The sequence below is a fragment of the Micromonospora yangpuensis genome (assembly GCF_900091615.1).
Classification (GTDB): domain Bacteria; phylum Actinomycetota; class Actinomycetes; order Mycobacteriales; family Micromonosporaceae; genus Micromonospora; species Micromonospora yangpuensis.
Genome location: NZ_FMIA01000002.1, coordinates 3,198,217 through 3,428,902 on the forward strand (window position 1 = coordinate 3,198,217; position 230,686 = coordinate 3,428,902).

171 protein-coding genes and 1 pseudogene (2 of these 172 running past the window's edge) are annotated in these 230,686 nt (G+C 73.0%); 110 read left to right on the top strand and 62 right to left on the bottom strand.

Going from position 1 to position 230,686, the window contains the following annotated elements; genetic code table 11:
- From GA0070617_RS14580 to GA0070617_RS14610, 6 genes are all read right to left on the bottom strand, one after another.
- Positions 1 to 729 carry the start of a hypothetical protein gene (locus GA0070617_RS14580; protein ID WP_229688369.1) on the bottom strand. 1,065 nt of this gene lie to the left of the window's left edge, so 729 of the gene's 1,794 nt are visible here — the first part of the coding sequence; it begins with the start codon at positions 727 to 729; the stop codon falls past the left edge of the window.
- Between the two features lie 91 nt (positions 730 to 820).
- Positions 821 to 1,783 (bottom strand): sulfotransferase domain-containing protein, encoded by a 963-nt coding sequence (locus GA0070617_RS14585; protein ID WP_091437742.1) that lies wholly within the window; start codon positions 1,781 to 1,783, stop codon positions 821 to 823.
- A gap of 26 nt (positions 1,784 to 1,809) precedes the next feature.
- A complete protein-coding gene (locus GA0070617_RS14590) occupies positions 1,810 to 2,634 on the bottom strand; it encodes an alpha/beta fold hydrolase (protein ID WP_229688384.1) in 825 nt (274 codons plus the stop codon).
- A 2-nt stretch (positions 2,635 to 2,636) separates the two neighbouring features.
- Positions 2,637 to 2,963, bottom strand: coding sequence for an acyl carrier protein (locus GA0070617_RS14595; protein ID WP_091437747.1), 327 nt, complete (start codon positions 2,961 to 2,963; stop codon positions 2,637 to 2,639).
- 77 nt (positions 2,964 to 3,040) lie between these two features.
- Positions 3,041 to 8,083 carry a type I polyketide synthase gene (locus GA0070617_RS32035; protein ID WP_091437750.1) on the bottom strand — a complete coding sequence of 1,681 codons (5,043 nt, stop codon included), beginning with the start codon at positions 8,081 to 8,083 and terminating at the stop codon, positions 3,041 to 3,043.
- 52 nt (positions 8,084 to 8,135) lie between these two features.
- Positions 8,136 to 15,692, bottom strand: a complete 7,557-nt coding sequence (locus tag GA0070617_RS14610; protein ID WP_229688368.1) for a type I polyketide synthase — start codon at positions 15,690 to 15,692, stop codon at positions 8,136 to 8,138.
- Between the two features lie 854 nt (positions 15,693 to 16,546).
- On the opposite strand from GA0070617_RS14610, the gene GA0070617_RS14615 reads away from it, so the two are divergent.
- Positions 16,547 to 17,470 (top strand): sulfite exporter TauE/SafE family protein, encoded by a 924-nt coding sequence (locus tag GA0070617_RS14615; protein WP_091437753.1) that lies wholly within the window; start codon positions 16,547 to 16,549, stop codon positions 17,468 to 17,470.
- Between the two features lie 49 nt (positions 17,471 to 17,519).
- On the opposite strand, the gene GA0070617_RS14620 is transcribed toward GA0070617_RS14615, so the two are convergent.
- Together GA0070617_RS14620 and GA0070617_RS14625 are read right to left on the bottom strand one after the other, a co-directional pair.
- Positions 17,520 to 18,839 (bottom strand): PucR family transcriptional regulator, encoded by a 1,320-nt coding sequence (locus GA0070617_RS14620; RefSeq protein WP_091437755.1) that lies wholly within the window; start codon positions 18,837 to 18,839, stop codon positions 17,520 to 17,522.
- Positions 18,840 to 18,937: 98 nt separating this feature from the next.
- A complete protein-coding gene (locus GA0070617_RS14625) occupies positions 18,938 to 20,617 on the bottom strand; it encodes a recombinase family protein (protein ID WP_268239696.1) in 1,680 nt (559 codons plus the stop codon).
- A 48-nt stretch (positions 20,618 to 20,665) separates the two neighbouring features.
- On the opposite strand from GA0070617_RS14625, the gene GA0070617_RS32040 reads away from it, so the two are divergent.
- The 6 genes from GA0070617_RS32040 to GA0070617_RS30570 all read left to right on the top strand — a co-directional run bounded on the left by GA0070617_RS32040 (position 20,666) and on the right by GA0070617_RS30570 (position 27,801).
- Positions 20,666 to 20,794, top strand: a complete 129-nt coding sequence (locus GA0070617_RS32040; protein WP_268239695.1) for a hypothetical protein — start codon at positions 20,666 to 20,668, stop codon at positions 20,792 to 20,794.
- Between the two features lie 227 nt (positions 20,795 to 21,021).
- Positions 21,022 to 22,485: a glycosyltransferase family 4 protein gene (locus GA0070617_RS14630; RefSeq protein WP_091437761.1), complete on the top strand. Its 1,464-nt coding sequence runs from the start codon at positions 21,022 to 21,024 to the stop codon at positions 22,483 to 22,485.
- A gap of 92 nt (positions 22,486 to 22,577) precedes the next feature.
- The gene (locus tag GA0070617_RS14635) at positions 22,578 to 24,110 is read left to right on the top strand and encodes an O-antigen ligase family protein (protein WP_091437764.1); all 1,533 of its coding nucleotides are present in this window, start codon (positions 22,578 to 22,580) and stop codon (positions 24,108 to 24,110) included.
- Positions 24,107 to 25,399 carry a GumC domain-containing protein gene (locus GA0070617_RS14640; RefSeq protein WP_091437766.1) on the top strand — a complete coding sequence of 431 codons (1,293 nt, stop codon included), beginning with the start codon at positions 24,107 to 24,109 and terminating at the stop codon, positions 25,397 to 25,399. The genes GA0070617_RS14635 and GA0070617_RS14640 overlap by 4 nt, the downstream gene beginning before the upstream one ends.
- Positions 25,400 to 25,408: 9 nt before the next feature.
- Entirely contained in the window at positions 25,409 to 26,959 is a 1,551-nt protein-coding gene (locus tag GA0070617_RS14645) for a flippase (RefSeq protein ID WP_091437769.1), read from the top strand.
- Positions 26,956 to 27,801, top strand: a complete 846-nt coding sequence (locus GA0070617_RS30570; protein ID WP_175440540.1) for a sulfotransferase family protein — start codon at positions 26,956 to 26,958, stop codon at positions 27,799 to 27,801. The genes GA0070617_RS14645 and GA0070617_RS30570 overlap by 4 nt, the downstream gene beginning before the upstream one ends.
- 129 nt (positions 27,802 to 27,930) lie before the next feature.
- On the opposite strand, the gene GA0070617_RS14655 is transcribed toward GA0070617_RS30570, so the two are convergent.
- From GA0070617_RS14655 to GA0070617_RS30575, 3 genes are read right to left on the bottom strand one after another with little or no spacing between them, the layout of a single operon-like run.
- Positions 27,931 to 29,418 carry a hypothetical protein gene (locus GA0070617_RS14655; protein ID WP_091437777.1) on the bottom strand — a complete coding sequence of 496 codons (1,488 nt, stop codon included), beginning with the start codon at positions 29,416 to 29,418 and terminating at the stop codon, positions 27,931 to 27,933.
- Complete coding sequence (locus GA0070617_RS14660) at positions 29,415 to 30,305, bottom strand: sulfotransferase family protein (protein WP_091437781.1); 891 nt, start codon at positions 30,303 to 30,305, stop codon at positions 29,415 to 29,417. The genes GA0070617_RS14655 and GA0070617_RS14660 overlap by 4 nt, the downstream gene beginning before the upstream one ends.
- A complete protein-coding gene (locus GA0070617_RS30575) occupies positions 30,298 to 31,251 on the bottom strand; it encodes a sulfotransferase family protein (protein WP_175440541.1) in 954 nt (317 codons plus the stop codon). Before GA0070617_RS30575 ends, GA0070617_RS14660 begins: the two co-directional genes overlap by 8 nt.
- 232 nt (positions 31,252 to 31,483) lie before the next feature.
- Between GA0070617_RS30575 and GA0070617_RS30580 the strand changes: the two genes are divergently transcribed.
- The 4 genes from GA0070617_RS30580 (at position 31,484) to GA0070617_RS14685 (ending at position 36,706) form a co-directional block, all read left to right on the top strand.
- Entirely contained in the window at positions 31,484 to 32,728 is a 1,245-nt protein-coding gene (locus GA0070617_RS30580) for a glycosyltransferase (protein ID WP_175440542.1), read from the top strand.
- Positions 32,725 to 33,777: a sulfotransferase family protein gene (locus tag GA0070617_RS14675; RefSeq protein WP_091437792.1), complete on the top strand. Its 1,053-nt coding sequence runs from the start codon at positions 32,725 to 32,727 to the stop codon at positions 33,775 to 33,777. Before GA0070617_RS30580 ends, GA0070617_RS14675 begins: the two co-directional genes overlap by 4 nt.
- A gap of 6 nt (positions 33,778 to 33,783) precedes the next feature.
- Positions 33,784 to 34,695: a sulfotransferase family protein gene (locus GA0070617_RS14680; RefSeq protein ID WP_091437795.1), complete on the top strand. Its 912-nt coding sequence runs from the start codon at positions 33,784 to 33,786 to the stop codon at positions 34,693 to 34,695.
- A gap of 115 nt (positions 34,696 to 34,810) precedes the next feature.
- Positions 34,811 to 36,706 carry a CocE/NonD family hydrolase gene (locus GA0070617_RS14685; RefSeq protein WP_091437799.1) on the top strand — a complete coding sequence of 632 codons (1,896 nt, stop codon included), beginning with the start codon at positions 34,811 to 34,813 and terminating at the stop codon, positions 36,704 to 36,706.
- A gap of 51 nt (positions 36,707 to 36,757) precedes the next feature.
- On the opposite strand, the gene GA0070617_RS14690 is transcribed toward GA0070617_RS14685, so the two are convergent.
- Positions 36,758 to 38,677 (bottom strand): glycoside hydrolase family 15 protein, encoded by a 1,920-nt coding sequence (locus GA0070617_RS14690; RefSeq protein ID WP_091437802.1) that lies wholly within the window; start codon positions 38,675 to 38,677, stop codon positions 36,758 to 36,760.
- Between the two features lie 251 nt (positions 38,678 to 38,928).
- Between GA0070617_RS14690 and GA0070617_RS14695 the strand changes: the two genes are divergently transcribed.
- The 3 genes from GA0070617_RS14695 to GA0070617_RS14705 are packed head-to-tail and all read left to right on the top strand — an operon-like array spanning position 38,929 to position 43,552.
- Positions 38,929 to 39,951: a 3-oxoacyl-ACP synthase III gene (locus GA0070617_RS14695; RefSeq protein WP_091437805.1), complete on the top strand. Its 1,023-nt coding sequence runs from the start codon at positions 38,929 to 38,931 to the stop codon at positions 39,949 to 39,951.
- Complete coding sequence (locus GA0070617_RS14700) at positions 39,948 to 42,572, top strand: alpha/beta fold hydrolase (RefSeq protein WP_091446420.1); 2,625 nt, start codon at positions 39,948 to 39,950, stop codon at positions 42,570 to 42,572. Before GA0070617_RS14695 ends, GA0070617_RS14700 begins: the two co-directional genes overlap by 4 nt.
- Entirely contained in the window at positions 42,566 to 43,552 is a 987-nt protein-coding gene (locus GA0070617_RS14705; protein ID WP_217628812.1) for an NAD-dependent epimerase/dehydratase family protein, read from the top strand. The genes GA0070617_RS14700 and GA0070617_RS14705 overlap by 7 nt, the downstream gene beginning before the upstream one ends.
- Here the strand turns inward: GA0070617_RS14705 and GA0070617_RS14710 are convergent.
- Together GA0070617_RS14710 and GA0070617_RS14715 are read right to left on the bottom strand one after the other, a co-directional pair.
- Positions 43,541 to 44,455, bottom strand: coding sequence for an SDR family NAD(P)-dependent oxidoreductase (locus GA0070617_RS14710; RefSeq protein WP_229688367.1), 915 nt, complete (start codon positions 44,453 to 44,455; stop codon positions 43,541 to 43,543). The two genes, GA0070617_RS14705 and GA0070617_RS14710, sit on opposite strands and share 12 nt — an antisense overlap.
- Positions 44,456 to 44,600: 145 nt before the next feature.
- On the bottom strand, positions 44,601 to 45,470 hold the full coding sequence (locus GA0070617_RS14715) for an NmrA family NAD(P)-binding protein (protein ID WP_217628813.1): 870 nt from the start codon (positions 45,468 to 45,470) through the stop codon (positions 44,601 to 44,603).
- Between the two features lie 56 nt (positions 45,471 to 45,526).
- On the opposite strand from GA0070617_RS14715, the gene GA0070617_RS14720 reads away from it, so the two are divergent.
- Positions 45,527 to 45,994 carry a MarR family winged helix-turn-helix transcriptional regulator gene (locus tag GA0070617_RS14720; protein ID WP_217628814.1) on the top strand — a complete coding sequence of 156 codons (468 nt, stop codon included), beginning with the start codon at positions 45,527 to 45,529 and terminating at the stop codon, positions 45,992 to 45,994.
- A 94-nt stretch (positions 45,995 to 46,088) separates the two neighbouring features.
- Here GA0070617_RS14720 and GA0070617_RS14725 read toward each other — a convergent pair whose 3' ends face one another.
- Positions 46,089 to 46,430, bottom strand: a complete 342-nt coding sequence (locus tag GA0070617_RS14725) for a hypothetical protein (protein ID WP_091437817.1) — start codon at positions 46,428 to 46,430, stop codon at positions 46,089 to 46,091.
- Positions 46,431 to 46,597: 167 nt separating this feature from the next.
- On the opposite strand from GA0070617_RS14725, the gene GA0070617_RS14730 reads away from it, so the two are divergent.
- Both GA0070617_RS14730 and GA0070617_RS14735 read left to right on the top strand, forming a co-directional pair.
- On the top strand, positions 46,598 to 47,467 hold the full coding sequence (locus GA0070617_RS14730; RefSeq protein ID WP_217628815.1) for a helix-turn-helix domain-containing protein: 870 nt from the start codon (positions 46,598 to 46,600) through the stop codon (positions 47,465 to 47,467).
- On the top strand, positions 47,464 to 47,652 hold the full coding sequence (locus GA0070617_RS14735; RefSeq protein ID WP_091437820.1) for a DUF397 domain-containing protein: 189 nt from the start codon (positions 47,464 to 47,466) through the stop codon (positions 47,650 to 47,652). The genes GA0070617_RS14730 and GA0070617_RS14735 overlap by 4 nt, the downstream gene beginning before the upstream one ends.
- A gap of 154 nt (positions 47,653 to 47,806) precedes the next feature.
- Here GA0070617_RS14735 and GA0070617_RS14740 read toward each other — a convergent pair whose 3' ends face one another.
- The 4 genes from GA0070617_RS14740 to GA0070617_RS14755 form a co-directional block, all read right to left on the bottom strand.
- The gene (locus GA0070617_RS14740) at positions 47,807 to 48,274 is read right to left on the bottom strand and encodes a hypothetical protein (protein ID WP_139135672.1); all 468 of its coding nucleotides are present in this window, start codon (positions 48,272 to 48,274) and stop codon (positions 47,807 to 47,809) included.
- Between the two features lie 495 nt (positions 48,275 to 48,769).
- Positions 48,770 to 51,595 carry a M14 family zinc carboxypeptidase gene (locus GA0070617_RS14745; RefSeq protein WP_229688366.1) on the bottom strand — a complete coding sequence of 942 codons (2,826 nt, stop codon included), beginning with the start codon at positions 51,593 to 51,595 and terminating at the stop codon, positions 48,770 to 48,772.
- 178 nt (positions 51,596 to 51,773) lie between these two features.
- The gene (locus GA0070617_RS14750) at positions 51,774 to 52,478 is read right to left on the bottom strand and encodes a YoaK family protein (RefSeq protein ID WP_091437831.1); all 705 of its coding nucleotides are present in this window, start codon (positions 52,476 to 52,478) and stop codon (positions 51,774 to 51,776) included.
- Between the two features lie 154 nt (positions 52,479 to 52,632).
- Entirely contained in the window at positions 52,633 to 54,045 is a 1,413-nt protein-coding gene (locus GA0070617_RS14755; RefSeq protein ID WP_091437834.1) for a cellulase family glycosylhydrolase, read from the bottom strand.
- 373 nt (positions 54,046 to 54,418) lie between these two features.
- On the opposite strand from GA0070617_RS14755, the gene araB reads away from it, so the two are divergent.
- The 10 genes from araB (at position 54,419) to GA0070617_RS14805 (ending at position 69,982) form a co-directional block, all read left to right on the top strand.
- On the top strand, positions 54,419 to 56,116 hold the full coding sequence (araB, locus tag GA0070617_RS14760) for a ribulokinase (protein WP_091437837.1): 1,698 nt from the start codon (positions 54,419 to 54,421) through the stop codon (positions 56,114 to 56,116).
- Between the two features lie 129 nt (positions 56,117 to 56,245).
- Entirely contained in the window at positions 56,246 to 56,926 is a 681-nt protein-coding gene (locus tag GA0070617_RS14765) for an L-ribulose-5-phosphate 4-epimerase (RefSeq protein WP_091437840.1), read from the top strand.
- Positions 56,927 to 57,074: 148 nt separating this feature from the next.
- A complete protein-coding gene (locus tag GA0070617_RS14770; protein ID WP_091437843.1) occupies positions 57,075 to 58,079 on the top strand; it encodes an ABC transporter substrate-binding protein in 1,005 nt (334 codons plus the stop codon).
- Positions 58,080 to 58,146: 67 nt separating this feature from the next.
- Positions 58,147 to 59,691 (top strand): sugar ABC transporter ATP-binding protein, encoded by a 1,545-nt coding sequence (locus GA0070617_RS14775; RefSeq protein ID WP_091437846.1) that lies wholly within the window; start codon positions 58,147 to 58,149, stop codon positions 59,689 to 59,691.
- Positions 59,688 to 60,758 (top strand): ABC transporter permease, encoded by a 1,071-nt coding sequence (locus GA0070617_RS14780; protein WP_091437849.1) that lies wholly within the window; start codon positions 59,688 to 59,690, stop codon positions 60,756 to 60,758. The genes GA0070617_RS14775 and GA0070617_RS14780 overlap by 4 nt, the downstream gene beginning before the upstream one ends.
- A complete protein-coding gene (yjfF, locus tag GA0070617_RS14785; RefSeq protein ID WP_091437852.1) occupies positions 60,755 to 61,747 on the top strand; it encodes a galactofuranose ABC transporter, permease protein YjfF in 993 nt (330 codons plus the stop codon). The genes GA0070617_RS14780 and yjfF overlap by 4 nt, the downstream gene beginning before the upstream one ends.
- Positions 61,748 to 61,778: 31 nt before the next feature.
- Positions 61,779 to 63,281: an L-arabinose isomerase gene (gene araA, locus GA0070617_RS14790; protein WP_091437855.1), complete on the top strand. Its 1,503-nt coding sequence runs from the start codon at positions 61,779 to 61,781 to the stop codon at positions 63,279 to 63,281.
- A 35-nt stretch (positions 63,282 to 63,316) separates the two neighbouring features.
- Positions 63,317 to 64,342, top strand: coding sequence for a LacI family DNA-binding transcriptional regulator (locus GA0070617_RS14795; protein ID WP_091437857.1), 1,026 nt, complete (start codon positions 63,317 to 63,319; stop codon positions 64,340 to 64,342).
- Between the two features lie 95 nt (positions 64,343 to 64,437).
- A complete protein-coding gene (locus tag GA0070617_RS14800) occupies positions 64,438 to 68,721 on the top strand; it encodes a family 43 glycosylhydrolase (protein WP_217628816.1) in 4,284 nt (1,427 codons plus the stop codon).
- Between the two features lie 142 nt (positions 68,722 to 68,863).
- Positions 68,864 to 69,982 carry an HAD-IC family P-type ATPase gene (locus GA0070617_RS14805; RefSeq protein ID WP_229688365.1) on the top strand — a complete coding sequence of 373 codons (1,119 nt, stop codon included), beginning with the start codon at positions 68,864 to 68,866 and terminating at the stop codon, positions 69,980 to 69,982.
- Between the two features lie 144 nt (positions 69,983 to 70,126).
- On the opposite strand, the gene GA0070617_RS14810 is transcribed toward GA0070617_RS14805, so the two are convergent.
- The 5 genes from GA0070617_RS14810 to GA0070617_RS14830 are packed head-to-tail and all read right to left on the bottom strand — an operon-like array spanning position 70,127 to position 77,569.
- The gene (locus GA0070617_RS14810) at positions 70,127 to 73,063 is read right to left on the bottom strand and encodes a DUF5682 family protein (protein ID WP_091446427.1); all 2,937 of its coding nucleotides are present in this window, start codon (positions 73,061 to 73,063) and stop codon (positions 70,127 to 70,129) included.
- A 38-nt stretch (positions 73,064 to 73,101) separates the two neighbouring features.
- The gene (locus tag GA0070617_RS14815) at positions 73,102 to 74,214 is read right to left on the bottom strand and encodes an ATP-binding protein (protein WP_091437860.1); all 1,113 of its coding nucleotides are present in this window, start codon (positions 74,212 to 74,214) and stop codon (positions 73,102 to 73,104) included.
- A gap of 12 nt (positions 74,215 to 74,226) precedes the next feature.
- Positions 74,227 to 75,690: a VWA domain-containing protein gene (locus GA0070617_RS14820; RefSeq protein ID WP_091437863.1), complete on the bottom strand. Its 1,464-nt coding sequence runs from the start codon at positions 75,688 to 75,690 to the stop codon at positions 74,227 to 74,229.
- Positions 75,687 to 77,102 carry a hypothetical protein gene (locus tag GA0070617_RS14825; protein ID WP_091446432.1) on the bottom strand — a complete coding sequence of 472 codons (1,416 nt, stop codon included), beginning with the start codon at positions 77,100 to 77,102 and terminating at the stop codon, positions 75,687 to 75,689. The genes GA0070617_RS14820 and GA0070617_RS14825 overlap by 4 nt, the downstream gene beginning before the upstream one ends.
- Positions 77,102 to 77,569, bottom strand: a complete 468-nt coding sequence (locus tag GA0070617_RS14830) for a hypothetical protein (RefSeq protein WP_091446430.1) — start codon at positions 77,567 to 77,569, stop codon at positions 77,102 to 77,104. Before GA0070617_RS14830 ends, GA0070617_RS14825 begins: the two co-directional genes overlap by 1 nt.
- Positions 77,570 to 77,948: 379 nt before the next feature.
- On the opposite strand from GA0070617_RS14830, the gene GA0070617_RS31530 reads away from it, so the two are divergent.
- On the top strand, positions 77,949 to 79,745 hold the full coding sequence (locus GA0070617_RS31530; RefSeq protein ID WP_229688364.1) for a right-handed parallel beta-helix repeat-containing protein: 1,797 nt from the start codon (positions 77,949 to 77,951) through the stop codon (positions 79,743 to 79,745).
- 228 nt (positions 79,746 to 79,973) lie between these two features.
- Entirely contained in the window at positions 79,974 to 81,191 is a 1,218-nt protein-coding gene (locus GA0070617_RS14845; protein ID WP_091437865.1) for an MFS transporter, read from the top strand.
- Here GA0070617_RS14845 and GA0070617_RS14850 read toward each other — a convergent pair.
- The 6 genes from GA0070617_RS14850 to GA0070617_RS14875 are packed head-to-tail and all read right to left on the bottom strand — an operon-like array spanning position 81,153 to position 87,166.
- Positions 81,153 to 82,052, bottom strand: a complete 900-nt coding sequence (locus GA0070617_RS14850; RefSeq protein WP_091437868.1) for an STM4011 family radical SAM protein — start codon at positions 82,050 to 82,052, stop codon at positions 81,153 to 81,155. The two genes, GA0070617_RS14845 and GA0070617_RS14850, sit on opposite strands and share 39 nt — an antisense overlap.
- On the bottom strand, positions 82,049 to 83,374 hold the full coding sequence (locus GA0070617_RS14855; protein WP_091437871.1) for an STM4012 family radical SAM protein: 1,326 nt from the start codon (positions 83,372 to 83,374) through the stop codon (positions 82,049 to 82,051). Before GA0070617_RS14855 ends, GA0070617_RS14850 begins: the two co-directional genes overlap by 4 nt.
- Positions 83,371 to 84,174: an STM4013/SEN3800 family hydrolase gene (locus GA0070617_RS14860; protein ID WP_091446434.1), complete on the bottom strand. Its 804-nt coding sequence runs from the start codon at positions 84,172 to 84,174 to the stop codon at positions 83,371 to 83,373. Before GA0070617_RS14860 ends, GA0070617_RS14855 begins: the two co-directional genes overlap by 4 nt.
- Positions 84,162 to 85,250 carry an STM4014 family protein gene (locus GA0070617_RS14865; protein WP_091437875.1) on the bottom strand — a complete coding sequence of 363 codons (1,089 nt, stop codon included), beginning with the start codon at positions 85,248 to 85,250 and terminating at the stop codon, positions 84,162 to 84,164. Before GA0070617_RS14865 ends, GA0070617_RS14860 begins: the two co-directional genes overlap by 13 nt.
- Before the next feature lie 28 nt (positions 85,251 to 85,278).
- On the bottom strand, positions 85,279 to 86,226 hold the full coding sequence (locus tag GA0070617_RS14870; protein ID WP_091437878.1) for an STM4015 family protein: 948 nt from the start codon (positions 86,224 to 86,226) through the stop codon (positions 85,279 to 85,281).
- A gap of 7 nt (positions 86,227 to 86,233) precedes the next feature.
- Positions 86,234 to 87,166, bottom strand: a complete 933-nt coding sequence (locus GA0070617_RS14875; RefSeq protein ID WP_091437881.1) for an STM4015 family protein — start codon at positions 87,164 to 87,166, stop codon at positions 86,234 to 86,236.
- A 226-nt stretch (positions 87,167 to 87,392) separates the two neighbouring features.
- Here GA0070617_RS14875 and GA0070617_RS14880 point away from each other — a divergent pair, with 226 nt between their 5' ends.
- Together GA0070617_RS14880 and GA0070617_RS14885 are read left to right on the top strand one after the other, a co-directional pair.
- A complete protein-coding gene (locus tag GA0070617_RS14880) occupies positions 87,393 to 88,454 on the top strand; it encodes a serine hydrolase (RefSeq protein ID WP_091437884.1) in 1,062 nt (353 codons plus the stop codon).
- 114 nt (positions 88,455 to 88,568) lie between these two features.
- Positions 88,569 to 89,426 carry a S1 family peptidase gene (locus tag GA0070617_RS14885; RefSeq protein ID WP_091446436.1) on the top strand — a complete coding sequence of 286 codons (858 nt, stop codon included), beginning with the start codon at positions 88,569 to 88,571 and terminating at the stop codon, positions 89,424 to 89,426.
- Between the two features lie 140 nt (positions 89,427 to 89,566).
- Here the strand turns inward: GA0070617_RS14885 and GA0070617_RS14890 are convergent, their stop codons facing one another.
- Positions 89,567 to 90,031 carry a nuclear transport factor 2 family protein gene (locus GA0070617_RS14890; protein ID WP_091437887.1) on the bottom strand — a complete coding sequence of 155 codons (465 nt, stop codon included), beginning with the start codon at positions 90,029 to 90,031 and terminating at the stop codon, positions 89,567 to 89,569.
- A gap of 320 nt (positions 90,032 to 90,351) precedes the next feature.
- On the opposite strand from GA0070617_RS14890, the gene GA0070617_RS14895 reads away from it, so the two are divergent.
- Positions 90,352 to 93,372, top strand: a complete 3,021-nt coding sequence (locus GA0070617_RS14895) for an AfsR/SARP family transcriptional regulator (RefSeq protein ID WP_091437890.1) — start codon at positions 90,352 to 90,354, stop codon at positions 93,370 to 93,372.
- A gap of 10 nt (positions 93,373 to 93,382) precedes the next feature.
- On the opposite strand, the gene GA0070617_RS14900 is transcribed toward GA0070617_RS14895, so the two are convergent.
- The gene (locus GA0070617_RS14900; protein ID WP_091437894.1) at positions 93,383 to 93,565 is read right to left on the bottom strand and encodes a hypothetical protein; all 183 of its coding nucleotides are present in this window, start codon (positions 93,563 to 93,565) and stop codon (positions 93,383 to 93,385) included.
- Between the two features lie 274 nt (positions 93,566 to 93,839).
- On the opposite strand from GA0070617_RS14900, the gene GA0070617_RS14905 reads away from it, so the two are divergent.
- The 23 genes from GA0070617_RS14905 to GA0070617_RS15015 all read left to right on the top strand — a co-directional run bounded on the left by GA0070617_RS14905 (position 93,840) and on the right by GA0070617_RS15015 (position 137,408).
- Positions 93,840 to 95,186 (top strand): helix-turn-helix domain-containing protein, encoded by a 1,347-nt coding sequence (locus GA0070617_RS14905; protein ID WP_091437897.1) that lies wholly within the window; start codon positions 93,840 to 93,842, stop codon positions 95,184 to 95,186.
- Between the two features lie 185 nt (positions 95,187 to 95,371).
- Positions 95,372 to 96,418, top strand: a complete 1,047-nt coding sequence (locus GA0070617_RS14910) for a beta-ketoacyl-ACP synthase III (protein WP_091437901.1) — start codon at positions 95,372 to 95,374, stop codon at positions 96,416 to 96,418.
- Between the two features lie 98 nt (positions 96,419 to 96,516).
- Positions 96,517 to 96,729 carry an acyl carrier protein gene (locus GA0070617_RS30590; protein ID WP_175440544.1) on the top strand — a complete coding sequence of 71 codons (213 nt, stop codon included), beginning with the start codon at positions 96,517 to 96,519 and terminating at the stop codon, positions 96,727 to 96,729.
- A 35-nt stretch (positions 96,730 to 96,764) separates the two neighbouring features.
- Positions 96,765 to 103,103, top strand: coding sequence for a non-ribosomal peptide synthetase (locus GA0070617_RS14920; protein WP_091437907.1), 6,339 nt, complete (start codon positions 96,765 to 96,767; stop codon positions 103,101 to 103,103).
- Between the two features lie 194 nt (positions 103,104 to 103,297).
- On the top strand, positions 103,298 to 104,116 hold the full coding sequence (locus GA0070617_RS14925) for a thioesterase II family protein (RefSeq protein ID WP_229688363.1): 819 nt from the start codon (positions 103,298 to 103,300) through the stop codon (positions 104,114 to 104,116).
- Between the two features lie 28 nt (positions 104,117 to 104,144).
- The gene (locus tag GA0070617_RS14930; RefSeq protein WP_091437914.1) at positions 104,145 to 105,179 is read left to right on the top strand and encodes a TauD/TfdA family dioxygenase; all 1,035 of its coding nucleotides are present in this window, start codon (positions 104,145 to 104,147) and stop codon (positions 105,177 to 105,179) included.
- Positions 105,180 to 105,186: 7 nt separating this feature from the next.
- Complete coding sequence (locus GA0070617_RS14935) at positions 105,187 to 107,094, top strand: non-ribosomal peptide synthetase (protein WP_091437917.1); 1,908 nt, start codon at positions 105,187 to 105,189, stop codon at positions 107,092 to 107,094.
- Positions 107,095 to 107,190: 96 nt separating this feature from the next.
- Positions 107,191 to 112,275: a condensation domain-containing protein gene (locus GA0070617_RS14940; RefSeq protein WP_091437922.1), complete on the top strand. Its 5,085-nt coding sequence runs from the start codon at positions 107,191 to 107,193 to the stop codon at positions 112,273 to 112,275.
- 174 nt (positions 112,276 to 112,449) lie between these two features.
- On the top strand, positions 112,450 to 122,982 hold the full coding sequence (locus GA0070617_RS14945) for a non-ribosomal peptide synthetase (protein WP_091437927.1): 10,533 nt from the start codon (positions 112,450 to 112,452) through the stop codon (positions 122,980 to 122,982).
- 1 nt (position 122,983) lies between these two features.
- Positions 122,984 to 123,190 (top strand): MbtH family protein, encoded by a 207-nt coding sequence (locus GA0070617_RS14950; RefSeq protein WP_091437932.1) that lies wholly within the window; start codon positions 122,984 to 122,986, stop codon positions 123,188 to 123,190.
- Positions 123,191 to 123,579: 389 nt separating this feature from the next.
- Positions 123,580 to 124,002, top strand: a complete 423-nt coding sequence (locus GA0070617_RS14955) for a cobalamin B12-binding domain-containing protein (protein WP_217628817.1) — start codon at positions 123,580 to 123,582, stop codon at positions 124,000 to 124,002.
- Between the two features lie 62 nt (positions 124,003 to 124,064).
- A complete protein-coding gene (locus GA0070617_RS14960) occupies positions 124,065 to 125,354 on the top strand; it encodes a methylaspartate mutase (protein WP_091446438.1) in 1,290 nt (429 codons plus the stop codon).
- A 14-nt stretch (positions 125,355 to 125,368) separates the two neighbouring features.
- Entirely contained in the window at positions 125,369 to 126,379 is a 1,011-nt protein-coding gene (locus GA0070617_RS14965; protein ID WP_091437938.1) for an asparagine synthetase A, read from the top strand.
- Complete coding sequence (locus GA0070617_RS14970; protein ID WP_091437943.1) at positions 126,376 to 127,704, top strand: glutamate synthase-related protein; 1,329 nt, start codon at positions 126,376 to 126,378, stop codon at positions 127,702 to 127,704. The genes GA0070617_RS14965 and GA0070617_RS14970 overlap by 4 nt, the downstream gene beginning before the upstream one ends.
- Complete coding sequence (locus GA0070617_RS14975) at positions 127,701 to 128,630, top strand: 3-oxoacyl-[acyl-carrier-protein] synthase III C-terminal domain-containing protein (RefSeq protein WP_091446441.1); 930 nt, start codon at positions 127,701 to 127,703, stop codon at positions 128,628 to 128,630. Before GA0070617_RS14970 ends, GA0070617_RS14975 begins: the two co-directional genes overlap by 4 nt.
- A gap of 102 nt (positions 128,631 to 128,732) precedes the next feature.
- The gene (locus GA0070617_RS14980; RefSeq protein ID WP_091437946.1) at positions 128,733 to 130,115 is read left to right on the top strand and encodes a preATP grasp domain-containing protein; all 1,383 of its coding nucleotides are present in this window, start codon (positions 128,733 to 128,735) and stop codon (positions 130,113 to 130,115) included.
- On the top strand, positions 130,108 to 131,376 hold the full coding sequence (locus tag GA0070617_RS14985; protein ID WP_091437949.1) for a type III PLP-dependent enzyme: 1,269 nt from the start codon (positions 130,108 to 130,110) through the stop codon (positions 131,374 to 131,376). The genes GA0070617_RS14980 and GA0070617_RS14985 overlap by 8 nt, the downstream gene beginning before the upstream one ends.
- A gap of 60 nt (positions 131,377 to 131,436) precedes the next feature.
- On the top strand, positions 131,437 to 131,697 hold the full coding sequence (locus GA0070617_RS14990; protein WP_091437953.1) for an acyl carrier protein: 261 nt from the start codon (positions 131,437 to 131,439) through the stop codon (positions 131,695 to 131,697).
- A 3-nt stretch (positions 131,698 to 131,700) separates the two neighbouring features.
- A complete protein-coding gene (locus tag GA0070617_RS14995; protein WP_091437956.1) occupies positions 131,701 to 132,666 on the top strand; it encodes a hypothetical protein in 966 nt (321 codons plus the stop codon).
- Positions 132,663 to 133,373, top strand: a complete 711-nt coding sequence (locus tag GA0070617_RS15000; protein ID WP_091437960.1) for an acyl-CoA dehydrogenase family protein — start codon at positions 132,663 to 132,665, stop codon at positions 133,371 to 133,373. Before GA0070617_RS14995 ends, GA0070617_RS15000 begins: the two co-directional genes overlap by 4 nt.
- A complete protein-coding gene (locus GA0070617_RS15005; RefSeq protein WP_091437963.1) occupies positions 133,370 to 134,530 on the top strand; it encodes an acyl-CoA dehydrogenase family protein in 1,161 nt (386 codons plus the stop codon). Before GA0070617_RS15000 ends, GA0070617_RS15005 begins: the two co-directional genes overlap by 4 nt.
- Entirely contained in the window at positions 134,514 to 135,470 is a 957-nt protein-coding gene (locus GA0070617_RS15010) for a 4'-phosphopantetheinyl transferase family protein (RefSeq protein ID WP_091437967.1), read from the top strand. The genes GA0070617_RS15005 and GA0070617_RS15010 overlap by 17 nt, the downstream gene beginning before the upstream one ends.
- 489 nt (positions 135,471 to 135,959) lie before the next feature.
- On the top strand, positions 135,960 to 137,408 hold the full coding sequence (locus GA0070617_RS15015; protein ID WP_217628818.1) for an MFS transporter: 1,449 nt from the start codon (positions 135,960 to 135,962) through the stop codon (positions 137,406 to 137,408).
- A 46-nt stretch (positions 137,409 to 137,454) separates the two neighbouring features.
- Here GA0070617_RS15015 and GA0070617_RS15020 read toward each other — a convergent pair whose 3' ends face one another.
- From GA0070617_RS15020 to GA0070617_RS15050, 7 genes are all read right to left on the bottom strand, one after another.
- Positions 137,455 to 138,357 (bottom strand): ABC transporter substrate-binding protein, encoded by a 903-nt coding sequence (locus tag GA0070617_RS15020; protein ID WP_091437970.1) that lies wholly within the window; start codon positions 138,355 to 138,357, stop codon positions 137,455 to 137,457.
- A gap of 19 nt (positions 138,358 to 138,376) precedes the next feature.
- Positions 138,377 to 139,849, bottom strand: coding sequence for an MFS transporter (locus GA0070617_RS15025; protein ID WP_091437974.1), 1,473 nt, complete (start codon positions 139,847 to 139,849; stop codon positions 138,377 to 138,379).
- Positions 139,849 to 140,865, bottom strand: a complete 1,017-nt coding sequence (locus tag GA0070617_RS15030; protein ID WP_139135674.1) for an ABC transporter substrate-binding protein — start codon at positions 140,863 to 140,865, stop codon at positions 139,849 to 139,851. Before GA0070617_RS15030 ends, GA0070617_RS15025 begins: the two co-directional genes overlap by 1 nt.
- A 20-nt stretch (positions 140,866 to 140,885) precedes the next feature.
- Positions 140,886 to 141,623, bottom strand: a complete 738-nt coding sequence (locus GA0070617_RS15035) for an ABC transporter ATP-binding protein (protein ID WP_091446443.1) — start codon at positions 141,621 to 141,623, stop codon at positions 140,886 to 140,888.
- Positions 141,620 to 142,459: an ABC transporter permease gene (locus GA0070617_RS15040; RefSeq protein ID WP_217628819.1), complete on the bottom strand. Its 840-nt coding sequence runs from the start codon at positions 142,457 to 142,459 to the stop codon at positions 141,620 to 141,622. The genes GA0070617_RS15035 and GA0070617_RS15040 overlap by 4 nt, the downstream gene beginning before the upstream one ends.
- A 249-nt stretch (positions 142,460 to 142,708) precedes the next feature.
- Entirely contained in the window at positions 142,709 to 144,292 is a 1,584-nt protein-coding gene (locus GA0070617_RS15045; RefSeq protein WP_091437980.1) for a glycoside hydrolase family 43 protein, read from the bottom strand.
- Between the two features lie 16 nt (positions 144,293 to 144,308).
- Positions 144,309 to 145,274: an acetylxylan esterase gene (locus GA0070617_RS15050; protein WP_091437983.1), complete on the bottom strand. Its 966-nt coding sequence runs from the start codon at positions 145,272 to 145,274 to the stop codon at positions 144,309 to 144,311.
- Positions 145,275 to 145,612: 338 nt separating this feature from the next.
- On the opposite strand from GA0070617_RS15050, the gene GA0070617_RS15055 reads away from it, so the two are divergent.
- The 8 genes from GA0070617_RS15055 to GA0070617_RS15090 all read left to right on the top strand — a co-directional run bounded on the left by GA0070617_RS15055 (position 145,613) and on the right by GA0070617_RS15090 (position 154,408).
- On the top strand, positions 145,613 to 147,049 hold the full coding sequence (locus GA0070617_RS15055) for a glycoside hydrolase family 10 protein (protein ID WP_091437985.1): 1,437 nt from the start codon (positions 145,613 to 145,615) through the stop codon (positions 147,047 to 147,049).
- A gap of 234 nt (positions 147,050 to 147,283) precedes the next feature.
- Positions 147,284 to 148,060, top strand: coding sequence for a thioesterase II family protein (locus tag GA0070617_RS15060; protein WP_091437988.1), 777 nt, complete (start codon positions 147,284 to 147,286; stop codon positions 148,058 to 148,060).
- A gap of 43 nt (positions 148,061 to 148,103) precedes the next feature.
- Positions 148,104 to 148,727: a bifunctional 4-hydroxy-2-oxoglutarate aldolase/2-dehydro-3-deoxy-phosphogluconate aldolase gene (gene eda, locus GA0070617_RS15065; RefSeq protein ID WP_091437992.1), complete on the top strand. Its 624-nt coding sequence runs from the start codon at positions 148,104 to 148,106 to the stop codon at positions 148,725 to 148,727.
- 135 nt (positions 148,728 to 148,862) lie between these two features.
- Entirely contained in the window at positions 148,863 to 149,840 is a 978-nt protein-coding gene (locus tag GA0070617_RS15070) for an aldo/keto reductase (protein WP_091437995.1), read from the top strand.
- A 194-nt stretch (positions 149,841 to 150,034) separates the two neighbouring features.
- Positions 150,035 to 151,609 carry a serine/threonine protein kinase gene (locus tag GA0070617_RS15075; protein WP_091437999.1) on the top strand — a complete coding sequence of 525 codons (1,575 nt, stop codon included), beginning with the start codon at positions 150,035 to 150,037 and terminating at the stop codon, positions 151,607 to 151,609.
- A 125-nt stretch (positions 151,610 to 151,734) separates the two neighbouring features.
- Entirely contained in the window at positions 151,735 to 152,964 is a 1,230-nt protein-coding gene (manD, locus tag GA0070617_RS15080; protein ID WP_091438002.1) for a D-mannonate dehydratase ManD, read from the top strand.
- Complete coding sequence (locus tag GA0070617_RS15085) at positions 152,954 to 153,358, top strand: gluconokinase (RefSeq protein WP_091438005.1); 405 nt, start codon at positions 152,954 to 152,956, stop codon at positions 153,356 to 153,358. The genes manD and GA0070617_RS15085 overlap by 11 nt, the downstream gene beginning before the upstream one ends.
- Positions 153,359 to 153,406: 48 nt before the next feature.
- Positions 153,407 to 154,408 carry a LacI family DNA-binding transcriptional regulator gene (locus GA0070617_RS15090; RefSeq protein ID WP_091438043.1) on the top strand — a complete coding sequence of 334 codons (1,002 nt, stop codon included), beginning with the start codon at positions 153,407 to 153,409 and terminating at the stop codon, positions 154,406 to 154,408.
- Positions 154,409 to 154,421: 13 nt separating this feature from the next.
- On the opposite strand, the gene GA0070617_RS32045 is transcribed toward GA0070617_RS15090, so the two are convergent.
- A complete protein-coding gene (locus tag GA0070617_RS32045; RefSeq protein WP_268239694.1) occupies positions 154,422 to 154,556 on the bottom strand; it encodes a hypothetical protein in 135 nt (44 codons plus the stop codon).
- A gap of 355 nt (positions 154,557 to 154,911) precedes the next feature.
- On the opposite strand from GA0070617_RS32045, the gene GA0070617_RS15095 reads away from it, so the two are divergent.
- The 3 genes and pseudogenes from GA0070617_RS15095 to hrpB all read left to right on the top strand — a co-directional run bounded on the left by GA0070617_RS15095 (position 154,912) and on the right by hrpB (position 159,728).
- Positions 154,912 to 155,715, top strand: coding sequence for a hypothetical protein (locus GA0070617_RS15095; RefSeq protein ID WP_139135675.1), 804 nt, complete (start codon positions 154,912 to 154,914; stop codon positions 155,713 to 155,715).
- Between the two features lie 146 nt (positions 155,716 to 155,861).
- Positions 155,862 to 157,142, top strand: coding sequence for an MFS transporter (locus tag GA0070617_RS15100; protein ID WP_229688361.1), 1,281 nt, complete (start codon positions 155,862 to 155,864; stop codon positions 157,140 to 157,142).
- A gap of 91 nt (positions 157,143 to 157,233) precedes the next feature.
- Positions 157,234 to 159,728, top strand: a pseudogene (gene hrpB, locus GA0070617_RS15105) (ATP-dependent helicase HrpB).
- 3 nt (positions 159,729 to 159,731) lie between these two features.
- Here hrpB and GA0070617_RS15110 read toward each other — a convergent pair.
- From GA0070617_RS15110 to GA0070617_RS15120, 3 genes are read right to left on the bottom strand one after another with little or no spacing between them, the layout of a single operon-like run.
- Positions 159,732 to 161,450, bottom strand: a complete 1,719-nt coding sequence (locus tag GA0070617_RS15110) for a CotH kinase family protein (RefSeq protein WP_091438055.1) — start codon at positions 161,448 to 161,450, stop codon at positions 159,732 to 159,734.
- Positions 161,450 to 162,127 carry a DUF4956 domain-containing protein gene (locus GA0070617_RS15115; RefSeq protein ID WP_091438063.1) on the bottom strand — a complete coding sequence of 226 codons (678 nt, stop codon included), beginning with the start codon at positions 162,125 to 162,127 and terminating at the stop codon, positions 161,450 to 161,452. Before GA0070617_RS15115 ends, GA0070617_RS15110 begins: the two co-directional genes overlap by 1 nt.
- Positions 162,128 to 162,133: 6 nt before the next feature.
- Complete coding sequence (locus tag GA0070617_RS15120) at positions 162,134 to 163,045, bottom strand: polyphosphate polymerase domain-containing protein (RefSeq protein ID WP_139135676.1); 912 nt, start codon at positions 163,043 to 163,045, stop codon at positions 162,134 to 162,136.
- A gap of 263 nt (positions 163,046 to 163,308) precedes the next feature.
- On the opposite strand from GA0070617_RS15120, the gene GA0070617_RS15125 reads away from it, so the two are divergent.
- The 12 genes from GA0070617_RS15125 to GA0070617_RS15180 all read left to right on the top strand — a co-directional run bounded on the left by GA0070617_RS15125 (position 163,309) and on the right by GA0070617_RS15180 (position 177,300).
- On the top strand, positions 163,309 to 166,140 hold the full coding sequence (locus GA0070617_RS15125) for a Na+/H+ antiporter subunit A (protein WP_091438070.1): 2,832 nt from the start codon (positions 163,309 to 163,311) through the stop codon (positions 166,138 to 166,140).
- On the top strand, positions 166,137 to 166,646 hold the full coding sequence (locus GA0070617_RS15130; protein WP_229688360.1) for a Na(+)/H(+) antiporter subunit C: 510 nt from the start codon (positions 166,137 to 166,139) through the stop codon (positions 166,644 to 166,646). Before GA0070617_RS15125 ends, GA0070617_RS15130 begins: the two co-directional genes overlap by 4 nt.
- Positions 166,643 to 168,220: a Na+/H+ antiporter subunit D gene (locus tag GA0070617_RS15135; protein WP_091438073.1), complete on the top strand. Its 1,578-nt coding sequence runs from the start codon at positions 166,643 to 166,645 to the stop codon at positions 168,218 to 168,220. Before GA0070617_RS15130 ends, GA0070617_RS15135 begins: the two co-directional genes overlap by 4 nt.
- Entirely contained in the window at positions 168,217 to 168,963 is a 747-nt protein-coding gene (locus tag GA0070617_RS15140; RefSeq protein ID WP_229688359.1) for a Na+/H+ antiporter subunit E, read from the top strand. Before GA0070617_RS15135 ends, GA0070617_RS15140 begins: the two co-directional genes overlap by 4 nt.
- A complete protein-coding gene (locus tag GA0070617_RS15145; protein WP_091438076.1) occupies positions 168,960 to 169,226 on the top strand; it encodes a monovalent cation/H+ antiporter complex subunit F in 267 nt (88 codons plus the stop codon). Before GA0070617_RS15140 ends, GA0070617_RS15145 begins: the two co-directional genes overlap by 4 nt.
- 201 nt (positions 169,227 to 169,427) lie before the next feature.
- On the top strand, positions 169,428 to 169,808 hold the full coding sequence (gene mnhG / locus GA0070617_RS15150) for a monovalent cation/H(+) antiporter subunit G (protein WP_091438079.1): 381 nt from the start codon (positions 169,428 to 169,430) through the stop codon (positions 169,806 to 169,808).
- 744 nt (positions 169,809 to 170,552) lie between these two features.
- The gene (locus tag GA0070617_RS15155) at positions 170,553 to 171,770 is read left to right on the top strand and encodes a CaiB/BaiF CoA transferase family protein (RefSeq protein WP_091438084.1); all 1,218 of its coding nucleotides are present in this window, start codon (positions 170,553 to 170,555) and stop codon (positions 171,768 to 171,770) included.
- Positions 171,767 to 172,609 carry a cyclase family protein gene (locus tag GA0070617_RS15160; RefSeq protein WP_091438088.1) on the top strand — a complete coding sequence of 281 codons (843 nt, stop codon included), beginning with the start codon at positions 171,767 to 171,769 and terminating at the stop codon, positions 172,607 to 172,609. The genes GA0070617_RS15155 and GA0070617_RS15160 overlap by 4 nt, the downstream gene beginning before the upstream one ends.
- Positions 172,606 to 174,102, top strand: a complete 1,497-nt coding sequence (locus GA0070617_RS15165) for an MmgE/PrpD family protein (protein WP_229688358.1) — start codon at positions 172,606 to 172,608, stop codon at positions 174,100 to 174,102. Before GA0070617_RS15160 ends, GA0070617_RS15165 begins: the two co-directional genes overlap by 4 nt.
- Positions 174,103 to 174,185: 83 nt before the next feature.
- A complete protein-coding gene (locus GA0070617_RS15170; RefSeq protein WP_229688357.1) occupies positions 174,186 to 174,983 on the top strand; it encodes an IclR family transcriptional regulator in 798 nt (265 codons plus the stop codon).
- Between the two features lie 42 nt (positions 174,984 to 175,025).
- The gene (locus GA0070617_RS15175; RefSeq protein WP_091438095.1) at positions 175,026 to 176,408 is read left to right on the top strand and encodes a phenylacetate--CoA ligase family protein; all 1,383 of its coding nucleotides are present in this window, start codon (positions 175,026 to 175,028) and stop codon (positions 176,406 to 176,408) included.
- Positions 176,409 to 176,442: 34 nt separating this feature from the next.
- Entirely contained in the window at positions 176,443 to 177,300 is an 858-nt protein-coding gene (locus GA0070617_RS15180) for an amidohydrolase family protein (protein ID WP_091438098.1), read from the top strand.
- Positions 177,301 to 177,315: 15 nt separating this feature from the next.
- Here the strand turns inward: GA0070617_RS15180 and GA0070617_RS15185 are convergent, their stop codons facing one another.
- Entirely contained in the window at positions 177,316 to 178,500 is a 1,185-nt protein-coding gene (locus tag GA0070617_RS15185; RefSeq protein WP_139135677.1) for an MFS transporter, read from the bottom strand.
- Between the two features lie 337 nt (positions 178,501 to 178,837).
- Here GA0070617_RS15185 and GA0070617_RS15190 point away from each other — a divergent pair, with 337 nt between their 5' ends.
- The 11 genes from GA0070617_RS15190 to GA0070617_RS15240 all read left to right on the top strand — a co-directional run bounded on the left by GA0070617_RS15190 (position 178,838) and on the right by GA0070617_RS15240 (position 192,725).
- A complete protein-coding gene (locus tag GA0070617_RS15190; protein WP_175440545.1) occupies positions 178,838 to 180,274 on the top strand; it encodes an ABC transporter substrate-binding protein in 1,437 nt (478 codons plus the stop codon).
- 13 nt (positions 180,275 to 180,287) lie between these two features.
- Positions 180,288 to 181,217, top strand: coding sequence for an ABC transporter permease (locus GA0070617_RS15195; protein WP_091438108.1), 930 nt, complete (start codon positions 180,288 to 180,290; stop codon positions 181,215 to 181,217).
- Positions 181,214 to 182,131, top strand: a complete 918-nt coding sequence (locus tag GA0070617_RS15200) for an ABC transporter permease (RefSeq protein ID WP_091438111.1) — start codon at positions 181,214 to 181,216, stop codon at positions 182,129 to 182,131. Before GA0070617_RS15195 ends, GA0070617_RS15200 begins: the two co-directional genes overlap by 4 nt.
- Positions 182,118 to 184,031, top strand: coding sequence for a dipeptide ABC transporter ATP-binding protein (locus GA0070617_RS15205; protein ID WP_091438114.1), 1,914 nt, complete (start codon positions 182,118 to 182,120; stop codon positions 184,029 to 184,031). Before GA0070617_RS15200 ends, GA0070617_RS15205 begins: the two co-directional genes overlap by 14 nt.
- Complete coding sequence (locus tag GA0070617_RS15210; protein WP_175440546.1) at positions 184,001 to 184,603, top strand: cysteine hydrolase family protein; 603 nt, start codon at positions 184,001 to 184,003, stop codon at positions 184,601 to 184,603. Before GA0070617_RS15205 ends, GA0070617_RS15210 begins: the two co-directional genes overlap by 31 nt.
- Before the next feature lie 828 nt (positions 184,604 to 185,431).
- Complete coding sequence (locus tag GA0070617_RS15215) at positions 185,432 to 186,808, top strand: MFS transporter (RefSeq protein ID WP_091438122.1); 1,377 nt, start codon at positions 185,432 to 185,434, stop codon at positions 186,806 to 186,808.
- On the top strand, positions 186,801 to 187,568 hold the full coding sequence (locus tag GA0070617_RS15220) for a MerR family transcriptional regulator (protein ID WP_139135678.1): 768 nt from the start codon (positions 186,801 to 186,803) through the stop codon (positions 187,566 to 187,568). Before GA0070617_RS15215 ends, GA0070617_RS15220 begins: the two co-directional genes overlap by 8 nt.
- A gap of 260 nt (positions 187,569 to 187,828) precedes the next feature.
- Positions 187,829 to 188,290, top strand: a complete 462-nt coding sequence (locus GA0070617_RS15225; RefSeq protein ID WP_229688380.1) for a (2Fe-2S)-binding protein — start codon at positions 187,829 to 187,831, stop codon at positions 188,288 to 188,290.
- Positions 188,290 to 189,267 carry an FAD binding domain-containing protein gene (locus GA0070617_RS15230; protein ID WP_091438133.1) on the top strand — a complete coding sequence of 326 codons (978 nt, stop codon included), beginning with the start codon at positions 188,290 to 188,292 and terminating at the stop codon, positions 189,265 to 189,267. Before GA0070617_RS15225 ends, GA0070617_RS15230 begins: the two co-directional genes overlap by 1 nt.
- Positions 189,268 to 189,303: 36 nt before the next feature.
- A complete protein-coding gene (locus tag GA0070617_RS15235; RefSeq protein WP_091438137.1) occupies positions 189,304 to 190,503 on the top strand; it encodes an XdhC family protein in 1,200 nt (399 codons plus the stop codon).
- Between the two features lie 8 nt (positions 190,504 to 190,511).
- Positions 190,512 to 192,725 (top strand): xanthine dehydrogenase family protein molybdopterin-binding subunit, encoded by a 2,214-nt coding sequence (locus GA0070617_RS15240; RefSeq protein WP_091438140.1) that lies wholly within the window; start codon positions 190,512 to 190,514, stop codon positions 192,723 to 192,725.
- Positions 192,726 to 192,748: 23 nt separating this feature from the next.
- Here the strand turns inward: GA0070617_RS15240 and GA0070617_RS15245 are convergent, their stop codons facing one another.
- From GA0070617_RS15245 to GA0070617_RS32050, 3 genes are read right to left on the bottom strand one after another with little or no spacing between them, the layout of a single operon-like run.
- The gene (locus GA0070617_RS15245) at positions 192,749 to 193,315 is read right to left on the bottom strand and encodes a nucleotidyltransferase family protein (RefSeq protein WP_091438144.1); all 567 of its coding nucleotides are present in this window, start codon (positions 193,313 to 193,315) and stop codon (positions 192,749 to 192,751) included.
- Positions 193,312 to 194,229: a helix-turn-helix transcriptional regulator gene (locus GA0070617_RS15250; RefSeq protein WP_091446454.1), complete on the bottom strand. Its 918-nt coding sequence runs from the start codon at positions 194,227 to 194,229 to the stop codon at positions 193,312 to 193,314. Before GA0070617_RS15250 ends, GA0070617_RS15245 begins: the two co-directional genes overlap by 4 nt.
- Positions 194,230 to 194,264: 35 nt before the next feature.
- On the bottom strand, positions 194,265 to 195,182 hold the full coding sequence (locus tag GA0070617_RS32050; protein ID WP_091438147.1) for a helix-turn-helix domain-containing protein: 918 nt from the start codon (positions 195,180 to 195,182) through the stop codon (positions 194,265 to 194,267).
- A gap of 54 nt (positions 195,183 to 195,236) precedes the next feature.
- Here GA0070617_RS32050 and GA0070617_RS31545 point away from each other — a divergent pair, with 54 nt between their 5' ends.
- Positions 195,237 to 195,404: a hypothetical protein gene (locus GA0070617_RS31545; protein ID WP_229688356.1), complete on the top strand. Its 168-nt coding sequence runs from the start codon at positions 195,237 to 195,239 to the stop codon at positions 195,402 to 195,404.
- On the opposite strand, the gene GA0070617_RS32055 is transcribed toward GA0070617_RS31545, so the two are convergent.
- On the bottom strand, positions 195,378 to 196,073 hold the full coding sequence (locus tag GA0070617_RS32055) for a helix-turn-helix domain-containing protein (protein ID WP_268239693.1): 696 nt from the start codon (positions 196,071 to 196,073) through the stop codon (positions 195,378 to 195,380). The two genes, GA0070617_RS31545 and GA0070617_RS32055, sit on opposite strands and share 27 nt — an antisense overlap.
- Before the next feature lie 335 nt (positions 196,074 to 196,408).
- Here GA0070617_RS32055 and GA0070617_RS15265 point away from each other — a divergent pair, with 335 nt between their 5' ends.
- Positions 196,409 to 197,128 carry an XRE family transcriptional regulator gene (locus tag GA0070617_RS15265; RefSeq protein WP_229688355.1) on the top strand — a complete coding sequence of 240 codons (720 nt, stop codon included), beginning with the start codon at positions 196,409 to 196,411 and terminating at the stop codon, positions 197,126 to 197,128.
- 562 nt (positions 197,129 to 197,690) lie between these two features.
- Positions 197,691 to 197,837, top strand: coding sequence for a hypothetical protein (locus tag GA0070617_RS31075; RefSeq protein WP_217628821.1), 147 nt, complete (start codon positions 197,691 to 197,693; stop codon positions 197,835 to 197,837).
- Positions 197,838 to 197,951: 114 nt separating this feature from the next.
- Here GA0070617_RS31075 and GA0070617_RS15275 read toward each other — a convergent pair whose 3' ends face one another.
- From GA0070617_RS15275 to GA0070617_RS15285, 3 genes are read right to left on the bottom strand one after another with little or no spacing between them, the layout of a single operon-like run.
- Positions 197,952 to 199,073, bottom strand: a complete 1,122-nt coding sequence (locus tag GA0070617_RS15275) for a D-2-hydroxyacid dehydrogenase (protein ID WP_091438153.1) — start codon at positions 199,071 to 199,073, stop codon at positions 197,952 to 197,954.
- A complete protein-coding gene (locus GA0070617_RS15280; RefSeq protein WP_091438157.1) occupies positions 199,070 to 199,963 on the bottom strand; it encodes an isocitrate lyase/PEP mutase family protein in 894 nt (297 codons plus the stop codon). The genes GA0070617_RS15275 and GA0070617_RS15280 overlap by 4 nt, the downstream gene beginning before the upstream one ends.
- Before the next feature lie 4 nt (positions 199,964 to 199,967).
- Entirely contained in the window at positions 199,968 to 201,698 is a 1,731-nt protein-coding gene (locus GA0070617_RS15285; RefSeq protein WP_139135679.1) for a thiamine pyrophosphate-binding protein, read from the bottom strand.
- A 103-nt stretch (positions 201,699 to 201,801) separates the two neighbouring features.
- Between GA0070617_RS15285 and GA0070617_RS15290 the strand changes: the two genes are divergently transcribed.
- The 5 genes from GA0070617_RS15290 to GA0070617_RS15310 all read left to right on the top strand — a co-directional run bounded on the left by GA0070617_RS15290 (position 201,802) and on the right by GA0070617_RS15310 (position 207,202).
- Positions 201,802 to 202,896, top strand: coding sequence for an amidohydrolase family protein (locus GA0070617_RS15290; RefSeq protein WP_091438165.1), 1,095 nt, complete (start codon positions 201,802 to 201,804; stop codon positions 202,894 to 202,896).
- A gap of 94 nt (positions 202,897 to 202,990) precedes the next feature.
- On the top strand, positions 202,991 to 203,797 hold the full coding sequence (locus GA0070617_RS15295; protein WP_091438168.1) for an acetoacetate decarboxylase family protein: 807 nt from the start codon (positions 202,991 to 202,993) through the stop codon (positions 203,795 to 203,797).
- Positions 203,794 to 204,768 (top strand): aminopeptidase, encoded by a 975-nt coding sequence (locus GA0070617_RS15300; protein WP_091438171.1) that lies wholly within the window; start codon positions 203,794 to 203,796, stop codon positions 204,766 to 204,768. The genes GA0070617_RS15295 and GA0070617_RS15300 overlap by 4 nt, the downstream gene beginning before the upstream one ends.
- Complete coding sequence (locus GA0070617_RS15305; protein ID WP_091438175.1) at positions 204,765 to 205,838, top strand: amidohydrolase family protein; 1,074 nt, start codon at positions 204,765 to 204,767, stop codon at positions 205,836 to 205,838. Before GA0070617_RS15300 ends, GA0070617_RS15305 begins: the two co-directional genes overlap by 4 nt.
- Positions 205,835 to 207,202: an FAD-dependent oxidoreductase gene (locus GA0070617_RS15310; protein WP_091446456.1), complete on the top strand. Its 1,368-nt coding sequence runs from the start codon at positions 205,835 to 205,837 to the stop codon at positions 207,200 to 207,202. Before GA0070617_RS15305 ends, GA0070617_RS15310 begins: the two co-directional genes overlap by 4 nt.
- An 870-nt stretch (positions 207,203 to 208,072) precedes the next feature.
- Here the strand turns inward: GA0070617_RS15310 and GA0070617_RS15315 are convergent.
- The 8 genes from GA0070617_RS15315 to GA0070617_RS15350 form a co-directional block, all read right to left on the bottom strand.
- Entirely contained in the window at positions 208,073 to 209,539 is a 1,467-nt protein-coding gene (locus tag GA0070617_RS15315) for a dihydroorotase (RefSeq protein ID WP_091438178.1), read from the bottom strand.
- Positions 209,540 to 209,636: 97 nt separating this feature from the next.
- Positions 209,637 to 210,482: an HpcH/HpaI aldolase/citrate lyase family protein gene (locus GA0070617_RS15320; protein WP_091438181.1), complete on the bottom strand. Its 846-nt coding sequence runs from the start codon at positions 210,480 to 210,482 to the stop codon at positions 209,637 to 209,639.
- A gap of 77 nt (positions 210,483 to 210,559) precedes the next feature.
- Positions 210,560 to 211,198: a hypothetical protein gene (locus tag GA0070617_RS15325; RefSeq protein WP_091438184.1), complete on the bottom strand. Its 639-nt coding sequence runs from the start codon at positions 211,196 to 211,198 to the stop codon at positions 210,560 to 210,562.
- Complete coding sequence (locus tag GA0070617_RS15330) at positions 211,195 to 212,601, bottom strand: selenium-binding family protein (RefSeq protein ID WP_091438187.1); 1,407 nt, start codon at positions 212,599 to 212,601, stop codon at positions 211,195 to 211,197. The genes GA0070617_RS15325 and GA0070617_RS15330 overlap by 4 nt, the downstream gene beginning before the upstream one ends.
- A 16-nt stretch (positions 212,602 to 212,617) precedes the next feature.
- Positions 212,618 to 213,349 carry an ABC transporter ATP-binding protein gene (locus GA0070617_RS15335; protein ID WP_091438190.1) on the bottom strand — a complete coding sequence of 244 codons (732 nt, stop codon included), beginning with the start codon at positions 213,347 to 213,349 and terminating at the stop codon, positions 212,618 to 212,620.
- Positions 213,322 to 214,158 carry an ABC transporter permease gene (locus GA0070617_RS15340; RefSeq protein ID WP_091438193.1) on the bottom strand — a complete coding sequence of 279 codons (837 nt, stop codon included), beginning with the start codon at positions 214,156 to 214,158 and terminating at the stop codon, positions 213,322 to 213,324. The genes GA0070617_RS15335 and GA0070617_RS15340 overlap by 28 nt, the downstream gene beginning before the upstream one ends.
- On the bottom strand, positions 214,155 to 215,135 hold the full coding sequence (locus GA0070617_RS15345) for an aliphatic sulfonate ABC transporter substrate-binding protein (RefSeq protein WP_091438196.1): 981 nt from the start codon (positions 215,133 to 215,135) through the stop codon (positions 214,155 to 214,157). Before GA0070617_RS15345 ends, GA0070617_RS15340 begins: the two co-directional genes overlap by 4 nt.
- A gap of 122 nt (positions 215,136 to 215,257) precedes the next feature.
- Positions 215,258 to 216,148, bottom strand: a complete 891-nt coding sequence (locus GA0070617_RS15350) for a transglutaminase domain-containing protein (RefSeq protein ID WP_091438198.1) — start codon at positions 216,146 to 216,148, stop codon at positions 215,258 to 215,260.
- A 235-nt stretch (positions 216,149 to 216,383) separates the two neighbouring features.
- Between GA0070617_RS15350 and GA0070617_RS15355 the strand changes: the two genes are divergently transcribed.
- Positions 216,384 to 217,343 carry a hypothetical protein gene (locus tag GA0070617_RS15355; RefSeq protein ID WP_091438202.1) on the top strand — a complete coding sequence of 320 codons (960 nt, stop codon included), beginning with the start codon at positions 216,384 to 216,386 and terminating at the stop codon, positions 217,341 to 217,343.
- Between the two features lie 40 nt (positions 217,344 to 217,383).
- Here GA0070617_RS15355 and GA0070617_RS15360 read toward each other — a convergent pair whose 3' ends face one another.
- On the bottom strand, positions 217,384 to 218,292 hold the full coding sequence (locus tag GA0070617_RS15360) for a phosphotransferase family protein (protein ID WP_091438204.1): 909 nt from the start codon (positions 218,290 to 218,292) through the stop codon (positions 217,384 to 217,386).
- A gap of 125 nt (positions 218,293 to 218,417) precedes the next feature.
- On the opposite strand from GA0070617_RS15360, the gene GA0070617_RS15365 reads away from it, so the two are divergent.
- Positions 218,418 to 219,041 (top strand): sigma-70 family RNA polymerase sigma factor, encoded by a 624-nt coding sequence (locus GA0070617_RS15365; RefSeq protein ID WP_091438207.1) that lies wholly within the window; start codon positions 218,418 to 218,420, stop codon positions 219,039 to 219,041.
- A 75-nt stretch (positions 219,042 to 219,116) separates the two neighbouring features.
- Here GA0070617_RS15365 and GA0070617_RS15370 read toward each other — a convergent pair whose 3' ends face one another.
- Positions 219,117 to 219,926: a zf-HC2 domain-containing protein gene (locus tag GA0070617_RS15370; RefSeq protein WP_091438210.1), complete on the bottom strand. Its 810-nt coding sequence runs from the start codon at positions 219,924 to 219,926 to the stop codon at positions 219,117 to 219,119.
- A 246-nt stretch (positions 219,927 to 220,172) separates the two neighbouring features.
- Between GA0070617_RS15370 and GA0070617_RS15375 the strand changes: the two genes are divergently transcribed.
- The 7 genes from GA0070617_RS15375 (at position 220,173) to GA0070617_RS15405 (ending at position 225,955) form a co-directional block, all read left to right on the top strand.
- Positions 220,173 to 221,153, top strand: a complete 981-nt coding sequence (locus GA0070617_RS15375; RefSeq protein WP_091438213.1) for a zinc-dependent alcohol dehydrogenase — start codon at positions 220,173 to 220,175, stop codon at positions 221,151 to 221,153.
- A 4-nt stretch (positions 221,154 to 221,157) separates the two neighbouring features.
- Positions 221,158 to 221,556 (top strand): 6-pyruvoyl trahydropterin synthase family protein, encoded by a 399-nt coding sequence (locus GA0070617_RS15380; RefSeq protein WP_091438216.1) that lies wholly within the window; start codon positions 221,158 to 221,160, stop codon positions 221,554 to 221,556.
- A gap of 3 nt (positions 221,557 to 221,559) precedes the next feature.
- Positions 221,560 to 222,633 (top strand): glycosyltransferase family 4 protein, encoded by a 1,074-nt coding sequence (locus GA0070617_RS15385; protein ID WP_229688353.1) that lies wholly within the window; start codon positions 221,560 to 221,562, stop codon positions 222,631 to 222,633.
- A complete protein-coding gene (locus tag GA0070617_RS15390; RefSeq protein WP_091438218.1) occupies positions 222,630 to 223,478 on the top strand; it encodes a methyltransferase domain-containing protein in 849 nt (282 codons plus the stop codon). The genes GA0070617_RS15385 and GA0070617_RS15390 overlap by 4 nt, the downstream gene beginning before the upstream one ends.
- 59 nt (positions 223,479 to 223,537) lie before the next feature.
- On the top strand, positions 223,538 to 224,497 hold the full coding sequence (locus tag GA0070617_RS15395; RefSeq protein ID WP_091438221.1) for a lysylphosphatidylglycerol synthase domain-containing protein: 960 nt from the start codon (positions 223,538 to 223,540) through the stop codon (positions 224,495 to 224,497).
- A gap of 69 nt (positions 224,498 to 224,566) precedes the next feature.
- The gene (locus tag GA0070617_RS15400) at positions 224,567 to 225,208 is read left to right on the top strand and encodes a GTP cyclohydrolase II (protein WP_373868349.1); all 642 of its coding nucleotides are present in this window, start codon (positions 224,567 to 224,569) and stop codon (positions 225,206 to 225,208) included.
- Positions 225,209 to 225,262: 54 nt separating this feature from the next.
- Entirely contained in the window at positions 225,263 to 225,955 is a 693-nt protein-coding gene (locus GA0070617_RS15405; RefSeq protein ID WP_091446459.1) for a RibD family protein, read from the top strand.
- Here the strand turns inward: GA0070617_RS15405 and GA0070617_RS15410 are convergent.
- Positions 225,922 to 227,097: an FUSC family protein gene (locus GA0070617_RS15410; RefSeq protein WP_091438227.1), complete on the bottom strand. Its 1,176-nt coding sequence runs from the start codon at positions 227,095 to 227,097 to the stop codon at positions 225,922 to 225,924. The two genes, GA0070617_RS15405 and GA0070617_RS15410, sit on opposite strands and share 34 nt — an antisense overlap.
- 714 nt (positions 227,098 to 227,811) lie before the next feature.
- On the opposite strand from GA0070617_RS15410, the gene GA0070617_RS15415 reads away from it, so the two are divergent.
- The 4 genes in view from GA0070617_RS15415 to GA0070617_RS15430 are tightly spaced (at most 60 nt apart) and all read left to right on the top strand, a layout consistent with a single transcriptional unit that may run on beyond the window.
- Positions 227,812 to 228,897, top strand: coding sequence for a beta/alpha barrel domain-containing protein (locus tag GA0070617_RS15415; RefSeq protein WP_091438230.1), 1,086 nt, complete (start codon positions 227,812 to 227,814; stop codon positions 228,895 to 228,897).
- Positions 228,898 to 228,920: 23 nt separating this feature from the next.
- Positions 228,921 to 229,763, top strand: coding sequence for a fumarylacetoacetate hydrolase family protein (locus GA0070617_RS15420; protein WP_091438234.1), 843 nt, complete (start codon positions 228,921 to 228,923; stop codon positions 229,761 to 229,763).
- Positions 229,760 to 230,554: an SDR family oxidoreductase gene (locus GA0070617_RS15425; protein WP_091438239.1), complete on the top strand. Its 795-nt coding sequence runs from the start codon at positions 229,760 to 229,762 to the stop codon at positions 230,552 to 230,554. Before GA0070617_RS15420 ends, GA0070617_RS15425 begins: the two co-directional genes overlap by 4 nt.
- 60 nt (positions 230,555 to 230,614) lie before the next feature.
- On the top strand, positions 230,615 to 230,686 hold the 5' portion of the coding sequence (locus GA0070617_RS15430; protein ID WP_217628822.1) for a non-ribosomal peptide synthetase. Its footprint extends 1,635 nt past the window's final position; 72 of the gene's 1,707 nt are visible here — the first part of the coding sequence; the start codon lies at positions 230,615 to 230,617; its stop codon lies off the right edge, out of view.

Consider the following 230,686-nt stretch of genomic DNA (forward strand, 5'->3'; position numbering starts at 1 on the left):
GTTCGCACCCACGCCCACCCCGGCGTAGAGCGCGCCGTCGGCCACGGTGAAGTGCCGGATGTTGCCGTACGCGGGGAAGTTGCGCGATCCCAGGTACGCCCCGGTGTCGGTGTCGAAGGCGAACAGGTTGATGCTCTCGCCCAGCGCCGGGCCGCCGAGCAGGGCCACCCCGCCGTAGTTGCCGGCCGCCCGGATACCGACCGTGGTCTGCAACCGGCTCAGGTCGTCGGAGGAGGCGTTGCGTACCAGGTCGGTCTTCTCGGTGAGCCGGTTCGTCCGGATGTCGTAGCTGAACAGCCGGGGCATCCGGTGGTCACCGAGGGTGATCGGCAGCTGCGGGTTGCGCTTGGCGATCTGGCTCTCGCCGTACTCGCAGACCCAGTCGGCGTTGATCGCCGGCGTGGTGTTGCGCAGGGTCCGTCCGCTGGTGAGGCAGTTGACGTTGGCCCCGGTGCCGAAGAACAGGTTCCGTCCGGCGCGGGTCATCCCCCACAGGTACGCCTGGTTGACCTTGGCCTGTCCGGTGGCGCACGGCGGGCCGGCCGGGTACGGCTGCCCGATGCCGGCGAAACACTCGTCCGGCGCCGCCTTGGCCAGCACCTGCGGGGTGCTCGGTTGGCCGTTGACCGGACCGGCCGAAGCCGGCGCCGCCGGGGGAGCCGCCAGGACGACCCCGAGCACGAGTACGGCGGCCGACAGCCGCCGGGATCGGATCCGAAGTGGAAACACCTATTGCCTTTCGTTCGCAGGAGACAGGTTGCCGCCGGCGGTGGTCCGGAGTCCCGGCACACCGGCTGGCGGGTCACACGACGCGGGCGGGTCAGACGGTGACGGGCTGCGCGCGGTCGGCCGGGGCGACGACCCGCCCGGCGACCCGCTGCGCCCACCGGGTCGGCTCGCCGAGTTCCAGGTACGCCCCGAGCCGGGTCAGCTCGCCGACCGGATCGGCGACCAGGTCCTCGTAGCTCATCCGCAGCAGGTGCTCCGGTGGCACGTCGGCCAGCGCCTGCTCGGCCTGGCTGGACATGAAGGCGCAGAGCCCGAGGTAGCGGCGCAGGTCCGCACCCCGTTCGCGCAACGCCTCGGCGGTCAGCCGGTCCGGCAGGTACGCCTCCAGGTCCGCCGGCACCGTCTGGTCGGCAGGCATCGAGAACGGGTCCAGGCCGCAGCGGCCGAGGAACTCCACCCGCAGCTGGATCAGCTGGAACGACGAGTGCCGGCTCATCGACTTCGCGGTGTCCGCCCAGTTGCGGGTCAGGTAGACGATCCGGTAGCCGGGGTAGCTCTTCAGCAGGTGCGGGGCCAGGTGGCTGGAGCCGCCGGAGCGTTCCACCCAGTGCCGCCGCCCGGTCAGGGTGGTGAGCAGGTCGAGGAAGTCGCTGTGGTGCCGGGCCACCGACTGGGTGGGGAAGTCGGGCACCCGCTCGGCGAGCTGGTCGAAGAGCGCGTCCGGGTCGGCGGTGAGCTTCGACAGGGTGATCGCCATGATCCGGGGCAGCTCCGTCATCCGCCCCGCCCACCGGCCGGTGGCCGGGTACCGGACCTCCTTGGGCGGCAACCCGATCCGGAACAGGGTGGCCAGCTCCGCCTTCGGGCTGGCCAGCAGCGACCAGTACGCGGCGCCGGTGAGCAGCTCGGCGCTGCGCGCCCAGGGCGTCACCGACATGAAGAACTCCTGGGCCGAGAGGGTCTCGGTGTCCTCGGCGAGAAGGTCGGAGAGCAGCGTCGACCCGCAGCGACCGTTGCTGATGATGATCGACCGACCGATGTTCGGGTTGCCCATCGAGGGACCTCCTGGGTGTCGCGCTGTCATGGGGTGGCGGGGGTGGTGGTGACGAGTCCGCACTGCTCGGTCAGCCAGTCGAAGACGTGCCGGCGGACCGTCTGCGGCACGTCGATCAGGACCGAGTGCTTCTCGTCGGGTAGCACCACGACCCGGGTCTGCGGCAGCAGCTCCCGGACCGGGTCGGCCAACTCGCCCACCGCGGAGCGGCCGCCGTACAGGCAGAGCACCGGACAGTCGATCGCGGCCAGCGCGCCGGTGCTGGGCAGCCGGCTCGCCGGCAGCTCCCGGGCGAGGCTGGTGTCGGCCAGCATCCGGCCGGTGTCGGCGGCCCGCCGGGCGGCGATGGGACCGCGGCGGGCACCGATCTCGGCCAGCGCCGGCTCCTGTGCCAGCCGGGTGGCCACCCGGTCGAACCGTACCGCCACCCGACGCATCCACTCAGGGATCGGCGGGGCGGACTCCACGGCGACGATGCCGACGACCCGCTCCCGGTGGCGGGCGGCGTAGGCGAAGGCGATGGTGCCGCCGAAGGAGTTGCCGAAGAGCAGCAGCGGGCCGGTGACCGCCAGCTCGGCCAGCAGCGCCGCCAGGTCGTCCACCAGGTCGTCCAGGGTGTAGCCGGTGGCCGGGCGGGTGCTGCGGCCGTGCCCGCGCAGGTCGTACAGCACGGTCGGGAAACCGGCCCGGACCAGGGGCTCGGCCATGGTGAAGTACCAGCTGGCCATGGTGTCCGAGGCCATTCCGTGGATCAGCACCACGGTCGGCCTCGGCCCGGCCCGGTCGGCGTCGGGCCCATCGACGGGATCCAGCCGCTGCACGTGCAGCGTGATCCCGTTCGCCGCGACCATGGTCACCGGCTGCCCGCCCCGACCTCGTCGCCGGTCCCGTTGGCCTCGGCCTCGGCCAGTGAGCCGGCGATGTGCTCGACGAGCTGGCCGACCCGCAGCTCGCCCACGGTCTCCAGGTCCAGCTTGGCCACGAAGTGGGCGAAGTTGACCCGGTCGCCGTAGCGGGTCTGCAACCGGCCGGCGAGCGAGACGACGTCGATGCTCTCCATGCCCAGGTCGTCGCGGAAGGTGGTGTCCATCGTGACCGCCTGGTCGGTGGCGAAGTCGCCGAGGACGGCGTTGATCATCTCGGTGAGGTCGGCGAGGATGGTGGCCTGGGCCGCGGGCATGGTGGACGCTCCTTCTGCTGATCCGGTGGACTGACCTGGAGTGCCGCTGGCGCGGCCGGTGACACACGGCGGACCGGTCATGCCCGGGCCACCCCGGGCGGTGTGGCGGGGTCCGGCTCCGGGCCCCAGGTCCAGGCCACCACGTAGCGCCGGGCCGGCAGCTCCGGCGGGTTGGCGACCTCCCGGTGCCCTACCTGGTACGTCCGGCCGTCGACCTCGACGGCCAGGGCGGCCTCGGTGGCCGCGCGTACCTCGAACCGGCGTGGCCGACCGTCCAGGCCGGTGCCCTCGGCCTTGCCGACGGCCTCCTTCGCCGCCCAGAACCGGGTGAACCAGCGCTGTCGCGCCTCGGTGTCGGCATCGGCGAGGGTGGCCAGCAACGCCGCCTCCGCGCCGGTGAGCGCGAACGGGTACGTGCTGTCCGGATGCTCGGTGATCTCGGCGACGTCGATGCCGACGCCGGGTGCGCCGCCGGCCGCGTCGGAGGTCCGCAACCGGGCGATCGCCACCCCCACCTCCGCGCAGTGCGCGATCGAGACGTCGCAGTCGCCCAGGCCCCGGCCGGGTCGACCGCGCACCCACGGCCGGCCGTCCGGGTCGTTGCCGACGGTCAGCTCGATCGGATAGATGTCGGTGTGGCCGTCCTCCCACAACCGGGACCGGACCGCGTCCTTGGCCGCGATCCGGCCGAGCAGCCACTGCTTACGGGCCTTGGCCGGCTGCCGCTCGTACTCGGCGTAACCGGCGCCGCCGAGGATGCCCCGGGCCGCCATGCCCTGGGTGACCAGGTCGGTCCAGCAGTCGAAGGCCATCGTCCAGCCCTGCGGCTGCAGGTGCGACATCGGGTACCGCTCGGGGAAGCGCTCGGCGACCCGGGCCTGCGGGTGGCTGTCGAAACGGCGGTCGACCGCGCCGTCGATCTGCGCCCAGACCCGGCCGGCGAAGCTGAGCTGGGTGTCGGCCACGAGCGTGCCGTCGTCGATGGACCGGACCCGGGCCACGCACTCGAAGGCCCGGCCGGCCGGTGGGGGCGGGCCGAAGAACCGCACGTGGCCGAGCCCCACCGGCAGCGCCACCGTCCGGAACGGCTGGGTGGTGATCAACCAGTTGCCGATCAGCTGCAGCGCGTTGTCCAGCAGGGCGCCGGGCGGTACCGGTGCGGTGACCACGCCGCGCACGTGCCGGTCGCCGAGCGCGTGCACCTCGGTCACGCCCTGGAACTGCGGGCCGTGGAACATCAGCCGCTCGGCGTACATCTCGGCGGCGCCGAGCGTCGGCGGGCGCTCGGTGGCCGGGTCGTGCGTCCAGACCGCCGGCGGGGCCGGGTACGCCGCGCCTACCTCGATGGTGGCCCGGGCGTACCCGGCGAAGGTGACCGTGTACCGGTTCGCGCCGGCCTCCCGTACCACGATCTCGACGTCGGTCGCCGGCTCGGCGATCAGCCACCGGTTGAACTTGGCGTCGTGCACCGCCACCACCCGGGCGCCGGGCACCACCTGCTCCACCGCGTCCATCATGTGCGCGACCAGGGCGGTCGCCGGCACCACCGGCCACCGGTCCTCCGGGTCCGGCCAGTCGTCGGGTTGCACGAAGAAACAGTGGTCCAGCAGGTACGGCATGGTCTGCAGGGAGACCCGCAGGGTGAGCCGGCCGACCTCCGGTCCGGCCGTGGCGGGCCGGACCGGGCCCGCGCCCGCCCGGGCCGGTGCCACCGGCCGCGCCGAGGCCGGCGGTGGCGCGCTGCGGGCCGGTGCCGGTGCCGCTGGCGGTGCGGAGCCGGCCTGGGCGGGGCGGGCCTGGTGTGCGGGGCCGGGTGGTGTCGCCCGGCGGGACGCCGGTGCGGGGCCGGGTGGTGTCGCCCGGCGGGACGCCGGTACGGGGCCGGCCGGGCGTGGTGCCGGGCGGGTGGTGCCCGGGTTGCCGTTGGCGGCGGCGAGCACGTCGACCGCGCCCTGCGCGGTGTCGCGCAGCAGCGCCGCGAGTTCGGCGGCGGCGCTGGACTCCCCGGCGAGCTGGTGCAACGCGTTCAGGGCGGCGGCCGGATCACCGGCCGGCGCCGCACGCCCCGGTGTCCCGGTCCCGCCGGCTGCCGCCGGCACCGCCGTGGTGGCACCGGGTGCCGATCGGTCTGCCGTGGTGGCACCGGGCGTGGCGCGGCCCGCCGCGGTGGCACCCGACACCTGTCGGTCCGCCGCCGCGCCCGGTGCCCGGCGCGGGCCGGACCCGACGGCCGGTGCCGCCGGTGTGCCGACGCCCGGGTCCGGGTCCCTGGTGGCGGCGGTGGTCAGGCCGAGCAGGCCGGCCGCCTCCGGGCCGAGCCGCACCAGCGGGCCACCGAGGTCGAGCCGCATCCGGGGTCCGCGCCGGGTGGTCGCGCCGGTCTTCGTGGCCGGCGCACGGCCGTCACCGGTCGCCCCGGACCCCACCGCCGGGGCCGCGTGCGAAGCCTGCCGGGGCGGGTCCAGGGCCCCGAGGTCGGGGGCGGCACCCTCGACCCAGAGGGCGGTGGCGACCCGACGGAGCTGGTTCAGCCCGCCGCGCAGCGCCGTGTTCACCGGCATCGCCAGGTGGTCCCGGCCCCGCAGGTTGTCGCCGACCAGGGAGGCGAGCTGTCCCGCGCCCACCTGGAGGAAGACCCGGAAGCCGGCGTCGTACATCGCCTCGACGGTCTGCCGGAACCAGACCGGTTCCATCATGTGCCGGACGAAGACCCGGTTGACCTCGTCCTCGTCGGTCGGGAACGGTGCCCGCAGGGTCGCCGACCACACCGGCATCCGGGTCGGGTGCACCTGCCACCGGCCCAACGCCGCGCCGATCGAGGTCAGCCCCTCGGCGAAGGCCGGGGTGTGGAACGCCGACCGGAAGGGCAGCTTCTGGCACAGCACGTTGCGCCCCCGCAGCACCTCGACCAGGCGCTCCACCTGCGGCTCCGGGCCGTTGACCACCGACTGCGCCGGGGCGTTGTCGTGGGAGAGCACCACGCCGGGAAAGTCGGCGAGCAACGGCGTGACCTGGTCCGCGCCCGCGCCGACGGCGGCGAAGACGTACCCGGAGACCTCCACCGAGTCGGCGTTGAACAGCTCCAGGAACTCGTCCATCGCGGCGGTGCTCACCTGGCCGCTGACCGCGGCGGCGGTCCACTCACCGATGCTGTGCCCGGCGACGGCGTCGGGCCGGACGTCGATGCGGGTCAGCGCCTCGTGCAGCAGCTTGCCCACCTCGATCAGGCCGGCACCGTGCCGGCCCAGGTCGGCGGCGGACCACTGCCGGTCGGGCAACCCGAAGTGGGCGGCCAGGTCGGCGGTGCGCGGGGTGAACTCCGCCTCCAGTCCGGGGAAGACGAAGGCGAGTTTGCCCGCGCCGTCGGCGAGCAGCGGCCGGGGGGAGAACCAGATGTCCCGCCCGCCCCGCCACGCCTGCCCCCGGGCGACCGTCTTGCGGGCCACCGCCAGCAGCTTCTCCGTCGGGTTCACGATGCCCAGCCGGGCCCGCCCCGACGTGTCCCGACCGGAGCGGGCGGCCACCTCCGCGCCGAGTCGGCGTACCTCGTGGTCGTCGCGGGCCAGCAGCCCGGCGAGGCCGGCCGGATCCGGCGCGGCCAGCCAGAGCACCTGGTCCGGTTCGTCCACGGTGACCGCCCCGGCGGCCGGCGCGGTCGCCGCCACCTGCGGCGCACCCACCGAGCGGGGGTCCTGCTCGATGATCAGGTGGGCGTTGATCCCACCGAAGCCGAAGGCGTTGATCCCGGCCCGGCGGGGCCCGTCGCCCTCCCACGGCCGGGCGGTGGCGATCGGCGCGAAGCGGGTCGCCGCCATCTCGGCCCGGGGCGACTCGCAGTGCAGGGTGGGCGGCAGGACCCCCCGGTGCACCGCGAGCGCGGCCTTGATCAGACCGGCGATACCGGCCGCCGGCATGGTGTGCCCGATCATCGACTTGACCGAGCCGATCACCGGCCGGGTCCCACCGGTGTACGGCCCGAAGACCTCGGCCACCGAGGTCAGCTCGGCGGCGTCACCGGTCGGGGTGCCGGTGCCGTGCGCCTCCAGCAGCCCCAACGCGTCGGGTGCCGTCGGGTCCAGCCCGGCCGACTCCCAGGCCCGCCGGATCGCCAGCACCTGACCGGAGACCGCCGGGTTGAACATGCTCGCCGAACGGCCGTCGCTGGACACCCCGCTGCCGCGGATGACGGCGTACACCCGGTCGCCGTCGCGCTGGGCGTCGGCGTAGCGCTTCAGCACCACCACCCCGGTGCCCTCGCCGATCAGCAGCCCGTCGGCGGCGGCGTCGAACGGCCGGATCTCACCCTGCCGGGACATCGCCCGGAGCTGGTTGAACACCGACCAGAAGCTGATGTCGTGCACGTGGTGCACGCCACCGGCGAGCACCGCGTCCAGCCGGCCGTTGCGCAGTTCGGTGATGCCCTGGTCCACCGCGATCAACGACGAGGCGCAGGCCGCGTCGATGGTGTACGCCGGGCCGCGCAGGTTGAGCCGGTTGGCCACCCGGCTGGCGGCCAGGTTCGGCACCAGGCCGATCGTCCCCTCCGGCTGGTACGGGCCGAGCCGCTCGTCGAACTTCTTACGCAGCAGCTCCAGCCGGGCCGGGTCGACGTCCGGCACCAGCTCCCGCACGATGCTGATGACCTGACTGGACATCCGTACCCGCTGGGCGTACCGGGCCTGGGCGGGGCTGAGGATGCCACCCCGGCCGAGGATCACCCCGACCCGTTCGCCCTCGGGCAGCCGGTCCGGCCCACCGGCGTCCTCGATCGCCTGCGCGGCGACCTCCAGGGTGATCAGCTGGTCCGGCTCGATCTCGGCCACCGAGGCGGGCATCACGCCGAACCGCAGCGGCTCGAAGGTGGCGTGCTCGTCGACGAACCCACCGCGCCGGCAGTACATCCGGTCCGCCCGGTGCGCCTGCTCCGGGTCGTAGAACTCCTCGTCCCACCGGTGCGGCGGGACCTCGGTGATCGCGTCCACCCCGTCGACCAGGTTGCGCCAGTAGCTCTCCAGGTCACCGGCGGAGGGCATCAGGGCGGCCATCCCGACGATGGCGATCGGGTCGGTGCTGCTGCTCAAGTCGGTGCCGTTGCTCGGCTCGGTGGTGCCGTTGCTCATCGGTGCCTCCGGCGGACGGTCTGCTCAGGTGCGGTGCGGGACATCGGCGGGCTCACCAGCCGGAGGCGGTGTAGACGACCGAGGTGACCGCCGCGTCGGCCCAGGCCAGCTCGCGCAGCAGGGCGAGAGCACCCTCCTCCGGGTCGATCAGGCCGATGCCGCGTCGGGCGTACTCCCGGCTCAACTCGGCGGTGACCATGCCGCCGTGGCCGGCCCCGGGGGCCCACGGGCCCCAGTGCACGGTCAGGCAGCGCACCCCGGTCCCAGCGGCGTACCGGCCACCGATCGTGTCGAGGGCGTCGTTGGCCGCGGCGTAGTCGGCCTGTCCCCGGTTGCCGTAGGCCGCGGCGATGCTGCCGAAGAAGACCACGAAACGCGGCGTGCCGGACAACTCGTCGAGCGCGGCCAGCACCGCCCGCGCCCCGTCGACCTTGGTGTCGAAGACCCGGGTGAACGAGGCCGGATCCTTCTCGGCGATGAGCTTGTCCTCGATGATCCCGGCGGCGTAGACCACCCCGTCGATCCGGCCGTGTTCGGCGTGGATGCCGGCCAGCAGCGCCCGGGTGGCCGTCGCGTCCCGGACGTCCAGGGCGTGGTAGCGCACCTCGGCGCCGAGTTCGGTCAGCTCGGCGATGGTCGCGGCCACCTCCCGGGCGGCCAGGATCCGCTGTGCCCGCCGGTCGATCTCGGCCGGCGACCGTAGGCCCTGCCGGGCCAGGGCGGTGACCAGGGCGGCCTTGTCACCGGCGGCGTCCAGAGCGGCCTTCTCCGCTGCCGAGACCGCGCCCGCGTCGGCCGGGTCCTCGGCCAGCGGGGTACGGCCGATCAGCTCGATCCGGCACCGGCTGGCCGAGGCCAGCGCTCGGGCGAACCACGGGGTGATGCCCCGGGCCCCGCCGAAGAGCACCACCACCGAGTCCGAGGTCAGACCGATCGCGGCGGCCTCGGCCACCCCGTCCCCGGCCGGGCCGGCCCCACCGGCGGCCAGCGCCCCCAGCTCCACCGGCACCAGGTCGGCGACGTACCGGCCGTCGCCGCGGTGGGCGACCACCGGCGCGTCGCTGGTGGTGAGCAACTCGTCGAGCAGTTGACGGGCCAGGGCCTCCGGGGCCGTCGCCGGGTCCACCTCGACGAACCTGGCGGTTAGCTGCGGGTACTCCCGGGCGATGGTGCGGAACAGGCCGGGCATGCCGTCGGCGGCGCCGGTGGCACCGCGGGCCCCGGCGGCCAGCAGCCAGCGTGGACCGGCCGCGAGTGCCCGCTGCAGCAGCGGGAAGACGTCCGGCAGCAGCGGCTCGTCGAGGTTGGTGAGCCCGTCGAGGACCAGGACGCCGTCGAAGCCGGCATCGGCCTGCGCGGTGTCGAGCACCCCGAGCTGTCCGGCGGCGCCGTGCTCACCGAGCAGCTCCGACAGGTACGCCCCGATCGGGCCGCCGCCGGTGATCAGGAACCGGGTACCGGCCAGCACGTCGGCCGGGTCGGCCAGCGCCTCGACCCGGACGCTCTCCTGGGCGACCAGCCGTTTCGGCGCGACACCCACCCCCGCCGGGGCAGGACCCACCCCTTCGGTCACGGCCGGGGCGGGACCCACCCCCTCGGTCACGGCCGGGGCAGGACCCGCAGCCGCGTCCTCCGTCGGGGCGACGCCCGCCTCGAGGGCCGGTGCCGGGGCGGTCAGGGTGCTGGTCGCGGTGAGGGTGGCCGTCGCGGTGACGGTGCCGTTCATCTTGTCGTTGAGCCAGCTGACCATGGCGCGTACGGTGCGGGCCTTGACGAGGTCTTCGAGTTCGGATTCGTCGCCTTCGACGGTGAGCTGGAGGCGGTGGGCGACCTCGCCGGCGACTTCGGCGCGTTTGATGCTGTCGATGCTGAGGTCGGCTTCGAGGTCGAGGTCGGCTTCGATGAGGTCGACGGGGTAGCCGGTGCGTTCGCTGATCACGGTCAGGATGGCGTGCTGGAAGTCGGCCAGGGCCGGCCCGGCCGTGCCGGCGGGTGCGGCGGTGAGCGCCACCGGCGCGACGGCTACCGGTCCGGTGGTGGAGACCGACACCTCGATGGTCCCGCTCATCCTGTCGTTGAGCCAGCTGACCATGGCGCGTACGGTGCGGGCCTTGACGAGGTCTTCGAGTTCGGATTCGTCGCCTTCGACGGTGAGCTGGAGGCGGTGGGCGACCTCGCCGGCGACTTCGGCGCGTTTGATGCTGTCGATGCTGAGGTCGGCTTCGAGGTCGAGGTCCTCCTCGATGAGGTCGACGGGGTAGCCGGTGCGTTCGCTGATCACGGTCAGGATCGCGTGCTGGAAGTCGGCCAGGCTCGGGCCGGTCACCGGGGCGACGGTGCCCACCGCGGGCGAGACCGGCACGAGCGCCGGCACCTCGGCGGGCGCGACGGTCGCCACCAACGTCGCAGCACCGTTGGTGACCAGCGCCGCACCGCCGTCACTCACCAACCCGGCACTGCCGTTGCCGGCCAGCGTGGCGCTGCCGTTGCCGACCAATGCGGCACTGCCGTTGCCGGCCAGCGCCACGCCACCGACCGGGCCGCCGTTGCCGGTCACCGTCGTCGCCGCTGCCGGGGCGGGGTGCCCGCCGGCCGGCCCGGACGTCGCCGCCGGTGGCAGGGCCGCGTACCCGTCGGTGCGGTACGCCTCGGTGGGCTGCCAGACCAGCCGCCCGCCGCCGCCCGATCCGTCGGTCAGGAAGGCGAGCAGTACGTCGCGTTGGGTGGCGATCAGGTCGCGGGTGGTGCGCAGGTACTCGCTGAGCAGTTCGCCCCGCACGTCCCGGGCACCGACGCCCGGATCGGTACCGGTTGGCGCGCCGTTCGTTGGGGTCATCGACAGCTCCTTGATCCGTCGGGGAGGGGTCATGCCACCGGGAAGACAGTTGCCGTGCTGGTCCCGGACGAGCTGCCCGTCGACCGTCCAGACCGGACGACGGGCCGGTGCCGTACCGGCCGGGTCCGGGGTGACCCGGCCGTGGAAGAGCCAGTCGGGGCGGACCGGCGCGCCGGCGCAGGCGATCTCCCCGACCGAGATCAGGAAGCCGCGCAGCCCCTCGGCCGGACCGCGGTCGGTGGCGATCACCCGGTGCGGGCGGTCACCGAGCACCGCCTGCACCAGCCGGGTGAGCACCTGACCGGGGCCGACCTCGACGAAGAGGCGGGCACCGGCGGCGTACATCGCCTCGACCTGTTCGACGAAGCGCACCGGCGCGCCGATCTGCTCGGCGAGGTGGTGCCGCACCCCGTCGGCGTCACCGGAGTACGGTGCGGCGGTCAGGTTGGACCAGACCGGGATGCCTGGCGCGGCGATCCGGTCGGTGGCCAGCACCTCGGCGAAGGTCTCCACCGCGCCGGCGACCACCGGGCTGTGGAAGGCACACGCCACCGGGATGGCCTTGGCCGACAGCCCGGCCTCCTTGAACGCGACCACCGCCGCCTGCACCTTGGCGGTCGGGCCGGAAACCACCTGCTGTTTCGGGGCGTTGCGGTTGGCCAGCACGACCTCGCTGGTCAGTCCGGCGGCGGCGAGGGTCTGGGTCACCTGGTCGACGGTGGCGTTGACCGCCGCCATGGTGCCCGGGTCCGCGCCGCTGGCCTCGAGGATGGCCGCCGCCCGCTGCCGGCTCAGCCGCAACAGGGTGGCCGCGTCGAAGGCGCCGGCGACACAGAGCCCGACCAGCTCGCCGTAGCTGTGCCCGGCGGTCATGTCGGGCCGGACCCCGAGGCGGCGCAGCAGGTGGTCGACGGCGAGCCCGCCGATGCCCAGCACGGGCTGGGCGACGCGGGTGTCGCGTACCCGGTCGTTCTGCTCGCGGCGGGCGTCGGAGTCGAAGGCGGCGGGCGGGAAGAGCAGCTCGGCGGCGGGCCTGTCGAGTTCGAGGTAGTGCCGCAGCTCCGGGAAGGCGACGAAGAGCTCCGCCAGGGCACCGGTGCGCTGGCTGCCCTGCCCGGGGAAGAGGAAGGCGACCGCACCCGGCTCGGCCGGTGCCGCCGGCTGCACCAGGCCGCTGGCCGGGTCGTGTTCGCCGGCGAGGGCGCGGCGCAACAGCGTCGCCAGCTCGGTCAGGTCGCGGGCGACCACGGCGACCCGGGTGGGCCCGGGTCGGCCGACGGACCGGGCGCTGGTCGCCGCGGCCAGCTCGGCGAGGCCTCCGGGCCGGTCCCGGTCGTCGTCGGCGGGCAGGCTCTCCAGCAGGTGCCGGACCGACTGGTGGGCCGCGTCCTGGTCGGCGCCGCGGAAGCAGAACAGCTCGGCCGGCCAGATCCGCCGGGCGTGGCGGGGCTCCGGCGCGGCGGCGTACGCGCCGAGCACCACGTGGAAGTTGGTGCCGCCGAAGCCGAACGCGCTCACCCCGGCGATCCGCTCCGCCGCCGGGGCGGGCCAGGGGCGGGCCTCGGTGTAGAAGGCGAACGGGCTGCGCTGCGAGTGCCAGGCCGGGTTGGGCCGTTGCAGGTGCAGGGTGGGTGGCCGGACGCCGTGGTACAGCGCGAGGGTCGCCTTGATCACCCCGGCCAGCCCGGCGGCGCACTTGGTGTGCCCGATCTGGGACTTGACCGAGCCCAGCGCGCATCCGCTCGGTTCGGCGCCGGCCTCGACGAACAGCCGGGTCAGCGTCTCCAGTTCGGTACGGTCGCCGACCACCGTGCCGGTGCCGTGCGCCTCCACCAGGCCGACCTCCCGGGGGGAGACCCCGCTGCGCCGGTACGCCCGGTCCAGGGCCCGGCGCTGCCCGTCGGGGCGGGGCGCGGTCAGTCCGAGGGCACGGCCGTCGCTGGCCCCGCCGAGGCCCTTGACCACCGCGTAGATCCGGTCACCGTCGCGTTCGGCGTCGGCGAGCCGTTTGAGCACCACGCAGGCCACCCCCTCGCCGAGGGCGATGCCGTCGCCGGTGCTGTCGAAGGGCCGGGACCGGCCGGTCGGGGAGAGCGCGTGCGCCGAGGTGAACATCAGGTAGTCGTTGATGCCGTTGTGCAGGTCCGCGCCGCCGCAGATCATCAGGTCGCTGTCGCCGCTGACCAGCTCCTTGCAGGCGGCGTCCAGGGCGGCCAGCGACGAGGCGCAGGCGGCGTCGATCGTGTAGTTGGGTCCACCCAGGTCGAGCCGGTTGGCGACCCGCCCGGCGATCACGTTGGCCAGGACGCCGGGGAAGCTGTCCTCGGTGACGGTGGGCAGCAGGTCGGCCATCTCCTCGGGCACCTCACCGAGGTACGCCGGCAGCATGGTGCGCAGGGTCTGGGCGTGCCCCATGTCGCTGCCGGCCTCGGCGCCGAAGACCACCCCGGTACGGCCGTGGTCCACCCCGGCGGCGTCGGCCGGGTAACCGGCGTCGCGCAGGGCCCGGTCGGAGACCTCCAGGGCGAGTAGCTGGGTCGGGTCGATGCTGCTCAGCGCGGCCGGTGGGATGCCGTAGCGGATCGCGTCGAAGGGCACCGGGTCGATGAAGCCGCCCCACTTGGAGACGCTGATCCGGCCGGTCTGCCCCGGGCCGACCTCGGGGGCGTAGTACAGGTCGGTGTCCCACCGCTGGGCCGGCACCTCGCCCACCGCGTCGACGCCGCTGAGCACCGTACGCCAGAAGCTGTCCAGGTCGGGGGAGCCGGGCAGCATGCAGGACATCCCGACGATGGCGATGTCCAGCGGGGCGACCGGGTCCTCGACCTGGACCGCCGGCGGGGCCAGCCGCTCGCGCAGCGTCTCCAGCCGGCCGGCGTGGTGCGCGCGGACCTCGGTGGTCACCGCGTCGTGCAGGTCGGCGACGGTGGTGGCGGCGTCGCGCAGCACCGCCACCTGACCGGCCATGAAGAGCCCCTCGGCGGCCTGGACCTGCTCGTCGACCGACTCGACGACCTCGCCGGAGCGGCGCAGGCCCTTGCTGGCGATGCGGAGCCGGCCCACGTTGAGCAGCTCCAGGTTCTCCCAGACCTGGCGGTTCTCCACCCCCGCGCCCTCCAGCCGGGTACGCAACTGGTGGAAGTCGTCGACGAACGGGGTGTGCAGGCACCGGGTGGCGTGCCCGGGGGCGGTCTCCAGCAGCGCGGTGGCCTCGGCGGCGAGCGCCTCGCGTTGGAACAGCGGCTGGACCGCGCCGTGCGTCACCGCCTCGGCGGTGAACAGGTAGGCGGTGCCCATCAGCACACCGATCCGGGCACCCCGGCCGGCCAGCGGTGCGGCCATCGTGGCGACCATCGCCGCCGACCGGGCATCGTGGACGCCACCGGCGAAGAAGACCTGCAACTGCCCGGCGGCTGCCGGCTCGGCGGCCAGGAACTCGTCGAGCACCAGCAGTTGGGCCTCCCACAGCGGGAAGCTGGCGCGGGGGCCGACGTGTCCGCCGCACTCGGCTCCCTCGAAGATGAACTTGCGGGCCCCGGCGCGCAGGAACTGCCGGAGCAGGCCGGGGGAGGGTACGTGCAGGAAGGTGCTGATCCCCCGGTCTTCCAGGGCGCGGGCCTGGGGCGGCCGACCGCCGGCGATGATCACGCAGGCCGGCTGGACCTCGGCGATGACGTCGAGTTGCGCGGCGCGTAGCTCCTCGGGGGCGAAACCGAGGACCCCGACGCCCCACGGCCGGTCACCGAGGCGCTCGACGGTCTCGGTGAGGATCCGGCGGCACTGGTCCGGCCCGTTGAGGGCCAGGGCGATGAAGGGCAACGCGCCGCCGTCGGCGACCGCCTCGGCGAAGGCGGCCTCGTCGCTGACCCGGGTCATCGGGCCCTGGGCGACCGGCACCCGGACGCCGAGGGTCTCGGCCAGCGGGGAGCCGGGGCGCAGCAGGTCACCGGCGTCCGGGTCGTCGAGCGCGGCGAGCAGCGCCGCGCGCATCCCCCGGACGGCGGCGCCGGTGTCCGCCCAGCGGTCGGCGAAGACCGCGGCCAACCAACCGTCCTGACCGATCGGCAGGAGTTCGGAGTCCGGGTCGTGTGGGCCACCCCGGCGGATGCCCCGGAAACCGTCGCGCAGGACGGTCTCGGAGCCGTCCATCCGGCGGATCGTGGCCTGCACGTCGGCCGGCAGCTCCGACTCGGGCAGCAGGGCGAGCTGGGTGTCCAGGACGATCCCGGTCGCGCCGCCGACCAGGCAGGCGCCGGCGGTGTGCGGCCCGATCCCGCCGGCCACCCAGATCGGCAGGTCGAGGCGGTCGTCGGCGGCGAGCTGCTGGAGCAGGACGAAGGTGCTGAGGTCGCTGACCCGGCCGCCGGCCTCCATGCCCCGGGCGATCAGCCCGTGCGCCCCGGCCGCCGCGGCGGCGCGGGCCTCATCCCGGCCGGTCACCTCCACCACCACCCGGTACCGTCCGACGATCTCGGCCAGTGGCCAGGGGCCGTCCGGGGTGACCAGCACCAGGTCCACGCGGCCGCCGGCGACCCGGTCGACCTCGTCGGGGGTGGCCCGACAGTCGGCGGGGACCCGGACCCCGAACGGCTCGGGTGACCAGGCCGCGGCCCGACTGAGCGCCCGTAGCGCCCAGTCCTGGCCGTCGGCCAGGTCGAGCACCCCCAGAGCGCCGGCGGAGCAGGCGGCGGCCGGGACGCGGGGACTGGGTTCCAGTGCGCCGGCGGGGTTCACCACCATGATCAGGTCGCGCGTGTGCGGTGCAGTACTCATTTGGCTCCCAGCTGGTGCACGGGGATCGCGGAGGGCGACAGGCCGGGCCGGACGACCGACGGTCGGTGACCGGGGCCGTAATTCGCGGCAGTCAATGTCGCGCTGAGTCATAACGTAGCGGCGATCAGTTACGGTCCGGTTAAATCTGCCCGACATCGTTAAGTCCGTGCAGATTTCCTACTTAGGCGACGGGAATTGTCGACGGGCTGGCCAGGAAAAATGCTGCCGGGTGTGGACGGTTGCGGACTTCGAGTGCGGCCGACAGGCGCGGTGGCCGCGAATGTCGCCGAGGTGACCAATTAAGAAACTGGATCAAGGTCGACTCGATGGACGATTCCACCCACTTTTGTCCCAGCATGTGGAACAGGTCTTGCCAGATGTTGTTGCCTGAGCCAACGATCCCTGTCCATGCGGGTAGACGCTATTGCCCACCGATTAACTTGGGCATCGCGAAGGTGGGATGCGAATCGCTGAACGATCGTCGAAAGCCCTGGTGGTAGGGCTTGCTGACCGCGCCGCCGGGCATCGGTGCCCGAGGTGGGCGCTGGCGGACCCGGCGCGGGGATCCGTCGCCCGGTGTCGTCCGGCACCGGGCCTCGCCATGGTGGACAGCGATGGTGGCCAGGGGTCGCAGGTGGCGTGGCGCAGGTCACTTAACGAGCGTTTTATCTGGTCTGCCCCAATGGCGTATGCGGCGTTGTCGCCCGACATCGGGAAAACCGGTAACCGCCGGAGGTGACCGGTGCTCCCGCCGCCCGCTCAGACCCAGCGGTCGGTCGGTGGGTGCTACACCATCGACGGCCGTCCGCGCTCCGGCACTGCCCGACTCATTCTCTTTCGGATCGGCGGTAATTGTGCGTAAAATTCTTCTGCTCGCGCTGGTGGGCCTCGGCGCGCAACTGGTCGACGGCAGTCTCGGGATGGCGTACGGCGTGACGTCCACGACGTTGCTGCTGGCCCTGAACACCGGTGCCGCGAGCGCCTCGGCAACCGTCCACCTCGCCGAGATCGGCACCACCCTGGTCTCCGGCACCGCGCACTGGCGGTTCGGCAACGTCGACTGGCGGGTGGTCCGCCGGGTCGGCGTACCGGGTGCCGTCGGCGCCTTCGCCGGGGCGACCTTCCTCTCCGGACTCTCCACCGAGACCGCGGCACCGGTCATGTCGCTGATCCTGCTCGCCCTCGGCCTCTACGTGCTCGTCCGGTTCACCGTCGCCGGCCTGCCCCGCGACCGCGTCGGGCTGCCGCTGCGCAAGCGCTTCCTCGGCCCGCTGGGGCTGGTGGCCGGCTTCGTCGACGCCACCGGTGGCGGCGGATGGGGGCCGATCGGCACCCCCGCGATCCTGGCCAGCGGTCGGCTGGAGCCCCGCCGGGTGATCGGCTCGATCGACACCAGCGAGTTCCTGGTGGCGATCGCGGCCAGCCTGGGGTTCCTGGTCGGCATCGGCGCGGCGAACATCAACTTCACCTGGGTGGCCGCGCTGCTGCTCGGTGGCATGATCGCCGCGCCGATCGCCGCCTGGCTGGTGCGGATGGTGCCGCCGCGGGTCCTCGGCTCCGCCGTCGGCGGCGTCATCATCCTCACCAACAGCCGGACCCTGCTGCGCAGCGAGTGGATCGACGCCCCGACACCGCTGCGGTACGCCTGCTACCTGGTCGTCGCCCTGGTCTGGGCGGCGGCGGTGTCCTGGTCGCTGCGGCGGCACCTGGCCGAGCGCAGCGTCCCCACGGCTGTGGCCGACCCCGACGGCGGTGAGCACGTGGGCACGGCGCGGTGACCGGCGGCCGGCCGGGTCACCGCCGTCGGTGACCCGGCCACCGGCGGGCTCACTCGGCGCCCCGGAAGTGGCCGGTGAGGCGGCCCAGCTTCATGGCCAGGTGCAGGCAGAGCCGCTCGTTGCCGTCCTTCAGGTCGGTCTGGGCCAACTGCTCGACCCGTTGCAGCCGGTAGTAGAGGGTGGTCCGGTGCAGTCGGAGCCGCTCGGCGGTGGCGTGCGCGTTGCCGGCCAGGTCGAGGTAGGCCTCCAGGGTCTCCAGCAGCACCTGGTACGAGTCGTCGCGCAGCAGTCGCTCCAGCCCCGGGTGCACCCCGGCGATGTCCAGCTGCGGGCCGTCCAACCGGGACAGCACCCGGTAGATGCCCAGGTTGGACCAGGAGACCACCCGGCCAAGCGCGGGCAGCTGCACCGCGACCCGGGCGGCCTGGGCGGCCTCCTGGTACGACTGCACCGCGTCGAGCAGCCGGGGCCGGTGTTCCCCGATCCCGGTGACCGTCCGGTCGATGGTGGCCAGCCCCCGGGTGGCGTGCCGTAGGGCCTCGTCCAGGTGGCCGGCGGCGGCCTCGGGTCCGGGCCGACCGGCGACCCGGCCGCCGAGGGTCAGCAGCACCCCGTGGTCGTGCCAGACCAGGTGCAGCGACTCCCGTACGCCCAGCCACCGGCGGGTGGTCACCAACGCCTGCTCCAGGGCGATCCGGGCGACCTCGTCGGGCTGCGCTCCGTCCCGCGCCACCAGCTGCGCGACCAGCGCGGTGGTGGGCCCGTCGCCGGCCACCCGACCCTCCTCCAACAGGGCCCGGGCCGCGTGCTCGCGCGCCTGGCGGCTCTCCACCAGCAACGTCCGGGTGGCCTCGGTCTCCCGCTGCGAGGCCAGCTCACCCAGCAGGTTCTCCCGGTACAGGGCGAGCGACAGGTCGGCGAAGGCACTGGTAGCGGTGGCGATGTCGGCGTCGGTCATCGTCTCGTCGACGTCGATGAACCAGACGAAGCCGAGCAGCAGCTCGTCGTGCCAGATCGGCACACAGACCCGGGGCAGCAGGTCGAGGTCGCCGTAGGCCGGGGTGCGGACCGGTTCCCGGGCGGTGAGCACCCCCATGTCCCGGAACCAGGCGATCACCTCCGGGGTGGTCTGCCGGCGCAGGATCGACATCCGACGTACCTCGTCCATCGGCCCGTCGTGCTCGCTGTAGACGACCACCCGCTGCCGCCGGTCCTCGATCAGGGCCGGTCGGCCGACCCGGGCGGCGACGGCGTCGACGATGCGTTGCAGCTCACCTTGCATGAACGTGGGTTCTCCCTGGTTGAGCTGCTCGAAGAGGGCGGCAGCCAGCCACTGCCCACCCTCCGGTGCCGGTGGGTCCGGGCGCAAGGTCCACTGCGCAACTACCGACAGAAGAACGCCGCGGTGGGGCCAGAACAAGTGCGTACGAACAGTCCGCGTGCTGCGGGCGGTACGGCGGGCCCCGATTACACGTCTTCGGCCGGTCGCGCCCACTCGATCGAGACGCGCGATTCGGCCGACCCTCGGCCGCCGCGTGTCGCCGACTTCCGCACGGTGATTGAGCCGACGAACGTCGCGACCAGGGTTCGCCGCTCGGCCAGCGACGCGCCGGCCCACCACGACCCCGGCCCGAGCGGGTCCGACCCAGGCTCGCCGAGCCACTCGCCGATAGGGAGAGTGGGCGACGCGGCGTTGTCGATCTCGGCGAGCTGGGCGGTCAGTAGATCGATCCGGCCGGACAGCGACCGTTCGGAGTCCAGGAAACGGCGCTTCCCGATCGTGCCGGAGTATCCGCCCGCCGCCCGGTCGTCATACAGCTCGGTGAGGGTGCGCTCGGCGTCGTCCAGCTCGCCCGCGATGGCCCCGCGCTGGGCGGCTACAGCCGGGTCCGCCGAGGCGACCCCGAACCGGCGCGTTGCCTCGGCGATCGTGTCGAGGGTGTCCGGGGCGTATTCGGCGGTGGCGATCAGGGCGAAGATTCGGCGGGCAATGTAGTCGTCGAGCGCGAGCATGGCGATGGCGCAGCCGCCACTGTGTGTGCCGGGGAGCCGACGGCCGGGGGCGCGGTTGCACAAGTACGTCGACTTGTACTCGACATCATTGATTCGGTGCGACTTCATGAGCGATCCGCACTCGCAGCGCAGCACCCCGAGGGAGCCGAGCAGAGAGGCCACGTCGCGCCGCAACGGGACGACGGGGGACGGCTTGCCGTCGAGTATGGCTTGCACCGTGTACCACTCGTGTGGGTCGACAAGCGCCGGGTGAGTGCGGACTGGCTCGCCGCTCTCGTCGCGTACGAGGCGGTATCCGATCACGTTGGCCCCTTGCCGGCCGTCCTTGCGGGTGGAATAGACCACCTCGGCGGCGTAGCCGGCGATCCGGGGGTCACGCAGGATGCGGTTCACCGTGCGGGGACGCCACGCGCTGTTGGCGGCGAGTTTGCCGGTGGTCTGCCCCCGAGTGGGGACGTTGGCCGCGTTCAGGGCGGCGGCGAGTCCGCCGACGGTCGCGGGCGAGGTCGGAGACAGCATCCAATCGAACATACGGCGGATGATCGCGACCTCGAAGTCATTGCGGATGAGTAGTTGAATCGTGATCGGTCGCCCGTCGGGGCTGCGTCGAACCTCGGGGGTTAGTGCGAAGCCGTACGGGGCCTTGCCGGAGACGTAGCCGCCTAGGTCGCGGGCAAGGGCCTTCGCGGCCTTTACGTTGATACTCTTCGTCTTCGACTCTCCGTGCGCCTGATCGAGCCTCATGATCAGGTGGATTAGATCCACTAGGTTGCCCCGGCGGAACTCGCCTTCGGCCACGCTGACGATGGTCACGCCCCGGTTGAGCAGGTCGGTAACGACGGGGATGGCGTCGAGGGGGTCAAGGCGAGACAGCCGGGAAATGTAATAGACGATGATCATATTGATGCGGCCGGAGTGGCAATCGGCTACCAGCCGATCGAAGCCGGGGCGCTCGGTCCCGCTGAACGCACTGATGCCGAGGTCTTCGTACCAATCGACCCAGGTCGCGCCCATCTGGTCGGATCGGCCCCGCGCGGCGGTCTTCTGGATGACCGTAGACACCTCACCGCCACCCTCGCGCTTCACCGACTGACGGCCGTATCCACCGACCCGATGCTTGAAAGGGGCATTGATCTACTATACCCCTGTTACTAATTACTGACGGCAAGTACGGCGTCGACCTTGCCGAGTTCGGCCGAGCGCTGGTCCGGCGCTGGTGGCGGCGCCCTGCTGCGTGGCTGGCCGGGCGGGATCGACGCGGCCACCCTCGACCGGCACCTGCGGGAGCTGGTGCTGGCCGACACCCCGTGACCGACAGGCGTCGGACCGGGTTGACCGAGGGTGAACTTCTCGTGTCGCAGGGTGGTCGGTGGTTGGCTCCCGGCCGGTTCCGCCTGCTCTTTCGGTGCCCGGCTGCCCGGACGTGCCGGGACGGTTACCTGTCCGGGCCTGGTCAGGGGCGGTGTCGATGATCTAGCGTCCCGTGCGCGGGAGTGTCTGATCAACGACAATCGGCCGACCCGATCCGAGGGAGAACTGTGCGATCTTCTGACCGAGCCGCCACACCGGCCGGCCAACTCGGCCCGGACCCGTCGGAACCGACCGGCCCGGTCGGCCCGGCCCGGCCCAGCGCGGCCGGTCAGGTCGGCCCGGACCCGGTGGGACCGGGTGCGACCGGGGCGCCGGGGCGTCCGCTGCGGGTGGCGATGATCGGCCAGAAGGGGCTGCCGGCCACCTACGGCGGCATCGAGCGGCACGTGGAGGAGATGGCGAGTCGACTGGCCGACTTCGGCCACCAGGTCACGGTCTACTGCCGGGACAGCTACGGCGAGGTCCCCGACCAGCGGTACCGGGGCATCCGACTGCGCCGGGCCGGCACCGTGGCCAGCAAACACCTCGACGCGATCGTGCACTCGGCCACCTCCACCGTGGCGGCCCTGCGGGAACGCCCCGACATCGTGCACTACCACGGGCTCGGCCCGGTGCTGGTGGCGCCGCTGGCCCGGTACGCCTCCCGGTCGAAGGTGGTGCTGACCGTGCACGGCCTGGACAACCAGCGGGGCAAGTGGGGGCGGCTGGCCCGCGCCGTGCTCGGCACCGCGTACCGGCTCAGCGGGTACGTCCCGGACGCCCGGGTGACCGTGTCGCGCGGGCTGGCCGCGCACTACGCGTCCCGGTTCGGCCGGCCCGCCCGCTACATCCCCAACGGGGTCGCCAGCCCCCGGCACCTGCCGCCCCGGGAACTGGACCGGCACGGCCTGCCCCCCGGCGGCTACCTGCTGCTGGTCGGTCGGCTGGTCCCGGAGAAGGCCGCCGACCTGCTGATCCGGACGTTCCGGCGGCTGCCGACCGAGCTGCGGCTCGCCGTGGTCGGCGGGTCGGCCTTCACCGACGAGTACGTCACCCGGCTGCGGCAGGCCGCCGGCGACGACCCCCGCATCGTGTTCACCGGTTTCGCCTACGGCGACGAACTGGCCGAGCTGTACTCGCACGCGGCGGCCTTCGTCCAGCCGTCCCGGTTGGAGGGGCTGCCGCTGACCCTGCTGGAGGCGGCCTCCTACGGGCTGCCCGTGGTGGCCAGTGACATCGAGCCGCACGTGGAGGTGCTGGGCGCCGACGCGCCCGGCCGGCGGCTGTTCCGCGACGGTGACGGCGACGACCTGCTGCGGGCGCTGGAGACGGTCACCGCCGACCTGGCCGCGGAGCGCACCGGCGCCAAGGCGCTGCGTGACCGGGTGCTCGCCGAGTACAGCTGGGACAGCGCCGCCCGCGACCTGGAACGCCTCTACCTCGACCTCGCCGCACGACGGCCGGCCGGCACGGGCCCGCGCACGGGTCCGGTCGACGGTACGGACCCGCGCACGGGTACGGTCGCGGCCGGGACCTCCGTCGTCGACCGCACACCGGTCGACGGGGAGAGCGCCGGTGACGGGCCGGCCGTTACGCCGTCCACGCCCGGCGCAACGGCCCATGTCCCCGCCCGGCGGCAGCCGATAGATTAGGCCGTTCTTCCGGTCCCGCGCCGCGAGCCGCACCTGTGGGTCGGCGGGTGACCGGCCCCGAGGCACCCCTACGAGCGAGTGGTCGGCGATCAGTGGACGGACGGCACGACGGCACGGCGGTGGCTTCCGGCCGGCCGGACGCGGCGGTGGGCTCTGGCCGGCCGGACGCGGCGGTGGGCTCTGGCCGGCCCGGCCGGGCGGTGGGCCGGGATCCGGTGGGGTGGCTGCTGACCGGTGGCGCGGCCGTGCTCTGCGCCGCGGTGGCGGTGCTGGCCGGGCTGGCGACCGGGCAGGGCAACCCGATAGGTGTGCTGCTGCCCCTGGTGGTCGCCACCGGGTTGATCGTCGCGGTGCTCGCGCTTACCCGCTTCGCGGCGTACGTGCTGCTGATGCTCGCGGTGCGCTCCTGCGTCGACCTGTTCAAGGTCAGCGGCCCGACCGCCGGCCGGGCCGACCTGGGCCCGTCGGCCCGCGCATTGGACCTGTCGACCATCCTCGCCGTGCTGTTCCTGCTGGCCGCCGGGCTCTGGCTGGCCGCCCAACTGCGCCAGCGGGGCCGGTTGCGCGGCTCCCCACTCGGCGTGGCCCTGCTCCTGGTCGGGGCGACGTCACTGGTGAGCGCGGTCGGCGCGGCACAGCCGGTGCCCAGCGGCCTGGAGGCGCTGCGGATCGGCACCGTGGTGGTGATGTTCGTCGTGCTGGAGCAGCTGATGCCGGACCTGCCGGCGGTGCGCCGGGTGCTGCTCGCCGCGTACGCCTCGCTGGCGCTGGCGCTGGGCTACACCGTGCTGATGTCGCTGCTGGGCAGCCCGCCGGCCGAGGTCAAGGGCGACTTCACCCGGATCAGCGGCCCGTTCAGCCAGTCCACCACCTTCGGCCGGTACCTGATGTTCATGGTGATCTTCGGGTTCGGGATCCACCGCTACCTGAGCCGCCGGCTGCGGCTCGGCCTCGGCGTGCTGCTCGCCCTGTCGCTGGTGTTCCTGCTGCTGACCAACACCCGCAGCGCCATCCTCGGCGCGGCGCTGGGCCTGCTCGTGGTGGCGGTGTTGCACCGCAGCCGGGCCCTGCTGCTGGCGCTCTGCGTGGTCGCGGTGACCGCCACCGCCCTGCTGCCGACGGTGACGCAGCGGTTCGGGCAGCTCGCCGACAGCACCGCCGTCGGTGGCGGACCCACCGGCAACACCCTGGCCTGGCGGGTCGGCTACTGGTCGGAGATCGTCTCGTTGGCCAACCGCAACCCGGTCACCGGGATCGGGCCCAACATGACCAAGTTCGAGGCCGACGAGGCGAAGAAGCCGCACAACGACTTCCTGCGCGCGTACGTGGAGACCGGGCTGGCCGGTCTGCTGGCCTACCTGGCGATGATGGCGCTCTGCGTACACACCGGGCTGACCGCGCTGCGGCGGGCCCCACCGGGCACCCTCGGCCGGGGCATCGCGGTCGGCTTCGTCGGCTGCGCGGTCGCCTTCGTCGCGGTCAGCGCGGCCTCCAACGTCATCTCGAACGTGGTCACGCTCTGGTACTACGTCGCCTTCGCGGCGGCGGCCAGCGCGATCGCCCGAGGGGTGCACCTGGGCCCGACACCGGCCCCGCCGGTACCGGCCGGACGGATTATCGGATGATCTACCAGACAGTGGGGAGCGCAAGGGTGGAGATCGTCGACTATCTGCGGGTCGCGCGGCGTCGACTCTGGATACTGCTGGGACTGCCGCTGGTCGCCGCGGCGGTGGCGGCGTCGGTCGTGCTGCTCGGCCCCGACCGGTACGCGGGTACCTCCTACGTGGCGGCCCCGGCGCTGGTCGGCGGCAACGCGGCCCAGCAGTACACCGGCACCCAGGCGGCCAACCAGTTCGCGGCGGCCTTCGCCGCGGCCGTGACCTCCCCGCAGGTCCTCGACCAGGTGTCCACCGACACCGGGGTCGACGCGGGGATCCTGCGTGCCGGGCTGAAGGTCGAACAGGTGGGCGCGAGCAGCCAGCTCACCCTCACCTACACCGCCACCGCCCGGGACTCGGTCGCCCCGGTGCTGGCCGCGACCGGCCAGCGGGCGCTGGCGTTCCTCTTCACCAGCCAGGTCGCCATCGCCACCGACGAGGTGAAGGCGGCCACCGACGAGCTGACCACCGCCACCAAGGCGATCAACGAGTGGGAGAAGACCAACAAGGTAAGCCAGCCGGACAAGCTCTACCAGGCGACCCTGCAGGAGATCGCCAGCCTGCGGCAGCAACGGTTGCAGATGGAGGCCGTCGGCAACGGCCGGGGTGCCGCCGCCGCCAGCGAGGCGATCACCGCCGGGCAGAAGCGGCTGGACGGGCTCGGCCCGAAGCTGCCCGACTACCAGGCGCTGCTGGCCCAGCGGGACACCGCCAGCGGTGCGCTGGCCAACGCCCGGCAGGGTCTGCAGCAGGCCCGGGCCCAGTCCCAGGCCGCCGATCCGGCCCAGGTGGTCAGCGCCGGCCAGGTGCAACCGGTCTCCCGGACCCGTGCGGTGACCGGGCTGGTGCTGCCGGTCTCGGGTGCCGGCCTGCTGCTGGCCGTCCTGCTGGTGGCGATGTTGGAGCAGTTGTCCCGCAACCGGTCGACGGCCGCTCGGGCCGCGGTCGCCGACGGCCCCGCGGCTGGCACTCCGGCGGCGATCGGCCCGGCCCCGGCGACCGGACGGGCGGTGCCGTACCCGCGCGGCACCGTGACCGGCCCGGCGGCGGACAACCGCGGCACCGTGACCGGGCCGGCAGCGGATACCCGCGGCACCGTGACCGGGCCGGCAGGGGGCGCCCGGGGTGCCGCGAGTGGGCCGGTGGACGAGGACACCGTCGTGTCGCCGGTGGTGTCGACCCGGCGGGCCGACGACGACACCGTCATCGTGCCGGCGGTCCCGGCCCGACGCTCCGACCAGCAGCGGCGCCGGTAGGTAGCTGGCGTGTCCGACCATTCCGGCTCCGCCGGTGACCAGCACGTCCGGTCGATGGCCCGCGGCGGCGGCCTGAACCTGGTCGGTGCCCTGCTCAGCCAGGTGGCGGTCTTCGTCATCATGCTGTTGCTGGCCCGGGTGCTGGGCATCCGCGAGGTGGGCCGGTACGCCCAGTGCTACGCCGTGCTCTCCCTGGCCGGGCTGCTGTCGCTCTCCGGGTTCCGGGCCGGACTCACCCGGTTCGTGGCGGTGCACCTGGCCGACGCCGATTCGGCGGCGCTGCGCGGCACCATCCGGTTGGGGCTGGCCGTCTCGGTCACCTCCTCGGTGGCGCTGGCGGGCGCGCTGGCCGCCGGCGCGCCCTGGCTGGCCGGCGCGCTCAACGACCCCGAGCTGGTCACCGGGTTACGGCTGGTGGCGTTGACGCTGCCCGCCACCACGATCTGCGAGGCGGCGCTGGCGGCCACCCGGGGGTGGCGGACCCAGCGCCCGTTCACCTTCATCGGGCAGCTCTACGAGCCGGGTACCCGGCTGCTGTTGACCGCCCTGGCCCTGGTCGCCGGCGTGGGCCTGACCGGCGCGTTCTGGGCGCTGGTGGTGGCCGGCTGGTCCGCGGCGGTGCTCGCGCTGCTCGCCCTGGCCCGGCTGGTCCGGCGGGTGCCGGCGGCCCGCCCGGTCTACCGCCCCCGGCAGCTGTTCGGCTTCTCCACCGTCAGCTGGGCCTCCTCACTGTCCTCGACCGGGCTGATCTGGGCCGACACCCTGCTGCTGGGGTTCTTCGCCAACCCCGAGATCGGCGTCTACAACGTGGCGACCCGGCTGGTCACCGTGGCGATCTTCGTGCTCGCGCCGATCAACGCCGCGTTCGGCCCGTACATCGCCTACCTGTACCACCAGGAGCAGCTCACCGAGGTCCGGCGGGTGTACGCGGTGGCCACCGGCTGGGTGGTCCGGCTGTCGTTGCCGGCCTTCGTCGCGCTGCTGGTCCTCCCCGGCGATCTGCTGCGGGTCTTCGGTGGTGAGGTCGCCACCGGTGCGGCGGTGACCGTGATCCTGGCCCTCGGGCACCTGGTCAACGCGGCCACCGGCCCGTGCGGCACGGTGCTGAACATGTCCGGTCGGGTGGCGCTCAACATGGCCGACAACGTGGCCGCGCTGGTGCTCAACATGCTGCTCAACGTCCTGTTCATTCCCGCGTACGGCATCGTCGGCGCGGCCACGGCCTGGAGCGTCTCGCTGATCGTGGTCAACGTCGCCCGGGTGTTCCAGGTGCGCCGGCTGATCGGCGCGCTGCCGTTCACCGTGGGCATGGCCAAGGGGCTGGCCGCCGCCGGCGTGGCGCTGCTGGCCGGGCTGCTGGTGAGCTGGCTGGTGCCGGGCTGGCAGTGGCGGCTCGGCGTCGGGCTGACCACCATCGTCGGGGTCTACCTGGCGGTCGTGGTCGCCCTCGGGCTCAGTCAGGAGGACACCATGGTGCTGCGTACCCTGCTCAGGCGTCGGCGCGGCGGCGGCCCCCGGCCCCCGGCGGCCGGCACCCCGGTGTCGGCGGGGGCCCGGTGAGCGCCGCGCCCCGCCGGGGCGGCGTGGACCGGCTGCGTCGGGCGGTGCGCGGCACCCGCGCCTTCGCCCGTGCCGCCTGGCCCGGCCCGACCGGCGCGCTGCCCGACTTCCTGATCATCGGCGGGCAGCGCTGCGGCACCACCTCGCTGCACCACTACCTGGCCGCCCACCCGGACGTGCGGGCCGCCACCGGCAAGGAACTGCAGTACTTCAGCGTCCACCACGGTCGGGGCGAGCGGTGGTACCGGGCGCACTTCCCGCCACCGGCCGCCGGCCGGCAGACCTTCGAGGCCAGCCCGTACTACCTCTTCCACCCACGGGTACCGGCCCGGGTGGCCGCGTTGCTGCCCCGGGCGCGCTTCGTCGCGCTGCTGCGCGACCCCGTGGAGCGCGCCTACTCGCACTACCTGCACACCCGCTCGTACGGGCTGGAGCCGTTGAGCTTCGCCGACGCCCTCGCCGCCGAGGACGAACGGCTGGCCGGGGCGCTGCGCGACGGCCCGGACACCCCGGCCGCCCACCACGCGCTGCGCAACTTCTCGTACGCCGCCCGGGGCCGCTACGCCGAGCAGCTGGAACGCTGGTACGCCCAGCTGCCCCGGCAGCGGCTGCACGTGATCCGCAGCGAGGACCTGTACGCCGACCCGGCCGCCGCGTACGCCGACGTGCTGCGGTTCCTGGAGCTGTCGCCGTTCACCCCGGACACCTTCGCCCGGCACACCCGCCGCGCCGACGACGGCACCTCCCAGCTCACCCCGCAGCTACGGGCCGACCTGGCGGCCCACTTCGCCCCCCACAACACCCGCCTGGCCACCCTGCTGAACTGGCCGTCGACCTGGTGACCCACCCCCCACCGCGCCGCCCCGGTGGGGCTCGCCGGATCGTGGATCAGGTGGCCTTGCTGGCCTGTCCAGGCCACCACATCCGGGAAGCTGCCGGCCCGGCGGGCGGCGGGTCGGGGGTCAGGGGACTCAGCGGACGCCGGAGAGGATGGTGGCCGGGTCGCCGGTGCCGGCCAGCAGCACCGGGGAGGTGCCGATGCTTACCGCGCCGGAGCGGGCGGAAGCCGCCTCGGTGCCGAGCTTTCCGCTGGTCAGGCCGGGCGCCGCGGGCACCGACACGGCGTCGGCCGAGGCCGACCAGAGCACCAGGGTGCTCTGCTCACCGCGCCGGAAGGCCACCCCGGTCAGGCCCTTGGTGGCGACCGGCTCGACGGTGGCGTCCTTGGCCGCGCCGGCCAACTCGGCCATCATCGTGCCGGCCAGCCGTTCGGTGCCGTCGGGGTCCAGCAGTCCGTAGCGGACCTCGGCGCCGGCCCGGTTGTTCGGGTGGTACGCCAGCGGTAGCCAGAGCACCTGGTTGATGCCGCCGGCGACCAGTTGGCTCACCGTCTTGACCATCTCGTCGCTGCGCGAGGCGGCGTCGCCGTCACCGTCGCGCCAGAACTGGCCGACCTCCCAGGCCTGCGTGGGCACCCCGGCGGGGGTCTCGGCGCGCAGGTACTCCAGCAGGGCCGGCACCGCCGCGAAGTGCTCGTAGTAGTGCAGCTGCCGGATCTGCACCACACCCTCGTCGAGGAGTTCCTCGGTGGCGCTCAGGTAGGCGATGTTGCGCGAGTTCTGGTCGTTGGCCAGGGCCGCGCGCAGCGCCGCCGGGTCGTTGACCTCCGGGATCTTCTGCCCCCGGGTGCCGATCCGGCGCTGGAAGTACGTCCGGTACGCGGTCACCGCCGCGTCGTCCTGCCCGGCCTTGAGCAGCCGGTCGGCGACGCCCATGCCGTAGCCCACCGAGCTGATGCCGGAGTCGACCACCTTGGCCTGCGGGTCGGCGGCGTGGATCGCCTCGGCGGCCGAGGCGACCAGCCGCTTGTAGTCGGCCGGGCTGCCGGCCCAGTACTGCGGTGCGTTCACCTCGTTCTCGATGGCGTACTCGCGGACCCCGTACGGGGCGTACCGCTTCACCACGTCGGTGACGAAACCCTGGTAGGCCGCCATGTCCTGGGGCATCGCCGACTCGGTCTTGTTGGCCTGTCCGCGCAGGAACTGCGGGCTGCCACCGGTGGCCCAGCACATCCCGGTACGGATCTTGATGTGCAGCATGATGCCCAGGTCCCGGCTGCGTTCGGCGATCCGGTCCAGCGCGGTGAAGTTCCGGTTGCCCTCGGTCTTCTCGATCGCGCACCAGCTGATCTCGTGGTACGTCGCCGAGCCGGCCAGCTTCTTCAGGTACGGGGTGAACTGCTCGTAGCGGGCCCAGTCCCAGCGGGCGCCGAACGGGTTGCCCACCACCGGCGCCCCCGACGGGGCCGGGCCGGGGCTGGCCGTCGGCGGCGCGTCCGTCGCGGGTGACGGCGACGGCGCGGGCTCCGGCGCGGGGTCGGCCGAGCAGGCCGTCGCGGTCAGCGCCAGGGCCAGCACCCCGCCGAGCAGCAGGGACCGCGCCCGGCCCGGCCGCCTCACCGGTACCCCAGCTCACGCAGGGTCGAGCCGGAGAAGATTCGGACCAGCACCCGCAGGAACGGGTCCAGCTCCCGCCGGTACGTGCCGACCCGGGACCCGTAGATCGCGGCGTCGGTACGGGCCGCGGCCCGGCGACGGTCGGCCTCCACTGTGTACTTGCCGGCCACGTCGTGCGGCTTGCCCTGGTAGTCCAGCACCCCGGCCTCCCAGGGCTCGCCGAGGAACTCGAACAGCACTCGCATGGCCTTCTCCGGATCGGTGACGGTGTCCTCGTAGCGCAGCTCCAGGTAGCGCTCGGCGGGCAGCCGGGCCCCGGCGGCGCGGGCGGTGTGGATGTAGCGGGGCCACTTGACCACGCACTTCACCGCCGACCAGTAGCCGAACCGCTTGCGGTGCGACACCACCACGTCCCGGCCGTCCCGGATGACGTGCACGAACTGCGCGTCCGGGAAGACCTCGGCCAGGAAGTCGATGGAGAGCGCGTACAGCGGGGTCTTGTCCGCCCAGCGGGTCTTGCCCCGGCTGTGGGCGTAGTCGGCGTGGATGCCGCCGAAGAAGTCGGCGATCCGGCGCAGCCAGTCCTCGCGGGTGAAGCCGAAGCGGGCCAGCCGCTCCCAGTCGGAGCCGACGATGCGTCGCATGTCGGTCAGGAAGCGGGTCTCCGGGCCGCAGCTGACCCGGGAGTGTGAGTCGAGCACCAGGCGCAGCATCGTGGTGCCGGAGCGCTGGCAGCCGACCAGGAAGATCGGCCCGTTCCGGGTCGGCGTCCCCGGCCCGCCACCGGCCCCGCTGCCGGCTCCGGGCTCGGTTCCGCCGCCGAGCTCGGTCCCGCTGTCGGCTCCGGTCCCGCCGGGCTCGGCGTCGGGTCGCCGTTCGAGGTCAGCCATGGTCCACCCCCGCCGCCGGTGCGGTCGTCGCGTCGGATCCCGCCGCCGCGTCCAGGCGGGTGGTCAGGTCGGCACAGAGGACCCGCACGCGCGCGTCGATCGGCAGCGGCGAGCGGCGCGGCGGGCGCGGGGTGACGTGCGCGTGCAGCGCCGGGTCGTACGGCAGGTCGAGGAAGGCACAGAGCCGGCGCAGCTGCCCGGTCGGGTCGGCCAGCAGTGCGTCGTACGAGCAGAGCAGCACGTCGGCCCGGTCGACCAGACCGAGGCGGAAGTAGAGCGAGTTGCGCACGTACCAGAACAGGGCGGCGGCGGTGTGCGGGGTCATCCGGTCGTAGTCGAAGTTGGCGACCAGCTCCCGGGTCGCGTGGTCCAGCCGCTGGCCCTGCCACCGCTGGCCGATGGTGCCGTCGGCGACGGCCCGCAACGCCCGCAGGTTGGCGTCGCCGAACTTGGCCACCTCGGAACGGGCCCGGTCGTCGACGTCCCGGTACGCCCACAGTGCCCGGCCGGCGCGCGGACCCGGAAGGTCCAGCAGCCGGTCCACCCGGTGCGTCTCGCAGAGCGGCTTGACCAGGACGTACCGGTGCCGGCTGCGCCGCAGCACATCGACGAGCACGGCGTCGGAGCGCAACTGGAACCGGTGGAACAGTTGGCGGTCGTTCTCGTTGCGCACCTCGACCGAGGGCGCGGCGTCCAGCCCCCGGGCGAGCATGTTGGTGCCGGAGCGTTGCAGGCCGACCAGGTACACCGGGATCGCCTGGCCGGGCGGCACCGGGTTGGCGCGTCGCCAGCGGCGCTTGGCCCACGCCGTGCGGGCCCGCTCGACCGGGTCGAGCCGGTCCTCGGCCACCAGCCGGCGCACCCCCTCGGTACGGGCCCAGCGCAGGTGCCGCGCGACCCGCCGGGCGGTGTACGCGAGCGCCGAGGGCTCGTCCTGGTGGGGCACCGGGTCCTCCTCGGGCGCGACGGTCGGGCGGAGCACACGCTACCGGCAGACCGTCGTGCCTGGCCACGGGGCCGTGCGGGCAGCCCGAGGTCAGCCGTGTGGCCACTTGGAGATCATGATCTGGACTCATCCGTCCGGTTTGCATACGGTGGGGCACCTGGTCAGCCCCGCTTGCCAGTGCACCCCTCGCCCACCCCCAAGCGGGCCCCAGGCCACCCCCGGAGCAGCTGTCATGCGTGTCCTGCACGTCAACAAGTTCCTGTACCGCCGTGGCGGTGCCGAGGGCTACCTGCTCGACGTCGCCGAGTTGCAGCGGGCCGCCGGCGACGAGGTGGCGTACTTCGGCATGACCCACCCGGAGAACGACGCGCCCACGCCGTACGCGCGGCACTTCCCGCCCCTGGTGGAGTTGGAGCCGGCACCGCGCGGGCTGCGGCCGCGCACGGCGGCGGCGGCGCGGATGATCTGGTCCGGGGCGAGCCGGCGGGGCCTGGCCCGGGTGCTCGACGAGTTCCGGCCCGACGTGGTGCACCTGCACAACATCTACCACCAGCTCTCACCGTCGGTGCTGGCCGCGGCCCGGGTCGCCCGGGTGCCGTGCGTGATGACCCTGCACGACTACAAGCTGGCCTGCCCCAGCTACCAGATGCTCGACCGGGGCGCGGTCTGTGACGCCTGCGTCACCGGTGGCCCGCTGCGGGCGGCCCGGCGGCGCTGCAAGGACGGCTCGCTGGGGGCCAGCTCGCTGCTCGCGGTGGAGTCCTGGCTGCACCGGGCGACCCGGGCGTACGGGCCGGTGCAGGCCTTCGTCAGCCCCAGCCGGTTCCTGGCCGACGTGATGCGCCGCGCCGGGGTCTTCCCGGACCGGATGCACGTGGTACGGCACTTCGTCGACGTGGCGCAGACCGAGGTGAAGTCGACAGCGGGCGGGTCGGTGGTCTTCGCCGGTCGGCTCTCCGCCGAGAAGGGCGTCGACGTGCTGATCGACGCGCTGGCCCAGCTGCCGCCCGAGGTTCACCTGGACGTGGCCGGCGACGGCCCGGCCCGCGACGCGCTCACCGACCTGGCCGGGCGGCGGGCACCGGGCCGGGTACGTTTCCACGGCCGGCTCGACAAGGCCCGGCTGCACGAGCTGATCCGGTCGGCGGCGGTGGCGGCGGTGCCGTCGCGGTGGAACGAGAACCAGCCGATGGCGGTGCTGGAGGCGTTCGCCTGCGGGGTGCCGGTGGTCACCACCGACCTGGGTGGGTTGCCGGAGCTGGTCACCCCGGGCACCGACGGTGAGGTGGTGCCGGCCGACGACCCGGGCGCGCTGGCCGCCGCGCTGCACCGGACCCTGGCCGACCCGCACCGGGCGCACCGGCTCGGGTTGGCCGGCCGGGCCCGGGTGGAGCGGGAGTTCAGTCCGCGGGCGCACCTGGAGCGCCTGCGGGAGGTCTACGCCACCGCCACCCGGCGGGCCGGGGTACCCGCGTGACCAGCGGCGACCAGCACGCCGGCCGGCCCGCTTCTGAGCCCGACGGGCCGGTACGGGTGCTCTACCTGGCCGGCAGCGGACGCAGCGGCAGCACCCTGGTCACCAACGTCCTCGGCCAGTACGCCGGGGTGCTCGCCGCCGGTGAGCTGCGCTACCTGTGGCAACGCGGTGAACTGGACAACCGCCCCTGCGGGTGCGGCCGGCCGTTCCGGGACTGCCCGCTGTGGAGCCGGGTACGCCGCGACGTGCCGGTCGGGCGGGCCGCCGAGATCGCCGCCGGGCTGCGCGGCCGGCTGCGGATGCGGGGCGTGCCCGCGCTGCTGTGGCGGGCCCGCGCCGGTCGGCGGGCCGTCGCGGCGCACCCCGACGACGCGGTGCTGACCGGGCTGTACACCTGCCTGGCCCGGCACGCCGACGCCCGGATCGTGGTCGACTCCTCCAAGCTGCCCCCGTACGGCGCTCTGCTCGACGGGCTGCCCGGCCTGGACGTGCGGGTGCTGCACGTGGTCCGGGACCCGCGCGCCACCGCCTTCTCCTGGCGTCGTCGCCGGGGCCTGGACGGCGAGCGTGACCAGCGGCTGATGAGCCGTCCGCCGGTGTGGAAGGCCGCCCTGCTCTGGTCGGTCTGGAACGCGGTCACGGTCCGGCTCTTCGCCGCGGACCCCGAGCGTTACCTGCGGATCCGGTACGAGGACCTCACCGCCGATCCGGCCGCCGCGCTGGCCCGGATCACCGCCTTCGCCGGCCTCGGTGCGCAGCCCGGCCCGCTGGTCGCACCCGGGGCGGTCGGCGAACCGGCGGCGGTGCGGCTCGCCCCCACCCACTCGGTGGCGGGCAACCCGTCGCGCCACCGCACCGGGGCGGTGCCGATCCGCGCCGACGACCAGTGGCGCACCGACCTGTCCCGCTGGTCGTACGCGGTGGTGACCGCACTGACCTGGCCGGGGCTACGCCGCCTCGGCTACCCGCTGGGCCGTACCGGCCGGACCACGAGTACCGGCCGACGCGGCACACCGCTCGGCGTACCGACCGGCCGACAGGAGGGCTGAGAGAAGATGTTGTCGCTGGTGGTGGGGACCGGCCGGTGTGGTTCGACCCTGGTGCAGGAGCTGCTCTCCCGGCACCGGGAGGTCGGGTTCGTCTCCGGGGTGGACGACAAGCTGTCCCGGCTCAACCTCAAGGGACGGTTCAACGGCCCGCTCTACCGCCGCTCCGCGCCCCGGCCGGCCGGGATGACCTCCCTGGCGCACGCCCGCCGGCTGCTGGAGGCCGGGCGGGTCCGGGTCGCCCCGTCGGAGGCGTACCAGCTGCTCGACCGGCACGTGGTGGCCGGCTTCTCCCGCCCCTGCCGGGACCTCACCGCCGAGGACCTGACCCCGTACGTGTCCCACCGGCTGCGCGAGTTCTTCGACACCCGGGCCCGGCGGCAGCGCTGCCGGACGATGGTGCACCACGTCACCGGCTGGCCGCGCACCGGCTTCCTGCGTGCGGCGTACCCGGATCTGCGGGTGGTCAACGTGGTCCGCGACGGCCGGGCGGTGACCAACTCGTGGCTGCAGATGGGCTGGTGGGACGGGTGGCAGGGGCCGGACAACTGGTTCCTCGGGCCGCTGCCCACCGACCTGCGCCAGGAGTGGGAGGAGTACGACCGGTCCTTCCCGGTGCTGGCCGCGCTCGGCTGGAAGCTGCTGATGGACCGGTTCGGGCAGGCCCGGGCGGAGCACCCCGAGCAGCAGTGGCTGGACGTGCGCTACGAGGACCTGGTGGCCGACCCGCGTGCCGAGGTGGCCCGGATGCTGGACTTCCTCGGGCTGGAGTGGGACGCCGCCTTCGAGCGCGGGTTCGGCCGGTACCGGTTCTCCGGTGGTCGGCGCGCGGCGTACCTCGACGAGTTGAGCGCCGGTCAGCTGGCCGACGTGGAGCGGGTGCTGGACAAGCCGCTGCGCGAGTGGGGTTACCGGGGCTGACCGCCCCGGGGCGGGTCGAAGCCGGTCGGGACGTTTTTCCTACACGTGCCGATGGCGGCGGCGGTGCGTGGGCTCGTAGCGTCACCAGCTCAGACCCCCACAAGGAGACAACTGCATGGCTGTGACAGGTAGGCCCTGGCGCGGCGGAATCGCCGTCCTCGCCGCGACGGCCCTCGCGGTCCTCGCCGCGTCGCCCCAGGCCGTGGCGGCCGACGAACCGCCCACGATCGTCGTCTCCGACGGCGTCACCCAACCGGTGTTCGGCTACTCCGACGCCATCCGGGAACGGCTCTTCATCGACTCGACCTTCGACAGCGACAACGACGGGCTGCGCGACATCATCGCGTTCGACGTGATGCGTCCGAAGGCCACCGCCGACGGGCTCAAGGTGCCGGTGGTGATGGACGCCAGCCCGTACTACACCACGCTCTGCCGGGGCAACGACTCCGAGTGCAAGGTGGACCTCGACGGTGACGGCCTGCTGGACAAGTGGCCGCTGTGGTACGACAACTACTTCGTGCCGCGCGGCTACGCGGTGATCCTGCTGGACATGGTGGGCACCGGCAACTCGACCGGCTGCCCGACCACCAACGCCAACCAGGACAACCTCAGCGCCAAGCAGGCGATCAACTGGCTCAACGGCCGGGCCACCGCCCGCAACGCCGCCGGTGAGGTCGTCAAGGCCGACTGGCACAACGGTAAGTCCGGCATGATCGGCAAGTCGTACGACGGCTCGCTGGCCATGGCCACCGCGGTGACCGGGGTGCAGGGCCTGACCACGATCGTGCCGATCGGCGGCCCGAGCGAGTACTACGACTACGTGCGCAGCAACGGCGTGGTGACCCGGGGCAACAGCTACGTGTCGTACCTGGCGAACGTGGTCACCAACCCGGAGCGCCGGGACTACTGCAAGCCGGTGCGCGACGCCCTCGGCGCGGCCGACGGCGACGAGCACGGTGACTACACCGCCTTCTGGAACGAGCGCAGCTACGTCAAGAAGGTGCCGAAGCAGAGCGCCAGCGTGCTGCTGTACCACGGCATCAACGACGACAACGTGCGCGCCGACCACATGAGCAAGTACTGGTACGCGCTGGCCGAGAACGACATCCCGCGCAAGCTGTGGATCTCCCAGGAGGGGCACGTCGACCCGTTCGACTCCCGCCGCGCGGTGTGGGTGGACACCCTGCACCGGTGGTTCGACTTCTGGCTGCAGGGCGTGGCCAACGGCATCATGGACGAGCCTCGGCTGGACATCGAGCGGGCCGCCGACGTGTGGGAGACCCACGCCGACTGGCCGATCCCCGGCAAGGTCGACACCGAGGTCTTCCTGCAGCCCGCCACCTCCGGCGCGGGTGGACTCGGCCTGGTGCCGACGGCCAAGCCGGCGACCGGCCGGTTCCAGGACAGCCGCACCCAGAGCCAGAACACGATGATCAACAACCCGGGGGTGGTCCAGCCCCACCGGCTGGCCTTCCTGTCCGAGCCGCTCACCGCCCCACTGCACATCTCCGGTACGCCGACCATGCAGATCCGGGCCTCGGCCGACCAGACCGACACCAACTTCGGGGTCATCCTGGTCGACTACGGCACCGACGAGCGGGTCGCCCACCGGGCCTCCGGCGAGGGCATCATCACCCTGGACACGCAGGACTGCTGGGGGGAGAGCAGCGCCACCGACGACGCCTGCTACCGGCAGACCGTCAAGCGGGTCGCCACCGCCGACACCGAGCTGGTGACCAAGGGCATCATGGACGCCCAGAACCGCCAGTCGATCCGGGTCGCGGTGCCGCTGGTGCCGGGGGAGTCGTACAACTTCAGCTGGCCGCTGCTGCCCGAGGACTACGTCTTCAAGCCCGGTCACCGCATCGGCGTGATCGTGGTGGCCAGCTACCCGCAGTACTCCAGCCAGGCCGACACCACCGCGGCGAACATCGCGGTGAACCTGAAGAGCAGCAAGATCGTCCTGCCCGTGGTCGGTGGCACCGCCGCCGCCCACGCCGCCGGGCTGTAACAACCAGCGGGGGCGCCGGTCGGTGGCCACCGACCGGCGCCCCCGGCCGGTTCAGTGCTGCGGCGCGTGGATGCCGCGCTCGGCCCAGGCGTGCAGCTCCTCGGTGTCGCCGCCGGCGTCCAGGTTGAGCGCGGCCTCGATCAGCGCCAGGTGGGTGAAGGCCTGCGGGTGGTTGCCCAACGCGGTGCCGTCGGCGGCCAGCTGCTCGGAGTACAACCCGAGCGGGCCGGCCAGCTCGGTGAGCCGGTCGAACAGCTGCTGCGCCTCGTCCCGCCGGCCGGCCACGGCCAGCGCGGAGACCAGCTCGAAGGAGCAGAGCAGGAACGCGCCCTCCTCGCCGGGCAGCCCGTCGTCGGCCCGGTAGCGGCGGATCAGGGCGGGGGCGATCGCCAGGTCCTGCCAGACGCGGTCGATGGTGGCCAGCACCCGCGGGTCGTCGGCCGGCAGGAACCCGACCAGCGGGATCCGCAGCAGCGACGCGTCCGGCTCGGTCGAGTCGTACCACATCACGAACCCGCCGCCCTGGTGGTCGTAGCCCCGGGCGAGCACCTCGGCGTGCAGCTCGTCGCGGGCCGCCCGCCAGCGGTCCGCCGGCGCGTCGTCGTCGCCGAGCAGGCCGGCGAGCTGGATGCCCCGGTCCAGGCAGACCCAGGTCATCACCTTCGAGTTCACGTGGTGCCGGCGGGGGCCCCGGATCTCCCAGATGCCGTGGTCGGGCTCGTGCCACCGCTGCGCCATGGTGTCCACGTGCCGGCGCAGCAGGGTCCACTGCTGCCCGGTCAGCTCGCCGGTGAGCTGCTGGTAGGCCAGGGCGGCGTCCAGGATGTGACCGTAGGTGTCGAACTGGACCTGCCCGGCGGCCTCGTTGCCGATGCGGACCGGCCGGGAGCCGGCGTACCCGCCCAGGTGGTCCAGCTCCTGCTCTTCGTCGGTGCCGCCGTCGATGCCGATCAGCGGGGCGAGCATGCCCTGGCCGGAGCAGATGTCGAGCAGGAAGCGCAGGTACCGGCGGCCCTCCTCGGCGTGACCGAGGCGGAACAGGGCCAGCAGGAGCAGCGCCGAGTCGCGGTGCCAGGTGTAGCGGTAGTCCCAGTTGCGGACCCCGCCGATCTCCTCCGGCAGGCTGGTGGTGGGCGCGGCGATCAACGCGCCGGTCTCGTCGAACGACAGCCCGCGCAGCACCAGCGCGCTGTGCCGGACCGCCTCGGCGGCGAAACCTGTGTAGTCGCTGCGCGCCGACCAGTCCCGCCAGGTCCGGACGGTCTCGTCGAGCAGCCGGGCGGCGGTGTGCGTCCCGGCCGCGCCCGGATCGGCGTGCGCCTCGGCGGTGGCCGGCTCCGCTGTCGCGTCGGCCGCCGCCGGGGCCTCGCCGTAGCCGAGCAGCAACGTCACCGTCTGACCCTCGGCCAGGTCCGCGTCGGCCCGCAGCTGTCCGCCGTCGGCGGAGGGTGCCGGCGCTCCGTCGCCGGAGGAGGGCAGGTCCGCGGTGAACCACAGCGGGGTGTCGGAGGCCCGCCACCGTCCGTCGGTGTGCCGCCACCGCACCGGGTGGGCGCCGTAGCCGTGCCGGGGCGTGAGGCGGACCGCCAGCCGCACCGGGCCACCCTCGGCGGTCACCTGCCGGACCAGGAGCTGGCCGGCCCGGATCGGCTGCTGCGGGTCGCCGGTGCTGACCGCCAGGAAGTCGCGGACCACCGCCGTGCCGTCGGTGCCGGCGTACCGGCTCTCCAGGACCAGGGTGTCCGGCAGGTAGCACCGTCGGGGCGGACCCGCGCCCTCGACGGTGAGCGAGAAGAACCCGCCCACGTCCCGGTCGAGCAGTCGGGCGAAGACCGCGTCGCCGTCGAACCGGGGCGCACAGAACCACTCGACCGACCCGTCCGGTGCGATCAGCGCCGCCGTGTGGGTGTCCGACAGGAAGGCGTACCCGTCGATCGGTGGGAATCCCTGGTCAGCTCCGGAAACGGTCATATCGTGCTCCCCACACCCTCGACGCGCCACCGGTGCCCGGCGGACTGGACCAGCTACCTTTCCCGGGCGCTGGCCTGCGGAAACAGGCGCGGACGCCACCCACGACGCCTGTGGTCACCGACGGCGACGTCCGGTTGACGCACGGTCCGGGCGGGGTGATGTTCGCCGCCGCGGCAGTCGATCATTGGTGGATGGTGGCGGGCGTTGGATAACTTCGAGCCGGCGAGGGGTGGGCGAGGGGTGGAGGCTGGATGACGGACGGCAACGCTGACTACCGGTACGTGAACACGACGGTACTGTCGGTGACAGCCCTGGAGGCGCCGGTCATCGTGCCCTCCGAGCACTTCGACGACGAGCTGGCCGACACCCTCCAGCGGCTGCGGCTGCGCCGGGGCATGATCCAGAACGTCGCCGGTGTCCAGGAGCGACGGTGGTGGCCGGAGGGCTTCAGCTTCGCCGACGCGGCGGCCGAGGCCGGGGCGAAGGCCCTGTCCGAGGCGGGTGTCGACCCGGGCGACGTCGGTCTGCTGATCAACACGTCGGTGTCCCGGGCCAACCTGGAGCCGTCCACCGCCGCCGGGATCCACCACAGCCTGAACCTTCCACCGGCGGCGCTGAACTTCGACATCGCCAACGCCTGTCTCGGTTTCGTCAACGGGATGCAGGTCGCCGCGAACATGATCGACGCCGGGCAGATCCGCTACGCGCTGGTCGTGGCGGGCGAGAGCGCCCGGCAGGCCCAGCAGGCCACGCTGGAGCGGCTACGCCGCCCGGAGGCCACCCGGGCCGACATCAAGGAGCAGTTCGCCACCCTCACCCTCGGCTCCGGCGCGGCGGCGATGGTGCTGGCCGCCGCCGACACCCACCCGCAGGGCCACCGTCTGGTCGGCGGGGTGGGCCGGGCCGCCACCCGCCACCACGAGCTGTGCGTCGGCGACAACACCAGGATGCGCACCGACGCCAAGGGCCTGCTCGACGCCGGCCTGGACCTGGCGGCGGCGACCTGGGCCCGCGCCGGCGACTGGGACTGGCAACACCTGGACCTGTACGCCATGCACCAGGTGTCGGTGGCGCACACCCGGGGCGTGGTGGACCGGCTCGGCCTCGACCCGGCGCGGGTGCCGTCGACCTTCCCGCGGCTGGGCAACATCGGGCCGGCCTCGCTGCCGATCACCCTGGCCCACCACGCCGACCGCCTCAACCCCGGCGACCGGGTGCTCTGCATGGGGGTCGGCTCCGGCCTGAACACCTGTGCCCTGGAGATCGTGTGGTGACCGGCGCACCCGAGACGCTGCCCCACGGGCTGCCCGGCCTCGACCCGGCCTGGTCCCGCCTCGTCACCGCCGCCGACAGCCAGGGCGTCCGCCGTACCTGGCACGTCCTGGACAGCGCCGCCGGGGCCGACCAGCGGCGGTACGCCGGCACCCTGCTCTGCGTGCACGGCAACCCCACCTGGGCGTACCTGTGGCGGCACCTGCTGGCCCGGTTCAGCAGCCCCGACGCCCCACCGTGGCGGGTGGTCGCCGTCGACCACCTCGACATGGGCTTCTCCGAGCGCACCGGCACGGTACGCGGGCTGGCCCAGCGCATCGCCGACCTCGGCACGGTCACCGACGCCCTCGGCCTGACCGGCCCGGTGGTCACCGTCGGGCACGACTGGGGCGGGGCCATCTCGCTGGGCTGGGCGCTGCGCCACCGCGACCAGTTGCGCGGCGTGGTGCTCACCAACACGGCCGTACACCAGCCCGACGGCTCGCCGGCGCCGGCGCTGATCCGGCTGGCCCGCTCACCCGGCGTGCTGCCGGCGGTGACCGTCCGCACTCCGACCTTCCTGCGGGCCACCCTGGCGCTGGCCAACCCCCGGCTGACCACGCCGGTACGCGAGGCGTACCTCGCGCCGTACCGCACGGCGCGGCGCCGTCAGGCCGTCGGCGACTTCGTGGCCGACATCCCGCTGAGCCCCGACCACCCGAGCTGGCCGGCCCTGCAGCAGGTCGCGCAGCGCCTCGGTGACCTGGCCGACGTGCCCACCCTGCTGCTGTGGGGCCCACGCGACCCGGTCTTCGGCGGGGTGCACCTGCGTGACCTGCGGGCCCGGCTGCCGCACGCCCGGCTGCACCGCTTCGAGGGCGCGGGGCACCTGCTCGCCGAGGACGCCGACGTGGCCGGCGCGGTCGCCGCCTGGCTGCCCGAGCTGGACCGACCACCCGCACCGACTGAGGCCGCGGGCCGATCCGGGTCGACCGAGGCTCTGGCCCGGCCCTCCGGGACGGCTGAGGTCCCGGCGGCCGGGGCGGACCGGCGTCCGCTCTGGGCGGCGCTGGCCGACCGCGCCGACGACCGGTCGGTCGCCCTGGTCGAGCTGGCCCGGGGCGGTCGACGGGTCAGCTGGTCGCTGCTCTGGCGACGGGTCGGCCAGCTCGCCGCCGGCCTGGTCGCCTCCGGGGTGCGCCCCGGTGACCGGGTGGCCCTGCTGGTGCCTCCCGGCGCCGACCTGACCGCCGCCGTCTACGCCTGCCTGCGGATCGGCGCGGTGATCGTGGTGGCCGACCCGGGCCTGGGGTTGGCCGGCATGAACCGGGCGATCCGCAGCGCCGCCCCGGCGCACCTGATCGCCGTCGGTCCCGGCCTGGCCGTGGCCCGCGCGCTGCGCTGGCCGGTACGCCGCATCGGTGCCGGTCCCGGTGCCGCCGCGCTGGGCGCGACCACCCTGGGCCGGCTGGTCCGGCTCGGGGCCGCCCAGCCGGAGCTGCCCGCGGCTCCCGCGCCGGACGACGACGCGGCGGTGCTGTTCACCTCCGGCTCCACCGGCCCGGCCAAGGGCGCGGTCTACACCCACCGGCAGCTCGCCGCGATGCGCGACGCCCTGGGCGGGCTGGGTCTGCCCACCGACGGCGGGATCGTGGCGGCGTTCGCGCCGTTCGCCCTCTTCGGGCCGGCCCTCGGCCTCGCCTCGGCGATCCCGGACATGCGGGTGACCGCGCCCCGGACGCTGACCGCCGCCGCCCTGGCCGATGCCACGGCCGCGGTCGACGCCTCGGCGGTCTTCGCCTCACCGGCCGCGTTGCGCAACGTGGTCGACTCCGGCGGCACCCTCGACGACCGGCAGCGGGCCGCCCTGGAGGGGGTCACCACGCTGCTCAGCGCGGGCGCGCCGGTGCCCGCCGCGCTGCTGGAGCGGGCCCGGGAGCTGATGCCCAAGGCACAGCCGCACACGCCGTACGGGATGACCGAGGTGTTGCCGGTCACCGACGTCACCCTCGACGAGATCGTCGACGCCGGCCCCGGTGACGGTGTCTGCGTCGGCCGTCCGCTGCCGGGGGTGCGGGTGGCCGTCGCCGCCCTGGACGCCGACGGCATCCCCGCCGACGAGCCCGCCGAGGTCACCGGCGTGACCGGGGAGATCATGGTCCGGGCCGCGCACGTCAAGGACCGCTACGACGCGCTCTGGCTCACCGAACGCGACAGCTCCCGCAACCCGGGCTGGCACCGTACCGGCGATGTCGGCACGCTGGCCGCCGACGGCCGGCTGTGGGTGCAGGGCCGGCTCGCCCACGTGCTGGTCACCGCGGACGGGGTGCTCACCCCGGTCGGCATCGAGCAGCGCGTCGAGTCGGTGCCGCGGATCGCCCGCGCCGCCGTGGTCGGCGTCGGACCGCGCGGCCTGGCCCAGGTCGTGGTGGTCGCCGAGACCCACCCCGGGGTACGCCGTGCCGCGCTGGCCGACGCCGAGCTGACCGACGCGGTACGCGCCGTCGCCGGTCCACCGGTCGCGGCCGTGCTGGTGGTGCCGGCGCTGCCCACCGACATCCGGCACAACTCCAAGATCGATCGGGCCCGGCTGAGCCGGTGGGCCGCCCGGGTCCTCGCGGGCGGGCGGCTCGGCCGATGCTGAGGGTCCTGGTCACCGGGGCCAGCGGGATGCTCGGCGGTGCCGTGGCCACCACCCTGGCCGACCGGGGCGACCGGGTCCGGGTGCTGCAACGCCGCCCCAGCGCCCTGGCCGGCGTCGACGAGCACCGCGGCGACATCGGTGACCCGGCGGCCGTGCGGGCGGCCGTCGACGGCGTCGACGCGGTGGTCCACCTGGCCGCGAAGGTGTCGATGACCGGCCGCTGGCCGGACTTCCAACGCACCAACATCGACGGTACGGCCCACCTGCTCGACGCCGCCCGCGCCGCCGGCGTCACCCGGTTCGTGCAGGTCTCCTCGCCGTCGGTCGCCCACCACGGCACCGGTCTGGTCGGCGTCGGAGCCGACCCGGCCGACCCGGACCGGGCCCGGGGCGACTACGCCCGCAGCAAGGCCGCCGCCGAGCTGCTCGCCCTGGCCGCCGACGCCCCCGACTTCGCCGTGCTGGCGTTGCGCCCGCACCTGGTGTGGGGGCCGGGTGACACCCAGTTGGTCGCCCGGATCGTGCAGCGGGCCCGGGCCGGCCGGCTGGCCCTGGTCGGCGCGGGCACCGCCCTGATCGACACCACCTACGTCAGCAACGCCGCCGAGGCCATCGTGGCCGGGTTGGATCGGGCGGCCGAGCCCGACGTACACGGTCAGGCGTTCGTGGTGACCAACGGCGAGCCCCGCACGGTGGCCGAACTGGTCGGACGGATCTGCGCCGCCGCCGGGGCCCGGCCACCGCGGCTGCGGGTGCCGGTGGCGGCGGCGACGGCCGGCGGCACCGCCGTGCAGCGCCTCTGGCCGGCGCTGGGCCGCGCCGACGAGCCACCGATGACCCGGTTCCTGGCCGAGCAGCTCTCCACCGCGCACTGGTTCGACCAGCGCCGCACCCGCGCGGCGCTGCGCTGGTCACCACGGGTGAGCCTGGCCGAGGGCTTCACCCGGCTGGCCGCCGACTACCGGTCCTCACCCGAGTGAGCCCTGGTCGCTTTCTGCCGGTGCGGTGACCGGGTCGGGGGCGTCGACCTGATCCGATGATCCGGGCGTGATGCCGACGGCCCGGGCACTGGCCTCCCAGAGCCGGGCGGCCAGCGTCGGGTCGGTCGCCGTACGGTGGGCCCGGTGTGGCTGCCGGTTGTGGTGGTAGGCGCCGTTGGTCAGCCGGGCCGGGTCCTGGGTGGCCAGCCAGATCAGCGTCTCCGCGCCCTGCTCCGGGCTGCGTAGTGGCATCAGTCGGCTGTAGATCCCGTGCACCGGGCTGTCCGAGCCGAACCGCGTGCGCACCACCCCGGGGTGGAAGGAGTACGCCGGGACGTCCGGCCAGCGCCGGGCCGCCTCGGCGGCGAAGAGGATGTTTGCCTGCTTGCTGGTGGCGTACGCGCGCATGGAGCGGTACCTGTTCAGCGCGGCGTTGAGGTCGTCCGGGTTCAGGTCGCCACGGTGTACCCGGGAGGCGGTGACCACCATCCGTCCGATCCGGTCGGCCAGCAGGTTGCTGAGCAGGAACGGGGCCAGGTGGTTGGCCTGGATGGTGAGCTCGAAGCCGTCGACGGTGCGCGCCGGCCGCAGCGCGATGGCCCCGGCGTTGTTGGCCAGTACGTCGATCCGCTCGTACGCTGCCCGCAGTCGCTCGGCGAGGCCGCGTACGTCGTCGAGGACGGCGAAGTCGGCCTGGAACAGCTCCGGTCGCTCGCCCGCGGCCTCGTGGACCTCTTCTCCGGCGGACCGCAGCCGGTCCGGGTCCCGCCCGACCAACGCCAGCCGGTCACCGCGCCGGGCCAGGGCGACGGCGGCTGCCAGGCCGATACCGGAGCTGGCCCCGGTCACGACCACCAGCCGGCGGGTGGATCGGTCCTCTGTTGATTCTTTCTCTTCAGTCACGCCGTGACCCTAATGTGGAGCCGGTACCTTGTTGGATGATCGTTACTGAGCTGTGAGTCAAGATCCTCTCGGTGATTGGTCCGGCACGCAGCGCGCCAGCTCCTTTCGTCCATCGTGCAGGCAGGGCTGCCGGACCATCGCGCCGTCAGGTCGTCCGCTTCAACGTCGGCGCGGTGTCGGCGAGGAAAGCCTGCAGGCTCCGCGCCGGTCGTCCGGTGACGCGCTGCACGGTGTCGGTCACGACCGAGAAGCTGCCGGCGTGCACCCGCTCGAAGGTCAGCGCGAAGAGGAACCGGTCGAAGCCCGAACTTCCCTCGACCGCCTCGTCGATCGTCAGCTCCCGGTGGGTCACCGGGTGCCCGGCCGCGGCGGAGATCAGCTTTGCGGTGCGCGGCAACGTGAGGGCCTCCGGACCGGTGAGTTCGTACACCTGGCCGGCGTGCCCGTCGGTGAGCAGCGCCCGCTCGGCCACGGCCGCGATGTCCCGGGCGTCGATCCAGGCAAGCTGGGCGTCAGCGCCGGGAAACGGCAGCTGGCCGGTGTCGGCGATCTGGTCGCGGTAGAAACGCGGGTCGGTGAGGACCTGCATGAACCAGCTCGGCCGCAGCATCGTCCAGGTGCGCCCGCTGTCGCGGACCGCGCGTTCCACCCGGGGCGCCCAGCCGTCGGCCCCCGTGTAGTCCGCGTCCTGCTCGGACAGCAGCACGATCCGGGTCCCGGGGGAGGTCTCGGCCAGCAGCGCGCCGACCAGTTCCGGCGCGTCGGCGCGGTCCGGCCGGACGACGTACACGGCGTCGACTCCGGCGGTCGCCGCGGCCCACCCGGCCGGGTCGTCCCAGGAGAAGGCGGTCGGTCGGACGCCGTCGATGTCCACCGACGACGGGTCGCTGCTACCGCCGCGCACCTCCACACCCGGGTGGGCCAGCAGCAGCTCCGCCAGTGGTACGCCGGTCTTGCCGCGGACTCCGGTCACCAGGACCCGGGTCGGGCCGGCTTCGGTTGAGGTCGAGGGCACGTCGAACCACTCCCTTTTAGTTGAGTGACTAAAGCTTCCTCCCCACCCAAGCATCGATGCATGATGCAGTCAAGTATTCTTCGGTCATGGCCGAGCTGCGGGAGACCCTCGATCAGCAGCTGTGGGACTTCGTGGCCGCCTACGACGCCGCGTACGCCCGCGCGGCCCAGACGGTCGGGCTGAGCGCCGCCCAGGCCTGCCTGCTCGACCACCTGACCGACGGCAGTTGCGCCATGGGGGAGCTTGCCGCCGAGCTGCTCTGCGACGCCTCCAACGTCACCCAGCTCGCCGCCCGGCTCCAGGCCCGCGGCCTGGTCGAGCGGGCGTCGGATCCGGCTGACCGGCGGATCAAGCGGGTGTCGATCACCCCGGCGGGACGGGACGTGCAACGCGCCGTCCGGCGGGCCTTCGCCTTCCCGGCCGACCGGCTCGGGCTGCTCACCGAGCGGGAGCAACGCCAGCTCTCCGAGCTGCTGGCCAAGACGATGGCCCCGGACGCGCCCGCGCCGCCCGCCCACCGGTAGGCGCACCCGGCTCCACGAGCCCGAGGTCGTCCGGCGCCGGATCGCCCAGGCCGACAGCACGAAGAGTCGATAGTCGAGCGGTGCTTGCCCCGGTTCACGAGTCGCTCGGGGGTGGTGACGTCGGGGTGAGGAGTCCGGTGCCGGACCAGTCGATGTACTCGTCGGAGATGGCCTTGTCGGGCTCGCCGTCCTCATCCAGCGTGGTGTAGGCGGCGTAGAAGCGGCCGAAGCCGTATCCGCCGTTGGCGAGGGTGGCCAATGCCCACGGCCGCAGGGCGGCGGGCAGCTTCTCCGGGTACCGCCGGTCCACCGTCACCTGCACGACGCCGAGCAGGTCGTACGCCTGGTCGAAGGTGCCGGCGTCCAGCACCCGGCACAACGAGAACGCGTGCGGAACCTTCTCCTGCTGGTACACCCACCGACCAACGGTCTCCATGACTGCCTCCAATGCGTGACGGTGCCTGTCCGGGATCAGCATCAACCAACAAGATGGTTATATCAACCCTATGGCGTGTCGTGTAATTTCGGCGTAGCGTCTGCGGGCAGTCGCCAGTCAACAACGAAGGAGCCATGATGGGTGCCAAGTCGGCAAGCACGCCTCGGGTGTCGCAGACATCGTTGACCTCGCCCACCGTGCACGCCTGGGAGCTGGGCATCCGGCTCCGGGAACGCCGGGAGGAGCTGGGCATGACCGCCGTCGCCGCCGGCCGGGCGAGCCGGATCACCCAGGCGTACGTCTCCGGCGTCGAGGCCGGTCGGGTCAAGCTGCCGGCGGACCGGCTCGCCCAGCTCATCAAGATCTACGAGATCGATCCGGCCGACGCCACCGAGCTGGAGGAGCTACGGGTCGCCGCGATGCAGCGCGCCTGGTGGCACCAGTACTCCCAGCTCTTCCCCGCCGAGTTCCTCCGCTTCCTCGGCTACGAGGCCGGCGCGGAACACATCCGCAGCTACCACAGCGAGCTGGTGGACGGGCTGTTGCAGACCGAGGAGTACGCCCGCGCGATCATCCGGGGCGGTAACACCTACGTCCGACTGACCGAGATGGAACGGCGGATCAGTGCCCGGATGGCTCGCCAGCAGCGGTTGAACGGCGATCACCCGCTCCGGGTCACCGCCGTCATCGGCGAAGGCGCACTGCGCCAGCAGGTCGGTGGTCCGACGGTGATGCGAGCCCAGCTCGACCACCTGGCCGCCTTGATGATCGAGCGCCCCGATCAGTTCGAGTTCCGGGTCATGCCGTTCACCGCCGGGGCGCACCCGGCGCTGGGTGGGCCGTTCCAGATTCTGTCGTTCCCGTCGCCCCGGCTGCCCGAGCTGGTCTGGCAGGAGGTGCTGACCTCCAGCGACATCATCGACCAGTCCAGCCGGGTCGCCGACTACGTCGTCACCTTCGCCGAGGCTCAGGAGCGGGCGCTAGACTCGACGGAGTCGCTGGCCATGATCCAACGGATCGCCAAGGAGATGACGTGAGCACCCCTTCCCGTGACTGGTTCAAGTCCTCCCGTAGCGCCAACAACGCCGCCTGCGTCGAGGTCCGTTTCGACGGCGATGTGGTGGGCGTACGCGACTCGAAGGACCGTGGCGGTCCGACGCTCGCCTTCGGCGACGGCGCCTGGGGCAGCTTCCTGCGCGCGCTGAAGACCGACACGGTCTGACGGAGTCCACGGCAGAACGTAGGAGGGCCTGGCGGTAAGCCGGGCTCTCCGCGTTACTCCGCTATCCACAACTGTCATCCGGGCGGGCTGGCCAGCTCGGTTGTGGTTGCCAGCCAGTCGGTGGATTCCGGACCGGCTGCGGGTCTGCCGGGGCCTACCGGTCGGCGTTGAGCGCGATGTCGCGGCAGGCGGTGGCGACGAGCAGGCCCAGGCCGACGGCGAGCAGCGGCAGGCCCAGCCCGAACGGCATATCCGCCACCGCGTTCGACGAACTGCGCTCCCCGATGGCCCCGAAGCTCGCCGCCACCACGGCCAGACTGAACACCAGGGTGCCGACGGCAGCGGTAAGCGCGGTCATCGCCGCCCCGAGGATGGTCCGGGCCCAGAAGCTGGCCACGATCGCGGCCAGGATGAAGACGAAGGTCCAGAGGGTCCAGCCGCCGCCGCTGCTCAGGCTGGCGTAGTTCCAGCCCGAGTACGACCACTGGTACCGCGGAGACTGCTTGAACCAGGGGATCAGGTAGCCGAAGAGGGTGAGCAGTGCCCCGGTGAGCATGCTGCCGTCGAAGCCCGGCAGCCGCCGGTCCGGATCCACGTACCTGTCCTGTCCCACAGCCGGCATGCTAACCACCCCTCGCACCCTCTACGGCGAGGCTCCGGACCCCAAAGATCATGAAAGACTTCGGCCCCTCCAGGGGCACATTCCTTCCAAGATCTTCGACGCCCCCAAGCCCCCCAAGCGCAAAAAGGGCAAGTAGGTGCAAGAAGGCCCCGCCCCCAGCCCGGCCCCACCAACCCCCGCCCCCCGCCCCCGCCGAGGCGGGCCCCCAAGTGAATCTTGGACACTTACCGTCCAAATAGAACGGTAAGTGTCCAAGATCTACACCTCGCCCCGGTACGGAGAGAGCGAGGCGCTTCGGCGACGGAACGGGCGGGAGCCGGGGCCCAACGGCAGCCGGGCCCAACGATGGCCGGCCCAACGATGGCCGGGCCCAACGGCAGCCGGGCCGAACCGAACAGCCGGGCCGAACCGAACAGCCGGGCCGAACCGAACAGCCGGGCCGAACCGAACAGCCGGGCGGGTTCCGGCAGGCTGCCGGAACCCGCCCGGTCGAGGTCAGCCCACCACGGAACGCAGCGGGATGCCGTCGGACTTCAGGGTGCGGACCAGGTCGCCGAGGAACGGGTGTTCGTCGGAGTGCAGGCCCTGCGGGTTCGGGATGGTCAGGTACGCCGATCCGTTGACCTGCGCCACCGTGGCGGTGTCGGTGAACCGTTGCACCACCGCGGTGGTCCGCCCGAGGTCGCCGGCGGCCACCTCGATGGTGATCGGCCGCCAGCCGCCGCCCTGGTCGTCGGCGACCGGTGCGGCCGCCGCGGCGGCGCGGGCCGGGTCGACGGCGGGGGCGGTCGGGGCGGTACGGGCGGTCGGGGCGCTGCCGTTCGGGGTGAGCAGCGCGTTGGCCACCAGGTGCAGGCCGTTCTCGTTGTACGCCCGGAACAGCGGGTTGAACGCGAACAGCACCGCCCGGCCGGCGCCGGTCGGCTCGTCCACAAGCGCCACGGTGCCCTTGAGCGCGTCGGCGTTGACGGTGTACCCGTTGGCCCAGAAGGTGCCGCCGCTCGGGTAGGTGAGCACGTTGGTGCCGGTGGTGCTCGGGTTGAGGATCGAGTCGTTGTTGTTGAACTCGAAGTCCTCGGCCGGGCGGCCCAGCGAGACCGGGCTGTCGGCGACGTCCACCCGCAGGTGCGAGCCGATCACCGTGTAGCCGGTCGGCTTCGGCTTCTCGGTGGTGGAGGTCAACCCGGCCGCCCGCGCCATCCGGGTGCCCTGGTTGCGCAGCCCGAGGTACGTCTTGCCGGAGGCCACCCAGGCCCGCAGGTTGGCCTGGCCGGTGGCGGTCAGCCCGCCGGTGGCGTTGCTGCCGTCCGGCACGACCAGCACCGTACGCTCGGTGAAGGTGGTGGTGTTGTCGTTGATGTCGGCGGCGGTGACCGGCGTCAGGTCCAGCCCCCACCGCTTGCCGAGCACGTAGCGGGCCTCGCCGTGTGAGCCGGAGGTCAGCGAGATGCCGGTGCCCTGGAAGAGCCCGACGTCGGGCAGGCTGATCGGGGTGCCGACCGCGCCGGTGGTGTACGGGGTCAGGGTCACCCCGAACAGCTTGGCCGACTTGTTCAGCTCCGGGGTGAGCACGCCGGCCGGGAAGCTGGCGGTGCCGGTCTCCAGGTCACGGTAGACCTCGATGCCCTGGCCGAGCAGCGAGAAGGTGAACTCGGCCGCGGCGGCGGAGTCCAGCTCGAAGGTGTAGGAGCCCTTCAGCGGTGGCGCGGCGGTGGTCTTGCCGCCACCCGTGTTGACGATCTTGTCGATCAGGTCGGCGTTGGGCCGGACGTCCGCGCCGGTGTAGACGGCGTTGACGCCCATCAGCAGCGGGTTGCTCCAGGACGACACGTCGTAGAAGTACGGGAACGGCACGTACGGGTCCTCGCCCATGACGGCCTGGATCCAGTGCTTCTGCGGCTGGTTCATCGGGATCCAGTAGGAGCCCTCCGGCACGGTCAGGTTGGTCGCGCTGCGCCCGCCGAAGATCCGGGCGGTGGGCAGCCGCAGCGACTTCTTGACCTGGTATACCTCGACGTCCATCCGGCGCAGCCGCTCCACCAGCTGTCGCACGTCGGCCAGCTGCCGGTCGGGCAGCAGGAAGTACGACCGGACCTGCTCGGCCGGCACCGGGAACTGCACGGAGTTGCCCGGCTGGAGCACCTCGTTGGGCTCCAGGGTGCCCGCCCGGCCCTGGGCGATGGCGTCCTTCCACTGCTGGAAGTAGCTGGTCAGCACCTCCTGCCGGTTGGCGGCGGCCCAGCCCAGCGTCGACCACATGACGTTGAACTGCTGCTGCACCCGGTCCGGCACCGCCGAGGCGCTGCCCTTCTCCAGGGTCATCCCGGCCGCGCCGAAGCCGGCCGCCGGCACGGTGTCGCCGTACCCCATGAAGAACAGGTCGTACGTGGAGTAGTTGAAGTAGCACTCGGTGGTGACGGCCCCGCCGCAGGCGCCGTTGTGCCCGAAGCCGGTCTTGTTGGCGTCACCGATCCGGTTGATCCAGTCGACCACCTGCGGGGAGATCTCGTGATTGATCGGGTCGGCGTTCGGCGGGAAGAAGTACTGCCGGCCGCCCATCTCGTGGGCGTCGATGAAGACCTGCGGCGGGTACTTCCGCATCAGCTCCAGCTTGCCGTCGGTCTCCTGCTGGGTCCGGGCGAACCAGTCCCGGTTCATGTCGAAGCCGTACTCGTTCTGCCGGCGGCTGGCGTCGTGGCCGTCCGGGTTCTGCGTCGGCACGACGATGGTGATCAGGTTCTCGTTGCGCTCGGCGACGTCGCAGGAGAGCCCGGCGGCCAGCTCGTACAGGGTCTTCAGGGCGGCGTCGGTGCCGCTCTTCTCCCCACCGTGGACGTTGGCGGTCACCCAGACGATCGCCGGTCCGCTGGTGGTGATCTCCTTGGCCCGCTGCGCGGTCATCGTCCGGGGGTCGCGCAGCGCCTTGATGTCCTCGGTGAGCTTGCGCAGGTTGGCCGGGCGGATGTTGGTCTCGTCGGAGACGATCGCGTACGGCAGCGACTGGCCGCGCACACTGGTGGCCATGACGCCGGTGCGGACCCGCTTGGAGGCCCCGGCCACCGCGGCGAGGTAGTTGCCGGCCTCCTCGCCTGTGACGACCCGCTGCTGGCCGACGCCGAGCGGGAAGCCGAGGAACGACTCCGGGCTCGGCACGGAGGCCAGTCGCGCGGACGGGTCGGTGACACAACTCGACGGGTCGGTCGTGGCGTTCGCCGGGCCGCTCGCCAGCACGGGCGCTGTGCCCGCCAGCAGGATGACCGCGGCGGCGCCCGCCAACCGTCGCGCGGCGGTCCCGCGCGACGGTGACATGGTTGGTCGCATCTGATTCCCTTCCGGGATATTGATCAAGACGCCCAGAGGGTATGAGCTGCGGTTTCACAAGGGAAGGGACGTCCGGTACTTCTGCGCCGTCCAGCCGGGGCCCTCGACCGCAGGTGACCCGTACCGAGCCCGACCGGGCGGTCCGACCTGGCCGGACGGCTCTGGTGCGGCGCGGGGTTCAGTCGACGGCCGGCGACGCGCCCGCCTGACGCGCGGCGGCCAGCTCGGCCCGGCGGACCACCGCGACCAGGCCGGTGCCGGTGGCCAGCAGCAGGCCCGCGACCAGCAACGCCACCGCGCCGTTGACGTGCAGGGTCAGCAGCGCGGCGACCAGCGCGCCGAGGCCCATGGTGACGATCGCGGCGAATCGCCGGGCCCAGGACAGGCCGGTCCCACCGGCGGCGCGGCTGTCGGTGGAGAGGTTCACCATCGTCATCGTGACCACCACCGTGGAGAGGTCCCGGATGCCGATGTGCTTGACCGCGGCGGCCTGGGCACCGAGCAGCAGGGCCAGCAACCCGGTGGTGACCAGCAGGACCGGCGTGTCCAGGGTGCCCACGGCCAGCCAGAGGCAGGCCAGCACGAGGGTCACCACGGCCCCGGCGACCAGGACGGCCAGACCGGAGCGGGGCAGCTTCGCCGGCCCCGGCGCACCCCGGGTCAGTCGGGCGGCCAGCACCGCACCGAGCATGAAGGCCAGCAGCGCGACCAGGTTGTTGAGCACCGGCAGGCCGGACACCCCGGCCAGGCCGAACCCGATGAACAGCACGTTGCCGGTCATGTTGCCGGTGAAGACCCGGTCCAGGGCGAGGTAGCTGACGCCGTCGATCGCGCCGGTGGCCATGGTCAACACCAGCAGCGGTACGTCGTAGGTCCTGACCATGAGCCTTCCGAAGATCAGCGGTACCGGCCGCGCCCGGCGGCCCGTCCTCCGACGGCCCCTCGGAGAAGGCCCGTGAGCAGGCAGATCGTAACGCGCCGGGGCCCGGCCTCCACGGGGGAGGCCGGGCCGGGTCGGTGTGCCCGACGCGTCGCGGTCAGCTGGTGGGGAAGTTGTCCGGGGTACGGATCCGGTTGCGCATGAAGGCGCCGCTCTCGGTGAGCACCGACGTGCCGGTGAACGAGCTGCCGTTGCAGGTGCCCGGACGCAGCGCGGCGCTGCCCTCGGCCTTGTCGGAGAAGGTCCAGTTGGCGTAGCTGATCTTCAGCCGGTCCAGCAGGTCCAGCCAGACGGTGCTGCTGGCCAGGTCGGCCGCGCCGTCGCCGGTGTAGTCGACGGTGCCGAACTCGGTGACGAACATCGGCAGCCGGGCGGCGGCCCGCTCCAGCTCGGCCCGGTAGTTGTCCCGGTGCGAGGCGGCGTAGAAGTGGAAGGCGTACATCACGTTGCTGGCGTTGACCGGGTTGTTGATCACCTCGGTGGCGTTGCCGCCCTCGGAGACGCCGAGCGACGACCAGGCGCGGGTGCCGACCACGATCACCGCGTCCGGGTCGTTGGCGCGGATGACCGGGATGACCTGCTCGGCGTAGTTCTTGATGGTCGACCAGCTGACGCCGTTGGGCTCGTTGGTGATCTCGTAGATCACGTTGTCCTTGTTGGCGTGCCGGGCCGAGACGGCCCGGAAGAAGGTCTTGGCCCGCTCCAGGTTGAACGTCGGGTCACCGGGGGTCAGGGTGTGGAAGTCGATCATCGCGTACATGCCCCGGGCGGTGGCCTTCTCGACCAGGTCGTTGACCCGGGCGGTGAAGCCGGCCGGGTCGGTCTCGTAGCCGTCCTCCTGGACGTACATCGCGATCCGGAACAGATCGGAGTTCCAGTCGGTGGCCAGCGCGTCCAGCGCCGGGTCCTGGTAGCACCTGGGGAACCACTGGATGCCGTGGCTGCTCATGCCGCGCAGCTGGATCGGCTTGCCGTACTGGTTGCACAGGTTGGCCCCGCACACCCGCAGCTTGCCGTTGATCGCCGCCGGCGTCTGCGCGGTCGGCGGCGGCGGGGTGGTCGGCGGGGTGGTGGGGCCGGTGGTCGAGCCGGTGCAGGTCACGCCGTTGAGGGTGAACGAGGTCGGGGCCGGGTTGCTGCCGGAGAAGCTGCCGTTGAAGCCGATGTTCGTGGTGGCGCCGGTGGCCAGGGCGCCGTTGTAGCTCAGGCTGCGCGCGGTGACCGCGGCGCCGGACTGCTCGAAGGTCGCCGACCAGCCCTGCACGACCCGCTGGCTCGACTGGCCGAAGCTGAAGCCGAGGGTCCAGCCGTTCACCGCGTCGCCGAGGTTCTTGATGCTGACCGAGGCGGTGAAGCCCCCGTCCCAGCTGTTGGTGGTGTACGTGACGGCGCAGCCGGTGGCGGCCATCGCGTTCGTCGCGGGCAGCAGGGCCGACGCGCCCAGGGTGAGTGCGCAGACGACACCCGTGGCGAGCAGGCCACGTCGGGACGTCCGGGGGATTCTGGTCATGGTGGGACGGTCTCACTTCCGGTGGGGGACTGCCGGTACGGGAGCGCTCCCAGCGCAGCTTAGAGTGGACGTAACGAGCACGCAACATCTGCATGCGTCGAAGTCTTCGCCCCGGAGTGTCGGGCCGGGGCCGACTCGGCTCGGTGTCGATCGAGGGTGATCGGTCGATGATAGCGCTCACACTCAGCGAGGTCACGGTTGGGTCACTGTTGGTCAGGGTGTCCGCGACGGGTCGTCGCGCGGCCCGGGGGCGGCAGTAGCATGCCGGCCGCCGTACGCCCCCGACGGGTTTCCCGAATGTTGCGACAGACGTCTTGACGGGTTCCTATGTGAGCGCTAACACTAGTCCGAACGCGTCAGCGGAGGTTGCAGAATGAGCGTCACGGTGGAGCCCGACGACCGGTACGTCGTCGGCGTCGACTACGGCACGCTGTCCGGCCGGGCCCTGGTGGTCCGGGTCGCCGACGGCACCGAGGTCGGCACGGCGGTGCACCCGTACCGCAGCGGGGTGATGGACACCCGGCTGGCGGTCGACGGCCGGCAGTTGCCGGCGGACTGGGCCCTGCAGGACCCGGACGACTACCGGGACGTGCTGCGGCACGCCGTGCCGGCCGCCCTGGCCGACGCCGGCATCGACCCGGCGCTGGTGGTCGGCGTCGGCATCGACTTCACCGCCTGCACGGTGCTGCCCGCACTGGGCGACGGCACCCCGCTGTGCGAGCTGCCCGACCTGCGCAACCGTCCACACGCCTGGGTGAAGCTGTGGAAGCACCACGCCGCCCAGCCGCACGCGGACCGGATCAACGCCCTGGCCCACTCCCGGGGTGAGCCCTGGATCGGCCGGTACGGCGGCAAGATCTCCGCCGAGTGGCAGTACGCCAAGGGCCTGCAGCTGCTGGAGGAGGACCCGGAGGTCTACGCCCGGGCACAGCGCTGGATCGAGGCCGCCGACTGGATCGTCTGGCAGCTCTGCGGCGTCGAGACCCGCAACGTGTGCACCGCCGGCTACAAGGGCATCCGCCAGGACGGACGGTACCCGTCCCGGGAGTACCTGGCCGAGCTGAACCCCGACTTCGCCGACTTCGTCGACAAGATCGACGGCCCGTTGGCGCAGCTCGGTGACCGGGCCGGCCGGTTGACCGCGGAGGCCGCCGGGTGGACCGGGCTGCCCGAGGGGATCGCGGTGGCCGTCGGCAACGTCGACGCCCACGTCACCGCCGCCGCCGCGCAGGCCCTGCCGCCCGGCCGGATGGTCGCCATCATGGGCACCTCGACCTGCCACGTGGTCAACGGCACCGAGCCGGCCGAGGTCGCCGGGATGTGCGGCGCGGTCGACGGCGGGATCAGCGCCGGCAGCTGGGGCTACGAGGCCGGGCAGAGCGGCGTCGGGGACATCTTCGGCTGGTTCGTCGAGCACGCCGCCCCGGCCGGGTACGCCTCCCACGAGGCGCTCACCGCCGCTGCCGCCGCCCAGCCGGTCGGCGCGCACGGGCTGGTGGCCCTGGACTGGTGGAACGGCAACCGGTCGCTGCTGGTCAACCACGACCTGAGCGGCGTCATCGTCGGGCTGACCCTGGCCACCCGGCCCCCGGACGTCTACCGTGCGCTGCTGGAGTCCACCGCCTACGGCACCCGCATGATCATCGAGGCGTTCGCCGAGGCCGGGGTGCCGGTCGACGAGCTGATCGTCGCCGGTGGACTGACCAGCAACACGCTGCTGATGCAGATCTACGCCGACGTGACGCGACGTCCACTGGGCATCATCGGCTCGGCGCAGGGGCCGGCGCTCGGCTCGGCCATCCACGCGGCGGTGGCCGCCGGGGCGTACCCGGACGTGCCGGCCGCCTCGGCGGCGATGGGGCGGGTGGACCGGGACGTCTACCGACCCGACCCCGAGCGGGCCCGGGCCTACGACGAGCTGTACGCCGAGTACCGGCGGCTGCACGACCACTTCGGCCGGGGCGGCGACGACCTGCTGCTGCGCCTGCGCGCCATCCGCAACGCCGCCCGGCGGGCGGCCGACCACACCCCGGCCGACCCGGCCGCGACCCCCCTGGAGGTGGTGGCATGAGCGAGCGAATCACCGTCGTCGGCGGCCCGATCGACGCCGAGCGCAGCGAGGTGGTGGCATGAGCGAGTCTTGCGAGCGAATCGTCGGTGTCGTGGTCCATGGCGACGCCGAGCGCAGCGAGGTGGCGGCATGAGCGGCGAGGTGGACCGGCTGCGGGAGCAGGTCGCCGGCCTGCACGCCGAGCTGGTCCGGTACAACCTGGTGGCCTGGACCGCCGGCAACGTCTCGGCCCGGGTCCCCGGGCGGGACCTGATGGTCATCAAGCCCAGCGGGGTCTCCTACGACGACCTGCGCCCGGACAACATGATCGTCTGCGACCTCGACGGGGTCGTCGTTGACGGCGACCTGTCACCGTCCAGCGACACCGCCGCGCACGCCTACGTCTACCGGGCGATGCCCGACGTCGGCGGGGTCGTGCACACCCACAGCGGGTACGCCACCGCCTGGGCCGCCTGCGGCGAGGCCATCCCGTGTCACCTCACCGCCCAGGCCGACGAGTTCGGCGGGGAGATCCCGGTCGGCCCGTTCGCCCTGATCGGCGGGGACGACATCGGCAAGGGCATCGTGGCCACCCTCGCCGGGCACCGCTCCCCGGCGGTGCTGATGCGCAACCACGGGGTCTTCACCATCGGCCGCGACGCCCGCGCGGCGGTCAAGGCCGCGGTGATGTGCGAGGACGTGGCCCGGACCATGTACCTGGCCCGCACCCTGGGCCGGCCCGTGCCGATCGCGGGCGAGGACGTCGACTCCCTCTACGACCGATACCAGAACGTGTACGGGCAGCCCGGCGCCACGGTCACCGCGACCTGAGGCCGCCTGCCCCGCGACACCACCAGCCGCACACCGGTCGACGGCACCACCACGCCGTCGGCGATCCCCACGTGCCCCCGTCGTCCCCCAACGGCGGACCAGGGCCCGACACCCCTCACCACACCACACCTCGGCAAGGAGTATCCACATGCTCAGGACCGGTACGTACACCCGGCGCGGGTTCGGCGCGATCCTCGCCGCCGGCCTGCTGGCCAGCGGGCTGGCCGGCTGCGGCAACAGCGACACCGGCGGCTCCGGCGGTGAAGCCGGCAGCGACAAGATCGTGCTCGGTTTCTCCCAGGTCGGCGCGGAGAGCGGCTGGCGTACCGCCAACACCACCTCGGTGAAGGAGGCCGCAACCGAGGCCGGCATCGAGCTGAAGTTCGACGACGCCCAGCAGAAGCAGGAGAACCAGATCAAGGCGATCCGCAACTTCATCCAGCAGAAGGTGGACGTGATCGCCTTCTCGCCGGTGGTGGAGTCGGGTTGGGACACCGTGCTCAAGGAGGCCAAGGACGCCGACATCCCGGTGATCCTCACCGACCGGGCGGTCGACTCGGCCGACAAGACCCTCTACAAGACCTTCATCGGCTCCGACTTCGTCAAGGAGGGGCGGCTCTCCGGTGAGTGGCTGGTCGAGGAGAAGAAGGCCGCCACCGGGCCGGTGAACATCGTCGAGCTGCAGGGCACCACCGGCTCGGCGCCGGCCAACGACCGCAAGAAGGGCTTCGCCGAGGCCATCGCCACCAACCCCAACCTGAAGGTCGTCGCCTCGCAGAGCGGTGACTTCACCCGGGCCGGCGGCAAGCAGGTCATGGAGCAGTTCCTCAAGGCCAACCCCAAGATCGACGTGCTCTTCGCGCACAACGACGACATGGGGCTGGGCGCGCTGGAGGCGATCACCGCGGCCGGCAAGGTGCCGGGCAAGGACATCACCATCATCACCATCGACGCGGTCAAGGACGGCATGCAGGCCCTGGCCGACGGCAAGTTCAACTTCATCGCCGAGTGCAGCCCGCTGCTCGGCCCACAGCTGATGGACCTGGTCAAGAAGGTCCACGCCGGCGAGAGCGTGCCGGAGCGGGTGGAGACCGAGGAGACCACGTTCACGCCGGAGCAGGCCAAGGCGGCGCTGCCGACCCGCAAGTACTGACCGGCCGGGGCCGCCGCGCCACGCGCGGCGGCCCCGCCCCGGGCCAGAATCACGAAAGGTCGGTGGGATGTCGCAGCCGCGTCCGGTCCTGACGATGACCGCGATCAGCAAGATCTTCCCGGGAGTACGCGCCCTCGACGGCGTCGACTTCCGGCTCTTCCCCGGTGAGGTGCACGCCCTGATGGGCGAGAACGGCGCCGGCAAGTCCACCCTGATCAAGGTGCTCACCGGGGTGTACGGCACCGACGCCGGCACCATCGCCCTCGACGGCGAGCAGGTCTCGTTCGCCGGTCCGATGCAGGCCACCGCGGCCGGGGTGAGCACCGTCTACCAGGAGGTCAACCTCCTGCCGAACCTCTCCGTGGCGGAGAACATCTTCATCGGCCGCGAGCCGCGCCGGGGCCCGGCGGTGAACTGGCGCGAGATGCGTCGCCGCGCCACCGAGCTGCTGGCCCGCATCGACCTGCGCATCGACGTGACCGAGCTGCTGGGCAGCTACTCGCTGGCGGTGCAGCAGATGGTGGCCATCGCCCGGGCGATCGACGTCCGGGCCCGGGTGCTGATCCTCGACGAGCCCACCTCCAGCCTGGACGCCGACGAGGTCGCGCAGCTGATGCGGATCATGCGTCAACTGCGCGACGACGGCATCGCGATCCTCTTCGTCACCCACTTCCTCGACCAGGTGTACGGCATCGCCGACCGGATCACCGTGCTGCGCAACGGCCGGCTGGTCGGCGAGTGGCCCACCGCGCAGCTGCCCCAGCTCGCCCTGGTCGAGAAGATGATCGGCAAGGAACTCGACGCCCTGGAGAGCATCGACGCCGAGGCCGGGCACGATCCGGCGGCGGTCGCCGCCGGCACGCCCCTGGTGGTGGCCGACGGGCTGGGTCGCACCGGCTCGGTGGCGCCGTTCAGCCTGACCATCCACGCCGGTGAGGTGGTCGGCCTGGCCGGGCTGCTCGGCTCGGGGCGTACCGAGGTGGCCCGGTTGTTCTTCGGCGCCGACCGGGCCGACCGGGGGCAGCTCACCGTGGACGGCAGTCCGACGGCGATCCGCAACCCGGTGGCGGCGATCGAGCGGGACATCGCCTTCTGCTCGGAGAACCGGCGCACCGAGGGCCTGGTCGGTGAGCTGACCGTACGGGAGAACATCATCCTGGCCATGCAGGCCGCCCGGGGTTGGCTGCGGCCGGTGCCCCGCCGCCGGCAGGACGAGCTGGTCCAGCGTTGGATCGGGGCGCTGAGCATCCGGCCGGCCAACCCGGACGTGCCGGTGCGCAACCTCTCCGGGGGCAACCAGCAGAAGGTCCTGCTGGCCCGCTGGCTGATCACCGAACCCCGGTTGCTGATCCTGGACGAACCGACCCGGGGCATCGACATCGGGGCCAAGACGGAGATCCAACGCCTGGTGGTCGAGCTGGCCGACGGCGGCATGGCGGTGCTGTTCATCTCCGCCGAGCTGGAGGAGGTGCTGCGGTTGAGCCACACGGTCGCGGTGATGCGGGACCGGCAACTGGTCGCCACCCTCACCAACGACGACACTCTCGACGCCGAGCGGGTCATGCACGCCATCGCCAGCGGCGACCGGCAGGAAAGCGAGGTCCACCCGTGAGCGCGGTTCGGGACCGGTTCGCCGCGGCCAGCGGCCACCGGCTGTTCTGGCCGTTGGTGGTGCTGGCGCTGCTGATCGTGGCGAACACCGTCTACCGGCCCAGTTTCCTCTCCGTCGAGCTGAAGGACGGCCACCTCTACGGCAGTCTGATCGACATCGTCCGGCTCAGCGCGCCGCTGATCCTGGTGGCGCTGGGCATGTCCCTGGTGATCGCCACCGGCGGCATCGACCTGTCGGTGGGCTCGGTGGCGGCGGTCAGCGGCGCGGTGGCCTGCCTGTACATCAGCAAACAGCCCGACCAGAACAGCCTCGGCGGGGTGTTCACCGCGCTGGCCCTGGCCTTCGGGGTCGCCCTGGTGCTGGGGGTCTGGAACGGCACGCTGGTGGCGGTGATCGGGATCCAGCCGATCATCGCGACGCTGATCCTGATGGTCGCCGGCCGGGGCCTGGCCCAGCTGATCGCCGAGGGGCAGATCATCACCATCAACAGCGAGCCGTACCGGACGATCGGGGTCGGGCACCTGCTCACCCTGCCGTTCGCCATCGTCGTCGCCCTGGTGGTGACCCTGCTGGTGGCGGTGCTGACCCGGCGGACCGCGCTCGGCATGATCATCGAGGCGGTCGGCGGGAACGCCGAGGCCAGCCGGCTGGCCGGCATCCGGTCCCGGCGGATCACCCTGCTGGTGTACGTGGTCAGCGCGGCCTGCGCCGCCGTCGCCGGCTTCATGATGACCGCCAACGTCTCCAGCGCCGACGGCAACGCCGTCGGCCTCTGGGTGGAGCTCGACGCGATCCTGGCCGTCGTCATCGGCGGTACCGCGCTGGCCGGTGGCCGGTTCTACCTGGGCGGCACCATCGTCGGCGCGCTGATCATCCAGACCCTGACCACCTCGGTGTACGCGATGAGCATCGACCCGCAGACCGCGCTGCTGTTCAAGGCGGTCGTGGTGATCGCGGTCTGTCTCATCCAGGCCCCCGCGTTCCGGGCCCGGCTGCGGCGGCGCAGGACACCCCCGCCGCCGCCACCGACCGCCGTCGAGACGCAGAAGGAGCAGGTGCCGGCATGACCACGACCCCCCTGGCGGCCCGCGACGCGAAGGCGTGGTGGCGGGTGCCGCAGCGGCACGTGCCGGTGCTGGCCACCCTGGCCCTGCTGCTGGTCATGTACGGCATCGGCGTCTCTCAGTACACCGCCTTCTCCAACATCCAGGTCATCTTCAACATCCTCATCGACAACGGTTTCCTGCTGATCGTCGCGGTCGGCATGACCTTCGTGATCCTGACCGGCGGGATCGACCTGTCGGTCGGGTCGGTGGTGGCGATGACCGCGATGGTCTCCGCCTCGCTGCTGCGCTCCGGGCTGCCACCGGCGCTGGTGCTGGTGATCGCGTTGCTGATCGGCCCGACCCTGGGCTTCGCGATGGGCTGCGTCATCCACTTCTTCGACATCCAGCCGTTCATCGTGACCCTGGCCGGGATGTTCTTCGCCCGGGGGCTGTGCACCTGGATCAGCGCGTCGTCGATCCCGATCACCGACGGCTTCTGGACCTCGATGGCCCAGGAACGGATCCGGATCGGGGAGAACTTCGTAAGCGTCAGCGTCCTGATCACGCTGGTGGTGGTCCTGGTGGCCGCCTTCGTGCTGGCGTACACCCGGCTGGGTCGCAACGTGTACGCCATCGGCGGCAACCCGCAGTCGGCGTTGCTGATGGGGCTACCGGTGGGCCGTACCAAGATCGCCGTCTACACGATCAGCGGCCTCTGCTCGGCCATCGGTGGCATCGTGCTGTCCTTCTACACCCTCTCCGGGGCGCCGCTGATCGCCGTCGGCATGGAACTGGACGTCATCGCCGCGGTGGTCATCGGGGGCACCCTGCTCACCGGCGGCTCCGGCTACGTGTTCGGCACGGTGCTGGGGGTACTGGTGCTCGGCGTGATCCAGACGTTGATCACCTTCGACGGCAGCCTCAACTCGTGGTGGACCAAGATCGTGATCGGCGCCCTGCTGTTCGCGTTCATCCTGCTCCAACGCCTCGTCGTCCTCCGCAAGAAGTGACCACCCGTCCGTTGATCGGAAGGCAGTATCCATGACCAGCTCATCACCGGCCGAGGTCTGGTTCCTTACCGGGAGCCAGGGCCTCTACGGCCCGGAGACCCTGCGTCAGGTGGCCGAGCAGTCGCGGCAGATCGCCGCGCGGCTCGACGCCGACCCCGCCATCCCCGCCCGGGTGGTCTGGAAGCCGGTGCTCACCTCCAGCACCGAGATCCTGGCCGTCTGCCGCGACGCCGCGGTACAGGGCGCGGTCGGGGTGATCGCCTGGATGCACACCTTCTCCCCGGCGAAGATGTGGATCTCGGGACTGGACGCGCTGCGGACCCCGCTGCTGCACCTGCACACCCAGTCCAACGTCGAGCTGCCCTGGGCCGAGATCGACATGGACTTCATGAACCTCAACCAGGCCGCCCACGGCGACCGGGAGTTCGGGTACGTGCAGTCCCGGCTCGGGGTGGCCCGCAAGACCGTCGCCGGCCACGTCAGCAACCCGCAGGTGGCGGCCCGAATCGGCGCGTGGACCCGGGCTGCGGTCGGGCACGCGGAGCTGCGTACGCTGCGGCTGGCCCGCTTCGGCGACAACATGCGGGACGTGGCCGTCACCGAGGGCGACAAGGTCGAGGCGGAGCTGCGGTTCGGCGTCTCGGTCAACACCTACGGGGTGAACGACCTGGTGGCCGTCGTCGACGCGGTGCCGGCGGCCCGCGTCGACGAGCTGGTCAAGGAGTACGACGACAGCTACCGGCTCGCCGCCGAGCTGCGCAACGGCGGGGACCGGCACGACTCGCTGCGCTACGCGGCCCGGATCGAGGCGGGACTGCGCGACTTCCTCGACGACGGCGGGTTCCGCGCCTTCACCACCAACTTCGAGGACCTGGGTGGGCTGCGGCAACTGCCGGGCATCGCGGTGCAGCGCCTGATGGCCGACGGGTACGGCTTCGGCGGCGAGGGCGACTGGAAGACCTCGGTGCTGGTGCGCACCCTCAAGGCGATGTCGGTCGGCACCGAGGGCGGCACCTCCTTCATGGAGGACTACACCTACGACCTGACCCCCGGCCAGGAGGTGATCCTCGGCGCGCACATGCTGGAGGTCTGCCCGAGCATCGCGGTCGACACCCCGACCGCCGAGATCCACCCGCTGGGCATCGGCGGCCGGGAGGACCCGGTCCGGCTGGTCTTCGACGCCCGTCCCGGTCCCGCCGTGGTGCTCGGCCTGGCCGACATGGGGGAGCGGTTCCGGCTGGTCGCCAACGAGATCGACGTGGTCGACCCGCCGCAGCCGCTGCCGAAGCTGCCGGTGGCCCGCGCGGTGTGGCGGCCCCGACCGAGCCTGGCGACCTCGGCGGAGTCCTGGCTGATCGCCGGCGCGCCGCACCACACCGTGCTCTCCCAGGCCGTCGGGGTGGAGGAGCTGCACGACCTGGCCGAGATGGTCGCCACCGAACTGGTGGTCATCGACGCCGACACGCGCCCCCGCCGGTTCGCCCAGGAACTGCGCTGGAACCAGGCCTACCACCGGTTGGCCCGGGGCTTCTGACGCGGCGGCACCCGGGCACGGGAAGGGGTGGGCAGATGGGGCAGCAGCCGGTGGTACGGGCCGCGGTGATGAACGACGTCGCGCGCCTGGCCGGGGTCTCCCACCAGACCGTGTCCCGGGTGCTCAACAACCACCCCAGTGTCCGACCGGAGACCCGGGAACGGGTGCTGCGGGCCGTGCACCAGCTCAACTACCGGCCCAACGCGTTGGCCCGGGGACTGGCCGGCCGGCGGTCCCGGGTGATCGGCGTGATCAGCTTCGACACCATCCTGTACGGGCCGGCGGCCACCCTGCTCGGCGTCGAGCGGGCCGCCCGCGCGGCCGGGTACGGCATCAACATCGTCACCCTGGAGCAGCTGGACCGGGTCGGGATGACCTCGGCCGTCGACGCGTTGACCGAGCAGTCGGTGGCCGGGATGGTCATCATCGCCCCGATGATGACGGCGGCGATCGCCGTACCCGGGCTGCCCACCGGCGTACCGGCGGTGGTGGTGGAGGCCGGCGGCGCCGCCGGTGAGCTGCCCAGCATCTCGGTCGACCAGGTCACCGGGGCCCGGTTGGCGGTGGAACACCTGCTGGAGTTGGGACACGAGACGGTCTGGCACATCGCCGGCCCCCGGGACTGGTTGGAGGCCCGGGACCGGGTCGACGGGTGGCGGCTGGCGCTGGAGGAGGCCGGCCGGCGGGTGCCGACGGTGGTGCCCGGTGACTGGAGCCCCCGGGCCGGGTACGAGCTGGGCCAGCGGTTGCTCGATCGGCCGGACGTTACCGCCGTCTTCTGCGCCAACGACCACCAGGCGCTCGGCCTGCTGCGCGCCCTGCACCAGCGGGGTTGCCGGGTGCCCGAGGACGTCAGCGTGGTGGGCTTCGACGACATCCCGGAGGCCGAGTACCTCTCACCGCCGTTGACCACCGTCCGGCAGGACTTCGACGAGGTGGGTCACCGGTGCGTGGCCGCCCTGTTGGAGCTGCTCGACGCGGGTGGGTCCGGCGGCCGACCGGTACGGCCCCAGGTCGCACCGGTGCTGATGGTCCGGGACAGCACCGGCCACAGCCGCTGACCTGCGTGGGTCTTGACGGCAGGTGTTTGTGACGTCAACAATTCGATCCTGTTAACGCTCACATCCCCCATCCCCCACTGTCGAGGGAATCCACCGTGCCCCCTGCCGTTCGCCGAACACCACCACCATCCACAGTCGACCCCGCGACCCGGCGTCCTGGCCGGCCGCTGGCCGCCGGTCTGCTGCTGACCCTCCTGGTCGGACTGACCCCGGCCACGGCGTCGGTCGCCGCCCCCACCGCCACCGACGCCCGCACCGACGTCACCGACGGCCTGGTGCTGCGCTACGACCTGACCCAGTCCAGCGGCACCAGCGTCACCGACTCCTCCGGCAACGGCCGACACGGCACCCTCACCGGCGGCGGGACCTGGACCGGCCCCGCCGGGTTGGCCCTCGACGGCATCGACGACCACGTCAGACTGCCCGACGACGTCCTGGCCGGGCTCTCGTCGATCACCGTCTCGGTCGACGTCCTGGTCGCCCCCGACCAGCAGACCCCGTACTTCATCTGGGGCCTGGGCAACCCGGCGACCTCGCAGGCCGGCACCGGCTACCTGTTCACCAGCGGCGACGCGCTGCGCACCGGGATCACCACCGGCAACTGGTCCGGTGAGCGGGTCACCGGCAAGGGCGCCAACCTGGCCCGGGGAGTGTGGAAGTCCGTCACGTACACCCAGACCGGGACCACCGGCACCCTCTACGAGGACGGGGTCCAGGTCGCCCGCAACACCGGCGTCGACATCCTGCCCCGCGCCGTCGGTGGCGGCCGGACCACCCAGAACAACCTGGGCCGGTCCACCTACGCCAGCGACCGCTTCCTGAAGGGCCGGGTGGCGAACTTCCGGATCTACGACCGGGCCCTGACCGCCGCCGAGGTGACCGCGATCGCGCTCACCGACACCACCCGGGCCGAGGCGGCGGCCGCCGCCCTGCGCCTGGTGCACCCCGACGACGTGCGGAGCAACCTCACCCTGCCCACCGTCGGGCTGGGCGGCGCCACCGTCGCCTGGCGGTCGACCCGGCCCGGCACCGTCGCCCCGGACGGGGTGGTGACGCGTCCGGCCCACGGTGCCGGCGACGCGCGGGTCACGGTGACCGCCACGGTCACCGTCGGCACCGCGCGCACCGAACGCGCCTTCGAGTTGACCGTCCGGGAGCTGCCCGAGCCGGCACCCTACGTCGGCTACGCGTTCAGCTACTTCACCGGCAACTCGATCGAGGGCGAGAAGATCTACTTCGCCGCCAGCCAGGGCAACGACGCCCTGCGGTGGACCGAGCTGAACGGCGGACGGCCGAAGCTGGAGTCGACCCTCGGCACCCGGGGCCTGCGGGACCCGTTCCTGATCCGCAGCCCGGAGGGGGACCGGTTCTTCCTCATCGCCACCGACCTGTCGATCGGCCGCAACGGCGACTGGGACGCCGCCCAGCGGCAGGGCAGCCGCTACCTGGAGGTCTGGGAGTCCACCGACCTGGTCACCTGGTCGGAGCAGCGGCACGTCGAGGTCTCCCCGCCGACCGCCGGCAACACCTGGGCTCCCGAGGCGTACTGGGACGACGAGCGCGGCGAGTACCTGGTCTTCTGGGCCTCGAAGCTGTACGCCGAGAACGACCCGGGGCACACCGGCAACACGTACAACCGGATGCTGGCCGCCACCACCCGTGACTTCGTCACCTTCAGCCCGGCCACCGTGTGGCAGGACCGGGGCGAGTCCCGGATCGACTCCACGGTGATCCGGCAGGGGTCGACCTACTACCGGTTCACCAAGGACGAGGGCGGCGGCGGCACCGGCTGCTCCGACATCATCCAGGAGAAGTCGACCTCGCTGACCGCCGTCGACCGGCCGGGCCGGCCCGCCTGGACCTTCCAGGCCGGATGCATCGGTCGGGACGCCGGCACCCGGGCCGTCGAGGGGCCGACGGTGTTCCGGGCTAACCCCGGTGACACCTCCGGGTCGAGGTACTACCTCTTCGTCGACGAGTACGGCGGCCGGGGTTACATCCCGCTGGGCACCGACGACCTGGAGAACCCGGACTGGACGGTGCCGGCCGCCTACGACCTGCCGGCCAGCCCGCGCCACGGCACCGTCATCCCGGTGACCAGGAAGGAACTCGACGCGTTGCACGACGCGCCGCCGCCGGTGCGCGCCACCGCCGAGGGACTCGTCGCGCACTACCCGCTCACCCAGGGCGACGGCACCACGGTCACCGACGCCTCCGGCAACGGCTACCACGCCAGCCTCGCCGGCGACGCCGCCTGGCGCGACGACGCGCTGCGCCTCGGCGGCACCGACGGCCACGTCGACCTGCCCGACGACATCATGGCCGGCCTCGACGAGATCACCGTGTCGATGGACGTGAACATCGCCGCCGACCAGGCCACGCCGTACTTCGTCTGGGGGTTGGGCAACACCTCCGGCGGCGTCGGCAACGGCTACCTCTTCACCACCGGCGACAACTACCGCACCTCCCTGGCCCTGGGGAACTGGACCACCGAGGAGACCGTCACCAGCGGCCGCGCGCTGCCGCGCGGCACCTGGAAGACGGTGACGTACACCCTCGACTCGGCCGGCGTCGCCCGGCTCTACCTCGACGGGGTGCGGGTCGCCGAACGGACCGGGGTGGCACACCGGCCCGGTGACATCGGTGGCGGCCGGACCACCGCCAACTACCTGGGCCGGTCCCAGTACGGCGCCGACCGGTACCTCAAGGGTCAGGTGCGTGACTTCTCGCTGTGGAACCGGGCGCTGGACGAGGCCGAGGTCGCCGGGCTCGGCGCCAACGGCACCAGCGTCGTCGCGGTGCGCTCCGACGCCCTCAAGGTGCCGGCGATGATCGACGCGGCGGCCGGCACCGTCACCCTGCCGGTCCGGCCCGGCACCGACCTGGCCACCCTCGCCCCGACGTACGTGGTCGCCCCGACCTCGACCGTGCGGGTCGCCGCCGACGCCGACTACACCACGCGGGTACGGGTCACCGTCACCAGCGCGGCCGGCGAGCGGCGGACCTGGGTGGTGCGGACCGTGCCGATGCGCTCGCCGGTGCTGCCCGGCTACCACGCCGACCCGAACATCGTCCGGTTCGGCGACACGTACTACATCTACGCCACCACCGACGGCCTCCCGGGCTGGAGCGCCTCGACGTTCACGGTCTGGTCCAGCAAGGACCTGGTCGACTGGACCGCCCACGACACCATCCTGGACCTGGGCCCGGACATCACCTGGGCCGACACGAACGCCTGGGCCCCGGCCGCGGTCGAGAAGAACGGCAGGTACTACTTCTACTTCTCGGCCCAGCAGAACATCGGCGTCGCCGTCGCCGACTCGCCGCTCGGGCCGTTCGTCGACCCGCTCGGCAAGCCGCTGGTCAGCAAGGACGACTACCAGGGCGCGCAGCAGATCGACCCGGCGGTGTTCACCGACGACGACGGCCAGAGCTACCTGTACTGGGGCAACGGCACCCCGTACGTGGTTCCGCTCAACGACGACATGATCTCGTACGACGTCGGCAGCCGGGTCCGGCTGTCCGGCCTGCGGGACTTCCGCGAGGGCCTGTTCCTGCACAAGCGGGCCGGCACGTACTACCTGTCCTGGTCGATCGACGACACCCGCAGCGAGAACTACCGGGTCGGCTACGGTGTCGGGACCAGCCCGCTGGGGCCGTTCACCAGCCGGGGCGAGATCCTCACCAAGGACCCGGGTCAGGGCATCCTCGGTACCGGACACCACTCGATCGTGCAGGTGCCGGGGACCGACGACTGGTACGTCGCGTACCACCGGTTCGCCATCCCGGGTGGGGACGGCACCCACCGGGAGACCACCATCGACCGGCTCTACCACGAGGCGGACGGCTCGATCCGTACCGTGGTGCCGACGCTGGGCAGCGTCGAGCCGCTGCGCTACCGGGGCGGCCAGCCCCGGGCGCGGATCTCCGATCCGGGTGACGACGGCTGGCACGGCGGCAACGCCCGACTCACCCTGGAACACGGAGCCCTCATCCGCAGCGCCGAGTACCAGATCGACGGAGGTGGCTGGGTGCCGTACTCCGGTCCGGTCGAGCTGCCCGCCGGCAGGTACGAGATCCGGTACCGGGCCCAGTCGCAGAACCTGCTCTGGAGCAACCCCTGGTCGCTGTCGGTGACGGTGGACCGGACCGCGCCGACGGTGACGGCGACCCTGCTCGACCGGCGGGTGGTGATCGACGCGGCCGACGCCGACTCCGGCCTGGCCCGCGTCGAGTACCGGGTCGACGAGGGCCAGTGGCAGCCGTACCGGGCGCCGTTGCGCGTCGACGACGACCGGCACGTCCTGCGGTACCGGGCGTTCGACGTGGCCGGCAACGTCACCGCCACCGGCCTGCGGATCCCCGCCGTGCGGGACTGACCCGCAACCCGTCCCGGCCGTCCGGTCCGCACGTAACGACCCTGGAACCGCCCGACCCGGAGTATCCCGGTCGGGCGGTTCCGTGCCGACGGCTCGCCCCGGCGACCCGGCGGGGGCCATGGTGGGTGCGGAGGTGACGGCCATGGCTCACGACCATCCGGCCCACGGCGGGCACGACTCCCACGCCGGGCACGACCTGCGGCAGTTCCGCCGCAGGTTCTGGCTGAGCCTGGCGTTGACCCTGCCGATCGTGGCCACCAGCCACCTGGTGACGGACTGGTTCGGGTACCGGCCGGCCGTCGCCGGCGCCGACTGGGTCGGCCCGGTGTTCGGCACGGTGGTCTTCGGCTACGGCGGCTGGCCGTTCCTGGTCGGTGGGGTACGGGAGATCCGGGACCGTACCCCCGGCATGATGCTGCTGGTCTCGATGGCGATCGTGGTCGCCTACCTCGCCTCCCTGGCCACCGCCCTCGGCGCGTTCGACCTGGACTTCTGGTGGGAACTGGCCGCCCTGGTGACCATCATGCTGCTCGGGCACTGGCAGGAGACGAAGGCCATCGGCCAGGCCCGGGGCGCGCTGACCGCCCTGGCCGCGCTGCTGCCCGACGACGCCGAACGGATCGACCCGGACGGCGCGGCGCACCGGGTGCCGCTGGGCGCACTGACCGTCGGCGACACGGTGCTGGTCCGCGCCGGTGCCCGGGTGCCGGCCGACGGCCGGATCATCGACGGCGCCGCCGAGCTGGACGAGTCCATGATCACCGGGGACGCCCGCCCGGTCGCCGAGTCCGTCGCCGCCGAGCTGGGCTTCCGCAGCGGTGTCGACGAGGTCTTCGCCGAGGTGCTGCCGGCCGACAAGGACCGGGTGGTCGCCGACCTCCAGGCCCGGGGGTTGCGGGTGGCGATGGTCGGCGACGGGGTCAACGACGCCCCCGCCCTGGCCCGGGCCGACGTCGGGCTGGCCATCGGCGCCGGCACCGACGTGGCCATCGAGTCCGCCGGGGTGGTCCTGGCCTCCTCCGACCCACGGGGCGTCGGCGCGGTGATCCGGCTGTCCCGGGCCTCGTACCGCAAGATGCGGCAGAACCTGGCCTGGGCGGCCGGCTACAACGTGGTCGCCCTGCCGCTGGCCGCCGGCGCGTTGGCCTGGGCGGGGTTCACCCTCAGCCCGGCCGTCGGGGCGATCCTGATGTCGGCGTCGACAATCGTGGTCGCCCTCAACGCCCAGTTGCTGCGTCGGGTCCGGCTCACCCCGGACTGAACGGTCGTCCGGCATCCCGGGCTCCCGCCGGCCCTCTGGCACCGCCGGCCGGCCCTTCGGCATGCCGGCCGGCAGTTCGGTACCGCCGGCCGGCGCTTCGTGCGGACGGCCGGCATGTCGGCACCGCGGGCCGGCGGGAGCCCGTCAGCGGCCCGGGGTGGTGGCCAGCAACGTGGCGACGGCCGTGCCGGTGGCCGGATGCGCCGCCACCAGCGCCGCGCCGCCGGCCGCGGACGCCGTACCCCCGGCGGTGCCGACCGACGACGGCACCGGCTGCCAGTCGCCGGCACAGCCCAGCAACGCGGCCACCGCGTCGGTCGCCGCCGGATGGCCGGTCAGCAGGGCGGACACCCGCGGCGAGGGCCCGGCCGGGGAACCACCGGACACCGGGACGGGCGCGGGACCGTGCCACGGCGGCACCCAGACGTCCAGCTCCGCCACGGTCGGCGGGAAGGTGCGCCCGGCCTCCCGGACCAGCAGCGGCACCAGCTCCGGCCCCTGCTCCCGCAGGGTGGTGATCAGCGTGGGCAGCCAGGGCAGCAGCACCGGGTCGGGCAGTCGGGCGAACGCGGTGGAGAGGGTCTCCACCACGAACGGGGCCAGGCCCGGCACCGGTTCCAGGGCGTGTACGAAACCGGCAAGGTACCGGGGGAAGGCCGGCACCACCAGCGGGTTGTCCAGCAACGCGGCACACCACTGCCGCAACTCGGCCAGGGGCAGGATGCCGAGCTGGTGCCGGGCCGCCCAGAGCAGGGCCACCTTCGCCGGCTCCTCGGGCTTCGACTGGTCGACGGCGATCTCCAGTTGGGACCGGTCGCAGCCCAGCGAGATGGCCACGCTCTCCATGCTGAACAGGAAGCCCAGCATCGCCCCGACCTGTCGGGTGCCGGTCTCCTCGTCGATCACGGTGGTCGGCAGCAGGGTGCAGTAGTGCGCGTACCCGGTGGTCACGAACGCCGCGCACCAGGCCGGCAGGTGCGCCGCGGTGGCCTGGTAGTGGGCCAGTAGCCGCCGGATCCGGCGCAGCACGTCGGGAGCGTCGTCGACGCTGCGTTCGGCGGCCAGCAGCTCGACCGCCCGGGTGCCCAACTCGTCGACCAGCCGTGGGCTGTCGAGCAGGCAGATCGCGTCCTCGACGGCGGCCAGCGCGGTCGCGGCGGTCGCCGACGGGTGGCGCACCGCCCGGCGCAGGCGCAGCTCCAACACCTGCTCGACGGTGACCCCCTCGTACCCCAGCTCGATCAGGGCCCGCTGGTCGCGGCCGAGGGCCAGGTCCCAGCTCTCCTGGATCGACCGGTGACCGAGCCGCCGCTCGCCCATGATCGGGCGGACCGTGGTCGGCGGCAGCAGGTAGCGCAGCATCCACAACAGGTCGGAGCAGGCACCCAGCCCGGGATCGGCCCGCAGGTCCAGCAGGGCCCGGCTGATGGTGCGTTTCTCCAGGTCCAACCCGAGCGGTCGGAGCCGGTCCAGCACGTCGCGGGCCAACGGGGGCAGCGAGTCGTAGCCGACCTGCCCGATCCGGTCCCCGCCGAGCAGGATCTCGCAGAGCCGGCGGACGTCCCGCCGCCCCGGCACCACGTCCTTCTCGATGCAGGTCACCGCCGCGTCGGTGAAGTCGTACACGGTGGGCCGGGCCCGGTTACGCAGGCCGGCGAGCAGGATCGAGTGCTCGAAGACCGCGATCGCGTCGGCGGTGCTGGCCAGGTACCCGTTGCGACGGGCCAGCCGGACGATGTCCACGCACCAGCCGCGCAGCTCCGCGGCGTCGAGCCCGTCCGGCTCGGCGGGCGCGGCGAGGAAACCACTGAGCCGGTCGGTGACCTCGTCCGGGGTGGCGCCGGCGGGGGGCGCCGCCGCGCGGGCACCCCGCCGCCCGCCGCCGGCGCGGGACCGTTCGGTGCGACCGGACAGCCGGTACGGCGTGACCCCGGCCCGGCTGACCGCCTTGGCCCAGGTGGCCGCCGCGATCGACACCGAGCCCGGAGCCAGGCCGAACTGCGCCTCGATGGCCGAGTGGCTGGACGGGATGAGCCCGTACCGCCAGGCGGTGCCGCTGCGTTCGGTGATCTCGAAGGCCGGCGCGGTGGAGTCCAACCCGAACTGCTCGACCCGGCTGGCGGCGTGGAACGCGCCGCAGACGTACAGGCAGTCGGCCGGGTCCGCGCCGGAGGCGGCCAGGTGCTGGCGGATCCGGGTCCACATGTAGCGCTCGCGGTCCTCGTCGGTGCCGGTGCGATTGGCGTCGCTCGGGCGCAGCCGCCGGAACAGACTGCCGATCAACACCATGACCTGCCGGTACGTGTCGTGGTCGGCGTCGACAAGCGGACGTTCGACGTACTGGTCCCACCACTCCGACCAGTGCCGCACCTTGCCGTGGTGCAGCAGGTGCGCCTCCAACTCGGCGAAGCGGGGACGCAGGTCGCCGATCTCCACCCCGACCGCGTCGCCGTGCAGCTCCGCCTCCTCGGCGGCCCCGACGGTGGTCGCCTCGCCGGTCTCCGCGGCGGCGGCCGGCGGTGCTCCGTCGTCCTCGGCGACCTGCGGTGCACCGTCGTCGTCGGCGGCCTGCTGCGCGCGGTGCCGGGGGGACCACTGGAAGACGTGGTCGGTGGAACGGTCCACCAGCACCAGTTCGACCCCGGGGGTCTGCAACGCGTACGCGATCGCCTGGTACTCGGCGGAGGCCTCGGTGATCGGGGCGATGACGCTCAACGGCGCCCAGTCGGTGGGGAAGCCGTCCAGTTCGGAGGCGAACGCCTGCACCGCCACCGGCAGCCGGCAGTTGCGCAGCTCACCGAGGAGCGGCTGGAGATCCTCACAGAGCTCCAGGTAGATCACCTTGGGCTGCTTGACCCGCAGCCGGCGCAGCATCGCCAGCCCGGAGGCCGGCGAGTGGTGGCAGACCGGGAAGATCTCCAACCGCTCGCCCAACGCCCGGTCGACGTCGTCGACGATGCCGGCGAGGATGCCGGCCAGCGCGTCGGGGGAGCCGGCGAAGGCCGCCGCCGCCTCGGTGAGCTGATCGCGCAGCGCACCGAACGGCCCGGACCCGGCGTCGCCGAGGGGGGCCGCCGGCACCGGCCCGGCTTCGAGTACGCCGTGGGGAAGCGGGCCGCTCACGACATGGCCTTGATCGCCTGACGGCCACCGTCGAGGAACTCCGGCCAGTCGCCGCCGTCCTGCTTGGCGCGCGGCTCCACCACGCCGTGCAGGTACTTGTTGAGGATCGCCAGGTCCTCCGGGCTGCGCCGGGCCAGCGACCCCAGCAGCGACGAGGCAAGGGTCTGGGCCCGCAGCGTCCGGTCGCCGAAGAACTGGCTGTGCAGGATGGCGTCCTCCAGCACCCCGATCTGCTCGGCGGTGGAGAGCGCCGACTCCAGCTTCTCGTCGTCACTGGTGGCCGCCGCGGCGGCGGCCCGCAGGTCGGCGAAGCTCTGCAACAGGATGTCCAGCAGGGTGGGCGGCACGTCCAGCTCGATGCGGTGCCGGCGGAGCAGCTCCTCGGTACGGAACCGGACGATCTCCGCCTCGCTGCGCTTGTTGGCCACCATCGGGATCCGGACGAAGTTGAACCGTCGTTTCAACGCCGAGGAGAGGTCGTTGACGCCCCGGTCCCGGCTGTTCGCGGTGGCGATGACGGCGAAGCCGGGCTGGGCGAAGACGATGTTGTCGTCGTTGAGCTCCGGAATGGAGACGTACTTCTCGCTCAGGATCGAGATCAGCGCGTCCTGCACGTCACTGGTGGAGCGGGTCAGCTCCTCGAACCGGCCGATCACCCCCTGCTCCATCGCGGTCATGATCGGGGAGGGGATCATCGAGGCGCGGGACTGTCCCTTGGCGATGACCATGGACACGTTCCAGGAGTACTTGATGTGGTCCTCGGTGGTGCCGGCGGTGCCCTGCACGACCAGGGTGGAGTTGCGGCAGATCGCCGCGGACAGCAGCTCGGCCAGCCAGCTCTTGCCGGTGCCCGGATCGCCGATCAGCAGCAGACCCCGGTCGGAGGCGAGGGTGACGATGCTTCGCTCGACGAGACCGCGGTCGCCGAACCACTTCTGGCCGATCTCCCGGTCCAGGCCGTCGGCCCGTTCGGAGCCGAGGACGAAAAGTCGGACCATGCGGGGGCTCAGCCGCCAGGAGAACGGCTTCGGACCGGTGTCGACCGACTCCAGGTAGTCCAGCTCCTCGGCGTACTTGGTCTCGGCGGGGGCGCGCAACATGTCGGACATGGGGATGGACTCCTAGGTGAGGAAGCTCTTGAGCTCGAAGACGAGTTTGCGGATGTGACCGGAGATGACCGGGGTGCCCAGGTCCTTCAGACGCTGCCGGAACCACGGGTCGACGCTCTGCTGACCGGAGCTGCTGACCGAGCCGACCGGGATGAACCGCACCCCGGAGCGGTGTACCGCCTCGATGCCGTCGAACAGCGCCTGGGACCGGCCGAACTCGTAGAAGTCGGAGATCCAGACCATCACCGTGTTCCGGGGGTCGGCGATCTTCGGCTGGGCCATCGCCATCGCCACCGGCCCGTCGTTGCCACCGCCCAGCTTGGTACGCAGCAGCACCTCGAACGGGTCGTGCACCCACGGGGTCAGGTCCAGCGCCCGGGTGTCGAAGGCGATCAGGTGCACGTCCACCTTGGGCAGCCCGGCGAAGATGGACGCCAGGATGGTGCAGTTGACCATCGAGTCGACCATCGAACCGGACTGGTCGACCACCACGATCAGCCGCGACGGGGTGGTCCGGCGGGCGGTCTGCCGGTAGTAGAGCCGGTCGACGTAGAGCCGCTCGTCGGCCGGACTCCAGTTGGTCAGGTTCTGCCAGATGGTGCGGTCCAGGTCGAGGTTGCGGAACACCCGCTTCGGCGGCACCGACCGGTCGATGGTGCCGACCGTGGTCCGCTCCACCTGGGTACGCAGCACCTCGGCGACCTCGTCGACGAACCGCCGGATCAGCGACTTGGCGTTGGCCAGCGCCACCCCGGAGAGGTTGGCCTTGTCCCGCAGCAGCTGCTCGATCAGCGACATGCTCGGGGTGAGCTGGCGGGCCAGTTTCGGGTCGGCCAGCACCTCCCGCAGGTGCATCCGACGGACCAGGTCGCCCTCCAGCCCGGCGAGGGTGCCGCCGAGCCCGGTACGTTGCCGGCGCAGCTCGCCGACCTCGGCGCCGAGGGCCTGCTCGAACCAGCCGGCGTCGGCCTGCCATCCGGCGAGCTGACCGGCGCTGACCGGCCCGGCTCCGGTGCCGAAGACGTTGAGCAGCAGCTTCGACACCAGCGCGGCCCGCCGTACCTCGTCCGCACCGGGCCGGTACGGCCCGTCGGTCGCGGCCCCGGTCAGGTCCCCGGCGTCGGTGGAGTCCCCGGTGTCGTCGGTGGGGTCCGCAGTGTCGTCGGTGGGCTCCGTGGCGCCGTCGGTGGGGGAGTCGTCCCCGGTGGGGCGCAGCAGGCCGCGCAGCTCGTCGGCGAGCGCCGGGAAGCGTTGCACCACGGAGTCCACCGAGACGCCCGGGTCCAGCAGCGCGGCCGGCAGCCCGAGATCGGCCACCACGTCCATGCTCGCCGTCTCCAGCGCGGGCTGCTCGTTGGCGTCGAACAGCCGGGACAGCAGCCGCCAGTAGAGCACCTGACGGCGGTTGGCGTCGGCGAGGTCGCCGGCCGGTACGTTCTTCGTCGCCGCCTGGGCGACCTGCTCCGACTCGGTCATCGGCGCAGCAACCGTCCCGCGCGTTCGCGCAACACGGCCACGGCGTCGCCCGCCCTGGCCTGGGTCTTCGCGATCTTCGGATCGGTGACGCCGCCGGCCCAGTCGCCGTTGTGCGCCTCGACCGGCTTCTTCCGGACGGTGGCCCGCACCGCCAACGGCTGCACCCACCACCGGCCGTCGTCCCAGCGCAGCAGCCCCAGGCAGGCCGACGAGGCGGCGACCAGGTCGGCGGTGAGCGGGCCGGCGGCGCTGAGCCGGTCGACGGCCACCGGCAGCGACTCGCCGTCGACGTCGAAGACGAGCGTCGCACCGTCGGTACGCGTGGCGTATGCCTCCAGGAGGACGGGCTCGGCGATGCCGGCGGGGTGCCGGTCCAGCGGTGGCGGCGCGGACGCGGTGGCGGTGGCGAGCAGGACCCGGGCGGTGGCGAACGGGTCGGCGGGCTCGCCGAGCTGGGCGCGCGCGTCGTCCCAGTGCAGGTCGCCGCCGCTGAGGGGCAGGTCGGTGACGGTGAGCGCGCGACGCTCGGCCACCGCGGTGAGCAGGGTCGGGCAGGCCCGCAGCAACCGCCACAGCGCCGGTCCGACGATGGTGTCCACCTTCGCCGCGCCGACCGTGGTCCGCACCAGCCGGGGCGGCTGGCCACCGGTCGGTTCGAGGACCGCGTGCAGTTGGACCTGCACGGCCGTGTCGTGCTGGTGCAGGTCCACGCCGAGCGGGAGGAGCCGGCCGGAGACCCGGGTCTGCGGTCGCGACGCGTCGGCGGCGCCCCAGGAGAGCAGGGTGGCGCGGGCCCACAGGTCGGCCCAGCGGCGGGTCGGCGCCTGCGGCAGCGTCGCGACCGGCAGGCTGACCCGCAGTTCGGCGGCGAGACCGTCGAGCAGTACCCCGAGCCGACGCAGGCCGGGCTCGGTGAGCGCCGCCTCGACCGGGGTGGCGGCGGCGGAGAGCAACTCGTGGTCGACGCCGCGCCAGCCGACCACCGCCACCTCCTGCAACCAGGACCGGGCGACCGCGGCGGCCGGCGGCACCGGGCCGGCACCGTCACCGGCCGGGCCATCGCCATCGCCATCGCCCGCACCGTCCCGGGTCCGGCCGAGCGCGGTGTCGAGCTGGGTGAGCAGGGCGTCGTGGGCGGCGCCGAGCAGCGCCGAGCGGGCTCCGGCCAGTGCGGCGAGGTCGGCCTCGGTGACCGGGCCGGCGGACACCGTGCCGGCCGCCTCGGCCACCCGGGCCGCGAGTGGGCTGCCGGCCAGTGCGGCGGCCAGGGCCTGCAGCGCCTCGGCGTCGGCCGGGCCGACCCGGGCGAAGCCGCGCAGCAGCGTGTCGTCGAAGCCGGCGGCGACCTCGAGGGCCTCGGTCAGTCCGGCCGGTGGCTCGTCGCGCACCGTGGCGATCTGGGTGCCCCGCATCAGCGGCCGGCCACGGTGGACGGGAACCAGCACAGCTCGGGCACGGGCGTGCCGACCTCCGGTAGTTCCAGGTACGCCAGGTGGCGCAGGAAGCTGCTGAAGACCGCCGCGGCCGGGGTGGGCTCGTGCCGGGTGTCCAGCCGGGCCAGCAGTTCCGCGCCGGTGGTCACCTCGTCGGTCACCTCGGCCCGCAGGTAACGGGCCACGCGGTCGACCCCGTACTGGACCAGCGCCTCGGTGGCCAGCAGGTGCAGGTGCTTGCAGGGCGCCCCCCGCAGACCGCCGCAGGGCCGGTTGTTGTTGGTGCTGCAGTGGTAGGTGTGCGTGCCCGCCGCGATCGACGAGACGTAGACCCGTTCGATGTCCGAGCCGCTGGAGACCACTCCCTGCAACCGTCCGTCAGCCAGCTCGACGAAGGGCACCTTGGCCAGTTGGCGGGCCCGCGCCGGTGGCACCACCGTCAGCACGCTGCGCCGTGCCCACCCGTCCTGTTCCGCGTCGGTCACTTCCCAACCTCCCCGCCCGCCGTGCTGGCGGCGTCGACAATGCGGCGGCGGTCACCCGGTGCAACCGGGGCCGCCGTGACCACAAGATCATGGAGGACGGGTACGACATCCGCAGCGGATCCCCCGATCAGTCCATCCTCCTAGGACGCTTTACGGGGTGTGCCCCTCCTCGTGGGGAGTGGGCGCTGGCCGGGTCGACCGACGTTCTCGCCGCGCCGGGCCGGATCGACAAGTGGTTGACACGTGTGAATATTTCCTCGTAACGTCTGGGGAAAGCGCTTTCTCAGGCTGTGTCGCCACCACCGGCCATCACCCACTCCATCCCCGGAGGTAAGCCGTCATGCGCCCGTCCCGCCAGCGTCGGCTGGCTCTCGTGCTGACCGCGGTGCTCGCATCCGCGGCCGCCCTTGTGGTCGGCCTGGCCACCACCGCCTCCGCCGCCACCGTCTTCAGCGACGACTTCGCCGACGGCGACATCAGTGACTGGTCCAAGTCGGGCGGGACCTGGGCCGTCGTCTCCGACGGATCCCCGGTCGTCCGCCAGAGCAACTCCGGCAGTGAGAACGCCCGGATCTTCGCCGGCAGCACGAGCTGGACCAGCTACACCGTGCAGGCCCGGGTCAAGCCGCTCAGCCTGGGCGCGGGCGGCCACGCCGGCCTGCTCGCCCGCGCCTCCGGCTCGACGCGGTACTACCGGCTGGCGCTGCTGGCCGGCAACCAGGTGCAACTGCAGGCCGTCAGTGGCAGTTCGGTGACGGTGCTCGGCAGCGCCTCGCGGACGGTCGCCACCGGCACCTGGTACACCCTCGCCATCACCGTCGACGGCAGCACCATCCGGGGCACCGTCGACGGCGCCCCGGTCGGGCAGGCGACCAACTCGCTGTCGAGCGCCGGCCGGATCGGTCTGCAGACCGCGTACGCGTCGGCCTCCTTCGACGACGTACGGGTCGACACCGGCGGCACCGCGCCGACCACCCCGCCGCCGACGACGGTGCCACCGACCACCCCGCCGGTGACCACTGCGCCACCGACGACCGGCACCCTGGTCGTGGCCACCACCGGTGACGACGCCAACCCGGGGACCCTGACCCGGCCGCTGCGGACCATCCAGCGCGCCCACGACCTGGTCCAGCCGGGCGGCACCATCGCGGTACGCGGCGGCACGTACGCGCCGAACGTCACCATCAAGATCCTCAAGGACGGCAGCTCCACCCAGCCGATCACCCTCATCAACTACCAGGACGAGCGCGTGATCATCGACGGGGAAAACATGCCGTACACCCCGGGCGCCGTGGACTCGAGCATCCCGCGTCCGGACCGGGGCGCCCTGCACGTCGAGGGCGACTGGTGGCGGTTCGTCGGTCTGGAGATCATCAACGGCCCGTACGGGATCTTCGGGATGGACACCAACAACGGCCGGTACGAGCGGCTGATCACCCGGAACAACTACGAGTCCGGTCTGCACCTGCAGGGTTCCTCGGCCGGAAACCAGATCATCGACCTGGACAGCTACGGCAACCGTGACCCGCGTAAGAACGGCGAGAGCGCGGACGGTCTGGCCATCAAGGAGGGCTCCGGCGCCGGCAACGTGGTCCGGGGGGCCCGGCTGTGGAACAACGCCGACGACGGCTTCGACGCCTGGCTCTTCCTGAGCCCGATCGTGATCGAGAACAGCGTCGCCTACGGAAACGGCTACAACCGGTGGAACCTGCCCCACTACACAGGTGACGGCAACGGCTTCAAGAACGGTGGCGGCACCGACCCGCGCCCGGCCGTCAACCACCTGACCCGCAACAGCATGGCCTGGGACAACTCGGCCAGCGGCTTCATCGACAACGGCAACCCCGGCACCCTGGTCTGGGAACGCAACACCGCCTGGGACAACGGCAAGGACGGCTTCAACGTCTCCCGGTCCACCTCCAGACTCACCGGCAACCTGTCGGTCGGCAACGGCGGCACCAACGCCTCGCTGGGCAGCTCCACCGGCGCCGGCAACTCCTGGAACCTCGGCGGCAGCTGGACCTTCGTCAGCACCGACCCTTCGACGATCACCGGCCCACGGGCGGCGGACGGGTCCATCCCGACCTCGTCGTTCCTGCGCCCGAGCAACGGCGCGGAGGTGGGTGCCCGGCTCTGAGTCCGGCCGGTCACCGTGCTGCCGGCGGCACCGCGTTGCCGCCGGCAGCCGCCGGCCGGAGCTCCGGCCGCGCCGCGCCGGACGATCCGGACCGGCAGGGTCACCGCCGATGGAACGCTGGTGGTACGTCGGATTAACGACCTTGACCTCCACATTGGAAGCGGTGAATGCTGATCCGATGACCGTCGCTCACCGCCACGCCGCCGACACGCCGAACGGGGATCGGCGATGACCGGCCCGGTCGCCGCGAAGGCCGACCCCGGGCGGCGTACCGACGGGTCCGTGTTGGCCGTGCTCTTGCTGGCCTCGACCCTGACCGTGATGGCCGGTGCGGTCCTGGTGCCGGTGATCGAGCTGATCCGGGCCGACCTGGGCCTGACCTCGGCCGCCGCCGGCCTGATCCTCACCGCCCACGGGTTGTCGTTGGCGCTGGCCGGGCCGCTGGTGGGTCGGGCGATGGACCGCTGGGGGGTACGCGGCCCGCTCGCCGCCGGGCTGGTGCTCTACGGGCTGGCCGGCGCGGTGGGGCTGGTCGTCAGCTCGTACCCGGTGCTGATCGCCAGCCGGTTGGTCTTCGGCGTCGGCGCGGCGGTCGTCTTCACCGGCGCCACGGTGGGCCTGCTCAACCTCTACGAGGGGGCGGCCCGGGACCGGGCGATGGGGTGGCGGTCGACCGCGATCAGTCTCGGCGGCATCTGCTTCCCGATGGTCGGTGGCGCGCTCGGGGCGATCTCCTGGCACGCCCCGTTCGCGGTGTACCTGCTGGGTGTGCCGCTGGGGTTGGCGGTGCTCTGGCTGCTGCCGGCGACCACGGCGGGTCCGCCGGGCGGGGCCGGGGCTGCGCTGGGTCGGCTGTTCAGTTTCCCCCGGCAGGTCCTGGTCCTCTGCGGTCTGCAGTTCGTGGCCAGTGGCCTGCTCTACGGCGTGCTGGTCTTCCTGCCGCTGCGGCTGGCCGAGGTGGGCATCACCAGACCGTTCACGGTGGCCCTGTTCACCGCGACGATGTCGCTGGTGATGAGCCTGGTCGGCCTCGGCTACGCCCGCCTGCGGGCTTGGCTCGGCAACCCCCGGCTGGTGATCGTCTCGTTCGCGACCTGGACGGTGGCGCTGGCCACCCTCGCGGTGACCGACGTGCCGGCGCTGCTGCTGGTGGCACCGGCGGTCTTCGGCATCGGGATGGGGGTGGCGGTGCCGGCGATGACCCTGCTGGTGGCCGAGCACGTGCCGCCGAACCGACGCGGCCAGGCCACCGCGCTGCTGGCCACCGCCACCTTCACCGGCCAGTTCGTCTCTCCGCTGCTGCTCGGGCCGGTGCAGAGCGCCACGTCGGTGCCGGCGACCTTTGCCACCTGCGCCGCGCTGGCCGGGGTCGTCCTGGTGGCGCTGTTGGTGACGCACCGCCGCGGGTCAGCCGACGACGTGCCCGGGGTCGGCAAGGCGGGCTGAGTCGGGTGCCGGGTGTGGCCAGACGGCCGGGATGCGTTCCAGCACCCCGCCGGCGAAGACGTCGCGCAGGCCCAGCGGTTTGAGGTGGACGTAGCCGATGTGGCAGTCGCAGGTCGCGGCGGGGCACGGGCGGGGCCGCAGCGCCGCTCGCCAGGACCCGTCGTAGAGGTTGCCGATCGGGGTGGGCAGGAAGTGACAGCGGCGGACGGTGCCGTCGCCGTCCACCGAGATCGCCGTCTCCCCGGCGTGGCAGGGCCGGTCCAGGGAGAGGTGCGGGCGGACGCTGTAGCCGAACAGCGGGTCCAGCCCCGTCCAGAGCGCCTCCTCGGCGGCGTCGTAGCGGTGCCCCTCGGCGGCGTTGACCCAGAGGTACACCTCGGCGGGCAGGGCGGCGCGCAGCGCCTGGGCCTCGGCGAGGTGCTCGGGCAGGCCGACCACCCCCACCGAGTAGCGCACGCCCAGCTCCGACAGGCGGGCGCAGCGGTCCAGGAAGCGTTGCCGGCTCACCTGGCCGGGATGGTAGGTGGTCCACAGGGCCGCCCGCCGGGCGTCGGCGTCGGCCAGCCAGTCGACCCGGGCGGCCAGGTTGGTCTGGATGACCACCCGCCGCACGTGCGGCAGGTGCGACAGGGCCACCATCGCCTCCCGGTACCAGCGGCGGGTAAGCCCCTCGCCCCACGGGGTGAACAGCACCGACAGCGGTACGTCGGTGGTCTGCCGGACCCAGGCGGTGAACCGGTCCAACGCCGTCCGGTCGGCGGCCAGCAGCTCCGGCGGGTCGTGGCGCTTGGCGAACGGGCAGTACGGGCAGTCGTAGTTGCAGCTGGCCAGCGGGCCGCGGTAGAGGATCGCCAGGCTCACCGCAGGGCGTACCCGTCCATCGCGTGGCGGACCTGGTGGGAGGTCAGCCACGGGCCGATCGCGTCGGAGCGGGCCAACCCGGCCGGGGTCAGCCGCAGCCCGTCGGCGCTGGCCCAGCCCCGCCGTGCCAGCTCGCCCAGCTGTGGGAAGTCGTCGACCGGTGTGGCGCCGAAGCGGGCCCGGTAGGCGGCGGCGTCCACCCCCTGCACGCGCAGCAGTGACTGGAGCAGCCAGCGTCGGCGCTGTTCGACGGCGTCGAGCCGGTAGCCGATCTCGGCGTACCGGAAGTCGTCGGCGGGGCGGGACAGGTAGTCGTCGAGGACCGCGCGCACCTGCGACACGCTGACCGCGTAGTCGAACGAGTAGTGCAGGTCGGTGGTGTAGGAGCGGGCGCCGCAGCCGAGGCCGACCATGCCGTCGGCCTGGCAGCAGTAGTCCGGTCCGGCGGGGGTGGGCACGTCGGCCCGGCGGAACTGGCGCATCGACTCCTGCCGGTAGCCGGCCGCGCCGAGGACCTGCACGGCCTGCTGGTAGCGGGCCAGCCGGTCGGCGTCCCAGTCGGCCCGGCTGGGTGCCCGTCGGCCCAGCCCGGTCAGCGGTCGCACGTACAGCGGGTAGAGGTACAGCTCCTCGGGCTGCCAGGCCAGCGCGGCGTCGAGGCTCTGCCGCCAGGTCTCGGCGCTCTGCCCGTCGATGCCGTAGATCAGGTCGATGTTGAGCACCGGGATCGCCGCGTCGCGGATGGCGGCCAGGGCCGCCTCCACCTCGGTGCGGCGTTGCGGCCGACCGGCGGCGCGGGCCTCGACGTCCAGGAAGCTCTGCACCCCGATGCTGACCCGGGTGGTGCCGTGCGCGGCCAGGACCGCCAGCCGCTCCGGGGTCGCGGTGGCCGGGGAGGTCTCCACCGACAGCGGTACGCCGGGCAGCCGGGCGCCCATCGTGGTGGTGGCGATGTCGAACAGTTCGGTCAGCTCGTCGGCGGTCAGGTAGGTGGGGGTGCCGCCGCCGAGGGCGGTGCGGGCGTACCCGGCGTCGCCGCCGAGGCTGTCGGCTACCTGTTCGGCCTGTCGGCGCAGCTGTCGCAGGTAGGCGGTGACCTGGTCGGCGGGGGCGTGGGCGCGGGTGAACAGGTTGCAGAAGCCGCAGCGCATCTCGCAGAACGGCACGTGCAGGTAGAGGAAGAGCGCGTCGCGGGGCTCGGCCCGCCACACCTCGGCCAGCGTCGGCCGGGGCCGCAGGGCGCGGTACGAGGTCTTGTGCGGGTACGCGTACACGTACTGCTGGTAGGGCGAGCCGTCGAGGTGCTGGTCGGTGCTGGTCACGGTGCTCCCGGGGGCAGGGTGAAGTGGGCGTACGGGACGCTCCAGACGACGTCGTGGCCGATCCGGTGGCCGGTGTGCCCGTCCTCGCCGTAGGCGGTGCCGTGGTCGGCGCAGACGATGGTGAACACCGGCCGGCCCCGGCTGGTGAGCAGGGCGACGAGCCGGTCGATCCGGCCGTCGACGTACTCCAGGGCGGCGGCGTGGCTGGTCAGGTCGTCGCGTTCGGCGCCGGGCCGGTAGTGCCGGTTGGGTTGGTGCAGCGCCGCGACGTTGAGGAAGGTGAACAGCGGCCGGGTCGGCGCGACGGTGGGCAGCACCTGCGCCAGCCGGTCGAGTTGGGCGTCCAGGCAGTCCGGTGCGGTGACGCCGAAGGCGGGCTCCCAGTGCGCCTCGGTGAAGAGTCCGGGCAGCACCGCGCCGAGCGGGCTGCGCTGGTTGAAGAAGCCGACCCCGCCCAGGCAGAGCGTGTGGTAGCCCTGGCCGGCCAGGGCGGTGGGCAGGTCCGGGGCGTCGAAGACCCAGGTGTCGTCGCCGGCGGTCTCGCTGCCGGGGAAGGCCGCGGCGTACAGCCGGACGTGTCGGCCCGGGGTGGTGGGGGTGGGCAGGAAGCCGGCGAAGAAGGCGTGGTGGGCGGCGTAGGTGAAGCTGGCCGGGGAGTGCCGCCGTTCCCACCGGCCGGCGGGCAGCAGCCGGGTCAGCGCGGGGGTGCGGCCGGTGGCGGCCAGTTCGGCGGCCACGTCGTAGCGCAGGGTGTCCAGGGTGACCAGGCAGATGTCGTGGCTGCCGATCAGGCTCCGCATGCCGGCACCTCCGGTGCGGTCGCCCGCCAGCGGGCCCATTGGCCGCTGGTCAGGGCGTGGACCTGCGCGGCGTAGGTGTCCCGGCCGTCGGCGAGCACCCCGGGCAGCAGGTCACCGAAGGCGTTGACCTCGGCGACGGCGTGCCGCTGCCAGCCGGTGAGGAACATCAGGTCGACCCCGACCTGCAGGCTGCCCGGGAAGCAGGCGGCGGCCCGCTGGCAGGTGCGCATCGCCGCCGACCAGGCGGCCGGGCCGGCGGCGGCCCGCAGCGCGGTCAGGTCACCGCGGGCGTTGCCCAGGTGCAGGTTGGTCAGCGGGCCCCGTGCGGTGCGCACCACCGCGTGGCGGGGCTCACCGGCGACCACCACCACCCGCAGGTCGACCACCCGGTCGCCGAGCCCGGCCTTGGGTAACCAGCGTTCCACGTGCAGGCCCTCGGGGGCGAGCCGGTCGACCAGGGCGGCGATGGTCGCCTCGTCGTCGTAGCGGCGGATCCGCAGGGAGTTGAACAGCCCGTCCGGGGCCACCTCGATCGGGGTGACCGCCTGGAGGCGGTGGGCGCCGACGGCCAGGGCGATCACCCCGGCGGCCGACGAGCCGTGTGCCGGTTTGACGAAGACCCGGTGCCAGCCGGCCCGGTCCATGGCCGCCCGCAGCGAGGCGTACCCGTCGACGGGGCCGAGGGCCGGGGGTACCGGCACCCCGGCGGCGGTCAGCCGGGCGTGGCAGCGGCGTTTGTCGCAGAGCACCGCGATCTCCGTCGGGTCGTTGAGCAGCTCCGCACCGCCGGCGGCGACCCGGTCGAGGGCGTCGACCATCCCGGCGTACGTGTCGGCCAGGCCGAGCAGTTCGCCGTGGCGGGCCGGGGCGGCCGCCCCGCGCAGCAGCCGGTCGACCTGCGGGTCCTCGCCGGGGGAGTCGACGCGCAGCAGGGTGCCCGGCCCGGGTGGGGTGGCGCCGGTGAGCAGGTCGGCCCAGGGCAGCACGGTCGGTGCGGGCAGCCCGGCGGCCCGTACCGCCGCGGTGAAGCCGGTGACCCGGCGGTTGTCCGGGTTGCCCAGTACGGTCAGCCGCATGGCGGCCCCGTCGGGTGCCGGCCGGTGGTCACTCGCCCACCGCCACGTAGCGGTGCGGCTCGTCGTCGTCGGAGTCCTCCTCCTGCGGGTCGGAGAGGTCCACCCGTACCCCGGGCAGCGCGGCGGTGACCGCCGCGGCCGTGGTGTCGGTGAGGTAGTGGTGGTGCAGGTCCAGCTGGTCGAGGTGGGTCAGGGGCTGGCCGGCGAGCAGGGCGCGGGCGCCCCGGTCGCCGAGGGTGCCCAGGGAGAGGTCCAGCCGGCGCAGCCGGGCCACCACCGGGGCGTCGGCCAGTGCCTCGGCCAGCTCGTCGGCGTGCTGGGCGTTGCGCAGCCCGAGCCGACGCAGCGCCGCGAAGCGCTGCCCGGCCAGCAGCGGGGCCAGGTCGGCCAGTTCGGTGTCGCCGCCGTAGTCGGGGTCGCCGAGCCACAGTTCGAGGTCGGTCAGGGCGGGCAGGTCGGAGTCCAGGGTCGCGCCGACGAACGACCGGGACAGCCCGCCGCTCTGCACCGTCAGCTCCCGCAGGGCCGGGTGCCGGACCGGGGTGAACCGGAAGTCCTGGCCGCCGCGTACCCACAGCACCTCCAGCTGCGGGTACGCGGTCAGCAGCGGGCTGACGTCGCCCACCAGCATCCAGGAGACCTCGCACTCGTCGAAGGTCATGTCGCCGAGGAAGAGCGACCGCAGGGCCGGCAGCCGGGGTGCGGCGGCGCAGATCTGCTCGATCGGGGCGGTGTTGAACGCCGCGTAGCCCCAGGCACCGACGACCAGGGACTCCACCGTCGGGCCGGCCTGGGTGACGAAGCGGTCGAAGGCTGCCGCGAAGGCCGCCGACGGCACGTGCTCCTGCTGCTGGTCGAAGTCGTTGACGGCCAGCCGCCAGGCGACCGGGCCGGCCACGTCCGGCAGCGGGCCGTCGGGTGGCACCTGGACGACGGGGCGGCCGGCGAAGTGGGTGGCGTGTGCGCCGAAGGTCATGGCCGGTTCACTCGCCGACCGCGGTGAAGCGGTACTCGCGGTCGCCGTAGACGTGGACCTCCTGCGGGTCGGCGATGTCGACCTCGACGCCGGGCAGGGCGGCGACCAGCCGGTCGGCGCACTGCTCGGAGAGGAAGTGGTGGCTCAGGTCGAGCCGGCGCAGGTGGGTCAGGGGCTGGCCGGCCAGCAGTGCCTCGCCGCCGGTGTCGGTGAGCACCCCCTTGGACAGGTCGAGCACCTCCAGCCGGGCCACCACCGGGGCGGTGGCGACCGCCCGGGCGATGTCGTCGGCGAACTCGGAGTTGCAGATCGCCAGGTGGCGCAGCTCGGGCACCCGGTCGCCGGCCAGCAGTTCGGCGAGGTCCTTGCCGGTGGTGTCGCCCTGGTACTGCTGCTGGCCGAGCCAGAGGTCGAGGCGGCGCAGGGCCGGCAGGTCGCTGGCGGCGACCGCCCGGGAGACCGTGGCGGGCAGCCCGCCGGTCTGGAAACCCAACTCCCGCAGCCCGTCGTGGCGCAGCGGCGCCAGCCGCAGCTCGTTGCCGCCGCGTACCCAGAACGTCTCCAACGCCGGGTAGGCCCGCAGCAGCCCGGTGATGTCGTCGTGGGTGATCCAGGAGATCTCGCACTGCTCACCGACCAGGTCGGCGAGGAAGAGGTGGCGCAGCCCGGTCCACTCGCCGGCTGCGGCGACCAGCAGGTCCAGTGGGGGAGCGGACTCGTACGCCGCGCCCCACTCGCCGATGACCACCGCGCGTACCGCCTCGGCGGGCACCTCGGCGCGGAACGCGGCGAACAGGGCGGCGAAGACCTCCGGCTCGGCGTCGAAGTCCTCGATCTCCAGTCGCCAGGCGACTGCCGACGGGTCGTCCGGCAGTGTGCCGCCCGGCACGAAGGGTGCCACGGGCAGCCCGGCGAACGACGTCAGATGGGAGTTGATCACACCGGCCTCCGGCTTTGCTGTGCGATGACGGGTGCGACCGTAACAAGCCCCACCGACACGATGATCAGCACCGAGGGCCCGCCGACGCCGGGTGCGACGCCGCGGCAGGTCGCGGGGTGGGAGGTGGCGTGCCGCCTCGACCGGGTGCGATATTGACGCGAGCCGACTCGGTCCGATGTGCTCCGAGGCGGTTGTCGGTGGTGTCGGTCGAACAGGGGAGCAACGCATGGCGGAGCAGGTCAGTCGGCGGCTGGCGTTGGGTGTGGGGGCGGCGGCAGCCGCGTGGGCGGTGACGCCGGATGCAGCGCGGGCCGCCGGACCGACCGACCCGGGCCCGCCCGATGCCGGACCCGGCGGACCGGGTGTGGACCGGGTCGTCGACCCGGCGACCCGGATCCGGCAGGCCTACCAGCAGCAGAAGGCGGCGGCGGGCGGGGTGTGGCACTCGCACGTGGCGTTGCGTGATCCGGCGGGCACCCTGCAGCCGGTGGTCGCCGACGACGCCGACCGGGTCACCCAGGGTTACAGCGTGCAGAAGCTGGCCGTCGCGGTGGCCGTCATGGACAAGATCGACCGGGGTGAGCTCCGCCTCGACCAGCGGCTGGACCTGACCGCCGACATCATCCTCGGCGGCAGTGGGATCTACTTCCTGCAGACCGTCTACGGTGACGAGCTCACCCTGGCCAACGTGCTCACCGCGTTGCTGTTGGTCTCGGACAACACGGCGGTACGGATGTGCGGCCGGGTGGTGCCGGCGCTGGAGATCAACGAGATCCTCGCCGCGAAGGGGTTCGCCCACACCCGGGTGGAGCCGGTGGCCAACCCGAACCGGTTCTACCTCGGGGTCACCACGCCCCGGGAGACCCACGACCTGCTCCGGCGGCTGGCCGCCCGGACGTTGCTGTCGACCCGGTCGGCGAACTTCCTGCTGGGCATCCTGCGCTGGATCAACGGCTACCACGACGGCATCCGCCGGGACATGTCCTCGGCGCAGCGCAGTCGGGTGGCCACCAAGTACGGCGCCGACTACGACACCCGGGGCGCGGCCCGGCACGAGGCCGGCATCATGTTCGACGCCACCGGCGCGCCGGCGCTCACCTACGCGTTCTTCGCCGACTCCCTCGGCGACCTGGACAACTACGGTGGGACCCACCCGGCGGTACGGGCGCACGCCGCGTTGGGCCGGCTCCTGCTCGACACCGTCGACACCGCCGGGGTCGCGGCGTCGGTGGCCGGCGCGCAGCCACGCCAGCGGCTCGTGCCGTTCCGCCCCGTCAACGGCGGCTGAGCGGAGCCGGCGGTACGGCGGGCCCCGACGGTCCGGGCGTGGCTGTTGTGTCCGGCCGCCGCAGCGCGGATGCTGTACCCACAGTCATCCATGCTGATCAATTCGGAGGTCAGGATGCGTCGTACCCCGATCGGTACCCTCGTCACGGCCGTGCTGCTCCTGCTCGTACCGGCCGGCGCACCCGCCCGGGCGGCGTCGCCGCCCGATCCCGCCACGGTGTCGGCGGCGCTGGCCGGGGTGCGGACCGCCGGCACCACCTGGGGCCTGGACCCGGCCACCGGCCGGGTCACCCTCGGCGTCGACGACACCGTGGGCGCGGCCGACCTGGCGGTGCTGCGGGCCACCGCCGAGCGGGCCGGCGCGCTGCTGCGCCGGGAGCCGGGCCGGTTGCGCCCGCTGATCGCCGCCGGCCAGGCGATCCACGGCAGCGGCGGGGCGCGCTGCTCGCTCGGGCTCAACGCCCGTCGGGGCACCACCTGGTACGCCGTCACCGCCGGACACTGCACCGCCACCGCGACCACCTGGTACGCCGACAGCGCCCGGACCTCGCCGCTCGGCCCGCGGGTGGCCACCAGCTTCCCCGGCGACGACTACGGGCTGATCCAGCACACCGGTGGCCTGCCGCACCCCGGCGCGATCCACACCTACCCGGGTCAGCTGCCGGTCGCCGGCACCGGCACCGCCCTCGTCGGGCAGGCCGTCTGCCGCAGCGGCGCCACCACCGGTGTGCGGTGCGGTACCGTCACCGCGCTCAACCAGACGGTCAACTACGCCCAGGGCTCCGTCTCCGGCCTGATCCGCACCAACATCTGCGCCGAGTCCGGGGACAGCGGCGGTCCGCTCTACGTCGCCGCGACCGGGGTCGTGCTCGGCATTCTCTCCGGCGGCAGCGGCAACTGCACCTCCGGCGGCAGCACCTACTACCAGCCGATCAACGAGATCCTCGCCGCGTACGGGCTGACCGTGCGGTGATCCGCCGCCGGCGGTAGGTGGGTGCCGGGCGGTGAGGGGTCCCTCACCGCCCGGCGGCCGACGCGACCGTACCGCGCACCGGAACGGTGCGGGCGCGTCGGCGGCTCGGGGTGTCGGTCATACCGGACCGTCGCGGCGGGTCAGCAGGTAGGTGAGGGCTCCGCCGCCGGGAAGCTGGAGCGGCCCCACCGGTCGTCGGGGCCGGGCGCGACGAAGTAGTACCGCCGGTAGCCGAGCAGCATTCCGTCGTCGCCGACGGTGAAGACGTCGACGAAGTCGTGCGTTCCGGTGGGTTGTCCCGGCCGTGGGGTCACCGGCCCGGTGTACCGGCCGGTCACCGCCACCCCGTCGCCGTCGGCGATGACCTTGTGGATCTGGTGCCGGGCGGGTGGGCCGGCCACCTGCGCGTGGGTACGCAGCACCTCGGCCCGGCCGCGTCCGTGGGCCAGGTCCGGGCGGCGGACCTGGACGTCCTCGTCGAGAAGTGAGCCGTACGCGTCGATGTCGCCGGTGTCCAGGTAGTGGTACGACAAGCGCACGTGGTCGACTCCGGCAGCGGTCACCGCCGCGCTTCGGGGCGGGCGCATGCCCCCGTGGCTGCTCATCCGGTCGTCCTTCCTGCCAGCTTCCCCGTTCGCCCACCTGCCGTGGCCGTTACCGGAAACTGTCGGCCAACGAGGCAACTCCGGCCTATCACCGCGCTTTCCCCGTCGTGGGACGTCTCGGGTGTCGCTGGTGTGTCTCCTCGGCTCGGTCGCCGAACGCTGCGGGGCGCGTACCCAGGGTGTGGACCAGTCGGGGTGGGTCGCGCAACCTACGGACGGGTCGAAGAGATGATCTCTCTGCTGGTGGACAGCGACCGCCCCGATGCGGTGAGCTACATGAAGAATAGTCATTTCTGAATAGCTGTCGGTACGGGAGACACATGCCCGACTCGTTCACCGCCAGACCAGCGGCCACCACCGGGATCATGTTCCGGGTGCTCGGCCCCCTGCAGGTGGAAGGGCCGGCCGGCACGGTACGGATTCCCCCCGGTCGGCAGGAGATCATCCTCGCCTGCCTGTTGATGGAGGCGGGCCGGGTGGTCGCCACCGACCGGCTGCTCGACCTGATCTGGCACGAGGAGCCCCCCGACACCGCCCGTACCCAGATCCAGATCTGCGTGTCCCGCATCCGCAAGAGCTTCACCGCCGCCGGGCTGTCCGCCTCGGTGGTCTCCCGCGCCCCCGGCTACCTGCTGCGCACCGACGAGGACACGGTGGACCTGCACGTGTTCAACCGGCAGGTGACCGCGGCGCGGGTGCTGGTCAAGGAAGGCCGGCTCGCCGAGGCGGCGGAGAGCCTACGGGCGGCCGTGGCGCTCTGGCGCGGTCCCTGCCTCAGCGGCATCCCGAGCGAGGCCCTGCGCACCCGCGGCCTGCGGCTCGACGAGGACCGGCTCACCGCCATCGAGACCTACCTGGAGCTGGAGCTCGGGCTGGGCCGCAGTCACGAGATCGTGGGCGAGGCCAGCCGGCTGGTGCACGAGTACCCGCTGCGCGAGCGGCTGCGTGGCCAGCTGATGCTCGCGCTGTACCGCTCCGGGCGCCAGGCCGAGGCGCTGGACGTCTACCGGGCCGGCCGGGAACTGCTCGCCGAGGAGCTGGGACTGGCCCCCGGTGAGGAGCTGCGCCAGTTGGAGGGCGCGATCCTCGCCGGTGACCCGGCGGCCCTGCACGCCACCGGGGCCCCGGCGCCGGAACCGGTCCGACCGCCGGTCGCCTCCGTCCACCCGACGCCGTACGGCGAGGAGCGTCCCCACCAGCTGCCGGCGGACACCGCCGACTTCGTCACCAGCGAACCACTTGTGCGGTCCCTGGAACGGGCGCTGCTCGGCGACGACGGCCAACGGGCGCTCGGTGTGGTGGTCATCGCCGGCAAACCCGGGATCGGCAAGAGCGCGCTCGGCACCCACCTGGCCCACCGCCTCGGCGGCGAACGCTTCCCCGACGGCCAGCTCTACTGTGACCTGCGGGGCGCCGGCACCGAGCCGGTGAGCACCAAGGACGCCCTCGGCCGGTTCCTGCGGGCGCTGGGCATCCCCGGCCCGGTCATCCCCGACGACACCGACGAACGCGCCGAGATGTACCGGACACTGCTGGCCACCCGTCGGATGCTGGTGGTGCTCGACGACGCGGCCAGCGAGCGCCAGATCAGCCCGCTGCTGCCCGGCAGCAGCAGCTGCGCGGTCCTGGTCACCAGCCGCTCCCGGTTGACCGCGCTGCCCGGCGCGCACCGGGTCGAGCTGGACGTGCTCGACCAGACCCAGGCCCTCGACCTGCTCGGCCGGGTGATCGGCACCGAGCGGGTCGAGCGGGAGCCGGAGGCCGCCGCCGCCCTGGTCCGTACCGTCGGTGGCCTGCCGCTGGCGCTGCGGATCGTCGCGGCCCGGCTGGCGGCCCGACCACACTGGACGCTGGCCTCGATGGTGCACCGGCTGGCCAACGAGCGGCACCGCCTCGACGAGCTGGCCCACGGTGAGATGACCATGCGGGCCAGTCTCTCGCTCACCCACGACGGGCTGAACCGGGCCGACCGCCGGCTGCTGCGCCTGTTCAGCCTGGCGCAGGGCCCGACCGTGCCCGGCTGGATCGCCGGGGCGCTGCTGGACGACCACCGGCCGATCCCGTCGGACCTCGTCGAGCCGCTTGTCGACGTGCAGATGCTGGACGCCGTCGCGGTGGAGAGCACCGGCGAGTTCCGCTACCGCTTCCACGAGGTCATCCGGCTCTTCGCCCGCGAGCAGCTGGCCCTCAACGACAGCCCGGCCGTGCAGCTCGCGGCGACCGAACGGATGATCGGCGGGTGGCTGGCGATCACCGAACAGGCCCACGCCCGGGTCTACGGCGGTGACTTCACCGTGCTGCGCGGCACCGCCGCCCGCTGGTCACCCCCGACCGACTACGTCGACGGACTGCTCACCGACCCGATCGAGTGGCTCGACAGCGAACAGGCCAACCTCTGCCTGGCCGTGGACCAGGCCGCCCAGGCCGGCCTCGACGAGCTCTGCTGGGACCTGGCCACCACCCTGGTCACCCTCTTCGAGGCGCGCGGCTACTTCGACCACTGGGAACGGACCCACCAGCGGGCGCTGCAGGTGACCCGGGCGGCGGACAACCGACGCGGCACCGCCGCCGTACTCAGCTCACTGGGCACCCTGCACATCAGTCGGCAACAACCCGACCAGGCCCGCCGGTCGCTCAGCGCCGCCCAGGAGACCTTCGACGAACTCGGTGACCTGCACGGGTTGGCGCTCTGCCGACGGGACCTGGCCCTGCTGGAACGGCAGGGCGGCGACGACGACCGGGCCCTGGTGCTCTACGAACACGCGGCGCGGGACTTCGAACGGGTCGGGGACATCGTCGGCCGGGCCACGGTACTGACCCAGAGCGCGCACATCTGGATGCGCCGGGGACACAGCGCGGTGGCCCAGGCCCAGCTGGAGGAGTCGCTGGAGATCTTCCGGTCGGTCGGGTACAGCCGGGGCGAGGCCCACGCCCTGCGCCGGGCCGGCCAGGTGCTGTTACAGCGGGGGGAGCACGCCCAGGCCGAGCAGACCCTGGCCGGGGTGCTGACCATGGTGCGCCGCAGCGGGGACATCATCGGCGAGGGACACCTGCTGCGCAACCTCGGCGAGGTGCACGCCGCCACCGGCCGGTACGAGCAGGCCAGGGGCGCCTTCGAACGGGCGCTGGCGGTACGGGAGCAGATCATGGACCACGGCGGGGCGGCGGCGGTCCGGCTGGACCTCGCCCGGCTGATGGCCCGCGCCGGCGCCCGTGGTCGGGCGGGGGAGTTGCTGGAGAACGCGGTGGCCACGTTCCGCGAGCGGGGGATGCGGCATGAGCTGCGGGAGGCGGAGCGGCTGCTGGGGGAGATCGCCGCGAGCCGGCCCGCCGCCTCCTGAGGCGGGTCGGTCAGTCCCAGGGGTGGTTGTCGGTGCTGGCGCTCGGGGTGGGGGTCGGCGTGACCACCACGGCGGTGCCGCCCGGCCCGGAGGTGCCCGTCTCGCCGGCCTGCGCGGTGGCCGCGCCGAAGGCGACGAACCCGGTGATCGTGGCGGCCAGAGCGAAGATCCTCAGCGTGGCGGTGCGGCGCATGTCGACTCCTTCGAGGCTTTCCCGGTGGTGTTGGCTCCACGCTAACGACCAGCGGAATCGCGCCGTTATCCCAGCAGTTATCCCGCTGCTATCACCGGTGTCGCCGGTGGCCGCCGCCGTGATGGGGGCGCTTGGGCGCGTGATGCCGCGCCGATAGCGCCGTGCGGACGATGGACCCCGACGAGGAGAAATCCCAGCCATGGGATTGACGGCAACCGTCGGCTCCCCGTCGCGCACCATCCCCACTGCCGCCGGAGAAAGTGGAGAACGCGACATGAGCATCGACGTGGTGACCAACGAGGACGTTCCGCAGTTCGGCCTGCTGATTCGCCAGCACCGCACGCGCATCGGGCTGACCCAGCGGGAGCTGGCGGACTTCTCCACGGTCAGCGTCCGGGCGATCCGCGACCTCGAACAGGGCCGGGCCCGCCGACCCCGCCAGGACACCGTCCGGCTGATCGCCGACGGCCTGCGGCTGGGCCTGCGGGCCCGCGCCGACCTGGAGACCGCCGCCAACCAGGGGCGGACCAGCTGGGCGGTCAAGGCCAGCTACGAGGCCGACCCGCCGGCGGCGCCGGTCGTCGCCGACTGCCTGTTCGGGCGGGAGCAGGAGAGCGCGGTCGTCACCGGCGAGCTGGCCGGTGGCGCCGAGCGGCTGGTCACCGTGGTGGGGATGACCGGCGTCGGCCGTACCCGGCTCGCCCTGGAGGTGGCGGCCCGGCTGCACGCCGCCGACCACACCCCGGTGCTCTGGTGTGCCCTGACCGAGCAGCCGGGCGGACCCGCCGGCGGGGACCGGATGGCCGCGCTGGTCCGGGGCTGCGTCGAGCAGCTCTTCGAGCCCGCCACGGACGCCCCGGGTGCCGCGGCGGCCGGCGAGGACCTCGCCGCGTTCGTGGAGACCGTCGCCGAGCGCCCGCCGCTGCTGGTGATCGACGGGGTCGGCGACCGGGCCGCCCGGCCGGAACGCTTCGCCCAGCTGCTGCGGCACTGCCCGGGACTACGGGTGCTGGTCACCGCCGAGCACCCCCTGGAGGTGCCGGGCGAGCGCCCGTTCCTGCTCACCCCCCTGATGCTGCCCGAGGAGACCGACCCGGCGGACCCTTCGGCGATCGGACGGTCAGCCGCGGTCCGGCTCTTCGTCGACCGGGCCCGGCGGGTCCGGCCGGACTTCACCCTCACCGCCGCCGACGCGCCGCTGGTCGCCGAGATCTGCCGGCGGGTCGACGGGCTGCCGCTGGCCCTGCAGGCGGCGGCGTCCTGGCTGGTCGTCTACGACATCACCATGCTGCACCAGTGCCTGCACGGCGATCCGGCCGGTCTGCTGCAGCACGTGGCCGGTGCCGAGGGCGGCAACCGGTTGCGCGACACGCTGCACCGCAGGCTGGCCCGGCTGCCGGTGGCCGACCGGGAGCTGCTGGCCACCCTCTGCGCCCGTGGCGACAGCTTCGGTCTGCCCGACGTGATGGCCCTGACCGGCCGTGGCGTGGCCGACAGCGGCCGGGTGGTGCGGGACCTGGTCCTGCACGGCCTGGTCCGCCCGAGCTACGACCACGGGCAGTCCCGGTTCCGGATCCTGCACCTGGTCCGCGCCGTGCACCTCGGCGCCACCCCGGCCTGACCGGGCGGGGCATCGACGGGATGCCGACCCGACCCGACGGGCGGCACCCGCCGCGCAACTGCTGCGCGGGTGCCGGAACAACTGCCGCACCCCGGCTGACACCGCCGGTTGAATGACTGCACATCGAGTCCGAAGGCCCGGCGCGACCGCCGCCGAGCTCGATCGACGTACGAGGGAGGACGACCTTGTCGGCTACTGTCGAACAGCGCACGAACACCGTGACGGCGGTCATCGCCGGACTCGGCGCGTACCTGCCCGAGCAGGTGGTGAAGAACGACGAGATCGCCGCCCGACTCGGCGTCACCACCGACTGGATCCGCGACCGCACCGGCATCGAACAGCGGTTCGTCTGCGAACCCACGGCTGCCACCAGCGATCTCGCGGTCGAGGCCGGCCGACGGGCCCTGGCGTCCTGCGGCAACCCGACCGTCGACTTTCTGATCCTGGCCACCTGCACCCCGGACCACCCGTTCCCGGCCACCGCACCCGCCGTCGCCGCCCGCCTCGGGCTCGCCGGCATCGCGGCCTTCGACCTCAACGCCGCCTGCTCCGGTTTCGTCTACGCCCTGTCCGTCGGCGCCGGCATGCTCGCCTCCGGGGCGTACGGCACCGGGCTGGTCATCGGCGCCGACGCCGTCTCCACCATCCTCGACACCTCCGACCCGATCACCTCCCCGATCTTCGGCGACGGCGCCGGCGCGGTGGTGATCCGCGCCGGCGACCCCGGCGAGCCCGGCGGTCTCACCGCCCACCTGCTCGGCAGCGACGGTGGGCTGCTGGACATCATGAAGACCCCCGCCGGTGGCTCCCGGCAACGCTCGGCCGGGATCGGCCCCGACGTCGAGCACAGCTACTTCACCATGTCCGGCCGGGCGGTCTACAAGCACGCGATCAACCGGATGAGCCTCGCCTCGACCACCGTGCTGGACCAGGTGGGCTGGAGCGTCGACGACGTCGACTGGCTCGTCGCCCACCAGGCCAACCGGCGGATCCTCACCGCCACCGCCGAGGCCATCGGCATCCCCACCGAACGGGCGGTGATCAACGTCGACCGGGTGGCCAACACCTCGGCCGCCTCCATCCCGCTGGCCTTCGTCGACGCGGTGACCGCCGGCACCTTCTCCGCCGGTGACCGGATCCTGCTGGCCGCCTTCGGCGGCGGCGCGACCTGGGCGGCGGCCGCACTCACCTGGCCCGACCTGACGCTTCGACCCGGCGACGGCCTCGCCTGACCCCGCCGGCTCACCCCGCCCGGGGTGGGCACCACCCCATCCGCACACCCCGCCACCATCGAGATCGGAGACCGACAGTGAAAGACACCCTGGTACGAGTGAACGAGATCGTCCTGGAACAGGTACCGGAACTGGCCGTGCAGATCGGCCCCGCCGACCGGCTCAACCAGGACCTGGGCATCGACTCGCTGACCTTCGTCGACATCCTCGTCAAGGTGGAGAAGAGCTTCGCCATCGAGATCGACGACGACGAACTCACCACCGTGCAGAGCGTCCAGGACATCCTCGACCTCATCCAGCGCAAGCAGTAACCGCCCGTTCCACCTTCTCCAGATGGGGGTCCACCATGTCCGGTCCGGCGTACCAGACCCGGCCACTCAACCCGGCGCAACTCGGAGTCTGGTACGCCCAACGGCTCGACCCGGCCAACCCGGTCTACAACATGGGCGGGTACCTGGAGATCCACGGACCCCTCGACGCCGGGCTCCTGGTCGAGACGGTGACCGCGCTGGTGGCCGAGGACGACACGGCACGACTGCGCTTCACCGAGGTCGACGGCGTACCGGCGCAGTACCTCGGCGCCGCGCCGGACTTCACCGCCGACCTGCTCGACCTCAGCGCCGAGGCGGACCCGATGGCGGCGGCGACCCGGCTGATGCGCGACGACCTGCACCGCGCCCCCGACCTGGAACACGACCGGCTCTTCCACCACCAGCTCGTCCGGCTCGGCCCGGAGCACTTCCTCTGGTACCACCGCGTGCACCACCTCGTTCAGGACGGCTACACCGCCACCGTCGTCCGGCGACGCGGTGCGGAGCTCTACACCGCGCTGGTCGAGGGCCGCCCACCCGTCGGACCGCCACTGGGATCGTTCACCGCCATGCTCGACGAGCAGGACCGCTACGCCGGTTCGGCGGCCCGGGAGCGCGACGGCGCGTACTGGCGCAGGCTGATGGCCGACGCCGACTGCCCGCCCGGACCCGGCTCCGCCGGTCGGCCCACCAACCGGATCGTCCGCCAGATCGCCCGGATCCCACCGGCTACCGTCGACCGGCTGCGCCGGTTCGCCGCACGGGCCGGGGTGAGCTGGCAGCAGGCCCTGATCACCGCCGCCGCCGTGCACCGCCACCACTGGACCGGTGGGACCGACGTGCTGCTCAGCCTCCCCGTGCCCGGACGGCTCAGCCCGGCCTCGGTCACCACGCCCGGCATGATGGCCAACGTCCTGCCGCTGCGCTGCCGGATCGACCCGGCCGAACCGGCCGAGCGGCTGGCCGCCCAGCTGGCCCGGCAGACCCTGCGCGCCCAGTGGCACCAGCGCTACGACTCCGCCGACCTGCTGCGGGACCTGGACTGGCCGAGCGACGCCCGTCGACAGTTCGGGCCGGTGGTCAACATCGTGGCCGGCGACGAACACGACACCTTCGCCGGACTGCCCGCCGTGCACCACCTCTTCTCCACCGGCGGGACCGCCGAGGACCTGGCCCTCACCGTCACCCACCACCCCGAGGGCGGGCTGCGCGTTGACGTCAGCATCGACACCGCGTACCGGGACTCGGTCGACCTCGACGCGTACCAGCGCACCTTCGCGCGGATCCTCACCGCGATGGTGGACGACCCCGGCGTGGCCGTCGGTGACCTCGACCCGTTCGACCCGGCGGAGCGGCACCGGGTCCTGCACGACTGGAACGCCACGGCGGTGCCCGTGCCGGACGTCTCCCTGCCGGAGCTGTTCGCCGCCCGGGTGGTCGCCGACCCGGACGCGACCGCCGTGGTGGGTGGCCCGCAGCGGTTGTCGTACGGCGAACTGGACGCCCGGGCCAACCAACTGGCCCGGCTGCTGCTCTCCCGGGGCGTGGTCCGTGGTGGGGTGGTGGGGGTGCTGCTGGAGCGGGGTCTGGATTTCGCGGTGGCGTTGGTGGCGGTCACCAGGACCGGTGCGGCGTACGTGGTGTTGGATCCGGATTTTCCCGATGAGCGCCTGGCGTGGACGGTGGCCGAGGCCGGGGTGTCGGTGGTGGTCACCCGGACCGACCTGGCATCCCGGCTGCCCGACCCGCACCGGTTGATCCGCCTCGACGCCGACGCCCACCTCGTCGAGGCGCAGAGTTCGGCAACCGTCGACGTACGGGTGGCCGCCGCAGACGTGGCGTGTGTGATGTTCACGTCGGGGTCGACGGGGGTGCCGAAGGGTGTGGTGTCGTCGCATCGGGCTCTGGTGGGTTCGGTGGTGGGGCAGGATTACTGCGGCTTCGGGCCGGAAGAGGTGTTCCTGCAGTGTTCGCCGGTGTCGTGGGACGCGTTCTCGTTGGAGTTCTGGGGGGCACTGCTCTTCGGCGGGGTGTGTGTTCTCCAGCCGGGGCAGCGTCCGGAGCCGGGGTTGATTGTGGGGTTGGTGGCTGAGCATCGGGTGTCGATGTTGCAGTTGTCGTCGGGGTTGTTCAATGTGTTGGTGGATGAGTATCCGCGGGTTTTCGATGGTCTGCGGGTGGTGTTCACCGGTGGTGAGCCGGCGAGTCCGGTGCATGTGGCGCGGGTGGTGGACCGGTGCCCGGGGTTGCGGGTGGTCAACGGGTACGGTCCGGCGGAGTCGATGGGCTTCACCACGACGTTCGACGTTCCCGCTGGTCTGGCTGGCAACACGGTTCCGGTCGGTCGGGCCGTGGCGAACAAGCGGGCGTACGTTCTCGACAACCGGTTGCGGCCGGTGCCGCCGGGTGTGGTGGGTGAGGTGTATCTGGCCGGGGTGGGCCTGGCGCACGGCTATCTGAACCGGTCGGGTTTGACCGCGCAGCGGTTCGTCGCGGATCCGTTCGGTGAGCCGGGTGAGCGGTTGTACCGCACCGGTGACCTGGCCCGGTGGAGCGGGGCCGGGCAGTTGGAGTTCGTCGGCCGTGGTGACGGCCAGGTGAAGGTCCGCGGCTTCCGGGTCGAGCCCGGCGAGATCGAGGCCGCGCTGCTGCGGCACGAGGCGGTAGCGCAGGCGGCGGTGCTCGCCGTACCGGATCCGGCGGGCACGTTGCGGCTGGTGGCGTACCTGGTGGCCGAGTCGGAGAGCGTGCCGGTGGTGCGGTCTTGGTTGCGGGCACAACTGCCGGAGCACCTGGTGCCGTCGGTGGTGGTGCCGCTGGACCGGATGCCGTTGACCGCGAACGGGAAGGTGGATCGGCGGGCGTTGCCGGCACCGGAGTTCGCCGCTGTGGCTGGCGGTGGTCGGAGCGCGCGGGATGCGCGGGAGGAGATCCTGTGTGGCCTGTATGCGGAGGTGTTGGGGGTGGCGTCGGTGGGTATCGACGACGACTTCTTCGCTCTCGGTGGGCACTCGTTGTTGGCGGCCCGGTTGGCCGCGCGGGCCCGGTCGGTGCTCGGGGTGGAGCTGAGCATCCGGGACATCTTCCAGGCCCCCACCATCGCCACCCTCGGCGACCACCTGGCCGGCACCGGCCGGACCCGGGCCCGACCCACCGTCGCCGCCACCGACCACGACGCACCGGTACCCCTGTCGTACGCCCAGCGTCGGCTCTGGCTCGTCGACTCCCTCCAGGGCAGCGGCCCGACCTACAACGTGCCGCTGGCCGTCCGGCTCACCGGCGACCTGGACGTCGACGCGCTCCAGCAGGCCCTCACCGACCTGGTCGAGCGGCACGAGGTGCTGCGCACCGTGGTCGGCACCGTCGACGGCGAGCCGTACCAGCGGATCCGCCCACCCGCCCCCGTCGTGCTGGACCGGCACCGGGTCGACCCCGCCGACCTCGACCGGCGACTCAGCGAGGCTGCCGGTCACGTCTTCGACCTGACCGCCACCCCGCCGCTGCGGGTCACCCTCTTCGACCTCGGTGGCCACGAGTGGACGCTGCTGATCCTGCTGCACCACATCGCCACCGACGGCCAGTCCCTGCGACCGCTGCTCGGTGACCTGGAGACCGCGTACGCCGCCCGGCACGCCGGCCGCGCCCCGGACTGGCCCGACCTGACCGTCCAGTACGCCGACTACACCCACTGGCAGCGCGCCATGCTCGGTGACCCGGCCGACCCGGCCAGCGTGCACGCCACCGACCTCGCCCACTGGCGACAGGCCCTGGCCGACCTCCCCGAGGAACTCACCCTCCCACGGGACCGGCCCCGGCCCACCGTCGCCGACCACACCGGCGGCGCGGTACCGGTCAGGATCGACCCCGAGGTACGGCGACGCATCGGTGAGCTGGCCCGTCAGCAGCGCTGCACCCCGTTCATGGTGCTCCAGGCCGCGTTGGCGCTGACCCTGACCCGCTTCGGCGCCGGCACCGACATCCCCATCGGCACCCCGGTCGCCGGGCGGACCGATCCGGCCCTCGACGCGCTTGTCGGGTTCTTCGTCAACACCCTGGTCCTGCGCACCGACACCTCCGGCGACCCGAGCTTCGCCGACCTGCTGGCCCGGGTACGCGCCACCGACCTGGACGCCCTCGCCCACCAGGAACTCCCGTTCGACCTGCTGCTCGAAGCGCTCAACCCGGTACGGTCGCTGGCCCGGCACCCGCTGTTCCAGGTCTGCCTGACCCTCGACGACGCCGCCGACGGGCGCCTGCGGCTGCCCGACGTGCACTGCGGTCCGGCCCGGGTGGTGGACACCAGGGCGGCCAAGTTCGACCTGGAGTTCCTGCTGCGCGACGAGGGAACGGAGACCGGAATCGGGGGCGTGCTGCTCTACTCGACCGCGATCTTCGACCACGGCACCGTGCAACGCCTGGTCGCCGGCCTGGGTCAGGTGCTGGACCAGGTACTCGCCGACCCGTCCCGCCCGATCGGCACCGTCGACGCGATCGACGCCGCCGAGCAGCGGGCCGTCGTCGGTGACTGGAACGCCACGGCGGTACCGGTGCCGGACGTGTCGTTGCCGGAGCTGTTCGCGGCGCGGGTGGCGGCTGCGCCGCAGGCTCCCGCCCTGGTCTGTGGCGCGGACCGGTTGTCCTACGCCGAGGTCGACAGCCGGGCGAACCACGTGGCGGGTGCGTTGCTGTCGCGGGGCGTGGTCCGTGGTGGTGCGGTGGGGGTGCTGCTGGAGCGGGGTCTGGATTTCGCGGTGGCGTTGGTGGCGGTCACCAGGACTGGTGCGGCGTACGTGGTGTTGGATCCGGATTTTCCCGATGAGCGGTTGGCGTGGACGGTGGCCGAGGCTGGGGTGTCGATGGTGGTCACCCGGGCCGACCTGGCGTCCCGGCTGCCCGCCGGTGTTCCGGTGCTGCGGGTGGATGCCGACGCGTCGTCGATCGCTGAGGCGCTGCCGGTGGTCCCGTCGGTGGTGGTTGATCCGGGAGACGTGGCGTGTGTGATGTTCACGTCGGGGTCGACGGGGGTGCCGAAGGGTGTGGTGTCGTCGCATCGGGCTCTGGTGGGTTCGGTGGTGGGGCAGGGGTATTCGGTTTTCGGTCCGGGTGTGGTGTTTCTGCAGTGTTCGCCGGTGTCGTGGGATGCGTTCTCGTTGGAGTTCTGGGGGGCGTTGTTGCATGGCGGGGTGTGTGTGTTGCAGGCGGGGCAGCGTCCGGAGCCGGGGTTGATTGTGGGGTTGGTGGCTGAGCATCGGGTGTCGATGTTGCAGTTGTCGTCGGGGTTGTTCAATGTGTTGGTGGATGAGTATCCGCGGGTTTTCGATGGTCTGCGGGTGGTGTTCACCGGTGGTGAGCCGGCGAGTCCGGTGCATGTGGCGCGGGTGGTGGACCGGTGTCCGGGGTTGCGGGTGGTGAACGGGTACGGTCCGGCGGAGTCGATGGGCTTCACCACGACGTTCGAGGTGCCGGGGGAGTTTTCCGGTACTACGGTTCCGGTCGGTCGGGCCGTCAACAACAAGCGGGCGTATGTGTTGGACGGTCGGTTGCGGCCGGTGCCGGCGGGTGTGGTGGGTGAGGTGTATCTGGCCGGGGTGGGCCTGGCGCACGGTTATCTGAACCGGTCGGGGTTGACGGCGCAGCGGTTCGTCGCGGATCCGTTCGGTGGGCCGGGTGAGCGGTTGTACCGCACCGGTGACCTGGCCCGGTGGACGACGAGTGGCCAACTGGAGTTCGTCGGCCGGATCGACGGTCAGGTGAAGATCCGGGGCTTCCGGGTCGAGCCCGGCGAGATCGAGGCCGTCCTGCTCGGCCACCCGGCGGTCGCACAGACCGCGGTGCTCGCTACACCTGACCCCGCCGGCACACTGCGCCTGGTCGCCTACCTGATCCCCGAGAGCGGGCAGGACCTGGACCCGGCGGAGGTACGGCAGTGGCTCCGCCACCGCGTCCCGGAGCACCTGGTTCCCTCGGCGGTGGTGCCGCTGGACCGGATGCCGTTGACCGGAAACGGGAAGGTGGATCGGCGGGCGTTGCCGGCACCGGAGTTCGCCGCTGTGGCTGGTGGTGGCCGGAGCGCGCGGGATGCGCGGGAGGAGATCCTGTGTGGCCTGTACGCGGAGGTGCTCGGAGTGGCATCGGTGGGTATCGACGACGACTTCTTCGCTCTCGGTGGGCACTCGTTGTTGGCGGCCCGGTTGGCCGCGCGGGCCCGGTCGGTGCTCGGGGTGGAGCTGAGCATCCGGGACATCTTCCAGGCCCCCACCATCGCCGCCCTCGGCGACCAGCTGCCCGCCGCCACCCCGGCCCGCGCCCGCCCCACCCTGCGCCGGCGCACCCAGTCCGGCGTCGCCCTGCCCGGCAGCCCACCCACCGGCTGAACAACCCGCCCGGCCCGGCCACCGGCTGAGAGACCCGCCCGGCAACCGGCCGAACAACCTGCCCCGGAATCTGCCGCTGCCCGCAAAGAAACGCCGATAGTCTCGTCCCGAATGGGATCGCCTGACTGTCGTCCCGTCGATTCTTCTCCCCTTTTCGCAATTTCCCTGACGCGCGTCGACGAATGGAGCGCACCGTGGATCCTGTCCAGATCGACCCGACCGACGCGAGGACCGACCACCAGCCGGCCCCCGCACCCGACGACGTCGTCTGGGTGCTCGACAGCGACGCCCCCGGCCACCGCACGTCGCTGCTGGTCCTGCCGCACGCCGGTGGCAACGCCCACGCCTACGCCGGCTGGCGGGACCTGCTGCCCACCCACGTACGCCTGCTGATCGGGCAGTACCCGGGCCGGGGCGCCCGCTTCACCGAACCCCTGCCGGAGCGGATGGCCGACCTGGTCGACCCGATCCTGGCCAGCCTGCCCACCGACACCACCGACCTGGTGGTGCTCGGCCACAGCATGGGCTCCCTGGTGGCCTACGAGGTCACCCGGGCGCTCACCACCGCCGGCCGGGCACCGCGCGCCCTGATCGCCTCGGCGTGCCGGGCGCCGTTCCTGCCCAACCCCAGCCCGGTGCACCCCGCCAGGCTCGACGACGACGAACTGGTGAGCGCCATCCAGGCCCGGGGCGGCACCGACGACGGCATCCTCGACGAACCGGAACTGCGGGAGCTGCTGCTGCCCTCGATCCGCGCCGACTTCGCCCTGGACGACGCCTACCAGGCCACCCCGGCCGCTGCACTCACCTGCCCGGTCACCGTCGTCGGCGGCGACGTCGACCCGGTGGTACCGGCCGAGGCGCTGCACCGGTGGGCCGAGGTCACCGGCGCGCGGGTCACCACCCGGGTGCTCCCCGGCGGGCACTTCTACTTCCAGCAGCAGCTCGCGGCCTTCCTGTCGCTCGTCACCGACGTCATCGACGGCGATCTCGTCCGGACCGAAGCCGCCTGACCACCATCGCCCCACCCAGGAGGATCCGATGTCACCCACCGTCCAGGCGGACGCCGCCACCGATCTCGACGTACGCCGGCAGCCCGGCAGACCGGCCATCACCGTCGCGCCGCACCTCGACACCGTGGACGCGGCCGTCGAGTGGCTCACCGCGCACCGCGCCGCCATCCGCGCCGAGCTGCTGCGCTCGGGAAACCTGCTGATCCGGGGCCTGCCGATCGCCGACACCGGCGACTTCGCCCGCGCCCGTAACGTGCTGATGCCCGAGCGCACCGGCTACCGGGAGAAGGCCACCCCGCGTACCGACTTCGGCGAGGGGGTCTTCTCCTCCACCGACCTGCCGGCCGTGCAGCCGATCCGCCTGCACAACGAGAACAGCTACACCCTCGACTTCCCCGGCACCCTGATGTTCGGCTGCCTGGTCGCCCCGCAGACCGGCGGCGCGACCACGGTCGGCGACATGCGGGCCGCGCTGCGCCTGATGCCGCCGCAGCTGCGGGAGCGGTTCGCCACCTACGGCTGGCTGCTGGTGCGTAACTTCTCCGAGCTGGCCGGGCTGCCCTGGCAGCAGAGCTTCGCCACCGAAGACCCCGCGCAGGCGCAGCGGTACTGCGACGAGAACGTCATCGGCACCGAGTGGCTGGCCGAGGGGGAGCTGCGGACCCGGCAGCGCCGTTCGGCGATCGTCACCCACCCGGTCACCGGCGAGCAGAGCTGGTTCAACCACTACGCCTTCTGGAACCGGTACTCCCTCGACGCCGACGTCCGCGAGGTGCTGCTGGAGACCTACGGCCCCGACGGCCTGCCCTTCGACACCTACCTCGGCGACGGCTCCGCGCTCACCCGCGAGGAGGTCGACGCCATCAACCAGGTGTACGACGAGGTGACCGTCCGGGAGACCTGGCAGGCCGGTGACCTGATGCTGGTCGACAACATCGCCTGCGCCCACGGCCGGGAGGCCTTCACCGGCGCCCGCAAGATCGTGGTGGCGATGGGCGACGAGGTCGCGTTGGCCGACTGCCAGCCGCAGACCGCCCCGTCGGCCACCCCGTACGGGAAGTGAGCCGGCCATGACCAGCGCCCTGGCCCACCCCGTCGACACCGCCACGCCGCCGGCCCGGGACCTGCTCGACCGGCTCGCCGAGGCACCGGCGGAGCGTACCGCCGTCGTCGCCGCCGACGGCACCCTCACCTTCGCCGAACTGCGGGCCCGCGCCGCCCGGATCGCCGGCGCGCTCACCGCCCGCGGCATCGGGCCGGAGAGCGTGGTCGCGCTCTGCCTGCCCCGGGGCGCGGACCTGGTCGCCGCGCTGCTGGGCACGCTGACCGCCGGTGCCGCGTACCTGCCGGTGGACCCGCGGCTGCCCGCCGACCGACGCCGCTACCTCGTCACCGACGCCGGGGTGGACCTGGTGCTCGTCGCCGGCACCGACGCCGACGCCGCCGGCACCGGCACCGACACCGCCGGCACCGACACCGCCGGCACCGACGCCGCCGGCACCGACGCCGCCGGCACCGACGCCCCTGCCGGGGCCGGACCGGGCGACGACGTGCCCCGGGTGTCGCTGGCGGAGCTGACCGCGGCCGGCCACCGGGTGACCGCACCGGACGACGGCGGGTACCGGCCGGTGCCGGTCGGCCCGGACAGCCTCGCCTACGTCATCTACACCTCCGGCTCCACCGGCCGGCCCAAGGGCGTCGAGATCAGCCGGGGCGCGGCGGCGGCGCTGCTGACCGAACTGGAGGCCACCGGCGTCGTACGCGGCGAGGCCGGCCGGGTCGGCTGGAACGCCTCACCCTCCTTCGACGCCTCCGTGCAGCAGTGGGTACGGGTGTGCCGGGGTGACACCCTGGTCCTGCTCGACGAGCAGACCCGCACCGACCCGGCGCTGCTGGCCGCGTTCGTCACCGAGGCCGCCCTGACCGACCTGGACATCACCCCGTCCCACGCCGAGCCGCTGCTGGAACAGCTGTCCACCACCCGGCCGCGCCCCGGCGGGCCGCTGACCCTGCTGGTCGGCGGTGAGGCGATCAACCCGACGCTGTGGCGACGCCTCGCCGAGCTGACCGAGACGGGCGTGCTGCGGGCGGTCAACGTGTACGGGCCGACCGAGTGCACCGTCGACGCCACCGCCGGCTGGATCACCGGCGACCGCGAGCCGCACATCGGCACCGTCCTGCCCGGCCTGCGGCTGCGGCTGCTCGACGCCGACCTGACCCCGGTCGTCCCCGGTACCGTCGGCGAGCTGTACCTGGCCGGCGCCCGGGTCGGTCGCGGATACCGGCGGCGTCCCGGGTTGACCGCGCAACGCTTCGTCGCCGACCCCGACGCCGTCGACGGGCAGCGGATGTACCGCACCGGTGACCTGTGCCGGCAGCTGCCCGACGGTCGGCTGGAGTACCGGGGCCGCGCCGACGGGCAGGTCAAGATCCGCGGACACCGGATCGAGCTGGGCGAGATCGAGGCCACCCTGACCGCCCACCCCGGGGTCGCCGAGACCGCCGTGCTGCTCCGCGACGACCAGCAACTGGTCGCCTACTACCGGGCGAGCGTCCCGGTGGACCCGGCCGAGCTGCGGGCGCGGGCGGAGGCGAGCCTGCCCGGCTACATGGTGCCGGGCGCGTTCGTCGCCCTGGACCGCTTCCCGCTGACCGCCAGCGGCAAGCTCGACCGGGCGGCCCTGCCCGCGCCGGTGCCGACCGCCGTACCAGCCACCGGAGTCGACGCCGAACCCACCGGACGGGTCGAAGAGCTGATCGCCTCGGTCTGGTCACACGTGCTCGGCACCCCCCGGATCAGCGCCGACGACAACTTCTTCAAGCTCGGCGGCCACTCGCTGCTGGCCATCAAGCTGGTCTCCGGGGTCCGGCGCGAGTTGGGCCTGAGCCTGCCGGTCCGGGCCGTGTACGAGAACCCGCGCCTGCGGGACCTGGCCCGGACCATCGAGTCCCGGCTGACCCCACCCACCGGGGCCTGAGCCCCACCGGCGGGTGGCCTGCCCCCGCCGGACAGGCCACCCACCCACCGCTATTCCCGCCACCGTGGTTCCACGTCGCCGACGGACGGTCAGGTCGTGGTCGAGCAGGAGGAGTTACCCGTGATCCCGTTGTCGTTCGCGCAGCGTCGGTTGTGGTTTCTGAGTCGTCTCGAGGGTGCGTCGGGGACGTACAACGTGCCGGTGGTGGTGGGGTTGTCGGGGGTGCCGGATCGGGTGGCGTTGGCGGCTGCGGTGGTTGATGTGGTGGGTCGGCACGAGGTGTTGCGGACGGTGTTCCCGTCGGTGGACGGTGAGCCGGTGCAGCGGGTGCTGCCGGGCTCGCCGGTGCAGCTGTCGGTGGTGGAGTGTCCGGCGGAGTCGGTCGACGGGCTGGTGGCGGAGTTCGCTGGTCAGGTGTTCGACATCGCGGTGGACGTGCCGCTGCGGGTGCGGTTGTTCGTGGTCGACGGAGCCCGTTCGGTGTTGGTGCTGCTGCTGCACCACGTCGCCACCGACGGGGCCTCCACCGACCCCCTGCTGCGTGACCTGGGCACCGCCTACGCCGCCCGGCTCGCCGGGTCGACACCGGAGTGGGAGCCGTTGCCGGTGCAGTACGCGGACTTCACCCTGTGGCAGCGGGAGGTGTTGGGGGAGGAGTCGGATCCGGAGAGCCTGGTGTCGCGGCAGTTGGCGTGGTGGGCGGAGACCCTCGACGCCTCACCGGCGGTGCTGGACCTGCCGCTGGACCGCCCCCGACCCGCCGAACCGACCCGGCGCGGCGCCACCGTCACCGGCTGGCTCGACGCCGACACCCACCGCCGGCTGACCGAGCTGGCCCGGACCCACCGCGCCAGCATGTTCATGCTCCTGCAGGCCGGCCTGGCCGCCACCCTCAGTCACCTCGGCACCGGCCCGGACGTGCCGATCGGCGCGCCGGTGGCGGGCAGGTCGGACGAGGCGTTGCACGACCTGGTGGGGTTCTTCGTGAACACGGTGGTGTTGCGTACGGACACCTCCGGTGGTCCGGGTTTCGCCGAGCTGGTGGATCGGGTGCGGGAGGCGGATCTGGCGGCGTACGCGCATGAGGAGGTGCCGTTCGACCTGGTGGTGGAGCGGTTGAACCCGGTGCGCTCGTTGGCCCACCATCCGTTCTTCCAGGTGATGCTCACCGTCGACAGCGTCGACTCGATTGGACCTGTCGACAGCGTCGACTCAGCGGGCTCGGTCGGGGTACGGCTGGGGGAGCTGACGGGGACCCTGCGGCCGGCCACCCTGGACACCGCCAAGTTCGACCTCACCGTCTTCTGTACCGAGGTCCGCGACGACCGGGGCGCGCCGGCCGGCGTCGACATCTGGGTGCAGTACGCCACCGACCTGTTCGACGCCGCCACCGCCGGGCTGCTGTTGGAGGCGTACCGGCGGCTGCTGCGGGCCGCCGCCGCAGACCCGGACACTCCGGTCGGGGCCCTGGACGTGCTCACCGACGCCGACCGGCAGCACCTGGCCGACCGCCGGGCTGCCGTCCGTACCCGGGCCGAACGCGGGGCTGCCGCCCGTACCCTGGCTGTGGCGACCGGCGACGAACCGGGCGGGGCCGACGGGCCGCTGACCCCGCGCGAGGAGATCCTCTGTGGTCTCTTCGCCGCCGCCCTCGGCACCGACCGGATCGGCCGGCACGACAACTTCTTCCGGGCCGGCGGGCACTCGTTGCTCGCCACCCGGCTGATCAACCGGGTGCGGTCGGTGCTCGGCGTGGAGATCGGCCTGCGGGATCTCTTCCTCGATCCCACCGTTGCCGGTCTGGACCGGCGGGTCGGTGAGCTGACCGGGGCCGGCCGCCGCCCGGCGCTGTGCCCCAGCCCCCGACCCGATCTGGTGCCGCTGTCGTTCGCCCAGCGCCGGCTCTGGTTCCTCGACGAGATGGGCGGAGCCAGCCGGATCTACAACATCCCGGTGGTGCTGCGGCTGCGCCGGAGCCTGGACCCCGCGGTGCTGACCGCAGCCGTGGGTGACCTGCTCGACCGGCACGAGGTGCTGCGGACCGTCTACGCCGCCGTCGACGGGGAGCCGTTCCAGGTGGTGCTGGAGCGGGGCGAGCCGGCGGTGACCGTCCTGGACGTCCCGACCGCCGAACTGCCCCGGGTGATCGACGAGACCACCGGCCACGTCTTCGACCTCGGCGGGCAGCTTCCGCTGCGGGTGTGGTTGATCCGGGCCGACGACGGCAGCCACCACCTGGTGGTGCTGGTGCACCACATCGCCGCTGACGGCTGGTCGATGGGTGCGCTGCTGCGCGACCTGGCCCGGGCCTACACCGCCCGCGCCGCCGGGACCGCCCCCGACTGGACACCGCTGCCGGTGCAGTACGCCGACTACACCCTTTGGCAGCGGGACACCTTCGGCGCCGCCGACGACCCGCAGAGCCTGCTCGGCCGGCAGCTCGCCTTCTGGCGCGGCGCCCTCGACGGCATGCCGCCGCTGCTGCCGCTGCCGACCGACCGGCCCCGCCCGGCCGTGGCCAGCCAGCGCGGTGACGTGGTGCCGTTCCTGCTCGACGCGCGCGACCACACCGCGCTGCTGCGGCTGGCCCGTGACCACGGTGCCACCCTGTTCATGGTGGTGCAGGCGGCGCTGGCCACCCTGCTGTCGCGGCACGGTGCCGGCACCGACGTGCCGATCGGGACACCGGTGGCGGGTCGGGGTGACGACGCGCTGGACGACCTGGTCGGGTTCTTCGTCAACACGCTGGTGCTGCGGACGGATCTGTCCGGCGATCCGAGTTTCGTCGAGCTGCTGGCCCGGGTGCGGGAGGCGGACCTGGCCGCCTACGACCATCAGGACGTGCCGTTCGAGCGGCTGGTGGAGGAGCTGAACCCGGCCCGCTCCACCGCCCACCACCCGCTGGTGCAGGTCACCCTGGTGCTGCAGAACACCGGCGGAACGCAACCGGCCGGAGCGACCCAGCCGGTCGGCGGGGTGTTCGAGGGCACCGAGGTGCCCTTCGACACCGGCACCGCCAAGTTCGACCTCACCCTCGCCGTCCGGGAGGAACACGACGGCAGCACCCCGCGCGGCATCCGGGGGGTGCTGGAGTACGCCACCGACCTGTTCGACGCCGACACGGCCACCCGGCTCGCCGGCCGGCTCGCCCGGCTGCTGCGGGCCGTCGCCGCCGACCCGGACCGCCCGATCGGTGACGTCGACCTGCTCGACGCCGACGAGCACCGCCGGTTCCGGCCCACTGCCGGCCACCGCCACCACGCCACACCCACCGCCGGGCTGGCCGACCTGGTCGAGGCACACGCCAGGGCCACACCGGACGCGGTGGCGTTGGTGGTCGGCGCGCACCGGATGTCGTACCGGGAACTGGACGCCGACGCCGACCGGCTCGCCCGGCACCTGGTCGCCACCGGGGTCCGCCGGGGCGACGTGGTCGGCGTGCGCTGCGACCGCGCCGCCTTCGTGATGGCGGCCCTGGCCGTACTCAAGGCCGGTGCGGCGTACCTGCCGTTGGACACCGACCAGCCCGACGCGATCCTGGCCGCCCAGGTGGCCACCGTCGGACTCGCGGCGCTGGTCACCGAGACAGGGCAGGCCGGATGGCTGGCCGGCCTGCCCGCCCACCGCATGATCCGGCTCGACCGGCTCGGTCCCGGGGCACCCGCGGTGCCCCGGGTGCCGGCCCTGCCGGGCCTCAGCCTGTCGCTGCCCGGCATCGAGCTGAAGCTGCCCGGCATCAGCCTCACCCCGCCGACCCCGCCGGCCCGCCGCACCGCCACCACCGCCACGGCCGCCGGTCCGCCGCCGGTGCGTCGGGACCCGGGCGACGCGGCGATCCTGCTGGTCTCCGGGACCGGGACGCCCCAGGTGGTGGCCTACCCGCACCGGGCGGTCGTCGACGCCGTCACCCACGGACCGTTGACAAGCGCCGCCGGGCAGGTCTGGCTGGCGTGGACGGCGCCGACCGACGGGCAGTTCACCCACGGGCTCTGGGCCGCGCTGACCAGCGGAGCCACCTGCGTACTCGCGCCGGAGCCCCGGCCGGACGCCACGCGGCTGGCCGAACTGGTCGCCGCGCACGGCGTCACCACCCTGCTGCTGCCCACCGGCCTGTTCGAACTGGTCGCCGACGAACATCCGGCGGCCCTGGCCCGGCTGGGTCAACTCGCCACCGGCGGCGACGATCCGCCGTCGGTGGCTCACCTGGCCCGGGTCCGTCGGCAGCACCCCGGGCTGCGCCTGGTGTACAGCCACGCCCCGGCGCATCCCGGCCCGTTCCTGCTCGGCCGGGAGGTCGGGCAGCTGTCACCGGGCCGGCCGGTGCCGGTGGCCGGGGACGACCACCGTTGCCACGTCCTGGACGACCGGCTGCGGCCGGTGCCGGTCGGCGTCCGGGGCGAGCTGTACCTGTGCGGTCTCGCCCTGGCCGACGGCCACCCGGGCGGGCCCGGTGCCACCGCCGCCACCTTCGTCGCCGACCCGACCGACCCCGCCGGTGGGCGGATGCTGCGCACCGGGGAGCTGGCCAGCTGGGCCGCCGACGGCACGCTGCGCCGGCACGGCCGGGTCGCCGGGGTCGCCCTGCGCGGCAACCGGATCGATCCGGACGAGGTGGTCACCGTCCTGACCGGCCACCCCGGGGTACGCCGGGCCGCCGTCGTGGTCCGCCCGGACGCCGCCGGCGACGAGCAGCTGGTGGCGTACGTGGTCCCGACCGGCCCTGGTGCCCTCGGCGGGGGGCAGCTGCGCCGGCACGCCGCCGAACGCCTGCCGGAGTACCTCGTCCCGGCGGAGTTCGTGCCGCTGACGACGTTGCCGCTGACCACCGACGGCCGGCTGGACCACGCCGCCCTGCCTGACCCGGGTGCGGCGGACGCCGCCGGTGCGGCGGAGTCCGACCCCCGGGTGTCGGTGCTGCGGGACCTCTTCGCTGAGGTGCTCGACGGCCGACCGGTCGGGCCGCACGACAACTTCTTCCGCGTCGGCGGGCACTCCCTGCTCGCCGTCCGGCTGGTCAACCGGATCCGCTCCACCCTCGGCGTGGAGGTCACCATCCGGGACATCTTCCAGGCGCCCACCGCGGCGGGCCTGGCCGAACGGCTCGCCGCGGACACCGGTGCCCCCGGTGCCGCGCGGGCCCGGCCGACGCTGCGTCGCCGGGCCGGGGCCGCACCCCGGTAGAACCCGCCGCCCGGGGCGGACCATCCTGCCTCGCGGACTGCCGCTGACCCGGTGGCGCGCTGACTAACCTCAGGTCGACGCGCCACCGGGTCCTTTCGTCGTACCGGCGAGGCGCACCGCCGCAACCGCAGGCACCTCCCCGCCGCGCCCCCGACTCCCGCAGGAGGAAGTTCGATGCCATCGATCGACCACGCCGGGCCCGCGACCGACCCGGACGCCCGGCGGCGGCCGGTGATCCTCGACGGGGAGCCGCTGGCCGGACCGGTCGTCGCGGTGGGTGAGGCGATCGCCGCCCGGGTCGCCGCCGGACCCGACCGGCCGGCGCTGACCGCCGGCACGCGGACCCTGAGCTACGCCGAGCTGGACGCCGCCGTGCGCCGGCGCGCCGGACAGCTACGCGCCGAGGGTGCCGGCGCCGGCCGGCTGGTCACGGTGTGCCGGCCCCGGGGCGTGGAGGCGATCGTGGCGATCCTGGCGGTGCTGCGCACCGGCGCCGGGTACCTGCCGTTGGACCCGGACGCCCCGCCGGCCCGCAACGAGGCGATCCTCGCCGACGCCTGCGCCGGCCGCCCCCCGACGCTCGCCGAGGTACGGCGCCGCGGCGAGGTGGTGCTGCCCGGCACCCGGGTCCCCACCGACACCGGGTACGTCATCTACACCTCCGGCTCCACCGGCACCCCGAACGGGGTGCTCGTCGGGCGGGCGGCGTTGGCGCACTTCGTGGCCGGCGCGCTCCGCCGCTACGGGGTCACCGCCGACGACCGGGTGCTCCAGTTCGCGCCGCTGCACTTCGACGCCAGCGTCGAGGAGGTCTTCGTGACCCTCTGCGCCGGCGGCACCCTGGTGCTGCACGACGCGGGGCTGCTCGACGTGCCGGAATTGCTGGCCGAGGTGACCACCGCCGGGGTGACCGTGCTGGACCTGCCCACCGCCTACTGGCACGAGCTGGCGTACGCCCTGTCCAGCGGGGTGGTCGAGCTGCCGGACAGGCTGCGTACCGTGATCATCGGGGGTGAGGCGGCGCTGCCCGAGCGGGTCACCCGCTGGCGGCGGGCCGTCGGCGACCGGGTCCGGCTGCTCAACACCTACGGGCCGACCGAGGCCACGGTGGTGGCCACGGTCGCCGACCTGTCCGGGTACGACGGCGGCGCGGTCCCCATCGGCGTGCCCCTGCCCGGTGTCCGGGCCGCCCTGGTCGACGGCGAGCTGTGGCTGCTCGGCGGTGGCCTCGCCGACGGGTACCTGGGTCGCGCCGAGCTGACCGCCCGCCGGTTCACCACCCTGGACGGCGCTCCCGCCTACCGCACCGGCGACCTGGTGCGGCTGCGTCCCGACGGCCAGCTCGACTACCTGGGCCGGCTCGACGACGAAGTCAAGATCAACGGCCACCGGATCGACCCGGCGGCGGTCGAGTCGGTGCTGCTCACCCACCCCGGGGTACGCCAGGGCGCGATCGTCGCCCAGGACCTCGGCGACGGGGTGCGGCGGCTGGTCGCCTACGTCACCGGCGAGGTCGACGGCGACGACGTCCGGGCCCACCTCGCCGCGCGGCTGCCCGCCCCGGCGGTGCCGCAGGTGGTCGCCGCGGTGCCGGCGTTGCCCCGTACCAGCACCGGCAAGATCGACCGCAACCTGCTGCGTGCCACCACCCCACCGCGTGCCACCACCCCACCGCGTGCCACCACCCCACCGCGTGCTGCCGCCCCGGCCGCTGCGGACCCCGGCTACCTCCCCGCCCCGGACGAGATGCTGGTCCCGTTGTCGTTCGCGCAGCGTCGGTTGTGGTTTCTGAGTCGCCTGGAGGGTGCGTCGGGGACGTACAACGTGCCGGTGGTGGTGGGGTTGTCGGGGGTGCCGGATCGGGTGGCGTTGGCGGCTGCGGTGGTTGATGTGGTGGGTCGGCACGAGGTGTTGCGGACGGTGTTCCCGTCGGTGGACGGTGAGCCGGTGCAGCGGGTGTTGCCGGGCTCACCGGTGCAGCTGTCCGTGGTGGAGTGCGCCGGGGCCGAGGTGGCGGCGTTGACCGACGGCTTCGTCGCCGGGATCTTCGACATCGCGGTGGACGTGCCGCTGCGAGTGCGGTTGTTCGTGGTCGACGGAACCCGTTCGGTGTTGGTGCTGCTGCTGCACCACGTCGCCACCGACGGCTGGTCGATGTCGCCACTGCTGCGCGACCTGGCCGGCGCGTACGCCGCCCGCCTCGCCGGGTCGACACCGGCCTGGGAGCCGTTGCCGGTGCAGTACGCGGACTTCACCCTGTGGCAGCGGGAGGTGTTGGGGGAGGAGTCGGATCCGGAGAGCCTGGTGTCGCGGCAGCTGGCCTGGTGGTCCGAGACCCTCGACGGGGTGCCGGCGGTGCTGGACCTGCCCCTGGACCGGCCCCGCCCCACCGAGCCCACCTTCCGGGGCGCGTCGGTGCACACCCGACTCGACGCCGACACCCACCGCCGGCTGCGCGACCTCGGCGACACCCACCAGGCCAGCCCGTTCATGGTCCTCCACGCCGGCCTGGCCGCCGCCCTCGGCCACCTCGGTGTCGGCCCGGACGTGCCGATCGGCACCCCCGTCGCGGGGCGGGCCGACGAGGCGTTGCACGACCTGGTGGGGTTCTTCGTGAACACGGTGGTGTTGCGTACGGACACCTCGGGTGATCCGGGTTTCGCCGAGCTGGTGGATCGGGTGCGGGAGGCGGATCTGGCGGCGTACGCGCATGAGGAGGTGCCGTTCGACCTGGTGGTGGAGCGGTTGAATCCGGTGCGCTCGTTGGCCCACCATCCGTTCTTCCAGGTGATGCTCACCGTCGACACCGCCGTCGACGACGAACTGCGCATCCTCGACCTCGACGGGCGGATCGTCCCCGCCGGCCTGGACCAGGCCAAGTTCGACCTCAGCTTCTCCTGCGTCGCCGAGGCCGACGGCGAGGTGCAGCTCTGGTTGCAGTACGCCACCGACCTGTTCGACGCCGCCACCGCCCGGCTGCTGTTGGAGGCGTACCGGCGGCTGCTGCGGGCCGCCGCCGTCGACCCGCACACCCCGGTCGGGGCCCTGGACGTGCTCACCGACACCGACCGGCAGCATCTGGCCGACCGCCGGGCTGTCGCCCGTACCCTGGCCGAACGTCGGGTTGCCGCCCTGGCACCGGAACCGGCGGTCGGGACGGGACGTGACGGCTCACCGCGTACCGAGATCCTGCGCGGCCTCTACGCCGAGGTGCTCGGCCTGCCCACGGTCGCCGCCACCGACGACTTCTTCGCCCTCGGCGGGCACTCCATGCTCGCCGTCCGACTGGTCAACCGGATGCGGTCGCTGCTCGGCGTGGAGGTGGGCATCCGGGACCTCTTCCTCGCCCCCACCCCCGCCGGGCTGGACCGCCGCCTCGGTGACCTGGCCGAGTCCACCGACCGGCCCGACCTGGCCGCCGCGTTCACGCCGGACCGGGAGCACCTGCCGCTGTCGTTCGCCCAACGCCGGCTCTGGTTCCTCGACGAGCTGACCGGGCCGAGCGCGGTGTACAACATCCCGGTCGCACTGCGGCTGGACCGCCGGCTCGACCCGGCGACCCTGACCCGGGCCCTGGTCGACCTGGTCGAGCGGCACGAGGTGCTGCGCACGGTCTACCCGGCCGTCGACGGCGAGCCGTACCAGCGGATCCTGGACACCGCCGCGCCCGTCCTGACCGTCGAGGAGGTCACCGCCGCCGAGCTGCCGGCCGCGGTCGACGCGGCGGCCGGGCACGTTTTCGACCTGGCCGCCGAGATCCCGCTGCGGGCCTGGCTGTTGCGGTTGGCCGAGGGCGGTCAGGTGCTGGTGGTGCTGGTGCACCACATCGCCGCCGACGGCTGGTCGATGGGTCCGCTGCTGCGGGACCTGGCCCAGGCCTACACCGCCCGGGCCGCCGGGGCTGCTCCGCGGTGGGCGCCGCTGGCGGTGCAGTACGCCGACTACACCCTGTGGCAGCGGGACCTGCTCGGCGACGCGGCCGACCCGGAGAGCCTGCTGGCCCGGCAACTCGCCTTCTGGCGCAGCACCCTCGCCGGGGCACCGCAGGTGCTGGAGCTGCCGACCGACCGGCCCCGCCCGGCCGTGGCCAGCCAACGCGGCGAGCTGGTGCCGTTCGCCCTCGACCCGGCCACCCACGCCGGGGTGCTGCGGCTGGCCCAGGCCCACGGCGCGACCGTCTTCATGGTGCTGCAGGCGGCGCTGGCCACCCTGCTGTCCCGGCACGGCGCCGGCACCGACGTGCCGATCGGGACGGTGGTGGCCGGTCGGGGTGACGACGCGCTGGACGACCTGGTCGGGTTCTTCGTCAACACGCTGGTGCTGCGGACCGATCTGTCCGGTGAACCGAGTTTCGTCGAGCTGCTGGGTCGGGTACGCGATGCCGACCTGGCCGCCTACGACCACCAGGACGTGCCGTTCGAGCGGCTGGTGGAGGAGCTGAACCCGGCCCGCTCCACCGCCCACCACCCGCTGGTCCAGGTGATGCTGGTGCTGCAGAACGCCACCGACGGCGGACCGGTCACCGACGGCGGACCCCACCGCGACGGCGGACCCGACTCCGCCGGCGGGGCCCACCCCGACGGCGAGACCGCCGCCGGTGGACCGTTGGCCGGCGAGGAGCTGGCGTTCCGGACCGGGGTGGCGAAGTTCGACCTGACCCTGGCGGTGCGTGAGTACCACGACCCGGCCGGCGCGCCGGTCGGCATCACCGGCGCGGTGGAGTACGCCACCGACCTGTTCGACGCGGCCACCGTGACCCGGCTGGCCGACGGCCTGGCCCGGCTGCTCGCCACGGTCACCGCCGCACCGCACACCCGGACAACGGACCTCGACCTGCTCACCGCCGCCGAGCGGACCCACCTGCTGGACACCCTCAACGACACCGGCCCCGCCGCGCCGGACCTGCGGATCACCGACCTCGTCGAACGGCACGCCGCCGAGAACGGCGGGCGTACCGCGCTGGTCTGCGGGGCGGACCGGATGAGCTACGCCGACCTCGACGCCGAGGCCAACCGGCTCGCCCGGCACCTGGTGGCGACCGGGGTACGCCGGGGCGACGTCGTCGGGATCCTGCTGGCGCGCGGCCTGACCATGGCGGTGGCCATCCTCGCCACCCTCAAGGCCGGTGCCGCGTACGCCCTGCTCGACCCGGAGTTCCCCGACGCCCGGCTGGCCGGCCTGGTCACCGACGCCGCGGTGCGCGCCCTGGTGAGCGAGACCGGGCTGGTCGGCCGGCTCGGTGCCGCCCGCCCCGCCCGTACCGTCCTGCTCGACACCGCCGCGGCCGTGCTGGACACCCTGCCCACCGACGGTTTGCGGCTGCCCGGCGACCCGGGAGACGCGGCCTGCGTGATGTTCACCTCCGGCTCCACCGGCCGACCCAAGGGTGCGCTCTGCTCCCACCGGGCCGTCGTCGGCACCCTCACCGGGCAGGACTTCGTCGACTTCGGACCGGACCAGGTGTGGCTGCAGTGCGCCCCGGTCAGCTGGGACGCCTTCGCGCTGGAGTTCTGGGGGCCGCTGCTGGCCGGGGGCACCTGCGTGCTGCAACCCGGCCAGCGCCCCGAGCCGGCCCGGATCGCCGACCTGGTCGCCGCCCACCGGGTCAGCACCCTCTGGCTCTCCGCCGGCCTGTTCAACCTGCTGCTCGACGAGTACCCGGACACCATCGGCGCGGTCGACCAGGTGATCACCGGCGGCGAGGCACCGTCGGTGGAACACCTGGCGCGGGCCCGACGCCGCTTCGACCGGCTGCGTCTGGTGCACGGGTACGGCCCGGTGGAAAGCATGATCTTCACCAACTGTCACCCGGTCGACACCCCGCCGACCGGCGCGCCGGTGCCGGTCGGCCCGCCGCTCACCAACCGCCGCTGCTACCTGCTCGACCAGCGGCTGCGGCCGGTGCCGGTGGGCGTCACCGGTGAGCTGTACGTCGCCGGCACCGGCCTGGCCGACGGCTACCTGAACCGGGCCGGCACCACCGCCGGGGCGTTCGTGGCCGACCCGTACGGTGCTCCCGGCACCCGGATGTACCGCACCGGCGACCTGGCCCGGTGGACCCGGGACGGGGTGGTGGAGCTGCTCGGCCGGGCCGACGACCAGGTGAAGATCCGGGGCTTCCGGATCGAGCCGGGGGAGGTCGCCGCCGTCCTCGCCCGACACCCCGACGTCGGCCAGGTCGCCGTGGTGGTCCGGGAGGACCGCCCCGGTGACCGACGCCTCGTCGCCTACCTGGCCCCGGCCGTACCCGAGCGGGACGTCACCACCGCCACCTCCGGTCCGACCGGTCGGACGATCGTGGTCGACCAGGTGCGCCAGGCCGCCGTCGAGGCACTGCCCGGCCACCTGGTGCCGACGGCGTTCGTGGTGCTGGACCGGTTACCGCTGACCGGCAACGGCAAGCTGGACCGGGCCGCCCTGCCCGCCCCCCGGCACCGTGCGGCCACCGCCGGCCGGGCTCCCCGCAACCCTGCCGAGCAGCTGATGTGCGACCTGTTCGGCGAGGTGCTCGGCGTCGACCGGGTGGGCGTCGACGACGACTTCTTCGCCCTCGGCGGGCACTCCCTGCTCGCCGCGAAGCTGGTCAACCGGGTGCGCGCCGTCTGGGGGGTGCAGCTCGGGGTACGCGATTTGTTCACCAGCCCCACCGCCGCCGGCCTGCACCGGCGGGTCGGTGAGCTGGCCGGCGTGGCCACCCGGCCGGCGCTGCTGCCGACCACGACGACGGGGCCGGTACCGCTGTCGTTCGCCCAGCACCGGCTCTGGTTCCTCGACGAGCTGACCGGGCCGAGCGCGGTGTACAACATCCCGGTCGCACTGCGCCTGGCGCACGACCTCGACCCGGTGGTGCTGGGCCGGGCCCTGACCGACCTGACCGACCGCCACCAGGTGCTGCGGACCCGCTACCGGGCCGTGGACGGCGAACCCTTCCAGGAGATCCTGCCCACCGCCGAGGTCCAGCCGACGGTACGCGACCTCACCGCCGCCGAGTTGCCGGCTGCGGTCGACGCGGCGGCCGGGCACGTCTTCGACCTGGCCGCCGAGATCCCGCTGCGGGCCTGGCTGCTGCGGGCCGACGACGGCACCCGGACCCTGGTGGTGCTGGTGCACCACATCGCCGCCGACGGCTGGTCGATGGGTCCGCTGCTGCGGGACCTGGCCCAGGCCTACACCGCCCGCGCCGCCGGGGCCACCCCCGACTGGGCGCCGCTGCCGGTGCAGTACGCCGACTACACCCTGTGGCAGCGGGACCTGCTCGGCGACGCCGCCGACCCGGAGAGCCTGCTGGCCCGACAGCTCGACTTCTGGCGTACCACCCTCGCCGGGGCACCGCAGGTGCTGGAGCTGCCCGCCGACCGGCCCCGCCCGGCGCGGGCCAGCCACCGGGGCGACGCGGTGGCCTTCACCCTGGACCCGGCGACCCACGACGGCGTGCTGCGGCTGGCCCGAGGCAACGGCGTCACCCTGTTCATGGTGCTGCAGGCGGCGCTGGCCACCCTGCTGTCCCGGCACGGCGCCGGCACCGACGTGCCGATCGGGACGGTGGTGGCCGGTCGGGGTGACGACGCCCTGGACGACCTGGTCGGGTTCTTCGTCAACACCCTGGTGCTGCGCACCGACCTCTCCGGCGACCCGAGCTTCGTCGAGCTGCTGACCCGGGTCCGGGAGGCCGACCTGGCCGCCTACGACCACCAGGAGCTGCCCTTCGAACGGCTGGTCTCCGAGCTCAACCCGGTCCGCTCCACCGCCCACCACCCGCTGTTCCAGGTGATGCTGCTGGTGCAGAACAACGCCGAACCCGACGCCACCGGCTCGCCACTGGCCGGCACCGACGTCCCCCTCGACACCGGCACGGTGAAGTTCGACCTCACCCTCAGCGTCCGGGAGCACCCCCACGCCGACGGCGCACCGGCCGGCCTCGGCGGCGTGCTGGAGTACGCCACCGACCTGTTCGACCCGGCCACCGCCCGGCTGCTCGTCGACCGGCTCACCCGGCTGCTGCGGACCGTGGTCGCCGACCCGGACCAGCGGGTCGGGCGGATCGACCTGCTCGACGCCGCCGAACGCCACTGGCTGCTGCACGGGCAGAACGACACCACCGTCCCGGCGACCCACGGCGGGCTGCCCGAGGCGTTCCAGGACCAGGTCCGGCGGACCCCGCAGCGCACCGCGGTCACCTTCGCCGGCCGGCGACTCAGCTACGCCGAGGTCAACCGCCGGGCCAACCGGCTCGCCCGGCACCTGGTGGCGACCGGGGTGCGCCCACAGTCGACAGTCGGGGTGCTGATGCCCCGGGGCGCGGACCTGATCGTGGCCACCCTCGCCGTGCTCAAGTGCGGTGCGGCCTACGTCCCGGTCGGCACCACCCTGCCCACCGCCCGGGTCCGGATGATCCTGGCCGACGCCGGGGCCACCGTCCTGCTCACCGACACCGACACCAGGGACGTGGTACGCGCCGAAGCCGCCGAGGGCACCCGGATCGTGCCCTTCCAGGTGCCCGCCGACGGCCGCGACGACGACCTGGACCTGCCCGTGGCGGACGACGCGTTGGCGTACGTCATGTTCACCTCCGGCTCCACCGGCCGGCCCAAGGGCGTCGGCGTCACCCACCGCAACGTGCGGGAACTCGCCGCCGACCGGTGCTGGAACGTCGCACACCACCGCCGGATGCTGGTGCACTCCGCGTACGGCTTCGACTCCTCCACCTACGAGCTGTGGGTGCCGCTGCTGCACGGCGGCGAGCTGGTGGTCGCCGAGGGCGAGGGCGCCGACCTGGCGGAACTGGCCCGCACCATCGAACGGTACGACGTCACCGCCGCCTACTTCACCATGGGCCTGTTCCACGTCCTAGCCGACGAGCAGCTGGCCACCCTGGCCCGGCTGAAGGAGGTCTGGACCGGCGGCGACGTGGCCAGCCCGGCGGCGGTACGGCGGGTGCTGCGGCACTGCCCGGACACCGTGCTGGTGCACAGCTACGGCCCCACCGAGACCACCTTCGCCTCGCACCACCAGCGGTTCGAGACCACCGGGCGGGAGCTGACCGGGGTGTACCTGGGCCGCCCGCTGGACAACACCCGGGGCTACGTCCTCGACGACCGGCTCGAACCGGTCGGCCTCGGCGGCACCGGCGAGCTGTACCTGGCCGGGGCGCAGGTCGCCCGGGGCTACCTCGGACAGCCCGGCCGTACCGCCGAACGGTTCGTCGCCGACCCCTTCGACCCGGCCGGCGGGCGGATGTACCGCACCGGCGACCTGGTCGCCTGGACCAGCACCGGGCAGCTGCGCTTCATCGGCCGGGTCGACGGGCAGGTCAAGATCCGGGGCTTCCGGATCGAACCGGCGGAGATCGAGACGGTCCTCGGCGCCCACCCCGGCGTCGGTCAGGTCGCCGTCGTGGTCCGCGAGGACCAACCCGGCGACAAGCGCCTGGTCGCGTACCTGGTCGCCGCCGACGGGACGCGCCTGGACGAGGCGGCGCTGCGGGCCACCGCCGAGGCGAACCTGCCCGGATACATGGTGCCGGCGGCGCTGGTCGTCCTGGACCGGCTGCCGGTGACCGTCAACGGCAAGCTCGACCGCCGGGCGTTGCCCGCGCCGGCCCGGACGGCCACCGGTGGACGGGGTCCCCGCAACCCGGTCGAACAGCTGATGTGCGAGCTCTTCGCCGAACTGCTCGGCGTCGAGCGGGTCGGCATCGACGACAACTTCTTCGACCTCGGCGGTCACTCCCTGCTGGCCACCCGGCTGGTCAGCCGGATCCGCGGCACCCTCGGTCTCGACCTCGGAGTACGCGACCTGTTCCAGCACCCCACCGTCGCCGGCCTGGCCGGCGGGCAGGAGCCGACCGTCGCCGGTGGGCGGGGCGCCGGCACGGCCCTGGGGGTGCTGCTGCCGCTGCGCGCCGGGGGCACCCGCCGTCCGCTGTTCTGCGTCCATCCCGGGGCCGGGATGAGCTGGTCGTACGCCGGACTCACCCAGCACCTCGGCGCGGACCAGCCGGTCTACGGCCTGCAGACCCGCGCGCTGAGCACACCTGGCTACCGGGCGGCGAGCGTGCCGGAGCTGGCCGAGGAGTACCTCGCCGAGATCCGCCGGGTCCAGCCGCACGGGCCGTACCGGCTGCTCGGCTGGTCCTTCGGCGGGGTGGTCGCGCACGCCATGGCGGTCGCCCTGCAACGCGCCGGCGAGCGGGTCGAGCTGCTGGCCATGATGGACGCCTACCCGGTAGCCGAGGTCGACGCCGCCGCGCGCAGCGACCGGGACGTCATGCGGATGCTGCTCGACGACGGCAGCGGCGACCCCGACGGCGGTGACCTGCCCGACGGACTGTTCGACCGGTACGACCCGCAGGTGGTGGTCGAGGTGCTGCGCCGCCGGGACCCGGTGCTGGCCGGCTTCACCGAGGCCGAGGTGCACGCGCTGGTGCTCGCCGCGGTCAACCACGCCGAGATCATGGCCGCGTACCGGCCGGAGGTCTTCACCGGCGACCTGCTCTTCTTCGCCGCCGGCCGCACCGACGCGACCGACGGACCGACTCCGAAGCTCTGGGCCGAGCACGTCGACGGCGTCCTGGACTGCCACGACCTCGACACCACCCACCTTCGGATGACCGAGATGGCACCACTCGCGGAAATCGGCGGCGTCCTCGCGGGGAAGCTGGCGGAGTTGGGTGGCGACGTGCACGACCCCATCGAGAAGGGAAACTGACATGACGAACCCGTTCGAGGACCCCAACGGCACGTTCCTGGTCCTGGTCAACCAGGAGGGACAGCACAGCCTCTGGCCCACCTTCGCGGCCGTCCCCGGTGGCTGGCACAGCGTCCTCGGCCCGGCCAGCCGGGCGGAGTGCCTGGCGTACATCGAGGCCAACTGGACCGACATCCGACCGGCCAGCCTGGTCGCCCAGTACGCGTAACCGCTGCTCCGCACGGCCCTCCACGCCCCGCGTGGGGGGCCGTCGCCGTCTGCTCGGCCCGCCCGTCGGCGGGCGTCGTGCTGCTCGGCCCGCCGCCGGGCGACACGTTCCTTGTTGTAGTGGTCTCGGGCGGGTGCGTGGGGGACAACATCCTGGTACGTGCGTAAATCTGTGACGGGGTTTTCCGGTGGCGCTACGGAGGCGTCACAACCGGCGGTGGTGCGACTGCCGACCTACCTGCCCCCGTAACTACCGGCCGCCGACCGATGCCGCTCCTATATTCGAGCTGTGCAAAACGAAGTCACCGGAGACGGAGAACCGTTTTGCGGAAATGGCGTCCCCATGCTGACCGGAGAGCCGCGATGGCGCATTCGCAAGGTGTTGGAAAAGTGCTGCTGACCGGTACCGTTTCGGATTCGCACACCTGGAACCTGGTATTTCTCGACCTGTTTCTACGGGAGCGGGGCCACGAGGTGGTCAACCTCGGTCCATGTGTGCCAGCCGACCTGCTCGCCACGCGGTGCCGGCTGGACCGTCCGGGCCTGGTGGTCATCAGCAGCGTCAACGGTCACGGCTACTCCGACGGGCTGCGCGCCGTCACCCGGCTGCGGGCCGAGCCCGGTTGTGCCGCCGTACCGGTGGTGATCGGCGGCAAACTCGGCCTGGACGGCCGCGACGACGCCGGTCGGGCCGACCGGCTGCGCCAGGCCGGCTGCGCCGCGGTCTTCGACGACGGTGACCTGACCGCCTTCGACCACTTCCTCACCGCACTGTCCACCGGAGAGTCCACGCTGGCCGGACGGTCGGCGTGACCGCCGCCCGCGGTGACCTGCCGGTCGGCGTGACCGCCGTCCGCGGTGACCTGCCGGTCGGGATGACCGCCGCCCCTACTGAGCTGCCGGTCGGCGTGACCGCCGGGGTCGTGCCGCCGGTGGGGTCGTTCGGGTGGTTCGTGGCCGAGGCGGCCGCCGCCGGTCGGCTGGTCGTCCAGCCCCGGATGGGCTTCAGCGACCTGCGGCGGATGCGCGCCGGGCTGGAGCAGACCCGGTTCGCCGCGGCCACCACCGTCGGCACCGTCACCATCGACAGCTACACCCGGGTCGGCGCCCACGACACCGCCCGCCGGGCGCTGGCCGACGGCACCGGACTCAACGGGTACCCGATCGTGGCGTACCCGCCGGAGACCACCCGTGCCCTGCTCGCCGGGGTGCACGACGGGTCGTTCCCGGTCCAGGTGCGGCACGGCTCGTCCCAGCCGGAGGCGATCATCCGGGCCTCGGCCGCCGCCGGCCTGGCCGCCACCGAGGGCGGCCCGGTCTCCTACTGCCTGCCGTACGGGCGTACCCCGCTGCGTGACTCGGTGCGCAACTGGGCCCGCGCCTGCGAGCTGCTCGTCGAACTGGCCGGCGACACCGCCCACCTGGAGAGCTTCGGTGGCTGCCTGCTCGGCCAGCTCTGCCCCCCCGGGTTGCTGGTCGCGGTCAGCCTCCTGGAGGGCGTCTTCTTCGCCCACCACGGCCTGCCCAGTGTGTCGCTGAGCTACGCCCAGCAGACCCACCCCGGTCAGGACGCCGAGGCGATCCGGGCGCTGCACCGGCTGGCCGCCGAGTTCCTGCCGCCCACGGTGGACCGGCACGTGGTGCTCTACACGTACATGGGCACCTTCCCGACCACCGCCCCCGGTGCCCGGCGGTTGTTGGCGGCCTCGGCCGAGCTGGCCGTGCGGGCCGGCGCGCAACGGCTGATCGTCAAGACCACCGCCGAGGCCCACCGGATCCCCACCGTCGCCGAGAACGTCCGGGCCCTGGAGGCCGCCGCCGCGACCGCCGGCGTCACCGAACCGGAACCGGCCGCTCCCGCCGGGGGTGACTCCGAGGTGTACCGGGAGGCGCGCACCCTCGTCGAGGCGGTGCTGGAGCTCTCCACCGACCCGGGCCGGGCCCTGCACACCGCGTTCCGGCGGGGGCTGCTCGACGTCCCGTACTGCCTGCATCCGGACAACGCCGGCCGGTCCCGCAGCGTCATCGACGACAGCGGCCGGCTGCGCTGGTCGGCGGCGGGCCGGATGCCGGTGACCGTACCGGCGGGACGGGACCGGCCGGCGATGACCTCGACGGGACTGCTGTCCGCCCTGCACACCGTCGCACGCACGTACGACCACTGAGACCGGGAGGCGAGATGCACCACCCCGACCACCAGCCAGACGGCCGCACCCACCGGCCGGCACCGCTCGGCGAGCACCTGAGCGCGCCGACGACCAGGGCCGCGATGGCGGTGCAACAGGAGGCGCTGTACGCGGCCCGCGAGTTCCTGCGCGGTCAGGGCTGCACCGAGCTGCTTCCGCCACTGGTGGGCCCGGTGACCGACCCCGGTGGCCGGGGCGCCAAGGCCCTGGACGTGGACTACTACGGGCAGCCGTACAAGCTGATGACCAGCGCCATCCTCTACAAGCAGGCCTCCCTGCGCGGCTTCGACCGGCTTTTCTACATCGCCCCGAACGTCCGGGTGGAGCCACCGGAGACCGCCGGCACCGGCCGGCACCTGGTGGAGTTCCACCAGATCGACGTGGAACTGGCCGGCGCGACCCGCGACGACGCGATGGAGGTCGCCGCCGGGCTGCTCACCCACGTGGTCCGGCACGTACTGGACACCGTGCCGCAGGTCCTGACCGAGCTGGGACGTGACCCGCTGGCCTTCGCCGAACTGCTCGGCGACAAGTTCGACACCTGCACCCACGCCGAGGCGGTCGACCGGCTGCGCGGTGGCGGACACCCGCAGAGCGCCGACGCCGAGATCGACTGGGTGGGGGAGGAGACCCTGTCCCGGGAGGCGGACCGGCCGTTCTTCGTCACCGACTACCCGAAGGGTTCCCGGGGCTTCTACGACCGGGAGGACCCGCAGCGCCCGGGGGTGCTGCGCAACTTCGACCTGATCGCCCACGGCGGCTTCGGTGAGCTGGTCAGCGGCAGCGAACGGGAGGTCGACTACGCCACCATCGTCACCCGGATGCGGGAGAGCGGCGAGAACCCGGCCAAGTACGCCTGGTACCTGACCATGGCCCGCGAGGGCATCCCGGGCAGCGCCGGGTTCGGCATGGGGGTGCAGCGGCTGGTCCGGTTCCTCACCGGCCTCGACGCGCTGTGGCAGGTCAGCGCGTACCCGAAGCTGCCCGGGGTGGTGGCACCGTGACCGGCGTCAACGCACCGGGCTTCCCCGAGGCGCGGGTCCGCGCCCGGGCCCGCAACGGCACCGCCGAGGTCTTCCCGCCGGTCGACGAGTACGGCATCCAGCTGTTCGGTGCCGACGGTGACGCCGCGCCGGCCGACCCGGGTTGCCTCGACGACCTGGACACCGCCCGGCTGGTCCCGCCGGTGTTCATGCCGCAACGCCTGGAGAAGCTGATCGAGCTGGGCCGCGAACCGGTCCCCGACGACGTCGACCTGGCCACCACCATCGGCGGTTTCCGCGCCCCGTTGCCGGTGTACGTCAGCGCGTTCGGCTCCACCCGGATCGCCGCCGGCGACGCCGGGCTCGCCGCCAGCCGGCAGGCCGGTCGGCTCGGCCTGCCGATGGTGATCGGCGAGAACCTGGTACCGGTCGGCGGCTACCGCCGGGGCGGCGACACCTCGCCGATCCTGGCCCGGATCCGGGCCTACGCCGAGCACTGCCCACCGGAGTTGGGCGGCGTGGTGGTGCAGCAGAGCACCGAGGACGCCGACTCGGAGGTGTGGAACCTCGTCTACAGCGACCCGTCGGTGCGGGACCTGGTCGACTCGGGTCGGCTGGCCTTCGAGCTGAAACTCGGCCAGGGCGCCAAGCCGGGGCTGGGCGGCATGACCGTGGTGGACGCCGCCGACGCCCGCCGGCTGGCCGACCGGTTCGACGTGCGTGACGTCCTGACCGGCGACCGGTGGCTGCGCTGCGCCACCCCGGGCACCTTCACCGAGGAGATCGTCCGGCAGCAGGTGCGGTTCATGCGCAACAACTTCCCACGCGCCCGGGTGTGGGTGAAGTTCCATCCCGGCCGGGACGTCGCACACGCGGCCACCACCGCCTGGCGGGCCGGCGCCGACGCGGTCACCGTGGACGGGGCGCAGGGCGGCACCGGGTGGGCCCCGCGCGCCTTCCTCGGTCAGGTCGGGCTGCCGCTGGGGGAGTGTCTGCGCCGGATCGGCCGCCCCGAGGGCTGCCTGCTGGCCAGCGGCCGGATCTGGGAGGGCGGTCGGGCGGTCCGCGCGCTGGCCCTGGGCGCCACCGCCGTCGGCCTGGGTCGGGCCGCGCTGCTGGCCGTCGACACCGACGGCGAGCAGGGACTGGTCCGGCTGGTGTCGGCGTTGGCCCTGGAGGCCCGCCTGCTGATCAGCGCGCTGGGCCGGTACGACGCCGGCGCGCTGAGCGTGGACGACCTCTGGTGGCCCGGCGCCGCCGCCCCGGCCACCGTGGCCACCCCTGCCACCCCGGCCACCGCGGCCAGCCCGGCCGGGCCGGCCGTGCCGGTCGGAGGTGGGAGGTGACCGCCCTGGTGGAGGTCGGCGCGTACCTGCCCGAGTCGAGCGTGGCGGTGGCCGACATCTGTGCCGCCGTCGACGCCGACCCCCGGCTGCTCTGGACCTTCCGCCGGTTCTACGGCCTGCAGTCGGTACGCCGGGCTCCCGACGCGGACCTGCTGGACCTGATGGTCTCGGCGGCCGGGGCGCTACGGACCCTGCGCGGCAACGAGCACCGGGTCCGCTACGTCATCCTGGCCCGTACGGTCACCACCGCCACCCGTGCCGGCGAGCACCCGGTGGAGGAGCTCTGCGTCGCGCTCGGACTGCCGCACGCGGTGGGGTTCACCCTGACCCAGCACGCCTGCGCCACCGGCCTGCTCGCGGTCGACCTGGCCGGTCAACTGCTCGCCGCCGACGCCGACCCGGACGCGTTGGCGCTGGTGCTCACCGGGGAGAAGATCTTCAGCCCGATGCTGGAGATCATCCCGGAGAGCACGGTGATGGGGGAGTCCAGCGCGGCCTGCCTGGTCTCCGCCGGCGGCGGACGGGACCGGCTGCTCTCCTACGCCACCCGCACCCTGGGCCGGTACGCCGAGCAGTTCCCACCGCAGGCGCTGGACCCCCGCTTCCTCGCCGAGCACAACGACGTGCTGGCCGGGGTGATCCGCGACGCCGTGGCCGCGGCCGAGGTGAACCTCGACGACCTGGCACTGATCCTGCCGCACAACGTCAACCGGCTCTCCTGGTCGTGGACCTGCCGACTGCTCGACGTCGACCTGAGCCGGGTGTACCTGGACAACCTCGCGGTCACCGGGCACTGCTTCACCGCCGACCCGTTCATCAACCACGTCCACGCCCGCGCCGCCGGCCGGCTCCACCCGGGGGACCTCTACCTGATGGCCTCCGTCGGCCTCGGCGCGACCTTCTCCGCCGCGGTCCTGCGGCACTAGAACCCCGCTGCGGTCCTGCGGCACCAGCACGCCACCCGCCGCGGTCCTGCGGCACCAGCCACCGCGCACACCCGCACGATCCGCCTACTGGAAGGGAAGACCATGCCACCGCCGCACCCGACGTTCCTCGACGGTGTCAGGCACGCCTGCACCGGCGACGCCGGCACCCCGTTCGTGCTGCTCGGCAACTTCGAGGTCGAGGACGAGTGGGCCCGCGACGAGGTGGGTCTGCCCACCGTCGGTGGCCGCGCCTCCGCCGCCATCGTCAACCGGATGGACGAGTTCGCCGTCCTGCTCGCCGGCCCGGGTGACCACGTGGTGCTCAAGTCCGCGCCGGACGCGGACTACCTTGCCTGGCTGTCGTCGCTCGGCATCGACCTGCCGAACATCCTGGTCACCGACGACTCCGACCCGGCCGCCACGGTCAGCGTCGACGCGCTGCGCTCACCCCGCCTGCAGGCGACGCTGCGGGAGTTGGCCGGCACCGGGGCACACCTGCTGCCGCACGGCATGTCCACGCTGGAGGAGCGGCTCTGTGAGCTGACCGGGCTGGCCCCGGCGCTGCCGCCGGCACCGGTGGTCAAGGCGGTGAACAGCAAGATCTACAGCCGGCGGGTCGCCGCCGGGCTGGGACTGCCGCTGGCCGTCGGCTGGGAGTGCGAGACGGTCACCGAGTTCGCCGAGGCCGCCCGGCAGGCAGCCCGGTCGGTCGCCGCCGGCCGGCGGGTGGGCGTCAAGGACGCCTACGGGGTCTCCGGCAAGGGCATCGTGGTCGTCGAGGACCCCCGCCGGCTGGACCAGCTCGTCCGGATGGTCACCCGGCGGGCGGAGAAGACCGGCGACCAGCGGATCGGTCTGGTCCTGGAGGAGTGGGCGGACAAGGCCCTCGACCTCAACTACCACTTCACCGTCGGCCGCGACGGCACGGTGCGCTTCGACTTCGTCAAGGAGGCGCTCACCGACAACGGGGTGCACAAGGGACACCGCATCCCGGCCCGGATCTCCGCCGAGCACCACGCGCAGCTGGTGGCCGCCGCCGAACGGCTCGGCGCCCGGCTCGCCGCCGACGGCTTCCACGGTGTGGTCGGAGTGGACGCCATCACCACCGGCGACGGCGGTCTGCTGCCGGTGCTGGAGATCAACGCCCGGAACAACATGTCGACGTACCAGACCAGCCTGCAGGAGACCTTCACCGGCCCGGACACCGTCGCCCTGGCCCGGCAGTACGACCTGAGCCTGACCCGGCCGGTCAGCTTCGCGGCCCTGCGCGACCAGCTCGACGACCTGCTCCTCACCCCCGAGCGGGGCACCGGCCTGCTGGTGAACAACTTCGCCACGGTCAACGCCGCCGCGCCCGCGCCGGACGACCCCCGCCCGTACGCCGGACGGCTGTACGGCCTGTTGGTGGCCGGCTCCGAGACGGAGCTGGTCGGCCTGGACCACGCCATCGCGCAGATCCTGCGGAAGGAGAACGTCAATGTCTGAGTCGACCTCGGTCGGGACCGTGGCCGTCACCGAACTGGTCGAGCGGTTCGGCACCCCACTCTACGTCTACGACGGCGCGCGGATCACCGACCAGTTCCGGGGGCTGCGCGAGCGGCTGCACCCGGCGGTGGAGATGTTCTACTCGCTGAAGGCCAACCCCAACATCAGCGTCTGCGCCCTGCTGCACTCCCTGGGCGCCCGCGCCGAGGTCTCCTCGCTCACCGAGCTGGTCACCGCCCAGCGGGCCGGCGTACCGGCCGAACAGATCATGTTCCTCGGGCCGGGCAAGAGCCGCGACGAGATCACCTCCTGCCTGAAGGAGGAGATCACCGTCATCTGCGAGTCCTTCGGCGAGCTGGCCCTGATCGACGAGGTGGCCGCGCAGCTCGGCACCACCGCCCGGGTGGTGCTGCGGGTCAACCCCAGCTTCGCGGTCAAGGGCAGCGGGTTGACCATGGGCGGCAAGCCCCGCCAGTTCGGCATCGACGAGGCGGCCCTGCTGGCCGCCGGTGACCTCACCGGCCGGCACGCCTCGGTCCGGCTCTGCGGATTCCAGGCGTACCTGGGCACCCGGTTCCTCAGCGAGGAGGTGGTGGCCGAGAACACCGCCCGCATCCTCGACCTGGCCGAGCGCCTCGGCCGGCACCTCGGGGTGCCGCTGGAGATCGTCGACGTCGGCGGTGGACTCGGGGTGGCGTACTTCCCGGGCGAGCGGGACCTCGACGTGGCGGAGCTGGCCGAGCGGCTCAACCCGGTCTTCGCCGCCTTCCACCAGCGGCACCCGGCCACCCGGCTGGTCATGGAGCTGGGCCGGTACCTGGTCGGGCACAGCGGCACGTACGCGGTGCGGGTGCGCTACGTCAAGGACTCGATGGGGGAGCGGTTCGCCGTCGCCGACGGCGGCACCAACCACCACATGGCCGCCGTCGGCATCGGCTCCTTCATCAAGCGCAACTTCCCGATGCGCCTGCTCAACCGGGTCAGCACCGCCGAGGCGGTGAAGTGGAACGTCACCGGCCCGCTCTGCACCCCCAACGACACCATCGGCAAGGCCGTCGACCTCCCGGCCGACCTGGCCCCCGGCGACGTGGTCGGTGTCGAGCGCTCCGGCGCGTACGGGCCGACCGCCTCACCGGTGCACTTCCTCAGCCACGGCTACCCGGCCGAGGTGCTGGTGCACGACGGGCAGGCCCGGCTGGTCCGCAGCCGCGACGACGTCGACAGCATGCTCGCCGCCCAGATCCTGCACGACTTCCGCTGATCTCCCACCCGGGCGGGCCCCGCCCGGATCCGCACACCCACCGAAAGGCAGGAACCTCCCATGTCCCTCATCGTCACCGCTGACCAGCAGGTCGTCGCCGCCATCGTCACCGCCCTGGAGGAGGTGCTCGGTCAGGAGCTGACCGACGTCACCGAGCAGACCCGGCTCTTCGACGACCTGAGCCTGGACTCCACCAGCGTGCTCGGCCTGCTGATGGCCCTGGAGGACGCCCTGGACATGCAGGTCGACCCGGAGGGCCTGCAGCAGAGCCACCTGGAGACCGTCGGCGCGCTGGCCAGCTTCATCACCGAGAGCCGCTGAGGCGTGCCGGTCCTGCGGCGGCTCGGGGAGCAGACCGGTCCGGCCGCGCCAGGTGACGCGGCCGGACCGGCCCTCGAACGCATCATCGGATTCACCTTCGACGACCCGGGTGTACCGCCCGGGGACGACGAACTGACCGCCTTCGTCGACCACATGGAGTCGATCCACGGGCGCTTCGCCGACCTGACCTGGCTCACCGGCGGGACCATGGTCAGCTACCACGACATGGTCCGCACGGTGGTCGACACCCTCGGCCCGGCCCTGGTCGACGTCGACCTGGTAGTCACCGTCGAGGCCAGTCAGGACTGCCGGCACCAGAGCTTCCCCGGCAGCCTCCTGTGTGAACTGCTGCCCGGTGACCCGCTGATGATGGGCATCTCCGAGCAGGGCGTGGCCGGGCCGTTCACCGCGCTCCGCATCGCCCACGACCAGGTGGCCGACGGGGGCGCCCGCCGGGCCCTGGTCGTGGCGATGGAGCAGAACACGCTGCCGCCCGACGACGCCGCGGTGCGCCCGGGGCGGAACCTCGCGGTGGCGATGCTGGTCGGCCCGGACGGCACCATGCCGCTCGGCCGGCCACGGGTCGCCCGTACCGCCGCCCCGGCCGCCGCCGGGTCCACGCCGCCCCGGGGCGACGTGCTCGTCGCCGGTGCCGCCCTCGCCGCCCCGCCCGGGCGGGCAACGGTGGTACGGGCCCCCGCCGGACACCCCTGTCTCGGGGTGTGGCTGACCCTGGCCAGCCTGCTCGAACAGGGCCTGGCGGCCGGCTCCCGGGTGGTCGTGGCCGACGAGGACCCGGTGCTGCCGTACCGCTGCGAGGTCGTGCTGACCCTGCCGGCCGCGCCGCACCCGGACACCGCGACCCGACCGGGCCGTACCCGGGGATCGATCGCCCGGGTCGGCGCGCCGCACCCGGACCCCGCCGCGGTGCCCGTCCGTCCACACCGTCGCAAGGAGCTGGCGCGATGACCGTCACCGTGACCCCGCCCGCCACCGCCGCCACCGAGCTGCGGCGGCACCGGACCACCGGGTACGCCGACGGCGCGACCACCGCCCTGGCCCAGCTGCACGCCACGGTCAGCGCCGGGGTGCTGCCGGTCGGGCCGGGCGGACACGCGCTGGTACCGGTCGACGTCGCGACCACCTGCGACCGGTACACCACCCCCACCGGGGCCCGGTCGCGGGCCGGCGTACCGCACGAGCTGTTGGACCGGATCCCGACCGCCGACGGTGAGCTGGTCGCCCTGCGGGTGCCCGGCGGCGGTCCGGCACCCGGGCACGCCTGGTCGGTCGGGCTGGCCTGGATCCGGCTGGGCCTGGCCGAGCGGCTGCTGGCCCGGAGCGTGACCCACCTGCGGGGCCGGACCGTCGCCGGCACCGTCACCCTGCACCTGCCGATGGTGCGGGCGATGCTCGCCGACGCCGCAGCCGGGATCGCCGAGGTCCGCGCCCTGCTCGACCCCGACCACGGTCCGGGCGTCGGTGGGCTGGGCCGGGTACGCGACAGCCTCGACGAGGTCGGCCGGACCTGCCTGCACCTGCTCGGTGCGGCCGGCTTCCTGGCCGACGGTCCGGGCGCCGAGGCACGCGTGGCCGAACTGCTCGCCGACACGTACCCGCCCCCGACCGATCCATCCCCGACCGATCCATTCTCGACCGAGTTGGAGGCGTCGTGACCAGCGACCTGCTCACCGACCTGCGGGCGGTGGCCCGGGAGCACGCCGACGGACTGCGGTCCACCGCCCTGGAGCTGGACCGGGACCCGTCCCGCGCGGTGACGCTGCTGGACCGGGGGCTGCCCTGGCGGCAGCTGATCGGGCTGCCCGCGGCGTACAATCCCGATCCGCTGCGGGTACGGGGCCGACCGGTGTACCTGGACTCCTGCGCGCAGCAGGTGGTGGTGCTGGAGGAACTGGCCCGGGCCGACGCCGGCGCGGTGCTGGCCCTGCCGGGTCCGTCGATGTCCGGGTTCGTCGTCACCGAACTCGCCGACGGCGACCAACTCGACCGCTACTGGCGTACCGTGGCCACCGGCGCGACCTGGACCTTCTTCGGCATGACCGAGCCGGCCCACGGCTCCGACCCGGGCAGCATGGGCACCACCCTGCGGCCGACGGGGGAGGCCGACGGGCTGCTGCTCACCGGCGTCAAACGGTTCGTCGGTAACGGGGCCCGCGCCCGCATTGGGGTGGTCTTCGCCCGCCGGCACGCCGGACCGCTGGGTGTGGTGGCGGTGCTTGTCGACACCGACCGGCCGGGTTTCACCGCGGTGCCCCTGCCCACCCTGGGCCTGCGCGGACTCCAGCTCAGCGAGCTGCGGATGACCGAGGTGCCGATCGCCGGGGCCGACCTGCTCGGCCGGCACCGCTCGGCCACCCGGCAGGGCATGTGGGCGGCCACCCGGACCTTCAACCGGTACCGTCCGGTGGTCTCCGGCCTGGCCCTCGGCGTGGCGCAGGCCGGTTACGACCTCGTCGTCGCGGCCCGGCACCGGTTCCGGTCCGACGAACGGCACCTGCTCGCCGACTGGGCGCGGCGGCTGACCGGCACCCGGGCGTTGGTGCTGGCCGCCGCGCACGCCGCCGACCGCGACCCAGGCGACGGCACCCTCGCCTCCGCCGCCAAGATCAGGGCCACCCGGCTGGCCGAGGAGATCACCACCTCGGCGGTCCGGCTGCTCGGTCCGGGGGCCCGGTGGGAGCATCCGCTGCTGGACAAGCTGGTCCGGGACGCGCGGGCCTTCGAGTTCATGGAGGGCACCGGCAACATCCAACGGCTCAACCTGGCCCAGGGCTACCTGCAGGGACGGCTCGGCGATGCCCGGGTGGCCTGACCCGACCCGGGCCGGCGACCCGCCCGTCGCCGCGCTGTCCGGGCCACGGGCGGGAACCGGCCCCGGGCCGCCACCGGGTGCGGACATCTGGCACATCGGACTGGACGTCGAACCCGAGGTGGTCCGGTTGGTCACCGAGCTGCTCGACGCCGACGAGCGACGGCGCGCGGCGGGCATGCGCGACCCGGTGGCCGGCATGCGGTACGTGCTGGCCCACGCCGCGGTCCGCACCGTCCTCGGCGGGTACCTCGGCACCTGCGGGTACACGCTGCACTGGGCCCGGGGACCCAACGGCAAGCCGTACTTCGACGGCCGGTGGCGCCGGTGGCAGTGGAGCCTGAGCCGCTCCGGCGGGCACGCCCTGCTCGCGGTCTGCCTGACCGATCCGGTGGGCGTCGACCTGGAACAGATCCGCGACGGCGATCCGGTGCCGGCGCTGGCCACCCGGTTCCTGCCCGCCGAGGAGGCCGCCGCCGTCCTCGGGCAGCCCGACCCGGCCGGTCGCCACGCCGCCTACCACCGGCTGCTGTCGCGCAAGGAGGCCTGCGTCAAGGCCAGCGGCGGGCGGTTCCTGGAGGGGCTGCGCCTCGGTGTGCTGATGTCCGGCGACGCCGCAACCGGCGGGGTGGCCGCCGGGCCCGGCCAGGTGACGGGGACCGGGGCGCTGGCCGGGCAACGGTGGATGCTGCGGGACCTGCCGGCGCCACCGGGCTACGTCGCGGCCCTGGCCACCACCGGCACCCGGCTCGGCCGGTTGCGGATGTTCGAGTGGGACTGGCGGCAGCCCCACCACCGCCGCGAAGATGCCGGCCGGCTGCGCCGCAGCCGCGAAGATGCCGGCCGGCTGCCTGACGAACCGCCGAACCCGCCGCCCGCGGAAACCTATCGTTCGGTACGCGGCAGCCCCGTGATCGCCAGCGGCCCGAGGGAGAGCCAGTGAGGTGGAACCCGCATCAGTCCGACCTGGACGGTGACGATCCGACATCCGGCGGTACGGGACTCGTCCGGTTCGTCCCCTCGGACGTGCCGGTGCTGACCTCCTGCCCGGCCGACCGGACCGGGGCGATCCGGGCCGCCGGGCGGACCCTGGCCGAGATGGGTCGCTCCTACCTCGGCGGCCACCTGGAGATCAGGGCCACCGGTACGCCACGGCTGGCCCGGTCCGCCGAGCGGCTGGCGGCGGTGCGGGCGGTGCAGAACGTCCTGCGGGGCGGGTGCGGATCGGTCCGGTTCCCGGTGCCGCCGCGCTGGCCCGCCGGGCCCGGCTGTCCGGGTGACGCCGACTGCCCCTGCCCGGGCGCCGGCCACCGCCCGAGGTCACCCGGCCCACCGCGACCACCGGGCCCGTCGGGTCCACCTCCGTCGCGCCCACCCACGGCACGACCACATCCCCAGCCCGGTCCGGGCGATCCCACAGTGAGGCAGATCGATGAAAAGAGCTGAACCGGCCCCGGCCGGCGCCCAGGCGGCGATCCAGTGGCGCAAGGTCCTCACCCTGACCGTCAGCCAGGGGCTGTCGCTCACCGGGGACTATGTGCTCCTGGTCGCGCTGGGCTGGACCGCCGTGCAGCTCGGCGGGGCGGGCGCGATCACCACGCTGATGCTCGCCGGCACCGTACCGCGCGCGTTGACGTTGATCTTCGGTGGTGCCCTGGCGGACCTGCTCGGGCCCCGCTTCGTGCTGCTGCGGACCACCTCGGCCCGGGTCCTGCTGTTGGCCGGCGGCGCGGTCGTCACCCTCACCACTGGCTGGTTCTGGCCCCTGGTGGTGATCGCCGCACTGGAGGGGGTGCTGCTCGGTCTGGCCAGCCCGTCCAGCAGCAGCCTGATGCCCCGGCTGGCCACCGGTGACCAGTTGGCGCGGGCCAACTCGCTGTCGGCGATGGTCACCCGGATCGCCCCGATCGTCGGCTCGCCGATCGGCGCCTGGATGATCGTCACCGGCGAGCTGTGGCACGTCATGGCGGCGGTCTCGGTCACCTGCGCGGTCTCCTTCGTCGGGGTGTCCGTGGTGACCCGGGGGATGACCGGTGGCACCCGGACACCCGGGGAGAACCTGCTGCGTCGCTCCGGCGACGGTCTGCGTCTGCTGCGCGCCCACGGCCGGCTGCGCTGGCTGTTCATCTGCGCCTTCTGCCTGGACATGGCCTTCGGCTGGCCGATCGACGTGGCCCTGCCGCTGCTGGTGGACGGGCGGGGCTGGGGCGTGGCCTCGGTCGCCGTGGTGGTGGTCGCCTTCAGCGCCGGCGCCCTGGTCGCCGGTGCGCTGGGTGCGCTGCTGGCCCACCGGATCCCGCTGGCGTTCCGACTGGTCGTCACCGGGGTCGGGATCGGCGTCGGCATCCTGCTGATGGCCCTGATGCCCTCGGTGGTCGCCCTGGCCACGGTCGGTGCCGGGGTCGGGCTGATGGCCGGACTGAACGGCCCGGCCATCGTCACCGTCTACCAGCAGGCCTCGCCGAAGGCCCGGATCGGCACGGCCATGTCGATGCTGACCCTGGCCAGCATCGGCACCACCCCGGTCTCCATCGTGGTCTTCGGCGCGCTGTCGGCCCTCATCGGCACCACCGCCACCTGGCTGGTCTGCGGGTTCGTGGCGCTGGCCGCACCGGTGGCCGCGGTCCTGGCGCTGCGCCAGCCGGTACCCGCCGACGAGTCCGCCACCCCGGACCCGGCCACGAGCGCACCGCCCACCGCCGCAGAGCCGCCCACCGCCGCAGAGCCGCCGGCCACCGTCGTCGCAGAGCGGCCCACCGGCGCTGAGCCGGCCATCGTCGTCGCAGAGCGGCCCACCGGCGTGGCGGAGCCGGCCATCGGCCCCGGGGCGGTCGCCGGCTCCGAACCGGCCACCGTCGCTCTCGCCGGCCGGTCCGCCTGATCGCGCCCGGCCGGCGGACGGGACCCCGCCGGCCGGGCGCGACGGCCTAGACGTTCACCACGCGGTTGTCCACGATGGCGGAGAAGGTCGACTCCGGCTCGATCAACCCCCACCGCACCATCCACCGGTAGGTCCGCTCGAACTCGCCCTGCGGGTACGGCTCCGGGTCGGCGTAGCGCAGCCGGCCCGGGCGGAAGTCCGCCGGTTCCAACCGGACCAGCTCCTGCGGGATCTCCTCGACGAAGTGGTGCAGGTACGGGCGGATGTCGGCGTTGATCGTCGCGACCGCGCGCCGGACCCCCCGGTCCACCGCCGCGAAGGTCTCCGGGTCGACGTCCGCGCTGGCGATCTCCGAGCCGACGTAGAACGCCTCGGTCACCAGCACGTACCCGAGTTTCTCGGCGGCGGTGGTCCACGGCTCCATCAGGGCGACCGCGTCCACCTCGCCGTCGCGCAGCTTGCGGAACCGCTCGGCCGGACCGCCGGCGTGCACCACCTTGATCTCGTCGGCCTCCAGGAAGCCCTCCAGCGACTGGATCGCCAGGTAGTGCGAACCGTGATGGAAGTTGACCCCGACGGTCCGGTTGGCCAGGCCCTGCGGGTGCAGGATGCCCGAGTCGGGACGGACGAAGATCGCCTGGCTGGCCACCGAGGCGCGTTTGGCGATGATCTGTCCGCCCCGGCTGCTGTCGTGCGAGCGGCGGATCTGCCCCCACTCGCAGGCTCGGTAGAACGAGACGTCGCCGCTCTCGAACGGCTTGGAGATGCCACCGAACGAGCTGACCAGCTCGTGCTCCTCGATCGGCTTGACCACCGCGTCGTACGCGCCGGGGGCGACCAGTTCCAGGTCGATGCCCTCCTGTTCGAAGTAGCCGTGTTCCAGGCCGACGAGGTAGGGCAGGGTGAAGATGGCGCCGCTGCGGACGCTTCTGACCTTCTTGAGTGTCACGGGATGGGTCCTTTCGGGTCTATCGGACAGGGGTCGTCGTGGCCGGTGCTGCCGTCAGGTGCGTCGCCACCACCTCCTTCACCGCAGGTGGCCGCAACAGCCGCCACGTCGCCCAGGCACTGGCCGCGGCGACCACCGCGACCAGCCCGTACGCGACGCGCAGAGCGGTGGAGAAGTCGTCGCCGGCCTCGGCGGTGACCCGGGCGATGTCCCCGGTCGGCTGACCGGAGGCGGCCAGCACCGACACCACGACCGCGCCGAGCACGGCCACGCCGAGGTTGGTGCCGATCTGCCGGGAGGCGCTGGTGATCGCGCTGGCCACCCCGGCGCGTTCCCGGGGCAGGCTGTTCACCGCGGTGTTGGTCGCTGGCGGGTTGACCAGCCCCATCCCGGCACCGAGCAGCAGGTAGCCGACCAGCAGCAGGGGCAGCCAGGCGTCGACGGTGACCACCACGGCGAGCAGGGTCATCGATGCCACGAACGACAGGTGCCCGACGGTGGCCAGCACCCGGCCGCGGCCCCGGCCGACCAGCCGTCCGGAGACGTTGGCCAGCACCAACGTCCCGAGGGTGGCCGGCAGGGTGAGCACGCCGGTGGCCAGGGGACTGAAGCCGCGTACCTGTTGCAGGTAGAAGGTGTTGACGAAGGTGAACCCGCCAAGCGCCAGGTAGGCCACGACCGCGGTGAGCACCGCGCCGCGCAGCGCCGGGACGGCCAGGTGTGCCGGGTCGAGCACCGGGTCCGGGCGACGTCGCGCGGCCGGCAGGTAACCGGCCGCCGCGGCCACCGAGACCGCCACGGCCACCAGCACCGCCGGGCTGGTCCAGCCCCGGTTCGCGCCGTCGATCAGCGCGAAGGTGAACCCGACCAGCACCAGGGCCGCCAGGGTGTTGCCGAGCCCGTCGAGGCGTCGGGGCGGGCCGGCGACGACGCCGGCCGGCAACAGCCGGGTGCCGACCGCGAGCAGCAACGCGCCGCCGATGCCCACCCAGAACACGCTGCGCCAACCGGCGGCCTGCACCAGGACCCCGCCGACCAGCGGCCCGCAGGCCGCCGAGACGCCGGCGGTGGCGCTCCAGGTGCCCAACGCGCGACCGCGTTCGGCGGCCCCGGGGAAGAGGTTGGCGATCAGGGCCAGTGCCGGCGGCGCCATCAGGGCCCCGCCGGCGCCCTGCACACCCCGGCTGACGATCAGCGACACCGCGTCCGAGGAGACGCCACAGAGCAGCGAGCCGACGACGAACACGGCCAGGCCTAGCCGGAACATCCGACGCCGGCCGAACCGGTCGGCGACCGCGCCGCAGGGCAGGGTGAGGCTGGCCCGGACCAGCGCGTTGCTGGCCGCGACCCACTGCAGTTCGGCGGTGCTCAGCCGCAGGTCGCGTTGCAACGAGGGCAGGGCCAGGTTCAACGCGGCACCGTCGAGCACGCCGAGGAAGAGCGTCCCGCAGCAGACCAGCAGGGCGGCGCGGCTGCGCCGGGGCGGGGACATCAGAGCTGCTCGTACACCGGCCGGCTGGCCCGCTGCTTGAGGATGCCGACCTCGACGGCCAGGTCGATCTGCTTCTCCAGGTTGGCGAAGACGCTCTCGTCCCACCGGTCGCCGTAGATCGGCACGAGGCGTTCGGGCAGCAGCTCGATCGCCCTGCGTTCGTCGGCCTTGACCCCGTAGTCGGCGTGGTACTTCGCCACCAGCGACGGGTCCTCCTTGATCAGTCGCCAGGCCTCCAGGGTGAGGTCCACGTACGCCTTGGCGGTCTCCCGGTTGGCGGCCAGCCAGTCCCGGCGGACGGCGGTGCCGTTGAGGAAGAGCGGGTTGGTGTCGCCGGTGCCCTGCTGCCACAGTTCGCCGACCGAGGCGAGCTGCCGGTTGCCGGCGGCCACCAGCCGGGTGGCGTTGGGCTCGATGGCGATGATGGCGTCCAGGTCACCGCGTTCGTAGAGCGCCAGGTTGGCGATCGGCTGCCCGGTGAAGAGCTGGAACTCCCGGTCGAAACGGATGCCGTTGACCGCCGAGGCCAGCGCCGCCGCCCGGTAGGTGTCGCTGCTGGGTGGCTGCACCCCTACCTTGCGGCCCTTCAGGTCGGCGATGCTCTGGTACGGGCTGTCGGCGGGCACGATCCAGCGGCCGTGGTTCCACAGGGACGGCCCGACGATGACGACGTCGTGGCCGCTGGTGTTCACCTCGGTCGCGCCCAGCGGGCCGAAGGCGAAGATGTCCAGGACGCCGGTGAGCAGCTGCTCCTGCCCCGCGCCGGGACCGCCGCCGGCCTGCCGGTCGAGGTCGAGCCGGTGCTTGGCGGCCAGGTCGAACTGCTCCACCACGGAGTCGCGGATCGCCCCGGCGGTGCCCGGGCTGCGTGGTTGCACCTTGGCCCGCAGGGTGCCGTCGGCGGCTGCGGGCTCCTCGTCGCCGCAGGCCGCCAGCAGGGCGGTCACACCGGCGCCGCCGGCGAGCAGCCCGGCCGCGCGCAGCAGGGATCGTCGATTGAGCTGGTACGTGGACACGAGGTCCGTCCTTCCGGGGGTCAGGCCAGGGCCGCCACGATCTGGCGGTGGATGTCGAACAGTTCGGGGTCCTCGGGGCTACGTGGCCGGGGCCGGTCGATCCGGTACTCCCGCACCACCTGGGCCGGGCGTCCACCCAGCACCACCACGCGGTCGGCGAGGAACGCCGCCTCCAGGGCGTTGTGGGTGACCAGCAGCCCGGTACGCGGGGTGTGTAGCCACAGCTCCTGCAACAGCAGGCGCAGCCGGCGGGCGGTGAGCTCGTCCAGGGCGCTGAACGGCTCGTCGAGCAGGACCAGCTCCGGTCGCACCACGAACGCGCGGGCGACCGCGACCCGCTGGCGTTGACCGCCGGAGAGCACCGACGGGTACGACTGGGCGTACTCAGTCAACCCGACCTGGTCGAGGATCCGGGGCACCTCGGCACCGTCGATCCGCGCCGCGCGGGCGGCCAGCCGGACGTTGGTGTCGACGGAGGTCCAGTCCAGCAGGCGGGGCTGTTGGAACACCATGCCGAGGCGGGGCTGCCCGCCGCCGGTGTCCACCGTGCCGCGGTCGGGCAGTTCCAGCCCGGCGACCAGGTGCAGCAGGGTGGTCTTGCCGGTGCCGGACGCGCCGACCACCGCGACCAGTTCGTCGGCGGCCAGGGTGAAGGAGAAGTTCCGCAGCACCTGCTGGCGTTCGCCGGTACGGCGGTTGACGAAGGCCTTGTCCACCCCGTCGAGTCGGATCCGGGCGTCGCCGGTGGGCCGGTTCATCGGGTCGCCACCCGGCGCCACCGCACCGCGCGGCGTTCCAGCGTCTGCAGCAGGCCGTACTCGATGACCGCCATGACCAGGGTGAAGGCGAGGGTCCAGGCGAGCACGCCGGCCACGTTGTGCTGGGAGAACTCCAGGTTGAGCTGGTAGCCGACGCCGTCGGCCAGGCCGAAGATCTCGACCAGGACGATGACCTTCCAGGCCATCGCGATGCCCAGTCGCGCGCCGGTGAACAGGTCGGGCACGATGGCCGGCAGCCACACGTACCGCAACCGGGTGAGCGCGTCGAGGCGGTAGACGTGGGCCATCTCGCCGAGTGCCGGGTCGACCGCGCGGACGCCCTGGGCGATGTTGATGGTCAGTGCGGGCGCGGCGGCCAGGGCGACGGTGAGGATCGGGTTGAGCAGGCTCACCCCGAACCAGATCACGCAGAGCAGCGCCTTCACCAGGCCCGGGGTGGCCAGTCCGATCAGCACCGCCGGCTCCAGGAACCGGCGTAGCCACTCGTTGCGTCCCATCGCGATGCCGGCGGCCACCGAGACGACGAAGGCCACCGCGAAGCCCAGCGCGACCCGGGTCAGGGTGGTCTGGACGTTCTCCCAGAGCGCGCCGTTGACGGTGATCTCGACCAGGTTGCCGGTGATGTCGGCGACGCCCGGGAGCAGCGCGCTGTCGGAGCTGCGCGCCATCAGCTCCCAACCGGCGACGAGCAGTCCGACCAGCAGCAACGCGGGCAGGACCCGAGCGATCCGGTCGCCGTGCGACGTCCGGGGCGGCGGCGCGGGGGAGCGCCCACGGTGCGGGGCCACCTCCTCGGTGTCTACGGGGTGCGTCACAGTCATCGTCGTCCCAGATTTCGGTAGGCGGTCGGTGGCGTGCACCGGTGCCGGGTGGCATCGCCGCAGGTGAGGCGAGGTAGGTAATCCCTATCTTGTTGATGGGATTACTAGGGATGCAATATGCATCTCGCATGATGGGAAGCGGGGTCGAGGGGCGCGTCGGCGGCCACCGACGCGGGAACGGCCCGTCGCGACGACCACCGGACGGTGGCGCGCGACGGGCCGTGGCACGGCGGGTCGGTGTGGCTACCGGGTGCCGGCGGCCCCACCGGGGCGGTACTCGAACCAGTCGAAGGCGGCGGTGCCGGCGGTGACGTACATGCCGATGACCCGGCCGGTGAACCCGGTGGCCACCTCGGTCGACAGGTAGCGACCGTCCAGTTCGGCCAGTGGATCCGGGTGCTCGGTGCCGACCCGGAAGGCGATGGTGTCCGGGCCGGTGGGGCCGACCCCGACCGGACCGGCGGCCAGCTGCCCGGCCGAGGTCACCGACGGCGGCAGCACGTCGTGGGTACGGATGTCCACCACCAGTTCCACCGGTCCGGCCGGGACGGACCGTTCGGCCAGGCACTGCCGCAGCGGACCGATCCGGGCGATCACCCGTACCCGACCCTGGGCCACCTCGAGGTCGTAGTGGTGGGCCTCGTCGAGCCGGACCGACAGCCCGGCGCGGGCGTCGAGCGGATCGAGGCGGGCGGTGACCCGGCAGTCGAGGTGCTGCTGCCGGCGGCCGACGAAGGTGTACCCGGGGCGGTCGAGGGTCGGCCCGGTGGCGTGCAGGGTCAGCCAGCCCGGCCGGTCGGTAAGCGACCAGGAGTGCGCCGGCCGGCTGCGCGGCGAGATCCAGCACGGCGCGAGGGTGTCCGCGTCGAAATCGTCCCGCTCCGGCGGCGTCCCGGCGCGCACAGCCGGCGCGGCCGGCGGCGACCCGGCCTGCTCAGCCGGCGCGGCCGGCGGTGTCCCGCCGGGGGCGGTCGACCCGCGCGGTTGCACCGGCTCGACCCGGGGCCAGCCGTCGACCCAGCGTACCGGGGTCAGGAACGTCTCCCGACCCAGGACGTGGAACTGCGGGGTGTGGCCGCGCGGGCGGGTGCCCAGCAGCACCATCCACCAGGATCCGTCGGGGGCCTGCACCAGGTCGGCGTGGCCGGTGCTCTGGATCGGCCGGTCGGTGCTGCGGTGCGACAGGATCGGGTTGCCCGGGGCGGCCTCGAACGGACCGCGCGGGGACCGGGCGCGGGCCACCGAGACCGCGTGGCCGCGTTCGGTGCCGCCCTCGGCGATCAGCAGGTACCACCAGCCGTCGATCCGGTACAGGTGCGGGGCCTCCGGATACTGCAGGCCGGTGCCGGTCCAGCCGGGCCACGGTCCCTCCAGGACGGTGCCGGTCGCCGGGTCGATCCGGGCGAGCTGGGTGCCGGAGAAGGCGCACCAACAGGTGCCGTCGTCGTCCCAGGCCAGGTCGGGATCGATGCCCGGCAGGTCGAGCCAGACCGGATCGGACCAGGGGCCGGCCGGGTCCTCGGCGGTGACGACGAAGCTGCCCCGGTGCACGTTGGTGGTGATCAGCCAGAACCGGCCGTCGTGGTGACGGATCGTGGGAGCGTAGATGCCGCCGGAGGTCGCGGCGTCCGGCGGGATCGGCAGCTGCTCCGGTCGGTCCAGGGCGTTGCCGATCTGCCGCCAGCGCACCAGGTCGCGGCTGTGGAACACCGGTACGCCGGGGACGTACTCGAAACTGGAGCAGACGAGGTAGTAGTCCTCGCCCACCCGGCAGACGCTGGGGTCGGGGTGGAATCCCGGGACCACGGGATTGTCGTAGTGGGACAACGGTGCTCCGTTCGGCTCAGCCGGCCAGGCGGGCGCGGAGGAAGTCCAGGGCGCGGGCCTCGTCGAGGATGCCACCACCCTCGTGCCCGTTGTACTCCCAGACCAGCAACTCGCGTGGCCCGGCGTAGGCGTGGTACGCCCCGTAGACCGTCGACGGGGGACAGGTGGCGTCCATCAGGGCCACCGAGAACAGCGCCGGCGCGGTGGCCCGGCGGGCGAAGTTGACCCCGTCGAAGTAGGCGAGGGTGCGGTGTACCCGCTCGATGCTCTCCCGGTGCACGGCCAGGTAGTCGGCCACCTCCCGGTACGGGTACGCGTTGGTGATCCGGGTGGCGCGCGGGAAGTCACAGAGGAACGGCACGAAGCTCACCACGGCGGCCAGGTCGGTGCGGAGTCCGGCAACGGCGAGCGCGGCCCCACCGCCCTGGCTGGATCCGAGCACCGCGACGCGCGCCGGATCGACCTGGGGCAGGCTGCGGGCCGCGTCGACGGCGCGCACCGCGTCGGTGAGGAACCGCCGGTAGTAGTAGTCGGCCGGGTCGCCGATGCCCCGGGTGAGCACGCCCGGTACCTGTGGGGTGGCCACGGCCGGGTCCGGGGTCTCGCCGACGCTCCAGGAGGAGCCCTGCCCCCGGGTGTCCATCTGCAGGTGAGCGAAGCCGGCCGACGCCCAGAGCAGGTTCGCCAGGGCGTGCCCGCGACCGCCGCCGTAGCCGACGTACTCCACCACGGTCGGCAGCGCCGTGGTGGCCCCGGCCGGCAGCCGCAGCCAGGCCCGGACGTCCTGGCCGGCGAAGCCCCGGAAGGTGACATCGTAGGTGACCAGCGTGGTCAGGCCGGTCGGCACCTCGCGTAGCCGCACGTCGAGGTCGTGACCGGCGGCCTCGGCCAGGGTGTCGGCCCAGAAGTCGGCGAAGTCGTCAGGCGTGCGCTGCGAGCTGCGATAGGTCGCCAGTTCCGGCAGGGGGAGATCGGTCAACACCGGTGTTCCTCCAGGTGGGGGTGTGGGGTTGCGCGGCCGGCTGGCGACCGCGTCGTCCATGATGCGGTACGGGCGACCGCGCGACCGGAGCGGGTGGCCGAAACTTTCGGCCCTGCTGCCAGCGGCGGAAGCCGTCGACCCGGGCTCGTCGGGGTTGAGCTGTCGAGGGTGTTTCGGTAACGTTTCCGATCGGAGAGCGTCGATCTCCACGGCGATGTTCCGTTGACCGTGTCCCTGCGGTGGCCTCCGGGCGGCCACGACGACAGCGGACCGGCCGCCGTGGCGGGCGGGATCGAGGCGACTCCCCTCCTGTGACAGTTCCCGGAAAGGCATTCGCCATGAACAACCTGTCCGCCCGCGACAGCGGGCGTGCGATCAGCACGCACCGACGACGTACCGCGCTCGCGGCGGTGGCGGTCGGCACCGCTGCCGTCGTCGTCGCGACGCTGGCCCTCGCCCCCGGCGCCAGTGCCGGCACGACCCTGGGTGCCTCGGCGGCGGAGAAGGGCCGCTACTTCGGTGCCGCGGTGGCGGCCTACAAGCTCTCCGACTCCACCTACGTGGGGATCCTGAACCGCGAGTTCAACTCGGTCACCCCCGAGAACGAGATGAAGATCGACGCGACCGAGCCGTCGCAGGGCAACTTCAGCTTCGCCAACGCCGACCGGATCGTCAACCACGCCATCGCCCAGGGGATGAAGGTGCGGGGCCACACCCTGGCCTGGCACTCCCAGCAGCCCCGCTGGATGGAGAGCATGGAGGGCACCGCGCTGCGCAACGCGATGCTCAACCACGTCACCCGGGTCGCCACCTACTACCGAGGCAAGATCGACTCCTGGGACGTGGTGAACGAGGCGTTCGCCGACGGCGGCAGCGGTGGCCGGCGTGACTCGAACCTGCAGCGCACCGGCAACGACTGGATCGAGGCGGCGTTCCGCGCCGCGCGGGCCGCCGACCCGGGCGCGAAGCTCTGCTACAACGACTACAACACCGACAACTGGACCCACGCCAAGACCCAGGGCGTCTACAACATGGTCCGGGACTTCAAGGCCCGGGGCGTGCCGATCGACTGCGTCGGCTTCCAGTCGCACTTCAACCCCAACTCGCCCTACCCCAGCAACTACCGCACCACCCTGGCCAGCTTCGCCGCGCTCGGCGTCGACGTGCAGATCACCGAGCTGGACATCGAGGGCTCCGGTACCGCGCAGGCCAACTCCTACCGCAGCGTGGTGCAGGACTGTCTGGCCGTGCCGCGCTGCAACGGCATCACGGTGTGGGGCATCCGGGACACCGACTCCTGGCGTTCGGGCGGGACGCCACTGCTCTTCGACGGCAGCGGCAACAAGAAGCAGGCGTACAACGCCACCCTGGAGGCGCTGAACGCCGGGGGCACCACCACCCCGCCGACGACTCCACCCACCACGCCCCCGACCACCCCGACCACCCCGCCCCCGACGACCCCGCCCACCACCCCGCCGGTCGGCGGGGCTTGCTCGGCGACCGTGTCGGTGAACCAGTGGAACGGCGGCTTCGTGGCCACGGTACGGGTCACCGCCGGCAGCGCCGGGCTGAACGGCTGGACGGTCAGCACCACCCTGCCGGGCGGCGCCAGCGTCACCAACGCCTGGAGCGCCACGAACACCGGCACGACCGGCACGGTCAGCTTCCGCAACGTCAGCTACAACGGCCAGGTCGCGGCCGGCGGCAGTACGGAGTTCGGGTTCCAGGGCACCGGCACCGCACCCAGCGCCACCCCCACCTGCACGGCGAGCTGAGTTTCCCGCGGCGGCGCGAGGGGTCGACCGGCTCCTCGCGCCGCCCGCTGTCCACCCTCCGCCGGTGACCGCACCCCCCTGACCGGTGCCGGCCGCGGTCCCGGGTGGAGTTGCCGTCCGGGAAGCGGTGCCGCATGATCGAAAGAGAGTAGTTGCGGTCGGCCAACCATCCCGAGAAACCGGTCGGGCACCCCGGTGGCCTTGCCGTCGGCGTCGCGACCAGGGGGTTCAACCATGGGTACGCCCCGACTCGTCCCGCCACCGGGGCCCGCCGACGGTCGCCCCGTCCTGGTCGTCGTGCCGTACGCCGGCAGTGGTGTCGCCCCGTTCCGGGACTGGGCCGACGCACTGGCCGACGTCGCCACGGTCACCGCCGTACTGCTGCCCGGTCGGGAGCACCTGTTCGGCCAGCCGGCGCTGACCTCGATGGCCGACGTGCTGCGTGGACTGACCCCACAGGTCGAGGCGCTGGCACCCCGTCCGGTGGTGCTCTTCGGGCACAGCATGGGTGCGGTGGTCGCCTTCGCGCTCGCCCGGCAGTTGCGGCGACGTGGCGTCCCGCCGGCCGGGTTGATCGTCTCCGGCGCCGGCAGCCCGTGCCGGCGCGACCCGACCGACCTGGTGCACCTGCTCGACGACGACGCCCTGCTGCGCCGTACCGCGGACTTCGGCGGAATGCCCCCGCAACTGCTGGCCGACCGGGAGCTGCTGGGGTTGTTCACCCCGGTGCTGCGCGCCGACTTCCAGGTGCTGGAGACCTGGCCGGTGGACCCGCAGCCGCCGCTGGCGCTGCCGGTGACGGTGTTACGCGGGACCGGTGACACCACGGTCACCGACCACCAGGCCGACGGGTGGCGTACCCACACCGTCACCGACCCGGACGAGCACTTCTTCGCCGGTGGGCACTTCTTCGTCCACACCGCCCGCGCCGAGGTGCTGCGCACCGTCGCGGACGTGCTGGCCGCCGTGCCGGGCGACAACCGACGGTCCCACCACCCGCGCCATCGATGACCGACCGGCGTCGGCGATCGGGGTGGGCCGTACGCTCGCTGCCATGAGCATTCCTGACCTGCTGCGTCGGCACCGTCTCGTCCCCGTGGTCGTGCTCGACGACGCCACCGCCGCCGAACCCCTCGCCGACGCCCTCGCCACGGGCGGGCTGCCCGTCGCCGAGGTCACCTTCCGGACTCCGGCCGCCGCCGAGTCGATCGCCCGGATGGCCGCGCACGGCGGGGTCACCGTCGGGGCCGGCACGGTGCTCACCGCCGAGCAGGTGGACATCGCGGTCGGGGCGGGCGCCCGCTTCGTCGTCTCGCCCGGGTTCAGCCCGGCGGTCGTCCGGCGCTGCCGAGAGCACGGGGTCACCGCGCTGCCCGGTGCGGTCACCGCGACCGAGGTGATGGCCGCCCTCGCCGAGGGGGTCGACACCCTGAAGTTCTTCCCCGCCGGTACCTCCGGCGGTGCACCGGCGGTGGCGGCGTTGTCCGCGCCGTTCGGTCAGGTGAGTTTCGTGCCCACCGGCGGTATCGACGCCACCTCCGCCGCCGACTACCTGGCGCTGCCGGCTGTGCTGGCCGTCGGCGGCAGCTGGATGGTGCCCCGGGCGGCGATCCGGGCCGGCGAGTTCGACCGGATCACCGACCTGGTCACCGCCAGCGTCGAGGCGGTGGCCCACTGACGGAGCCCGTAGCGACGCGCCGGAGGCTCACGACACACCGTCCTCACCGGACAGACGGCGGGGCGGTGCGGCAGTATCCTGTGCAGTCGTGGGCACCTGGCGCACCGGGCGCACGACGGGGTGGGAGGCGGCCGGATGCAGGCGACGCAACGGGTCCGGTTAGGACGCACCGAGGTCGAGGTGACCCGGCTGGGCGTCGGTCTGGCCCAGATCGGTGGGCTCTACACCCCGGTCGGTGACTCCGCCGCCCGGGTCACCGTGGACACCGCCTGGGATCTCGGTCTGCGCTACTTCGACACCGCGCCGCTCTACGGCTGCGGCCTGTCGGAGCGCCGGGCCGGGGCGGTGCTGGCCGACCGGCCACGCGCCGAGTTCACCCTCTCCACCAAGGTCGGCCGGCTGCTGGTGCCCGGCGACGACGATCCCCAGGGAATCTGGGCCGAGCCCACCGGGCTGCGACCGGTCTTCGACTTCAGCTACGCCGGGGTGCGCCGCTCGTACGCCGACAGCCTGGAGCGCCTGGGCCTGGACCGGATCGACATCGCGCACATCCACGACCCGGACGCCCACCTGGCCGACGCCCTGCGGCAGGCCTACCCGGCCCTGGCCGACCTGCGGGCGGCCGGGGAGATCGGGGCGGTGAGCGCCGGCATGAACCAGGCCCCGGCGTTGGTGACGCTGGCCCGCGCCGCCGACCTCGACTGCGTCATGCTGGCCGGCCGCTACACCCTGCTGGACCAGTCGGGCCTGGCCGAGCTGCTGCCGCTCTGTCAGCGGCGGCAGATCTCGGTCCTCGCCGCCGGGGTCTACAACTCCGGCCTGCTGGCCGACCCGAAACCCGGGGCGTTCTACGACTACGCCCCGGCCGACGCGGCGCTGGTGGAGCGGGCCCACGCGATCCGGACCGTCTGCGACCGGCACGGGGTGCCGCTGCGGGCCGCCGCCATCCAGTTCCCCCTCGGGCATCCGGCGGTGGCCAGCGTGGTGGTCGGCGCGCACGATCCCCGGCAGATCGCCGACAACATCACCATGTTCGAGTGGGACATCCCCGGTGCGCTCTGGGCCGACCTGAAGCGGGCCGGTCTGCTGGCCCGGGAGGTTCCCACGCCGTGACCGACCGCCGTCGTCTGGAGCGTGCTCTGGGAGACTGACGGGGCGGACCGGTGGGCGCGCGACGCGCCACACCGGAGGCGGCGGGGGGCACTCCGGCGTCAACGGTAGGCTGCGGACGGCGTCCGAGTGACCTAAGGGGAACGCGTGTTTGGCGGAACGGTTGCCGGGTCGGTTGTGGCCTGCGGAAAACCGGCGTGAGTCACGGGCTGCGCGCCGGCGACCCGGCCCGACTCGGCGGTTACGAGTTGCTCGACCGGCTCGGCGAGGGTGGCATGGGCAGCGTCTTCCTGGCCCGCTCGCCGCAGGGACGGCGGGTCGCGGTCAAGGTCGTCCGGGCGGACCTGTCGCACGACGACGAGTTCCGGGGCCGGTTCCGCAGCGAGGTCAACCGGGCTCGCCAGGTCCCACCGTTCTGCACGGCCGAGGTGCTGGACGCCGACCCGGACCACGACCCGCCGTATCTGGTGGTGGAGTACGTCGAGGGGCCGAGCCTGGCGCAGTTCGTCCGGGACCAGGGGCCCCTGGGGGCGGCCGGGGTGCACAGCATGGCGGTCGGGGTGGCCACCGCGCTCACCGCCATCCACGGCGCCGGGGTCATCCACCGGGACCTGAAGCCGGCGAACGTGCTGCTCGCCCCGGGCGGGGTCAAGGTCATCGACTTCGGCATCGCCCGTGCCTTCGAGGCGACCAGCCGGCACACCCGGACCAACCAGCTGGTCGGGACCGCCGCGTACATGGCGCCGGAGCGCTTCGAGCCGGCATCCGGCCAGCCGGTGGGTCCGGCCGCCGACGTGTTCGCCTGGGGCGCGGTGGTCGGCTACGCGGCGACCGGCCGTAACCCGTTCGGCGGGAATTCCGCCACCGACACCGCGATGCGGATCCTCACCCAACCGCCGGACCTGACCGGGCTCGACGGGCCGCTGCGGGAGCTGGTCGGCCGGGCCCTGGCCAAGAATCCCGCGGACCGGCCCACCGCCCGGGAGCTGCTCGACGGGTTGCTGACGGCGGCGCCCTCGACGAGCCCGGCGCAGCCGGCCCCTGCGGCGGCGGTGTCGCCCGCCCCGACCGGTGCCGCGGGTGACGGCGGGTATCCGACCGACGGTGCGGGCTCGGGCCGGCGACGTCGGCTCACCGGGCTGGCGGTGACCGCCGTGGTGATCGCGGCGCTGGTGTCCAGCGCCCTGTTCGGCCCGCAACTACTGGGCGGCGGCGCTGATCGGGACCCGGTCGGTTCGACGGGCAACGGCACGCCGGCGGCTGACGGGCCGACGTCGCCGGCAGCGGGTACGCCGAGTCCGTCGCCGTCGCCGTCGGGGACGGATCGGACCCGGGCCATGCTCTCCGGAGAGCGCCGTGTCCTGCTGCACGTGGTGCAGATCGACCGGGATCTTTCGCTGCCGTTCGACCGCACGTTGCGCGTCGGCGACGGGACCGGACCGGACGCCCTGTTCGTGCTCGATCCGGTCGGTGTGGATTACATGATCAAATCGCTGAACCCGGACGTCGCCCACCAGCCGTGCCTCGGGGTCAAGATCGATTCGGCGGGTTACGCCTCGTTGGTCGGCGTCGACTGTCAGCCGACGCCGGCCACCGTCTTCGACATCTCCCGCGACGGCTGGGACGACAAGGGTCGCCTGGCGTACTCCATCATCAACGAGACGTACGGCGTGCTGGAGTGGAACGCGGACGAGAAGCGGCTGCACGTGCAGGAGCAGGGCGACGCCCCGGTCGGCACCACCTTCAGTCTGGTCGACCGCGGCGCGCTCTGACCGACCCACGTCGGGCCGGTTCGGATGCGGGCCGCAGAGGCACCTCGTCGGGGCGGGGTCGGCTCGACAAGGGTCTCCTGCACCCCCCCCCGAGAGCTGAGGCCCACCCGAGAAAGGCACCCCTTGTGAAGATCGTCGCCGCAGACGTCATCGTCTCCAGCCCGGACCGCAACTTCGTCACCCTCAAGATCACCACTGAGGACGGCCTCACCGGTCTGGGCGACGGCACCCTCAACGGACGCGAGCTCTCCGTCGCCTCGTACCTGCGCGACCACGTCGCCCCGCTGCTGGTCGGGCGGGACGCGCACAACATCGAGGACGCCTGGCAGTTCCTCTACCGCTCGGCGTACTGGCGGCGCGGCCCGGTCACCATGGCCGCCATCGCCGCCGTCGACGTGGCCCTCTGGGACATCAAGGCCAAGGCCGCCGGCATGCCGCTCTACCAGCTGCTCGGCGGGGCGTCCCGGACCGGCATCATGGCCTACGGGCACGCCTCGGGCCGGGACCTGCCGGAGCTGTTCGACTCGATCCGCGCCCACCTCGACGAGGGATTCCGGTCGATCCGGGTGCAGACCTCGGTGCCCGGCATCAACGCCGTGTACGGCGTCGCCGCCCAGCCCAGCAGCGGCGGCAAGCGGTACGACTACGAGCCGGCCCAGCGCATCCCGCTGCCGGCCGAGGAGGACTGGGACACCCGGGCGTACCTGCGGCACCTGCCCGGCGTCTTCGAGGCGGTACGCGCCGAGTTCGGCCCGGAGCTGCCGCTGCTGCACGACGGCCACCACCGGATGACCCCGATCCAGGCCGCCAGGCTCGGCAAGTCGCTGGAGCCGTACGACCTGTTCTGGCTGGAGGACTGCACCCCGGCGGAGAACCAGGAGGCGCTGCGGCTGGTCCGCCAGCACACCACCACGCCGCTGGCCATCGGCGAGATCTTCAACACCGTGTGGGACTACCAGACGCTGATCCGGGAGCAGCTGATCGACTACGTGCGCTCGGCCGTCACCCACACCGGTGGCATCACCGCGATGCGCAAGCTGCTGGACTTCGCCGCCCAGTACCAGATCAAGTCGGGCATCCACGGACCGACCGACATCTCGCCGGTGGGCATGGCCGCCGCTCTGCACCTGGACCTGGCCATCCACAACTTCGGCATCCAGGAGTACATGCGCCACGGCGAGCTGACCAACGAGGTGTTCCGCCAGTCGTTCACCTTCGCCGACGGTTACCTGCACCCGGGTGACCAGCCCGGCATCGGCGTCGAGCTGGATGAGGAGGCCGCCGCCCGGTTCCCGTACCAGCCGGCGTACCTGCCGTACAACCGGCTCAAGGACGGCACCGTCCATGACTGGTGAGGTACCGGCGACCCGGCACGTGGTGGTGATGGGGGTCTCCGGCGCGGGCAAGACGACGGTCGCCGTCGGTCTCGCCGCGGCGACCGGGCTGACCTTCGCCGAGGCCGACGTGCTGCGGCAGGGGCCACCGGCGGTGGACTTCGTGCACCTGGCCGGGCCGACCGAGATCATCCGCGCCCGGCTGTCGGTGCGGGAGGGTCACTACATGCCGCCCAGCCTGCTCGACTCGCAGACCGCCACCCTGGAGCCGCTCCTCCCCGACGAGCAGGGCATCATCCTGGACCTGGAGTCGTCCACCGAGACCCTGGTCGACGCGGCGGTCGCGCAACTCGGTCTGCCGACGTCGGGCCGGTCGGCCGGACCGCCGCCGTCGCCGACCCCGGCTCGCCGGTGACCGCCGTGCCTGATCGGTCGTGCCTGATCAGCGGTGGATAATGCCGGTATGCGCGAGCCTGCCATGACGGATGTCGCCCGCCTCGCAGGCGTCTCCCACCAGACCGTCTCCCGGGTGCTCAACGACCACCCGAACGTCCGGGAGGCGACCAGACTGCGGGTGCGGGCGGCCATCGCCGAACTCGGGTACCGACCCAACCGGGCCGCGCGCACCCTGGTCACCGGCCGCTCGCAGTTGATCGGCGTGGTCGCGCAGAACAGCACCCTGTACGGTCCCGCGTCGCTGCTGGCGGCCTTCGAGCAGGCGGCGGCCCAGGCCGGTTTCGCGGTGAGCGTCGGCAGCGTCAGCACCCTGGACCGCCGGTCGATCCTCGCCGCGGTGGAACGGCACCTCGACCACCGGGTCGCCGGCATCGTGGTGATCGCGCCGGTGGCCTCGGCCAACGAGGCCCTGGACCACCTGCCCGACCAGGTGCCGGCGGTGACCGTCGACGGGGACCTGAACCGGCAGGCCGCGCTGGTCACCGTCGACCAGGTCGCCGGGGCGGCGATGGCCACCCGGCACCTGCTGGAGCACGGCCACCGGACCGTGTGGCACGTCTCCGGGCCGGCCGACTGGTTCGACAGCGCCGGTCGGGTCGCCGGCTGGCGCTCGGCGCTGCGTGCGGCCGGCGCGGAGGAGCCGCCGCTGCTGTCCGCCGACTGGTCCGCGGCCTCGGGTTACCGCGCCGGGCAGATGCTGGCCAGGATGCCCGAGGCCACGGCCGTCTTCGCGGCCAACGACCACCTCGCCCTCGGGGTGTTACGGGCGTTGAGCGAGCGCGGTCGCCGGGTGCCGGCCGAGGTCAGCGTGGTCGGCTTCGACGACGTGCCGGAGGCGGCCTACTTCATCCCCCCGCTGACCACCGTCCGGCCGGACTTCGACGCGGTCGCCCGGGCCAGCCTGGGCCTGCTGCTGAGCCAGATCGAGTCCGGGATGCCGACGCGGGAACGGCACACCATCGCGCCCACCCTGGTCACCCGGGACAGCGTGGCCGGTCCCGCCCGCTGACCGGCCCGCCGGCTCACGTCCAGCAGACCCAACCGCGGGTCTGGCTGAACCACGTCCCGACCTGCAGCACCGACAACGCGGCCCCGGCGACCCAGGCGGCCACCTGCCAGGCCGAGTCGAGCAGGGACCAGGTGGCGACCAGACTCACCGGCGCGGTTGCCCAGCACCACCCCCACGATCGCCACCACCGCCACCACCGCCGTGACGTGCAGGTGCATCGTCGTACGATGCGCGCCGGCCAGGTTGTCGATCTCGTTGCGCAGGGCGGTGAACTCGGCAAGCGCCACCTCGACCGTCACCTGGCCGGCCGACCGGTCCGCACCGGTGGCCCATGGTCGACGTGGTGACCGGGAGCGGACGGGTGCGGCACGCAGAGTGTCCATGCCGGAATCCTGTCAGCCCGGTGCCACCGGTCGGGCGTACCCTCGGCGCACCTGATCCGCCCGGGGCGCTCCGGTCGTGTCGCGGGCCGACCGGGCCGAACCTGGTCCAGAATGTCCGATGTGACAACGTGGTTGGTGGGGCCCGACGGCGGTATCGACCGGGCGGCCGGGTTCCCGCCGGGCCCGGTGTCGACGCGGCCGGCCGGGGACGGCTCCCTGGACTACTACCTGGTCCGACCCGCCGGTGACGGTCGGTCGGCCCGACGCGACGGCGGCGTCGGGGCCCCGGACGGGATCCTGGTCGAGGAGTTCGTCCTCGACCGGGAGCACTGTGCGGTCCGGCTGGACAGCGCCGGCTGGACGGCGGGGGAGCGCCGCTGGTGGCGCGCGGCGGCGTTCAGCCGGGCCGTCCGCTCCGATCCGGCCGTGCGGGCCCGGGTGGTGCCGGTCGACCGGGACGAGGCCGCCGCCGTGCTACGTCTCTTCGGTGGCGCCGACCTACCCGACGAGCGGACGCTGCGGGGCTACTTCCGCGACGGCACGCCGCTGCGCACCGCCGCGCCCCTGCGGCTGGGCGGGGAGGTGACCGCCGGCTTCCACGACACCCGGGTGCACCGGATCCTGTTCGCCAACGACCTGACCCCGCCGGGGCTGGCCGACCTGCGCGCCCGCTGGCCGCTGACCGTCACCGGTGACCTCGCCGACCCGCTGGCCCGGGTCATCGGCACCGCCGAGCTACGGGTAGGCGACGACGCGTTCCGCTGGGAGCTGCGCCGGATCGGCACCGTCTCGGCCTGGTGCGTCGACCTGACCAGCGACCTCGCCGGACCGCACGACGACGCGCTCCGGCCGATGCTGCGGCAGCTGACCACCGCGATGCGCCGGCAGGGCCTGATCCCGGTCACCATCGAACGCTTCGCCTGACCCCTGGTCGGCCGGATGCCACGACGGGTGCGCGACCGCAGCGCCGGCCCGACCACCGCACCGGGACCGGACGGTTGACCCTCGACCCGGTCGAGACCGGAGAGTACGGCCGAGCACGAGGCCGTACGACAACCGGGGGACCGACCGTGGCGACTTCCGACCAGCCGGCGGTGGCCGCAGCCCCACCGGCGGACCCCCGCGGATCGGCGGTGCCACCCCGGGCGTACTGGGTGTGGTTGGGCGGGACCCAACTCTCCGTCCTCGGCACCCAGATCCTGGCCTTCGCGATGGCCTGGGCGGCGAGCGGTCGGGGTGGTCTCTTCGCCGGCCTGGTGTTGACCGCGATCAACCTGCCCCGGGTGCTGCTCCTGCTGGTCGGCGGGGCGGTGGCTGACCGGGTGGGGCCCTGGCGGGTCCTGATCGTCGCCGACGCGATGATGGTCGGGGTGACCCTGGCGTTGGCCGTCGGCGCCTGGTCGGTGCCCGATCCGGCGGTGTTCTTGCTGGTCGCCGCCCTCGCCATCGGCGCGGTGGACGCCTTCGGGCTGCCTGCCTCGGGTGCGCTTCCCCGGCTGCTGGTGTCCCCGGCGGCGTTGGCCCGGGCGTTGTCGGCCCGGCAGGTAGCCGGTCAGCTGGCGGTCTTCGCCGGCCCACCGCTGGGCGGGCTGTTGGTGGCAGCCGCCGGGCTGGTGGCGGCGGCCCTGGCCACCGCGGGCACGTTCGCGGTACTGCTGTTCGTCCTGGCGCTGCTGCGTCCCCGCCACCCCACCGGGCAGACCCTGCCGGATCGGCCCCGGCTGCGGAGTGCGGTGATTGACGGGATGTGGGTCGCCGCTCGGGACCCGGTGCTGCGGACCGCGTTGCTGCTGGTCATGGCCACCGCTGCGGTCCTGCTGCCGGTCTCCGGGCTGTTGGTGCCCCTGCTCGCCCGGGACAATGCCTGGTCGGCCCGGTCCGCCGGCTCGGTGGTCGGGGTGGTCGCGCTCGGCGTGGCGGTCGTCGCCGCGACGGTGGCGGTGCGGGGTGCCTGGTCCAGTCCGGGGCGTACCGCCGGAGCAGGGCTGTTGCTCGCCGCCGTCGGCGTGGGCGCGCTGGCGTCGGCTCCGACCGTGTCCTGGGCGGTACCGGCCGCGGCTTTGGTCGGCCTCGGCACCGGCGGGGTCACCACCGTACTCGCGCCGCTGATCCTCGGTTCGACCCCCGGCACCCACCTGGCCCGGGTCCAGGCGGTGCTGGTCCTGGCGCAGGGCGTACCGCTGCTGGTGACCCACAACCTGCTCGGCTGGCTCGCCGACGCCGTCGGCACCTCGACGGCCCTCTACGGCTGCGCCGCCACCCTCACCGCCCTCGCCCTCACCGCCCTACGGGCCCCCACCTCCTCGCCTCGCCCGATCGGGGCCGCCGGGGGTGCAGCTTCCGGGAAATAGTGGTGTCCGGTGCGGACGTGGCCACTCTTTCCCGGAAGCTGCCCGCCCTCGACCGTCCGGGACGACGCCCGTCGAGCGGGGACGGGGGCGGATGGGTGAGACTGGCGGGGTGTTGCCCGCTGCTGAACTGATCGCCGACCTGCCGGTCCGGGAGGTGCTGCCGGCCCTCACCGAGGCTCTGGCCGATGTCGGCGCGGCGGTGCTGGTCGCGCCGCCGGGCACCGGCAAGACCACCCTGGTGCCGCTCGCGCTGGCCGACGCCGGCAGTGGGCGGGTGGTGGTCGCCGAGCCCCGGCGGGTGGCGGCCCGGGCGGCCGCCCGGCGGATGGCGGCGCTGCTCGGTGAACGGGTCGGCGAGCGGATCGGCTACACGGTGCGCGGGGACCGTCGGGTCGGCCCGGCGACGCGGGTGGAGGTGGTCACCACCGGCGTGCTGGTGCAGCGGCTGCACCGCGATCCGGAGCTGGCCGGCATCGACGCGGTGGTGCTCGACGAGTGCCACGAGCGGCACCTCGACTCCGACCTGGCGCTCGCCTTCACCACCGAGGTACGGGCCACCCTCCGACCGGACCTGCGACTGCTGGCCACCTCGGCGACCGCCGAGGCCACCCGACTGGCCCAGATCCTCGACGCCCCGGTCGTCGAGGCGCACGCCGCGACGTACCCGCTGCAGGTGCACTGGTGCCCACCGGCCGGACCGGTCGATCCGCCGCGTGGTGCGCGGGTCGATCCCCGGCTGCTGGACCACGTGGCGGCCACCGCCCGCCGGGCGCTGGCCGACGGCCCGGGTGACGTGCTGGTGTTCCTGCCCGGTGCCCGCGAGCTGGGCACGGTGGCCGCCCGGCTGACCGACGTCGACGCCGACGTGGTCACCCTGCACGGCCGGCAGACGGGGCCACCCAGGACGCCGCGCTGCGGCCCGGGCCCCGACGGCGGGTCGTGCTCGCCACCTCGATCGCCGAGAGCAGCCTGACCGTCCCCGGCGTACGCGCGGTGGTCGACGCCGGACTCAGCCGGGTGCCCCGCACCGACCACGCCCGGGGCCTGGGCACCCTGGTCACCGTCGCGGTGTCCCGCGCCTCGGCGACCCAGCGGGCCGGCCGCGCCGCCCGCCAGGGACCCGGCCGGGTCTACCGGTGCTGGTCGCCGGCCCAGCACGAGCGGCTGCCCGCGCAGCCCGAGCCGGAGATCGCCGCCGCCGACCTGACCGGGTTCGCCCTGGACCTGGCCCGGTGGGGGCATCCGGACGGGACCGGGTTGGCCCTGCCGGACCCGCCGCCGGCCGGCGCGCTGCGGGTCGCCCAGGCCGCCCTGCGCGCCGTCGGCGCGCTCGACGCGACCGGCCGGGTCACCGCGCGGGGGCGGGCGATCGCCGAGGCCGGCACCCATCCCCGCCTGGCCCGGGCGCTGCTCGACGGTGCCGCCCTGGTCGGCACCGCCCGGGCCGCCGAGCTGGTCGCGCTGCTGACCGAGGAGGGCACCGGTGGGGCCGGCGACGACCTGGTCGCCGCCTGGCGGCGGCACCGCGCCGAGGCACCCCACGCGTGGCGGCAGGAGGTGCGCCGGTTGACCCGCAACGCCGGGGACCATCCGGGTACGCCGGTCCCGGACGACCTCGCCGCCGCGCTGGTGGTGGGGCTGGCGTACCCGGAACGGCTGGCCAGGCTGCGTCACGCCGACGGCACCGCGTACCTGATGGCCGGGGGAACCGCCGCGGACCTGACGCCCGGCACCCGGTTGACCGGGGCGGCGTGGCTGGCCGTCGCCGTCGCCGACCGGGCACCGGGCGCGACGGCCGCGCGGATCCGCTCGGCCGCGCCGCTGGACGAGGCGACCGCCCGCCAGGCCGGTGCGGGGCTGCTCACCGAGACCGCCGAGGTGGCCTGGGCCGACGGCGACGTGGTGGCCCGCCGGATCGTCCGCCTCGGCGCGATCACCCTGGTCGAACGGCCGTTGGCCGAGGTCGATCCGCAGGCCCGGCGGGCGGCCCTGCTCGACGGGCTGCGCGAGGTGGGGCTGAGCCTGCTGACCTGGTCCCGGGAGGCGGTCGCGCTGCGCGACCGGCTCGCCTTCTGTCACGCGGCGCTGGGCGGGGGATGGCCGGACGTCTCCGACGGGGCGCTGCTGGCCGCCGCCGACGATTGGCTGGCCCCGGAGCTGGCCCGGGCCCGGCGCCGGGCCGACCTGGCCCGGGTCGACCTGGTCACCGCGCTGCGCCGGCTGCTGCCGTGGCCGGCTGCCGCCCGCTTCGACGAGCTCGCCCCGGAGCGCATCGAGGTGCCCAGCGGCTCGCGGATCCGGGTCGACTACACCGACCCGCGGGCCCCGGTGCTCGCGGTCAAGGTGCAGGAGGCGTTCGGCTGGGCCGAGACACCCCGGCTGGCCGACGGGCGGGTACCGGTGCTGCTGCACCTGCTCTCGCCCGCCGGCCGCCCGGCGGCGGTCACCGGCGACCTGCCGTCGTTCTGGCGTACCGGGTATCCGCAGGTCCGCGCGGAGCTGCGGGGCCGGTACCCGCGTCATCCGTGGCCGCCGGACCCGGCCACCGCCACCCCCACCCGGGGTACGGCGCGCCGGGCCCGTTGACCCTCAGCCCTTCGTGATCACCTCGTCGGTGGCCAGGCTCGACGTGCGCTGCTGGATCAGTGTCCGCAGCCGCGTCGAGTCCGTGTCGACCGACGCGCCGTCCGAGCTGTCCACACCGGTCAACACCCGGGTCAGCTCGTCCAGGGCGGTCGACGCCGCCCCGTCGGCGTAGATCTGCTGGTACAGCTCCCGGTAGGCCGACTCGTAGACCTCGGTGAACGCGTCACTGGCCAGGAACCGCTCCTTGAGCTTGTGCCCTCCGCCGAAGCCCCCACCAGGGGCCCGGCCGTCCTCGGCATCCGCGCCTCCGCCGGGCGGCTGCATCCCCTCGGGCAGCTCCGGCATCCCGCCGGGTACCTGTCCGCCGTCGGGCATCCCGCCGGGTACCTGTCCGCCGTCGGGTGCCGCGCCGCCGCGGAACATGTTCCGCATGCTGCCCTGCTCGTGCGGGCCCTGGTCGGCGTTACCGCTGAAGGTCAGGTTGTAGTCCCAGCCGACCACCGTGAACTTCCTGGCCGACAGGTCGTACCAGAGGTAGTAGTTGCGACCCGGGCCCGACATGTCGTCGAAGTTGAGCAGCAGGTTCTGCAGCGCCACGTACCGGGCGAAGGACTCCACGTCGATCCGGTCGGCCAACCCCGCGTCGAACTCCTCGTCGCTGCTGTTGTCGACCCACCTGATCAGGTCGATGACGGGTTGCAGGTCCTGGCTGCCCAGCTTGGTGACCTGCTTGAAGTCGTCCTGGTAGTCGATCGGATCGTCGCCCTGGTCGGTGAACTGCCCGGTGGCCAGCGACTTGTACAGCACCCCCGAGCCGTCGATGTCCTCGGCGAAGGCACCGTCCGGGTTCTGGATCACCAGCCGGGCCGTCGCCGGCCGGTCGTTGACCACGAAACTGGAGTACGCGTACCGGGGGGCGATCTCGCCGAGGTCGGCCAACAGGTCGAGGGTGACCGCCTCGTTGAGCACGGTGGATCCACCGCCCATCCCGCCGACCCGTACCGCGATCTCCCGGTGCCCCTGGTAGCGGAGGCCCTCGACGAACTCGTCGAACCGGATCAGCCACGGCAGCGTCTCCGGCTCCTCGGCCTTCAGGCTGGTCATGGTGAAACCACCTCCGGCCCGGTTGCCCCACCCGCCGTTGTCCTCGGTCGTGTCGCCCTGGGGGGCGCCGCCTTCGGGCGCGCGACCGCCTTCTGCAGCACCGCCTTCGGGCGCGCGACCGCCGCGGGCGCGACCTTCGGCTGCGCCGTCGCCGGGAGGGCCGCCGTCGGCCGCACCGCCGGGGCGGTCACCGGAGCGGCCGATCGACTCGCCGTCGCGGGTCAGGCCACGCAGGGTGGAGTTGCCCTTGAGCCGTACGCCCACGCTGGAGATCGTGGTGCCGTCGATGGTCACGTCGGCCTCGACGTAGTCCTTCTCGCCCTCCTGGTGGAAGGTGTCCAGCATCCGCTGGTAGTCGGCGTCCCGGAAGGTCACCGTGATCTCGTGGGCGACGGTCGCATCGAACAGGTCCCGGGTGCCCGCGATGTTCTGGGTCACCACGTCACCCTCGCCGTCGCTGCTGCTGGTCACGTAGGGCTGCACCCGCACCGTGCTGAACACCACCGCCACGACGGCGAGGAACGCGACGCAGCCGGCCAGCAGTTTCCAGTAGTGGCGCAGCCGGACCGGAATCCGGTGCCGCAGCCGACGACGGGGCGGGGCAACGGCTGCGCCCATCACAGGTCCGTCTGGTCGTAGCCGGTCAGGACGGTGACCCGCTGGCCGGAGGTACGCTCACTCAGCGCCGAGATCAGCTCACCCGGCTCGTGGCCCTTCTTCAGCCGTACCGTGTACATGATCTCGGTGAGCGCCCCGCCCCGGATCGTCTCCATGCTGACCAGCTCGAACTCGCTGGTGAAGCGGATCAGCACGTCCTTGATCGCCTCGGTGTGGTTGCCGTCCGGGGGCACCTGGACCTTGACGACCTGGCGCTGCACGTTGCTGGCGAACCAGTTGAACCGGTACATCACCAGGATGATCAGGCTGATCGCGACCGCGGCGACGATGGCCAGGCTGTAGAAGCGGGTGCCGCAGGCCATGCCGACGCCCATCACCAGGAAGATGAAGCCGACGTCGCGGGTTTCCTTGATCGCGTTGCGGAAGCGCACCACCGACAACGCGCCGACCAGGGCGAACGCCCGGGCGATGTTCGAGCCGACCACCAGCATGATCAGGGCGATGAGCATGCCGAGGATGACCAGCGTCTGCACGTAGGACTGGCTGTACGACACGTTGCGGTGGGTGAACCGGTAGATGTATCCGATCATCGTGCTGAGCAGGAAGGAGAGCGACAACGCGACGGCGATGTCGGCCATGCTGAAGGTGCCGGACAGGTCCTGGAAGGTGAAGTCCACGGTGGATCAGGCCTCGTTTCGGATAGGGCTCGGCGACAGGCCGGCGGCGGGGTCGTCGTCGACGACGTGGAAGACCGAACGGGGGGCGCGGCCGAAGGCCTCCACGCTCTGGCAGTACTTGGACATCCGGACCACCGACATGTTCGACCGGGCGGCGAGGTCGGTCAGCCAGTACGGCACCCGCTCGTTGGCCTTGATCTCCACGACCGCGCGGGTGGCCGGCACGATCAGCCGGTTCTCGGCGTCGGCGCCCAGGTGGAAGTCCCGGTCCCGGCCCCGGACCCGGTGGTCCAGGGTGACCCGCAGGCCCACGTCGGCGTCGCGGCCGACGAACGCCTCCCGCTGGTAGCCGGTCATCGCGACCGGTCGCAGGTCCAGCCCGCTCACCAGCTCGAGCACCTCGGAGACGAAGCCGCGCTGGGACTCGTCGTGCTCGATCATCCGGCGGCCGTCGCAGAGCTCCCGGGCCAGCCGGTAGGGCAGGGCCACCCGTCGTTTCTGGGTGACCCGGTTGACCCGCTGCTTGATCTCGACGTAGACGGTGCTGTCGTCGGTGATGCCGAAGCGGTCGCCGTAGTGCCGTACCCGCAGCTTGCGACGGAACTTCAGCCCCTCGATCTTCTCCCAGTAGAAGCGCAGCTGCGGGGTGTCGTAGTAGAGGCTCCAGACCCCGTACCCGCCGGTGCCACCGTGCTGGTCGCCGTCCATCCGGCCGGCCAGCACCTCGCGCAACGCCGGCACGTCGACGCTGGGCACCAGGTACTTGATCTCGTACCGGTTGAAGGAGTGCAACCGGCTCGGCGCGCGCAGGGCGTGGCCGGCCCGGTCGGTGCCGGCCGTCGGGGGGCCACCGGACGACCGCGGTGGTCGGTCCGCAGCGGCGACCGGTACGGGAGGTGGGCGAAGCGGAAGGGGCATGGTGTCGCGCCGATCTCGGAGGTGGACGAGGTCAGGCGACAAGCCAATCCGTGTTGTCTGTGTGCCGGATGTGGACAACTTATGAATACGGGGTGAGCCGTCGGTGGACGTCGACCTCCGGCCGGTGCCGGCGAGGGTCCGGTGACCAGACGATCTTGTGACATGTGTCCCCACTTCGCCGATGAGCAGGGTCACGAGCTGTGCAGTTAACCGGGTACCCCGGTAGGGTAGGTGGACCGTCTGTTGATCTCTGGGGAGGTTGTGTGCTGGTCCTGGTGGCGGTCCATGCGCTCGCAGCCGTGGTCGCCCCGGCGCTGGTGCGCAGGTGGGGACCGCGGGCGCTGTACCTGGTGGCATTGCCCCCGGCCGTGACCCTGGGGTGGGCGTTGACCCACACCGCCCAGGTCCGCGGCGGGGACCCGGTGGTCGAGACGGTGCCCTGGGTGCCGCAGCTCGGTCTGGAGATCGCCCTGCGGATGGGCACCCTGAGCTGGCTGATGGTGCTGCTCGTCGGCGGCGTCGGCGCGCTGGTGCTGGCCTACAGCGCCCGGTACTTCTCCGCCGGCGACCCGGGGCTGGGACGCTTCGCCGCGGTCTTCGTCGCCTTCGGTGGAGCGATGCTCGGCCTGGTGGTCTCCGACGACCTGCTGCTGCTCTACGTCTTCTGGGAGTTGACCACCGTCTTCTCCTATCTGCTGATCGGGTACGACCCGGCCAAGCGCTCCGCTCGCCGGGCCGCCATGCAGGCGCTGCTGGTCACCACCCTCGGCGGTCTGGCGATGCTCGCCGGGTTCATCATGCTCGGCCAGCACGCCGGCACCTACCGGTGGTCCGAGGTCGCCCAGAACCTCCCCGACGGCGGCTACCTCGCCGTCGCCCTGGTTCTGGTGCTGCTCGGCGCGCTCAGCAAGTCGGCCATCTTCCCGTTCAGCTTCTGGTTGCCGGGGGCGATGGCCGCGCCCACCCCGGTCAGCGCCTACCTGCACGCCGCCGCCATGGTCAAGGCCGGGGTCTTCCTGGTCGCCCTGATGGGACCGGCGGTCGCCGGAGTCGCCTCGTGGCGCACGATGCTGCTGGTCGGCGGCCTGATCACCATGTTCCTCGGCGCCTGGGCGGCACTGCGGCAGGTCGACCTCAAGCTGCTGCTGGCCTACGGCACGGTCAGCCAACTCGGTCTGCTGATGGTGGTGCTCGGTGCCGGCACCCGGGACACCGCGCTGGCCGGCGTGGCGATGGTCCTGGCCCACGCGCTGTTCAAGGCCACCCTCTTCCTCGTGGTCGGGATCGTCGACCACGTCACCGGCACCCGCGACCTGCGCGAGCTCAGTGGCCTCGGCCGTCGGCTACCCGCCCTGGCGGTGGTGGCCACGCTGGCGGCCGCCTCGATGGGCGGTCTGCCGCCGATGGCGGGTTTCGTGGCCAAGGAGGCGGCCTTCGAAGGCTTCCTGCACGGCAGCGGAGCCGACCGGATCGTACTGGTGGGCCTGGTCCTCGGCTCGGCGCTGACCGTGGCGTACACGTTGCGGTTCCTCTGGGGCGCCTTCGCCGCGAAGCCCGGCGTCGCGCCGACCGAGCCGGGTCGGCTCGACTGGGCGTTCCTGACCCCACCGGCGTTGCTCGCGGTGGCCGGCCTGGCCACCGGGGTGCTCGCGCCCGCGATCGACCAGGTGCTGGCCCCGCACGCCGACCAGTACCCGAGCACGGGTGAGGGCTACCACCTGGCGCTCTGGCACGGGCCCACGCTCGCCCTCGGCCTGTCGGTGCTGGCGGTGGCCGGCGGTGCCGGGCTGTTCTACCTGGTCTACCGGTACCGGCTGCACCCCGCGCTGCGGCTGCCCTTCGACGGCGCCTCGGTCTACCAGCGGGTCAACAGCGGGGTGGACCGCCTGGCGGTGGAGCTGACCGGTGCCACCCAACGTGGTTCGCTGCCGTTCTACCTCGGTGTGATCCTGGTCGTGCTGGTGGTCCTGCCCGGCGGTGCCCTGCTGGCCGGCAGCCCCTGGCCGACGAACTTCAAGCTCTGGGACACCCCGTTGCAGGCCGTCGCCGCCGCGGTGATCATCGTCGCGGCGATCTCCGCCGCGCGGGCGCTGCGCCGGCTGACCGCGATGATCCTGGTCGGGGTCGCCGGGTACGGCACCGCGCTGCTGTTCATCCTGCACGGCGCGCCGGACCTGGCGCTCACCCAGTTCCTGGTGGAGACCGTCACCATCGCCATGTTCGTGCTGGTGCTGCGCCGACTGCCGGCGAAGTTCTCCGAGCGTCCGATCCGGGCCAGCCGACGGGGTCGCATCGCGATCGGCGTCGCGGTGGGCGCGGTGACCGCCGGCATGGCCTACGTCGCGGCGGCCAGCCGGCAGGCCATTCCCATCTCGGTCGACTTCCCCGGCGAGGCGGTCTCCTACGGCGGCGGTAAGAACGTGGTCAACGTGACCCTGGTCGACATCCGGGCCTGGGACACCATGGGTGAGATCGCCGTGCTCGTGGTGGCCGCCACCGGGGTGGCCAGCCTGATCTTCCGCCGGACCCGGGAACTCGACCAGCGCAAGGGCATCCCGCACGCGCGGGCCGCGGCGGAGTCCGCCGGGCCGCGCTGGCTGCGGACCGGCGCCGGGGGAGACCTGCGCCGCCGGTCGATCATCCTGCAGGTGGTCACCCGGCTGCTGTTCCACGCCATCGCGCTCTTCTCGGTCTATCTGCTCTTCTCCGGCCACAACGCCCCGGGTGGCGGGTTCGCCGCCGGGTTGGTCGCCGGTCTCGCGCTGGCCGTGCGGTACCTCGCCGGCGGGCGCAAGGAGCTGAACGCCGCCGCGCCGGTGGACGCCGGTGCGCTGCTGGGCGCCGGCCTGTTCATCGCGGTGGGCACCGGCCTGACCGCGCTGCTGCTGGGCGGGGAGTTCCTGCAGACCGCGGTGCTCGACCTCTACGTACCCGTGCTCGGCAAGGTCCACTTCGTCACGTCGGTCTTCTTCGACGTCGGGGTGTACCTGATCGTGGTCGGGCTGGTGCTGGACATCCTGCGCAGCCTGGGCGCGGAGATGGACCGGCAGAGCGAGGCGGAGCAGGCCGACTCACGGACGAAGGAGCTGGTATGACCCCGAACCTGACCTACGTCCTCGTGGTCGGTGTGCTCTTCGCCGCCGGCGTGACCCTGCTGCTGGAACGCAGCCTCACCCGGGTCCTGATGGGCGTCATCCTGCTCGGCAACGGTGCCAACCTGCTGCTGCTCACCGGTGGCCAGGCCGGCGGGGCACCGATCGTGGGCACCACCCCGGAAGACGAGATGAGCGACCCGCTGCCCCAGGCGATGGTGCTCACCGCCATCGTCATCACCCTCGGCATGACCGCCTTCCTGCTGGCGCTGGCCTACCGCAGCTGGCACCTGGTCGGCCACGACGAGGTGCAGGACGACGTGGAGGACCGCCGGATCATGGAGCTCGCCGACCGGGACGAGGGGCCCGGCACCGCCGACGTCGGCGAGAGCGACGAGGACGACCTGGACGTACTCGACCCGATCGGTGACGACAACGACCGGCGGTCGACCGGCGGCACCGACCGCCCGACGGCAACGGCGACTGGCGACGCCCGGAGGCCCGGATGACCTACCTCGTTCCCCTGCCGGTGGTGATGCCGCTGCTCGGTGCGGCCCTCACCCTCCTGCTCGCCGGCCGTCCCCGGGCGCAACGGCTGGTCAGCCTCACCGTGCTCACCGCCACCGTCGCGGTGGCCGCGATGCTGCTGGTCCAGTCCACGCTCAACGGGCCGCTGGTGGTGGCGGTCGGCGGCTGGGCCGCGCCGCTGGGCATCGTGCTGGTCGCCGACCAACTCGCCGCGCTGATGCTTGTCGTCTCCGCCTCGGTGACGCTCTGCGTGCTGATCTACTCGATCGGGCAGGGTATGGCCGACGGCGACGAGGAGACGCCGATGTCGGTCTACCACCCCACCTACCTGGTGCTGACCGCCGGAGTCTGCAACGCGTTCCTCTCCGGCGACCTGTTCAACCTTTACGTCGGCTTCGAGATCCTGCTGGTCGCCAGCTACGTGCTGCTCACCCTGGGCAGCACCGAGAACCGGATCCGGGCCGGCACCACGTACGTCGTGGTCAGCCTGCTCTCGTCGTTGATCTTCCTGGTCGCGATCGGCCTGGTCTACGCCTCGACCGGCACGCTGAACCTCGCCCAACTGGTCGACCGGCTCGACGCACTGCCGGACAACCTACGGCTGGTGCTGCAGGGCATGCTGCTGCTCGCCTTCGGCATCAAGGCCGCGGTCTTCCCGCTGTCGGCCTGGCTGCCGGACAGCTACCCCACCGCGCCGGCACCGGTCACCGCCGTCTTCGCCGGCCTGCTGACCAAGGTCGGCGTGTACGCGATCATCCGGACCGAGACGCTGCTCTTCCCGGGTGGGCGCGCCGCCGACCTGCTGCTGGTCGTGGCGCTGTTGACAATGGTGGTCGGCATTCTCGGCGCGGTCGCCCAGTCCGACATAAAACGGTTGCTGTCCTTCACCCTGATCAGTCACATCGGCTACATGCTCTTCGGGGTGGGGCTGGCCAGCACCATCGGGCTCTCCGCGGCGATCTTCTACGTGGTCCACCACATCACCATCCAGACCACCCTCTTCCTCGCCGCCGGGCTGGTCGAGAGACGCGGCGGCAGCACCGCCATGGACCGCCTGGGCGGGCTGGCCCGACTCTCGCCGCTGCTCGGGGTGCTGTTCTTCGTCCCCGCGCTCAACCTGGCCGGCATCCCACCGTTCTCCGGCTTCCTCGGCAAGGTCGGCCTGATCCAGGCCGGAGTCGCCGACGGCGGCCCGCTGGCCTGGGCGTTGGTCGCCGGTGGTCTGCTGACCAGCCTGCTCACCCTCTACGCCACCGCCCGGGTGTGGAACCTCGCGTTCTGGCGGGCACCGCACCCGGACATGCCCGGTCCGCAGGACACCGTGCACACCAGCCGCTCCGAGGGGGCCATCGAGCCCGACCAGGAGCCGGAGTCGTCGTACTCCGGGGCGATGATGCCCCGGCTGATGGTCGCCCCGACCATCGCCCTGGTGGTGCTCGGGCTGGCCTTGACGGTGGTGGCCGGCCCGCTCTTCGAGGTCAGCACCGACGCCGCCGACGACCTGCTGCGGCGCGTACCGTACGTGGAAGCCGTCTACCCGGGGGGTACGCCGTGAGCCCCGAACCGACCACCGCGCGGGAGCAGATCGACGAGCCGAACCCGCCGCTGACCCCCCGGGACAGCCGCCGTAACCGGTTGGTGGCACTCTTCGGGCTGGTCGCCGTCTGGGTGCTGCTCTGGGGCACGCTCAGCTGGGCCAACATCATCGGTGGCCTGGTCGTCGCACTGGTGGTGCTGGCCGTGTTCCCGCTGCCGCCGGTGAAGTTCTCCGGCCGGATCCGACCGGTACCGCTGCTGCGGTTCTGGCTACGCTTCCTGTGGGACCTGGTGGTGGCCAGCGTGGAGGTCGCCTGGTTGGCGTTCCGGATCGGGCACACGCCGCAGAGCGCGATCATCGCGGTGCCGCTGCGGGTCAACTCGGACCTGAACCTCACCCTCACCGCCGAGGCGCTGTCCCTGGTGCCCGGTAGCCTGATCCTCGAGGTCGACCCGAGCACCGGCACCCTCTACGTGCACGTCATCAACGTGCGCGACATGGACGAGGTGGAACGGTTCCGCCGCAGCGTCCTGGAGCTGGAGGCCCGGATCGTCGCCGCCGTCGGCTCGCCGGAGGAGCAACGTCTGCTGGCGCTGCCACCCCCACCCCTCGCCCCGGCGTCCGCCGCGGATCCCTCCGCCGTCGACGCCGCCGGTGCCGAGCGCACCGGTGCGGGTCCCGCTGGTGCGGACTCCGCCGACGCCGATTCCTCCGATGCTGATGTTTCCGCCCCCGCCGATGCGGAAGGAGCCCCCAGATGACCGTGGTCGCCGTGATCGTCACCGTCCTGCTCGCGGTGGCCGGTGCGCTCACCCTGTTCCGGCTGATGCGTGGACCGTCCACCCTCGACCGGGCGGTCGCCACCGACGTGCTGCTGGCCGTCATGGTCGCCGGCATCGCGATGAGGGCCGCGTACAGCCAGGACGCCACCTCACTGCCGGTGCTGGTCGTACTGGCCATTCTCGGCTTCGTCGGCTCGGTCAGCGTGGCCCGGTTCGCCCCCCGGAAGAACGAGAAGCGATGAACGGGCGTCGCGGGCGAATCACCGCTGCCGTTGGTCCGTGCCGGCGTTCGCCGTGGCAGGGTGGCGGTCTGGGCGAGCGAGCCGCCGACGCCGCGGGCCATGCTGGTGTCGAGCGTAGCGAGGTGACGGTATGAGCGCGCTTGTCGAGCGAGTCGTCAACGCCGCGGGCCATGCCGGTGTCGAGCGTAGCGAGGTGACGGTATGAGCGTCGACGCCGTCCTCGACATCGCCGCCGCGGTCTTCCTGATCGCGGGCGCGGTGCTCTGCCTGGCCGCCGGAGTTGCCCTGGTCCGGTTCCCCGACCTGTTCTCCCGGATGCACGCGGCGGCCAAGCCGCAGGTGCTCGGCCTGCTGCTGGTGCTGATCGGCTGTGCGCTGCGGCTGCGTAGCGGAGTGGACATCACCACCCTCGTCCTGGTCGGCGTGTTCCAGCTCGCCACGGCACCGGTGGCCGCCCACATGGTCGGTCGGGCGGCCTACCCGGACGAGCAGACCCGGTCGGACCTGTTGCTCACCGACGAGTTGGCCGGTCACCTCGACCGGATCACCCAGCACCGTCAGGACGACCCCACCCCCTCCTGACCGTTGTCCCGCACGGCCCCTGCCCGCAGCGGGGGTGCGGTCGGAACCTCGCCTGCTGACTGCGTCACCCCGGCTCGTCCCGGGCTCCCGGCTGCCCGGTCCGTCCCGGCGACGGCGGCCGGGTGAGGTGCCGGGTGGCGAGTGCCGGGTGGCGAGTGCCGGGCCTGGACGGGGTGGTTGATCGACTCGGTTGTGCCGATGTGGCGGTATCGAACTGCCTCGGACACCGCCATTTCGGCACAACCGAGTCGATCAAGGCTGGTCCGGAGGCTCGGTGCGCCCCCGGCCTTGTGTGTTCCCGCACTCCCGCGCTTCTCCGGTCGCACATCCCGCGCTCCTCGGCTCCGCGCCCCTGCGCCGTTGTGCCCCTTCGCTCGTGTGCTCTTCGGTCCGGCTGTCCTTGCGCCCCTCGGTCCGGCGTCCCGGGCGTTTCCCGGGCCTTGCGCGCTTTCCTGTTGCCTGGCGGCCCGATCTTCGTCAAGCCCATCAGGGACCCGGCCTGTCCCAGTTGCGCCGACTGCCCCGCGCACTGAGCGCCGGCTCCTGTGAGAGGGGTGACCCTCTCGACCGAATGCGTTAACAGGGGGCCCTTCCTTACCCCGGGGTGGAACGGGGGTTCGCCTGGTGGATCGGGGTTTCTTGACCAGTTGGCGCGTGGGTGGGTACGGTGCAGGAACGCCGTTCCTATCAACGGAACAGGCCGCCGGCTCCTCCGGTCGGTGAACGTGACGAGAGTGGGATCGAGTGGGCGGGCAGGAGTCACGCAGCCGACGGGTGCTCGACGGTATCCGCGTCCTCGACGTGTCGACGATCCTGGCTGGTCCGATGACCTGCCAGATCCTCGGCGACTTCGGTGCCGACGTGATCAAGATCGAGCATCCGCGGCACGGCGACGGCATGCGGGGCCACGGTTTGGCCAAGGACGGCGTCGGCCTGTGGTGGAAGATGATCAGCCGCAACAAGCGCACCGTCGGGCTGTACCTCGGTGACGCCGAGGGGCAGGACGTCTTCCGTGAGCTGGTGCGTACCGCCGACGTGGTGGTGGAGAACTTCCGCCCCGGCACGCTGGAGAAGTGGGGCCTGGGCCCGGAGCGGCTGCGGGAGCTGAACCCGGGCCTGGTGCTGCTGCGGGTCACCGGGTTCGGCCAGACCGGGCCGTACGCGGCCCGGCCCGGGTTCGGCACCCTCGCCGAGTCGATGAGTGGCTTCGCCCACCTGACCGGTGAGCCGGACGGCCCGCCGACGCTGCCCGCGTTCGGCCTGGCCGACTCGATCGCCGGGATCACCGGCGCGTCGGCGGTGATGATGGCGCTCTACGCCCGGGCCACCGGCGACGGTCGCGGGCAGGAGATCGACCTCGACATCCTGGAACCGATCATGACGGCGGTCGGCCCGAGCGTCATCTACGTCGACCAGCTCGGGGTGGTCCAGCAGCGTACCGGCAACCGGTCGCTGAACAACGCCCCCCGCAACACCTACCGCACCAGCGACGACCGGTGGGTGGCCATCTCCACCTCGGCGACCTCGATCGCCGAGCGGGTCATGACGCTGGTCGGGCATCCCGAGGTGATCGCCGAGCCGTGGTTCGCCACCGGCGGCGGCCGGGCCGCCCACGCCGACCAGCTCGACTCCTATGTGGCCGACTGGATCGGCGCGCGTACCCGGGACGAGGTCTCCGACGCCTTCGCGGCGGCCGGCGCGGCGGTGGCCCCGGTGTACGCCCCGGACGAGCTGCTCGACGACCCGCAGGTACGCGCCCTGGACATGATCACGAAGGTCGACGACCCGGAGCTGGGCAGCATCCGGATGCAGAACGTGCTGTACCGGATGGCCGGCACCCCCGGCGAGATCCGTTTCACCGGCCGGCCGATCGGGGCCGACACCGACGAGGTGCTCGGCGACGAGCTGGGCCTCGACGCGGACCGGTTGGCCGAACTTCGACAGCGGGGAGTTGTGCGATGACCGTGGAGACAGTGCTGGCCGAGCGCGGGGGTGACCTGCTGCTCGACGCCGTCCTGGCCGGAGTGCGGGTGTTCGACCTGGGCCGGCCGCTGCGGATCGGGATGCCCCAGTCGCCGAACCACCCGCCGTTCTGGCACACCCTGCCGCGCCGGCACGGCGACAGCTACCGGGCCGACGGGATGTCCGCCGCCAACGACCTGATCTCGATGGGCACCCACGTGGGCACCCACATCGACGCGCTGGCCCACGTCGCGGTCGACGACCGGCTGCACGGCGGTGGCGACGCGAAGCAGGCCCAGACCGGCGGCCGGTTCGACTCCGGCGCGATCGACCAGCTGCCCCCGCTGGTGGGGCGGGCGGTGCTGCTGGACGTGCCGGCGGCGCTCGGCGTGGCGACGCTCGAACCGGCCTACGAGATCACCCCGGCCGACCTGGACCGGGCCGTCGAGCGGCAGGGCACCCCGGTACGACCGGGCGACGTGGTGCTGATCCGCTCCGGGTGGGGCAGCCGCTACGACGACCGGGACGCCTACATCGGCCACCACACCGGGGTACCCGGGGTCGGCGAGGCCGGCGCACAGTGGATCGCCGCCCAGCGGGCCCGGCTGGCCGGTGCGGACACCATCGCCTTCGAGCGGCTCAGCGCGGGGGCGGGGCACGCCCTGCTGCCGGCCCACCGGGTGCTGCTGGTCGAGCACGGGATCAACCTGATCGAGGCGATGGCCCTGGAGGAGCTGGCCGCCGCCGAGGTGCACGAGTTCACCCTGATCCTGGCCCACCTGGCCATTGTCGGCGCCACCGGCAGCCCGGTCCGCCCGCTCGCGGTGGTCGGCGCGTGACCGCCACCCAGAACCAGCCGGCCACCGGGCAGGCCACGGCCATCGGGCAGCACACCCCGGACCAGTCGGCCGCGACGCTCGGGCGGCAGCTTGCCGAGTTCGCCGCGGCGTACGGACCGGGCGGGCGACCCCTGCCCGAGGCGGTGACCCGCAGCGTGGCGCAACGCGTACTGGACATCCTCGGCATCGCGGTCGCGGCCACCAGCCTGCCGACCAGCGCCGCGGTGATCGAGCTGGCCCGTGAGCGCGGCGGCCGGCCGGCGGCGCGGGCGATCGGGCTGACCGGTCGGGTGCCGGCCAGCGAGGCGGCCCTGGTGCACGGCGTGCTGGCCCACTCGCTGGACTACGACGACACCCACCTGCCGTCGGTGCTGCACCCCAGCGCCAGCGTGGTGCCGGCCGCGCTCGCCGCCGGCGACGAGGTCGGCGCGGACGGCGCGCAGGTCACCGCGGCGATCGCGGTCGGCCTGGAGATCTGTGTCCGGGTGGGGATGGCCGGCTACGACCGGGCCTCCGGCGTCAACAGGTACTTCGAGCGGGGTCAGCACGCCACCTCGCTGTGCGGGGCGCTCGGCTCGGCCGCCGCCGCCGCGAAGCTGTACCGGCTGGACGCCGACGGGATCCTGCACGCGCTGGGCATCGCGGCGAGCATGGCCTCCGGGATCATCGAGGGCAACCGCACCGGCGGTACGGTCAAGCGGATGCACTGCGGCTGGGCCGCGCACGCCGGGGTCTGGGCCGCGCAGTTGGCCCAGCGCGGGTTCACCGGGCCGGAAACCCTGTTGGAGGGCCGGTTCGGGCTGTTCCAGGCGTTCCTCGGTGGCGAGTTCGACGCCGAGGCGGTGACCGAGGGGCTTGGTCGACGCTGGGAGGTGCCGGGGATCTTCTTCAAGCCGTACCCGGCGAACCACTTCACCCACGCCGGCATCGACGCGGCGATCGCGTTGCGCGAACGCGGCCTGCGGGCGGCCGACGTGGCCGCCGTGGAACTCGGGGTGCCCACCGCGACGGTCCGCACCATCGGTGAGCCGCTGGCGGTCAAGCAGGCCCCGGAGACCGGGTACCAGGCGCAGTTCTCCGGCCCGTACACCATCGCGGCGGCGCTGCTCGGCGGTGGTGGGCTGGGGCTCGGCCTGGACGACTTCACCGACGAGCTGGCCCGTGACCCGGTGCGCCGGGAGCTGATGGGACGGGTCACCGTGGTCGCCGACGCGCGCTGCGACGCGATCTTCCCGAACCAGTTCCCGGCGGTGCTGCGGGTACGCACCCACGACGGCACCTGGCTGGAGGAGGCGGTGCTGGCCAACCGGGGCGGTTCCGAGCGGCCGCTCTCCGACGACGAGGTGGCCGGCAAGTTCCGGGACAACGCCGCCCGGGTGCTGCCGGCCGAGCGGGTCGAGGCGATCGCCGCGGCCGCCCGGGCGCTGCCCGACGCACCCAGTATCGACGACCTTCTCGGCGCGCTGACCGCCGCCGACGGTGTTCCACGATGAGGAACGACTACGGTGCGAGCGTACGATTCCGTGCGCCGCGCCCGCGAGGACGCGGGTCGGATCCGGTCGTGGAGGGGCTTCCAGTGAGCGACACCAGCAAGACGATTCTCACCGTGGGTCGGGCGATGGACGTGCTGACGCTCTTCACCGAGCGCAACGAGTCGACCCTCGGGGTCACCGAGATCTCCAAGGCGCTCGGGTTGTCCAAGGCGGTGGTGCACCGGATCCTGTCGACCCTGCTGGAGAAGGACTTCATCCAGATCGAGGCACAGACCCGCCGGTACGCCCTGGGTCCGGCGGCGTTGAAGCTCGGCCTGACCTACCTGGACGGCATCGACGTACGCCGGCTGGCCCAGCCGATCCTGCACGAGCTGGTGGCGGCCACCCAGGAGACCTCCACGCTCTCCATCCGCAGCGGCTGGACCCGGGTCTACATCGACCAGGAGACCCCGTCGACCGACATCCGGATGTCGGTGCAGCTGGGCCACCCCTACCCGCTGCACGCGGGCTCGTCGTCCAAGGCGCTGCTGGCCTTCCTCGACCCCGACGAGCAGGAGGCGTACCTGTCCAGCGGGCCGCTGCAGCGACGCACCCCGAGCACCATCACCGACCCCGACGAGCTGCGCACGGAGCTGCGGCTGGTCCGGGAACGGGGCTACGCCCGCTCGCTGGGCGAGCGGCAGGAGGACGCCGCGTCGGTGGCCGCCCCGGTCTTCGACCACCGGGGTACGCCGATCGCCGCGGTGAGCGTCTGCGGGCCGCTCAAGCGCTTCGAGCCGAAGATCGACGCCGCCGCGCAGGCGCTGCTGGAGGCGGTACGCAAGCTCTCGGCCCAGCTGGGTCACCGGGAGAACGGGACGGCGCCGCCGATCGGGCGGTGAGGCCGTAGCACGGGGGCGAGGGCCCCCGGGAAGGGATCGTCGGTGCCGGTGCACTCCACGCTCGACCTCTCGGGCGACTCGTTGCTCTACGCGGATCCCGCCGAGGTCCAACGGCTTCGTGATCCGCTCGTCGCCGAGCAGGTCCAGCTGCTCGCCCGGCACCATCCCTACTACCGGCAGGTCCTCGCCGGTGGCGACCCGGGGCAGGTGCGGGGCGTGGCCGACCTGGACCGGCTGCCGGTCACCGGCAAGCAGGACTTCCTGGCCGACCCGGAGGCGTTCCGGTTGGCCCCGCCGGACCGGCTGCCGGTGGAGGAACGGACCCTGGCGTACCTGATCTACACCACCGGCACCACCAGCGGCGCGCCCGCCCCGCTCTACATCACCACCAGCGACGACTGGGCGTACCTGCTGCACGCCCGGCGCTGTGCCCGGATGCTGGGGCTGGAGAGCACCGACGTGATCGCCAACCTGTTCCCGCTGACGCCGTTCCCGATGGGCGCGCGGATCCGGGCCGACCGGACGGCGGCGGCCGTCGGGGCCAGCATCTTCCAGGGCCACACCGGCCGGGGCAGCGCGGCGTGGCCGGTGCACCGGCGGCTGGACGAGGCGATCGACCTGGTGCTCGCGCACCGGGCCACGGTGCTCTGGGGGGTGGCCGGCTTCGTCCGCCGGGTGCTCATCCGCGCCGCCGAACGGCAGCTGCGGCTGCCCAGCGTACGGTGGTGTTTCGTCACCGGGGAGGCGACCAGCGACGCCGGCCTGGACGACCTGCGGGCCCGGTTGTCGGCGGTAGGCGCGCCGCAGGCCCGGGTGGCCAACCGGTACGGCTCCACCGAGGGCTGGAGCATGATCGCCTGCGCGGACGGGCACGGCTGGCACAACCCGACCCCGGAGCTGGTGCACCTGGCGGTGGTCGATCCGGTCACCCACCAGCCGCTTCCCGACGGGGAGACCGGGCTGCTGCTGATCAGCCACCTGCGGGCCCGGGGCACCGCCTTCCTGCGGTACGCCGTCGGCGACCTGGTGGCGCTCACCCGGCAGACCTGCCCGTCCTGTGGGCGTACCGCCGAGCGGATCGTCTCCCAGCCGGTGCGGACCAAGGACCTGGTCAAGGTCAACGGCACCCTGGTCAACCTCGGGGTGCTCGGCGACGCGCTGGTGGACCTGCCCGGCGTCGCGGAGTACCGGGTGATCCTCGACCACCGTAAGCCGGGTGACACGTTCTCCGGTGACGGCATCCTGGTGGAGTTCGCCCCGGTCGCCGGGGCCGACCCGGACCCGGTGGCCTCGGCGGTGCGCGAGCGCATCCGCGAGCTGGCCCACCTGACCCCGCAGGTACGGGTGGCCGCCGCCGACGAGATCTACGACCCGGCGGCCGACGCCAAACCCCGCCGGCTCATCGACCGGCGCCCGACCGGCTGAGCCGGCTTCCGCGCAGCACCCGAAGGAGACTCAAGTGCCCACAGGCGTGATAGACGTGGTCGTCAACCCGTACACCCCCGAGATCGTGGCCGCCCGCCCGGGCTGGAGCAAGGACTTCCTCGGTCGCAAGATCGGGGCGGGGGACCGGCTGCCCGGCGTCACCACCGAGGACTACCTGGCGAAGATGGACCGGGCCGGCATCGAGCGGTCGTTCCTGATCGCCGCGAAGCTCGGCCCGGTCACCGACGTCAACAGCTTCCACCTGCAGATCGAGGTGGTCGCCGAGATGGTGGCCGCGCACCCGGACCGGTTCAGCGGCCTGGTCGGGCTGGACCCGACCGCCGGCATGGCCGAGCTGCGGCACCTGGAACGGGCGGTCACCGAGTACGGCTTCGTCGGGGCGCACTCCTACCCGCACTGGTTCGGCCTGCCGCCGGACCACCGGCGGTACTACCCGATCTACGCCAAGTGCGCCGAGCTGGACATCCCGATCCAGCTGCAGGTGGGCCACTGCCTGCGCTACGACGACGCCCGGCCGCTGCGTAGCGTGGGCCGCCCGATCACCCTGGACACGGTGGCCTGCGAGTTCCCCGAGTTGAAGCTGGTGGGGATCCACATCGGCTGGCCGTGGACCGAGGAGATGATCGCGGTCGCCTACAAGCACCCGAACGTCTACATCGGGGTCGACGCGTACGCGCCGAAGCACTGGCCGGAGACGCTCGTGCACTTCATGAACACCTTCGGCCGGGAGAAGGTGCTCTTCGGCACCGACTACCCGGTGATCGACCCGGAGCGGGCCATGCGGGAGTTCGCCGAGCTGGGGTTGCGCGCGGAGTCGGCGGCGGCGGTGCTGCGCGACAACGCGCTGCGCCTGTACGACCTGCCGACCTGACCGACGGCCGGTGGCTCAGGCGCGGCGGCGGGTGGTCAGGTAGGCGGCGGTGGCGAGCGCGGCCACCATGGCGGCGGCGGCGATTCCGCTGACGCCGAAGGCGGCCATCGGCCCGACCGCGCCGACCAGCACCGCACCGATCACCGGACCGGTGGCCTGACCGAGGCGGGACGAGGCCGACCAGGCACCGATCAGCGCCCCCCGGCCGGTGATCTGCTGCCGGGAGACGTGGTGCAGCGCGGCGTTGTAGGCGCAGCCCACCCCGACCCCGAGCAGCAGGGTGCTGAGCACCACCACCCAGAGCGCGGGCGCGGCGGCGGCCAGCAGCAGGGCGGCGGCGCAGAGGCCCAGGCCGGCCAGGGCGGTGTACCGGTCGGCGAGCCGGCCGGCCAGCACCGCCAGCATCGCCGAGGCGGCCAGGCTGCCGATGTTGCCGAGGCCGACGAAGACGCCCCGGGCGGCCAGTGGCACCTCGAACACCCGTTCCAGGGCCAGCGGGAGCACGGCGGCGGTGGTGCCCGACATCAGCACGATGGTGACCGTGGTCAGGCAGAGGGCGCCGAGGGCGGTGCCGAGGGTGCCCTGCCGGCGCAGGTCCGGCAGGACGCGTGGGGAGCCGCCCCGGGTGGTGGCCCGGCCGGTGGTCAGGCCGAGCACCCGGATGGTCGAGGGGACCAGCAGAATCCCGACGGCGTAGGCCCAGAACGCGTTGCGTGGGTCGCCGAGGCTGGCCACGAACCCGCCGACCACCGGCCCGAGGGTGCTGGCGGTGGTCAGGACCAGGGTGTTCACCGCCAGGGCCCGTTGCCGGCCGGCGCCGGTGAAGGTCTCGGCGATCACCGTGGGCGGGATGGTCAGCAGGCCGGCGAAGCCGATCCCCTGCACCACCCGCAGGGCGACCGCGACGCCGAACGAGTCGACAAGCGCGCAGGCGGTGCCCGCGAGGACGAACAGCAGCAGGCAGAACAGTGCCATCCGGCCCCGGCCGACCCGGTCGGAGAGGCCCCCCAGCAGCACGGTCAGGGCGATCCCGGGTACCGCGATGACGCCCTGGAGCAGTCCGACGGCGGCCTCGTCGACCTGGTAGGCGGCGGCCAGTTCGGCCATCGCCGGGGCGAGCATTCCGTAGCCGGAGGAACCGACCGCGGAGAGCGCGGTCACGGCGAGCAGGGCGCCGGTGCCGGGTGGTCGAGATGACACGAAATCGATCCATTCAGCGGAACGGCGTTTCGCTGAACGTACCGCATGGGCTGCTCACGAGTCCATAACGGCACCTCAGAGCCGTTGACACTCCCGGCGAGCCGCGCTTAGTGTGCAGAAACGCTGTTCCGCTTGGCGGATCGCACAGCCTCAAATCTCTTGGAAGAGAGGTCCCGGGATGAGTCCGAAAACGGGAGTTCTCGGCCGGCTCAGGGCCCTGCGGGTGCCTGCGTTGGTCGGAGTGATGGCCCTTTTGGTCACTGCCTGTAGTTCGTCCAACGGGGATAACGAGCCCGATTCCGCCCCCGGCGAGGCGGGCGCGGAGATCGTGGTCGGGGTGGGAGTCATCAACCCCGACCTCGACGCGTTCTCCGCCACCTCCCCGCCCCGCTCCTACTACACGTACCCGGTCTGGTCGTTGCTGACCCGCGTCGACACCACCGACGAGGGTGCCGAGATCGTTCCCGGCGTCGCCGAGTCCTGGACCCGGGTCGACGACCTGACCTGGGACTTCAAGCTGCGCCCGGATCTCAAGTTCCCCAACGGCGAGCCGGTGGACGTCGCCGCGGTGATCTACTCCACCGAGTTCATGCTCGACCCGAAGAACGAGTCGGGTGTCCGCGGCAAGCTCAGCATCATCAAGACGGTCACCGCCGTCGGCGACGACACCGTCCGGATGACGATGGACGTGCCCGAGGCGATCCTGCCCCGGCTGCTCGGCGCGATGCCGATCGTGCCGCCCAAGATGCACCAGGAGATGGGGGCGAAGGCGTTCAACGTCGCGCCCATCGGCACCGGGGCCTTCATGGTGGAGAAGTTCGTGCCCGGCCAGGAACTCGTCCTGGTGCCCAACCCCAACTCGGCGCACGGCGAGCCGAAGCCCGCGAAGATCACCTTCAAGGTGATCGCCGAGGACGCCGCCCGGGTCGCCGCGCTGCGCTCCGGCGACGTGGACATCATCAGCAAGGTCCCGATCGACGCCATCAACTCGCTGCAGTCGAACAACATGAAGATCTACGACGCGGTCGAGCCCCGGACCTACACCCTGGACCTCTACACCGAGAACGGGCCGCTCAACGACAAGCGGGTCCGCCAGGCCATCGCCATGTCCCTGGACCTCGACGGTCTGGTGCAGGGCGTGATGGGCGGCAAGGGCCTGGTCGGCGAGGGACAACTGGCCCCGCAGTTCATGTCCGGCTACTGCGAGGAGGTCAAGCGCTGGCCGTTCGACCTGGCCGCCGCCAACCAGCTGATGACCGAGGCCGGGGTCTCCGGGCTGAAGCTGAAGTTCCAGACCTCCCAGGGCTTCATCCTCAACGACTCGCTGCTGGCCCAGGCCATCGGCGACATGATCGGCAAGCTGGACGCGGTCGACTCGGTGGAGATCGTGCCGATGGAGTTCTCCAACTACCTCGACGTCTACTACAACCGCACCCCGCGCGCCGACATCTTCGCCTGGGGCATGAGCAGCTCGCCGTTCGTGGACGCCTCGGTGCAGCTGGAGCGGCTGGTCAGCGACTACACGCCGCACAACATCGAGTACGCCAACCCGCAGTACGACGAGTGGTTCACCAAGCTGCGCTCGGCCGAGGAGGGCACCCCGGAACGGCAGCAGGCGGCCTGCGAGCTGTCGAAGATCTTCCGGGAGGACGTGCCGCAGGTCGCGGTGATGACCCTGCCGGACATCTGGGCCAGCGGACCGAACATCCAGGAGTTCAAGGTGGACCAGGCGGGCAACCCGGCCTGGGAGCTCATCACCCGGAGCCGGGGCTAGGGCGGAGCCGACCGTGACGAAGCTACTGCGACAGCGCCTGCTGCAACTGCTGCTGGTCATCCTCGGAATCTCGAGCCTGGTGTTCTTCCTGGTGCGGGTCTCCGGAGACCCGGTGGCGGCCATCGCCGGCACCGACGCGGACCCCGAGACCCTGGCCGCGATCCGGAGCAACCTCGGACTCGACGATCCGATCCTGCTCCAGTACGTGCGCTTCCTCGGTGACCTGTTGGTGCTCGACTTCGGCGACTCCTACCAGTACCGCAGCTCCGCGATGGGGCTGGTGCTGGACCGGTTGCCGGCCTCGGCGCTGCTGACCATCCTCGCGATGGTGATCGCGGTCGGCATCGGCGTACCGGCCGGGGTGCTCGGTGCGGTGCACCGCGACGGGTTCCTCGGCCGGGCGGTCAACGGGTTCGCCATCCTCGGGCAGAGCATCCCCAGCTTCGTCCTCGGCATCCTGCTGATCATGGTCTTCTCGGTCAGCCTGGGCGTGCTGCCCAGCTTCGGTGGGGAGGGGGTGGCCAGTCTGGTCCTGCCGGCGGTCACCCTCTCCGCCTTCATCTGCGCCCGGCAGATGCGCCTGGTGCAGGCGTACACCCTGGAGGAGCTGAGCAAGGGCTACGTCCGGACGGCGAACTCGCTGGGCTACAGCAACCGGCGGATCCGCTACCGGCACATCCTGCGCAACGTGACCGTGCCGATGCTCAGCCTGGTCGGGCTGGAGCTGGGGCAGTTCATCGCAGGGTCGGTGGTGGTCGAGTCGGTCTTCTCCTGGCCCGGCCTGGGCCGGCTGATGGTCGAGTCGGTAGCCGCCCGCGACTACCCGGTCCTGCAGGCGGGCGTCTTCGTCATCGGGGTGCTCGTCGTGCTGATCAACTTCATAGTCGACCTGCTGTACCAGGTGGTCGACCCCCGCCTCAAGTCGCAACTGGTGGCCAAATGACCACTCCGCTGATCGTCACGCCGCCGGGGCCCGGCGAACCGGCCGCCGAGGCCGTACCGGCCCCGAAGAAGGCACCCCGCCGTCGGCGGCTGCCCCGGTTCCTCGGCAGCCGGTTCGCCCTGGGTTTCCTGGTCGTCGGGGTGCTCGCCGCCATCTTCGCCCCGGCGGTGGCCCCCTTCGACCCCACCGAACAGAACCTGCTCAACCGGCTGGCCGAGCCGTCGCTGTTCGGCGGCGGCGGCGAACACCTGCTCGGCACCGACGAACTGGGCCGGGACCTGCTCAGCCGGGCCATCTACGGCGGCCGGGTCAGCTTCATGGTCGGCTTCGTCGCGGCCACCCTGGCCGGCCTGCTCGGCACCATCCTCGGCATCCTCGCCGGCTACTACCGGGGGGTGCTGGAGGCGGTCATCATGCGCCTGGTCGACGTGCTCACCGCCTTCCCGTTCCTGATCGTGGCGCTGTCGGTGGTGGCCGTCTTCGGCGCCACCCTGCCGGTGCTGATCACCATCCTGGTGTTCTGGGAATGGGTGCCCTTCACCCGGCTCGCACACGCCAAGACCCTGCACGTGGTCTCCACCGACTACTTCCGGGCGGCGGTGGCCATCGGCCGCCGGGGCACGGGCATCCTGGCCCGGCACGTGCTGCCCAACATCGCCGGCCCGCTGATCGTGGTCTGGACCTTCGTGGTGGCCCGCGCCATCGTCATCGAGTCGTCGCTGAGCTTCCTCGGCCTCGGCGTGCCACCACCCACCGCCACCTGGGGCCAGATGCTCAGCGCCAGCCGCGGCTACCTCGACACCGCCTGGTGGATTCCGCTGGTGCCCGGCGTGGCGATCACCCTGGTGGTGTTGAGCGTCAACATCGTCGGCGACTGGATGAGTGAGAGGTGGGATCCGCATGGCCGGCGCTGACGCCGTACCACTGCTGGAGGTCGACGGGCTCGACGTCGCCTTCGACACCCCCAAGGGGACGGTGCACGCCGTCCGGGGCGCCACCTGGTCGCTGCACCAGGGGGAGACCCTGGTGGTGCTCGGCGAGTCCGGCTCCGGCAAGAGCGTGTCCCTGCACGCCATCGCCGGGCTGCTGCCCAAGACCGGGCGCACCGCCGGCCGGGTCCGGTTCCAGGGCCGCGACGTGCTGGGCCTGCGCGGCGAGGAGCTGCGCCGGTTCTGCGCGGAGAACTACGGCATGGTCTTCCAGGACCCGATGAGCTCGCTCGACCCGAGCTTCACCGTCGGCGACCAGATCGCCGAGATCCTTCGGGTGCACCGGGGCGCCTCGGCCAGCGACGCCTGGGAGCGGGCGGTGGAGCTGCTCGCCCAGGTCCGCATCGACGACCCGCCCCGGCGCGCCAAGCAGTACCCGCACGAACTCTCCGGCGGCATGCGGCAACGCATCATGATCGCGATGGCGATCGCCCTGGAACCACCGCTGTTCCTGGCCGACGAGCCGACCACCGCGCTGGACACCAGCGTCCGGGGCGCGGTCCTGGAGACCATGGCCGAACTGCGCGACCGGCTCTCCATGGGCGTCGTGCTGATCACCCACGACATCGGGGTCGCCGCCGCCGTCGCCGACCGGGTCGCCGTCATGTACGCCGGCCGGGTCGTCGAGTACGGCACCGCCGAGCAGGTGCTGCACGACCCCGGCCACCCGTACACGGCGGCACTGCTGGGCTCGCTGCCCCGGCTGCGTACCCTGCGCTCGGCCCTGACCGCGATCCCCGGCAGCCCGCCGAACGCCGCGCGGACCCCGACCGGCTGCTCCTTCCACCCCCGCTGCCGGTTCGCCACCGACGAGTGCGCCACCGAGCTGCCCCTGCTGCGCCCGACCGGCTCCGGGCAGGTGGCCGCGTGCCACTGGACCGAACGCCTCACCGCCGACGGCGACCTCGGTTACTGGCGCGACGGCGGCGAACCGCTGGCCGCCGGCACCGCCGAGGACACCGACGTGTTCGTGACGGTGGAGAACCTGGTCAAGGAGTACCCGTTGGGCTCCGGCCGCAAGGCCCGCACCCTGCGGGCCGTCGACGACATCTCGTTCACCATCGCCAAGGGCACCACCCTCGGCCTGGTCGGTGAGTCCGGCTCCGGCAAGTCCACCACCGCCATGATCATGGCCGGGTTGACCACCCCGACCGCCGGCCGGGTCAGCATCGACGGGGTGGACATCGCCCGCCTCTCCGGCAAGGCGATGCGCTCGGTACGCCGCAACCTCCAGGTGGTCTTCCAGGACCCGTTCTCCTCGATGGACCCCCGGATGACCATCGGCCAGATCGTCGACGAACCACTGCTGGTACACAAGATGGGCGACCGGGCCGCCCGGCGGAAGCGGGTCACCGAGCTGCTCGACCTGGTCGGTCTGGACGCGGAGTACGCCGGCCGGTACCCGCACCAGCTCTCCGGCGGCCAGGCCCAGCGGGTCGCCATCGCCCGCGCGCTCAGCCTGGAACCGGCCCTGCTGGTGCTGGACGAGCCGGTGGCCGCCCTGGACCTGTCCATCCAGGCCCAGATCCTCAACCTGCTGCGCGACCTGCAGCAGCGGCTCGGCCTGACCTACCTGTTCATCGGCCACGACCTGGCGGCGGTAGCCTACATCTCCGACCGGGTGGCGGTAATGTCCAACGGCCAGATCGTCGAGATCGACGAGGTTGAATCGATCTACCAGCGGCCCGCCGCGGCGTACACCCGGCAGTTGCTCGACGCGGTGCTCGACCCGGAGACCGACCTCGGCCGCTACCTCAACCGCGCGGAGCCCCGACCCGACCGGAAGGAGCAGCCGTGCGAACCCTCGGTACCGGCGACACCCTGATCGTCATCGACGTGCAACGCAAGTACGTCAACTGTCAGGGGCCGCTGGCGGTGCCGGACGGTCCGGCGCTGGTCCAGCGGATCGCCCGGTTCGCCGAGGCCGCCCGGACCCGGCGCGTCCCGGTCGTCTGGGTCACCCGGGAACAACGCCCCGGGGTGTCGATGGGCACCGCCACCGAGGCCGCCTACGGGGTGGCGATGCCCGACCTGTTCCAGGGCCCCGCCGCCGAACTCGACCCCGATCTCGGCGCCCGCGACGACGAGGTACGGGTGGTCAAGCCCCGCCAGTCGGCCTTCTACGGCACCGACCTGGAGGTGGTACTGCGCACCGCCGGCACCCGCCGGGTGATCCTGGCCGGCGTCACCACCAACATCTGCGTGCAGGCCACCGCCCAGGACGCCCGTGCCCGGGACCTGGAGGTGGTGGTGCCGGCCGACCTGACCGCCGCGCTGGCGGTGACCAAGGAGGGCTTCGAACTGTCGGCGGCGGCCGTGCAACAGGCCACCCTGGCCACCCTGGCGCACGCCGTCGGCACCGTCTGCCCGTCAGCCGAACTGCTCGGCCAGCCCTGACGCCGGGGCCGACCGGACGCTTCCTGCCCGGCGGGCCACACGCTTCCTGCCGGCGTGCCGCACGCTTCCTGCCCGGCCCGTCGCAGGCTTCCTGCCTGCGTGCCGCACGCTTCCTGCCCGGCCCACAGCGTGGTGGGCCGGGCAGGAGCACCTCAGCGATCCCAGCTGAAAACGGGTACGTCTCACCTTCCGCGCTCACCATCGGTCCAGCCGTGCGAAGCACCCCGTGTCCACTGCCCTGTGTCCACCGCCCCGTGTCCACTGCCCCGTGTCCACTGCCCCGTGTCCACTGCCCCGTGTCCACTGCCCCGTGTCCACTGCCCCGTGTCCACTGCCCCGTGTCCACTGCCCCGTGTCCACTGCCCCGTGTCCACTGCCCCGTGTCCACTGCCCCGTGTCCACTGCCCCGTGTCCACTGCCCCGTGTCCACTGCCCTGTGTCCACCGCCGAGGACGTCACCGGTGAACTCCGGACCCTGCTCACCGGCGTCGAGTGGGCGCAGAGCCTGATCGCCGCTGCCGAATCGGGCAATGAGGGCATTCTGTCGGGCTGACGGCCGCCGGGTCGCCGGGTTTCCGGTCGAGGTGCGTTGATCGACTCGGTTGGGGAGAAATGGCGGGGTCCGGGGTCGGTTGATACCGCCAGATCAGCCCAACCGAGTCGATCATGGCTGGGCGCTGGGCGCTGGGCGCTGGGCGCTGGGCGCTGGGCGCTGGGCGCGGGGCGCGGGGCGCGGGGCGTGGGGCGTGGGGCGCCGGTCATCGGCGGACGGAGGCGGGCAGCGGCCGACTTGACCCCGCCCCTACGTCATGGTTCTGACTGGGGGGCATGAGGCTCATTCCCGGCGCGTATCTGGCGTCGTACCTGCTCTCCCTGCTCGGCAACTCGATCGCGGGGGTGGCCCTGCCGCTGATCGTGTTGCAGGTCACCGGCAGCATCCTCGGCACCGGCATCGTCGCCGGGGCGACCGCCGTCCCGGCGGTGCTGGCCGGCCTGCTGATGGGCGTGGTGATCGACCGGATCAACAGGCGTACCTCGTCGGTGGTGACCGATCTGGTGTCGGCGGGGGCGATCGCCGCGCTGCCGGTGATCGACCTGGTCTCGGGGTTGAGCCTGGGGTGGTTCATCCTGTTCGGGATCATCGGCTCGCTGGGCGACGTACCCGGCATGACGGCCCGGGAGACCCTGCTGCCCGCCGTCGTGCGGCACAGTGGCGTCACCCCGGAACGGCTGATCGGCCTCCGGGAGGCCCTGGGCGCGGTCGCGCTGCTGCTCGGCCCGGCCGCCGCCGGGACGCTCATGGTGCTGTTCGACGGCGCCACCGTACTGTGGATCACCGCGGCGACCTCGCTGGCGGCGGCCCTGCTGACCCTGCTGATTCCCCACCACGTAGGTGCCATCGCCACCATCGAAGGCGCGGCGACGAGCACCGACGGGGCGGCGGCCACGCATGGCGCGGCGGCGACCGACGGAGCAGCGGCGACCACCAACGGGGCGGCGGCGACCACCGACCGGGCGGCGGCGGATAGGGACGGGGCGGCGGTGGTGTCGGCCGGGACCGGCTGGGGGCAGTTGCGTGACGGCTGGCGGGTGCTGTTCCGCAGCCGGTTCCTGACCGTCGCGACGACGCTCAGCTTCGCGTCGGTGATCGTGCTTGCCGGCCTGCAGGGGCTGATCCTGCCGGTCTACTTCACTCTCGCCGACCGGCCCGGCCTGCTCGGCTTCGTGCTCACCGCCCTCGCCGCCGGCATGCTCGTCGGCGGCGCGCTGTACGCGACCGTCGGCACCCGGGGCCGGCGACGCGTCTGGTTCCTCGCCGGGCTGCTCGGCAGCACACTCGGCTTCGGGCTCATCGGCGCGCTCTCCTCGGTCTGGGTGGTGTTCGGCGGCGCGTTCGTCGTCGGGTTGGCCAGCGGACTCTTCGGCAGCCTGATCGGCGTACTGATGATCGAGCGGATTCCCGAGAAGCTGCGGGGACGGATCATGGGTACCCAGAACGCTCTGGTGACCGCCGCGCCGGCGATCGGGATCGTCGCCGCGGCCGTGGTCACCGAGTACGCGGGCGTGCGGGTCGCCGCGGTCGCGCTGACCGGGGTGTGGCTCGTCGCGTTCGTCCGCGGCCTGTTCGCGCGCTCGCTGCGTAATCTCGAACCCGAACCGGCACCGGCCGGCGACGGGGCGAAGGTGGTGGTGGCAGGTGCGTAGCGGGGAGCTGGCGCGACTCGCCGGGGTCACCGTCCGGGCGTTGCGCCACTACCACCAGGTAGGCGTCCTCGCCGAGCCCGAGCGGGGCAGTAACGGCTACCGCAGCTACGACGTGCACGACCTGATCCGGGTCGTCCGGATCAAGCGCCTGGCTTCGGTCGGGATACCACTGGAACGGATGCCGGCCCTGCTCGACGACGCGGCGGTGGACGGGGGAGAGCTGCTGGAGGTTCTGGCCGCCGAGCTGACCGGGCAGATCGACCGGCTGACCGCACAACGCGATCTCGTCCTGCGGCTGCGTGCCCAGAACGCGGCCCCGGACCTGCCCCCGGAGTTGGCCCCGTTCCTCGCGGTCTTCGCCACCGCCGGGCTGTCGCCGCACCTCGCCAGGCTCGACCGGGACCAGTCGGTGCTGCTGGCGCACCTGGTCGGCGTCGACGGGATGCCGCACCTCGAACGCTTCTACCAGCGGATCAGCACCTCCACGGCCGCGCCGGCGGTGGTCGACCTCGCCAGACGGTTCGACCGGCTCGGGCCGGACAGCACCGAGCCGGAGGTGACCGCGTTCGTCGACAGCTTCGTGGCAACCGTCCGGCCGCTGCTCGACGAACTCGCCGACGGATCGGTGCTGCACGACCTGAACGGGGCGGCGGGCCTGGTCGACGAGTACACGACGGACGTCCTGAACGAGCAACAGCGGCACGCCCTCACGAGTATCGCGGCAGTCCTCGACACGCCGGTGTCGGAGGACCGGACGTAGCCCTGCGCTCGCGACTGTCGTCCCAACCTCGGATCGACAGACCCTGGCTGCCGTCTCCCGGTGCGGTCAGGGTGATGGGGCACCCCCGTTCGACGTCTATCCGGGGAGAACCGATGAATCCACACGACGACGATGGCCAGGGCCGATCGGGCGTGGCCCGCCGGAGCGTCCTGGGTGGCGGTGCCGCCGCGTTGGCGATACCGCTGCTGCCAGGTGGGGCGCAGGCCGCGCCGGCGGCCCCGAAGGGCAGCGTCGAACTCGTGACCGTCCAGGCCGAGGTCAACGGCACGGCGGTCGCGGCACAGGTGGACCCGCGTGCCACGCTGCTCGACACACTGCGCGAGGAGTGGGGGCTCACCGGCACGAAGAAGGGCTGTGACCGTGGTCAGTGCGGGGCGTGCACCGTGCACGTCGACGGTCGGCGGGTGCTGTCCTGCCTGACGCTGGCGGCCACGGTCGACGAGCGGGCGGTCACCACGATCGAGGGCCTGGCCCACGGTGATCGACTGCACCCGATGCAGCAGGCGTTCATCGAGCGCGACGCACTCCAGTGCGGCTTCTGCACGTCGGGACAGATCATGTCGGCGGTCGGCATGGTCCAGGAGGGCCGTGCCCGCTCCGACGACGAGATCCGCGAGCGGATGTCGGGCAACATCTGTCGGTGCAGTTGTTATCCGGGCATCGTGGACGCGATCCGCGACGCGCAGCAGGTGATGCGCTGATGCGGGCGTACACCTTCAGCCGGCCGCGCTCCGTCCGCGAGGCCGTCGCGCACGCCGGTGCGGACACGGCCTTCCTGGCTGGCGGCACGACCCTCGTGGACCTGATGAAGCTCGACGTGGTGGCGCCGGCCCGGGTCGTGGACATCAACCGGCTTCCGCTGCGGGGCATCAGGCTCGACCGGGACGGGCTGCACATCGGCGCGCTCGACCGGATGAGCGATGTCGCCGCCGACCGCGACGTGCGGCGGGACTATCCGGTGATCGCCCAGGCGTTGGAGCTGAGCGCGTCCGCCCAGCTTCGCAACATGGCGAGCATCGGCGGGAACCTGTTGCAGCGCACCCGGTGCGGCTACTTCCGTGACGTCACCACCGGTTGCAACAAACGGGAGCCCGGCAGTGGTTGCTCGGCGCTGACCGGCATCAACCGTACGCATGCCATCCTCGGCACCAGCGACGCCTGTGTGGCGACCCATCCCAGTGACCTGGCCGTCGCGTTGGTAGCCCTCGGCACCGACGTGCACCTGGCCACCCGCCAGGGTGCCCGTACGGTGCCACTCGACACGTTCTACGCCCTGCCCGGCAGCACACCCCACGTCGAGAACGTGCTGCGTCCGGGCGAGCTGATCACCGGCATCACGGTCCCCCGCTCGAGGTGGGCGGCGAACTCCCTCTACCTCAAGATCCGCGACCGGCAGTCGTACGAGTTCGCCCTCACCTCGGCGGCTGTCGCCGTCGAGTGGCGGGGCCGCACCATCAAGCAGGCCCGCATCGCCGCCGGTGGGGTCGGCACCCGACCCTGGCGGCTGCCGGCGGTCGAAGACGCCCTGGCCGGCCGACCGGCCACCGCCGACGTCTTCGAGGCGGCGGTCCGCACCGCCGCGGACGGCGCCCGGCCGCTGTCGTACAACGGGTTCAAGCCCGCGCTGCTGCGACGGACGCTGGTCCGGGCCCTCACCGTGCTGACGGAGCGCCGATGAACCACACACCCGGCCCGGCTCGCTGCGGCGGCGCTCATGCTTGAACTCGCCACCGAACTCCTCGACCGGGTCCGCGGTGGGACCCCGTTCGTGACCGCCACCGTCACCCGCGTGGACGGCAGCGCGCCCCGCCAGCCCGGCGCGTCGCTCGTCGTCGACGCGGACGGTGCGGTGCTGGGCAACGTCTCCGGCGGCTGCGTCGACTCCGCCGTCTACCAGGCGTGCCAGGAGATGCTGCGGGGGGAGCGCAGCCCGAAGACCCTGCGGTTCGGCTACACCGACGACGACGCCATCGCCGTCGGCCTCACCTGCGGCGGAACGATCGAGCTGTTCCTGCGCCACCACGATCCGGGTGCCGAACCCGGCCTGGAAGCGGCGTACGCCGACGCGACGCGGGACGAGCCCGTCGCCGTCGCCACCGTCGTCCGCGGCCCGGAGGCCCACCTCGGAAAACTGATCGTGGTACGCCCCGGGGGACACCGGGCGGGAACCCTCGGCGACGAACGGCTCGACGAGGTGGCTGCCGCACACGCGACCGGCGTGCTGCACGCCGGGACCAGCGGCACCGTGGACATCGGGGTGGCCGACGGCTACTGCCGGGAACCGATGACCCTGCTGGTCGAGTGCAACACCCCGGCGCCTCGGATGCTCATCTTCGGGGCCATCGACCATGCCGCGGCACTGGCCCGCCTGGGTGCCTTCCTCGGCTACCGGGTGACCGTCTGCGACGCCCGGGCCACGTTCACCACGCCGGCCCGATTCCCGTACGCCGACGAGGTCGTCGTCGACTGGCCACACCGCTACCTTGCCACCCAGCGCCTCGACGGCAGCACCGTGATCTGTGTCCTCACCCACGACCCGAAGGTCGACGTACCGCTGCTCACCGCAGCCCTGCGACTACCGGTCGACTACGTGGGGGCGATGGGGTCACGGCGTACCCACGAACAACGCCTGGTACGGCTGCGCGAGGCCGGCCTGACCGACCGGGAACTCCGCCGGCTGCACTCGCCGATCGGGCTGGACATCGGCGCCCGTACCCCCCAGGAGACGGCGCTGTCGATCGCGGCGGAAATCGTCGCGCACCGGCACGGCGGCACCGGGGTGCCGCTGCGTACCGGGGTCCCCATCCACCGTCGCGCCACCCCGTCGTCGGCTCCCTTCCCGCCGACCTGGACCGCCGAACACCTCGACCACAGCGCCGGCATCACCCGACCACGGTCCTCTTCCCAGAGCTAGGAGCCACGATGACCGTCTCCCCACTCGGCCGCGACATCGACCGCGTCGACGGCCGGGCGAAAGTCACCGGCGCCGCCCGATACTCGGCCGACTACCCGGCGGCCAACCTGGCCCATGCCCACCTGGTCACCAGCACCGTCGCCCGAGGCTCCATCACCACGATGGACACCGTCGCGGCGCAGAACGCCCCAGGCGTCATCGGGGTGTACAGCCCGTTCCACAAACTCGCGCTCCAGCCGGTGCCCGGCGTCGGGGAGAACTACGCACCCCTGCAGGACACCCAGATCCGCTTCCGGGGACAGATCATCGCCATGGTCGTCGCCGAGACCGCCATGCAGGCACGGGACGCCGCAACGCTGATCACCACGACCTACCACGAGCAACGGCCGCGTACCTCGCTCACCGACGAGCCCCGCGTGCCTGCCGACGGGGGGCCGACCTGGCCCGCCCCCAGGGCCATCGTCCTCGCCCCCGGCGTCGACTCGATCGAGACCGCCCTGGCCGCCAGCGACATCGTCGTGGAGGCATCCTTCCACCAGCCGATGCAGCACGCCGTCGCGATGGAACCCCACGCCGTCCTCGCCGAGTGGAACAACGACCGAACCCAGCTCACGCTGTACAGCGGCGCACAGCTACCCCACCTCTCCGCCACGGCGGCAGCCGCACGGCTCGGCCTGCCGCCAACGGCGGTACGGCTGATCAGCACGTACGTCGGCGGTGGTTTCGGCAGCCGGGTGATGCCGTGGTACGACGCCGCCCTGGCCGCAGCCGCGGCCCGCGAGCTGAACCGCCCGGTCAGGCTGGTCCTCTCCCGGGAACAGGTGTTCACCGTGGTCGGCCACCGCAGTGCGATCAACCAGACCGTCACGCTGGGCGCCTCCCGGGACGGGGTCCTCAACGCGGTCAGTCATGTCACCGACGCCTCGATGCCGCCCGTCGGCTACCGGCACATGCAGCCGGCCGTGGACACCTCGGCCGTGCTGTACCGGACCCCCAACCTGTCCATCGACCAGCGGCACGTCATGCTCGACGTGCCACCGACCTGCGCCATGCGGGGCCCCACCGAGGCCCCCGGGTCCTTCGCGTTGGAGACCGCGATGGACGAACTCGCCGTCGCCACCGGTATCGACCCGGTCGAGCTACGGCTGCGCAACTACGCCACCGCCGTACCCGGGTCGGGCCTGCCGTGGTCGAGCAAGCACCTCGACGAGTGCTACCGCGTGGGCGCCCGACGCTTCGGCTGGTCGGCCCGACGCGCCAGGCCCCGCAGCCGGACCGACGGACACTGGCTGGTCGGGATGGGAATGGCCACCGCCATCTACCCCGGAGCCCGCAGGCCGGAGGCCATCCAGGCCCGGGTCCGGCTGCTCGACGACGACACCGCCGTGGTCTCCTCCGCGACCGCCGACACGGGCACCGGCGCGTTGACCATGCTGGCCATCACCGGCGCCCACGAACTGGGCATCCCGCTGCGGCGGGTGACACCCGAACTCGGTGACACCGCACTGCCGCCGGGCGCACCGTCCGTGGCGTCGGCCGGCACCTCCACCAGCGTGCCGGCGGTCGAGGCCGCCGCCAACGCCGCGATCGCCGAACTCGTCAACGTCGCCGTCACGAGCCCCCAGTCACCCTGGCACGGTACGAACAGCGAGGACCTGAGCTACCAGAAGGGCACGTTGCGCGGGGGAGGCCTCTCGATGTCCTTCGGCCGCCTGCTCACCACGGTGGGCCGCCGCAACGTCGAGGCCACCGCGACGGTTCAACCCGGCCCGGAGGCCACCCGGTACCGGTTCCACAGCTTCGGCGCACACTTCTGCGAGGTCAGGGTCAACCGGTACACCGGAGAGCCCCGCGTGACCCGCTTCACCACGGTCGTGGACATCGGCCGGGTGGTCAACGCCCAGGCCACCCGGAGCCAGATCGTCGGCGGCATCATCTTCGGCATCGGCCACGCCCTGCTGGAGGACGACCCGCTCGAGGAGGCCACCGGCCGGCTGGCCGCCGGCAACATGGCCGACTACCTGGTGCCGGTCAACGCCGATGTTCCCGACCTCGACGTCCACTGCCTCGACCGGCCCGACCCCGTCATCAACAACCTCGGCGCGCGGGGTGTCGGCGAACTCGGCACCGTCGGCTCGGCGGCCGCTGTCGGCAACGCCATCTTCAACGCCACCGGTAAGCGGATCCGCAGCCTCCCCATCACCCTCGACAAGCTGCTGTGAACGCAACCAGCCCCGGCCAGTGGTCACCGTTCGTCGATGTCGTACCCGGCGGCCACGTCACCGCACTCGACCAGGTCGACCTGGGCAGCGTGCCGGCGTAGGTACGCCCGGGCGCCCCGGTCGCCACGCACGGTCGAGACGATCTCGGCCCAGTGGTCACGACCGAGTACCACCGGATGGCCCGCCTCGCCGTCGTAGCAGGCTCGGACCAGGCAGCCCGGGTCTGCCCGGGCCAGCAGCCGCATCACCGCCGTAGCGGAGACCCCGGGCATGTCGACCAGGTGTACGCACACGGCCGAGACGCCCGGCAGGCGGGCGGCCGTGGTGAGCCCGAGCCGCAACGACGAGGCCATGCCCTCGGCCCAGCCCGGATTATCGAGGACCTGGACACCCGCCAGGTCGACGGTTGCCCGGGCCTGGCGGGCTCCGGCACCGAGGACCGCGAGAACCGGGTCGCAGCCGCCCTCGCGCAGCACCCGCAGCGCCTGCCCGAGAAACACAGGTGCCTTCGGGCCGCCGTAGCGGCGCCCTGCCCCGGCGGCGAGAACCAGGCCGGCGGCCTGACCCCCCGCGAGATCGCGGAGGTTCATCGGGGCTGACGATCGGTCGACGCCCGGGTCGGGCCACAGTCCGGCTGCGGGAACCACTCTCCCACCGAGACACCGCCGGGTATGTCCCGCGCACCGACCTCCGACAGCAACCTGAGCCGGCGGTGGCTCTCGCTGCCCGGGGTGGCGGTGTAGACCAGCAGCCGGTGCGACTGTGCCGGGTCGTCGAGCACCTGGCAGCTGAGTTCCAGTACGCCGACCTCCGGATGCACGAAGCGTTTGACGTCGGCGAAGGTCGCGCCGACCTCATGCCGGTGCCACAGGTCGGCGAACTCGGGGCTCTCCCGGAGCAGAAGTTCGACAAGGCGCGCTGCCTTCGACCCAGGTCCGCGCAGCGTGGCCACCCTGCGCGCCCCTGAGGCGAAGACCCGTGACATGCGCTCGTGGTCCTCCGGGAGGTACGTGGCGCGGGTATTCGGGTCGGTGAACCACCGGAAGGGCATGCTTCGGGCAGGGCCGGAGTACCGGGTGTTGTCGCCCACGAGTGCGACGCTCGGCGGGGTCTGCCGCAGCGTCTCGCTGAGCTCCGTGACGATCTCGGCGGGACTGTCGGCGAGCCGGTCGAAGATGCGCAGCAGTCCCGGACTGATGTGCTCGCTGGTCGCGCCGCGCGGCGGAGGCTGGTGTCCGGCGAGCCGGAACAGGTGGTCGCGTTCGTCGAGCGTGAGGTGCAGTCCCTGGGCGATGGCGGCGATCAGACGGTCGGACGGGAGGGGCCCGCGCCCCTGCTCCAGCCGGCTGTAGTAGTCGGCGGAGATGTGACACAACGCGGCCACCTCCTCCCGGCGGAGCCCGGCGGTCCTGCGCCGCCGTCCGCGAGGAACACCGACGTCCTCAGGCTGCAGCGACTCACGCCGCCGGCGTAGGAACTCGGCAAGTCCGGCTCGGTCGATCATGTCGGCCTCCTCCACCGTGGCGATTTCGTACCTTTCTACAGTGGGTGTTGCCCGGCAGCCACGGACCAGCGATCCCCCTCTCCCGGGCGCGCGTGTACCTGGTGGTTGATCTTCTCGATGAGGCGTACCGAGATGTCTTCGTTGAGCGCATGGGTGGCGATGGCCAGCCAGAGGCGTTCGTAGCTGGTGATCTCCCCGGGCCGGTCGAGGTAGAGGTCGCCGGTGAGAGATGCCCGGTACACCACCGGCGGGTCGGGGGTGACGCGCCTGCCGGGGGTGAAGTCGAGCATGGTGAACGGTCCGGCGAGGGCGGCCTCGGGGACTCCGGCGGAAAGCGGCAGCACCCGGACGGCGACGTGCGGCAGCTCGGTCAGCCTCAGCAGGTGGGTCAGCTGCTCGGCCATGACTCCCGGCTCGCCGACCCGGCGCAGCAGCACCGCCTCGGAGAGCACCACGTAGAGCCGTGGTGGTGGGGGCAGCCGCCGGGTGAGCAGGTTGCCGGGCGGGTGGCGTACCTCGTGGAGGTGTTCGGGGTGGTCGGGCCGGTGGGGGTGGACGGCCTGGTGGTAGGCGGGGGTCCGCAGCAGGCCGGGCAGGAGGGCCTGCTGGTAGCTGCGGATCCGGGCGGCGGCGTTTTCCAGGCCCGGGTACGGGGTGAACCAGGCGGGGACGGGGTTGTCGTGGGCGTGCCACCAGCCGGTGGCTTTGGTTTCGGCGGCCACGGTGACCAGGGCGGCGGTGAGGTCGGGGTCGGTGTTGTAGAGGTCGCAGAGGGCGCGTACGTCGACCGCGCGGGTGGTGCCGAGGCCGGTTTCGATGCGCCAGACCTTTTGTCGGCTGCAGGCGATGGCGTCGCTGGCGGCGTCGAGGGTGATGCCGGCGTCGAGGCGCAGCTCGCGCAGGATGCGTCCGAGGTGTCGGCGGGGGACGCTGGACCCCAGGTCTTCGGCCACGGTTCGAGGGTTCCTTTCGGTGTGGTGGGTGGTCAGCGGGTCAGGCCGACGAGGGTGGCCAGTCGCGCCACGTCGGCCGCCGCCGGCTCGCCGCGGGTGATCTCGGTGATCGCGGTACGGGCGTACGGGCGGTGGCGGACCTCGGCGGGGGCGATGCTGTCGGCGGCGATCAGGGCCTGGCCGGCGGCGGTGGGGTCACCGGCCGAGTCCGGCCTGGAGTAGCAGGGTGCCGCGTACCCGGTGGTCGGTGGTGGTGTCGGTGGCGTCGAGGGTGGCGGTGAGGGCGAGTCGGTCGCGGCCGAGGGCGCGTAGCGCCTGGGCGACGGCGATGGTGGCGTTGCTCGTGGGGTCGGTGGTGGCGGCGCGGTCGGCGGCGAGCCAGCTCAGGTCGGCCGCGCCGAGTTTGACCAGTACCAGGGCGGTGATCTGGTACGCCGACGCGCGCAGTGCCGGTGTGTGGTGGGTGGTGTCGAGCAGGGTGGGCAGGGTTCGTAGGAGCTGCGGGTACTGGGCGTGGTGGTAGGCGAGCCAGGCGTGGCCGGTGTGTCGGCGTAGCTGGTCGACGGGCAGGTGGGTCGGCTGGTGGTGGTAGCGGGCGAGCGCGGTCCGGATGGTGTCGACCCCGTCCAGGCTCGTCACCGGCGGGGTGGGGGCGGGTTCGTGCGGGTCGAGTAGTTCGGTGGGGTCGATGTGGAGGACGGTGGCGATGTCCCGCACCACCGAGTAGCGGTCGAGGGCGCGGACGCCGCGTTCGACCTTGTCGACCCAGCTCTTGGACTTGCCGAGGCGGTCGGCGAGCATCTGTTGGGTGAGTCTGCGGCGTACCCGCCAGCGGGCCACCCGCCGCCCGATCGGCAGCTGCTCGCCGCCGTGGACGGTCGGCCGGGTCACCGGTGCGGCTCCGTGGTCGGGGGCATCGTCTCGGTGGACTCCCCGCAACGCGGACACCACCGCGCCTTGACCCGAAACGCAAACAACCCGAGCAGGAACCCCGGCACCAACCCACCGAACACGACCGACACGACGACTTCCACGAATCCCTTCACCTCCCGACGAGACCGAAAGCCGGGACCCTGCTGAGAGCCCGTGATGCTGGCTCTCGCAGTGGGCGCACGGCATGTGCGACACGCTGCCAGCGCGTCACGGACGGTAGAACCGCTCGCGTGGGACTATCGAGGGACGTCGTGGAAAGGTCCCCTGCTGTGGCGCGAAACGATGCACTCAAGATGGCGATCGTGGAGTCGGGTCTGACCGTCGCTGACCTGGCCGGAAAGTGCGATGTGGATGCGAAGACCGTGGAACGCTGGATCAGCCGGGGCCGGCTACCTCACCCCCGTTCCAGGATGCGAGTAGCCGGGGTCCTAGGTAAGGATGTGGGAGTGCTGTGGCCTGAGATGATCCGACGTTCCGTGAAGGTTGGGGCTGATCGCGAGGTGGTCGGCGTCTATCCACGACGGGCCGACCTGCCGCGTTCAGTCTTTCGCGAGGCGATCGAGCGCTCCAGCTCCCGGCTGTGGTTCGGTGGCTACACCAGTTACTTCCTGTGGCTGGAGGTGCCCGGCGTCACCGCCACCCTGACGGCCAAGGTCGCTGCCGGAGCCGACGTGCGATTTCTGCTCGGCGACCCGGACAGCCCGGTCACCGCTGAGCGTGAGCGAGTCGAAAGCACGCCGCTGACGCTGGCTACGCGCATCGCGACCACGCGGGCGGAGATCGCCAAGGTCAACGCCGCGGTTCCGGTGCGTCTTTCTGATCGCCACATCGCCATGTCGGTCTGGATCTTTGACGACGAGGCCATCGTCGCCACGCACATCGGTGCGAGTCTCGGTCAGGACTCCGTGGTGCTGCACCTGCGGCGTGGACAGGACGGGGGAGCGTTCGATCGCTATGTCGAGCATTTCGAGTCACTGTGGTCCGCCGGAAAGCCCGCCTCGCAACAGCACTGAGGAATCGGGGAGTTGCCCCGCCTGCGCGGGGAGCACCAAAGTGGGAGGCGTTGTCTATTCCGCGGACGAGGGTCACCCCCGCCTGCGCGGGGAGCACACTTCTTGACCTGGGGCCGGGCAGCGCGGTGGCGGTGTCGGTGACGACCGACTCCGTTGGGGCCATGGTCGTCTTCGACGGCTCGTGCACGTGTAGCCGGGCCGGTTCCTGTGACCATCCTGCGGCCTTGGCGTTCGCCGCCCTGGTCAGCATGGACATCGCGGCGGAGCCGAGCATCCCCAGGCCCCGACAGGCACCAGAGCCCCAGCCGGCAGCGCGGACGGCGAAACGCCGTAAGGCCGCCTGGGAGACCGGATTGTCCGCCCTGGTGAAGGCCGTCGCCGCGCCGCCTGCCCCGGCGGAGTCCGGCGTGGGGGCGCGGGTCGCGCTCCAGTTCGACATCGAGCAGCCGCCGGCCGGTGGGAGGGGCGAGACCCGGATCGCCTGCTCGACCCGTGGTGGAACCCGCCCACCAATGCGCAGGCCGTCGACCGGGCCCACCGCATCGGTCAGACCCGCAGCGTCATGGCGTACCGGATGGTCGCCCGGGACACCATCGAGGAGAAGGTGATGGCGCTGAAGGCCCGCAAGGCGGGCTGTTCGGCAGCGTCCTCGACGGCGGTGAGTTCGGCTCCGCCCAGCTCACCGCCGCCGACATCCGTGACCTGCTGAAACTGACCGCGTCGTGTCGGGGTTGATCGACTCGGTTGGGTAGATATGGCGGTATCAACCAGCCTCGGACACCGCCATATCGGCCCAACCGAGTCGATCATCGGAAGGGGCGGGTCAGTAGCCCTTGGTGAGGTCGTATTCGCCGAGCAGGGGCTCACCGGCGCGCCAGCGGTGCAGGTTGGCGCAGAACTGGTCGACCACCCGTTCCGCCCGACGGGGCGAACCGCCGGCGATGTGCGGGGTGACCACTACGTTCGGCAGGTGCCAGAGTGGATCGTCGGCGGCCAGGGGTTCGTCGACCACCACGTCCAGGCCGGCACCGCCGAGCCGGCCGTCGACGAGTGCGTCCCGCAGCGCCGCCTCGTCGATCAGCCCGCCCCGACTGACGTTGACCACGATCGCGCCGGGTTTCATGGTGGCGATCCGGCGGGCGTCGAGCAGCTGTCGGGTGGCCGGGGTCAGCGGCACGGTGAGCACCACGACATCGGCGGTGGGCAGCACCTCGTCGAGGCGGTCCGGGGCGATCAGCTCGTCGACGTCGGGGCCCGGTTCGACGGACTCCGGTTCCACGGCGACGATCCGGGCGAACTCGAAGCCCCGGGCCCGTCGGGCGACCGCCCGACCCGCGCCGCCGTACCCGACGACCAGCATGGTCCGGTCGGTGAACTCCCACTGCCGGGCCCGGATCTCGATGCGGTGCGGGTCGGTCCAGGCCGGTTCGCGCAGGCTCGCCGCGATGCCCCGGGTCAGGGCCAGCAGCAGGGCGAAGGCGTGTTCGGCCAGGTGCGCCCCGACGATGCCGCCCTTGGCCGAGACCAACCGGACGTCCCGGTCGCCCAGGTGGCGGGCGATCCGGTCGACGCCGGCGCCTACCGACTGTACCCAGCGCAGCTTCGGCGCGGCGTCGAGCACCTCCGGTTGGACGTCGCCGAAGAGCACCACCGCGTCGGGGGCGTACCGCAGCTGTTCGGCGCGGTCCCGGGCGACCAGCACCTCGTCGGGTGCGGCGGCGGCCCGGATCTGCGCGATCTGCGCGTCGTCCAACGGCGCGATCAACTCGTGCGCGGCCGCCAGCACCGGCCCACCGAACCCCGGCCGCGCGCGGTCACCCGCCCGCGCCGCGCCGTCCGGCGACCCACCGTGCCCGGCCTGCGCCGCGCCGTCCGGCGACCCACCGTGCCCGGCCTGCGCCGCGCCGTCTGGCCGCCCGCCGTGCCCCGGCTGCGTCGCGCTCATCCGGCGTCCCCACCGAGGTACGCGGTGCGCAGCCGCTCGACCTCGGCGTAGCCGATGGCCCGGGTGAACTCGCGCAGCGGAACCCCGTCCCGGGCCACCGCCGCCGGGTCGCTGAGCAACCCGGTGTACGCCCCGGCGAGGGTACGGGCGGTGTGCAGCAGTCCCTGCAGGCCGTAGATGACCACGGCGATGCCCAGTTCGCGGGCGATCTCGTCGGTGAGTTCCCGCTCCAGCCAGCTGCCCGGGGCGACGGCTGCGGCCAGCGGCCGGCCGCCACCTGCCTCGCGGGCGGCCTGCCACGCCTCGAAGGGGAACGTCTCGTCGTGGCGCATCGGGAAGATGACGTCCGCGCCGGCCGTCGCGTACGCCTCGGCGCGGCGCAGCACCTCGTCGACGGTGTCGGCGTTGGTCCGGGCCACCACGGCGGTACGTGGGTCGTGCCGGGCGTCGACGCAGGCGCGTACCTTGGCGGCGGCCTGCGGCAGGGGTACCAGGGCGACGCCGGACTGTTCGCTGAGCGGGCCGGGTTTCGGCGAGATCTGGTCCTCCAGCATCAGCGCCGCCGCGCCGGCCTGTTCGAAGTCGCGGGCGGCGTGGAAGGTGTTCACCGCGTTGCCCCAGCCGGTGTCCAGGTCGGCGATGACCGGCAGCCCGGAGGCGCGGGTGGCGACCTGGACGGCGCGGGTCATGTCGGCGCGGGTGTAGAGGTCGGCGTCGGGCAGGCCGAGTGAGGCCGAGACGGCGAAGCCGGAGGCGAACAGGCAGCGGAATCCGGCCTGGGCGGCCAGCGTGGCGCTGAGGCCGTCCCAGACTCCGGCGGTGTGCACCGGCAGGTCGGTGGCGGCCAGCACGGCGGCGAACCGGTCGGCGGGGGTGGGGGAGTCGGGCATGTCCTCAGCTCTCGGTCGCGACGGGCAGGTCGACGACCACGTCGACCAGGACGGGGTTGCCACCACGGACGGCCTTGACGGCCTCGGCGAGCACGCCGGGCAGCGCGGCGCGGTCCTCGACCGGGCCGAACGCCTCGACGCCCTGGGCGCGGGCCATCGCGGCGTGGTCGACGTGCGGGCCGGTCAGGTCCATGCCGTGCCGGGCCCGTTCCAGGTCGCCGCCGCGGGTGTCGACGACCCGCTTCTGGTGCAGCCAGTCCGCGCCGTAGCTGCGGTTGTCGACCACCACCATGAGGACCGGGATCTGGTGGTGGGCGGCGGTCCAGAGCGCCTGCGGGGTGTAGAGCAGGTCGCCGTCGGGTTGCAGCCCGACCACGACGGTGTCGTCGTCGCGGTGGTGCAGCGCCGCGCCGATCGTGCCGCCGGCGCCGAAGCCGAGCCCGCCGCCGCCGGAGCCGCCCAGGTGGCAGTTGTAGTCGACCATGTCCCAGGTACGCCGGGGCCAGCCCCGGAACATGTTGAAGCCGATCTGCCAGGGGCCGTCGCGGACCGCGTCGTAGGTGGCGGCGGCGAGTACCCCCTCGGAGATGCCGCCGGTGGGTGACTCCGGTGGTGCGCCGAGGGCGGCGCGCAGGCCGGCGGTGTGGCCGGTCAGCCACTTTCTGCGGGCGGCGACGGCGTCGCGGCGGGCGGCCACCCGCTCGTCGACCAGGTCGGCCAGGACCGGCAGGGCCACGGCGGTGTCGGCGAGCAGGTGCTCGTGGGCCCGGATCGGCGGTTCCAGGTCGAGGAAGCCGTTGTGCTTGAGGTCGTTGAGGGTGATCACCGCGAGCCGGGCGTCGGGGCGGGAGAGCATGTGGTGGCCGCGTTTGACGTTGTCGACCCGCGACAGCGCCCAGCGCACGTCGCGGCAGTCCAGGGCGAGGATCACGTCGGCCTCGGCGAGCCGGCCGGCCCGGTCGCCGGTGCAGTCGGCCCAGTGGCCGGTGGGGAAGTTGTGTCGCCCGCCCAGGTCGACCACGGGCGCGGCGAGGGTCTCGGCGAGCCGGCGCAGCGCGTCGAAGCCGGCCCGGCTGCGCCCGACGTGGTCGGCCAGGATCACCGGGGACTCCGCGCCGAGCAGCAGGTCGGCGACGGCTTCGAGGCGGTCCAGTGGCGCGGTGGGCGCGGCGATCGGGGCCGGTCCCCAGTCGCCGAGGTCGATCGGGGGCGCGGGGCGTTCCTGCAGCAGGGCGTCGAGGGCGACGTACGTCGGGCCCTGGGGTTGGGCCGCGGCCAGCTGGTGGGCGCGCAGCAGCAGGTCCGGCACGGCCTCGATGGAGGCCGGTTCGGCGTCCCACTTGACCACGTCACGGACCACCTGGCCCTGCTGGTTGGCGGTGTGCACCCAGTCGATCCAGGGGCGGCGGTGGGCCTGGTCGGCCGGTCCGGAGCCGCCGAGGACCAGGATCGGCGCGTGGTCGGCGTACGCGTTGAAGGTCGCCATCGTGGCGTTCTGCAGGCCTACCAGGTTGTGTACGGCGGCGGCCATCATCTCGCCGGAGGCCTTGGCGTAGCCGTGGGCGATGGCGATGGCCACGCCCTCGTGCAGCGCCGAGATCAACTCGGGTTGGCCGGCGGTGGTCAACGAGTCGTGCAGGCCCCGGAAGGAGGCGCCCGGGTTGGCGGCCACGTAGCGGATTCCCAGGCGCTGGAGCAGCGCCACCATCACGTCGCTGCCGTAGGTGAAAGTCATGGTCACGTCTCCCCGGTCGTCGTCTCGGCCCTGTCCCGACCCCGTCAGCTGCGCTACGTTATGAAACACCGTTTCGTCATACGGAACAAGAGGGGTGTTCGCAATGCATCGACCTGGTCAGGCCGTCGACCTGCACAGCCACTGGTGGCCCCGGGAGTTCGCCACCGCCGTCCGGGCGGGCCGTCGCTGGCACGCCTGGGACTCCGACCTGACCGCCGCCACGCCCCGGATCGTGGCCGGCGACCGCGACGCCCCGGCCCCGGTCGACCTGTTCCGCACCGACCTGACCGAGCGCCGCGAGCGCCGGGCCGCCGAGGGCATCGTCCGCGAGGCGGCCATGGTCCCGGTCTTCCTCTGGGGGTACGAGCTGCCGGCCGCCGAGGCCGAGGCGTACTGCCGCGACGTCAACGCCGACCTGGCCGACGCCCAGGCCGCCTCCGGCGGGTCCTTCACCGGCCTGGGCCTGCTGCCGTTGCAGGACCACGACGCCGCGCTGCGGGTGCTCGACCACGCGGTCAAGGACCTCGGCCTGTACGCGTTCAGCATCGGCACCAACGTCGAGGACGCCAACCTCGACGACCCGAAGGTGGTCGGCATCCTGGAGCAGGTGCTGGCGGCCGGGGCCGCGATCGTCATCCACGCCAACTGGTACACCCGGGCCGGTCGGGAGCGCACCTGCCGGCACATGTTCGACAACTCCGTCGGGGTGCCGCTGGAGGCCGGCCTGGCGCTGGCCTCGCTCATCTACTCCGGGCTGCTGGACAGGTACCCGCAGGCGCGGATCTGCTGCTCACACGGCGGCGGTTGGCTGCCCTACGGCATCGGCCGGCTCAACCTGCGCTACCTGCAGGGGCGCGACAGCGGGCTGCTGGCCGAGGCCCCGGACCGCTACCTGCGGCGGTTCCACTACGACTGCCTGGTGCACGACGAGCGCGCGTTGCGGCTGCTGGTGGAACGGGTCGGCACCGACCGGGTGGTGATCGGCACCGACCACCCGTACGGCGGGGACATCCCCGAGATCGGCGCGGTGCGCTGGATCGCCGAGCAGCCCTTCCTGACCAGCCGGGAGAAGGACATGGTCGTCCGGGAGAACGCCGCGGCCTTCCTGGACGGCGCGCGGAGTTCGGTCGCCGGTTCCGGCGACGGGCGGACTTCGGTCGCCGGTTCCGGCGACGCAGGCGGCTCGACTCTGGGCTGAAGGTGCTGGTGGCGGCGGTGGGCCGCCCTTGACAGGGTTCGACGATCACGCCTAGTTTTTCTGGAACGGCGTTTCGCTCAGCGGAAGGATAGACATGTCCACGCTCCGAGGGTTCGGCAATCCACTCTCCCCGACCGGCCGAGCGGCGCTCGTCGACCCGCCGCCGCACCACATCAGCGCCGACGCGATCCAGGTCGTCTACCGGGTTGACCCGGACAAGGCCCGGGCGTACCTGCCGGACGGGCTCGAACTGCACCCGGACGCGCTCGCCTACGCGTACGTGGCCGACATGGTCAAGGTCAGCGAGAGCCAGCCCGACCAGGCCTGGGTGGAACCGCAGGCCTCCCAGTACCAGGAGGGCATCCTCGGCCTCTACTGCACCTACCAGGGGCAGCCCGGCCGGTTCAGCGCCTTCATCTGGGTCAGCGAGGACTGGTCGGTGGTCTTCGGCCACTACATGGGCTTCGCCAAGAAGCAGGGCCTGATCCACAAGACGAAGATCCAGCCGGCCAACCCGGCGCTCGGCCCGGTCGGGCCCGGCACCCGGTTGCGCGGCACCGTCGACCGGTTCAGCCACCGGATCTTCAACGTCGACATCCAGCTCACCGAGAAGATCGACGACGACGCGATCCCCTCGCACGGCCACCGCGTCTACACCTACCGGCACATCCCGTCGCCCAGCCCGGACGTGGCCGACCAGCGGCAGTTGTTCGCCCTCGACCTGGACCGGGCCACCACCATCGACGCCTGGCGGGGCACCGGCGGCGTGGAGATCAAGACCGACGCGTTCAACGAGGACCTCGACGGCTTCCAGCCGCTGGAGATCGTCGACGCGTTCACCTTCCAACGTGGCTGGACCACCAAGGCCGGCGCGACCCTGCTGCGAGAGGACCACGCATGACCGACTGGGCCGCACTCCAGGTCGCCAAGGCCGCCCGCAACGTCGTCGACACCTCCCTCGCGGTACGCCCCGGCGAGCAGGTACTGGTCGCCGCCGACCACAACTCCGACCAGGCGGTGGTGGACGCGCTGCTGGCCGCCGTCGCCTCGGCCGGGGCCGAGGGCACCCTGGTGGTGCAGCCGGCCCGGGTCCGCGCCGGCGAGCCGGCCAACACGGTGATGGCAGCCGCCCTGGCCGGCGCCGACGTGATCATCTCGCCGACCTCGACCGCGCTGAGCTTCACCCCGGAGCTGAAGCAGGCCCTCAACCGGGGCGCGCGGGCCATCGTGATGACCGGGGTGACCCGGGCCGAGCTGACCGGTGGGGCCGGGGTGGCCGACTACGAGGAGGTCTACCGGATCACCAAGCCGCTCTCCGACGCGATCACCGCCGGCTCCCGGATGCGGATCACCTCCGCCCAGGGTTCCGACCTGACCGCCTCGCTGGAGGGGGTCACCTGCGGCGTCGGGGCGTCCTTCGCCCGGGAGCCCGGCCAGATCTCCAGCTACCCCAGCGGCGAGGCGTGGAGCGCGCCGGCCACCGGCACCGGGCAGGGCGTGCTGGTCGCCGACGGCTCGGCCCACCAGCTCGGCAAGCTGCGCGAGCCGATCCGGGTGCACTTCACCGACGGCCGGGCGGTCCGGATCGAGGGCGGCGCACAGGCCGACGAGCTGCGCCAGATGATCGACGGGGTGGAGAACGGCGACAACCTGGGCGAGCTGTCCATCGGCACCAACCCGGCGGCCCGGTTCCTCGGCAACATCACCGAGGACAAGAAGCAGGTAGGCACCGTCCACTTCGCCCTCGGCAACAGCGTCGTCGGCGGCACGGTCAAGGCCCCGATCCACGTCGACCTGCTGCTGCTCACCCCGACCGTCGAGGTGGACGGGGAGATCCTGGTCCAGGACGGCAAGATCGTGAAAACCGCATGAGCGTACCGGCGATCGACACGCACACCCACTTCTGGCCCCGGGGGCTGCTCGCGGCCGGTCGCGCCGGGCGGGACTGGTACGGCTGGCGGGCGCTGACCGAGGGCAACGGGAAACGGGCCTTCGCGTTGGGGCGTACCGTGCTGGCCTTCGACCCGCCGGAGGTCGACCTGGACGATCCGACGGCCCGGCTCGCCGGTCGGACCGCCGCCCAGGGCATCGCCTTCGAAGCGGTGCAGGTCGCCGGCTTCCTGTTCAACTACCACCTCGACGCGGCCCGGGGCGCGGCCTTCTGCCGGGAGCTCAACACCGAGCTGGCCGAGTTGCAGGCCGCCGCGCCGCAACGCTACCGGGGGCTGGCCCAGCTGCCCCTGCAGGACCGCGACGCCGCCCTGGCCACCCTGGACCACGCGGTCCGGGAACTGGGCCTGCGGCACTTCGTCATCACCCCGGCGGTCAACGGCCGCAACCTGGACGATCCGCAGATCCTGCCGGTGCTGGAGGCGATGGCCGAGGCCGGGGTCACGGTGAACGTGCACCCGGCCTTCTTCGACAAGCTCGGCGCGGGCGACCGGCTCAGCCGGTACTACTTCGAGAGTTCCTTCGCCGCGCCGGTGGAGGCCAGCATCGGGCTGATGTCGGTGATCCACTCCGGCCTGCTGGACCGCCATCCCGACCTGCGGATGTGCTTCACCCACGGCGGCGGCATCGCGATCCACTCGCTGGGCCGCTTCGACCACCGGTGGCACATGATCGGCGCGGCCCAGCGCAGCATGGCCCGGCCACCCAGCGAGTACCTGGCCGCCGGCAACCTCTTCTACGACGTGCTGGTGCACGACGTGCGGGCCCTGGAACTGGTCGTCGAACGGGTCGGGGTGGACCAGCTGACCATCGGCACCGACCACCCGTTCGCCTGGGACCACCCGGGCGGGGCGGCGAACTGGATCCGGGACGCCGACTTCCTCGACGCCGAGGCCCGGGAGAAGATCCTCTGGCGCAACGCGGCCCGCCTCTACGACCTGGACACCACCGTCGGTCCGTGGGGCGACCCCGCGTCGGCGGTGTCGGGGTGAGCGACTGTGACGTGGTGGTGGCCGGTGCCGGTGGCGCCGGCCTCGCCGCCGCGCTCGCCGCCGCCCAGGCCGGCCGGACGGTGGTGCTGGCCGAGGCGCGGGAGACCTTCCGGCAGGGCAGCAACACCGCGATGAGCACCTCGATGATCCCGGCCGCCGGCACCCGCTGGCAGGCCGAGGCGCAGGTCACCGACTCGCCGGCCCGGTTCCTCGACGACATCCGGGCCAAGACCCACGGCCAGGCCGACCCGGTGGTCGCGGTCGCGCTCACCACCGTCGCCGCCGAGCTGGTCGACTGGCTGGCCGACGCCTGCGGGGTACCGCTGGAACTGGTCACCGACTTCAGCTACCCCGGGCACTCGGCGTACCGGTGCCACAGCGTGCCGGACCGCTCCGGGGCGAGCCTGCACCGGGCGCTGCTGGACGCCGCGGCGAACCTGGACGACCTGCACCTGGTGGTACCGGCCCGGCTGGTCGACGTGCGCACCGACGAGCGCGGCGCGGTGCGCGCCGCCGTGCTGCAACGACCCGACGGCAGCCGGGAGGAGATCGACACGGCAGCCGTGGTGCTGGCCACCAACGGCTTCGCCGCCGACGCCGACCTGGTCGGCCGGCACCTGCCGGAGATCGCCGGCGGGGTCTACCACGGCGGGGAGGCCTCCCGGGGCGACGCGCTGCACCTGGCCGAGCGGCTGGGCCTGGACACCGGCTGCCTCGACGCGTACCAGGGGCACGGGTCGCTGGCCGTGCCGGAGTCGATCCTGCTCACCTGGGCGGTGGTCATGCACGGCGGCTGGTTGGCCGACGCCGCCGGCCGGCGCTTCGGCGACGAGACGGTCGGCTACTCCGAGTACGCCGTCAAGGTGCTGGCCCGCCCCGGCGGCCGGGCCTGGGCCGTCTACGACCAGCGGATCCACCAGGCCTGCCTGGCATTCAAGGACTACCTGGACGTGGTGGAGGCCGGTGCGGTGCGCTGGGCCGACGACCTGGCCCAACTGGCCGCCGCCACCGGGCTGCCGGTGGACGCGTTGACCGCCACCATGAACGAGGCGAACGCCGCCGCCTCCGGTGCCGGGGCCGACCGCTTCGGCCGTACCACGTGGGCGGGCCCGTTGCGGCCACCGTTCGCGGCGGTCCGGGTCACCGGCGCGCTCTTCCACACCCAGGGCGGGCTCCTGGTCGACCGGCACGCCCGGGTGCTACGCGGCGGGACCCCGGTGCCCGGCCTGTACGCCGCAGGTGGCGCCGCCGTCGGGATCTCCGGCCACGGTGCCGGCGGCTACCTGGCCGGCAACGGTCTGCTGGCCGCCCTCGGCCTGGGCTTCCTCGCCGGCCGCCACGCGGCGGATCACGGCAGCCGCTGACCCACCGCTGCCCACCTCGGGCCGGTCGCCGCCGGTGCCCCGACCTCGGACCGGGTCGATGCTGGTGGCCTGGGCCCCGGGTGGGGTCGACGTTGGTGGCCCCGACCTCGGGTCGGGTCGATGCTGGTGGCCCCGACCTCGGGTCGGGTCGATGCTGGTGGCCCCGACCTCGGGTCGGGTCGATGCTGGTGGCCTGGGCCCCGGGTGGGGTCGACGCTGGTCTCGACTCGGGGTGGGTCAGCGCTGGTGGCCCCGACCTCGGGCCGCTGACGCAGCGCTCCTGCCCAGGGTGCCGCTGCGCGAGGGGCGGCAGCAATGAGCTGACCAAACAACCGCCCCACTTTGCACCCATTCCTCCCGTTCCTCGCCCACAACTGCCCACGCGCCCCACGCCCACCCACCGCTTGAAGCGGTCCCCGAGGTGAATCTTGGACACTTACCGTTCTATTTGGACGGTAAGTGTCCAAGATCTACCCCATTCGGGTACGGAGAGAGCGCGGCGCTCCGGTTGGGGCGGGGAGGGGCGGGGAGGTCGGGGGCCGGGAGGCGGGGCGATGGGGAGGCCGAGTTGGCCAGCCAGCCCGGTGGCTGGCCGCACAACCGAACCACCTTGCACCCGCTCGTCCCGGTTTCTCGTCTGCGAGGCGTCGACAGCAGGCGGGGGATCTTGGAAGAAAGCGGCCCCCCGGAGGGGCACATTTCTTTCCAAGATCTTTGCCGCCCCCACGCCCCGCCGCCCGATCAGCCTGCCACGCGCGCCGCCCGACCAGCCGTCCCCGACCAGCCGTCGCCCGCCGCTGGGCGGGTTGGGTGTCCAGGTGTGGTGCCGGTCCCGGCCGGTCGGGGTGGGGCCGACCGGCCGGGACCGGGTCAGTCGCGGACCGGGCGGCGCAGGTAGCGGCCGGTCGGGGTGCCGACCACCGCGCCGTCGCGCAGGATCCGGTTGCCGCGCAGCCAGACTTCGTCGACCCGGGCGGTCAGCTCGAAACCCTCGAACGGGGTGTACTCCTGGGTGGAGTCGCTCTCCTGGGCCCGTACCGTCCAGGTCCGGTCCGGGTCGACGAGCACGATGTCGGCGTCGAAGCCCGGCGCGAGGTCGCCCTTGCGTGGCCAGAGCCCGTAGCGCTTGGCCGGGTTGGCGCTGAGCAGCTCGGCGACCCGGCCCAGCGGCAGGCCGTGCCGCCGGCCCTCGGTGATCAGACCCGGCAGCAGGTACTCGGCCCCGCCGAAGCCGGACTTGGCCAGGAACACGTCGTCGCGGTCGGTGCCGAACTTGGCCTCGTCGCGGCAGCAGGCGTGGTCGGAGACCACCCAGTCGACGTGCCCGTCCAGCACCGCCTGCCAGAGCGCCAGCCGGTCCGACTCGGCCCGCAGCGGCGGGTTGACCTTGCCGCCCAGCCCGGCGGCGGTGTCGTAGGTGGCCAGCAGGTGGCCGATGGTGACCTCGCGGCGGAAGTCCACGTGCGGGAAGGCCTGGGCCATCCGCAGCGCCGCGGACATCGCCTTCTCGCCGGACAGGTGCAGCAGGTTGATCGCCGGCAGGCCGGTCTCGTGGGCCAGGTACGAGGCCATGGTGATGGCCAGCCCCTCCGAGTGTGCCGGCCGTGACGCGCTGTACGCGGCCAGGCCCTTCAGATCGCCGGCCTCCTCGACCAGCTTGGTGTAGGCGGCCATGATCTCGGCCGTCTCGCAGTGCAGCGAGAGGCTGATCCCGTCGGCCAGCTCGGGCCGTTCGGCGCGGACCCGCTGCACGCCCCGCATGACGAACTCGAAGTGTGCCAGGTCGTAGCGCTCGCCGGGCGGGGTCATCAGGAACGACGACTGGTCGGCCGAGCGGCCGTGCAGCCCGTGTGAGCCGTAGAACATGAAGATCTTGAACGAGGAGACCCCGAAGTCGTCGACCAGTTGGCCCAGCTCGTCGATGTGCCCGGCCTGCATGGGGGCGAGGTGGAACGCGTAGTCGACGTACGAGCGGTCCTGGCTGAGCTTGAGCACCTCGGGGAAGAACTCGGCGTAGCTGCCGCCCCGGTTGAGGTAGTACTGGCCGGTGCGCATGTAGGTCAGGCCGGTGGTCACCCCGCCCTGTGCCGACGCCCGCGACTCGCTGTCGGTGTCGACGTCCAGCGGGTTGTAGATGCCCCAGTGCTGGTGGCCGTCGACGGCGCCGGGGAAGGCCAGCCGGCCTCGGGCGTCGACGACCTCCCGGGCGTCCTCGGGTCGCAGCTGCGGCCCGATCGCGGTGATGGTGCCACCGTCGACCGCGATGGCGGCCGGGACGGGATCCGCTGTCCCGGGTCGCACCACTCGCGCGTTGGTGATGAGCAGGTCATGGGTCATCGCACACCCCTCCTAGCGGCTGCGGCCCAGGCTAAGGCCCCCGGACCGCTGTGCGCAACACCGGTCCGCTGGTCGGAACATTGGGGATGCGTGGTGGTCAACGGCGGGCGCGGGCCAGCACCGCGCGGGCGGAGCGGGCCACCGCCTCGTCGACCATCGTGCCGGTACCGGCCACCGCCACCGCGCCGCCGTCGCCGGCCGCGTACGCCGCCAGTACCCGCTCGGCCGCCGCGACCTCGTCGGCCGAGGGGGTGAAGACCTCGTTGATCACCGGCAGCTGGGCCGGGTGGATGGCGGTCCGGCCACCGAAGCCCAGGTGCCGCAGGGCGGTCGTCTCGGCGCGCAGCCGGTCCAGGTCGCGGTAGTTCACCGAGGCCGGCCCGACCGGCGCGGCCAGCCCGGCGGCGGCGGAGGCGGCCACCACCTCGAAGCGTGCCGGCAGCAGCTCCAGCCCGTCCGGTCCCGGCCGCAGGCCCAGGTCGGCGACGAGGTCGGCCTCACCGAGGCCGAGCAGCAGCATCCGGGGGGCCGCCGCGATCGCGTCGATCCGGCGCAGCCCCCGGGCCGACTCGACCCGGGGGGACACCGCGATCCGCCCGACGGGCAACCCCCGCTCCTGCTCCAGCCGGGTCAGCGTGGCGTCCACCCGGTGCAGCAGTTCGGCGTCGTCGACCTTGGCCACCACGATCCCGTCGAGCCCGGGACGGACGACCGCGTCGAGGTCCTCGTCCAGCGCGCTCGGGCAGACGCGTACCCAGACCGCCGGCCCGTCGACCGGCCGGTCACCGAGCCAGCGGGTCAGCAACTCGCGGGCCTGTGGGCGTTCCGCCGCGGCGACACCGTCCTCCAGATCGGCGATGAGCGCGTCGGCGTCGCTGGTCAGGGCGCGGGCGAGCATCCGCTCGCGGTGGCCCGGGACGTAGAGCCAGGATCGGGGCAGCATGCGGCCTCCTAGAGTGGAACGTCGTTCCAGTCTAGGCCGGGCCGGGTGGTGGGCGGCACCGGGTGGTGGTCCGCGGGTCAGGCCCGCAACAGCGTGACCAGGCCCGCGGTCACCAGCACCCCGGCCCAGAGCCGGTCGACGTTGAACCAGGCGCGGCGCAGCATCCCCACCCCGAGCACCTCGTGTACCAGCAGGGCGACGACGAGGGCGACGCCGAACATGGCGACCGTGTGCACCCCGGCCGCGGCCAACCCTGGCAGCGCCCCGGCCCCGGCGGCGGCCAGGTGCCCGCCGTGCCCCGCTGCGTCACCTGCCGGCGGATGGGCCAGCAGCACCGGCAGCAGCATCAACCCGGCACCGTGCGCCGAGGACATCAGAAACGACCAGCCGACCAACTGGGTGGCCGACAACCGCATCCCGACCCACCGGAAGTGACGCTCGGAGAGCAACCGCCACAACCCGAAGCCGACCAGCAGCAGCCCACCGGCGACCGCCACGACGCTACCCGTGCTGACCGAACGGGTGGCGCTGACCAGCGCGGCGACCACACCGACCGAGGCCAGGTGACCCAGTGCGATCGGCGGCAGCGACCAGAGCAGCGCCGACCGGTGGCCCTCCTGCAGGCCCCGGGCCACCGCGAAGAGCCACCCCATGGCCGGGTTCAGCCCGTGCGCCGCGCCGAGGACGGCCAACACCACCCAGGTCGCCCCGGTCACGGGAAACAGTACGAGTCGGAGGAGGCGTCCCCGCCCTGCAACCGGGTCTGGTGCACGCGCAGCCCCCGGAAGTCCGCCCCGCGCGGAAAGAACCGCAGGTCCGGCCGCAGGCCACCGGCGTCGGTGTCGACGTCGAGTCTGGCCAGCCACGCGCCGACCCCGTCCGGGTAGAACTGGTCGTCCCAGGAGCCGTAGAGCGAGTTGGAGACGTACACCCGGCGACCGTCGCGGCTCACCTCGACCATCTGCGGGCCGCCCGCGAGAGGCTCGTCCGGCGCACCCGGATGAGGGGTACGCCGGACGATGCCGCCGAGGCGCACCGAACCGGTCAGCACCGGGTGGAACGGGTCGCTGACGTCGTACTGGCGCAGCTCACCCGTGCCCCAGCAGGAGACGTAGAGGAACCGGTCGTCCACCGACAGGTCGATGTCGGTGACCAGCGGCGGCACCGCACCGAACGGCGCGAGCAGGTCGGGCAGGTCGGCGGGGTCGGCCGGCTCGGCGGGTATGTCGATGACCTTGGTGACCGCCCAGCCGGCACCGTCGCGGTGCCAGAGCCAGACCGAGGCGGACAGGTCCTCGACGTTGATCACCACCCCGACGAACCCGTACGTGCGCGTCGGGTCGTGCGCCGGACGCAGCTCCAACGGCATCTGGTACGCGTCACCGAGGTCCAGCCGCTGCACGTGCCGGCGGCTGGCCAGATCCCAGACGTGGATCGCGTGCCCGTAGCGGCGGCCCAGCAGCAGCTCACCGACGATCCCATCCTCGATCATCGACGGGGTGCCCCATTCGCTGGTCACCAGCACGTCGTGGTTGAGGTGCCACCAGAAGTCGTACGCGAACTCCTGCGGCCCCCGGTCGGACTCCCACGCCCCGCGTACGTCGAAGCTGGTGTGGTCGAGCACCGCGATGCCGCCGGGGCCCTCGGCACCGTCGGCGCCGCCCAGCGCGGAGACGTAGATGCCGTCCGGGCCACAGTGCACGGTGTGCGGCCGGGAGTAACCGGCCCGCTCGGCCAGCTCCCGCGCGTCGATCACCTTGACCACCGTCGGCGTACGCGGGTCGGGCCGGGTGTCGACGACATGGATCCGGGACGACCGCAGGCCGGGCACGATCAGGTAACGCCGCTCCACGTGCGGGTGCGGGGCGGTCGGGCAGAGCGCACTGCTGCACGCGTTCCAGCCGAAGTGGTGGACCTCGTCGCCGGTGTACGGCAGGTCGGTCCAGCCGACCACCCGCCCGTAGTCGGGGGAGTCGGGGTCGGTGTCGAGCACCACGATCGCGTCGGGGCGCTGCGCGCTGCGGTCGAAGGCCGCCACGTAGGCGAGCTTCTCGGCAGGTGCGGTCGCCGCCAGCCGGGGGGAGGGGTAGAAGGTCGGGTCGGGGGTCCAGCGGGTCATCGGTCCTCCGGTCGGGTCAGGACGCGGGTACGCCCAGGCGGTCGAGCAGATGGCGACGTAGTACGCCGAAGGCCTCGGCATCGGGGGTGCGGGTGGTACCGAGCGCGACGGTCACCTCCTCGGCGATCACCCCGCCGTCGAGCAGCAGCACCCGGTCGGCCAGCAACAGCGCCTCCTCCACGTCGTGCGTGACCAGCAGCGCGGCGAAGCCGTGCTCGGCACGCAGCCGACGCAGCAGCGCCTGCATCCGCAGCCGGGTGAGCGCGTCGAGGGCGCCGAACGGCTCGTCGAGCAGGAGCAGGTCGGGCTCACGGACCAGCGCACGGGCCACGGCCACCCGCTGGGCCTGCCCGCCGGAGAGTTCGGCGGGCCAGGCCCGGTGCCGGTCGGCGAGCCCGACCTCGGCCAACGCCCGGTCGACCCGGCCGAGGACGTCCGGACCGGTCAGCCCGAGTGCGACGTTGGCGGCCACCCGCTTCCAGGGCAGCAGCCGGTGTTCCTGGAACACCACGGCGGCCGTACCGTGTACGGTGGTCTCACCGGTGGCCTCCCGGTCCAGCCCGGCGAGCACCCGCAGCAGGGTGCTCTTGCCCGAGCCGCTGCCGCCCAGCAGCGCGACCACCTCGCCGGGGGCGATCCGCAGCTCGACGCCGGCCAGCACCACGGTCGGCCCGAACGCCCGGCGTACCCGGTGGGCGGTCAGCACCGGCGCGGACCTGCTCAGCTCGCCCGTAGTCCGCGTCGCCACGAGAGCGTCCTCCTCTCGACCACCCGAAGGGCCAGGTCGGACGCCAGCCCGAGCAACGCGTAGACGAGCAGCCCGAGCACCACCACGTCGGTCTGGCTGAACTCACGGGCCTCCATCATCAGGAAGCCGATGCCGCTCTGGGCGTTCACCTGTTCACCGACGACCAGGCTGAGCCAGGCGGCCCCGATGGCCAGTCGCAGGCCGAGGAAGAGTGCCGGCAGCGCGCCGGGCAGGATGACGTGCCGCAACCGGGCGAGTTGCCCCAGCCCGCAGGTACGGGCCGCCTCGACCAGTCGTTCGTCGATGTCCCGGATGCCCGCGTAGGTGTTGAAGTAGATCGGGAAGAACGCGCCCAGCGCGACCAGGGTGATCTTCAGGGGCTCGCCGATCCCGACCCAGATGATCAGCAGTGGGACGAGCCCGAGGTGGGGCAGCATCCGGGCCATCTGCACGGGTGGGTCGACCAGGTCGTCACCGAGTCGCAGCAGGCCGGCCAGGCCGCCCAGGAGCAGGGCGAGTCCGCCGCCGATCAGCAGGCCGAGACCGGCCCGGGCGAGCGAGTCGAACAGGTGGCCGGCCAGGGTGCCGTCGCGGGCCAGCCGCCATCCGGTGTGGAGCACGGTGCTCGCCGCCGGCAGCTTCTCCGCCGGCAGCAGACCGGAGCGGGCGGCCAGCTCCCAGCCGGCGAGCAGCAGCGCCGGACTGACGGCTCGCCGCCACCGCCGCCCCGACCGGGTCGGTCGGGCCGCCGGGGCTGCCACGGCGGCGGGGGTCGGCAGGGGCGACCGGGCCAGCGTCGTGCCGCTCACCCGAGCACCTCGGCGTACCGGTCGTCGAGGCGGGACCGCAGGTCGACCGGGCCGGGGATGAGGTCCAGGGCGACGAAACCGTCCGCGATGGCCTGTAGTTCGTCGCCGATCGCGGGGGTGAGCGGAGCCAGCGGCTGGGCGCTGCGCGCCAGGGCCCGGTGGGCGGTCTCCTCGGGGATCTTCAGCTCCGGCGCGAGGACCCGGGCGCGCTCGTCGGGGTGGGCGATGCCCCAGTCGGTGACCTCGCGGTAGGTGGCCAGGAAGGCGCGCAGGGCCTCCGCCCGGTCCTTGAGCACCCCGGGCGCGGCGAGCAGGTACTCGCGGTTGCTGGCCAGACCGGTGGCGTCGGCGAGTACCCGCACCTCGGGGCGCTCGGCCAGGGCGAAGTACGGGTCCCAGATGATCCAGGCGTCGACCTGCCCGTTGTCGAACGCCGGCCGCCCCTCGGCCGGCTTGAGGTACCGCACCTCGATGTCGGTCAGGGTCATCCCGTGGGCCGCCAACAGCTTCACCAGCAGCCAGTGCACATTGGAGCCCTTGTTCAGGGCGACCGTGCGTCCTTTGAGGTCGGCGAAGCTGCGGTACGGGCTGTCGGCCCTGACCAGCACCGCCTCGCCCCGGGGCACCGGCGCGGAGCTGCCGACGATCGAGAAGGGGATCTTCGCGGCGGCGGCGAAGACCGGTGGCGCCTCGCCGGTCTGCCCGAGGTCGATCGAACCGGCCTTGAGCGCCTCGGTCAACGCCGGACCACTCTCGAACAACGACCACTGCGCCTCCGGGGCGGCGTTTCGCGCCTTGACCAGGCTCAGACCGCCGAACCGCTGGTAGCCGATCCGCAGTGGCCGGTCACCAGCACCACCGGCGTCGGCGTCACCGCAACCGGTGAGGCCGACGGTCGCGGCCAGCGCCACGATGGTGAGCAGGGCCGTGACCAGGCGGTCTCGGCGGGCGGGGCGGCGGGTGGCGACGGTATGCATGGACGTGCTCCTCGGGTCGGCCGTGCCGAGTCGATCGCATCGACAGATGTCGGCGCGGAAGCGTACTCTACTAACCCGATAGGTTTTATGAGTAGCCCGTTTTCGGGCCGATCCCGCTGCGGTCAGTACCGCAGCGGCTCGGGGCGCTCCCGCAGCGAGTTGAAGACCTGCCCGGGTACGCGTACCCGGTCGTCGGTGTCGAAGAGCTCACGCAGCTCGGCGAAGGAGCTGTCCGGGTCGCGGCCGAGCGCGGCGAGCCGGTCGAAGAAGGCCAGCTGGTCGTCGTCGAGCCACTGGTCGGGCTGCGGCTGGGCGCCCCAGACGTCCCACGGCAGCAGCTCCACCCTGTTCAGCGCGGCCAGGTCACGGACCACGTTGCCGGCGACGTACCAGAGCCCGTGCAGGTCGACGAACCCCACGCCGAACCGGTCGGGGTCCTGCTCCTGCCTGCGGCACTGGATCCAGGCGTCGCCGGCGACCAGGAACTGGTCCCGGGGCATGTCCAGGATGTCGTGGTCGACACCGAGCGTCGCCCGCCACACCTCGTCGAGCTGCGGATCGGCCAGGGCCCACCGTTCCTCGGCCGCGTTCCAGTACTCGCAGACCCAGTGGTCCTCGAAGTGCGGCGGGTTGAAGTACGCCCCGAAGCCGCACCGGGCGCGCGCCGGGACGCCCCGGGAGCGCAGCAGCGACACCAGCAGCAGTACGTAGTGGTGGCACCGCCCGACCAGGCGCTGCGGCACCGGACGCGCCACGGCCAGCGGCCGGTCGTCCAGGGCCAGTACGGCGTCGAGCTTCTCCTCGGTGCTGCGCAGGTGGATCTCGTCGGCGCGGTGCGGGGGCACGTCGAAGCCGTAGAGGTCGGCAGCGGCCACGTCGTAGACCACCAGGTGCTGGACGATCCGGACCAGCCCGCCGACGTCGTCGGGCAGGCCGACGAAGCTCTGCGCGTGTCGGCCGGCCGGAACCGTCGCCGTGGGGCGGGCGTAGAACGAGAGAATGTCGCGATCCATGCCTGATCATGCTCCTTCGGTCCCCCGATGGGCGTTCGACCACCCTGGGTACTGATCGTCTCACCCCGCCGTGCTGGTGCCCGGTGGCCGGGCCGGACCCGGCAGAGCAACGACGAAGATGCCACCGCCGGACGTCGGCACCGATGATGGGCGTTGATGTCACCCGCCCAGCGCTGACATCGGTGGCCGATGAAGCGAGGTCGGACACCAGAGGTACCAACCGAGAGGAGAATCCATGTCCGTCATGGACCGTGACCGGGTGACCGGGGCCGTCGGGGAGCCCCGTCCGGCCCACCGGGGCCGGCTGATCGGCGTGAGCGTGGCGGCCGGGTTCGCGCTGGCCGTCCTCTGGTCCTTCGAGTTCGTGGACCACGTCATCGGCGACACCGTGGCCAACGCCCTGCTGGGTCACGACGCCAAGGCCACCGCCATCGGCGGCACGTTCGCCGGAATGTTCTTCGCGTTCGTCTCCGGACTGGCCGGCACCTTCACCGCCTGCAACATCGCGATGGCCGCCTCGATCGGGCCGATGAGCCACGCCGGTACCCGTCCCGGCGGGGAACCGAGCGGGGCGGTGCCGACCCGTACCGGCCTGCGGGTGCTGCTGCGGCCGCTGGGGTGGCTGGTGGTGGGCGCGGTGGTCGTCTCGGCGGCGTACGGCTTCGTCGGGGTGCTGCTCGGCGACCGGTTGCCCCAGCTGTCCAGCGCCACCGCCGGCGGCATGCCGGTCCGGCTCATCCAGTCCGCCGTGGTCTTCGGCCTCGTCGGCCTGGCCTTCACCTACCTGGGGCTGGCCGTGCTGGGTGTGCTGCCCGACCCGTTCGCCCGCCGACCGATGGCCCGGGTGGTCACCCTCGGCGCGTTGATCGGCGGGTTCCTGATCGGCCGCCCCTTCCCGCTGTTCCGCAAGCTGTTCGAGTGGGCGGTCGAGACCGGCAACCCGTTGTACGGTGCCGCCGCGTTCGTGTTGCAGTCGGTGGGCAACATCGTGTTCGTCGCGGCGCTGTTCGCCCTGCTCATCGTGGGCAGTCGGGGGCGGCTGCTGCGGTGGCTGGCCGGCTCGCCCACCCGGACCGCGGTGATCAGCGGGACCCTGCTGATCGCGCTCGGGGTGTTCACGGTGGTCTACTGGGACCTGCGCCTGCCGGCCCGGTTCGGCTTCGGGTGGTTCCCCACCCTGCCGTACAACAGTTGACCCCGTCGGCTACCGCCGCCGGTCGCCAAAGGGCTGCGGCTCACCCGTGCTCCGGTGGCGCACCGGTGAAGGTCCGGTGCAGTCGGGCGAGGGCGGCCGCGACGTACCGGTGGTCGCCCTCGGTCAGCCCGAAGTCCAGATCCTCGATCAGCGCGCAGCGGGCGTGGAAGGCGGCCCGCGCCACCAGGTCGCCGGCTCCGGTGCCGGTCAGGCGCGCGCCGATCCGTGCGGCGGGGGACGGGCCGAGGTCCCGGTAGAGGCGACCGAGGTCCCTCGCCGGGTCGGTGCGGGCGGCGTCGGACCAGTCGAGCACCCCGGTCAGCCGGGTCCGGTCCGCCCCGGCCAGCAGGTGCTCGGCGCCCAGGTCGGCGTGGCAGAACACGGTCGCCGGTGGCTCCGGCGGGGGAGTACGGCTCAGGAAGTCCACCACCAGGCGGTGCTGGTCCGCCGAGAGCACCGGGGTGATCCGCGGCAGCGCCGCGACGGCCTCGGCGAGGTAGGCGGCCAGCGGCTGCTCGTCCGGTTCGCCGAGGCCGGCATCGAGGGAGTGCACGGCGTGCAGGAAGTCGGCGAGTTGACCGACCAGCCGACCGGGGGTCGGGCACGGCTGGTCCAGCAGGGACGTGCCGGCCAACCGGCGCACCACCAGCAGGCCGTCGTCGGGTGCGGCGGCCACGACCTCCGGCACCGGGATCGGCGACACCCGGGCGACGGCGTCGAGGACCCGGATCTCCCGCCGGATCGCCGCCGGCCCGTTCACTGCCGGCCCGTCCCCGGCCGGCCCGTCCCCGGCCGGCCCGTCCGCCGCTTGCCGGTCGCGGCGGACCCGGAGCACGAACTCGCCGTCGACGTCGTACGCGAGGTGGTCGGTACCCGCGCCCAGCGGGGTGAGAACCCGTGTGCCACCTCCGCCGAGCAGTCGACCGACGACCGCGATCAGCTCCCGCATCAGCTCTCCCGTCCCGCCCACCGGCCCGGCTGCCGCGGGGCGACCTCCGGGCGGCGACGGTAACCGACGGTGACGACCGAGAACAAGCAGATCGGCGGGAACCCCACCGGGGCCGGCAGCGACCAATGGTCGGTGGCAACGGTCGGCGGAGAGGTGGCACAGTGACCGGTCCAGAGTCGGCTGACGAAATCACCGGGTATGCCCTGGCCGCGGGGCGGGGTGATCACGCCGCCGCGGCGGCCCTGGTCCGGGCCACCCAGCACGACGTACGCCGGTTCCTGACCCACCTGTCCGAGGTACGCGAGGTCGACGACCTGGTGCAGGAGACGTACCTGCGGGCCTGGCGGAGCCTGCCCGGCTTCGCCGGCCGATCGTCCGCGCGGACCTGGTTGTTCGCCATCGCCCGGCGGGTGGCCGTCGACCACGTCCGGGCCGCCGTGACCCGTCCCCGGACCACCGGTGTGGCGGACTGGCACCGCTTCGCCGACGAGACCGGCGCCCCGGCGGCCTCCGGCCACGACGACGAGGTGACGTTGCGCAGCATCGTCGACGGGCTCTCCCCGGACCGGCGGGAGGCGTTCGTCGCCACCCAGATCCTCGGCCTGTCCTACGCCGAGGCGGCCCGGGTGTGCGGCTGCCCGGTGGGCACCATCCGGTCCCGGGTGGCCCGGGCCCGGGAGGACCTGGTCGCCGCGATGGCACCCCCGGTGGCCCGGCCGGTGCCGCTGTCCCGGCGCGGCACCGCCTGACCCACCCGCCGCCCGGTCCGCGGTGCCACCCGGCGGCCCGGGCGGGGTGCCACCCGGCCCGTCACCCCGGCCGCGTTACGCGGCGCGGCGCTCGCTGGCCTGGGCGGAGTACGGCGGGACCAGCCGCAGCGGTGCCGGCGGTGGTGGGGCGTCGTCGAGCTGGAGCCGCCAGCGTGATCCCGACGGTCGACGCTGCTGCGGCGGCGGCCCGTTCGGACGCAGCCCCGGACGCGACAGCAACACGGTGATCAGGTACCCCCCGACCAGAAACCCGTGACTGGCCAGCCGCTGCACGGCGACCTGGGAGGTGACCAGGTCGTTCACCGACAGCAGCAGCAGGGTGGCGACGAACGCGCTGAGCATCGGCAGCAGCCCGGCCGGCGGGGTCCGGCGCAGGGCGACGAAGACGAAACCCGCCCCGACGGCGACGTTCCAGGCGGCGGCCTCGTGCCACAGGTGCTGGCCGGTGGCGTGCACGTGGTCGGTTCCGCCCCGCGCGACCTGCACCAGACCGAGCACCAGCTGCACCGCGCCGAGCAGGCCGAGGGCGGCCCGCAGCAGCGTCACCACCCGGGGCCGCCAGCGGTCCCAGGCCAGACCCGACGCCCACCGGCCGGCCGCCGCGCCGGGCACCGGCAGCCAGGCCGGCAGCCGGCGGCGGGGCCGCACCGTCGGCGGCGCCGCCGCCAGGATCGCGTCGGTCAGGTCGGGAACCACCGGCACCACCCGGGTACGCGCCCGCCTGGTGACCCCCGCCGCCGCCTCCCACCAGCCCCGGCAGGCCGCGCAGCCGTCCAGATGCCCCTGGGCGGCGACCCGTTCGGCCGGCGTCTCCTCACCGTCCAACTGTGCCGACAGGATCTCCCGCCACTGCTCACACCCCATGAACCGATAGTCGCTCGCCGGGGCCCTCCGGTTCCACCGCCGCGCCGGTGGGATAGCCGACAGCGACGATCTTCCCCGCCGTGGGCCTACCACCGGGGCGGACGCGGGGTACGCGCGACGAGCCGGATGGTGACGGTGGCCACGGACAGTGTTCGAACCGGTGGCGCCCGTGCCACGTGACTATGATCGAAAACTCCGCCGACCGGGAGCGGGACGGCTCCGCCAGCGGCAGACGAGGAGACACCGGTGACACGTGAGGCTCGGGCCTTCTGGTTGCGCGCGCCCGGCGAGGGTGAGATCCGGCCGGTGTCGCTGCCGACGCCCGGCCCCGACGAGGTGCTGGTCCGCACCCTGCACACCGGGGTCAGCCGGGGCACCGAGACGCTTGTCTTCACCGGCCGGGTGCCGGCCGACCAGCACGCCACCATGCGCGCCCCGTTCCAGGAGGGCGACTTCCCGGCCCCGGTGAAGTACGGCTACCTCAACGTCGGCGTCGTCGAGGCCGGCCGCGCCGACCTGCTCGGCCGTACCGTCTTCTGCCTGTACCCGCACCAGAGCGCGTACGTGGTGCCCGCCGACGCGGTGGTGTGCGTACCCGACGGGGTGCCGGCGGCGCGTGCGGTGCTGGCCGGCACCGTGGAGACCGCCGTCAACGCGCTGTGGGACGCCCCACCGCTGGTCGGTGACCGGGTCACCGTGATCGGCGCCGGCATGGTCGGCTGTGGCGTGGCCGCCCTGCTCGCCCGCTTCCCCGGCGTCCGGGTGCAGTTGGTCGACACCGACGCGGGCCGGGCGGACGTCGCCGCCGTGCTCGGGGTGGACTTCGCCCACCCGGCCGACGCCGCGACCGGCCGGGACCTGGTGGTACACGCCAGCGCCAGCGCCGACGGGCTGCAACGGGGCCTGGAGCTGCTCGCCCCGGAGGGCACCGTGCTGGAGCTGAGCTGGTACGGCGACCGCCCGGTGACCCTGCACCTGGGCGGGGCCTTCCACTCCGGCCGGCTGACCGTGCGCAGCAGCCAGGTCGGCATGGTCGCGCCGGCCCGCCGTGCCAGCCGCCGCTACGCCGACCGGCTCGCCGTCGCCCTCGACCTGCTCGCCGACCCGGCGTTCGACGCCCTGATCACCGGCACGTCCGCCTTCGCGGACCTGCCCGAGGTGCTCGCCGACCTGTCCGCCGGGCGGCTGCCCGCGTTGTGCCACCTGATCAGCTACGACGGAGAGTGAGACCATGTTCAGCGTCACCGTTCGGGACCACATCATGATCGCCCACAGTTTCCAGGGCGAGGTGTTCGGCCCGGCCCAGAAGCTGCACGGTGCGACGTTCGTGGTGGACGCCACGCTGCGCCGGGCCGAGCTCGACGACAACGGCATCGTGGCCGACATCGGCCTGGTCACCGACGAGCTGAAGGCCGTCCTGGCGCAGCTCAACTACCGCAACCTCGACGACGAGCCCGACTTCGCCGGGCAGAACACCACCACCGAGGTCCTCGCCCGCACCATCGCCGACCGCCTCGCCGACCGGGCGCACGCCGGTGCCCTCGGCGAGTCGGCCCGCGACCTGGCCGGCATCACCGTCACCCTGCACGAGTCGCACGTGGCCTGGTGCAGCTACGAGCGGACCCTCTGACCCGTGCGCGGCACGGAGCCCGACGCCGGTCGAGGTCCCGTCGGGCCCCGCGTGGTGCACGTGGTGCTGCCGGGCGACATCGACGACCCGGGGACCCCCAGCGGCGGCAACCACTACGACCGGCGGGTCCTGTCCGGGCTCACCGCCGCCGGCTGGACGGTACGGGAACACGCCCTGGCGGGCGGTTGGCCGCACCCCGACGAGCCGGCCCGCAGCGCCCTGGACCGGGTGCTCGCCGGGCTGCCGGTGGGCGGCGTGGTGCTGCTGGACGGGCTGGTCGCCTCGACGGTGCCGGCGGTCCTCGCCGCGCACGCCGACCGGCTGCGCCTGGTCGTGCTGGTGCACATGCCGTTGCACGACGACGCCGAGGCCCGCGCCCTGGCCACGGCGGCGGCGGTGGTCACCACCAGCGGGTGGACCCGACGCGAACTGCTCGACCGGTACGCGCTGCCGGCCGACCGGGTCCGGGTCGCCCGCCCCGGGGTGGACCCCGCGCCGCCGGCCACCGGCAGCGACACCGGCTCGGCGCTGCTCTGTGTCGCCGCCCTGGCCCCGCACAAGGGGCAGGACGTGCTGGTCGAGGCCCTCGCCGCGCTCGACGACGACGGGTGGAGCTGCACCCTGGTCGGGTCGCTGACCGTCGATGCGGGCTTCGTCGACCGGGTCCGCGCGCTGATCCGGGCCCACCGGCTCGACGCCCGGATACACCTGGTCGGCCCGCGTACCGCAGGTGGGCTCGCCGCCGCGTACGCCGCCGCCGACCTGCTGGTGCTGCCCTCGCACGCCGAGACGTACGGGATGGTGGTCACCGAGGCGCTGGCCCGGGGCCTGCCGGTGCTGGCCAGCTCCGTCGGCGGGGTACCCGAGGCGCTGGGGGAGACCGCCGACGGGCAGCGGCCGGGCCTGCTGGTGCCAGCCGGGCAGCCGGCGGCGCTGGCCGAGGCGCTGCGCCGCTGGCTCGACGACGACACGCTACGGACCCGGTTGCGGCAGGCCGCCCACCGCCGCCGCGACACCCTCACCGACTGGTCGCACCCGTCGGCCGTCATCGCACAGGTTCTGGAAGAGGCGACATGACCGAGCACCTCACCTTCGCGGACTGGTTGGGGCTGCGGGAGGCCGCCGACGCGGCCGCCCGCGCGGCCGACCTCGTCGAGCCGCTGCGCACCCCGCCGGCCGGCGGGGCCATCCGGTCGGTCCACGACCTGGGCACCGGCACCGGCTCGATGGGGCGGTGGCTGGCCCCCCGGCTGGCCGGCCCGCAGCACTGGGTGCTCTACGACCGCGACGACGACCTGCTGGCCCGGGCCGCCGCCGGCATGGTGACCACGGCCGCCGACGGCGCACCGGTCACCGCCGAGCCCTGTCGGCGCGACATCTCCCGGCTCACCGCCGCCGACCTGGCCGCCGCCGACCTGGTCACCGCCTCCGCGCTGCTGGACATGCTCACCGCCGAGGAACTGGAGCGGATCGTCGCGGCCTGCGCCGGCGCCGGCGTTCCGGCACTGTTCATGGTCTCGGTCGTCGGCCGGGTGCGCATCGAGCCGGCTGATCCGCTCGACGACGAGTTCAACGCCGCGTTCAACGCCCACCAGCGGCGTACCGTGGATGGCCGGCGCCTGCTCGGGCCGGACGCGGTGGAGGCCTGCGTGGCGGCCTTCACCCGGCACGGGGTCGACGTCCAGGTCCGCTCCAGCGACTGGCTGCTCGGCGCGGACCAGGCGGCGCTGGCGGTGCGGTGGCTCACCGAGTGGCTGACCGCCGCCGTCGAGCAGCGGCCGGAGTTGGCCGCGGCGGCCGACGGGTACACGCGTCGGCGCCGGGCCGAGGCCGCCGACGGGCGGCTGCGGGTGGTGGTCGAGCACGCCGACCTGCTCGCCGGCGCCGCGGTGGGCTCCCCGTCCGGGCCGGCCGGCGGGTGAACCCTTCGGCCCCGGCCCGCGTACCTGCGGGTGAGGTTCATGATCTTCGGGAGGTTCGGGTGGCGGGCGGTGAGCGGTCGCGGACCTCCTCCCGTGGCGCGTGGCTGCGTACCGTCGGCGGCCTGGCCCTGCTCGGCCTGCTGGTCTGGCAGGTCGGCAGCGGCCCGGTCCTGGCCGGGCTGCGCCTGATCGACGCGCCGGTCCTCGCCGCGGCGCTCGGCCTCGGCGCGCTGACCACGCTGTGCTGCGCCTGGCGGTGGAGCCTGGTCGCCGGCGGCCTGGGCGTCCGGCTGCCGCTGGGCACCGCGGTGGCGCACTGCTACCGTGCCGTCTTCCTCAACGCCACGCTGCCCGGCGGGGTGCTCGGCGACGTGCACCGCGCGGTACGCCACGGCCGCGACGTCGGCGACCTCGGCCGGGGCGTGCGGGCCGTGGTGTGGGAACGCGTCGCCGGGCAGGTCGTCCTGGTCGCGGTCGCGGTGCTGGTGCTCGGCACCCTGCCGTCACCGGTGCGCCGGTTCCTGCCGGCGGCACTGGTGGTGTCGGCACTGGTCCTGCTCGGCCTGGTCCTGCTGGCCCGGTTGCTGCCCCGCTCCGGGCCGTCGCGGTGGGCCCGGGCGGTGCGGGCCTCGGTCGCCGACGTACGCGGTGGGCTGCTGGCCGGGCGGACCTGGCCCGGGGTGCTGGTGGCCTCGGTGCTGGCCGTCGCCGGCCACCTGGCCACCTTCCTGGTCGCGGCCCGGACCGTGGGTGCCGAGGCGCCACTGTCCCGGCTGGTGCCGCTGATCCTGCTGGCCCTGCTCGCCATGGGCCTGCCGCTGAACGTCGCCGGGTTCGGCCCCCGCGAGGGGGTGGCCGCGTGGGCGTTCGCCGCCGCCGGCCTGAGCGCCGCCGAGGGCGTGGCCACCGCGATGGTGTACGGGGCGCTGGTGCTGGTGTCCAGCCTGCCCGGTGCCGCCGTGCTGCTGGCCTGGCGGTTCCGGCGGCCTGTCCTGCGAGAACCCGTGACGGATGGTTGAGTATCCGTACACCGGTACGAAAGGTGTCGGCGTGGCCGGCAGCGTCTGACAAGGAGCCCCATGTACGAAATGCCTGTCGCAACGGTCCGTACCCAGGTCACCGTGCCGCTCTGCTTCCCCGACGGGTACGCCACCACCGCCCGCGTCTTCACCTTCGAGGCGCTGGTGGACGGTCGGGAGCACCTCGCGCTCGGTCTCGGTGACTGGGCCGGCGCCGTCGAACGTCAGGCGGCCGCGGACGGGCCACCGACACTGGTACGTCCGCACAGCGAGTGCCTGACCGGTGACGTGTTCGGCAGCCAGCGGTGCGACTGCGGCCCGCAGCTGCGGGAGGCGGTCGAACGCATCGCCGAGGTCGGCGGTTTCCTGCTCTACCTGCGGCAGGAGGGCCGGGGCATCGGCCTGTACGCCAAGCTCGACGCCTACGCGTTGCAGGACGCCGGACTGGACACCTACCAGGCCAACGTGGCGCTGGGCCGGGGCGAGGACGAGCGGGACTACACCGTCGCCGCCCAGATGCTGGCCACCCTCGGGGTGTCCCGGATCGACCTGCTGAGCAACAACCCGGACAAGGCCGAGCAGCTCGACAAGCTCGGCATCACGGTCAGCCAGGTGGTGCCGACCGGGGTGTTCCTCTCCCCGGCCAACGCGGAGTACCTGGCCGCCAAGGCCAGCCGGGCCCGTACCGCCGACCTGCCCTTCGTGGGTTGAGCGGCGCGGCGGCCGGGTCCGGGATCAGCGGTGCCGGGCGGGGGAGCCGAGTCGGTGGGTGAGCGACCGTACGTACTGCTCAGCTGTGCGGCCTCGATCGACGGGTACATCGACGACGCCACCGAGGAGCGGTTGATGCTCTCCAACGACGAGGACCTGGACCGCATCGACGCGGTCCGGGCCAGTTGTGACGCGATCCTGGTAGGCGCGCAGACGGTCCGCCGGGACGATCCGCGGCTGCTGGTGCGCTCGGCCCGGCGGCGTCGCGCGCGGGTCGCCGCCGGGCGACCGGCCTCACCGGTACGGGTCACCGTGACCGGCCGGGGTGACCTGGACCCGCAGGCGCGGTTCTTCACCACCGGCGAGACCGACCGGATCGTCTACTGCGCGTCGTCGGCGGTGGCCAAGGCCCAGGAACGCCTCGGCCACCTGGCCAGCGTGGTGGAGATGGGTGACCCGGTGGACCTGGGGCGGACCCTGCGTGACCTGGCCGCCCGGGGGGTGCGTCGGCTGATGGTGGAGGGCGGCTCGTCGATGCACGCGCAGTTCCTCACCGCCGGCCTCGCCGACGAGCTGCACCTGGTGGTCGCGCCCTTCTTCGTCGGTGACCGCCGGGCGCCCCGGTTCGTCGGTGACGGCAGTTTCCCCTGGCACTCCGGCAGCCGGGCCCGGCTGGCCGAGGTCCGTCAACTCGGCGACGTGGTGCTGCTGCGCTACGCGTTGACCGACCGTTTCGACGGTTCCTGACCGCCCGGCCCTGCTTCCTGGCCGCCCGGCCGGTCGACGCCGGTCAGGCCCAGCGCCTCGTCCACCCGGTCCAGCACCCCGCCGGCGTCCTGACCCACCCCGCGCATCAGGTCGATGGCGGTGGCCCGGATCTGGCCGACGATCATGGTCACCGGCAGCGGTTGGTCCGAGTCGAGCAGCCCGGCGGCCAGCCGTACCGCCCGCAGGGCCGCCGTGTCGGCCTGTTCGGCGTGCCGGTCGGCGTCGGCGCGGCAGGCCAGGTCGGTGGCGAGTGCCTCGCCCGCGGCGTGGACGGCCTCGGCGAGTGCCCGGATCGCGTCGCCCAGCTCCAGTGGGGTGGCGGTGTGCTGCCGGGCCAGGGTCGCCCCGGCGCGGGCCAGCACCCGGATGTTGCGGGCCGCGTAGTCGAGCTGCCGGGCCGAGGCCTGCACCTGGCGTACCTGGTCGATCCGGCGGCGGTGCCGCAGCCCCAGCCGCAGCGACTCGGCCGCGGCCGACACGGCGGTCTGTAGCCGCTCCACGCAGCCGTCCACCTCCCGGGCCCGCTCCAGCGCCGCCTGGGCGGCCGGTTCGTCGCACCGCTGCAGGGATCCGTTGATCTCGTGCAGCACCTCGTGCAGGTCGGCGAAGGACTGCCGTACCTGCGTGACCAGCTCGTCCAGGGGGCTGCGGAGGGCCAGCAACTGGGCCACGGCCAGCGCCACCGCACCGCCGACCATCGCGTCGACGAACCGGAACGGCACGAGGTTGCCCGCCGGCGCGGCCACCGCGACCAGGTAGAGGGCCGAGACCGCGGCCTGCACGACCAGGGTGCTGCTCGCCCCGATGGCGGTCATCAGACCGATGGTCAGGGCAAGCACGGTGAAGACGGCAACCGTGCCGGAGCCGAGCGCCTGCACGGCCAGTTCGGCCACCAGCACCCCGGCCGCCACCCCGAGGATGATCTCGACGCTCTGCCGGATCCGCTTGCCCCGCGCCTCGCCCAGGACGACCAGCGCGGCCGTCGGGGCGAAGAACGGGTCCGGGTGCCCGATCAGTCGGGCGGCGACGAACCAGGCGATGGTGGCGGCCACCGCCGCCTCGACCACCCGCATCCAGTCCTGCCGCAACCGTCGGCCGGCCGACCTCCACCAGTGGCGCATCTGTTCGGTCCTCTTTCCGCTCCGACCGGTACCACCCGGTGTCGATCACCGGGCGGGCCGGTTCGGTGCTCGGCACTACCCCCGGACAGTCGCCGGTCAAACGGCTGCCGACGGCGGTTGGTTCGACGCTGACCTGGGATTTCGCCTGGACGTGGGCGGGGTCACGCCAGTGGTGGCGGCGCCGTCCACCCGCGTGGTCATCGACAGAACCGGGCCCGGTACCCAGATTTCCGGGCGGTAAACGGTCAGCTATCGACATTCTGCGGAAACGGTCGCAGTTCTCGGTCGGGGCTTCGTCCACAGTCGAGTGCACCGTTCGGCGTCCGGCGGTCGGTCACATTCGCGCACGTCACACGCTGTCTCGTCGGGCTAAACCAGAAGTCTGGAGGACGGTTGTGCAGAACGCGCCATTCCCACGGGGGGCGGAGTCTTGCGGGCATCGACGGCGGGCCATAATCTCGCTTACAGCAATAGAGATTGACCGAACCAAAGGCGGGGACGAAACTTTCGAGCTTTGCCGAGGCGCTGTCGAGGCGCAGCTGAATCCTGCCCGAAAGAAGTCGCCCCAGAGAGGAGGTCGGTCCGCGAAAACGTAAATCGGGCAAAGTGGCAGATTGGCATACGTCATTGCTGCTGTGCCGATCCAATCATCAGTCAGTACGTCAAACGGGCCCGCGGTGTGGCGGGCGACGTTTCGATCGAGGGGTGCACGGAATGTTGTTGGCAAGTGGTCTGCTCGCAGACAAGTCGGGCGTCGAGCTGCTCGACTGCACACTGCGCGAAGGTTCGTACGCCGTCGACTTCAATTTCGACGAGGGCTTCGTGTCCCATCTTCTCGCCAATCTGAACGAGAGCCGAATACCGCGGGTCGAGATCGGCCACGGGATCGGGCTGGAGGCGGAGCGGGCCGGGGCCAAGGCCGGCAGCATCAACCACCACCGCTGGTGCGAACTTGCCAACTCGACCCTGACGAACAAACCGTGGGGCATGTTCGCCCAACCCGAGTTCACCCGGCTGGAGACCATCGCCGAGATGACCTACCGGGGCATGTCGTTCGTCCGGGTCGGCCTGGAGCCCGACCGGGTCGGGCAGCACCTGGACTACCTCAACCGGGCCACCGACCTGTGCGGACAGGTCTACCTGAACCTGATGAAGACCAGCGCCACCCCGGTCGACCAGCTCGTCGACATGCTCGACGGGGTGAGCCCGGCGGTGGCCGGGGTCTACGTGGTCGACTCCTACGGCGCGATGCTCCCCTCCGACGTGCAGCGGTACGTCGCCGCGGTCAAGCAGCGCTTCCCGGTCGTGGGTTTCCACGGCCACGACAACCTCGGCATGGCCAACGTCAACACCATGGTCGCCATCGAGGCCGGCGCCACCATGGTGGACGGCACCCTCAACGGCGTCGGTCGGGGCTCGGGCAACGCGGCCATCGAGGCGCTGGCCGGCATCATCAAACTCTCCCAGGACGACCTGTTCGACTACCGGGAACTGGCCAGGCTGGCCGAGTACTGCCGGGCCAACATGGACGTCATTCCCGAGGACCGCACCATGCAGGTGCTCGGTGGGGTCATCGGCATCCACTCCGGTTTCTTCCCGCTGATCGCGGAGCTGGCCGCCCAGTGCGACACCGACCCCGCGTGCCTGATGGAGGCGGCGGTCCGGATCGCCAGGCAGAGCGCCCGCAAGGCCGACTTCTACGCCGCGGCCAACAGTTTCACCACCGCCCCGAGCCCCTTCACCACCACGTCCAGCAGCTTCCCGAACGGGGCCGTGCTGCTGGACAAGATCGCCGCCTAGCCGACGTGACACGGGAGAAGACAGTGCGACTGGCCAGAGTGGGAGAGTCCGGAGCGACGCAGATCGTCGTGGGGCGTCACGACGCCTGGTTCCGGCTGACGAGCATTTCCGGATACGAGAGCGTCACCCGCCTCGCCGACATCGTGGGCGTACCCCAGCTGCGCGCGATCGCCGCCGCCGTCGACGACCAGGTCGACCGGCTGGAGACCGTCGAGGTCGACCTGGCGGTGGCCGGGGCGATCGCCGACGCCGACGCCGACATCTGGGGCGCCGGGCTCAACTACCGGCACCACTCCGAGGACCTGAACACCTCCCAGCCCGCCTCCGGTCCCGGTTCGTACCTGCGGCCCAGCGGCACCCTGGTGGGCAACGGTGGCACCATCGAGCTGCCCCGACAGTCCACCAGGGTGACCGCCGAGGCGGAACTGGGTCTGGTCGTCGGTCGCACCGCCAAGAACGTCTCCCGCGAGGACTGGCGCTCCGTGGTGGCCGGGGTCACCGCCGTGGTCGACATGACCGCCGAGGACGTGATCCGGGAGAACCCCCGCTACATCCCGTGGGCCAAGGGCTTCGACACCTTCTGCAGTCTGGGACCGGTGCTGGTCGGTCTGGACGAGTTCGGCGACGACCTCCTGCAGTCCCTGCAGATCACCACGGTGCGCAACGGGGAGAAGATCGCCTCGGCCACCCCGGCGGACATGAAGTACGACCTGGGCTACCTGGTGGAGTACTTCAGCGCCGGACGGACGCTGCGTCCCGGCACGGTCATCTGCACCGGCACGCCCGGCGCCGCCGTGATCAACCCCGGCGACACGGTCCAGGCCGTGGTGGAACACGTCGGCACGCTCACCCACCCGGTCCGGTGAACGGTCAGGTGGGCGGGGAGATGACGGTGGACGGCTCGGCCGGGCGACGTGCCCTGGTGCTCTGCGGCACCCGGGGGATCGGTCTCGGGGTGGCGCGCTGCCTGGCCCGCGACGGTCACTCGGTGACCGTGCAGGGCACCGATCCGGCGCGGGCCGCCGAGACGGCCGGTGGCCTGCCCGGCACCGGGCACTCCTCGTTCGCCTGCGACTTCGCCCGACCCGACGAGGTCGGCAAGCGGGTCGCCGAGACCGGACCGTACGACGTCATGCTGCTCAACTCGCCGGGCGCGGCGGCCGGCACGGTCGAGGGCCTCTCCACCGAGCAGCTGCGGCAGGCGGTCGACCTGATGCTCCTGTCGCTGCACAGCGCGGTCGAGGCGGTGCTCCCGACGATGCGGGACAACCGGTGGGGGCGGCTGGTCGCGGTCACCTCCAGCTCGCTGGCCACGCCGATCACCGGCCTGGCCGCCTCCTCGGTGGTCCGGGCCGCGGTGCAGTCCTACCTGAAACTGCTGGCCGAGAGCGTGGGCCGGTTCGGCATCACGGTCAACCACGTCATCCCCGGCAAGATCGACACCGATCGGCTCCGGTCGGTCGAGGCCGCCGGCGCCGCCCGCGCCGGCAGCGACCCCGACGCGGTACGCACCGCGACGCTGGCCGCCATCCCGGTGGGCCGGTACGGAACCCCGCAGGACGTGGGGGAGTTGGTGTCCTTCCTGGCCAGTGACCGGGCGGCGTACCTGACCGGCGTGGGGATCCCCTGCGACGGCGGTTACGTCCGGTCGATCTGAACGACAGCTCCAGACGCCCGCGCGCGGCGCGTCCGCCAACCGAGAGGAAGCCGAGGCGAGATGGAAACCCTGCAGATGTCCGTCGTCGACGGAGTCGCCCGCGCCGTGCGCGACCATCCGGACCGCGACGCC

What these genes read in the sequence shown, in the direction of transcription:
- GA0070617_RS14895 (WP_091437890.1), top strand. Translation starts at nt 90,352, where the DNA reads ATGCCCGACTCGTTCACCGCCAGACCAGCGGCCACCACCGGGATCATG.
- GA0070617_RS31075 (WP_217628821.1), top strand. Translation starts at nt 197,691, where the DNA reads ATGGCGTACCGGATGGTCGCCCGGGACACCATCGAGGAGAAGGTGATG.
- GA0070617_RS15070 (WP_091437995.1), top strand. Translation starts at nt 148,863, where the DNA reads ATGCAGGCGACGCAACGGGTCCGGTTAGGACGCACCGAGGTCGAGGTG.
- GA0070617_RS14770 (WP_091437843.1), top strand. Translation starts at nt 57,075, where the DNA reads ATGCTCAGGACCGGTACGTACACCCGGCGCGGGTTCGGCGCGATCCTC.
- GA0070617_RS14725 (WP_091437817.1), bottom strand. Translation starts at nt 46,430, where the DNA reads ATGGAGACCGTTGGTCGGTGGGTGTACCAGCAGGAGAAGGTTCCGCAC.
- GA0070617_RS15245 (WP_091438144.1), bottom strand. Translation starts at nt 193,315, where the DNA reads ATGAACCTCCGCGATCTCGCGGGGGGTCAGGCCGCCGGCCTGGTTCTC.
- GA0070617_RS14765 (WP_091437840.1), top strand. Translation starts at nt 56,246, where the DNA reads ATGAGCGGCGAGGTGGACCGGCTGCGGGAGCAGGTCGCCGGCCTGCAC.
- GA0070617_RS14720 (WP_217628814.1), top strand. Translation starts at nt 45,527, where the DNA reads ATGCATGATGCAGTCAAGTATTCTTCGGTCATGGCCGAGCTGCGGGAG.
- GA0070617_RS15360 (WP_091438204.1), bottom strand. Translation starts at nt 218,292, where the DNA reads ATGCGGGAGCTGATCGCGGTCGTCGGTCGACTGCTCGGCGGAGGTGGC.
- GA0070617_RS15285 (WP_139135679.1), bottom strand. Translation starts at nt 201,698, where the DNA reads ATGACTTTCACCTACGGCAGCGACGTGATGGTGGCGCTGCTCCAGCGC.
- GA0070617_RS14685 (WP_091437799.1), top strand. Translation starts at nt 34,811, where the DNA reads ATGGCTGTGACAGGTAGGCCCTGGCGCGGCGGAATCGCCGTCCTCGCC.
- GA0070617_RS14845 (WP_091437865.1), top strand. Translation starts at nt 79,974, where the DNA reads ATGACCGGCCCGGTCGCCGCGAAGGCCGACCCCGGGCGGCGTACCGAC.
- GA0070617_RS14690 (WP_091437802.1), bottom strand. Translation starts at nt 38,677, where the DNA reads ATGACCGTTTCCGGAGCTGACCAGGGATTCCCACCGATCGACGGGTAC.
- GA0070617_RS14890 (WP_091437887.1), bottom strand. Translation starts at nt 90,031, where the DNA reads ATGAGCAGCCACGGGGGCATGCGCCCGCCCCGAAGCGCGGCGGTGACC.
- GA0070617_RS15145 (WP_091438076.1), top strand. Translation starts at nt 168,960, where the DNA reads ATGACCGTGGTCGCCGTGATCGTCACCGTCCTGCTCGCGGTGGCCGGT.
- GA0070617_RS14585 (WP_091437742.1), bottom strand. Translation starts at nt 1,783, where the DNA reads ATGGGCAACCCGAACATCGGTCGGTCGATCATCATCAGCAACGGTCGC.
- araA (WP_091437855.1), top strand. Translation starts at nt 61,779, where the DNA reads ATGACCAGCTCATCACCGGCCGAGGTCTGGTTCCTTACCGGGAGCCAG.
- GA0070617_RS15015 (WP_217628818.1), top strand. Translation starts at nt 135,960, where the DNA reads ATGAAAAGAGCTGAACCGGCCCCGGCCGGCGCCCAGGCGGCGATCCAG.
- GA0070617_RS15110 (WP_091438055.1), bottom strand. Translation starts at nt 161,450, where the DNA reads ATGGGCGCAGCCGTTGCCCCGCCCCGTCGTCGGCTGCGGCACCGGATT.
- mnhG (WP_091438079.1), top strand. Translation starts at nt 169,428, where the DNA reads ATGAGCGTCGACGCCGTCCTCGACATCGCCGCCGCGGTCTTCCTGATC.
- araB (WP_091437837.1), top strand. Translation starts at nt 54,419, where the DNA reads ATGAGCGTCACGGTGGAGCCCGACGACCGGTACGTCGTCGGCGTCGAC.
- GA0070617_RS14705 (WP_217628812.1), top strand. Translation starts at nt 42,566, where the DNA reads ATGCTGAGGGTCCTGGTCACCGGGGCCAGCGGGATGCTCGGCGGTGCC.
- GA0070617_RS15000 (WP_091437960.1), top strand. Translation starts at nt 132,663, where the DNA reads ATGACCGTCACCGTGACCCCGCCCGCCACCGCCGCCACCGAGCTGCGG.
- GA0070617_RS14885 (WP_091446436.1), top strand. Translation starts at nt 88,569, where the DNA reads ATGCGTCGTACCCCGATCGGTACCCTCGTCACGGCCGTGCTGCTCCTG.
- GA0070617_RS15235 (WP_091438137.1), top strand. Translation starts at nt 189,304, where the DNA reads ATGCTTGAACTCGCCACCGAACTCCTCGACCGGGTCCGCGGTGGGACC.
- GA0070617_RS15410 (WP_091438227.1), bottom strand. Translation starts at nt 227,097, where the DNA reads ATGCGCCACTGGTGGAGGTCGGCCGGCCGACGGTTGCGGCAGGACTGG.
- GA0070617_RS15400 (WP_373868349.1), top strand. Translation starts at nt 224,567, where the DNA reads ATGCCTGTCGCAACGGTCCGTACCCAGGTCACCGTGCCGCTCTGCTTC.
- GA0070617_RS15025 (WP_091437974.1), bottom strand. Translation starts at nt 139,849, where the DNA reads ATGTCCCCGCCCCGGCGCAGCCGCGCCGCCCTGCTGGTCTGCTGCGGG.
- GA0070617_RS15350 (WP_091438198.1), bottom strand. Translation starts at nt 216,148, where the DNA reads ATGGATCGCGACATTCTCTCGTTCTACGCCCGCCCCACGGCGACGGTT.
- GA0070617_RS15160 (WP_091438088.1), top strand. Translation starts at nt 171,767, where the DNA reads ATGACCGTGGAGACAGTGCTGGCCGAGCGCGGGGGTGACCTGCTGCTC.
- GA0070617_RS15370 (WP_091438210.1), bottom strand. Translation starts at nt 219,926, where the DNA reads ATGGGGTGTGAGCAGTGGCGGGAGATCCTGTCGGCACAGTTGGACGGT.
- GA0070617_RS15415 (WP_091438230.1), top strand. Translation starts at nt 227,812, where the DNA reads ATGTTGTTGGCAAGTGGTCTGCTCGCAGACAAGTCGGGCGTCGAGCTG.
- GA0070617_RS15265 (WP_229688355.1), top strand. Translation starts at nt 196,409, where the DNA reads ATGGCGATCGTGGAGTCGGGTCTGACCGTCGCTGACCTGGCCGGAAAG.
- GA0070617_RS14960 (WP_091446438.1), top strand. Translation starts at nt 124,065, where the DNA reads ATGACCGCCGCCCCTACTGAGCTGCCGGTCGGCGTGACCGCCGGGGTC.
- GA0070617_RS15215 (WP_091438122.1), top strand. Translation starts at nt 185,432, where the DNA reads ATGAGGCTCATTCCCGGCGCGTATCTGGCGTCGTACCTGCTCTCCCTG.
- GA0070617_RS15060 (WP_091437988.1), top strand. Translation starts at nt 147,284, where the DNA reads ATGGGTACGCCCCGACTCGTCCCGCCACCGGGGCCCGCCGACGGTCGC.
- GA0070617_RS15240 (WP_091438140.1), top strand. Translation starts at nt 190,512, where the DNA reads ATGACCGTCTCCCCACTCGGCCGCGACATCGACCGCGTCGACGGCCGG.
- GA0070617_RS14820 (WP_091437863.1), bottom strand. Translation starts at nt 75,690, where the DNA reads ATGACCGAGTCGGAGCAGGTCGCCCAGGCGGCGACGAAGAACGTACCG.
- GA0070617_RS14775 (WP_091437846.1), top strand. Translation starts at nt 58,147, where the DNA reads ATGTCGCAGCCGCGTCCGGTCCTGACGATGACCGCGATCAGCAAGATC.
- GA0070617_RS15295 (WP_091438168.1), top strand. Translation starts at nt 202,991, where the DNA reads ATGTCCACGCTCCGAGGGTTCGGCAATCCACTCTCCCCGACCGGCCGA.
- GA0070617_RS14590 (WP_229688384.1), bottom strand. Translation starts at nt 2,634, where the DNA reads ATGGTCGCGGCGAACGGGATCACGCTGCACGTGCAGCGGCTGGATCCC.
- GA0070617_RS14945 (WP_091437927.1), top strand. Translation starts at nt 112,450, where the DNA reads ATGCCATCGATCGACCACGCCGGGCCCGCGACCGACCCGGACGCCCGG.
- GA0070617_RS14755 (WP_091437834.1), bottom strand. Translation starts at nt 54,045, where the DNA reads ATGACCAGAATCCCCCGGACGTCCCGACGTGGCCTGCTCGCCACGGGT.
- GA0070617_RS14985 (WP_091437949.1), top strand. Translation starts at nt 130,108, where the DNA reads ATGTCTGAGTCGACCTCGGTCGGGACCGTGGCCGTCACCGAACTGGTC.
- GA0070617_RS14980 (WP_091437946.1), top strand. Translation starts at nt 128,733, where the DNA reads ATGCCACCGCCGCACCCGACGTTCCTCGACGGTGTCAGGCACGCCTGC.
- GA0070617_RS14610 (WP_229688368.1), bottom strand. Translation starts at nt 15,692, where the DNA reads ATGAGTACTGCACCGCACACGCGCGACCTGATCATGGTGGTGAACCCC.
- eda (WP_091437992.1), top strand. Translation starts at nt 148,104, where the DNA reads ATGAGCATTCCTGACCTGCTGCGTCGGCACCGTCTCGTCCCCGTGGTC.
- GA0070617_RS14660 (WP_091437781.1), bottom strand. Translation starts at nt 30,305, where the DNA reads ATGGCTGACCTCGAACGGCGACCCGACGCCGAGCCCGGCGGGACCGGA.
- GA0070617_RS15010 (WP_091437967.1), top strand. Translation starts at nt 134,514, where the DNA reads ATGCCCGGGTGGCCTGACCCGACCCGGGCCGGCGACCCGCCCGTCGCC.
- GA0070617_RS14825 (WP_091446432.1), bottom strand. Translation starts at nt 77,102, where the DNA reads ATGCGGGGCACCCAGATCGCCACGGTGCGCGACGAGCCACCGGCCGGA.
- GA0070617_RS14815 (WP_091437860.1), bottom strand. Translation starts at nt 74,214, where the DNA reads ATGTCCGACATGTTGCGCGCCCCCGCCGAGACCAAGTACGCCGAGGAG.
- GA0070617_RS14805 (WP_229688365.1), top strand. Translation starts at nt 68,864, where the DNA reads ATGGCTCACGACCATCCGGCCCACGGCGGGCACGACTCCCACGCCGGG.
- GA0070617_RS14595 (WP_091437747.1), bottom strand. Translation starts at nt 2,963, where the DNA reads ATGCCCGCGGCCCAGGCCACCATCCTCGCCGACCTCACCGAGATGATC.
- GA0070617_RS14640 (WP_091437766.1), top strand. Translation starts at nt 24,107, where the DNA reads ATGATCTACCAGACAGTGGGGAGCGCAAGGGTGGAGATCGTCGACTAT.
- GA0070617_RS15280 (WP_091438157.1), bottom strand. Translation starts at nt 199,963, where the DNA reads ATGCCCGACTCCCCCACCCCCGCCGACCGGTTCGCCGCCGTGCTGGCC.
- GA0070617_RS15090 (WP_091438043.1), top strand. Translation starts at nt 153,407, where the DNA reads ATGCGCGAGCCTGCCATGACGGATGTCGCCCGCCTCGCAGGCGTCTCC.
- GA0070617_RS14905 (WP_091437897.1), top strand. Translation starts at nt 93,840, where the DNA reads ATGAGCATCGACGTGGTGACCAACGAGGACGTTCCGCAGTTCGGCCTG.
- GA0070617_RS15330 (WP_091438187.1), bottom strand. Translation starts at nt 212,601, where the DNA reads ATGACCCGCTGGACCCCCGACCCGACCTTCTACCCCTCCCCCCGGCTG.
- GA0070617_RS14740 (WP_139135672.1), bottom strand. Translation starts at nt 48,274, where the DNA reads ATGCCGGCTGTGGGACAGGACAGGTACGTGGATCCGGACCGGCGGCTG.
- GA0070617_RS15355 (WP_091438202.1), top strand. Translation starts at nt 216,384, where the DNA reads ATGTCCGTCATGGACCGTGACCGGGTGACCGGGGCCGTCGGGGAGCCC.
- GA0070617_RS14750 (WP_091437831.1), bottom strand. Translation starts at nt 52,478, where the DNA reads ATGGTCAGGACCTACGACGTACCGCTGCTGGTGTTGACCATGGCCACC.
- GA0070617_RS14950 (WP_091437932.1), top strand. Translation starts at nt 122,984, where the DNA reads ATGACGAACCCGTTCGAGGACCCCAACGGCACGTTCCTGGTCCTGGTC.
- GA0070617_RS15135 (WP_091438073.1), top strand. Translation starts at nt 166,643, where the DNA reads ATGACCTACCTCGTTCCCCTGCCGGTGGTGATGCCGCTGCTCGGTGCG.
- GA0070617_RS14865 (WP_091437875.1), bottom strand. Translation starts at nt 85,250, where the DNA reads ATGCGGCTGACCGTACTGGGCAACCCGGACAACCGCCGGGTCACCGGC.
- GA0070617_RS15300 (WP_091438171.1), top strand. Translation starts at nt 203,794, where the DNA reads ATGACCGACTGGGCCGCACTCCAGGTCGCCAAGGCCGCCCGCAACGTC.
- GA0070617_RS14965 (WP_091437938.1), top strand. Translation starts at nt 125,369, where the DNA reads ATGCACCACCCCGACCACCAGCCAGACGGCCGCACCCACCGGCCGGCA.
- GA0070617_RS14990 (WP_091437953.1), top strand. Translation starts at nt 131,437, where the DNA reads ATGTCCCTCATCGTCACCGCTGACCAGCAGGTCGTCGCCGCCATCGTC.
- GA0070617_RS15315 (WP_091438178.1), bottom strand. Translation starts at nt 209,539, where the DNA reads ATGACCCATGACCTGCTCATCACCAACGCGCGAGTGGTGCGACCCGGG.
- GA0070617_RS15275 (WP_091438153.1), bottom strand. Translation starts at nt 199,073, where the DNA reads ATGAGCGCGACGCAGCCGGGGCACGGCGGGCGGCCAGACGGCGCGGCG.
- GA0070617_RS15365 (WP_091438207.1), top strand. Translation starts at nt 218,418, where the DNA reads ATGGTCGGTGGCAACGGTCGGCGGAGAGGTGGCACAGTGACCGGTCCA.
- GA0070617_RS15290 (WP_091438165.1), top strand. Translation starts at nt 201,802, where the DNA reads ATGCATCGACCTGGTCAGGCCGTCGACCTGCACAGCCACTGGTGGCCC.
- GA0070617_RS15120 (WP_139135676.1), bottom strand. Translation starts at nt 163,045, where the DNA reads ATGCCCCTTCCGCTTCGCCCACCTCCCGTACCGGTCGCCGCTGCGGAC.
- GA0070617_RS15380 (WP_091438216.1), top strand. Translation starts at nt 221,158, where the DNA reads ATGTTCAGCGTCACCGTTCGGGACCACATCATGATCGCCCACAGTTTC.
- GA0070617_RS14695 (WP_091437805.1), top strand. Translation starts at nt 38,929, where the DNA reads ATGACGGACGGCAACGCTGACTACCGGTACGTGAACACGACGGTACTG.
- GA0070617_RS14745 (WP_229688366.1), bottom strand. Translation starts at nt 51,595, where the DNA reads ATGCGACCAACCATGTCACCGTCGCGCGGGACCGCCGCGCGACGGTTG.
- GA0070617_RS14880 (WP_091437884.1), top strand. Translation starts at nt 87,393, where the DNA reads ATGGCGGAGCAGGTCAGTCGGCGGCTGGCGTTGGGTGTGGGGGCGGCG.
- GA0070617_RS32035 (WP_091437750.1), bottom strand. Translation starts at nt 8,083, where the DNA reads ATGAGCAACGGCACCACCGAGCCGAGCAACGGCACCGACTTGAGCAGC.
- yjfF (WP_091437852.1), top strand. Translation starts at nt 60,755, where the DNA reads ATGACCACGACCCCCCTGGCGGCCCGCGACGCGAAGGCGTGGTGGCGG.
- GA0070617_RS15390 (WP_091438218.1), top strand. Translation starts at nt 222,630, where the DNA reads ATGACCGAGCACCTCACCTTCGCGGACTGGTTGGGGCTGCGGGAGGCC.
- GA0070617_RS15205 (WP_091438114.1), top strand. Translation starts at nt 182,118, where the DNA reads ATGGCCGGCGCTGACGCCGTACCACTGCTGGAGGTCGACGGGCTCGAC.
- GA0070617_RS14935 (WP_091437917.1), top strand. Translation starts at nt 105,187, where the DNA reads ATGACCAGCGCCCTGGCCCACCCCGTCGACACCGCCACGCCGCCGGCC.
- GA0070617_RS15250 (WP_091446454.1), bottom strand. Translation starts at nt 194,229, where the DNA reads ATGATCGACCGAGCCGGACTTGCCGAGTTCCTACGCCGGCGGCGTGAG.
- GA0070617_RS15035 (WP_091446443.1), bottom strand. Translation starts at nt 141,623, where the DNA reads ATGAACCGGCCCACCGGCGACGCCCGGATCCGACTCGACGGGGTGGAC.
- GA0070617_RS15305 (WP_091438175.1), top strand. Translation starts at nt 204,765, where the DNA reads ATGAGCGTACCGGCGATCGACACGCACACCCACTTCTGGCCCCGGGGG.
- GA0070617_RS14795 (WP_091437857.1), top strand. Translation starts at nt 63,317, where the DNA reads ATGGGGCAGCAGCCGGTGGTACGGGCCGCGGTGATGAACGACGTCGCG.
- GA0070617_RS15230 (WP_091438133.1), top strand. Translation starts at nt 188,290, where the DNA reads ATGCGGGCGTACACCTTCAGCCGGCCGCGCTCCGTCCGCGAGGCCGTC.
- GA0070617_RS15085 (WP_091438005.1), top strand. Translation starts at nt 152,954, where the DNA reads ATGACTGGTGAGGTACCGGCGACCCGGCACGTGGTGGTGATGGGGGTC.
- GA0070617_RS15345 (WP_091438196.1), bottom strand. Translation starts at nt 215,135, where the DNA reads ATGCATACCGTCGCCACCCGCCGCCCCGCCCGCCGAGACCGCCTGGTC.
- GA0070617_RS15320 (WP_091438181.1), bottom strand. Translation starts at nt 210,482, where the DNA reads ATGCTGCCCCGATCCTGGCTCTACGTCCCGGGCCACCGCGAGCGGATG.
- GA0070617_RS14900 (WP_091437894.1), bottom strand. Translation starts at nt 93,565, where the DNA reads ATGCGCCGCACCGCCACGCTGAGGATCTTCGCTCTGGCCGCCACGATC.
- GA0070617_RS15200 (WP_091438111.1), top strand. Translation starts at nt 181,214, where the DNA reads ATGACCACTCCGCTGATCGTCACGCCGCCGGGGCCCGGCGAACCGGCC.
- GA0070617_RS14920 (WP_091437907.1), top strand. Translation starts at nt 96,765, where the DNA reads ATGTCCGGTCCGGCGTACCAGACCCGGCCACTCAACCCGGCGCAACTC.
- GA0070617_RS31530 (WP_229688364.1), top strand. Translation starts at nt 77,949, where the DNA reads ATGCGCCCGTCCCGCCAGCGTCGGCTGGCTCTCGTGCTGACCGCGGTG.
- GA0070617_RS14930 (WP_091437914.1), top strand. Translation starts at nt 104,145, where the DNA reads ATGTCACCCACCGTCCAGGCGGACGCCGCCACCGATCTCGACGTACGC.
- GA0070617_RS15055 (WP_091437985.1), top strand. Translation starts at nt 145,613, where the DNA reads ATGAACAACCTGTCCGCCCGCGACAGCGGGCGTGCGATCAGCACGCAC.
- GA0070617_RS14860 (WP_091446434.1), bottom strand. Translation starts at nt 84,174, where the DNA reads ATGCGGAGCCTGATCGGCAGCCACGACATCTGCCTGGTCACCCTGGAC.
- GA0070617_RS15130 (WP_229688360.1), top strand. Translation starts at nt 166,137, where the DNA reads ATGACCCCGAACCTGACCTACGTCCTCGTGGTCGGTGTGCTCTTCGCC.
- GA0070617_RS30580 (WP_175440542.1), top strand. Translation starts at nt 31,484, where the DNA reads ATGCGTGTCCTGCACGTCAACAAGTTCCTGTACCGCCGTGGCGGTGCC.
- GA0070617_RS14680 (WP_091437795.1), top strand. Translation starts at nt 33,784, where the DNA reads ATGTTGTCGCTGGTGGTGGGGACCGGCCGGTGTGGTTCGACCCTGGTG.
- GA0070617_RS14870 (WP_091437878.1), bottom strand. Translation starts at nt 86,226, where the DNA reads ATGACCTTCGGCGCACACGCCACCCACTTCGCCGGCCGCCCCGTCGTC.